236 protein-coding genes, 5 tRNA genes, 1 pseudogene, 4 riboswitches and 4 other annotated features (2 of these 250 only partly in view) are annotated in these 230,686 nt (G+C 38.6%); of the genes and pseudogenes, 85 read left to right on the top strand and 157 right to left on the bottom strand.

The annotated features are described in order from the left end of the window. The 7 genes in view from HZL42_RS08150 to HZL42_RS08120 are tightly spaced (at most 14 nt apart) and all read right to left on the bottom strand, a layout consistent with a single transcriptional unit that may run on beyond the window. Positions 1–51 carry the start of a shikimate kinase gene (locus HZL42_RS08150; protein WP_219283166.1) on the bottom strand. The gene continues 480 nt to the left of window position 1, outside the view, so 51 of the gene's 531 nt are visible here — the first part of the coding sequence; the start codon lies at positions 49–51; the stop codon falls past the left edge of the window. Further along, positions 48–905 carry a prephenate dehydrogenase/arogenate dehydrogenase family protein gene (locus HZL42_RS08145; protein WP_219283165.1) on the bottom strand — a complete coding sequence of 286 codons (858 nt, stop codon included), beginning with the start codon at positions 903–905 and terminating at the stop codon, positions 48–50. The genes HZL42_RS08150 and HZL42_RS08145 overlap by 4 nt, the downstream gene beginning before the upstream one ends. Before the next feature lie 5 nt (positions 906–910). Next, complete coding sequence (aroA, locus tag HZL42_RS08140; RefSeq protein WP_219283164.1) at positions 911–2,182, bottom strand: 3-phosphoshikimate 1-carboxyvinyltransferase; 1,272 nt, start codon at positions 2,180–2,182, stop codon at positions 911–913. A gap of 13 nt (positions 2,183–2,195) precedes the next feature. After that, a complete protein-coding gene (gene aroC, locus HZL42_RS08135; RefSeq protein WP_219283163.1) occupies positions 2,196–3,362 on the bottom strand; it encodes a chorismate synthase in 1,167 nt (388 codons plus the stop codon). Between the two features lie 14 nt (positions 3,363–3,376). Next, complete coding sequence (locus tag HZL42_RS08130) at positions 3,377–4,810, bottom strand: MFS transporter (RefSeq protein WP_219283162.1); 1,434 nt, start codon at positions 4,808–4,810, stop codon at positions 3,377–3,379. A 13-nt stretch (positions 4,811–4,823) separates the two neighbouring features. Beyond that, complete coding sequence (aroD, locus tag HZL42_RS08125) at positions 4,824–5,573, bottom strand: type I 3-dehydroquinate dehydratase (protein WP_219283161.1); 750 nt, start codon at positions 5,571–5,573, stop codon at positions 4,824–4,826. Next, complete coding sequence (locus HZL42_RS08120) at positions 5,560–6,453, bottom strand: shikimate dehydrogenase (RefSeq protein WP_219283160.1); 894 nt, start codon at positions 6,451–6,453, stop codon at positions 5,560–5,562. The genes aroD and HZL42_RS08120 overlap by 14 nt, the downstream gene beginning before the upstream one ends. Positions 6,454–7,075: 622 nt before the next feature. Here HZL42_RS08120 and HZL42_RS08115 point away from each other — a divergent pair. From HZL42_RS08115 to trpA, 9 genes are all read left to right on the top strand, one after another. Beyond that, on the top strand, positions 7,076–7,429 hold the full coding sequence (locus tag HZL42_RS08115) for a transporter (protein ID WP_219283159.1): 354 nt from the start codon (positions 7,076–7,078) through the stop codon (positions 7,427–7,429). Continuing rightward, positions 7,419–7,919: an Ltp family lipoprotein gene (locus tag HZL42_RS08110; protein ID WP_219283158.1), complete on the top strand. Its 501-nt coding sequence runs from the start codon at positions 7,419–7,421 to the stop codon at positions 7,917–7,919. The genes HZL42_RS08115 and HZL42_RS08110 overlap by 11 nt, the downstream gene beginning before the upstream one ends. A 554-nt stretch (positions 7,920–8,473) precedes the next feature. Continuing rightward, positions 8,474–9,949 carry an anthranilate synthase component I family protein gene (locus tag HZL42_RS08105; RefSeq protein ID WP_219283157.1) on the top strand — a complete coding sequence of 492 codons (1,476 nt, stop codon included), beginning with the start codon at positions 8,474–8,476 and terminating at the stop codon, positions 9,947–9,949. Beyond that, positions 9,933–10,535, top strand: a complete 603-nt coding sequence (locus tag HZL42_RS08100; protein ID WP_219283156.1) for an aminodeoxychorismate/anthranilate synthase component II — start codon at positions 9,933–9,935, stop codon at positions 10,533–10,535. Before HZL42_RS08105 ends, HZL42_RS08100 begins: the two co-directional genes overlap by 17 nt. Positions 10,536–10,554: 19 nt before the next feature. Continuing rightward, positions 10,555–11,556, top strand: coding sequence for an anthranilate phosphoribosyltransferase (trpD, locus tag HZL42_RS08095; RefSeq protein WP_219283155.1), 1,002 nt, complete (start codon positions 10,555–10,557; stop codon positions 11,554–11,556). 12 nt (positions 11,557–11,568) lie between these two features. Next, positions 11,569–12,360, top strand: coding sequence for an indole-3-glycerol phosphate synthase TrpC (gene trpC / locus HZL42_RS08090; protein WP_219283154.1), 792 nt, complete (start codon positions 11,569–11,571; stop codon positions 12,358–12,360). Beyond that, positions 12,353–12,937: a phosphoribosylanthranilate isomerase gene (locus HZL42_RS08085; protein WP_219283153.1), complete on the top strand. Its 585-nt coding sequence runs from the start codon at positions 12,353–12,355 to the stop codon at positions 12,935–12,937. The genes trpC and HZL42_RS08085 overlap by 8 nt, the downstream gene beginning before the upstream one ends. 13 nt (positions 12,938–12,950) lie before the next feature. Beyond that, a complete protein-coding gene (trpB, locus tag HZL42_RS08080) occupies positions 12,951–14,141 on the top strand; it encodes a tryptophan synthase subunit beta (protein WP_219283152.1) in 1,191 nt (396 codons plus the stop codon). Continuing rightward, a complete protein-coding gene (gene trpA, locus HZL42_RS08075; protein ID WP_219283151.1) occupies positions 14,134–14,913 on the top strand; it encodes a tryptophan synthase subunit alpha in 780 nt (259 codons plus the stop codon). The genes trpB and trpA overlap by 8 nt, the downstream gene beginning before the upstream one ends. Positions 14,914–14,963: 50 nt before the next feature. Here the strand turns inward: trpA and HZL42_RS08070 are convergent, their stop codons facing one another. Then, positions 14,964–16,109: a family 20 glycosylhydrolase gene (locus tag HZL42_RS08070; RefSeq protein WP_219283150.1), complete on the bottom strand. Its 1,146-nt coding sequence runs from the start codon at positions 16,107–16,109 to the stop codon at positions 14,964–14,966. 327 nt (positions 16,110–16,436) lie between these two features. Here HZL42_RS08070 and HZL42_RS08065 point away from each other — a divergent pair, with 327 nt between their 5' ends. The 5 genes from HZL42_RS08065 to HZL42_RS08045 all read left to right on the top strand — a co-directional run bounded on the left by HZL42_RS08065 (position 16,437) and on the right by HZL42_RS08045 (position 22,151). After that, on the top strand, positions 16,437–17,852 hold the full coding sequence (locus HZL42_RS08065) for an amino acid permease (protein WP_219283149.1): 1,416 nt from the start codon (positions 16,437–16,439) through the stop codon (positions 17,850–17,852). 514 nt (positions 17,853–18,366) lie between these two features. Next, complete coding sequence (locus HZL42_RS08060; RefSeq protein ID WP_219283148.1) at positions 18,367–19,200, top strand: 2-keto-4-pentenoate hydratase; 834 nt, start codon at positions 18,367–18,369, stop codon at positions 19,198–19,200. A 116-nt stretch (positions 19,201–19,316) separates the two neighbouring features. After that, complete coding sequence (locus HZL42_RS08055; RefSeq protein WP_219283146.1) at positions 19,317–19,550, top strand: hypothetical protein; 234 nt, start codon at positions 19,317–19,319, stop codon at positions 19,548–19,550. A gap of 156 nt (positions 19,551–19,706) precedes the next feature. Next, positions 19,707–19,953, top strand: a binding site (T-box leader). Positions 19,954–20,009: 56 nt separating this feature from the next. Further along, positions 20,010–21,176 (top strand): aminotransferase class I/II-fold pyridoxal phosphate-dependent enzyme, encoded by a 1,167-nt coding sequence (locus HZL42_RS08050; protein ID WP_219283144.1) that lies wholly within the window; start codon positions 20,010–20,012, stop codon positions 21,174–21,176. Positions 21,177–21,194: 18 nt separating this feature from the next. Further along, the gene (locus HZL42_RS08045; protein ID WP_219283143.1) at positions 21,195–22,151 is read left to right on the top strand and encodes a ketopantoate reductase family protein; all 957 of its coding nucleotides are present in this window, start codon (positions 21,195–21,197) and stop codon (positions 22,149–22,151) included. 40 nt (positions 22,152–22,191) lie between these two features. Here the strand turns inward: HZL42_RS08045 and thiD (HZL42_RS08040) are convergent, their stop codons facing one another. Continuing rightward, positions 22,192–23,007, bottom strand: coding sequence for a bifunctional hydroxymethylpyrimidine kinase/phosphomethylpyrimidine kinase (thiD, locus tag HZL42_RS08040; protein WP_219283141.1), 816 nt, complete (start codon positions 23,005–23,007; stop codon positions 22,192–22,194). Positions 23,008–23,156: 149 nt separating this feature from the next. Here thiD (HZL42_RS08040) and HZL42_RS08035 point away from each other — a divergent pair, with 149 nt between their 5' ends. Continuing rightward, entirely contained in the window at positions 23,157–24,242 is a 1,086-nt protein-coding gene (locus HZL42_RS08035; RefSeq protein WP_219283140.1) for an Ldh family oxidoreductase, read from the top strand. A 44-nt stretch (positions 24,243–24,286) separates the two neighbouring features. On the opposite strand, the gene HZL42_RS08030 is transcribed toward HZL42_RS08035, so the two are convergent. Next, positions 24,287–25,378: a PTS transporter subunit IIC gene (locus HZL42_RS08030; RefSeq protein ID WP_370629308.1), complete on the bottom strand. Its 1,092-nt coding sequence runs from the start codon at positions 25,376–25,378 to the stop codon at positions 24,287–24,289. 219 nt (positions 25,379–25,597) lie between these two features. Between HZL42_RS08030 and HZL42_RS08025 the strand changes: the two genes are divergently transcribed. Both HZL42_RS08025 and HZL42_RS08020 read left to right on the top strand, forming a co-directional pair. Beyond that, entirely contained in the window at positions 25,598–26,554 is a 957-nt protein-coding gene (locus HZL42_RS08025; RefSeq protein ID WP_219283139.1) for an NAD(P)-dependent oxidoreductase, read from the top strand. 84 nt (positions 26,555–26,638) lie between these two features. Next, positions 26,639–27,403 (top strand): sulfite exporter TauE/SafE family protein, encoded by a 765-nt coding sequence (locus tag HZL42_RS08020; protein WP_219283138.1) that lies wholly within the window; start codon positions 26,639–26,641, stop codon positions 27,401–27,403. Positions 27,404–27,467: 64 nt separating this feature from the next. Here the strand turns inward: HZL42_RS08020 and thiM are convergent, their stop codons facing one another. The 4 genes from thiM to tenA (HZL42_RS08000) are packed head-to-tail and all read right to left on the bottom strand — an operon-like array spanning position 27,468 to position 30,397. Beyond that, entirely contained in the window at positions 27,468–28,250 is a 783-nt protein-coding gene (thiM, locus tag HZL42_RS08015) for a hydroxyethylthiazole kinase (RefSeq protein WP_219283136.1), read from the bottom strand. Then, on the bottom strand, positions 28,250–28,894 hold the full coding sequence (gene thiE, locus HZL42_RS08010) for a thiamine phosphate synthase (RefSeq protein WP_255552615.1): 645 nt from the start codon (positions 28,892–28,894) through the stop codon (positions 28,250–28,252). Before thiE ends, thiM begins: the two co-directional genes overlap by 1 nt. Further along, positions 28,881–29,693: a bifunctional hydroxymethylpyrimidine kinase/phosphomethylpyrimidine kinase gene (gene thiD / locus HZL42_RS08005; protein ID WP_219283135.1), complete on the bottom strand. Its 813-nt coding sequence runs from the start codon at positions 29,691–29,693 to the stop codon at positions 28,881–28,883. Before thiD (HZL42_RS08005) ends, thiE begins: the two co-directional genes overlap by 14 nt. After that, on the bottom strand, positions 29,693–30,397 hold the full coding sequence (tenA, locus tag HZL42_RS08000) for a thiaminase II (RefSeq protein ID WP_219283134.1): 705 nt from the start codon (positions 30,395–30,397) through the stop codon (positions 29,693–29,695). The genes thiD (HZL42_RS08005) and tenA (HZL42_RS08000) overlap by 1 nt, the downstream gene beginning before the upstream one ends. Before the next feature lie 88 nt (positions 30,398–30,485). Continuing rightward, positions 30,486–30,577: riboswitch (TPP riboswitch) on the bottom strand. A 147-nt stretch (positions 30,578–30,724) separates the two neighbouring features. On the opposite strand from tenA (HZL42_RS08000), the gene HZL42_RS07995 reads away from it, so the two are divergent. After that, a complete protein-coding gene (locus HZL42_RS07995; RefSeq protein WP_219283133.1) occupies positions 30,725–31,534 on the top strand; it encodes a carbon-nitrogen hydrolase family protein in 810 nt (269 codons plus the stop codon). Positions 31,535–31,625: 91 nt separating this feature from the next. Here HZL42_RS07995 and HZL42_RS07990 read toward each other — a convergent pair whose 3' ends face one another. The 5 genes from HZL42_RS07990 to HZL42_RS07970 form a co-directional block, all read right to left on the bottom strand. After that, a complete protein-coding gene (locus tag HZL42_RS07990; protein WP_219283131.1) occupies positions 31,626–31,811 on the bottom strand; it encodes a hypothetical protein in 186 nt (61 codons plus the stop codon). A gap of 529 nt (positions 31,812–32,340) precedes the next feature. Beyond that, positions 32,341–33,216, bottom strand: a complete 876-nt coding sequence (locus tag HZL42_RS07985) for an ROK family protein (RefSeq protein ID WP_219283130.1) — start codon at positions 33,214–33,216, stop codon at positions 32,341–32,343. A gap of 4 nt (positions 33,217–33,220) precedes the next feature. Next, positions 33,221–34,282 carry a 3-dehydroquinate synthase gene (gene aroB / locus HZL42_RS07980; RefSeq protein ID WP_219283128.1) on the bottom strand — a complete coding sequence of 354 codons (1,062 nt, stop codon included), beginning with the start codon at positions 34,280–34,282 and terminating at the stop codon, positions 33,221–33,223. 2 nt (positions 34,283–34,284) lie between these two features. Further along, positions 34,285–35,271 (bottom strand): 3-deoxy-7-phosphoheptulonate synthase, encoded by a 987-nt coding sequence (aroF, locus tag HZL42_RS07975; protein WP_219283127.1) that lies wholly within the window; start codon positions 35,269–35,271, stop codon positions 34,285–34,287. Positions 35,272–35,633: 362 nt separating this feature from the next. Beyond that, entirely contained in the window at positions 35,634–35,897 is a 264-nt protein-coding gene (locus HZL42_RS07970) for a hypothetical protein (protein WP_219283125.1), read from the bottom strand. 165 nt (positions 35,898–36,062) lie between these two features. Between HZL42_RS07970 and HZL42_RS07965 the strand changes: the two genes are divergently transcribed. From HZL42_RS07965 to HZL42_RS07955, 3 genes are all read left to right on the top strand, one after another. Next, on the top strand, positions 36,063–37,103 hold the full coding sequence (locus tag HZL42_RS07965) for a PTS transporter subunit IIC (RefSeq protein ID WP_219283124.1): 1,041 nt from the start codon (positions 36,063–36,065) through the stop codon (positions 37,101–37,103). A gap of 249 nt (positions 37,104–37,352) precedes the next feature. After that, complete coding sequence (locus HZL42_RS07960; RefSeq protein WP_219283123.1) at positions 37,353–37,979, top strand: DapH/DapD/GlmU-related protein; 627 nt, start codon at positions 37,353–37,355, stop codon at positions 37,977–37,979. Between the two features lie 116 nt (positions 37,980–38,095). Further along, positions 38,096–39,607 carry an MFS transporter gene (locus HZL42_RS07955; RefSeq protein WP_219283122.1) on the top strand — a complete coding sequence of 504 codons (1,512 nt, stop codon included), beginning with the start codon at positions 38,096–38,098 and terminating at the stop codon, positions 39,605–39,607. Positions 39,608–39,803: 196 nt separating this feature from the next. Here the strand turns inward: HZL42_RS07955 and HZL42_RS07950 are convergent, their stop codons facing one another. The 4 genes from HZL42_RS07950 to HZL42_RS07935 all read right to left on the bottom strand — a co-directional run bounded on the left by HZL42_RS07950 (position 39,804) and on the right by HZL42_RS07935 (position 42,317). Further along, a complete protein-coding gene (locus HZL42_RS07950; protein WP_219283120.1) occupies positions 39,804–40,325 on the bottom strand; it encodes a GNAT family N-acetyltransferase in 522 nt (173 codons plus the stop codon). A gap of 69 nt (positions 40,326–40,394) precedes the next feature. Then, on the bottom strand, positions 40,395–41,387 hold the full coding sequence (locus HZL42_RS07945; protein WP_219283119.1) for a DUF4097 family beta strand repeat-containing protein: 993 nt from the start codon (positions 41,385–41,387) through the stop codon (positions 40,395–40,397). A 2-nt stretch (positions 41,388–41,389) separates the two neighbouring features. Next, a complete protein-coding gene (locus HZL42_RS07940) occupies positions 41,390–42,007 on the bottom strand; it encodes a DUF1700 domain-containing protein (protein WP_219283118.1) in 618 nt (205 codons plus the stop codon). Continuing rightward, positions 42,000–42,317 (bottom strand): PadR family transcriptional regulator, encoded by a 318-nt coding sequence (locus tag HZL42_RS07935; RefSeq protein WP_219283117.1) that lies wholly within the window; start codon positions 42,315–42,317, stop codon positions 42,000–42,002. The genes HZL42_RS07940 and HZL42_RS07935 overlap by 8 nt, the downstream gene beginning before the upstream one ends. A 166-nt stretch (positions 42,318–42,483) precedes the next feature. Here HZL42_RS07935 and HZL42_RS07930 point away from each other — a divergent pair, with 166 nt between their 5' ends. Both HZL42_RS07930 and HZL42_RS07925 read left to right on the top strand, forming a co-directional pair. Next, on the top strand, positions 42,484–43,845 hold the full coding sequence (locus HZL42_RS07930; protein WP_219283116.1) for a glutamate--cysteine ligase: 1,362 nt from the start codon (positions 42,484–42,486) through the stop codon (positions 43,843–43,845). A 99-nt stretch (positions 43,846–43,944) separates the two neighbouring features. After that, entirely contained in the window at positions 43,945–44,514 is a 570-nt protein-coding gene (locus HZL42_RS07925; RefSeq protein ID WP_219283115.1) for a hypothetical protein, read from the top strand. A 40-nt stretch (positions 44,515–44,554) separates the two neighbouring features. Here the strand turns inward: HZL42_RS07925 and HZL42_RS07920 are convergent, their stop codons facing one another. The 8 genes from HZL42_RS07920 to HZL42_RS07885 all read right to left on the bottom strand — a co-directional run bounded on the left by HZL42_RS07920 (position 44,555) and on the right by HZL42_RS07885 (position 48,102). Next, positions 44,555–44,710, bottom strand: a complete 156-nt coding sequence (locus HZL42_RS07920) for a hypothetical protein (RefSeq protein ID WP_219283113.1) — start codon at positions 44,708–44,710, stop codon at positions 44,555–44,557. Between the two features lie 217 nt (positions 44,711–44,927). After that, entirely contained in the window at positions 44,928–45,668 is a 741-nt protein-coding gene (locus HZL42_RS07915; RefSeq protein ID WP_219283112.1) for a hypothetical protein, read from the bottom strand. An 89-nt stretch (positions 45,669–45,757) separates the two neighbouring features. Further along, positions 45,758–45,829: transfer RNA gene (locus HZL42_RS07910), tRNA-Gln, on the bottom strand. A gap of 6 nt (positions 45,830–45,835) precedes the next feature. Continuing rightward, positions 45,836–45,907, bottom strand: a tRNA-Lys gene (locus HZL42_RS07905). Between the two features lie 3 nt (positions 45,908–45,910). Next, positions 45,911–45,983: transfer RNA gene (locus HZL42_RS07900), tRNA-His, on the bottom strand. Positions 45,984–46,001: 18 nt separating this feature from the next. Beyond that, positions 46,002–46,072: transfer RNA gene (locus HZL42_RS07895), tRNA-Trp, on the bottom strand. Between the two features lie 7 nt (positions 46,073–46,079). Then, positions 46,080–46,162: transfer RNA gene (locus tag HZL42_RS07890), tRNA-Tyr, on the bottom strand. A 155-nt stretch (positions 46,163–46,317) separates the two neighbouring features. Continuing rightward, on the bottom strand, positions 46,318–48,102 hold the full coding sequence (locus HZL42_RS07885) for a pectate lyase-like adhesive domain-containing protein (RefSeq protein ID WP_219283110.1): 1,785 nt from the start codon (positions 48,100–48,102) through the stop codon (positions 46,318–46,320). Positions 48,103–48,269: 167 nt separating this feature from the next. On the opposite strand from HZL42_RS07885, the gene HZL42_RS07880 reads away from it, so the two are divergent. Then, positions 48,270–48,782 carry a hypothetical protein gene (locus HZL42_RS07880; RefSeq protein WP_219283109.1) on the top strand — a complete coding sequence of 171 codons (513 nt, stop codon included), beginning with the start codon at positions 48,270–48,272 and terminating at the stop codon, positions 48,780–48,782. Between the two features lie 64 nt (positions 48,783–48,846). On the opposite strand, the gene HZL42_RS07875 is transcribed toward HZL42_RS07880, so the two are convergent. The 7 genes from HZL42_RS07875 to HZL42_RS07845 form a co-directional block, all read right to left on the bottom strand. Beyond that, the gene (locus HZL42_RS07875; protein ID WP_219283108.1) at positions 48,847–49,710 is read right to left on the bottom strand and encodes a transporter substrate-binding domain-containing protein; all 864 of its coding nucleotides are present in this window, start codon (positions 49,708–49,710) and stop codon (positions 48,847–48,849) included. A 29-nt stretch (positions 49,711–49,739) separates the two neighbouring features. After that, entirely contained in the window at positions 49,740–50,429 is a 690-nt protein-coding gene (locus HZL42_RS07870) for an amino acid ABC transporter permease (RefSeq protein ID WP_219283107.1), read from the bottom strand. A gap of 18 nt (positions 50,430–50,447) precedes the next feature. Continuing rightward, positions 50,448–51,113 (bottom strand): amino acid ABC transporter permease, encoded by a 666-nt coding sequence (locus HZL42_RS07865; RefSeq protein WP_219283106.1) that lies wholly within the window; start codon positions 51,111–51,113, stop codon positions 50,448–50,450. An 11-nt stretch (positions 51,114–51,124) separates the two neighbouring features. Further along, positions 51,125–51,871 (bottom strand): amino acid ABC transporter ATP-binding protein, encoded by a 747-nt coding sequence (locus tag HZL42_RS07860; RefSeq protein ID WP_219283105.1) that lies wholly within the window; start codon positions 51,869–51,871, stop codon positions 51,125–51,127. Beyond that, entirely contained in the window at positions 51,871–52,932 is a 1,062-nt protein-coding gene (locus tag HZL42_RS07855) for a uroporphyrinogen decarboxylase family protein (protein WP_219283104.1), read from the bottom strand. Before HZL42_RS07855 ends, HZL42_RS07860 begins: the two co-directional genes overlap by 1 nt. Continuing rightward, a complete protein-coding gene (locus HZL42_RS07850; protein ID WP_219283103.1) occupies positions 52,933–53,967 on the bottom strand; it encodes a uroporphyrinogen decarboxylase family protein in 1,035 nt (344 codons plus the stop codon). It lies immediately after the preceding gene. Positions 53,968–54,329: 362 nt separating this feature from the next. After that, on the bottom strand, positions 54,330–55,001 hold the full coding sequence (locus HZL42_RS07845) for a hypothetical protein (protein ID WP_219283102.1): 672 nt from the start codon (positions 54,999–55,001) through the stop codon (positions 54,330–54,332). Between the two features lie 161 nt (positions 55,002–55,162). On the opposite strand from HZL42_RS07845, the gene HZL42_RS07840 reads away from it, so the two are divergent. Continuing rightward, complete coding sequence (locus HZL42_RS07840; RefSeq protein ID WP_219283101.1) at positions 55,163–55,726, top strand: hypothetical protein; 564 nt, start codon at positions 55,163–55,165, stop codon at positions 55,724–55,726. A gap of 50 nt (positions 55,727–55,776) precedes the next feature. On the opposite strand, the gene tenA (HZL42_RS07835) is transcribed toward HZL42_RS07840, so the two are convergent. From tenA (HZL42_RS07835) to HZL42_RS07820, 4 genes are all read right to left on the bottom strand, one after another. Continuing rightward, positions 55,777–56,448, bottom strand: a complete 672-nt coding sequence (gene tenA, locus HZL42_RS07835; protein ID WP_219283100.1) for a thiaminase II — start codon at positions 56,446–56,448, stop codon at positions 55,777–55,779. Further along, a complete protein-coding gene (locus tag HZL42_RS07830) occupies positions 56,438–57,730 on the bottom strand; it encodes an acetylornithine deacetylase (RefSeq protein ID WP_219283099.1) in 1,293 nt (430 codons plus the stop codon). Before HZL42_RS07830 ends, tenA (HZL42_RS07835) begins: the two co-directional genes overlap by 11 nt. 82 nt (positions 57,731–57,812) lie before the next feature. Beyond that, positions 57,813–57,909: riboswitch (TPP riboswitch) on the bottom strand. A 78-nt stretch (positions 57,910–57,987) separates the two neighbouring features. Beyond that, a complete protein-coding gene (locus tag HZL42_RS09090) occupies positions 57,988–58,923 on the bottom strand; it encodes a lysylphosphatidylglycerol synthase domain-containing protein (RefSeq protein ID WP_219283098.1) in 936 nt (311 codons plus the stop codon). Between the two features lie 3 nt (positions 58,924–58,926). After that, the gene (locus HZL42_RS07820; protein ID WP_219283097.1) at positions 58,927–59,340 is read right to left on the bottom strand and encodes a thioesterase family protein; all 414 of its coding nucleotides are present in this window, start codon (positions 59,338–59,340) and stop codon (positions 58,927–58,929) included. A gap of 101 nt (positions 59,341–59,441) precedes the next feature. On the opposite strand from HZL42_RS07820, the gene HZL42_RS07815 reads away from it, so the two are divergent. Then, entirely contained in the window at positions 59,442–59,906 is a 465-nt protein-coding gene (locus tag HZL42_RS07815; protein ID WP_219283096.1) for a hypothetical protein, read from the top strand. 146 nt (positions 59,907–60,052) lie between these two features. Here the strand turns inward: HZL42_RS07815 and HZL42_RS07810 are convergent, their stop codons facing one another. Then, the gene (locus tag HZL42_RS07810; protein WP_219283095.1) at positions 60,053–60,694 is read right to left on the bottom strand and encodes an HAD family hydrolase; all 642 of its coding nucleotides are present in this window, start codon (positions 60,692–60,694) and stop codon (positions 60,053–60,055) included. Between the two features lie 167 nt (positions 60,695–60,861). Here HZL42_RS07810 and spxB point away from each other — a divergent pair, with 167 nt between their 5' ends. Then, positions 60,862–62,682 (top strand): pyruvate oxidase, encoded by a 1,821-nt coding sequence (gene spxB / locus HZL42_RS07805; protein WP_219283094.1) that lies wholly within the window; start codon positions 60,862–60,864, stop codon positions 62,680–62,682. 56 nt (positions 62,683–62,738) lie between these two features. Here the strand turns inward: spxB and HZL42_RS07800 are convergent, their stop codons facing one another. After that, positions 62,739–63,680, bottom strand: a complete 942-nt coding sequence (locus tag HZL42_RS07800) for a phosphoglycerate dehydrogenase (RefSeq protein ID WP_219283093.1) — start codon at positions 63,678–63,680, stop codon at positions 62,739–62,741. A gap of 205 nt (positions 63,681–63,885) precedes the next feature. Between HZL42_RS07800 and HZL42_RS07795 the strand changes: the two genes are divergently transcribed. Together HZL42_RS07795 and HZL42_RS09025 are read left to right on the top strand one after the other, a co-directional pair. Further along, positions 63,886–64,296: a hypothetical protein gene (locus HZL42_RS07795; protein ID WP_219283092.1), complete on the top strand. Its 411-nt coding sequence runs from the start codon at positions 63,886–63,888 to the stop codon at positions 64,294–64,296. A gap of 58 nt (positions 64,297–64,354) precedes the next feature. Further along, positions 64,355–64,449, top strand: a riboswitch (TPP riboswitch). A gap of 160 nt (positions 64,450–64,609) precedes the next feature. Then, on the top strand, positions 64,610–64,741 hold the full coding sequence (locus HZL42_RS09025; protein WP_255552614.1) for a hypothetical protein: 132 nt from the start codon (positions 64,610–64,612) through the stop codon (positions 64,739–64,741). Between the two features lie 57 nt (positions 64,742–64,798). Here the strand turns inward: HZL42_RS09025 and HZL42_RS07790 are convergent, their stop codons facing one another. From HZL42_RS07790 to HZL42_RS07780, 3 genes are all read right to left on the bottom strand, one after another. Then, positions 64,799–65,311: a type 1 glutamine amidotransferase domain-containing protein gene (locus HZL42_RS07790; protein WP_219283091.1), complete on the bottom strand. Its 513-nt coding sequence runs from the start codon at positions 65,309–65,311 to the stop codon at positions 64,799–64,801. 19 nt (positions 65,312–65,330) lie between these two features. Further along, positions 65,331–65,993 (bottom strand): nitroreductase, encoded by a 663-nt coding sequence (locus HZL42_RS07785; RefSeq protein WP_219283090.1) that lies wholly within the window; start codon positions 65,991–65,993, stop codon positions 65,331–65,333. Positions 65,994–66,107: 114 nt separating this feature from the next. Beyond that, positions 66,108–66,485, bottom strand: a complete 378-nt coding sequence (locus HZL42_RS07780; protein WP_219283089.1) for a hypothetical protein — start codon at positions 66,483–66,485, stop codon at positions 66,108–66,110. A 129-nt stretch (positions 66,486–66,614) separates the two neighbouring features. Here HZL42_RS07780 and HZL42_RS07775 point away from each other — a divergent pair, with 129 nt between their 5' ends. Beyond that, entirely contained in the window at positions 66,615–68,015 is a 1,401-nt protein-coding gene (locus HZL42_RS07775) for an MFS transporter (RefSeq protein ID WP_219283088.1), read from the top strand. A 32-nt stretch (positions 68,016–68,047) separates the two neighbouring features. Here the strand turns inward: HZL42_RS07775 and HZL42_RS07770 are convergent, their stop codons facing one another. Together HZL42_RS07770 and brnQ are read right to left on the bottom strand one after the other, a co-directional pair. Then, entirely contained in the window at positions 68,048–68,530 is a 483-nt protein-coding gene (locus HZL42_RS07770) for a thioredoxin domain-containing protein (protein WP_219283087.1), read from the bottom strand. 43 nt (positions 68,531–68,573) lie between these two features. Beyond that, the gene (brnQ, locus tag HZL42_RS07765) at positions 68,574–69,938 is read right to left on the bottom strand and encodes a branched-chain amino acid transport system II carrier protein (protein ID WP_219283086.1); all 1,365 of its coding nucleotides are present in this window, start codon (positions 69,936–69,938) and stop codon (positions 68,574–68,576) included. Positions 69,939–70,412: 474 nt separating this feature from the next. On the opposite strand from brnQ, the gene HZL42_RS07760 reads away from it, so the two are divergent. Beyond that, positions 70,413–71,186, top strand: coding sequence for a DUF1003 domain-containing protein (locus HZL42_RS07760; RefSeq protein ID WP_255552613.1), 774 nt, complete (start codon positions 70,413–70,415; stop codon positions 71,184–71,186). Between the two features lie 26 nt (positions 71,187–71,212). On the opposite strand, the gene HZL42_RS07755 is transcribed toward HZL42_RS07760, so the two are convergent. From HZL42_RS07755 to HZL42_RS07735, 5 genes are all read right to left on the bottom strand, one after another. Then, positions 71,213–71,857: a class I SAM-dependent methyltransferase gene (locus tag HZL42_RS07755; RefSeq protein ID WP_219283084.1), complete on the bottom strand. Its 645-nt coding sequence runs from the start codon at positions 71,855–71,857 to the stop codon at positions 71,213–71,215. Between the two features lie 10 nt (positions 71,858–71,867). Continuing rightward, entirely contained in the window at positions 71,868–72,299 is a 432-nt protein-coding gene (locus HZL42_RS07750; protein WP_219283083.1) for a hypothetical protein, read from the bottom strand. 324 nt (positions 72,300–72,623) lie between these two features. Further along, positions 72,624–72,917 (bottom strand): helix-turn-helix transcriptional regulator, encoded by a 294-nt coding sequence (locus HZL42_RS07745; protein WP_219283082.1) that lies wholly within the window; start codon positions 72,915–72,917, stop codon positions 72,624–72,626. A gap of 87 nt (positions 72,918–73,004) precedes the next feature. Beyond that, complete coding sequence (locus HZL42_RS07740) at positions 73,005–74,429, bottom strand: APC family permease (RefSeq protein ID WP_219283081.1); 1,425 nt, start codon at positions 74,427–74,429, stop codon at positions 73,005–73,007. A gap of 62 nt (positions 74,430–74,491) precedes the next feature. Continuing rightward, positions 74,492–74,721: a binding site (T-box leader), on the bottom strand. A 73-nt stretch (positions 74,722–74,794) separates the two neighbouring features. Then, positions 74,795–75,850, bottom strand: coding sequence for a C39 family peptidase (locus tag HZL42_RS07735; RefSeq protein WP_219283080.1), 1,056 nt, complete (start codon positions 75,848–75,850; stop codon positions 74,795–74,797). A 324-nt stretch (positions 75,851–76,174) separates the two neighbouring features. Here HZL42_RS07735 and HZL42_RS07730 point away from each other — a divergent pair, with 324 nt between their 5' ends. Continuing rightward, positions 76,175–76,609: a hypothetical protein gene (locus HZL42_RS07730; RefSeq protein ID WP_219283079.1), complete on the top strand. Its 435-nt coding sequence runs from the start codon at positions 76,175–76,177 to the stop codon at positions 76,607–76,609. An 83-nt stretch (positions 76,610–76,692) separates the two neighbouring features. Here HZL42_RS07730 and thiD (HZL42_RS07725) read toward each other — a convergent pair whose 3' ends face one another. From thiD (HZL42_RS07725) to HZL42_RS07685, 9 genes are all read right to left on the bottom strand, one after another. Continuing rightward, entirely contained in the window at positions 76,693–77,505 is an 813-nt protein-coding gene (thiD, locus tag HZL42_RS07725; protein WP_219283310.1) for a bifunctional hydroxymethylpyrimidine kinase/phosphomethylpyrimidine kinase, read from the bottom strand. A gap of 95 nt (positions 77,506–77,600) precedes the next feature. Then, the gene (locus tag HZL42_RS07720; protein ID WP_219283078.1) at positions 77,601–79,262 is read right to left on the bottom strand and encodes an alpha-glucosidase; all 1,662 of its coding nucleotides are present in this window, start codon (positions 79,260–79,262) and stop codon (positions 77,601–77,603) included. 105 nt (positions 79,263–79,367) lie between these two features. Then, complete coding sequence (locus HZL42_RS07715) at positions 79,368–79,865, bottom strand: hypothetical protein (RefSeq protein WP_219283077.1); 498 nt, start codon at positions 79,863–79,865, stop codon at positions 79,368–79,370. A 194-nt stretch (positions 79,866–80,059) separates the two neighbouring features. After that, positions 80,060–80,743, bottom strand: a complete 684-nt coding sequence (locus HZL42_RS07710; protein WP_219283076.1) for a C39 family peptidase — start codon at positions 80,741–80,743, stop codon at positions 80,060–80,062. 139 nt (positions 80,744–80,882) lie between these two features. Continuing rightward, entirely contained in the window at positions 80,883–81,581 is a 699-nt protein-coding gene (locus HZL42_RS07705; RefSeq protein ID WP_219283075.1) for a glycerophosphodiester phosphodiesterase family protein, read from the bottom strand. A 16-nt stretch (positions 81,582–81,597) separates the two neighbouring features. After that, complete coding sequence (locus HZL42_RS07700) at positions 81,598–82,962, bottom strand: ABC transporter substrate-binding protein (RefSeq protein ID WP_219283074.1); 1,365 nt, start codon at positions 82,960–82,962, stop codon at positions 81,598–81,600. Positions 82,963–82,973: 11 nt separating this feature from the next. Beyond that, positions 82,974–83,822 carry a carbohydrate ABC transporter permease gene (locus HZL42_RS07695; RefSeq protein ID WP_219283073.1) on the bottom strand — a complete coding sequence of 283 codons (849 nt, stop codon included), beginning with the start codon at positions 83,820–83,822 and terminating at the stop codon, positions 82,974–82,976. Next, a complete protein-coding gene (locus tag HZL42_RS07690; protein WP_370629307.1) occupies positions 83,822–84,748 on the bottom strand; it encodes a carbohydrate ABC transporter permease in 927 nt (308 codons plus the stop codon). Before HZL42_RS07690 ends, HZL42_RS07695 begins: the two co-directional genes overlap by 1 nt. Before the next feature lie 19 nt (positions 84,749–84,767). Then, the gene (locus HZL42_RS07685; protein ID WP_219283071.1) at positions 84,768–85,853 is read right to left on the bottom strand and encodes an ABC transporter ATP-binding protein; all 1,086 of its coding nucleotides are present in this window, start codon (positions 85,851–85,853) and stop codon (positions 84,768–84,770) included. A gap of 426 nt (positions 85,854–86,279) precedes the next feature. Between HZL42_RS07685 and HZL42_RS09050 the strand changes: the two genes are divergently transcribed. Continuing rightward, positions 86,280–87,863, top strand: coding sequence for a NosD domain-containing protein (locus HZL42_RS09050; RefSeq protein WP_305067557.1), 1,584 nt, complete (start codon positions 86,280–86,282; stop codon positions 87,861–87,863). A 59-nt stretch (positions 87,864–87,922) separates the two neighbouring features. On the opposite strand, the gene thiW is transcribed toward HZL42_RS09050, so the two are convergent. From thiW to HZL42_RS07645, 7 genes are all read right to left on the bottom strand, one after another. Next, positions 87,923–88,435 carry an energy coupling factor transporter S component ThiW gene (gene thiW / locus HZL42_RS07675; protein ID WP_219283069.1) on the bottom strand — a complete coding sequence of 171 codons (513 nt, stop codon included), beginning with the start codon at positions 88,433–88,435 and terminating at the stop codon, positions 87,923–87,925. A gap of 80 nt (positions 88,436–88,515) precedes the next feature. After that, positions 88,516–88,606, bottom strand: a riboswitch (TPP riboswitch). A 61-nt stretch (positions 88,607–88,667) separates the two neighbouring features. Next, positions 88,668–89,297 carry a deoxynucleoside kinase gene (locus HZL42_RS07670; RefSeq protein WP_219283068.1) on the bottom strand — a complete coding sequence of 210 codons (630 nt, stop codon included), beginning with the start codon at positions 89,295–89,297 and terminating at the stop codon, positions 88,668–88,670. A 59-nt stretch (positions 89,298–89,356) separates the two neighbouring features. Further along, entirely contained in the window at positions 89,357–89,671 is a 315-nt protein-coding gene (locus HZL42_RS07665) for an acetyl-CoA carboxylase (RefSeq protein WP_219283067.1), read from the bottom strand. Between the two features lie 8 nt (positions 89,672–89,679). Next, positions 89,680–90,924: a M20/M25/M40 family metallo-hydrolase gene (locus HZL42_RS07660; RefSeq protein ID WP_219283066.1), complete on the bottom strand. Its 1,245-nt coding sequence runs from the start codon at positions 90,922–90,924 to the stop codon at positions 89,680–89,682. Positions 90,925–91,135: 211 nt separating this feature from the next. Beyond that, positions 91,136–92,341 (bottom strand): MFS transporter, encoded by a 1,206-nt coding sequence (locus tag HZL42_RS07655; protein ID WP_219283065.1) that lies wholly within the window; start codon positions 92,339–92,341, stop codon positions 91,136–91,138. 112 nt (positions 92,342–92,453) lie between these two features. Beyond that, positions 92,454–92,747 carry a hypothetical protein gene (locus tag HZL42_RS07650; RefSeq protein ID WP_219283064.1) on the bottom strand — a complete coding sequence of 98 codons (294 nt, stop codon included), beginning with the start codon at positions 92,745–92,747 and terminating at the stop codon, positions 92,454–92,456. A gap of 97 nt (positions 92,748–92,844) precedes the next feature. After that, a complete protein-coding gene (locus HZL42_RS07645; protein ID WP_219283063.1) occupies positions 92,845–94,551 on the bottom strand; it encodes a hypothetical protein in 1,707 nt (568 codons plus the stop codon). A 238-nt stretch (positions 94,552–94,789) separates the two neighbouring features. Between HZL42_RS07645 and HZL42_RS07640 the strand changes: the two genes are divergently transcribed. Then, positions 94,790–95,110 carry a hypothetical protein gene (locus HZL42_RS07640; RefSeq protein ID WP_219283062.1) on the top strand — a complete coding sequence of 107 codons (321 nt, stop codon included), beginning with the start codon at positions 94,790–94,792 and terminating at the stop codon, positions 95,108–95,110. Positions 95,111–95,185: 75 nt separating this feature from the next. On the opposite strand, the gene HZL42_RS07635 is transcribed toward HZL42_RS07640, so the two are convergent. The 5 genes and pseudogenes from HZL42_RS07635 to HZL42_RS07615 all read right to left on the bottom strand — a co-directional run bounded on the left by HZL42_RS07635 (position 95,186) and on the right by HZL42_RS07615 (position 100,902). Then, a complete protein-coding gene (locus HZL42_RS07635; protein ID WP_219283061.1) occupies positions 95,186–95,719 on the bottom strand; it encodes a hypothetical protein in 534 nt (177 codons plus the stop codon). Between the two features lie 75 nt (positions 95,720–95,794). After that, complete coding sequence (locus HZL42_RS07630) at positions 95,795–95,938, bottom strand: hypothetical protein (protein ID WP_219283060.1); 144 nt, start codon at positions 95,936–95,938, stop codon at positions 95,795–95,797. 9 nt (positions 95,939–95,947) lie between these two features. Beyond that, a complete protein-coding gene (locus HZL42_RS07625; protein ID WP_219283059.1) occupies positions 95,948–99,085 on the bottom strand; it encodes an AAA family ATPase in 3,138 nt (1,045 codons plus the stop codon). Positions 99,086–99,087: 2 nt separating this feature from the next. Continuing rightward, a pseudogene (locus HZL42_RS07620) lies at positions 99,088–100,223 on the bottom strand (exonuclease SbcCD subunit D). 37 nt (positions 100,224–100,260) lie between these two features. Beyond that, a complete protein-coding gene (locus HZL42_RS07615) occupies positions 100,261–100,902 on the bottom strand; it encodes a DNA-3-methyladenine glycosylase (RefSeq protein WP_219283058.1) in 642 nt (213 codons plus the stop codon). A gap of 117 nt (positions 100,903–101,019) precedes the next feature. Here HZL42_RS07615 and HZL42_RS07610 point away from each other — a divergent pair, with 117 nt between their 5' ends. Both HZL42_RS07610 and HZL42_RS07605 read left to right on the top strand, forming a co-directional pair. Continuing rightward, positions 101,020–102,000: a ketopantoate reductase family protein gene (locus HZL42_RS07610; RefSeq protein ID WP_219283057.1), complete on the top strand. Its 981-nt coding sequence runs from the start codon at positions 101,020–101,022 to the stop codon at positions 101,998–102,000. Between the two features lie 46 nt (positions 102,001–102,046). Further along, positions 102,047–102,970 carry an AEC family transporter gene (locus HZL42_RS07605; RefSeq protein WP_219283056.1) on the top strand — a complete coding sequence of 308 codons (924 nt, stop codon included), beginning with the start codon at positions 102,047–102,049 and terminating at the stop codon, positions 102,968–102,970. Positions 102,971–103,018: 48 nt separating this feature from the next. Here the strand turns inward: HZL42_RS07605 and HZL42_RS07600 are convergent, their stop codons facing one another. Then, complete coding sequence (locus HZL42_RS07600) at positions 103,019–104,380, bottom strand: glutamate--cysteine ligase (protein ID WP_219283055.1); 1,362 nt, start codon at positions 104,378–104,380, stop codon at positions 103,019–103,021. 158 nt (positions 104,381–104,538) lie between these two features. Here HZL42_RS07600 and HZL42_RS07595 point away from each other — a divergent pair, with 158 nt between their 5' ends. Next, entirely contained in the window at positions 104,539–105,939 is a 1,401-nt protein-coding gene (locus tag HZL42_RS07595; RefSeq protein ID WP_219283054.1) for an FAD-binding oxidoreductase, read from the top strand. Positions 105,940–105,971: 32 nt separating this feature from the next. Here the strand turns inward: HZL42_RS07595 and HZL42_RS07590 are convergent, their stop codons facing one another. Continuing rightward, positions 105,972–106,568, bottom strand: coding sequence for a zinc ribbon domain-containing protein (locus HZL42_RS07590; protein WP_219283053.1), 597 nt, complete (start codon positions 106,566–106,568; stop codon positions 105,972–105,974). A 182-nt stretch (positions 106,569–106,750) separates the two neighbouring features. On the opposite strand from HZL42_RS07590, the gene HZL42_RS07585 reads away from it, so the two are divergent. Beyond that, a complete protein-coding gene (locus tag HZL42_RS07585) occupies positions 106,751–107,206 on the top strand; it encodes a hypothetical protein (protein WP_219283052.1) in 456 nt (151 codons plus the stop codon). On the opposite strand, the gene HZL42_RS07580 is transcribed toward HZL42_RS07585, so the two are convergent. The 10 genes from HZL42_RS07580 to HZL42_RS07535 form a co-directional block, all read right to left on the bottom strand. Next, positions 107,203–108,252 (bottom strand): hypothetical protein, encoded by a 1,050-nt coding sequence (locus tag HZL42_RS07580; protein WP_219283051.1) that lies wholly within the window; start codon positions 108,250–108,252, stop codon positions 107,203–107,205. The genes HZL42_RS07585 and HZL42_RS07580 overlap by 4 nt on opposite strands. A gap of 115 nt (positions 108,253–108,367) precedes the next feature. Beyond that, complete coding sequence (locus tag HZL42_RS07575) at positions 108,368–108,883, bottom strand: hypothetical protein (protein WP_219283050.1); 516 nt, start codon at positions 108,881–108,883, stop codon at positions 108,368–108,370. Positions 108,884–108,959: 76 nt separating this feature from the next. Beyond that, positions 108,960–109,502, bottom strand: coding sequence for a hypothetical protein (locus tag HZL42_RS07570; protein ID WP_219283049.1), 543 nt, complete (start codon positions 109,500–109,502; stop codon positions 108,960–108,962). Positions 109,503–109,602: 100 nt separating this feature from the next. Beyond that, the gene (locus HZL42_RS07565; protein WP_219283048.1) at positions 109,603–111,735 is read right to left on the bottom strand and encodes an AAA family ATPase; all 2,133 of its coding nucleotides are present in this window, start codon (positions 111,733–111,735) and stop codon (positions 109,603–109,605) included. A 66-nt stretch (positions 111,736–111,801) separates the two neighbouring features. Next, the gene (locus HZL42_RS07560; RefSeq protein ID WP_219283047.1) at positions 111,802–112,026 is read right to left on the bottom strand and encodes a transcriptional regulator; all 225 of its coding nucleotides are present in this window, start codon (positions 112,024–112,026) and stop codon (positions 111,802–111,804) included. Positions 112,027–112,266: 240 nt separating this feature from the next. Next, complete coding sequence (locus tag HZL42_RS07555; protein WP_219283046.1) at positions 112,267–112,524, bottom strand: hypothetical protein; 258 nt, start codon at positions 112,522–112,524, stop codon at positions 112,267–112,269. Between the two features lie 61 nt (positions 112,525–112,585). Continuing rightward, positions 112,586–112,963, bottom strand: a complete 378-nt coding sequence (locus HZL42_RS07550) for a hypothetical protein (RefSeq protein ID WP_219283045.1) — start codon at positions 112,961–112,963, stop codon at positions 112,586–112,588. A gap of 12 nt (positions 112,964–112,975) precedes the next feature. Next, complete coding sequence (locus HZL42_RS07545; protein WP_219283044.1) at positions 112,976–114,274, bottom strand: Y-family DNA polymerase; 1,299 nt, start codon at positions 114,272–114,274, stop codon at positions 112,976–112,978. A gap of 106 nt (positions 114,275–114,380) precedes the next feature. Beyond that, positions 114,381–114,668, bottom strand: a complete 288-nt coding sequence (locus HZL42_RS07540) for a putative quinol monooxygenase (RefSeq protein ID WP_219283043.1) — start codon at positions 114,666–114,668, stop codon at positions 114,381–114,383. Positions 114,669–114,716: 48 nt separating this feature from the next. After that, complete coding sequence (locus HZL42_RS07535; protein ID WP_219283042.1) at positions 114,717–115,589, bottom strand: LysR family transcriptional regulator; 873 nt, start codon at positions 115,587–115,589, stop codon at positions 114,717–114,719. 120 nt (positions 115,590–115,709) lie between these two features. Between HZL42_RS07535 and HZL42_RS07530 the strand changes: the two genes are divergently transcribed. Both HZL42_RS07530 and HZL42_RS07525 read left to right on the top strand, forming a co-directional pair. Continuing rightward, the gene (locus HZL42_RS07530; protein WP_219283041.1) at positions 115,710–117,377 is read left to right on the top strand and encodes an alpha-keto acid decarboxylase family protein; all 1,668 of its coding nucleotides are present in this window, start codon (positions 115,710–115,712) and stop codon (positions 117,375–117,377) included. 162 nt (positions 117,378–117,539) lie between these two features. Continuing rightward, on the top strand, positions 117,540–117,938 hold the full coding sequence (locus tag HZL42_RS07525; RefSeq protein WP_219283040.1) for a MerR family transcriptional regulator: 399 nt from the start codon (positions 117,540–117,542) through the stop codon (positions 117,936–117,938). Between the two features lie 92 nt (positions 117,939–118,030). Here the strand turns inward: HZL42_RS07525 and HZL42_RS07520 are convergent, their stop codons facing one another. The 3 genes from HZL42_RS07520 to HZL42_RS07510 all read right to left on the bottom strand — a co-directional run bounded on the left by HZL42_RS07520 (position 118,031) and on the right by HZL42_RS07510 (position 121,546). After that, the gene (locus HZL42_RS07520; protein WP_255552609.1) at positions 118,031–119,449 is read right to left on the bottom strand and encodes a polysaccharide lyase family 1 protein; all 1,419 of its coding nucleotides are present in this window, start codon (positions 119,447–119,449) and stop codon (positions 118,031–118,033) included. A 114-nt stretch (positions 119,450–119,563) separates the two neighbouring features. Next, the gene (locus HZL42_RS07515) at positions 119,564–120,163 is read right to left on the bottom strand and encodes an NAD(P)H-binding protein (protein ID WP_219283039.1); all 600 of its coding nucleotides are present in this window, start codon (positions 120,161–120,163) and stop codon (positions 119,564–119,566) included. A gap of 48 nt (positions 120,164–120,211) precedes the next feature. Next, a complete protein-coding gene (locus HZL42_RS07510) occupies positions 120,212–121,546 on the bottom strand; it encodes an MFS transporter (protein WP_219283038.1) in 1,335 nt (444 codons plus the stop codon). Between the two features lie 144 nt (positions 121,547–121,690). Between HZL42_RS07510 and HZL42_RS07505 the strand changes: the two genes are divergently transcribed. The 3 genes from HZL42_RS07505 (at position 121,691) to HZL42_RS07495 (ending at position 123,443) form a co-directional block, all read left to right on the top strand. After that, positions 121,691–122,089 carry a MerR family transcriptional regulator gene (locus HZL42_RS07505; protein ID WP_219283037.1) on the top strand — a complete coding sequence of 133 codons (399 nt, stop codon included), beginning with the start codon at positions 121,691–121,693 and terminating at the stop codon, positions 122,087–122,089. A 69-nt stretch (positions 122,090–122,158) separates the two neighbouring features. Further along, entirely contained in the window at positions 122,159–122,578 is a 420-nt protein-coding gene (locus HZL42_RS07500) for a flavodoxin family protein (protein ID WP_219283036.1), read from the top strand. Positions 122,579–122,591: 13 nt separating this feature from the next. Further along, the gene (locus tag HZL42_RS07495; RefSeq protein WP_219283035.1) at positions 122,592–123,443 is read left to right on the top strand and encodes an aldo/keto reductase; all 852 of its coding nucleotides are present in this window, start codon (positions 122,592–122,594) and stop codon (positions 123,441–123,443) included. Positions 123,444–123,486: 43 nt separating this feature from the next. Here HZL42_RS07495 and HZL42_RS07490 read toward each other — a convergent pair whose 3' ends face one another. The 5 genes from HZL42_RS07490 to HZL42_RS09085 form a co-directional block, all read right to left on the bottom strand. Next, positions 123,487–124,107 carry a hypothetical protein gene (locus tag HZL42_RS07490; protein WP_219283034.1) on the bottom strand — a complete coding sequence of 207 codons (621 nt, stop codon included), beginning with the start codon at positions 124,105–124,107 and terminating at the stop codon, positions 123,487–123,489. A gap of 239 nt (positions 124,108–124,346) precedes the next feature. Then, positions 124,347–125,075, bottom strand: a complete 729-nt coding sequence (locus HZL42_RS07485; protein WP_219283033.1) for an amino acid ABC transporter ATP-binding protein — start codon at positions 125,073–125,075, stop codon at positions 124,347–124,349. After that, entirely contained in the window at positions 125,072–126,511 is a 1,440-nt protein-coding gene (locus tag HZL42_RS07480) for an amino acid ABC transporter substrate-binding protein/permease (RefSeq protein ID WP_219283032.1), read from the bottom strand. Before HZL42_RS07480 ends, HZL42_RS07485 begins: the two co-directional genes overlap by 4 nt. Before the next feature lie 241 nt (positions 126,512–126,752). After that, positions 126,753–127,922: an aminotransferase class I/II-fold pyridoxal phosphate-dependent enzyme gene (locus HZL42_RS07475; protein ID WP_219283031.1), complete on the bottom strand. Its 1,170-nt coding sequence runs from the start codon at positions 127,920–127,922 to the stop codon at positions 126,753–126,755. An 86-nt stretch (positions 127,923–128,008) separates the two neighbouring features. Further along, positions 128,009–128,527: a TetR family transcriptional regulator gene (locus HZL42_RS09085; protein WP_219283030.1), complete on the bottom strand. Its 519-nt coding sequence runs from the start codon at positions 128,525–128,527 to the stop codon at positions 128,009–128,011. Positions 128,528–128,723: 196 nt separating this feature from the next. Between HZL42_RS09085 and HZL42_RS07465 the strand changes: the two genes are divergently transcribed. The 4 genes from HZL42_RS07465 to lepA all read left to right on the top strand — a co-directional run bounded on the left by HZL42_RS07465 (position 128,724) and on the right by lepA (position 135,444). After that, positions 128,724–130,982, top strand: coding sequence for an MMPL family transporter (locus HZL42_RS07465; protein WP_370629304.1), 2,259 nt, complete (start codon positions 128,724–128,726; stop codon positions 130,980–130,982). Positions 130,983–131,101: 119 nt separating this feature from the next. Then, positions 131,102–131,755, top strand: a complete 654-nt coding sequence (locus HZL42_RS07460; RefSeq protein WP_219283028.1) for a YoaK family protein — start codon at positions 131,102–131,104, stop codon at positions 131,753–131,755. Between the two features lie 369 nt (positions 131,756–132,124). Beyond that, a complete protein-coding gene (gene glyA / locus HZL42_RS07455) occupies positions 132,125–133,357 on the top strand; it encodes a serine hydroxymethyltransferase (RefSeq protein WP_219283027.1) in 1,233 nt (410 codons plus the stop codon). A gap of 293 nt (positions 133,358–133,650) precedes the next feature. Then, positions 133,651–135,444, top strand: a complete 1,794-nt coding sequence (lepA, locus tag HZL42_RS07450) for a translation elongation factor 4 (protein ID WP_219283026.1) — start codon at positions 133,651–133,653, stop codon at positions 135,442–135,444. 51 nt (positions 135,445–135,495) lie between these two features. On the opposite strand, the gene HZL42_RS07445 is transcribed toward lepA, so the two are convergent. The 3 genes from HZL42_RS07445 to HZL42_RS07435 all read right to left on the bottom strand — a co-directional run bounded on the left by HZL42_RS07445 (position 135,496) and on the right by HZL42_RS07435 (position 137,395). Continuing rightward, positions 135,496–136,533 carry a zinc-binding dehydrogenase gene (locus HZL42_RS07445; RefSeq protein ID WP_219283025.1) on the bottom strand — a complete coding sequence of 346 codons (1,038 nt, stop codon included), beginning with the start codon at positions 136,531–136,533 and terminating at the stop codon, positions 135,496–135,498. 97 nt (positions 136,534–136,630) lie between these two features. Beyond that, on the bottom strand, positions 136,631–136,897 hold the full coding sequence (locus HZL42_RS07440; RefSeq protein ID WP_219283024.1) for a hypothetical protein: 267 nt from the start codon (positions 136,895–136,897) through the stop codon (positions 136,631–136,633). Positions 136,898–136,918: 21 nt separating this feature from the next. After that, positions 136,919–137,395 (bottom strand): hypothetical protein, encoded by a 477-nt coding sequence (locus HZL42_RS07435; protein WP_219283023.1) that lies wholly within the window; start codon positions 137,393–137,395, stop codon positions 136,919–136,921. Between the two features lie 154 nt (positions 137,396–137,549). On the opposite strand from HZL42_RS07435, the gene HZL42_RS07430 reads away from it, so the two are divergent. Next, entirely contained in the window at positions 137,550–138,083 is a 534-nt protein-coding gene (locus HZL42_RS07430; RefSeq protein ID WP_219283022.1) for an NAD(P)H-dependent oxidoreductase, read from the top strand. 52 nt (positions 138,084–138,135) lie between these two features. Here HZL42_RS07430 and HZL42_RS07425 read toward each other — a convergent pair whose 3' ends face one another. The 4 genes from HZL42_RS07425 to HZL42_RS07410 all read right to left on the bottom strand — a co-directional run bounded on the left by HZL42_RS07425 (position 138,136) and on the right by HZL42_RS07410 (position 140,991). Beyond that, positions 138,136–139,407 carry an FAD-binding oxidoreductase gene (locus HZL42_RS07425; protein WP_219283021.1) on the bottom strand — a complete coding sequence of 424 codons (1,272 nt, stop codon included), beginning with the start codon at positions 139,405–139,407 and terminating at the stop codon, positions 138,136–138,138. Then, complete coding sequence (locus HZL42_RS07420) at positions 139,397–140,170, bottom strand: FAD:protein FMN transferase (RefSeq protein WP_219283020.1); 774 nt, start codon at positions 140,168–140,170, stop codon at positions 139,397–139,399. The genes HZL42_RS07425 and HZL42_RS07420 overlap by 11 nt, the downstream gene beginning before the upstream one ends. 3 nt (positions 140,171–140,173) lie before the next feature. Then, complete coding sequence (locus HZL42_RS07415; protein ID WP_219283019.1) at positions 140,174–140,659, bottom strand: FMN-binding protein; 486 nt, start codon at positions 140,657–140,659, stop codon at positions 140,174–140,176. 176 nt (positions 140,660–140,835) lie between these two features. Next, complete coding sequence (locus HZL42_RS07410) at positions 140,836–140,991, bottom strand: hypothetical protein (RefSeq protein WP_219283018.1); 156 nt, start codon at positions 140,989–140,991, stop codon at positions 140,836–140,838. 357 nt (positions 140,992–141,348) lie between these two features. Between HZL42_RS07410 and HZL42_RS07405 the strand changes: the two genes are divergently transcribed. Continuing rightward, entirely contained in the window at positions 141,349–142,518 is a 1,170-nt protein-coding gene (locus HZL42_RS07405) for an aminotransferase class I/II-fold pyridoxal phosphate-dependent enzyme (RefSeq protein ID WP_219283017.1), read from the top strand. A gap of 61 nt (positions 142,519–142,579) precedes the next feature. On the opposite strand, the gene HZL42_RS07400 is transcribed toward HZL42_RS07405, so the two are convergent. Genes HZL42_RS07400 through HZL42_RS07340 form a run of 13 tightly spaced genes read right to left on the bottom strand, consistent with a single transcriptional unit; the run spans position 142,580 to position 155,322 of the window. After that, a complete protein-coding gene (locus tag HZL42_RS07400; RefSeq protein ID WP_219283016.1) occupies positions 142,580–143,569 on the bottom strand; it encodes a nitronate monooxygenase in 990 nt (329 codons plus the stop codon). A 38-nt stretch (positions 143,570–143,607) separates the two neighbouring features. After that, positions 143,608–144,282: a hypothetical protein gene (locus tag HZL42_RS07395; protein WP_219283015.1), complete on the bottom strand. Its 675-nt coding sequence runs from the start codon at positions 144,280–144,282 to the stop codon at positions 143,608–143,610. A 30-nt stretch (positions 144,283–144,312) separates the two neighbouring features. Beyond that, positions 144,313–145,602, bottom strand: a complete 1,290-nt coding sequence (locus HZL42_RS07390) for an NRAMP family divalent metal transporter (RefSeq protein ID WP_370629306.1) — start codon at positions 145,600–145,602, stop codon at positions 144,313–144,315. Positions 145,603–145,645: 43 nt separating this feature from the next. Further along, positions 145,646–145,951: a metal-sulfur cluster assembly factor gene (locus HZL42_RS07385; protein ID WP_219283014.1), complete on the bottom strand. Its 306-nt coding sequence runs from the start codon at positions 145,949–145,951 to the stop codon at positions 145,646–145,648. A gap of 14 nt (positions 145,952–145,965) precedes the next feature. Beyond that, positions 145,966–147,369: a Fe-S cluster assembly protein SufB gene (gene sufB, locus HZL42_RS07380; protein WP_219283013.1), complete on the bottom strand. Its 1,404-nt coding sequence runs from the start codon at positions 147,367–147,369 to the stop codon at positions 145,966–145,968. Beyond that, positions 147,362–147,820, bottom strand: coding sequence for a Fe-S cluster assembly sulfur transfer protein SufU (gene sufU, locus HZL42_RS07375; RefSeq protein WP_219283012.1), 459 nt, complete (start codon positions 147,818–147,820; stop codon positions 147,362–147,364). The genes sufB and sufU overlap by 8 nt, the downstream gene beginning before the upstream one ends. Then, positions 147,789–149,039, bottom strand: a complete 1,251-nt coding sequence (locus tag HZL42_RS07370) for an aminotransferase class V-fold PLP-dependent enzyme (protein ID WP_219283011.1) — start codon at positions 149,037–149,039, stop codon at positions 147,789–147,791. Before HZL42_RS07370 ends, sufU begins: the two co-directional genes overlap by 32 nt. After that, positions 149,032–150,315 (bottom strand): Fe-S cluster assembly protein SufD, encoded by a 1,284-nt coding sequence (sufD, locus tag HZL42_RS07365; RefSeq protein WP_219283010.1) that lies wholly within the window; start codon positions 150,313–150,315, stop codon positions 149,032–149,034. The genes HZL42_RS07370 and sufD overlap by 8 nt, the downstream gene beginning before the upstream one ends. A 12-nt stretch (positions 150,316–150,327) precedes the next feature. Beyond that, the gene (gene sufC / locus HZL42_RS07360; protein ID WP_219283009.1) at positions 150,328–151,125 is read right to left on the bottom strand and encodes a Fe-S cluster assembly ATPase SufC; all 798 of its coding nucleotides are present in this window, start codon (positions 151,123–151,125) and stop codon (positions 150,328–150,330) included. An 18-nt stretch (positions 151,126–151,143) separates the two neighbouring features. Further along, entirely contained in the window at positions 151,144–151,728 is a 585-nt protein-coding gene (gene leuD, locus HZL42_RS07355) for a 3-isopropylmalate dehydratase small subunit (RefSeq protein ID WP_219283008.1), read from the bottom strand. Then, positions 151,729–153,102 (bottom strand): 3-isopropylmalate dehydratase large subunit, encoded by a 1,374-nt coding sequence (gene leuC, locus HZL42_RS07350; RefSeq protein WP_219283007.1) that lies wholly within the window; start codon positions 153,100–153,102, stop codon positions 151,729–151,731. Further along, positions 153,087–154,151 carry a 3-isopropylmalate dehydrogenase gene (leuB, locus tag HZL42_RS07345; RefSeq protein WP_219283006.1) on the bottom strand — a complete coding sequence of 355 codons (1,065 nt, stop codon included), beginning with the start codon at positions 154,149–154,151 and terminating at the stop codon, positions 153,087–153,089. The genes leuC and leuB overlap by 16 nt, the downstream gene beginning before the upstream one ends. Then, positions 154,141–155,322, bottom strand: a complete 1,182-nt coding sequence (locus HZL42_RS07340) for a 2-isopropylmalate synthase (RefSeq protein WP_219283005.1) — start codon at positions 155,320–155,322, stop codon at positions 154,141–154,143. Before HZL42_RS07340 ends, leuB begins: the two co-directional genes overlap by 11 nt. A 1,207-nt stretch (positions 155,323–156,529) precedes the next feature. On the opposite strand from HZL42_RS07340, the gene HZL42_RS07335 reads away from it, so the two are divergent. After that, entirely contained in the window at positions 156,530–156,673 is a 144-nt protein-coding gene (locus tag HZL42_RS07335) for a hypothetical protein (RefSeq protein WP_219283004.1), read from the top strand. A gap of 211 nt (positions 156,674–156,884) precedes the next feature. Here the strand turns inward: HZL42_RS07335 and HZL42_RS07330 are convergent, their stop codons facing one another. The 3 genes from HZL42_RS07330 to HZL42_RS07320 form a co-directional block, all read right to left on the bottom strand. Next, on the bottom strand, positions 156,885–157,823 hold the full coding sequence (locus HZL42_RS07330) for a hypothetical protein (RefSeq protein ID WP_219283003.1): 939 nt from the start codon (positions 157,821–157,823) through the stop codon (positions 156,885–156,887). A gap of 95 nt (positions 157,824–157,918) precedes the next feature. Beyond that, positions 157,919–158,209: a DUF5776 domain-containing protein gene (locus HZL42_RS07325; RefSeq protein WP_255552606.1), complete on the bottom strand. Its 291-nt coding sequence runs from the start codon at positions 158,207–158,209 to the stop codon at positions 157,919–157,921. A gap of 10 nt (positions 158,210–158,219) precedes the next feature. Next, entirely contained in the window at positions 158,220–158,507 is a 288-nt protein-coding gene (locus tag HZL42_RS07320; protein ID WP_219283001.1) for a hypothetical protein, read from the bottom strand. Between the two features lie 220 nt (positions 158,508–158,727). Here HZL42_RS07320 and HZL42_RS07315 point away from each other — a divergent pair, with 220 nt between their 5' ends. Next, complete coding sequence (locus HZL42_RS07315; RefSeq protein WP_219283000.1) at positions 158,728–160,329, top strand: polysaccharide biosynthesis protein; 1,602 nt, start codon at positions 158,728–158,730, stop codon at positions 160,327–160,329. Between the two features lie 37 nt (positions 160,330–160,366). Here the strand turns inward: HZL42_RS07315 and HZL42_RS07310 are convergent, their stop codons facing one another. The 4 genes from HZL42_RS07310 to HZL42_RS07295 form a co-directional block, all read right to left on the bottom strand. Next, positions 160,367–160,867: a methylated-DNA--[protein]-cysteine S-methyltransferase gene (locus tag HZL42_RS07310; RefSeq protein ID WP_219282999.1), complete on the bottom strand. Its 501-nt coding sequence runs from the start codon at positions 160,865–160,867 to the stop codon at positions 160,367–160,369. A gap of 21 nt (positions 160,868–160,888) precedes the next feature. Continuing rightward, positions 160,889–161,251: a hypothetical protein gene (locus HZL42_RS07305; protein WP_219282998.1), complete on the bottom strand. Its 363-nt coding sequence runs from the start codon at positions 161,249–161,251 to the stop codon at positions 160,889–160,891. A gap of 122 nt (positions 161,252–161,373) precedes the next feature. Next, positions 161,374–162,009, bottom strand: a complete 636-nt coding sequence (locus HZL42_RS07300; RefSeq protein ID WP_219282997.1) for a pyroglutamyl-peptidase I — start codon at positions 162,007–162,009, stop codon at positions 161,374–161,376. A 19-nt stretch (positions 162,010–162,028) separates the two neighbouring features. Next, positions 162,029–163,360, bottom strand: a complete 1,332-nt coding sequence (locus tag HZL42_RS07295; protein WP_219282996.1) for a M20/M25/M40 family metallo-hydrolase — start codon at positions 163,358–163,360, stop codon at positions 162,029–162,031. Between the two features lie 233 nt (positions 163,361–163,593). After that, positions 163,594–163,830 (top strand) — a binding site (T-box leader). A 77-nt stretch (positions 163,831–163,907) separates the two neighbouring features. Between HZL42_RS07295 and HZL42_RS07290 the strand changes: the two genes are divergently transcribed. Continuing rightward, positions 163,908–165,053 (top strand): amidohydrolase family protein, encoded by a 1,146-nt coding sequence (locus tag HZL42_RS07290; protein WP_219282995.1) that lies wholly within the window; start codon positions 163,908–163,910, stop codon positions 165,051–165,053. Positions 165,054–165,107: 54 nt separating this feature from the next. Then, positions 165,108–166,748: a peptide ABC transporter substrate-binding protein gene (locus tag HZL42_RS07285; RefSeq protein WP_219282994.1), complete on the top strand. Its 1,641-nt coding sequence runs from the start codon at positions 165,108–165,110 to the stop codon at positions 166,746–166,748. Between the two features lie 37 nt (positions 166,749–166,785). Here HZL42_RS07285 and HZL42_RS07280 read toward each other — a convergent pair whose 3' ends face one another. The 5 genes from HZL42_RS07280 to HZL42_RS07260 form a co-directional block, all read right to left on the bottom strand. Next, positions 166,786–167,220 (bottom strand): nuclear transport factor 2 family protein, encoded by a 435-nt coding sequence (locus tag HZL42_RS07280; protein ID WP_219282993.1) that lies wholly within the window; start codon positions 167,218–167,220, stop codon positions 166,786–166,788. 12 nt (positions 167,221–167,232) lie between these two features. Further along, positions 167,233–168,702: an MFS transporter gene (locus HZL42_RS07275; protein ID WP_219282992.1), complete on the bottom strand. Its 1,470-nt coding sequence runs from the start codon at positions 168,700–168,702 to the stop codon at positions 167,233–167,235. 165 nt (positions 168,703–168,867) lie between these two features. After that, on the bottom strand, positions 168,868–170,505 hold the full coding sequence (locus HZL42_RS07270) for a peptide ABC transporter substrate-binding protein (RefSeq protein WP_219282991.1): 1,638 nt from the start codon (positions 170,503–170,505) through the stop codon (positions 168,868–168,870). Between the two features lie 556 nt (positions 170,506–171,061). After that, complete coding sequence (locus HZL42_RS07265) at positions 171,062–171,523, bottom strand: threonine/serine exporter family protein (protein WP_219282990.1); 462 nt, start codon at positions 171,521–171,523, stop codon at positions 171,062–171,064. A 2-nt stretch (positions 171,524–171,525) separates the two neighbouring features. Then, the gene (locus tag HZL42_RS07260) at positions 171,526–172,296 is read right to left on the bottom strand and encodes a threonine/serine exporter ThrE family protein (protein ID WP_219282989.1); all 771 of its coding nucleotides are present in this window, start codon (positions 172,294–172,296) and stop codon (positions 171,526–171,528) included. A gap of 151 nt (positions 172,297–172,447) precedes the next feature. Between HZL42_RS07260 and HZL42_RS07255 the strand changes: the two genes are divergently transcribed. Continuing rightward, positions 172,448–173,635 (top strand): MFS transporter, encoded by a 1,188-nt coding sequence (locus tag HZL42_RS07255; RefSeq protein WP_219282988.1) that lies wholly within the window; start codon positions 172,448–172,450, stop codon positions 173,633–173,635. A 52-nt stretch (positions 173,636–173,687) separates the two neighbouring features. Here the strand turns inward: HZL42_RS07255 and HZL42_RS07250 are convergent, their stop codons facing one another. Beyond that, positions 173,688–174,278, bottom strand: a complete 591-nt coding sequence (locus HZL42_RS07250) for a hypothetical protein (RefSeq protein WP_219282987.1) — start codon at positions 174,276–174,278, stop codon at positions 173,688–173,690. A 174-nt stretch (positions 174,279–174,452) separates the two neighbouring features. Between HZL42_RS07250 and HZL42_RS07245 the strand changes: the two genes are divergently transcribed. Continuing rightward, complete coding sequence (locus HZL42_RS07245; protein ID WP_219282986.1) at positions 174,453–174,686, top strand: hypothetical protein; 234 nt, start codon at positions 174,453–174,455, stop codon at positions 174,684–174,686. Positions 174,687–174,754: 68 nt separating this feature from the next. On the opposite strand, the gene HZL42_RS07240 is transcribed toward HZL42_RS07245, so the two are convergent. Together HZL42_RS07240 and HZL42_RS07235 are read right to left on the bottom strand one after the other, a co-directional pair. Further along, positions 174,755–176,542, bottom strand: coding sequence for a phosphatase PAP2 family protein (locus HZL42_RS07240; RefSeq protein WP_219282985.1), 1,788 nt, complete (start codon positions 176,540–176,542; stop codon positions 174,755–174,757). A 110-nt stretch (positions 176,543–176,652) separates the two neighbouring features. Beyond that, a complete protein-coding gene (locus tag HZL42_RS07235) occupies positions 176,653–177,900 on the bottom strand; it encodes a CAP domain-containing protein (protein ID WP_219282984.1) in 1,248 nt (415 codons plus the stop codon). Positions 177,901–177,998: 98 nt separating this feature from the next. Here HZL42_RS07235 and HZL42_RS07230 point away from each other — a divergent pair, with 98 nt between their 5' ends. Beyond that, positions 177,999–178,235, top strand: coding sequence for a hypothetical protein (locus HZL42_RS07230; protein WP_219282983.1), 237 nt, complete (start codon positions 177,999–178,001; stop codon positions 178,233–178,235). Positions 178,236–178,322: 87 nt separating this feature from the next. On the opposite strand, the gene HZL42_RS07225 is transcribed toward HZL42_RS07230, so the two are convergent. The 5 genes from HZL42_RS07225 to HZL42_RS07205 all read right to left on the bottom strand — a co-directional run bounded on the left by HZL42_RS07225 (position 178,323) and on the right by HZL42_RS07205 (position 181,992). Further along, on the bottom strand, positions 178,323–178,952 hold the full coding sequence (locus tag HZL42_RS07225) for a hypothetical protein (protein WP_219282982.1): 630 nt from the start codon (positions 178,950–178,952) through the stop codon (positions 178,323–178,325). A 98-nt stretch (positions 178,953–179,050) separates the two neighbouring features. Further along, the gene (locus HZL42_RS07220) at positions 179,051–179,383 is read right to left on the bottom strand and encodes a hypothetical protein (protein WP_219282981.1); all 333 of its coding nucleotides are present in this window, start codon (positions 179,381–179,383) and stop codon (positions 179,051–179,053) included. Positions 179,384–179,541: 158 nt separating this feature from the next. Further along, positions 179,542–180,681 carry a family 20 glycosylhydrolase gene (locus HZL42_RS07215; RefSeq protein ID WP_219282980.1) on the bottom strand — a complete coding sequence of 380 codons (1,140 nt, stop codon included), beginning with the start codon at positions 180,679–180,681 and terminating at the stop codon, positions 179,542–179,544. Positions 180,682–180,842: 161 nt separating this feature from the next. After that, positions 180,843–181,121: a hypothetical protein gene (locus HZL42_RS07210; protein WP_219282979.1), complete on the bottom strand. Its 279-nt coding sequence runs from the start codon at positions 181,119–181,121 to the stop codon at positions 180,843–180,845. Positions 181,122–181,170: 49 nt separating this feature from the next. Further along, the gene (locus HZL42_RS07205; RefSeq protein WP_219282978.1) at positions 181,171–181,992 is read right to left on the bottom strand and encodes a ParA family protein; all 822 of its coding nucleotides are present in this window, start codon (positions 181,990–181,992) and stop codon (positions 181,171–181,173) included. 715 nt (positions 181,993–182,707) lie between these two features. On the opposite strand from HZL42_RS07205, the gene HZL42_RS07200 reads away from it, so the two are divergent. Then, positions 182,708–183,646, top strand: a complete 939-nt coding sequence (locus HZL42_RS07200; protein ID WP_219282977.1) for a hypothetical protein — start codon at positions 182,708–182,710, stop codon at positions 183,644–183,646. 234 nt (positions 183,647–183,880) lie between these two features. On the opposite strand, the gene proC is transcribed toward HZL42_RS07200, so the two are convergent. Next, the gene (proC, locus tag HZL42_RS07195; protein WP_219282976.1) at positions 183,881–184,657 is read right to left on the bottom strand and encodes a pyrroline-5-carboxylate reductase; all 777 of its coding nucleotides are present in this window, start codon (positions 184,655–184,657) and stop codon (positions 183,881–183,883) included. Positions 184,658–184,769: 112 nt separating this feature from the next. Continuing rightward, positions 184,770–185,651 carry a GRP family sugar transporter gene (locus tag HZL42_RS07190; RefSeq protein ID WP_219282975.1) on the bottom strand — a complete coding sequence of 294 codons (882 nt, stop codon included), beginning with the start codon at positions 185,649–185,651 and terminating at the stop codon, positions 184,770–184,772. A gap of 261 nt (positions 185,652–185,912) precedes the next feature. Here HZL42_RS07190 and HZL42_RS07185 point away from each other — a divergent pair, with 261 nt between their 5' ends. The 7 genes from HZL42_RS07185 to HZL42_RS07155 all read left to right on the top strand — a co-directional run bounded on the left by HZL42_RS07185 (position 185,913) and on the right by HZL42_RS07155 (position 193,117). Continuing rightward, a complete protein-coding gene (locus tag HZL42_RS07185; RefSeq protein WP_255552605.1) occupies positions 185,913–186,884 on the top strand; it encodes a YitT family protein in 972 nt (323 codons plus the stop codon). A 316-nt stretch (positions 186,885–187,200) separates the two neighbouring features. Then, positions 187,201–189,399, top strand: coding sequence for an anaerobic ribonucleoside-triphosphate reductase (gene nrdD / locus HZL42_RS07180; RefSeq protein WP_370629305.1), 2,199 nt, complete (start codon positions 187,201–187,203; stop codon positions 189,397–189,399). Beyond that, entirely contained in the window at positions 189,344–189,925 is a 582-nt protein-coding gene (nrdG, locus tag HZL42_RS07175; RefSeq protein ID WP_219282973.1) for an anaerobic ribonucleoside-triphosphate reductase activating protein, read from the top strand. The genes nrdD and nrdG overlap by 56 nt, the downstream gene beginning before the upstream one ends. Before the next feature lie 156 nt (positions 189,926–190,081). Beyond that, complete coding sequence (locus HZL42_RS07170) at positions 190,082–190,867, top strand: ParA family protein (RefSeq protein ID WP_255552604.1); 786 nt, start codon at positions 190,082–190,084, stop codon at positions 190,865–190,867. Then, positions 190,860–191,102: a hypothetical protein gene (locus tag HZL42_RS07165; protein WP_219282972.1), complete on the top strand. Its 243-nt coding sequence runs from the start codon at positions 190,860–190,862 to the stop codon at positions 191,100–191,102. Before HZL42_RS07170 ends, HZL42_RS07165 begins: the two co-directional genes overlap by 8 nt. Positions 191,103–191,333: 231 nt before the next feature. Continuing rightward, positions 191,334–192,710 (top strand): aldehyde dehydrogenase family protein, encoded by a 1,377-nt coding sequence (locus HZL42_RS07160; protein ID WP_219282971.1) that lies wholly within the window; start codon positions 191,334–191,336, stop codon positions 192,708–192,710. An 89-nt stretch (positions 192,711–192,799) separates the two neighbouring features. Continuing rightward, on the top strand, positions 192,800–193,117 hold the full coding sequence (locus HZL42_RS07155) for a MazG nucleotide pyrophosphohydrolase domain-containing protein (protein WP_219282970.1): 318 nt from the start codon (positions 192,800–192,802) through the stop codon (positions 193,115–193,117). Between the two features lie 84 nt (positions 193,118–193,201). On the opposite strand, the gene HZL42_RS07150 is transcribed toward HZL42_RS07155, so the two are convergent. Then, a complete protein-coding gene (locus HZL42_RS07150; RefSeq protein WP_219282969.1) occupies positions 193,202–193,948 on the bottom strand; it encodes an SGNH/GDSL hydrolase family protein in 747 nt (248 codons plus the stop codon). A 183-nt stretch (positions 193,949–194,131) separates the two neighbouring features. On the opposite strand from HZL42_RS07150, the gene HZL42_RS07145 reads away from it, so the two are divergent. Beyond that, positions 194,132–195,325, top strand: a complete 1,194-nt coding sequence (locus tag HZL42_RS07145) for a PLP-dependent aminotransferase family protein (protein ID WP_219282968.1) — start codon at positions 194,132–194,134, stop codon at positions 195,323–195,325. 43 nt (positions 195,326–195,368) lie between these two features. On the opposite strand, the gene HZL42_RS07140 is transcribed toward HZL42_RS07145, so the two are convergent. Both HZL42_RS07140 and HZL42_RS07135 read right to left on the bottom strand, forming a co-directional pair. Next, on the bottom strand, positions 195,369–195,689 hold the full coding sequence (locus HZL42_RS07140; RefSeq protein WP_219282967.1) for a hypothetical protein: 321 nt from the start codon (positions 195,687–195,689) through the stop codon (positions 195,369–195,371). Between the two features lie 95 nt (positions 195,690–195,784). Then, positions 195,785–196,549: a sulfite exporter TauE/SafE family protein gene (locus tag HZL42_RS07135; RefSeq protein WP_370629303.1), complete on the bottom strand. Its 765-nt coding sequence runs from the start codon at positions 196,547–196,549 to the stop codon at positions 195,785–195,787. A gap of 135 nt (positions 196,550–196,684) precedes the next feature. Here HZL42_RS07135 and HZL42_RS07130 point away from each other — a divergent pair, with 135 nt between their 5' ends. After that, complete coding sequence (locus HZL42_RS07130) at positions 196,685–197,374, top strand: hypothetical protein (protein WP_219282966.1); 690 nt, start codon at positions 196,685–196,687, stop codon at positions 197,372–197,374. Between the two features lie 46 nt (positions 197,375–197,420). Here the strand turns inward: HZL42_RS07130 and alsS are convergent, their stop codons facing one another. Beyond that, a complete protein-coding gene (alsS, locus tag HZL42_RS07125; protein WP_219282965.1) occupies positions 197,421–199,094 on the bottom strand; it encodes an acetolactate synthase AlsS in 1,674 nt (557 codons plus the stop codon). 161 nt (positions 199,095–199,255) lie between these two features. Between alsS and HZL42_RS07120 the strand changes: the two genes are divergently transcribed. Next, a complete protein-coding gene (locus HZL42_RS07120; protein WP_219282964.1) occupies positions 199,256–199,684 on the top strand; it encodes a MarR family winged helix-turn-helix transcriptional regulator in 429 nt (142 codons plus the stop codon). 27 nt (positions 199,685–199,711) lie between these two features. On the opposite strand, the gene HZL42_RS07115 is transcribed toward HZL42_RS07120, so the two are convergent. After that, positions 199,712–199,933: a hypothetical protein gene (locus HZL42_RS07115; protein ID WP_219282963.1), complete on the bottom strand. Its 222-nt coding sequence runs from the start codon at positions 199,931–199,933 to the stop codon at positions 199,712–199,714. A 124-nt stretch (positions 199,934–200,057) separates the two neighbouring features. Here HZL42_RS07115 and HZL42_RS07110 point away from each other — a divergent pair, with 124 nt between their 5' ends. Further along, positions 200,058–200,363: a hypothetical protein gene (locus HZL42_RS07110; protein WP_219282962.1), complete on the top strand. Its 306-nt coding sequence runs from the start codon at positions 200,058–200,060 to the stop codon at positions 200,361–200,363. A 117-nt stretch (positions 200,364–200,480) separates the two neighbouring features. Here the strand turns inward: HZL42_RS07110 and HZL42_RS07105 are convergent, their stop codons facing one another. Further along, positions 200,481–202,115, bottom strand: a complete 1,635-nt coding sequence (locus HZL42_RS07105; protein ID WP_219282961.1) for a peptide ABC transporter substrate-binding protein — start codon at positions 202,113–202,115, stop codon at positions 200,481–200,483. 507 nt (positions 202,116–202,622) lie between these two features. On the opposite strand from HZL42_RS07105, the gene HZL42_RS07100 reads away from it, so the two are divergent. After that, positions 202,623–203,534, top strand: coding sequence for a proline iminopeptidase-family hydrolase (locus tag HZL42_RS07100; protein ID WP_219282960.1), 912 nt, complete (start codon positions 202,623–202,625; stop codon positions 203,532–203,534). A gap of 46 nt (positions 203,535–203,580) precedes the next feature. On the opposite strand, the gene HZL42_RS07095 is transcribed toward HZL42_RS07100, so the two are convergent. Then, entirely contained in the window at positions 203,581–204,003 is a 423-nt protein-coding gene (locus HZL42_RS07095) for a hypothetical protein (protein WP_219282959.1), read from the bottom strand. A 361-nt stretch (positions 204,004–204,364) separates the two neighbouring features. Between HZL42_RS07095 and HZL42_RS07090 the strand changes: the two genes are divergently transcribed. Continuing rightward, positions 204,365–204,667, top strand: coding sequence for a hypothetical protein (locus tag HZL42_RS07090; protein ID WP_219282958.1), 303 nt, complete (start codon positions 204,365–204,367; stop codon positions 204,665–204,667). A 76-nt stretch (positions 204,668–204,743) separates the two neighbouring features. On the opposite strand, the gene HZL42_RS07085 is transcribed toward HZL42_RS07090, so the two are convergent. After that, the gene (locus tag HZL42_RS07085; protein WP_219282957.1) at positions 204,744–205,499 is read right to left on the bottom strand and encodes a hypothetical protein; all 756 of its coding nucleotides are present in this window, start codon (positions 205,497–205,499) and stop codon (positions 204,744–204,746) included. A 68-nt stretch (positions 205,500–205,567) separates the two neighbouring features. On the opposite strand from HZL42_RS07085, the gene HZL42_RS09000 reads away from it, so the two are divergent. From HZL42_RS09000 to solA, 3 genes are all read left to right on the top strand, one after another. Then, entirely contained in the window at positions 205,568–205,693 is a 126-nt protein-coding gene (locus HZL42_RS09000; protein ID WP_255552603.1) for a hypothetical protein, read from the top strand. 4 nt (positions 205,694–205,697) lie between these two features. Further along, positions 205,698–206,690, top strand: a complete 993-nt coding sequence (locus HZL42_RS07080) for an Abi family protein (RefSeq protein ID WP_219282956.1) — start codon at positions 205,698–205,700, stop codon at positions 206,688–206,690. 158 nt (positions 206,691–206,848) lie between these two features. Beyond that, positions 206,849–207,093: a binding site (T-box leader), on the top strand. Positions 207,094–207,139: 46 nt separating this feature from the next. Then, on the top strand, positions 207,140–208,264 hold the full coding sequence (gene solA, locus HZL42_RS07075) for an N-methyl-L-tryptophan oxidase (protein ID WP_219282955.1): 1,125 nt from the start codon (positions 207,140–207,142) through the stop codon (positions 208,262–208,264). A gap of 119 nt (positions 208,265–208,383) precedes the next feature. Here the strand turns inward: solA and HZL42_RS07070 are convergent, their stop codons facing one another. Then, a complete protein-coding gene (locus HZL42_RS07070; RefSeq protein ID WP_219282954.1) occupies positions 208,384–209,157 on the bottom strand; it encodes a hypothetical protein in 774 nt (257 codons plus the stop codon). Between the two features lie 723 nt (positions 209,158–209,880). On the opposite strand from HZL42_RS07070, the gene HZL42_RS07065 reads away from it, so the two are divergent. The 4 genes from HZL42_RS07065 to HZL42_RS07050 all read left to right on the top strand — a co-directional run bounded on the left by HZL42_RS07065 (position 209,881) and on the right by HZL42_RS07050 (position 213,278). Continuing rightward, complete coding sequence (locus HZL42_RS07065) at positions 209,881–210,768, top strand: CAP domain-containing protein (protein WP_219282953.1); 888 nt, start codon at positions 209,881–209,883, stop codon at positions 210,766–210,768. Between the two features lie 20 nt (positions 210,769–210,788). Beyond that, positions 210,789–211,655: a CAP domain-containing protein gene (locus tag HZL42_RS07060; protein ID WP_219282952.1), complete on the top strand. Its 867-nt coding sequence runs from the start codon at positions 210,789–210,791 to the stop codon at positions 211,653–211,655. Positions 211,656–211,670: 15 nt separating this feature from the next. Further along, the gene (locus HZL42_RS07055) at positions 211,671–212,591 is read left to right on the top strand and encodes a CAP domain-containing protein (RefSeq protein ID WP_219282951.1); all 921 of its coding nucleotides are present in this window, start codon (positions 211,671–211,673) and stop codon (positions 212,589–212,591) included. A gap of 159 nt (positions 212,592–212,750) precedes the next feature. Next, positions 212,751–213,278, top strand: a complete 528-nt coding sequence (locus tag HZL42_RS07050; protein WP_219282950.1) for a hypothetical protein — start codon at positions 212,751–212,753, stop codon at positions 213,276–213,278. Between the two features lie 715 nt (positions 213,279–213,993). Here the strand turns inward: HZL42_RS07050 and HZL42_RS07045 are convergent. Continuing rightward, entirely contained in the window at positions 213,994–214,815 is an 822-nt protein-coding gene (locus HZL42_RS07045) for a hypothetical protein (protein ID WP_219282949.1), read from the bottom strand. Positions 214,816–214,862: 47 nt separating this feature from the next. Further along, the gene (locus HZL42_RS07040) at positions 214,863–215,465 is read right to left on the bottom strand and encodes a tyrosine-type recombinase/integrase (protein ID WP_219282948.1); all 603 of its coding nucleotides are present in this window, start codon (positions 215,463–215,465) and stop codon (positions 214,863–214,865) included. Between the two features lie 83 nt (positions 215,466–215,548). Here HZL42_RS07040 and HZL42_RS07035 point away from each other — a divergent pair, with 83 nt between their 5' ends. The 3 genes from HZL42_RS07035 to HZL42_RS07025 all read left to right on the top strand — a co-directional run bounded on the left by HZL42_RS07035 (position 215,549) and on the right by HZL42_RS07025 (position 217,365). Further along, positions 215,549–215,692: a hypothetical protein gene (locus HZL42_RS07035; protein WP_219282947.1), complete on the top strand. Its 144-nt coding sequence runs from the start codon at positions 215,549–215,551 to the stop codon at positions 215,690–215,692. Between the two features lie 263 nt (positions 215,693–215,955). Next, a complete protein-coding gene (locus HZL42_RS07030; RefSeq protein WP_219282946.1) occupies positions 215,956–216,459 on the top strand; it encodes a hypothetical protein in 504 nt (167 codons plus the stop codon). 618 nt (positions 216,460–217,077) lie between these two features. Further along, positions 217,078–217,365 (top strand): hypothetical protein, encoded by a 288-nt coding sequence (locus HZL42_RS07025; RefSeq protein WP_219282945.1) that lies wholly within the window; start codon positions 217,078–217,080, stop codon positions 217,363–217,365. A gap of 1,057 nt (positions 217,366–218,422) precedes the next feature. On the opposite strand, the gene HZL42_RS07020 is transcribed toward HZL42_RS07025, so the two are convergent. Both HZL42_RS07020 and HZL42_RS07015 read right to left on the bottom strand, forming a co-directional pair. Next, complete coding sequence (locus HZL42_RS07020) at positions 218,423–219,202, bottom strand: alpha/beta fold hydrolase (RefSeq protein WP_219282944.1); 780 nt, start codon at positions 219,200–219,202, stop codon at positions 218,423–218,425. A gap of 178 nt (positions 219,203–219,380) precedes the next feature. Further along, positions 219,381–219,896 (bottom strand): hypothetical protein, encoded by a 516-nt coding sequence (locus HZL42_RS07015; RefSeq protein ID WP_219282943.1) that lies wholly within the window; start codon positions 219,894–219,896, stop codon positions 219,381–219,383. A gap of 473 nt (positions 219,897–220,369) precedes the next feature. Between HZL42_RS07015 and HZL42_RS07010 the strand changes: the two genes are divergently transcribed. After that, the gene (locus tag HZL42_RS07010; protein ID WP_219282942.1) at positions 220,370–221,311 is read left to right on the top strand and encodes a phosphoglycerate dehydrogenase; all 942 of its coding nucleotides are present in this window, start codon (positions 220,370–220,372) and stop codon (positions 221,309–221,311) included. Positions 221,312–221,465: 154 nt separating this feature from the next. On the opposite strand, the gene HZL42_RS07005 is transcribed toward HZL42_RS07010, so the two are convergent. Next, a complete protein-coding gene (locus HZL42_RS07005) occupies positions 221,466–222,359 on the bottom strand; it encodes a CAP domain-containing protein (protein WP_219282941.1) in 894 nt (297 codons plus the stop codon). A gap of 369 nt (positions 222,360–222,728) precedes the next feature. Here HZL42_RS07005 and HZL42_RS07000 point away from each other — a divergent pair, with 369 nt between their 5' ends. Beyond that, a complete protein-coding gene (locus tag HZL42_RS07000; RefSeq protein WP_219282940.1) occupies positions 222,729–223,607 on the top strand; it encodes a CAP domain-containing protein in 879 nt (292 codons plus the stop codon). A 309-nt stretch (positions 223,608–223,916) separates the two neighbouring features. Here HZL42_RS07000 and HZL42_RS06995 read toward each other — a convergent pair whose 3' ends face one another. Then, positions 223,917–224,495: a hypothetical protein gene (locus tag HZL42_RS06995; protein ID WP_219282939.1), complete on the bottom strand. Its 579-nt coding sequence runs from the start codon at positions 224,493–224,495 to the stop codon at positions 223,917–223,919. A 64-nt stretch (positions 224,496–224,559) separates the two neighbouring features. Then, positions 224,560–225,465 (bottom strand): CAP domain-containing protein, encoded by a 906-nt coding sequence (locus HZL42_RS06990; protein ID WP_219282938.1) that lies wholly within the window; start codon positions 225,463–225,465, stop codon positions 224,560–224,562. Positions 225,466–225,649: 184 nt separating this feature from the next. Here HZL42_RS06990 and HZL42_RS06985 point away from each other — a divergent pair, with 184 nt between their 5' ends. Continuing rightward, positions 225,650–226,093, top strand: a complete 444-nt coding sequence (locus tag HZL42_RS06985; protein ID WP_219282937.1) for a hypothetical protein — start codon at positions 225,650–225,652, stop codon at positions 226,091–226,093. Between the two features lie 233 nt (positions 226,094–226,326). Next, positions 226,327–226,737, top strand: coding sequence for a hypothetical protein (locus HZL42_RS06980; RefSeq protein ID WP_219282936.1), 411 nt, complete (start codon positions 226,327–226,329; stop codon positions 226,735–226,737). Positions 226,738–226,805: 68 nt separating this feature from the next. Here HZL42_RS06980 and HZL42_RS06975 read toward each other — a convergent pair whose 3' ends face one another. The 3 genes from HZL42_RS06975 to HZL42_RS06965 all read right to left on the bottom strand — a co-directional run bounded on the left by HZL42_RS06975 (position 226,806) and on the right by HZL42_RS06965 (position 228,835). After that, positions 226,806–227,303: a hypothetical protein gene (locus HZL42_RS06975; RefSeq protein WP_219282935.1), complete on the bottom strand. Its 498-nt coding sequence runs from the start codon at positions 227,301–227,303 to the stop codon at positions 226,806–226,808. Between the two features lie 201 nt (positions 227,304–227,504). Then, positions 227,505–228,080: a hypothetical protein gene (locus HZL42_RS06970; protein ID WP_219282934.1), complete on the bottom strand. Its 576-nt coding sequence runs from the start codon at positions 228,078–228,080 to the stop codon at positions 227,505–227,507. Between the two features lie 320 nt (positions 228,081–228,400). Next, the gene (locus HZL42_RS06965; RefSeq protein ID WP_219282933.1) at positions 228,401–228,835 is read right to left on the bottom strand and encodes a hypothetical protein; all 435 of its coding nucleotides are present in this window, start codon (positions 228,833–228,835) and stop codon (positions 228,401–228,403) included. Between the two features lie 451 nt (positions 228,836–229,286). Between HZL42_RS06965 and HZL42_RS06960 the strand changes: the two genes are divergently transcribed. Then, positions 229,287–229,445, top strand: coding sequence for a hypothetical protein (locus tag HZL42_RS06960; protein WP_219282932.1), 159 nt, complete (start codon positions 229,287–229,289; stop codon positions 229,443–229,445). A gap of 195 nt (positions 229,446–229,640) precedes the next feature. Here HZL42_RS06960 and HZL42_RS06955 read toward each other — a convergent pair whose 3' ends face one another. Then, a protein-coding gene (locus tag HZL42_RS06955; RefSeq protein WP_219282931.1) for a hypothetical protein crosses the window boundary here: on the bottom strand, positions 229,641–230,686 show its 3' portion. The gene runs 181 nt beyond the window's last position; only the last 1,046 of its 1,227 coding nucleotides appear in the window; the start codon falls outside the window, past its right edge; it ends in the stop codon at positions 229,641–229,643.

The following is a 230,686-nucleotide window of genomic DNA, read 5'->3' as shown; positions in this document are numbered from 1 at the left end:
CGCAATCGTACTTTTGCCACTGCCCATGAACCCAATTAAAATGACTTTCATTTTGCATCCTCCATTTCCTGCCGATCATGCTTGGCAGATTCAATTTGCAGTTTTACCGTTTGTTTATCGTTATTAAGAATTGCTGCCTTCATTTGTTGAAGTTGAACCTCAAATTGTTCGATTTGCTCTACCACATCTTCACTACTGCTGCTTAGAATCGAAGTCCATACGTTGGGATCACTCATTGCAACCCGGGTCGTATCCAGTAGTCCACCGGCGGGCACACTGGGGTCCACCCCCAGTTCAGTTAGCTCCGGTCCCACGGTGTTAATCAAACTAAACGCCACCACGTGGGGCAGGTAACTGATTGCGCTCACAATTCGGTCGTGTTGCTCCGAACTAACCGCCTGAAAGTTGAAATTCCCAGCTGATAGTAGCTCCTTAAGCAACTTAACTTGGTCATCACTAGCGTTTAAATTCGCTAGAAAGTAAGTGTGGTTAGCAAGCAGTTTATCACTCCCGTTTTCACTGCCAGTTAGGTGTGAACCAGCCATTGGATGGCCACCAATGAAATGCCCACCATCCTTTACGAATTGGTTAGCTGCTGAGAGAATCTTCTGCTTACTACTTCCCACGTCAGTTACAAATGTGTTCGGTTTTAAATCTAAACTGCCAAGCTGCTTTAAGCTTTCGACAATGATATTGACTGGGGTCGCAAGGATGATTACATCTGCTTGTTTACTAGCCTGATTAAAGGGGACTTGGCGATCAATAATTTGATGTTCTAATAGGTATTCAGCATTCTTTGGATTAGCATCGTTGCCAATGATGGTTACATCAGGGTGGCCTACTTTGATTAACCGGGCGATGGAGCTGCCGATTAATCCTAACCCGTTAATAAACACAGACGGCATTCTTATCAGCTCCTTAGTTTAGCTAAGTCATCATTAAAGGTCGGGTAGGAAATCTTGATTGAATCAAAATCCTTAATCGTAACTGGTTGGTCAACCAATAATGAAGCAATTTTAAGGGTCATTGCAATTCGATGGTCCTTATGGCTATTTAGCTTAGCATCATTTAGATGCCAAGGCTTACTCCCATCAATTATAAATCCATCGGGAAGTTCTTCAATTGCAATTCCCAACTTCTTAAATTCAGTTACGATTACGCTAATTCGGTCGGATTCCTTAAAGCGGAGTTCTTCTGCTCCGGTAATCTTGCTAACGCCGTTGGCTCGCGCTGCCAGAAGGGCTAAAAGGGGCACTTCGTCAACCAATCCGGGAATTTCATGTCCAGTTACCGTAAATGGTTTTAGTTCGGTAGCCTTAACCGCTAAATCGGCACTGGCTTCCACCCCCGTTGTCCGGTTCGTCTCCGTAATTGACGCTCCAGCACGCTTGAGCACGTTCAGGATTCCCGTTCTGGTGGGGTTAATTCCAACGTTTTGAATTGTTACTTCTGAACCGGGGACAATTGCAGCCGCAACCAAGAAAAAGGCGGCTGATGAAATATCGCCAGGCACGTGCACTGCCTGTCCAGCTAATTCGTGGTGGGGGTGAATGACGATTTGGTGGTCATGCTTTTCAATACTATCGGGACTAAACCGCTCCAGCATATTTTCCGTATGATCACGTGATTTCACCGGTTCAATGATGGTTGTATCACCGTCTGCTTGTAAGGCCGCCAAGATAATGGCGCTTTTTACCTGCGCACTAGCAACCGGCATCTCATATTGAATCCCGTGCAACTGAGTACCATGAATTGTCATTGGAAGGTGGTTTTCAACCGCATCAATTTCACTGCCCATTTCAGAAAGGGGGGTGATGATTCGCTTCATTGGGCGCTTCGAAAGGGACGCATCCCCCATAACCCGACTCACAAACGGTTGTCCAGCTAAAACCCCGCTGATCAATCTGGTCGATGTTCCAGAGTTTCCCATATCCAAATCAACCTTAGGGGCTTGAAGGCCCTTAATTCCAACCCCATGCACCGTAATTTCGGCTGGCGTATCATCAATTTGAACCCCCAGATTCCGAAAAACCCCCATTGTTGAAATACAGTCAGCAGAACGCAAGAAGTTAGTAATCTTAGTGGTCCCGTTACTAAGGGCACCTAAAATAATACTACGGTGGGAAATACTTTTGTCGCCAGGAACGCTAATTGTTCCTGATAAACGGCTGTTTGTTTGCATTGTGGGAACCTCCTTAGAAGTTTTTAATTTCGGCACGGTAGTCGGCAAGTTGTTTCTTCAAGCGGGCCATGTTACTACCATCAAACGTATCCGTAACTGCTTTGGCTAGTTCAATGGAAACCACGCTTTCAATTACGATCGAAGCGGGCACGATTGCCGTAGTGTCAGAACGTTCTACGTTCGCCTTTTTAACTTCCTTACTGTTAATGTCGGCACTTTGCAGTGGTCTGTAAAGGGTTGGAATTGGCTTCATCGCAGCCTTAACGATTACAGGCATTCCGTTAGTCATTCCACCTTCAAACCCACCAAGATGATCTGAATTTCTAGAAAATCCATGGTCCGCATCCCAGTCGATTTCGTCCATTACTTGGCTTCCATGATGTTCGGCATCCTTAAAGCCATCACCAATTTCGACTCCCTTCATGGCGTTAACACCCATAACGGCAGCAGCTAATTTAGCGTCTAACTTAGTATCCCAACTAATGTAACTACCCAATCCAGCTGGAACGTTTTGGGCAACCACTCTAATCACGCCCCCAAGGGTATCCCCGTTCCGCTTCGTTTCGTCAATCAATTCATGGATGGGTTGCACTGCACTTTCATCCATTACCCGTAAATCATTGCTGGTGATTGCTTTTTTAATGGTAGCAACATCAGTTGGTTGCTCCTTATCAGCATTGATTCCACCAATGGCTTCAACGTAGCCAATGATTTGAATGCCGAGTTGATTCAACAATTGCTTACAAACGCTCCCAATCGCAACCCGCATTGCAGTTTCCCGAGCGGATGAGCGTTCAAGGACGTTTCTTAAGTCCCGGTGGTTATACTTCATCCCCCCGACTAAATCAGCATGGCCAGGGCGAGGGCGAGTGACTTGACGCAACGTGTTTTGGGGCGTTTCTTCCGACGTTGGGTTCATAATTTCAGACCAGTGGGCATGGTCACGGTTCTTAACGGTCAAGGCAATGGGGGAGCCTAAGGTAATTCCGTGCCGAACCCCACCAGTGATAATTACTTGGTCATGTTCAATCTTTTGACGATTGCCCCGGCCATAGCCACCTTGCCGAGCGGCTAGGTCAGCGTTGATCTGATCAACATCTAATTTTAAGCCGGCTGGAATTCCTTCAATAATGCCGCTTAATTCTGGTCCGTGCGATTCTCCTGCTGTTAAGTAGTACATAGTTTAATCATCCTTTACGATTTATTTTGATTGAGTTTAGTTTGGTATTGTTTTGAATTATTCATGATGTTTTGAATAATGTTTTGGTTGTAGTGCACTAAATCCTTGTTTCGGGTTAGTTGCTTAATCTTTTCCAACACGGCTGACTCCCGATCAGCATCTTCAGTTGGTAGTTGGTGTTCTTCCTTGAACGCTTGAACTTCCTTAACCGCTGAGAAACGTTGTTCTAAGAGTGCTACTAATTGAGCATCAATGGCGTTGATTTCAGAACGAGCGGCCTCTAGTTGATTCTCCTTTGATGGCTTCACCAAGAACGTGATGATTGCTGCTAATAAACCAATGAACGCAATTACGATGTCACCCATTAGGATGTTTTGTTCGCCGAAACGAATCAAGAATCCGGTGATAATCGGAATTGAGAACGAGGCAATACTTCCGAACATAAAGAAGATTCCAGTGTAGATTCCCTTATGCTTAGGGAAGATGCTAAGTAGTTGACTTAACGCTAATTGCATTAGTCCTCCAGCAGCACTAAGGCCAAACGTAAAGGAAGCAACTGCTGAAAGTAATGGCGTTTGACTGAAGCTAACCACTGCGATTGAAACTAATGAAACCAAGTTCAAAATCAAGAAAAGGGGTCTTTGAACATTGAACCGTTTTAAAATCACGAAGGAAGTTAATACTCCGGTAATGGAACCAATACTGTACAGTGATAATAAGAGGTGGGCGGTAACGTCGTTGAACCCAATTTTGTTGGCAAAAATGGTAATCCATTGGGTGAACCAAATCATAACTGCCATGGAAGTAAAGCCGTAGATGAAAAGGGCGAAGGTAAGTAATCCCTTGCCGACCTTAGAAATCCGCATGGCTCGATCAACCACTTGATCAACAGCCTGACTTCGCTTGGGGAGTTTACAACTTGCAACATTAGCTACGTTTAATAGTAACACAACTGCTGGGATCCAGAAGGAAATTCCGAACCAAAGGTCGCGCCCCTTTAAGAAGAGAACGATGATTGGCAGAATAAATTCACCGACTGAGATGAACGCCTTCAATAGGATACTGTTGGAACTGCTGTTCCCTTCCAATTCGGAAAAGAGGGGGTAAGTTGCGGAATCCAAAGCTGAATTAGCAATTCCGGCAATGATTGACATTAAGTATGCAATCGCTAATGAATGGTTTAAGGGGGAAACTACAAAGAAGATTAGGTACGTGGTCATTCCAATCATTAGGGTGGTCTTCCGACCGAAGCGATCGGAGACGAACCCCATGATTAAGTATGCAATCAAACGGCCGATTCCAATTCCGGAAAGGGCGAATGATGCAACTGCTAAGCTGCTCCCCCAATTATGAGCGAGGGGCAATAGGTTTTGGGTTAGGATGATCAATGCAAACCCGTGCACTAAGTAGTTTAGGAATAACCCCGTTTTTAGTCGAATTCGATTCATTTTGCGTTCCTCCTTATTGTGGTGCAACGATGTTGATAATCGCTGCTAGTTGCGGACTTGTAATTTGGCCCGGTGCTGATTGAGCTTCATTAGTAATGCTGCCAAAGGTAATTACTGAACCGGTCAGCGGACCGCTAATGCGAGTGACAATGCCAAGTTTCCCCATTGCCATGCTGATGATTGGAACTTTAAGGGTTTGGTTAGCCTGATTGGAAACTTGCATAAACCTCAATACGTCGTCGTTAATATTTGGCATTACCGCCATTTTTGCAACGTCACAACCGAGCGTTTCCATCTTTTGCCATGTTGCTAGCAGGGTTTGATCAGCTGGCGTCTGGGTGAAGTTATGAAAACTACCAATTACTAATTGGTGGTGTTGGTGTGCAATGGTAATGACGTCAGCGACCCCGGGGCGACTAATTTCAACGTCTAAGAGTGAAAAGCCAACGTTGATAACCTGCTTCAAAGCGGCTAGGTAGTCGTCATGGTGGTCGTCAAACTTACCGCCCTCAGATTGTGTTCGAATCGTAGCAATTATTGGAACGGCTGGAAAGCGAGCTTGAATTTGTTGCTTTCCGTTTTGCAGGGCAGCTGCGGTAAAGTCGGTTAAATAGTCAATCCGAAACTCAATCAAATCAACGCTTTCAGCCTTGATCAACTGCAGCTGCTGACTAATCTCAGCCTCATCCGTTCCGGTGATTGGAACCGCAACGCTAGGGTGCTGATCGCTCAGGGTGGTTGAACCTACGTTAATCTTTTTCATTCGCATGCCCATCCTTTTTAGCAATTGCTTCTTCAACAACGTCAATTGGCATGTCTTCACCAGTCCAGAGCTTAAATGCGGCTGCTCCCTGTTCGATCATCATCCCTAGCCCGTTGTAAACGTGCTTAAGGCCTGCTGACTTAGCAATCTTCATTAACTTTGTTTCGCGAGGGGAGTAAACAGTGTCGAATACGACGAGGTCCTTGTGGAACCAATTCGGGTCGTTCACTAAGCTCACATCTTCCAGGGGCTTCATCCCCACTCCAGTTGCATCACAGTAGATATCTGCTTCGGCAATTGCGGATTTGAATGCAGCTTGGTTTTCGAGTGCTTCAACACTAGCTTTACAGTCGGTCCGTTCGTTGATGATCTTAGCTACCCGTTTCGCATTATCGAGGTTCGTGTCAGCTCGATTAAAAATCTTTACTTCACTTAAACCCTCCATTGCTGATTGGATCGCAATTGGGGTTCCGGCACCACCGGCACCTGCTAAGACCATTTTCTTACCGGCAACGGGATGGCCCTTCTTCTTAAGATCAGTTGTGAAGCCAACGCCGTCAGTGGTGTAGCCAGTCAAGACGCCGTTATCGTTCACGACCGTGTTAACGGCTTGGTTCATTTCTGCTGAAACGTCTAATTTGTCTAGGTACTTGATAATTCGTTGTTTGTTAGGCATTGAAACGTTCGTGCCCCGCATGTCCAGCGTCCGGAGTGCGTTGACCCCAGCTTCCAAGCGGTCAGAATCAATATCGAACGCCAGGTAGGCGTAGTTTAAATTCAACTTTTCAAAAGCAGCGTTGTGCATAGTAGGGGACATAGAGTGGCGAATTGGGTATGCCATTAAACCAATTAAAATTGTGTGACCATCAATATTACTCATAATTAATAACTTCCTTTCAAAATAAAAAGCCAGCTGGATGAATTAATTCACCTAGCTGGCTTAATACCTACTTTGACTTCGTCTAAAGCAATCGTATTATTATGAACCACTAGCTAGATGAACTCTCACATCTAACTAGCTAAAATCAAAATCAATGACTTTACTACTTAGATGCGAACGCATGTGTACGTCCGCATCATATGTACGAACGCACTACTTAAAGTAATAGAAGCCATAATAATAACTATTATTATTAATCATTTGATTCTTCATAAATAACAATTCCCTTCTCGTTTGAATGTCTTAATTAAACCATAATCTAAATTAAAAATCAATGGTGTTTTTAATCTTTTTTTAATTTAAGTCTTAATTTCAAATTTAACATTCAATCTATTTAATAGAAAAGCACTATTTCACTAATGGTATACAACATATAAAAATAAAAAATTAAATTAAAAGCAAGCAAATCAAGTTAAATATAGATTTAAACATCTTACACGACTAAAAATAATTATATTAAATCAGTCTAATATAATACTTATAATATAAAAATAAGTTCCAATTATATTAAACTTATAGTAAAATTAATAATGCTTTATAAATAATTTAGGAGGTTATCTTTTTGAAATTAAAGATAAATGTTTGGACAGGGATATTTGATATTATCGATGCAGTTCTATTACTTACTTCTTGGTTCGTCATTTTTGCTGCTGCTTTTAGCAGTAGTAATGGTGCAGATGCAAGTGGGGCTTTCTTCTATATTGTTCAATGGATCGGTGTTATCATACACGTAATTGCGCTGTATAAGAGTCGTCAAAATGGTATTTCAATTGTGGGGCCGGTACTTGGATTAATCGGTTGTGCATTATCAGGATTTACACTATCGCTTGCGTTTCCAAGTATAGTATTACTGATAGTTGCAACTGTATTTTTATTCTTACAAAAACCAGCAAACGGTAGTAGCAATGGAAAATAAAAAGAATCAAAAACCTTGGTATAAGGTTTGGTGGATTTGGTTAATTATTGTAATTGCAGTTTTCTTTATTTTTGGATTTTTAAGTGGAACTGGTAGTGATAATAAAAATTCATCTAGCTCATCCAATACAAGTTCAAAAAATAATAATTCAAGCGGTACAAACAACAACGCAACTAATAATCAGAGAAACGCTTTAGAAAGTGCTAAAGAATACGTAGATATTCAGAATATGTCTGAAAAGGGAGTATATGATCAATTAACTTCTAGTTACGGAGATAAATTTAGCAAAGAAGATGCTGATTATGCAATTAAACATCTTAATAGCGATTATCATATTAACTGGAATGAAGTTGCTTTGAAAAGTGCCAAAAGTTACCAAAGAGATCAACATATGTCAACAGCCGCTATTATGGACCAATTAACTTCAAGTTCTGGAGAACAATTTACACAAGAACAAGCGAAATATGCTGTTAACCATTTACCAAAATAAAGAACATAAAATAAATAAACGGAGGGCAAATCACTGATTTGCCCTCCGTTTATTTATTTTAGCATCTGTAATATAAGACCATTTTTAATTTTATTTTTTTGGATATTTTGAACAAATTAGAAATAAAATTAATTTTATCATTGACTTTTAAGATAATTGAGAATAGTATAATAACCAATTAAATAATTCGTCTATTACAAAAACCAACGATGTGGAGATCAAGATTGTTGTGCACGTAAAGAGAGTCGCCGATGATGGGAATGCGACCGAACGCAGGCAGTTAAATGGACCACGGAGGGTTCTTCCGAAAAACGCAAGTTGAGTACGGAGAAACGTCAGGCATACGTCAGTTGCCGGGGATATGAACACGTATCTCGCTAAGGAGGGATTGATTTAATTATTATTTAGGACCATTATTTGGTGTCCTAGGTAATAATTAGACCAGTCTAATTAAGGTGGCACCGCGGATAAAAAGAATCCGTCCTTAACAAAGCATTAGTTGCGTTGTTATGGGCGGATTTTTTTAATGCAATTTTTTAACGAGGTGAACCAATTTGAATATTAAATCTGAATTAAAGCAATTGAGCCATGATTACAACTACCTTCCCGTTAGTGCCTCAGTTCAACTAAATCAATTTGATCCATTCCAAATCATCAATCACGATGAACCAGATGCTAACCACAGTATGATGTTTGAATATCAAGATTCTCGCTATACAGCAGTAGTGATCAAGCCCCTTCAAGTTATCACCGCTCGTAACGGAAACGTTCAAACCACCGACCAAAGTGGTCAAACAACTGAACAAACCACTTCCCCAATCACGTTTTTAAATCAACTAATTCATAAGTATCAAGTTCCTAAATTATCATTACCTCCGTTCAGTACCGGATTAATCGGCTACTTCGGTTATGACTTTGCTAAATACGATCAGAACAATCGGCTAACAGACACTCCAGATGACTTAGATTTAGCCGACTTGGAACTGATGATCCCAGACATTACGTTGACATACGATCGGCAGAACCATCAATTAACCGCAAGCCAGTTGATTGCCAGTGAGCATCTAAATACCGAATATGAGGCTACTATCCAACGATTAGAAGATAGACTTAACGAGGTTATCACCATCCTCAGTCAGCAGAAGCCAAAACTTCCTGGATTGAAAATTAACGGTAAATTCAAAAATCAATTCAACCTAGCCCAATTTGATGAACGGGTTGCCCAAACTAAACACCACATTGAATTAGGTGACATTTTTCAATTAATCCTTTCGAACCCATATCAAGCAAGCGCACAGGGTTCATTAATCAACGTTGGTAAAACGTTGTTCGAAGATGTTAAATCACCATATCATTTCTACTTCGCTAATAACGATTTCCAATCCGTCGGGGCATCCCCCGAAACCCTAATCAGTAAAAGCAATGCGCATTTATTCAGTTACCCACTAGCTGGAACCAGACGCCGGGGGCATGATCAAGTTGAAGATGAAAAATTCGCAGCAGAGTTAACCCACAGTCCCAAGGAACTAGCGGAACACAACATGCTAGTTGACCTCGGCAGAAACGACTTAGGGCGGGTCAGTGAATTCGGTAGCGTTCACGTTACCAAGCTTCGTGAACTCCTTCGTTTTAGCAACGTAATGCATCTCGGATCCAAAATCAAAAGTGTTGCCAACAAAGAATTCACACCCGTTGACATCGTTAGCGCAGTTCTGCCAGCGGGTACCCTCTCAGGAGCACCCAAGGAATCAGCAATGAAAATCATTGCTAAACTAGAACAACGCAAGCGCGGCATCTACGGCGGCGGAATCGGCTACATTGATTTCAACGGTGATCTAGATCTTTGCATCGGAATTCGACTGGGGTATAAGAAGGGCGACCACCTAGTGATCCACTCAGGAGCCGGAATCGTTGCAGATAGTGATGCTAACCAAGAATTTCATGAATTCGGCAATAAAAGCCGCTTAATGTTAGATGCAATCAAAGCAGAACAAGCACAGGAGGAAAACCAATATGATCTTACTAATTGATAACTACGACAGCTTTACCTATAACCTATTCCAAGAAATCGGCAACTTGACCGACCAAAAAATCAAAGTCGTGAAAAATGATCAGGTCAGTGAATCAGATCTGGATCAACCAGGATTAACCGGAATCGTGCTTTCCCCCGGACCAGGGCGGCCCGAAGATGCTGGGAATATGAACCAAGTATTAAAGGCTGCCATTGGTCGCTTCCCAGTCTTAGGGGTGTGCTTAGGGCACCAAGCCATTGGTGAAGTGTACGGCGCCCACGTTGTTAAGGCTCCGCACATAATGCATGGGAAGACCGATACCATGTTAAAGACTAACGATAGCGAACTATTTAATAACTGCCCAGCGCAATTTACGATTGGTCGTTACCACTCATTAGTAATTAATCCCAACACCGTTCCAGATAATTTAAAGGTTACCGGAATGGCTGACGATGGCACCGTTCAAGCGGTGGCCGACGATGTAAACCATGTTTACGGAGTTGAATACCATCCCGAATCCATCATGACGGATCAAACGGTCGCCCACCAAATTTTCAATAACTTCCTTGCAATGACAAACGCAAACAGCAAACAACTAATTTAACCAAAACGGAGTGATAAAAATGATCGATGCTGCAATTGAAAAAGTTACCAATAACGAAGATTTAACTTATGATGAAATGGTTCAAGTAATGGACGAAATTATGGATGGTGAAGCTAGTTCGATTAAGATTGCTTCCTTATTAACTGGATTATCAGTTAAAAAAGAAACGGTTGAAGAAATTGCCGGGGCTGCGCATTCAATGAGAGCCCATGCCGCTGAATTTGAAGAGGAACACGATGCAATCGACATCGTAGGAACTGGTGGTGACCATTCCAATTCATTTAACATTTCGACGACCACTAGTATCGTGTTAGCTAGCCTAGGAATTCCAGTGGTTAAACATGGTAACCGGGCCGCTTCATCCAAGAGTGGGGCTGCCGACATGCTCCAAGCAATTGGTTTCAACATCAATTTAGATGCTGACACTAGTCAAAAGATGCTTGCAGATGATAACTTTACCTTCCTATTTGCCCAAAAATACCATCAGGCAATGAAGTACGTTGCCCCAGTTAGAAAGGAATTAGGGATTCGGACCCTCTTTAATATTTTAGGGCCATTAGCAAACCCCGCCCATGCCCAATCACAACTCTTAGGGGTATATGATGAATCATTACTCCTTCCATTAGCCCACGTGTTGCAAAAACTTGGGGTGGTTAAGGCAAAGGTAATCTATGGAACCGATGGTTTAGATGAAGCTTCAATCTCAGCACCTACTAAGGTAGTCAGCTTACAAGCTGGGAAACTGAGTGACGTTGAAACCATTACCCCGGAACAATTCGGGTTAAAACGCGCCAGCAAATCAGAAATCGTCGGTGGCACTCCAGAAGAAAACGCTGCAATTACTAACCGCATTTTAGACGGCGAAAAGGGCGCCAGACGAGACATCGTTCTTTTGAACTCCGGTTTAGCAATCAACACCATCCGGCCAAACGTTTCAATCGCAGAAGGAATTAAACTAGCCGCTGATGCAATTGACAGCGGAAAGGCTTTACTACTATTAGGGAAGCTCTTGGCATACTAGGAGGCAATTAAAATGATTTTAGATGACTTAGTAAGTGCAACTCAAAAACGAATTAACAAGGAAATGGCAGCAACCCCACTAGCAGCGGTTAAAGCAGCAGCTGCCGATCAACCAAAGACAAACGCACAGGACATTTACGACCGGTTCTTAAACGATGGGGTTCACGTAATTGGTGAAGTTAAGAAGGCTTCGCCATCCAAGGGCATCATTGTTGAAGATTTTCCATACCTTTCAATTGCTGAACAGTATTCAGCAGCTGGGGTTACCGCCATTTCAGTGCTGACGGAACCGGATTATTTCAAGGGGAGTATCAAGTATCTAGATACAATTACCGACCACGTTGACACACCCGTATTAAGAAAAGATTTCACGATTAATCCATACATGATTTACCAAGCTAAGGCTGCCGGGGCCCGCATCATTTTATTGATCGTCGCCATTTTAACCCCAGCCCAACTAAAGGAATACTTAGCCCTAGCCCATCAATTAGGCTTAGCGGCAATCGTTGAAGCCCATGACGAAAAGGAAATTCAAATCGCATTGGATGCGGGCGCTAAGATGGTTGGGGTCAACAACCGGAATTTGAAAAACTTTACCGTTTCATTTGAAAACAGCATCAAGCTCCGTCCCCTAGTGCCAAAGTCAGTGGCATTCATCGCTGAAAGTGGGGTTAAGACCATTGATGACGTGAAACAGCTAGCTGAGATCGGGGTTAACGGGGTCTTGATTGGCGAAACGTTAATGAAGTCCGATCACAAAGCAGCATTTATTGAGGAAGCTCAGGGAGTTGAAGTTCGTGACTAAGATTAAAATCTGTGGGGTGACTCAGTTATCAGAAGTTGAGATGATGAACCAGTTGCAACCAGATTTAGTTGGTTTCGTATTTGCTAAGGGCCGCCACCAAGTGGATGCCCAAAAGGCAAAAGAGCTCAGAAACCAATTAGATCCTAACATCAAGGCGGTCGGGGTCTTCGTTGACACCCCCATTCAAACGATTAAACAGCTTTACCAAGCTCAAATAATTCAAGTAGCCCAACTTCACGGCGGACAGTCAGAATCAGCCGTAACGGAATTAATGGATTCTGGCATTCCAGTGATCAAGGTTTTCAAACCAGCGAAGCAACCGGTTACCGCAACCGCTGCTGACTACGTAATGGTTGATAGCGGCAATGGTTCTGGAAAGCCACTGGATTGGCAAAGCCTCCAATTCAATTTCAAACAACCATTAATGGTAGCTGGCGGGTTAACCCCCACCAACGCAATTGAAGCAATTAATAACTTACATCCCGACTACCTAGACGTTAGTAGCGGGGTCGAAACAAACGGAACCAAAGATGCACAGTTGGTTGAATCCATTATCACCACCGCGCATAAAAATTAAGGAGTGAACATAAATGTCAAAATCAAACGGTCGATTTGCTGAATACGGGGGCCAATACGTCCCAGAAACACTAATGAACGAATTAAATCGAATGGCTAAGGTCTACGAAGAAGCTAAGAACGATCCTGAATTCCAAGAGGAATTGCACTCATTATTAAATAAATACGCTAACCGGCCATCATTGCTCTACCATGCTCAGCGGATGTCCGATGACTTAGGGGGAGCCCAAATCTACTTTAAGCGTGAAGATTTGAACCATACCGGAGCTCACAAGATCAATAACGTTATCGGCCAAGCCCTATTAGCCAAGCGGATGGGTAAGAAACGGTTGATTGCGGAAACCGGAGCTGGTCAACATGGGGTGGCCACCGCTACCATCGCAGCATTATTCGGGATGGAATGTGAAATTTACATGGGGAAAGAAGATACCGATCGGCAAAAGCTAAACGTTTATCGGATGGAATTACTAGGTGCCAAGGTACACCCCGTTACCTCTGGATCAATGGTTTTAAAGGACGCCATTAACGCAGCGCTTCAAGAATTTGCTAAGCGCAGTGATGATACTTTCTACGTTATGGGTTCTGCAACTGGTCCCCATCCATACCCAACCATCGTTAGAGACTTCCAAAGCGTTATTAGTAAAGAATCCCGCGAACAAATCCTAGAAGATACGGGGAAGCTTCCTGATGCTGTAATCGCCTGTGTCGGTGGTGGGAGCAACGCCATCGGTAGTTTTGCCAACTACATTAACGATAAGGACGTTAAATTAATTGGGGTGGAAGCAGCTGGAAAGGGTGTTGATACCGACTTAACGGCTGCCACCATTGAAAAGGGGCGCTTAGGGGTCTTTCATGGGATGAAGTCATTATTTCTCCAAAACGACACCGGTCAAATTAAGCCCGTCTACTCGATTTCAGCCGGTCTCGATTATCCTGGGGTTGGGCCAGAACATGCTGAATTAGCAGCTAAGCACCGGGCTAGCTACGTTGGGATTACCGATGATGAAGCTGTCGATGCATTCGAATACATCGCAAAAGAAGAGGGCATTATTGCCGCCATCGAAAGTTGTCATGCGGTTGCCTACGTGCAAAAACTGGCTCCTAAGATGGCCAAAGATCAAATTATTGTATGTACCCTATCAGGACGTGGCGACAAGGACGTTGCCTCAATCGCAAAATACAGAGGAGTGGATTTAAATGAGTAAATTATCAGATGCCTTTACCGGGCGGCATAAACTAGTGGGGTTCGTAACCGCTAATGATCCAGACATGGCAACAACGGTGAATAACGTGGTCGCACTAGCAGAAGGTGGCGCTGATGTCGTTGAAATTGGGGTCCCATTTTCAGATCCAATTGCTGACGGGCCAGTCATTCAACGGGCCGATTTACGGGCTTTACGTGACTTTGACCTTCCAATGAAGGCCATTTTTGACGCCGTAGCGGAAATTAGAACTAAAACGGCCGTTCCATTGGTCTTTTTAACCTATTTAAACATCGTTTTACAGTATGGTTATGATGAATTCTGCCGTGATTGTAAAAAGTATGGAGTAGATGGATTAATCATCCCAGACCTACCCTACGAAGAAAAGGGCGAGTTGACCCCTTATACTACTAAGTATGAAATTGATCTCGTGCCATTGATTACATTAAACTCAGGGGACCGGATTAAACCAATTGCAAAGGACGCCAGCGGGTTCGTCTACCTAGTCTCATCACTGGGGGTAACCGGCGAACGGGATCATTTCTCGGATCAACTTTCTTCCATTGTAAAGCAAATTAAGGCCGATACAACGGTTCCGGTTGCGATTGGGTTTGGGGTCCATGAACCAGAGCAAGCCCGTCAATTGGCTGAATTTGCGGACGGGGTCATCATCGGAAGCGCCTTCGTTAAGATCGTTGAAAAATACAAAACCGATGCACCAAAATACTTAAAGCAGTTTGCAAATGAAGTTAAATCAGCAATGCTAACCGATTAGCAAAAAAGTAGTTAGTTCAAAATTAATGAGCTAACTACTTTTTATTTTGGTTATTTAACTGTTAATTTACCCTTATGAACCCAATCTAAGTAGGAATTAACCCACGGCATTAATTTCTTAACGGTCTCCTTAGGGGTCATTTCAGGCTTATCATCGTACCAAATACTAGAAGCGGATCCAATAATGTTTTTAGATGCCTTTACCTTAGTATAGAATGATTTTTCATTGAAAATATTTTCACCAAAGTACGTATTTAAATCCTTAAGGTAGTATTTATAGTTTTTAGCAGTAACAAAACTCTTTTCTGGAAGTAAGTATAGGAAATACGAATTAATGTTAACGAGCTTGTAGCCGTTACTAAGTAATTCTGAAGCTGATGCATTATTTGCTAAATTATCCTTCGTGTATGACTTAACGTCCTGATCACCAGTTTGACTCCAGTACTCAATTACAATATCCAAATTAAGATCCTTAAACGTTAATTTTTGAGCGCTGTCGTTATACATCCACATTTGATGACCGTCGAGGCTTTCGTCAAGTTCATTATCGAATTTAAGTAATGACTGCTTATGTTTGGCGCTAGCCACCGATAATTCATCCCCACCAGTTCCAATTGGGCTGCCCGCTGGAATTAATGGTAAGTATTCTTGAAAAATTGCCTTTACCAACTTCTTGGTAGCGGATTTCCCGTAGCTAAGCTGTTCGTACGCCGTATCGTATACTTCCTTATCTAACGTCGGATTCGTAACCTTTAAAACGTTATGGAGACCAACGGTATGGGAAGGAACATCAATCTCAGGAATAACCGTGATTTTCTTCTTTAATCCGTATTGAATCAATTCACTTAGTTGAGCTTTACTCATGAACAACTTTTTAGTATCGGAATTATAATACAAGCCATCCTTCATCTTAGGATACTTTTGAACCGTTTGACCAATGGTCTCATTTTCAATCGCAAAATCAGTATCATCAGTTAAATGTAACTTAAGATAGTTTCCCTTATGCTTAGCAACATTATCGATCATAATTTTAATTTGCTTCACATCTGTTGGATTTCTTGCATCATCATAATCGAGGCCGTGCCACGTTCGATTAGCGTAACTAGCCGCATTCGCATTTGTAAAACCAAAGCCTAATAAGCCAATTAACGCTATGGCACCAACCAATATTATGGACTTGAGTCTGCATTTATTCATATTAATCATCTCTCTTTAAACAACATTATATCACTATTTTAGACGTAGCTTATTGTAATATATGTAACATTTGTAATAACTAAAACAACCAATGCCTTAGATTGAATAATTTTAGGTCATAACATGATACATTATATTACAAGAGTTGTAATCAACGCCCATAAAAATGAACTAATCGTGCTAATATATATGCACTCATAACGACAATATGTGATTTTTTATAACATATAACCTTGACATATGAATAAAATGATAATATGATTAGTAAAATTAAAAAAGTTTAATTGTATTTTAATTTGGATGAATATTAATTGGGGTGAATAAGTTATGGATATTTTTAGAAAGAAAGATTTATCTGCTTTAACAGCAAATACTTCCCCGTTAAAGCGTAGTCTTAAAACAATGGACTTAACTTTGCTAGGAATTGGTGAAATTATTGGAACCGGGATTTTTGTCTTAACCGGGAAAGCCTCTCTGACGGCCGGACCGTCAATCATCGTTTCTTTTATCATTGCAGCGATTTGTTGTGGATTTGCCGGACTTTGTTATGGTGAATTTGCTTCATTTGCACCGATCTCTGGGTCAGCATATACCTATTCATACCTTGCTTTTGGTGAAGTCATCGCATTTATCATTGGTTGGGACTTAATTTTGGAATATGCACTAGGGGCTTCAGCGGTTGCAGTTGGTTGGTCTGGATATTTAACCAGCTTACTACATAGTTTTGGAATTAACATTCCACCTTCGTTAGCAAGTGCCGCTGGAACTACTCCGGGAGTAACGTCATATTTTAATTTACCTGCATTCCTGTTAATTATCGTACTAACGTTCATTATCTCCCGTGGAATCAACCAAACTAAACGAATCAATGACATTATGGTTTTCGTAAAAATTGGGGTCATCCTTTTATTCATTGTTTCCACCTTTTGGGCCATCAAGAGTTATAACTGGAAGCCTTTTGCTCCTTATGGTTGGTACTCATTCAACCATGGTGTTGCTTCCGGTATTATTCCAGGGGCATCAATTGTGTTCTTCTCATTTATTGGGTTTGATGCCGTTTCATCAAGTGCTGAGGAAACAGTTAACCCTAGTAAGACCCTTCCAAGAGGGATTATGTTCTCACTAATTATCTCGACCGTTCTTTACATTGTTATGACGTTAATCATGACTGGAGTAGTTAAGTACACGGCTTTTGCTAACTATCTAAATGATCCAGTTATTGCCGTTTTAAGATCAACTGGTCAAACCTGGTTATCCGTAATCGTAAGTGTTGGGGCAATTCTTGGAATGACGACTGTTACCCTCGTCTCACTATATGGGCAAACTAGAATTAGTTACTCAATGGGACGGGATGGACTATTCCCTAAGTTTTTTGGGGACGTGGATAAGAAACGGCAAGTCCCAGTTAAGGGAACTTGGTTCTTTGGAATTGTTACCGCATTGGTCGCTGGCTTAGTTAACTTAAACGTGCTTTCCGAAATGGTTAATATCGGAACCCTGGCCGCATTTATTCTAGTATCTGCTGGAATTATTTGGATGAGAAAGAAGCACCCAGAAATTCATAGAGGATTTAAGGTTCCTGGCGTGCCATACGTGCCACTAATTTCAATCGCATTCTGTATCCTACTAATTTTAGGATTAAACTGGGAAACTTGGGTTCGGTTCGTTGTTTGGTTTGCAATCGGAATGGCTGTTTATGCCGTATATGGCAAGCATCATTCAAATTTGGAAACCCATAATTAAAAATATATTAAAATAAAATGTCAAAAAGTGTTGACTTTATAATTTTAGAGTATATACTTGTAACCAATCAGATAAATAAATAGCGATTATAAGAAAAAACGAATTAATCAATTTTGCAGAGAGCACTGGGGTGGTGAGACAGTGTATTGAGATTATGAGTAGTTATCATTCTTTAGTTAGTAGACTGAATCTTAAGTAAGTCCTACCGGAAGCATCCGTTATCATGCCAGCGTATCGTTGATTCATTTGACCGTACGTCGAGGTCAGGAGAGTTTCATTTCCTGATAAATTAAGGTGGTAACGCGCGTGAGCGCCCTTAGGATCCCAAATTATTGGGAGGCTAGGGGCGCTTTTTGTTTACCTGAAATAATAATTAAGAAAGAAGTGGTTCGTATGAAATCAGACATTAGTAACAACTCAGATGATGGACAGATTCAGATTAACAATTACATTAGGATGATAGTACGAATCATTTCAAATGATTCGTTCTGACAATATAGAGGAGCGATTTATTATGACAAACACTAACACACACACTAACCAAGAAAACTTAACTGTAGTAGAATTAAACGATACTGAAGAAAGATTAGCTCAAGCCCTTTACAACGCATATGCTAACCGTGAAGCGCTTAAAATGGATGACTGGACTAACCTATTAAACGATGAAGATGCATCATATCGAGTTCAACGCCGATTAATGGAGCTTAAGTCACAACCACTTGGTGGATATAAAGTTAGTCTTACCAGTAAGCAGACTCAAGACATGTTTGACTCCACTGAGCCACTGTATGGAGCCCAAGTTCAAGAACACTTTGTTAAATCACCTGCAACCTTATCATTGAGTAGCGACTTAATGGATCCACTTGCTGAAGTGGAATTAGTCTTTAAAGCCAAGGATGACTTATCAGTTAACGATTCCCTTGAAGATTTAGCTCGTAAGACTACCGTTGCTTCAGGTGTTGAAGTACCTGATTCAAGATTTTCCGACTGGTTCCCATCACTATCCAAATACTTAGTTATGGCAGATGCCGCTGTTGGTGGATACGTAGTTTACGGTGAAGAAAGAGACACCAGTGAATTCACGATGAAGGATTTAGAAAACGTTCATACTAAGCTTTACCACAATGGCAAAGAAGAAGTGGATGGGGTCTCCTCTGAAGTATTAGGAAACCCATTAAACTCACTTCAATGGCTCGTAAAGAAATTACATGAACAAGGTCAATCATTTAAGGCTGGCCAACGCGTATCATCAGGAACCTTCTTATTACCACCACGTTTAACTGAAGGTGACTGGACTGCTAAGTTCGATAACGGATTTAGCGACGTTACCGTTAACGTTAAAGAATAATTGATTCAGCCCTCACAGTAATCGACTAATTAAAATAACCCTAATCTAAAAAATGGATTAGGGTTATTTTAGTATGATATAATATGAACTATTAGTCTATTTGGAGGTGACTTAGAGTGAACAAAAGAATCTCAATTATATTTATTTCGATCCAGGGACTCGTCGTGTTGACCCTAATTACACTACTAATGCTAATGCATTTCAGTCGACAGAATCAATTTAATTTAATCCCGTATGATACGATGTGGACAGGGATTAAAATCATCACCTATGGATTCCCATTTATTATTATTGGTTATGCTACTGTGGTTAGTCTCAATAACAAACGATCAGAAAATAAGCAGGATTAGAAACCAGCCACTCTAAAAATTTAGGGTGGCTGGTTTATTGATAGCGCGGCTTTTTAGCCCATCATCCACGTTCAAATTAAAAAAATCTCATAATTATACTTGAAATTAAATCAAAAAGAATTATAATATGATTAGAAAATAATAATAAATGATTACATAAACAATACGAGCAGGAGAGTAACTCAGTTAAGCTACCCAGAAAATCCATGGTTGCTGAGAATGGATTAGCGCAGACTAGGCGAAGATGACCTGTGATTGGTATTATCGATATTTAGATAATAATGGTCCGGCACTTCATTATTAGTGCACACGTTTACAGTTTTATTTGGTAGACGTTAGCGAGATGGATTCGTATTATTATGAATCTAAATTAGAATGGTACCGCGGAGCCTCCGTTTCTATTAAGTTAGAGACGGGGGCTTTTTGTTTAAGTAGTTAAAATAAAGTGAGGCGCTTAACATGAGTTTAGCAGACAAAATTAACAACAACGTTAAAAAAATGAAATCAAATGAAATTGTTGAATTTAACCTAAAAATTGCTGATATTCCGGGATTAATTTCATTAACCTACGGGGAACCGGACTTTGCCACCCCTAGACACATTAAGGATGCGGCAATCAAGGCAATTGAAGACGATGAGAGTCACTATACCGATCCACGGGGAATTAAGCCACTACGGGTAAATGCAGTTAAGTTTTTGAAGGATAAATATGGACTCGACTACGATCCAGACACCCAAATTACCACCACCGTTGGATTAGCGGAGGGAATCCACGATGTTTTTACCACCATTTTAAACCCCGGGGACGAGGTTATCATCCCTACACCAACCTATCCGCTTTACGCAGCCAACGTTAAATTTAACCAGGCCACGCCCGTATTCATTGATACTTCTGATAATAACTTTATTTTGACTCCAGAACGCCTCGAGCAGGCATTCAAAGAACATCCCAATGCCAAGGCCATCATCATTAACTATCCCAACAATCCAGTTGGGAATACTTATACCAAGAAAGAACTGGTTGCGTTGGCCAACGTAATCAGGCAACACGAAATTTTCCTAATCAGTGATGAAATCTACAGTGAACTTACCTATGATGAACCGCACACCTCATTTGGTAAGTTACTACCCGACCAAACGATTGTGATGAACGGAGCTTCCAAAACGTTTGCAATGACCGGGTGGCGAATTGGCATTGTTTGTGGGCCTGCCGACATCATTAGTAAAATTAACGCCGTTCACACTTTGATCAATACTAATGCAACTGATAATGCCCAGTTTGCCGCGAGTGAAGCATTTAAAAACGGTGAGAATGATGGCCTAGAAATGAAAAAGACATATGTAAAGCGGCGCAAGTTATTACGGGATGGATTAGATAAGGCTGGTTTTACGAGCCCCGAACCAAGCGGGGGCTTTTACATCTTTGCTAAGATTCCAGCCCAGTTTGAGCAGGATAGTTACAAGTTTGGTTATCAACTTGCCAAGGAAGCTCTGGTCGGAATCATGCCGGGGGCAATCTTTGGTCCCGGCGGCGATGGCTATGTTCGATTTAGCTACGCCGCTAGCACTGAAGACCTAACAGAAGTGGTTAACCGAATTCAAAAATTTGTTGATGAACATAAATAAAGGGGAGCGTGTATAAATATGAAATATGCAATTTTAGGTGCTGGTGGAATGGGACTTCACTTCGGAATTTTACTTCAAGAAGTAGGTTATGACGTTGATTATATTGATACCTGGCAACCACAGGTGGAAACGATTCGGAAGCAACACGGGGTCTATGTGTCCAGACGGGGTGAAGGCCGCCATCTAGTTAAAATCGACAATATTTACTATCCAGAAGAGTATAATGGCAACCCTGACGTGGTGGTTCCATTTACCAAGCAAATTGGGTTAGCTGAAATGTTGGAACGTTGTCAACACTTCTTCAATGATAAACAGTATGCAGTGACCCTCATGAACGGAATGGGGCACATTGAGAAGATTGATAAGTACTTCCCTGAACAACACGTAATTGGGGGGACTGCATTAATCGGCAGCATCCTAACTAAGCCTGGTGAAGTTGATTTTGTTGCTGCCAAGGGAACTGGTTCATGTAACCTAGCTAACCAAACTGAACACATCGATGCCACGACTAAGGAAATTGCAAAGGAACTCACGGAAGCTGGCTTAAACGCCACTATTCATGAAAACTTCCTAGGTACATTACTGGCTAAGGTGATCTTTAACTCGGTCCTTAATAGCTTAGCCACCAGTTTCCAATGTTCATATGGTGAATTTATTGCCTCCCCATCCGCTAAACCACTGGGGATTGACTTGGTAAACGAAGCCTTTGACGTCTTCGAACGGGCTGGTATTAAGCTCCTCAGCACTAGAGAAGAAGAGTGGCAAACGATTTACCACGTTGCCCACGATGTGAACCCTGAACACTACCCATCCATGTATCAAGATTTGGTTACTGACCGACCAACTGAAGTGGAATACATTAATGGGTACATCTACCGGTTAGGGTTAAAGCATGGTTACATTGCCCATTCGCATAAATTTGCAATTGAACTCGTTCACATTGCTGAAAAATTGCATGAAGTGCGTGGCAAATAATTAGTAAATGAAAAGGATAAACCCACATTATTAATTGGATTTATCCTTTTTCTGAACCAGCCCAATTATTAATTGGGCCGTACTTATGGCCTACAATGATCTCATTTTGAATCGCTTGGTCAACATACTGCTTTGCAGCCCTCACGGATTGTTCGACTGACTGGCCCTTTGCTAATCCAGCGGTAATTGCGGCCGAGAGCGCATCGCCAGTTCCGTTTTTACGCTGGGTTTTGAAATACGGACCGGTCAACCAAAAATAATCGCCTGATGAAAGCATGACTAAGTCGTTAACCTGGGGTTGAGCTTCTCCATCACGGTCATGGCGTCCCTTAATCATCACGTTCGAACAACCCAACTTCATTAAATGCCTTGCTGCCTTAAGCATTCCAGATTGATCAGTGATTGTTATTCCGGTTAACTGCTCTGCTTCATAGTAATTAGGGGTAATAATGGTAGCAATTGGAATTAAGCGTTCCTTGAGGGCCTTGATTGCTGCTGAATCTAACAGAACTTCTCCGGTCTTAGCCAAAATCACTGGATCCACCACTAACGGACCTAAATCATGGTGCTCATAGTTATCAGCAACGAGGTCAATTAACTCCTTACTATCCAATAACCCGGTCTTGCAGGCCTTTATATCATAGTCAGCCGTTAGCGCCTTAAACTCGTTTTCAATAAACCGGTTCGGTAACCGGTGGCTGTCAATAATTCCATATGAATTAGCAGCAACGGTAGTGGTAATTACGGATAATCCGTAAACGTGCATGGCCATCATCGTTTTTAGGTCAATCGGCATCCCGCCACCACCATCACTATCAATGCCAGCAATGGTTAAAGCTTCTGGAAATTGTTGCATTTTAACACTTCCTCACTCGTTAATGAATTAATCAATATTATATCAAAAATGCAGTAGGGCGTTAATTTTATAACCTAAATGATTGGGATATGAATTAAATGAGTTTACAATTATAAAATAAGATTATTCTAATATTAGGAGGAATCAATATGAAAATTAAATCAACAGATGAATTACATTACCTACAGCAAGTGTTTATTAAAAAGGGCTTTTCTGAAGCCGATAGTAACCTACTCGCGGATACATTAGTGGATGCGGACCTTCGGGGGATTTCTTCCCATGGAATACAAAGACTAGCCTGGTACTTAAAAATGGTGGATGACGGAACGATTCAACCTCAAAATCAAGTTAAAATTCTAAAGGAAAGTGCGACTAGTCTATTAGTGGACGCTAACCAGAATATGGGACAGATTGCCTGTAACCTTTCAATGGATAAGTTAATTGAAAAAGCCAAGCAATCCGTAATTTCCATGGCCGTCATCAGAAATTCAAATCACTTTGGAACGGCTGGATACTGGGCACGGAAAGCCGTTACCCCGGGGTTAATTGGAATTGCGTTTACTAACACTAGGCCATTAGTAGTGCCTACCAATGCCCTTGAGGCCTTCTTAGGTTCGAATGCATTTGCATTCACGTTCCCAGCTAAACCCCATCCATTCGTGTTTGATGGGGCTACATCGGTGGTATCTGGTGGCAAAATTCAGGTGCTAGATAAGAAGCAACAGCCACTACCAGGAGAATGGGCGGTCGATAAAGATCGTAACGTCGTTGCAGATGCTAAGGAAGCTGAAGACATCTTAGCAACGGCTGCCTTAACCCCAAATCAAAAGGGGGGTGGGGTGTTAACGTTAGGTGGTTCCGCTGAACATAATTCTAACTACAAGGGCTTTGGTAATTCACTAGTGGTGGAAATTTTAACCGGAATTTTAGCCCAAGGTTCAATTTCAGCTGATACTAACGTTGGTAAGCACGACTTTAGTCAGTGTCTGCTTGCTATTGATCCATCCTTCTTCGGTAATCTTGATGCACTCCGTGATAAGGCAACCGATATGTTCAACCGGATTCGGAATCTTGACCATCTTCCAGAAACGGAAATCAAAATTCCTGGGGACCGTGAATACCGTAATTATGACCACAACCTTAAGCACGGGGTTTCCATCGACGATGTTACCGCATCCCAAATTCAAAAGATTGCTAACGATTTAGCAGTTCCTGCTCCCAGCGAAATTAAATAAGCGCAAAAAAAATTCCCAATTGGGAATTTTTTTTATTTTTAATTTTAAACAAGATCGATAGTCATATCGCCCTTCTTAATCTTCTTAGTAGCTCTCAAGAACTTACCGAATACGTAGGAGATAACTGCCGGAGCAACAACCCCAAGTCCAAGGTAAATTACGAAAGTTCCCATGTTTTGTGAAGCAAGGGTAATTGGGGCAATCAATGAGTTCAGACCTAGTCCAGCTAACTTGAATGAAGTGCTGAAGTGGAATACTAACGTTCCAACTGGAGCAACAACCGCTGCGGATAATAAACCAGGTAATGCAATGTAGAAGTTTTCAGTAATATTACCGAATTGAACCTTAGGAGTAATTACTCCTTGCGCAATATTAGCACCTGGCTTATTTTCACTAAATGACATTACAGTGTAACTAACGAATTGAGCGGTTGTTCCAAGAAGTGCAGCCCCAGATGAAAGGGGATCAAGCATAACCGCAATGGCTAGCGCAGCTGATGAGGCAGGGGTCATAAGGAACATTGCCCAAACAACTGAGATAACTACTGAACCAAGCAGTGGGTTGATGGACATGGTTTTAGCAATTACTCCTGATAGCCAAACCAGGGCCGGAGTAGTAACCGTTGCCATTCCTAATGCACAAACAGTTCCTACCAACGTAGCAGCGAAGGGAACTAAGAACATATCTAATGGCGTCTTACCAGTTAGATATTTCCCAACTAAGGTTGCAACTACCGCACCACCAAGGGCACTAACTGGTTGACCAATCATGAACACTGCTGAACCAGCTGGTTGAGCTAATGCATGACCAGTTGCAGTTAAAGCATTAACCGCCCCACTGGTGAAAAATACGTTGTTAGCACCAACGGTTGCGGCAACCATTGAGCTAAATAGGACCAACGTGTTAGTTTTTAATTGTGATGCTACCGCAGCACCAATTGCTGGAGCCATTAAGTATTGACAAATCAATCCAATTTGAGCAAGCGCTTGCCAATGGACAAAGTTTGCGATTGCACCAAGTAAAAGTCCAACCCCTAATGTAACTAAAATCGAATTAGACACCCCGTTAAATACTAAATAAACACTTTCCTTAAAACTGGACTTGGGCTCAACATCTGCCATGTTGGGCGCGCTCATGTTAGGTGAATTTTTCTCTGTAGAATTCATCATAATTGAATCAACTCCTTTACTAAATAATATATTATGTACCAATTAGAAAATTAAAATATGATTAATTTCTAGCTGATGTTTATAATTAAAGCATAACCTTTTTAATTCGTCAAGCTAAATTTTAGATTTGTTCATAAAAAAAGTGTATAATAATTCAGTTTAGTAATAATAAAAGGAGTGTTAATTTTGAATATTTTAGTTGGAGCACCAAATGAAAATTTTGATTTAGAAAAAATGAAGCAAAAAATGCTAAAACATCCAGGATTAATGAAGGAAAAACTGTTCTTTGCTGACCAAGGGTTAACTAGGGATGAGTTAGATTCAATCGATGTGATTATCGGTTACGATCAAAAGTTAGTGCCACAAATCATTTATAGTCCAACGAGTCGCCTAAAATGGATTCAAGCACTATCAGTAGGGGTAGACTACTTTCCACTTGCTGAAATAAAAAACCGCGGCATTCGATTAGCCACAGTTAAGGGCATTCATTCGGAACCAATTGCCGAAACGGTAATTGGGATGATCTTCGGCCAATACCGAAATTTAAATCGCATTAACACCATTGGCCGGTGGGAAAAACCAGCCCATCCGTTTAAGACCCTTGCTGGAAAGTCAGTAGTAATCTACGGAACCGGAGCAATTGGAATGCGGGTTGCCGAAATTCTTAAAACATTTAACGTTACTACAGTTGGGATTAACCACAGTGGCCACCAAGCCAAATTCTTCGACTCGACTTTTACAATGGATGATTTTAGTCCAGCTGTAACCAACGCAGACATCATTATCAACTCACTACCACTAATGCCAGCTACCGACCATTTTTTTGACCAGAAATACTTTAACCGCCTAACGAACCAGCCACTATTCATTAACGTTGGCCGGGGTGGAAGTGTTGTTACCGATGACTTGATTAATGCGTTAAACGCCAGGACTTTGAGTGCAGCATCATTAGACGTTGCAGATCCAGAACCATTTCCTGATAATAATCCACTTTGGCAGATGGATAATGTTTTCATTTCGCCCCATATTGCAAGTTTGTTTGATCAGTATGGCGAACAATCATTAGAGATTTTCTCTAAAAACCTTCGTGAGTATGAATACGATGGAGCATTATTAGTAAATGAAGTTAATTTAAACAAATAACATAAAAAGCGACCTATTTAACTAGAAAATGGGTCGCTTTTGGGTCTATAATAAAAGAATATTACATAAAAAGGTAGTGAAAAAATGCATTTTAGTATTAGTCAACTCCTACTGCTGTTCCCATTTGGTTTTTTAGCGGGAATTGTTAGTAGCACGGTCGGCATGGCTTCACTAGTGTCTTATCCAGCATTACTGTACGTTGCTGGACTCCCACCAGTTTATGCCAATGTCACCAATAGTTCTTCCGTTATTTTCAACGGAATTGGCTCTGGCTTATCTTCAATTCCAGAACTAAAGGGGCACGTAAAGCAATTAATTACCACTTCAATCTTTATCTTCTTTGGAAGTATCATGGGATCATTATTATTACTTCACTTTTCAAGCGCCTCATTCACCAAGCTAGTTCCATTCTTCATTTTATTTGCGGCCTTTACCATGATTTGGCCAAAGAAGAAGGGGGCTACCACCGAAAAACATCAAGTTGGTAAGTTTGGCCAGGTCCTGTATTCCGTAGCAATCTTCCTGACTGGAGTATATGTTGGTTACTTTGGGGCTGCTTCTGGAATCATTGTAAATGCAATTTTATCCAAAATTACCAATGAAAAATATGCAGTTTATAATGCGATTCGGAACGTTTCATCATTCTTCGGCAATTTTGTTGCCATGATGATCTATGCATTCCAATCCCACGTTTACTGGATTTTAGTATTACCACTAGGTTCCGGATTATTGATTGGTAGTTACATTGGTCCTAAAATTGTTCGAGTTGTTCCGGAAAGGGTTATTAAATGGATTGTTGCCATCCTAGCCTTTGGACTCGCAATTCAGCTATTCATTCAAGCGTACTAATGGTCTAAAAAAGCGTTCTGTCAAATGGCAGGACGCTTTTTGTGTGTCGTGATCCAGAATTTAATTATAATTGATGGATTTTCATTCTGGTATCGATATCATCATCTGTAATTGTGGCAAGTTGATTGAATAGTTCAACAAAGAACGATGCTGGTTGAGTCGGATATTTTTCACCAGCAATTTCACCGGCAATGCTAAACGTTGCGGTCGCTCTAACGAGTGCTTTGAGATCATTTTCAACTGCAATCGCAGTGGCTAAAATTCCATCTAGCATGTCTCCGGAACCAACGTTAGTTTGAAAATAAGGATGGCCATTATCAACGCAATAAGTCGTTTCGCCATCAGTAACGATATCTTGTTCTCCTGATAGAACGACCCAGCAGTCATATTTTTTGGCAACTTTTTGGGCAATCGTTGCAATGTCTGCATCCCCATTTCCAGCATCAATCCCATTCGCAGCCCAGTTAACGTTCGCTAGATAGGCAATTTCACCAGCATTGCCCCGGATGACATTAAAATTAACTTCCTTGGCAGCCCGAGCAAAATTAGCCTGCCGTAATTCAGTTGCACCAATGGCAACTGGATCGATTACAACTGGAATTCCCCGTTTATTCGCAACCTTACCGCTGGCAATCACGTTCCGCAGGGTGTCTTCATTAGTGGACCCCATGTTGAATACGACTCCTGATGAAATGTTAGTTAGGGCGGCAGCTTCTCTTTCATCGGTGAACATGATTGGTGAGCCTCCGTAAAAATTAATGGCGTCCGCAACGTGTTGTGGAGTCACCATGTTGGCAACGTTTAAGATGACCGGATTTGTTTTCCGAATTGAGTTAGTGGTTAGCATTATGCTTCTCCCTTCAAATGTTTAATGGTTAATGGAATATTTTTACTCTGCATGATATCTGAAATTACGGCAACGCCACTAACGGAATGCTTTAAAACAGCGTCAACGTTATCTTCGTGAATCCCGCCAATGGCAACAATTGGCTTGAGCGTTGCTTGGTTCATTTGGAACAGTCCGTCTAAGCCGATGGGGGCTTTCGCATTATCCTTACTACTAGTAGCAAAGATTGGCCCGACCCCCAGGTAGTCCACCCCGGTTAGATCACCACTAGCAATCAATTCTTCCGGATTATGAACAGATAGTCCAACGATCATCCCATCAGCTTCCTTAACAACTTCTTGAATTGGGGTATCGCTTTGTCCTACGTGAATCCCATCGGCATTAATTTGCCGAGCTAGTTCGAAATCGTCATCTACAATTAGTGGAATTGAATATTTACTAGTAATTTCACGAACTTGTTTGCCCAGTGCTAATCGGTCTGCCCCGGTTAGTGCCCCGTGGTCTTTTTCACGGTATTGAAACATGGTAATTCCACTTTGGCAAGCAATCGTTAACTGGTGAAGAAACCGATCTCGATCACCATTAATATTTTGGGTTCCCCCAATAAAGTAAACTTTTAACATTTCTGGATTAAATTTCAACATCTGTACCTTCAGCTCCCCAATGATTTAATGGTCCGTGCCCTTGGCCAACATGAATTTCGTGTTGTAAAATTTCGTTCATGTAGGCCTTCGCCCGTTTAATCGCCTGTTCAACATGGCAGCCCTTAGCTAACTCAGCCACCATAACTGATGAAAGGGTATCACCAGTGCCGTGCTTTCGTTTGGAATCAACGTGCTTCCCAGTCATCCAAAAGTCATTGCCGTCAGCTAGTAACACGTAGTCCTTATTTTCGGGTCCATCACTGTGGCCCCCCTTGATTACGACGTTCTTTGCACCCATTTTTTGAATTTCTTGGGCGGCCTGCATAATGGCATCCTTCCCATCAATTGGGTGCTTAACAATCGTTTCTGCTTCCGGCATGTTTGGGGTAATGATGTCGGCCAATGGAATTAAATCTGAAATAACGGTATCAATCGCATCATCAGTCAGTAGCTTAGCCCCACCTTTGGCAACCATGACTGGATCAACCACCAGGCTCCCCAGTGAATACTTTTTAATGTTCTTCGCAACGTTGGCAACGTGTTCAGCATCAAAGAGGGCGCCAGTTTTAGCGGCCTTGATCACAAAGTCATCGGCAATGGATGCGAACTGAGCATCGACCATTTCCAATGGCATTGGAAAGACCTTTTGAACATCGAGGGTGTTTTGAGCGGTAACGCCGACCACCACGCTGGTACTAAATACGTGGCAGGCTTGCATGGTCTTGATGTCGGCCATCATCCCGGCTCCACCACCAGAATCAGTCCCTGCAATGGTTAACGCTTCGGGAAATTCCTTCATTATTTGTAATCCTCCTTAGCAGCTTCCAAAGTTGATTTAAATTGCCAATCTTGTTGGTAGAAAGCTTGTTCCCAGAATTGCCATTCTAGTTCACAACTCTTCAAGAAGTATTGGCTAGCTTCTTCAAGTTCCTCCTTAGAGGCATTTTCAGCAAATTGATCTACAAATTCAAATACGGTGTCACTCATGGTCTTATCATTTTCCTTACTAGCGTAGAACATAATCCATTCATAGAAGGGGTTATCCTTGGTTGCATAACCGGCTTGGACTAGGTGGTCCGCAATTTCGGAATAGGTCCATGGGCATGGTTGAAAGGCAGCTAGAATGTTCAACAATGATCCGGTTTCACCGGCCCGGTGCATATGGGATTCATAAAGATACGCCTTAGGTGCGGGGGTAGCATGCTGTTGACTTTCATACGAAACACCCGCAATGTTACAGAAAATGTGATGTGGATGAATTTCACTATTCAAAATAAAGCTAATTTGGTCGTTAAAGAAACCCATTAGGTTGCGATCCTTACACTTAGCAATTGCATTTCCATAAATCTTAATGAATTCGCTTAGGTATTGGAAGTCTTGCTGCACATAAAAGGTTAATGCTTCGGCAGGAACATGTCCATTTGCAATTCCCTTAATGAAGGGGTGTTCAAAAATCCCGTTTAAAATGGGTTGAGCTTGTTGCTTTAATTGATCTGAAAACATAAAAAATCCTCCAAATTAATAACCATCCCGGGAAATAAAAAGAAGCGCCTCCTGAGCAGTTCAGAAAGCGCCAATTAATCGGTATTGATTTCGATTTTAAGCCACGTTCCTACGCTAGTATTATCTAGGTTCAGGTTCAATGGGTATTATCTCAGCTTTACAGCACCCCAGTGGACAGTTAGATTATTTAATTTACAAAACTAATATACCATATCTATGATGGGGTGTCTATTTGATAGTTGCATCTTTACCACCGTTTAATAACGTTGACATTCATTTTTGGTTAGATTAGAATTCAGTTAAAACATTATTAGGCGGGTGATTGATTTGACGTATAAAATTGCATTAGCACAGGTATATTCCGATCTTGATCAAGGAGTGAACCAGGTTAAATTAACCAAAGTAGTGAAGCAAGCAGCAACAAACAGGGCTCAACTGGTGATCTTTCCAGAAATGTTCATGAGTACCGTTTCTGCTGAGGCGGGGTTAGAAGAAATCAACCAGCATGCTGAAACTTTAGACGGACCCTTCGTTGCCAACGCTAAGCGGGCGGCCATCGATAATCACGTCTGGGTTATTTTTGGGATGCGCGAAACTAATGATGATCCAAATGATAAACGGGTCTATAATACCATCGTAGTAATTAATGATGGCGGGGAAGTGGTCAGCACCTACCACAAAACCCATCTCTACGATGCATTTGGAACGAAGGAATCTGACCAGATCAAACCGGGTGATAAATTATTTGAGCCCATCGAAACCCCATTTGGAAAGATCGGGTTGTTCGTCTGCTACGAATTACGTTTCCCAGAAGTCGCACGGTACGAAGCAGTCCATGGTGCTGATGTAATCATCATCCCAACGTCTTGGTTCAGCGGGCCCTTAAAAGAATATCACTGGAGTTCCTTACTGAAAGCCAGGGCGATTGAAAACACCACCTTTATCGTTGGTTGTGATAAGCCGGCTAGTAACACCCGGGTCGGATTAAGCCAGGTCGTCAATCCAATTGGAATCGTAGCGGCGCAAGCTGGGACCGATGAAGAAATCCTGTATGCTGATATTGATCTGGATCAAATCAAGCACGTTCGGGAAAAGTTGCCATCAGCGGCGCAAAGAATGCCTGAGTTATATGATTAAAATCTCACTAATTTAAGGGAGATTGAATTTTTAAAGGACCAGGACCAACACAAATTAAAATCGTAGTTCCACACCAAGTGGACTGCGATTTTTATTGTTGATTATTATTAGCAAAAGCACCAATGACTCCTAATACCACCAGGATGATTGCGCCCCAAAAGAAGACCTTAATCATCCAGATAATGGCGGCAAATAATAAAATCCACCATAGCCAACTACTAAAGAATTTCCAGACTAGCCATAGCAAAAAGATGATAATTAATAGTTCGATAATCATTTCATCACCATTCTTTTAAATTAATCAACTAATTGTAGCACAAATTCCCAGCAAATCAATAATAAGGCGCTAGTTGATCTGAATATTGTGATTTAATTCACTAATTGTTGTAGAAAACCAGTTCGACTGTTTTAATTACGTTTCTATATCATTATTAGTTAATAACAGTGATATAGATGCCAAATTGTCATTAATTACCACTTCGGCTGAGAGGCGCTCAGACGTCAAGTTCATCATCTTATCTGATTGATTACCCGAAGTCGATTAATTTAAGCAATTGACTATCATCCTTAAATAAAGTAATATAACAGCATAAATGAAGGGAAAGATGCCATTATTAAACCACATCGAAAACGGCGCCGTTTTATCCCCGGGCTGCGCAAATTGACCACCCCCAAAATAAAAGATCTTTTAGTGGGAATCGTCTGCTGGTCAGTTGTCATTCTTTTAATCGTAATCGTAAAGCGCATTAATAGATAAAAAATAAGCACTCTTCAACTTAATGAAGGGTGCTTATTTTTTAATAATTCTAAACCCTAACTAATTTACGCGCTAGGGCAAAATTGCCAATCGTAGCGGAACCATTATTGGGAACGCAGGAGCGGATTAGAAAATCATCTAAATGATCAGTTGCTACGTAGCCATTCATTAATTGGACGTAGTCTTTTTTAATTTTGGATAATAATTGGGGATTGACCACGCTACCACCAAATACGATTCTAGCGGGATGGATAATTAAGTTAAGTGATCCCACTGCTTGCGCAAGGTAGTATGCTAATCGATCCCAAATTGGATCATCCAATGCGAGGCATTCTCCTGGGATGTTAGTGCGTGCTTTTAATGAAGGCCCAGCAGCCATTCCCTCAAGACAGCCATCATGAAATGGGCAGGTCCCGTGGAAGTCTGCATCGTCGGGATGCTTAATTACCCGAATGTGGCCAACCTCTGGATGGCCATTTGATCCTAAGATTTGATCATTAACGATGATGCCTGCTCCAATTCCAGTTCCGACTGTTAAGTAGACGAGTGAGTGGAGGTTAATCCCAGCTTGTTTAAGAAATAAGTTTTCTCCAACGGCAGAACCATTAACATCGGTTGTAATAAACACTGGAACGTTCAGTGCATCACGGATGATCGTCATGATGTTAACGTTCTTCCAAAGTAACTTGGGCGTATTCAAAATGGAACCGAAAGCAGGGCTTGCGGAATCTAAGTTGAGTGGTCCAAAACTAGCAATGCTAAGTGAGTCTAAATCCGCGAACTGACTAAAATATTCAATCACCTTCCCCAGGGTAATTTCAGGAGTAGTGGTTTCAATTCGAACTTGATCTAGAACCGTTAAATTTTCATCACCGACTGAACAAATGAACTTGGTTCCGCCAGCTTCAATGCTTCCTAATAACATCCAATCATCTCTCTTCGTTTAATAAATGATCTAACTCATCAATCGATACTTTCTTAATAACCGGTTTGCCAATTTCGGAAAGATAAATAATATTTAAGTATCCGTTATGATTCTTTTTATCATTTTTAATTTTTTCGATTAAATCAGGAGAAGTTAGAAAGTCAGAGGTAATCGGTAGGCCAACCTTACTTAAGCGGTCGGTAATTTTATCAGTTACCTTACTTTCTGGACTCGAAAATAACTGACTGATTTTCACTAACCCGATTGCTACGGCTTCTCCATGCATAATGTCGCCTTCACCGAGTCCTTCAACTCCGTGACCAATCGTATGCCCTAGGTTCAACAATTGACGAACACCAGATTCTTTTTCATCCTGCATCACAATGTTAGCCTTAAAGTGAATTGAATAGTGAATTAGCCGATCAGCATTTTCAATAATGTCGCCATAGGAATCAATTTTACTAACTAATTCCCAAAATTCACCACCAGCTAGGGCGGCACACTTAACCGTTTCAGCGTATCCCTCTACTAAGTTTCTAATCGTAAGCGTGTTAAGCGTATCCGGATCGATAATTACCATTTCTGGTTGATGAAAACTGCCCACAATATTCTTAATGTGATTTAAGTCCACGGCAGTTTTACCACCAACCGAACTATCCACCTGTGCCAAAAAGGAAGTTGGAATTTGGATTAGTGCAATTCCTCGCATGTAGGTTGCGGATACGAACCCAGCAAGGTCCCCAACAACCCCGCCACCAAGGGCGACGACTCCATCACTACGGTTGAAATGTTCATTTGCCATTTCCGTAATAATTCGTTCTAAATTAGATAGTGATTTGGACTTCTCACCATGTTTAATCGTGGTGGTAAATACCTTAAACCCGTTAGCAGATAGCTCTTTTTTAATTTGATCCAGGTATATCGGACCAACATTATCATCGGTAACGATCTTCACCTTGCGGGGTTGCCAAATCTGACCAACTAATTTGCCAACTTGGTCTAAGTTTCCCCGTTCAATCATTACTGGATACGTTTCACCCGCTGTTTTAACTTCAATTGGTTTCATTCCTATCCCTCCACAATTTTATTAATTGCGCGTGCTTGATCACAAGTTGCTACTAGTTGTTCTGGAGATAACGCCTGAGCACCGTCAGATAATGCATGGCTTGGATCATCATGAATTTCGATTATTAAGCCGTCCGCACCAGCTGCGGTTCCGGCAAGCGCTTCTGGAATTACTAAGTCAGTATGCCCAGCTGCATGGCTTGGATCAACTATTACAGGGTAGGGGGTAAGGGAGTGTAGAACTGGCACTGCTCCCACATCAAGGGTGTTCCGAGTGTACTTGTTATCGAACGTCCGAATTCCACGCTCTGCCAAAATAATTTGGTGATTACCCTCAGAAGCAATGTATTCCGCTGCATTCAATAGGTCATCGATCGTAGCTGACAACCCCCGCTTAAGCATTACCGGCTTATTAGTTTTCCCAACGGCCTTCAATAGTGAGAAGTTCTGCATGTTGCGAGCCCCAATTGGGAAAATATCAGTGTATTTTTCAACCAGAGCAACATGGGTCTCATCCATCACTTCGGTAATCACATCCATTTCGAATGCATCAGCAGCGCGTTTTAAGAACCGTAGTCCATCTTCACCTAACCCTTGGAATGAGTAGGGTGATGTCCGGGGCTTAAATGCACCACCACGGAGAACCGTTGCTCCCGCAGCCTTAGCAGCTTCAGCCATTTTCATAACATGGGCTTCGGATTCAACTGAACAGGGGCCAGCCATAATTGTGAAGTTATCGTTACTAATCACGCTATGCTTCGTTTTAATCGTTAGGGGTTCTGGATGAAAGATGCGACTGCTTTGAATCGCTTGGGGATGGTCTTCAATAATCTCAACCGCTGCAGCTTGTTCTTCATCCGTTAAGTCTGATAATGAAATCCCATTGATTGCTAATCGTTCTGCATTTTGAAATACATCTGTTTGGTCTTGGAAGCGTTCAGTAAGTTGCGCAATCATTGGTTCGTCTTTTGAGTTAAATAAAATAATCATAGTAAAAATCTCCAATCTGTAATCAATCATCAATAAACAAATAAAAACCCCTGTAATGGCAATACCATTACAGGGGTTTTCGATTCATAAATGATCGATCCGCAATGGTATAGCCATGTGCGTGACCGAAGTGACATGTTAACAGCTCTTGGCCACACGAAATGGAGTGGTACTCCATCTCGTGCAATTCAAGATAGAGTATCATTTACCAAAAGCTATAGTAAAGAACCGTCATTCTATTTTTTAACATGTCAATTACCTCCGTAAAATTAATTTATGGTTAGAATACTACACTATTTTTTAATAAAGTCAACTAAAATCATGAAAAAACTTTTAATGGGTTTTGATAACCCATGATAAAATCATGATTCTGAGTGGCTTTGGTAACGTTTTAAAATTTCAATTACATCGGCCCGATTCACTAGTCGATGGAATCGATAATTATAAAACATCGGCTGGAATTCATTAATTAAGTCAATGTCATTTTGATTATCAGTAGCTTGGGCAATGTCACAAGCATCGGCAATTGCATCGATTGAGGGATACTCCAACTCATCCATAATGATTCCCAAAACTGTATCTGGTGTTTCATGTTTTAAGGCTTCAGTGTACTTTTCAACATCCAAATTGATCACCTGCTTTCATGGTTACTTAATTCCATTATAATCAATTTAATCGTTATTATTAAAATAATTACTAAGATGCATTAATTAAACTAATATTAAATTATAATTAGACAATAAGTATGGTATGATATAAAAATAATTAATAATATATGAGGGGTTTAACGTATGAACAAAAACGCGAACGCAATTAAAACCGGGATTTTAAACATCCTGAATGGAGTTAGCATTGGAGTGATTGTGACTTTAATGCCAGCCGCATTACTAAATGAAGTTCTTAATTACGGACAACGATTTTTCCCGGGACTAGCAGTTATTAACTCATTAGTATCATTTGCAATGGTCCTCCTTCCAGTTGTTTCAGGGCTATGTGTGGCGATGTACTTCAAAATGAAACCCTTGGAGAGCTCAGCATTAGCACTAGTTGCCGCCATGGGATCTGGTAACTGGCTAGTGAACCCAGAAGGGGGGTTTATGGTAAAGGGGACTGGGGATGTTATTAATATCATGGTCACAATTGCCATTGGGGTCCTGGTAATTAAAGTATTATCACCTCGGCTAGGAAATTACAATGTTTTACTACTACCAACTTTAGCAATTATTATCGCAGGGGGGATTGGCTTACTTACCTTACCACCAGTTAGAATGATTTCTAAACTAATCGGTGATGTAGCAATTTCAGCAACCGAGTTACAACCAATCCTAATGGGAATTGCATTGGGAATTATCTTCGCCCTCTTAATTTTAAGTCCAATCTCTTCGGTAGGGGTGGCAACTGCAATTTCATTAAACGGAATTGCATCTGGATCTGCTAACCTTGGGATTACAGCGGCAGCATTTGCATTAGCAATCTACGGGAGTCAAGTTAACTCAATTGGTACTAGTGTAGCTCACTTTATTGGAACCCCTAAAATACAAATGGCGAATGTGCTCAAAAAGCCAAAGGTATTGATTCCACTAGCTATCAACGCCGGAATTACTGGTGGAATTGGAGCATTTTTTCAAATTAAGGGAACGCCCCTAAGTGCTGGGTTCGGATCTGCTGGCCTGGTCGGCCCAATTAACGCCTTAAAGGGTGGCGCTGACGTTATTATTCTAGTAATCACCTTCTTGATTATTCCAGTCGCCCTTGGATACATTAGCAAATACTTCTTCATGAACAAATCTTCATACATGCAAGCCCAAGATTTCTACTTGAATTATGATTAACCTGACAAAACCAACTAAATTAAATTTAGTTGGTTTTGTTGTGTTATTAGGATAGAGGGTGAAATTTAGTTATTACTTTACATAATATATATTATCCGAAGAATATCGATTAGGGGACATGGCAACCCTAAATGCAACAACGTTCACGAATTATTTTCAACAGCCAATATTTTATTTTCAAAATTTTGAAACAAATGTTATTATTCCTAGTATAATGATTTTATAAATAACTAAAGAAGGTGTCATGATATGCATATTGATTTCCCAAAACTATCAGCGGATACACCAACCATCGGTCAAGGTAGTAAAATTAAAGATACTAAGTTTGGCAAATGGATTGAAATCGGTGAAAATAATTTACTTGATAATTGTACATTTGGTGATTATGACTATACCGGACAATATTGCTTTATGCAAAATACTGACTTAAAGAAGTTTAATAGCATTGCTGCAATGGTTCGAATTGGCCCTACTAACCATCCGTATGATCGCGCAGCCCAACACATTTTTTCCTATAATGGCGGTGCCTATGGATTTGGTCCTAAGGATTCTGAGTACTTAACAAAACGGAAGGCAATTCGGACAACCATTGGTAACGATGTTTGGATCGGCCACGGAGTTTTAATTCAAAGCGGATTAACAGTTGGTGATGGTGCCGTTATCGGCGCTGGCGCAGTGGTTACTCACGACGTTGAACCATATACAATTATTGGTGGCGTTCCTGGTAAAAAAATTAAGGATCGCTTCCCAGATGAAATTAAAACGGATATGGAAAAAATCGCCTGGTGGGACTGGTCGCGCGAAAAACTAGAACAGTACTATGCAGATTTTAGACTTCCCATTGACGAATTTGTCAAAAAGCACATTAACGACTAAATGATTATGAATTAGGGCCCCTTATTTTTCCTCGGCGGGTAAAAACCAATTTGATTGGCAGGCGGGTTCGTGTTAGATAGGCACGAAGGAAATATTTTAATTAAGGGGTCTTTATTATGCCAAACCACAAAAAGTGGTACGCATTAATAGCTGTCTGTTTAGGCTTTTTTATGGGTTTATTGGATGTAACGGTGGTAAACGTTGCCCTACCAACGATCCAGTCTAGTTTTAATAGTACCTTCAGCCAATTGCAGTGGATCATTAATGCATATACATTAATTTTTGCTGCGATTTTATTCTTAATTTCAAAGCTAGGTGACTTAGTTGGTCGTAAGAACATTTTCATCGCTTCACTTACCATTTTTTCAATTTTCTCATTAGCATGTAGTTTAGCTCCTAATATTTGGACGCTAATTATCTTTAGGGGCTGCCAAGGAATTGGCGGAGCCGGAATGCTAAGTCTTTCCATGAGTATCATTGCAGATACATTCGAGGGTAAATCACGGGGACTAGCCATCGGAATTTGGGGCAGTGTTGCCGGATTATCAACTGCCTTAGGGCCCCTCATTGGTGGGATTTTACTTAGCTTCTTTAGTTGGGAGTCAATCTTTTTGGTCAACCTTCCAATCGGTGTGGTTGCATTAGTCATGAGCGCCCTCTTCATTCCAAAGTCAAAGACTTTTAACAATGGCAAGGTTGATATTATTGGAATGTTGCTTTCATTTGCCTTTATGTTTTGTTTAATCCTGGGACTAATTCAAAAGGAAACCCACTATAACTATTCATGGTTTAACTGGCATGTTTCCGTCCTTCTTACTGCTGGAATTATTCTAATTGTCATTTTCGTTCTTTTGGAACGAAAGTTAGCTGCTCCGATGTTGAACCTAGCCCTATTTAAAAATAAATTGGTCCTGGGGAGTGCCATTTCTAATTTAACCTTGGGGATGGCAATCTTTGCCCTCTTCAGTTACATCATTGTGTTATCTCAGGATTACATGGGATATTCAGCACTGCAAAGTGGTTCACAATTAATGATTATCAGTGCTTTTTCGTTAGTACTGGGTCCCGTGTCTGGTAAAATTGCTAGCCGAATTAACCCAGGATACATTATTACTGCAGTATTATTCATTGCTGGATTTGGGATGCTTATTCTACCAACATTCTTGGGAAATAGTAACCAGTGGTTCGTTTTAATTCCCACTTTCATTACTTTGGGACTAGCGAACGCATTGGTAAATCCCCTATCGTCAAACATTGCCGTTAGTGCAGTTAAACCTCAAGAAATTGGAATGACTTCTGGATTGCTAAACGTTGGTAAGCAGTTTGGAACCAGCCTTGGCCTCGTGGTGCTAGGGTTAGCAATGACAAGTAGCTACGATCAACACCTAGCTAGTTCTAACTTACCAAGCAAATTAGTTCAGGCTCTTCAAACTGCGGGACCATTTTCCGGAAGCGCCCTTGCTAAACAGATTCATCAATTTAATATCGAATCGATCGCACATGCTGCATTTTTCCGTGGAATGGATAGCGTTGCCTTTACTTCTGGTACTATCTTTATTGTGGCCGGAGTTCTTTGTTACCTATTCTTGTGTCACGGAAATGAATTGATTCAAAAATCACAGTACTAAAAAAGAGAACCCACTGGGTTCTCTTTTTTACTATATTAATATTATGATGCCAAAAACAGAAACGGTTACCGTCATTGCGGTGGCCATCAATACATTATCTCTTTTATCACCATCGTTAGTTTTTAACAAAACAAAAATCCACACTAAAACGTTAATTGCTAACAGTATTATAAACGCCTGGGTCTGACTATCCATATTATTCAGCAATCCGTTTCCCTAAGATGTTTAAGCTCCGTTGTTTTCCATCCATAAGGGCAACATCAGGCATATGTCCCCAATCTTCATACCCATTTTTATGAAACAGGTGTAAACTCGGTTCATTATGAGCAAAAATGAAGGCAACAATGGTTTTAACTCCTAATCTTGCTGCCACTTTTTCAGCATGTTTAACAGCAGCATTCCCAATTCCCTTATGTTGAAAATTATTATCAATATAGATACTAATTTCAACCGTTTCATTATATGCCGGACGACCATAAAAGCTACTTAAGCTTAGCCACCCTGCTCGATCATCATCGTAATTAATCATTAATAACGGTCGATGCTCGGGGGTGTGCTGCTTAAACCAATCGATTCGATCCCCTACGGACACCGGTTCTAAGTCAGCAGTTGCCATTCGACCAGGAATTGATTCGTTGTAAACATCCACGATGTAAGGTAAGTCTGATCTTGTTGCAGGATTAAATTCAATATCAATATTATGCGCATCTAAGTCCATGTTAGAAAACCTCCTATGGGATTAATAATTTAATTATAATCAAAACGGATGCAAAATGCATTTTTTTAATTATCCATTGGCAATGGAAATATCACCATTATCATTTTTAAAACTGTAAATTTTATTTCCATTAAATGATTGAATATCTTGATCAATAGTAACTTTACCATTACTAGTTTTTCCAACAATTCTAGCATTATCAGATTTGCTTGCTTTACCAATAATATTCCCGTTTTCACTTTCAGCAGTAAAACCCCTATTAATTAATTGATGGGTAAATAAAATGTCACCATTATCATTTTTAACCTTTAAGGTATTCCAAGTGTTACTACCTAAATTAATTTGACCATTTTCGTTGGTAATTTCACCAGTACTATAATCAATAATATTATTATTTAGGGTAATATTTCCATTTTCATTATTAACGCCTAGTGAGGAAAAGTGATTATTTTCAATCATAATCCTACCATCGGAAGTATCTAATTCACTAGGGTGCACTTTAAATGAACTGTGCTTTACTTTAATGTCACCATAATCAGAATCAACATGCAAACTACCAGCATTAACGTTGGTTAAGTTCACTGATCCATTTCCAGATAACCTCAAAGCATTATTAACTTTAATTCCATTCATTATTAGTGACGTAGAATCTTGATAATAATTAGTTAATGATACGCCCTTTGGAATTGTAATTGTAATCTTTGTAGTATACATTGCAGTTCCCAGTCCAATTAAATTAAATGAGTTTCTAGCATGATGCTTACTCGAAACAATTAGTTCGCCATTTTTTACATAATAATTATTTTGGCTTCCCTTTGAATTTTTTGCAGTTACTTTATACTCATCACCATATTTAACCACAACAGCCGCATTGGATTTAATTTTAATTCTATCAAATGATGATAACTTTTTTGAGTATGAAGGACCGTATTCATCACTTTGAATCTTTCTAAATTCAAGTAACATTTTATTTGGATTGAATCCTACCATCGAAAAAGAAATCGTCGCAATAATGACCCCAATGATTAGTGAACTTAACCCAAGAATTGTAACTTTCTTCAATATTATCCCCTCCTCTTTTCTGCATTATTCCTTCTAACTGTTTTTTTATATAGAGAAATACTAACTGATTTAATCAATTTCATTAGTAATCTCGCTATACCAACGGTAAATGGAATTAATAGTATGGATATTCCAAGTGAAGCTAGGCTTAATCCAAATAATAAAAGACTAACTATTAGATGATTCATTAGATTTGTTATTGACCAGAAAACTACAATAAAAAAGGATCCAATCCCAGAAACGATAATTGCACCCAACGTTAATAAAATAGCAATTGCTATAATTAACATTGCGATAATTAATATAATGACGGCCCCAGTAATCGGGATCCATACTGGTGAACCTAAGATAGCTATAATAATTAGCCAAATAGTCATTGTAGAATTAGTATTATCATGTTCATTATATTTAGTTGAATCACTATGTTCTGTGTTAATTGATTCATCAGCTAGAATTTTATTAGCAAGTGCCCTTGGGGTTCCTAGTTCACTCACACATGCATCATAGTTATTAAAGTTACCATCAATCAGGTACTCACGATAGTATTCAATAGTATCTGCTAAATCTGATTTATTTAGTCTTGTTAGATATCCAGCTAGCTCATCGATATATTTATTCAATTTCTTCACTTCCCATTAAGTTATTTATCCCCGTTTTAAATTCATTCCAGTCAGAACGGATTTGTTTTAAATGTTCAATTCCTGAATCAGTAATTTTGTAGTAACGTCGGTTGCGACCCTTATAAGGTTGATCATAAGTTGTTACTAAACCATCTTTTTTTAATCGTCTCATCACTGGATACATTGTAGAATTAGAGACTGAAATTGATTTTTGAACTCGTTTAGTGATTTCATATCCGTAATAATCCTCATTATCAAGTAATCCTAAAACACAACCATCTAGAAGGTCAGAGCTAATTTTAATCGCCATTTTACCACCCCATATTATATAACATATATAGTATATGATATATAATATAATAAATCAAATTGTAGAATAAAAACGTGTCTTTTGGGGCTTATTCGTGGTATGGTATTTACAATTTAGTAATTACATATAGTTAGTGATTATTAAAGTACGTAAGGAAGTGATTAACTTGTTAAGTAAAATTGGGAATAAAATCATTGATCATCACTTAGTTAATTCCCTCTTAAATGTTTCCATGGGAATTGAAATTGAACGGATGCGCTCAGACCAAAGTGGAAATATGAAATTAACTCCCCATCCTGATGGCGCAGGCAGTCCATTCACTAATCCATGGATTACTAAGGATTACTTAGAATCAATGACTGAAATTGTTACCCCAGCATTAAATGATTTGGATTCCCTCCATTTTGACTATGCTTTAACTAGGGTCCTAAGAAGGGTTCTTCCAGACGGCGAGCTATTATGGCCGCTTTCCATGCCAGCGATCCTGCCTAAAAAGAAGGATAAATCACTTCTGGCAATTGAACCACCCGAAAAGCAGGCGTACTTTGAAAGTATCTGCGAAAGATACGGGATTACTAGGGGTGCCCCATGTGGAGTTCACATTAACTTCAGTATTGAAGACGCTGTCCTAGAATGTTTAGTTAATAATTCAGATGCTGAATTAGCTGATATCGTAACGGTTAGAAATAATATTTATCCCAATATCGCCCAAGGATTCATCAAATACCGCTGGTTACTAACATATCTTTTTGGTGCAAGCCCCGTTGCTCAGCAAAATTACTTTGATAAAGTGGCTGGCCCCGAGAAACCAATTAGAAGTATTCGCCAAAGTCACTTTGGGTTTATTGATTCCTTTGATGTTGATTACTCAAGTGTTGATAAGTACGTTGATAAGATTCTGACTGCCTTTGAAAATGGCGAAATTGCGGGAGTTGCAGAATTTCACGGTTCCGTTCGGTTTAGAGGTGGTAAAGAATTAGATGCTTTAAAAACAGATGGGGTAAAGTACCTAGAACTACGGATGTTTGATTTAGATCCAACCGAAGATGTTTCAATCAAGACAACCACCCTTCGATTTGTTCGATTGTTGATTGCCTATTTCATGATGACCGATGGTGACAAATTAAGTGGCGACATCATTAAACAACTAGATGAAGCCGATCAGAAAAACGATCGCGTTGCACTTGAATCACCAGATGAACATTGTGAATACGAAAATGAAGCAAAAGCCTTGATCAATAACCTCCGTTCATTCACTAACCAGCTGGAATTGGGTCCTGAATACCTTGAAGTCATTGATATGGTAACGGATTGGATTGACCACCCTACTCATACCATCAGCGGTCAATTACTCCCCCAAATTAAGGATAATTCACTATTGGAATATGGGCTAAAGCAAGCTAATCGATTCCAATCAGATGCCCTAGCCGGAAAATATGTATTTAATGGTTTTAAAACTGGTGACGGGAAGTTATCAGTATCAGAACTCAAACAGGATTTATTTAACGGTATATGGGATGCTAAGTAATAATTACTTTTAAGGATTAGTTGAGAATTTTTAAAGACCATTAAAATTGTCTTACTATTGTGATATTATATAGAAAAATTTAGCAATAGGAGTACTGACATGAACCAAAATAATGGATTTGAAACTCGAGAAGAACTACATCGAAGTCGGCGCCGCTCGATGGAATCCGGTGACCAAAATCAATCTTATGAAAACAATCCCAATGGTGCCCAAAACAACCCAGTTCCTAAAAGCAAAAAACATCATTATGGTAGATGGATTGCTGGAATTATTGCGGTATTATTAGTAATTGGAATCTTTAGTGTTAGCCATCAGATTAACGAATTGAGCAATACCCAAAGAAAAACCGATACTACATTAGATAAAGTAATTAAAAATCAAGGGGAACAACTTGCTAAGAGTAAAATTCCAACTGAAGTTCGCCCACAGGTAATTAAAATTATTCAAAGCACCCCACTAAGTGAACTACAAAGGGCTGCAAACGATCAAGCACTATTTAATCAAATTGCAACTCAAAATCAAATTCCACAAAGTTATATTCAAGAGGCTCAAAACGAGTGGTTTAAAGCCGATAACCAGGAATTAAGAAATGCAATTGCGACTGGTAATTTATTACAGGCGTATAATGATTTTAAAAATAGTAGTAGTAGCACTTCCAGTAGTAACTAAAAAATTCTCAGTCATGAACATGATGGCTGAGAATTTTTTGTTATTTACGACTTTTTAGGTCGTTCACTTCTTGTTCTAATTTAGTAATCCGTTGGTTTAAATCATCATTACTAGAATTACCTGTATTACGGTGCTTATCAACTGCAATTAAGGTTCCACAAATGATTGCAATAATGGCAATTATTGATCCCCACATACTTCTAACCCCCTAATTTATTTAATAACTAAATTTTAGTATAATTTGAAGCCGATGTGAAAAATTTTGTTGTGAATTAGTCCTATATATCTATTTATCTATAGCTATATTTATCTATAGCTATATTTATCTATATATCTATAATTCTATAGTTCTATAAATCTATAGTTCTATAAATCTATAGTTCTATTTTAGTCTTTTTATTTAAAGGAACACACTACTTTGAAATGATTGAATCATGATTACTTCTTAAAATGTTCTGAATCGATTGATCAAGCTGATTTAGCAACTTTTTTGTTTCTCTTAACGCAAGAATTTCAGCATTTAAATTGGTACTAAATTTGGTATTGAAATCATCAATAAGCGTTTTTTTATCTTTTCCGTTACTGAATAATTTATTAATTTCACGATAGGCTACTACTAGCTTACGATTGCTATCAAATAAGTTATTAATAACCTGGTCAACTTGATCAATTTCCTTTTCGTTGATATCTAATGACATTAACCGATTCCTGGAAAAACTATAGAAACTTGCAAATTGATTTGCATCAAAGCTATCAATAAAATTTTGCGTATAATCTTTAATCCCCGTAAATTGATGGTTTTGATCAAAGTAACGGTTGATAACCTTTACCCTTCTTCCATAGTCCAGCGAAACATTTTTAATGTGGTATAAATCGTTTAGCAATGAATTGAGCATTTGATAGTGTTCAATAAACAAGGAGTTATTTAAACTATCCAACCGCTCTGTTTTAATTTGCATTCTCGTAATAATTACTGTTCCAATAACAGCAACAATCGATCCTAAATAACTACCAATAAACGTAAGCCAAATATCTGGTGAAGTTTCTCTAGGAAAAATAAAGTGTAAAACAATCAAGGGACCCAATATGAATCCGCCAATTATAAGAATGTAAATAATGGTGTTCAATAAAAATTTTTTAATTTTTTGTTTCAATTATTATCACTCCTGGTTTTTTTAATTCCAAATAAACAAAAAAACGACTAACAAATAATGTTAGTCGTATCTATCTTTAGCCATATTGATTGGGCTAGCTGGGTTCGAACCAGCGCATCACGGGATCAAAACCCGTTGCCTTACCACTTGGCTATAGCCCATTAATATGAGTTGTGATGGATATGAACCACCATCTCCTGAATAAAGAGTCCAGGGCTTTACAATTAAGCTAACAACTCGAGGGCGGTATGTGGGAATCGAACCCACGCGTGTCGGATCCACAAACCGATGTGTTAACCACTTCACCAATACCGCCAAGACTTCATATCATTACAGGGATAGTAGGAATTGAACCCACATCAACGGTTTTGGAGACCGGTATTCTACCTTTGAACTATATCCCTATAACTATGGAGGGGAGTGGATTCGAACCACCGAACCCGAAGGAGCGGATTTACAGTCCGCCGCGTTTAGCCAGACTTCGCTACCCCTCCGAAATCTGTTTGATATATATATCAAAACAACAATATATATGATATCTAATTCTTATAAATTAGTCAACCCTTTTTTGTTTTATTTTGGTTAAAGTAACTTAAAACTGATAACTAAGAAGATATGTATCCAGATAACGTAATTATCTGGAACCCTTTTATCTAATGATTAGGAGGTTTTTAGCACGACTTACCAAGTATCCTGATGAAATCTGATAAACCGCCTTTCCATTTTGGTTCTTTAGTTGCTTTAATACGCGGTATTTTTGATTTAATTTTAACTTTGCCTTTGGGTTTAAAGTCGCTTTGTTAAGGCTTGCTTTACGGTATAACTTAACATTTTTTAATTTCTTGATCTTAATGTATTTAGTTCGCTTTGTTTGTTGCTGACTTTCACTAGTACCTGGAGCTTTCTTTTTGATGGACCCTTTGCTAGAATCAGTAGCTTTTGAACCACTCTTCTTAAGATCATTGTTAGATTTGCGATTCAATGGGTTTGAACTACTACTGAAAACCGATTGTGAACCAGCTTCACTAGTTGCTGACTGGGATTGACTAATCGTAGTCGTATCAGAACCAACAACGCTAACTGCAGGATTTATACTTTGACTTGAAACTGCAGTTGAAGTTTTACCTTCGATTTCTGGATATCGTTGTCTAATTGATGGATAGTAGGTAGCAGCCAACGATGGGGCTCCGAAAATATTTGGTGTTGGTGCTAAAATATTTGCATTAGAACTAGTGGTTGCAGTTTGGTTGTGAATTGAATTAGAAACGGCGCTACCGTTACTGGTTGTAGAAGTGGATTCACTACTTACAGAAGCTGATCCTGAACTGTTACTCAACGAAGTGGTTGTTGATTCCGCGCTATTCGCTGGAGTGCCACTTGAACTTACCGCTGATGACGCTTCAGCACTACTAGGAGCTGTTGAACTAGCGGAAGCGGCATTGTTTTCAGGACTGGATTCTTCACTGCTTACTGATGATGCTTCAGCACTACTAAGAGCTGTTGAACTAGCGGAAGCGGTATTACTTTCAGAACTGGATTCTTCACTGCTTACTGATGATGACGCTTCAGCACTACTAGGAGCTGTTGAACTAGCGGAAGCGGCATTGTTTTCAGGACTGGATCCTTCACTGCTTACCACTGTTGATGCTTCGGCACTACTAGGAGCTGTTGAACTAGCGGAAGCGGCATTACTTTCAGGACTGGATCCTTCACTGCTTACTGATGATGACGCTTCAGCAATGTTGCTTGCGGCAGAGCTAGTTGGTAGCACTTCGCTACTAGGGGTACTAATTTCAACATTTGCTGATGATTCCGAAACGTTATTGGCAGTTGAATTACTTCCACTATCGGTTTGAGCGACCGTTTTAAATTCAACCGTTGTAGTTGGGTTATATTCTTGATTAATAACCTCACTGCCACTAAATTCAGTATTTAATAGTTTGATGGTCAAAGACGATTCTTTAACCTGTTCTAGATTAAATACCCCGTTGATACTGGTTCCAGATAGTTGGCCGTTATTAAAGACTAAATTCATAGGAAGTAATGACGAGATACTTATCTGAATGCTACCAAAGTTTAATTGGTTCCCGTTCAAATGAATGTTTAAGTCTCTTCCCGGAATTAAAATTCGATTCGAACGAGTAGAAATGCTACTAGCATCTAAAACTAGTTGATTAATATTAACCCCGGTTAAATCAACACTGCGGTTTAAGTTAACCACTTTAATTGCAGGGTTCATAAGTGCCTTTATCAGCTCTTGATATGAGCTCACACTAGTATTTTCATAACTAGCATAAACTGCTGCATTCACAACGGACGGGGTCGTTAATTGATACCCTAGTGCAGTTGCAAACACAACCGCAGTTGAAAATACTACCCAACTCTTCTTTACCTTTCGTAACTTTTTCTTTTCATTATCTTTTTGATTAAACATATTGTTTAACACCTCCGTTAATATATATATTCGCTAATCAACGGGTTTATTTTTTTATTTTTAGAATAAGTTGAAATTTTTAGTCCTTTTAAGAAAATATGATAATATAAAATTAGTAGCATTTAGTGTTAATTCAAATTATTTCATTAATAGAGAGGGTTTTTAACTTGAATCAAAATCAAACCGCCTTAACCGAAATCAAAGCATTGCGCGATCAAGCACAAGCCAACAGCGAAACCAAAAATTACTACTATGAAGATGTTTCACTATTAATTCAATTCCTAGAGCTATGGGCAAATCCTGATGAAGAAAAGCAATTTGATCAACCTGACCAAAAGCTAATTGATGAATACCTAACAGCATTAATTCAAAAATTCATCCCCGAATACAAAGCCGTCCTTGCAAACTTTGATTCTGACCAAAACCTCCAAAGTGCTGATTTACTCCACTTAACCCCCAAGGATAATATGGCCAATTTAAACGACTACGTTCAAATCGAACAGTACGTTAATAACCAATTAACCCCTAACGCAATTATCGATGATATTCAAAACGTTGATCAACCAGTTGCTGATTTAATCCATCATGAAGAGTTACCAGCCTATGCTGAAAAGTTAAACTGGCTGGAACTATTCCTTTTAATCAACGCAATTGCTTACCACCACTGGTTTAATAAGTAAATCAAACTAAAAAGAACTTGATTTCGAATTATTTATCGAAACTAAGTTCTTTTTTAATTAATAATTATCCCTTTGGATTAGCAAAGTTCTTTTCAGCTCCTGGCAACTTGAACGTATCTTCACCTAACCACTTTTTAGCCAGTTTGTTTAGATATCCGCTCGCTTTTAACTTCTTAAGTTCCTTATTGATGGCTTGGACTAATTGCTTATTCTTATCGCTCTTATTAGCAATGAAGTAATCATTCTTAACCCCAACTGACTTAGAGACCGTTAATCCCTTAGCACCACCGGCATTTTTAACCCCAATGAATGCTTGGTATGGGTAAAAGACGGCATCAAATTCCTTTTGTTGCAACTGCTTTAGGGCATCCCCAGATGTAACATCCCCGATTGCTTGCAAGTTCACCTTTTCCTTAGGGTGTTCCTTGTTATACTGTTCAACAAAGTTGTATCTAGCATCATCACTAGAGATTGGTGCTAACTTAAGGTTCCTCTTAGCAATGTCACTGAATCCGGTAATTTGCTTTTCGTCGGAACGGTAAACCAATCTCAGATCAGCAACCCCGGTTGGGTTAGAGAAGAGGTACTTTTGGGCCCGTTGTTTTGAATACCAGAATCCAGATGATGCAATGTCGTACTTACCGGATTCTAGACCAACGAAGACTGAGTTTTGCGAAGTGGTGGAGTACTTAAATTTGTATTGTGGGAGGGCTTGATCAATTTTTCTAAAAAGTTCGCCATCGTAACCACCAATTTTATTCCCGTCGGAATAGGTATAGGGACGATCGTCAGCCACTCCCGCAACGTTGATCACTTGAACGTGATTCTTAGATGCAGACTGTGACTTCTGACTAAATACGTGGGCGGCACCAATTACTACGACCACCGCTGCAATAATTCCAGTGTAGATATAAGCTTTTTTTGACATATGAATCGCTCCAAACTAAATTATAATTTTTATGCAAATACACGTTGCTTGATTTTAGCCTCTAAAATCAGAAGCAATTTAGCAAATATGAAACAAACCACTAGGTAGATGACTAATGCATCTAAATATGCTTCTAAGTAATTAAAACCAAATGACGCTAAAATATTGGCTTTCCCCATCACTTCAATGATTCCAATGTTATACACCAACGCCGTATCCTTAATTAAATCTAAAAATATATTCGAAAAATTCGGAATAAAATTAGGAACCAATTGGGGGAAAACGATTCGCTTAACTGCTTCATAGGGGGTTAATCCGACCGCAATTGCAGCATCGTATTGCGATCGATCGACCGAATGGTAAGCCGATCGAATCGACTCTGATAGGTTCGCAGCTGCGTTTAGTGCAAACGCAACCACCCCAATCAACATGCTGGGGAGGACCAAACCGCTCCCCTTACCGTGTTGAACAAAGTAGTACAAGAGCCTAGGCAGGCCATAGTAAACAATGTAGATTTGAACGATGATCGGAATGCCACGGAATAACGAAACCAATAGGCTCAAAATGGGGGAAAGAACCGGGATCCGTTTCTCACGACCGATGGCAACGCCCACCGCTAACACTAATCCCAGGAGTGCCCCTAGGATTGAAATGAATAGCGTAATTGGCAGCACCGATAATAACTTAGGAAACGAATTAATCATAAAGTTAAAGTCCATCTTAAAGTTCCCTCCCTTCTAGATATAGGTATTTTTCTTAATGTACAGTTTAAATAGGTATTCGAAGAAAATCGTAATTAGCCAGTAAATTAGGCCTAGCACAATGAAGATCTGTAACTGAAACACCCCTTGATGCACATTGGCCAGGTTAGTGGCATTGCGATACATATCTGAAATTCCAATTACATACACCAATGAGGAAGCCTTTAAGAAATCAAGGAACATATTTTGAATGTTCGGCAGGGCAATTTGAAATACCTGTGGTAAGATGATTTCCTTTAACACGTCCTTACGTTGCATCCCCACAGCATAAGCGGCTTCAAATTGACTCTGGTCCACGGATTCAAAGGCGGCGCGGAATACTTCACCCATGTAGCCACCGAAGCCTACCGCTAAGCCGAAAATTGCAAAGAGGTTCTTGCTCCAATCTTGAGCGTTAATCCCGACAAATTGTAATAGTTTCGGGAGTTCATAGTAGGATAACAATAACATCAGCAGTGGTGGCGTTCCCCGCGATAACCCAGTGTACAGCCTAGCCACCCCTCTTGAAACACGGTCATCTTGAAGTGATATCCACATCACGAGGAGTCCAATGATACTGGATAACAGAAAAGAAATCACTAGAATCAAAACGGTGTTGGGGAGGCCAGCTAGCAAACTCTTAATAATTACAAATAAATTCATCCCTAACCTCCTTAATGATCCTTAGATATCGCAGATAAGAACTGTTTGATTCGTTCGTTCTTGGGGTGGTCTAAAATATCTTCAGGGGATCCAAATGCTAAAACATTTCCGTCTTCAAAGAAAATCACCTTATTCGCAACCCGCCTAGCGAACGAAATTAAGTGGGTGACCACAATCATCGTTTGACCATTTCGAGCTAACTTATCAATATCATCAACTACGGTTCCCACTAATTCGGGATCTAGTGCCGAGGTGGGTTCATCGAATAAAATGATTTCAGGATCCAAAGCCGTTGCCCGGGCAATCCCAATTCTTTGTTGTTGTCCCCCGGATAACTGAGCGGGATAAAAATCCTGCTTATCCAATAACCCTACGGCAGCCAACTCCTTATTAGCCCGCTGGGTCGCTTGGTCCTTGCTAACGTTTCGCCCATAAATTAAACCTTCGGTAATGTTTTCCAATGCGGTCTTATTTTTAAACAGGGCGTAGTTTTGAAACACCATTGCAATTTTCCGTCTAATTTTTAACTTTTCAGCGGGGGTAACCTTACTAAAGTCGAGCTGGTCATCATTTAGTTTGAGGGTGCCGCTATCAGGCTGTTCTAATAGATTAATACTTTTCAAAAAAGTAGTTTTCCCAGAACCACTGGGGCCGATGATTGCAACCACGTCCCCCTTATCGATTTGTAGGTTAACCCCCTTTAAAACGGTCTTGTTATTGAATGATTTTTTCAAATTATCAACTTGTAAAAGCGCCATTACTTAACCCCCTGTCTCTTTAAGTATGAATGAGCAGCTTCGCTAGCCCATCGAATATGGTCTTCCGGAGTGTCGGCAGGAAGGGTACAATCAGCTCCGATAATTACGCCAGTTGTCCCCGCATCAGCAATTAGTTGGTCTACCTTAGCTTGAATTTGTTCCTGGCTACCACTGTAAAGGACGTCCTTAGCAGTGCTGCCCAATCCCCCTAGTACCACCTTATTATGAAATAGTTCCTTCCCAGCTGAGAGCGAGTACCCATCAATATCGGTCGCCCAGTTAACAACTGGGAGGTCATAATCAGTAAACCAGGGGAGGTGGTTTTCAGCCCCGTTGTGCCCACAGACGTGTAAGATGCCAAACTCAAAGTTAGCATTGATCACGTCAATTAGTTCTAGGTCCAGTTGCTTTTGAACGTCATTAAAGAACTGTTGATCAATTCGATCGTCTTGAATTTCCTGGGTGCTAAAGAATACGCCGTCAACTCCCGCTTGCTTACCAACCTTAATTTGTTTAATAATGTCTTGGTTAATGACCTTAAGGGCGTTGGTAACTACCTCGGGATGCTTAGTATACAAATCAGCAAAGACCTGGTTGGCAACGCTCGTGTCCTTTCCGGGACGGGTCAACGCTAATTCCCACTTCAGAACGGTTACGGCTGAAAATACGTTTGTAAACACTAGTCGGTCACTGTCAATTCCAGCAATTTGGTCGGTCACTAGTTGATATTGCTCCTGTAACCATTCGTTGTCAGAACTAATTGGTTCAATCTTGGAAAGTGATTCAGGATCATTAGGATCACTGACCCCCTGTAAATCGTAAGTAAAGTAACCATCGTCCATTAATTTTACAAAGTCAGAGTCGACTGCCTTTACGTATGCATGCTCTTTTTCGACATCATTTTTAAAAATGGTCGGGTCTAGCTTAGCGACCGTATGCGCATTGGGGTTAAAGTGATGCCAAACTGAAAATGGGACCTGTTCTTCTGATTCATCATTAAACGCTGCTAACACTGCTTTTCTAGTTAATGCCATTGAAATCACCTCATCTAATTTTGCCAATCAATCGTTTTGCTTGCGATCTTGATAAGTATGGGCCGCTTCTGCAGCCCACCTGATATTTTCAACTGGGGTTTTGCGGGGCACCGTACAATCAGAGCCAATAATTACGCCGGTAGTCCCCGATTCATCTAGAACTCGATCAACTGCAGATTGAATTTCTGCTTGGGTCCCGCTAAATAATACATCGTTAGTTGTATTTCCCAATCCGCCAAAAACGACCTTGTCCTTGAACAGTTGTTTGCCTTCCCCTAACGTGTACCCATCCACCTTTGTTGCCCAATTTACTACTGGTAAACTGTAGTCTACGAACCAGGGAAGGTGATTAGTGGCGCCATCGAATCCACAAATATGTAACACCCCAATGTCAAAATCCTGATTGATGGTTTCGATTAGCTCTGCATCAAGTGGTTTTTGCACCTTTTCAAAAAAATGTTCATCGATTCGATCATCTTGAATTTCTTGAGTGCTAAAGAACACCCCGTTGACTCCTGCTTGATGGCCAACTTCAATTTGCTTTTTGATATCTTGGTTGATTACCCGTAACGCATGAATCACTGTATCAGGATCCTTGGTATATAAATCAGCGAATCGTTTATCTCCTAATGCTAGTTCGGTACTTGGTAATCCGCGGACTAGTGACCACTTGAATAGTGAGACCGCTGAAAAGACGTTGCTGAGAATCACCTTATTTTGATTTAGACTGCTCAGTTGGTCTTCAAATAACTGCTTTTGATCAACCAACCAGGGATGGTCTGTACTAATCTCAGTTATTTTTTTCAAGGATGCTAAATCATTCGGATCCGATACGTTTTGAAACTGATAGGTAAAATAACCGTCGTCCATTAACTTAATGAAGTCCGGATCCACCGCATCCACAAACTGCGGTTCCTTTGCAACATCATTTTTAAAAATGGTGGGATCCTCACGGGCTTCAACATGTTCATCCGGATTAAAGTGATGCCAAACCGAAAATGGAACTGCAGATTCGTAATCATTCCCAAACGCCTTTAAAACTTCTTCGTTACTTAAACTCATGTAATCAACACCCTTCTAAATTTAACAACAAAAAAAGAGCCGCCAGCCCTTTAACACCGGGCGACGACTCTTTTCTAGCACAATTGAATTAAGATGATTGAAAAAATATAATTCAAATTTTATGTGCACCAAAAGGAGCTACCACACAGTGATAACTTACAGCTGCACATGCACATGTTTGAATTATATAAGTTCATAGTGGTAACTCCCCTTTCCTGTTTGTTATTGGGATTAATATTAGCACTCAAATTATAAAAGTCAACCCAAAAATTAATTTAAAATTAATTTAGATATAACCGAAAACTAATACAGGCCTTCAAAGTTAATCCTTTAACCCATCTAAAAAATAATTATTTTTTTAATTAGACCTGATCATTTTTACTAAAATTATGCTTTAAGTTCGGCAATATAATCCGATCCGCAACTTGAATCACCGGTCCCAATAAGAAAAATCCAACCACCGTGATGATTCCAATTGCATCTACCCGTCGTAAAATAATCGAGCAAATCGCAATTATAATTGCAATAATTCCCATATCTGCAAACTGCGCCTTAATGGCACTGCCTTTGAAGTACTTAAAGCGTAAAATATTGGTGGTATCATCATTCGGGTGCATTAAAATATTGGCCCGTTGGTAAACTGAAATTGCAATTCCAATCAATATAATTCCCAAAACCGATATTAATAAACTGAGCCATTCATTCACCCTAGTGATTCCTAATGCTAGGTTCAGCCGATTAAACATATCGATAAAATAACTAAAAAATAACATGTAAATGACCCCACTAACGATTCGCCACCAATCAAAGTGGCCAACCAAAAACTGGTTCAAAATGATGTTGGCAATTCCAAACATAAATAAAGTGACTGGAATTGTGATGTTAAACAACTGGTTAAATTCAACCGCAACCGCTGTCCAAATTCCGTTCCCATTGTTGGTCATAATTGTTAAACTGTTTCCATATGCATCAATAAAGAGTCCTGCAAAAAGTGCAAAGAGCCTCAGTCGCATTGAATTGTGACTCTGGTTCAAGTTAACCACCCCATTTAATTACTAACCCTTATTATATCAGAAACGTCAATTATAAATAACTAATTATAAATTATAAGTAATTTAATTAGCCGAAGTGCATAATGCGACTATTTGTGCTATTCTTATTAAAAATAATTAATTTCTGAAGGGAATCTTATACTATGAAAGATAAGAAACGGTTTATTCCACGTGGAAAGGCAGAATTGATTACGGTTATTTGCTTACTAATCGAAATTGTGGTTATCATGCCAATGGTAATTAGTAAGATTACTGAATTAGTTAATAATAATTCTACTCGCCTTCCAGGGCTCTGGGTCATTATTGATCTGGCGATCATTAACGTTATCTGGGTGGTTACCTGGTTGCTTGCGTATCGGTTTGCTAACCGCTACATCACTAAGGTGTTATCAACTAGAAACGTTGAAATGGGCTTGCTCGTGGTGGGGACCATTTACACATTAGAAACGGTGGTTCACAACAACTACGCACTAGTTGCCGTATTTTCAATTATTGCATATCTTAGCCTCTGGGCATGGTTCAACTATGTCTTTGCGCACCCAAATGAAAGCAACGAATTAATCAATAAGACTAATAACTTCATTCAAGAGCATAAACACCTGAACCGCAGTGAAGTGCAGGACCTAATCCACAAGAATAACCACGAGGTTATCGACTGGTTAGAAACCCACCTTCCTGAAAAAAAGGATTCTAAAGATCAAAAATAAGGCATCGCTAAAAGGGCGCCCGCACATTGAAAAGTGTAGGCGCCCTTTCTTTATTCAACTATTGGCCAATCGCGATGGTAGTACGCCATATCCCAGAATAAGTATTCATAGCGGGTTGTGTTCAAAAAGATTTTAGTTAATTCAGCTAGTTGGCCCTTTGATTGCCCTTCCGTAACTTGATCCAATAGGCCGATCGTCCAGTTGGTTAGCTCCGTATAGTTATCGTCTGCATACATCGCAACCCACTTTGAATATAGCGGATGGGTGGCAGCGGGTGTATCCACTAGTTGCTTGCCAATTTGGTTGTAGCTCCACATACATGGCAACAGTGCTACTAGGACCTTATCTAGTCCCCCGCTCTGGCCGACCGATAACATGTAATTAGTGTAACTAAGCGTTGTGGGGGTCGGATTAGCGGTTGCTAGTTCCTGCGGACGAATGCCGAATTCCTTAGCATAACTGCGGTGCAGCCCCATTTCAGTATTGAGGGTCTCACTTAACAGCTCCGCAAATTTACCCTCCACCGTTAGGTCATTGGCCTTCAATGCCCCCAGGGCAAACAACTTAGCATAGTCAATTAAATAAACATAGTCTTGGACCATGTAAAATTTAAATTTATTGGTCGCTAACTTACCAGCCGCTAACTCCTTAACAAAGGGATGGTTATGATTGGCCTCCCAAACTGGCTTTAATTCCGTTACTAATTGCTCACTAAATTTCATCGTCAACCTCCTTTTTGGTGTTCAACCACTCGTACATAAATTGAATTAAAACCTTAGTGTATTTAACAAGTTCGTCCACTTGAATCGCCTCATCGACCGAGTGGGCCTCGTCAATCGTTCCAGGGCCATAAATGGCAGCTGGAATCTTAGCATGCCCAAACCATCCCCCATCCGTAACGCTAGGTGAAACATCAACTATTGCTTGATCAGCAGTTACTTGGTAGTGAGCAGCCTTTAATAGTGCAACTGGTTTAGAATCAGCGGCTAAGTCCAGCGCTGGGAAGATTTCACCACGGTCTTCCACCATTGACTTGCCGCCCCACTTATAGATTGGCATGTGATCCTTCAACCATAAATCAGCCTTAGCGACCCGGTTAATATGGTTTTCAACCTCCTTAATTACTTCTTGGTAGTCTTCATTAGGATAGAAATGGACCGTTACCCAGAGTCGACATTCGTCAGCAATAAAAGCTGCATTCCGGCCCCCTTCGATTACCGCTGGATTAATGGTATCTGAACCCGGTGCCACTCCTGGATAACTCTTATTGATTGCCCAGTCACGTTCCAATTCGTTTAACCCGGCAATGACCTTCATCATCTTTTCGATTGCACTAGCACCGCGGAGGTGGCCGCCAGCGTTCATCATCTGCCTTCTAGTTGCGTCATGGAATGTCTGGTCACTCTTAATCGTAATCCAACCAGTAATGACGCCCCCTTGTCCTTGAATGTGAAAATCACTGATGTCCCCAACAATCGCAAAGTCGGCTTTATGGCCCCGTTTGATGGCATCCCAAGTCCCGGCTTCACCACTTTCTTCTCCGATCACAGATTCTAGTTTTAGCATTCCTGGTAGTGCTACTTGGGCTTCGTTCAGTAATTGAATCGCCATTAACATTGCTGCTAATGCCCCCTTCATATCGGCAACGCCCCGTCCAATTGCTAGTCCATCCCGAAGCACCAATTCAAACGGGTTGGAGTGCCACTTTTCATCCGTTTGGATGGCTGCAACGTCCATGTGGCCGTTCAAAATGAGGCTTTGATACTTGCTACTAGCTGCGGATTGCTTGGTCCCAACAACAATTGAGTCGTGAGGATACAAATCCCACTGGTCCACTGTAAAGCCATTTTGGTTTAAAAACTGGCTAACAAATGCTTGCGCTGCATCCGAATTCCGGCCGGGTGGGGCGGGGGTTGGAAACGCCACTAACTTACTAAGGAGCTCTAATAACCGTTCCTTATTATCATCAACACTGTTCACTACTGCTAGAATTTCTGCTTGCATTATCAATGCTCCTTAAGTATCACCATTTAAAAAGGGAACCCTTCCTAATAGAAAGATTCCCTTAATTAGCCTATTTTAGCACCGATTTTAAAGTCAACTTCCTTTCGCTGGTCCTAACCAGATATCAAGTTCAAAGGGTCAAATTAATTCTCAGCCAAATGGCTCCCCTAGTGACAAATTATTATTTAATTAACGTTTTTATTATAGATTAACCTAATTTTGAAAGCAAACTAAAAGAAAGTGGTAACCACCACTTTCTAATTAGCAACCTTAGCATTTTTTCTGGCTAGATACTTAAAAATTAACATTACCATTCCAATTATAAACGGAATGAAGTAGTAACAGATCCGGTAAATCAATGCCCAGATGACAATGATGTCGGTTGAAATGCCGGCTCGTTCCAACCCAAAAGTCAATGCAACTTCAAACGACCCAATTCCACCTGGAATTAATGACATTGCACCAACGATTCCGGCAAACACCAATCCTAAGTAAGCTGCTCGAACATCGAAGTTGATATGCATAAAAAACCCGATGCTAATGAAAAACGCCAGACAACAAACCCATTCTAGTGTCGATCCCACCAAAAGATGGAAGAGATCCCGACGGTTCAACGTATCGTTCTTCGCAATGAACGGAACTAATAAGTAAAGTGGGAACAATAAGCAGACCGTCTTGATCCAAATTGGTTCTGAACCGAACCGTTCTAGGTTTAACAAGATTGCTGCAATGTCATTAACCACCAATCCGGTCATGGTGAACAGAGCGATTTGAGTGACAATTTTAGCAGTCTCTTTATTGTTTTCTTGGACGTTCCCAAATAGGAAAATCCTCAAACTAGCACCCACTAATCCTCCGGAACCACCAATGTTAGTAAACGTATTGATAACGTAACTACTGGTAATTAATTCCGGCATGGAAATCCCCATTTTAACCTTCCGGGTGTAGGTAAAGTCATAGATCATCATTGGGATGATAGAAAGCGCCCCTAAGATTACGAGCGTAACCAAACTACCGGGTGATAGTAAGTGACTGGCTCGCACTAATTTATGCCAAGAAATCTGTTCAAAAATGGAATGAACAGAATAAACAACGAATGCTAATATTAGCACTACGTAAATCCGTTTAATAATGCTTGAATACTTAGAAAACGAATCCGCAATTTTATCAATTATTTTAATTCGGATCACCACTTTCTATTTATCAGCAACTAGTTCCAACAACCGTTCGTAAAAGGCGGGAACTTGTTTTTGAAGATTAATAATTTGACCATCCGCATTTAAAAAGCAATGTTCACTGCTGGCCTTGCAAACAACTTGATCATCAACGGTCATTAAGTATCTTAAAGTCAACCGATGCTTGCTAATTTTTTCAACGTTGGTCTCAATTTTAATCACGTCGGGAAAGGTTGTGGTCCGTTTGTACTCAGCCGTTACCTTCGAAACCGGCGAAATAATCTGATTTTTTTCGAATTGATCATACGCCCAACCAATCTGCTCCAAAAAATCACTCCGTGCCTCTTCCATGAATCGAATATAATTGGTATGGCTAGTAATTTTCATCTTATCAGTTTCATAGTATTGAACCTTATGAAAATATGGATTTACCATTTTAAAAATCCCCTTATCTAAATTATTCCATAGTAATTTTATCATAATCCACCAATTCACTGATATAATAAAAATAAATTATTGGAAAGGAGTCCTTATCCATGAGCAATCAAAAATCAAAATTCAAGGTGGATGCTAACTTTGACGCTATGGATTCAATATCAGCCTCTGAATATATTACTAAAGCACTGGCGCTTATTAACCAGCTGGAGTGGGCCTCTAATCAGGTCGATCAAAACGCATATGACGACTTGAACAACCGTTATAGCGATGGGCCTACCTGCAGCGAACGCTTAAAATTAATTGCTAATCAATTTGATACTGATGACTTTTTATTAAGCATTATTGATCAGCTACGTGACAAGATTAATGATGGCTACAATCGGCAACAATTATACTCAATTACCCTTGGTGATAATGATCAACCACTAAATGATGATCAAATTCAAGACCTAGTGCCCAACCACGAAATTACCCTCCGGAAAGTATCTGGAAAAGATGCTTTGTCAGTCGCAACTAAGGTAAAATCAATGCTAGAGCAATATCATAAATACGAAAAAAGCTGAGACGCGTACGTCTCAGCTTTTATTATGAGTCGGGCCAGGATTGAACTAACATCTTCTCGGAAAAGGACCGAGTGCTCTGCTTGAGCTACCGACTCAAAATATTACTTTTATAATAATATCAAAAGTACCCATCGAATGCAACCAGTTTAGGATAAATAATTTAAAATTGATTCTGGATTTTTAAAATCATACTTTGCATAACCATTCTTTAATTTAGGAGTAATCGTTCCCCAACCCGCAAGCCCAAAGTCAACCTTAGCATTGTGTGCACAACCCTCATCGGTGAAAGCATCCCCTACGTATATGGTTCGGCTGCGATCCACCCCCATTTGATCAATCGCATACAGTAATGGTTCCGGTGCTGGCTTATGGTATGGTAGCAGATCAGAAGTAACAGTGACCCACATTTGTTGCATAAAATCAAAGTGGTCCCTCAAATCCTGAACGTCAGCGTTGCTACCAGAGGTAACAATGCCCAGTGCAACATCTGGGTAATTACTCTTCAAACGTTCAAAAAGGCTTTGGACTCCGGGATATAAAACCGGCCCCTGATCTAATTGCGCTGCGGCAATTGTGTAATCAATTGCCATTTGGTTATTAAAATGCGTAGGAATGTTTAAATAGTCAATTGTCTGACTAGCAGTCAACGGAAAGGTTTCCATTAACTGTTTATCCGTGATATTTGAAATCCCATATTTAGGTGTAATCGTCCTCATAATTGAAACATAGCGCGGAAAACTATCAATTAGCGTCCCGTCAACATCAAAAACAACTGCATCGTAATTCATTATTTTCCCACCCCAGTCAGTATATAATAATATTATTTATTATATCAATATAAGCACGTCCACTACAAATTAATTATAAAAGTGCTTATTACATAATGGATAAATCAAAATGTGGTAAAATTAACGTATATCAAATTTATGTAACATAATTACAGGAGGTTTGCTCAATGGAAAATCAAAAAACGATCAAGGCAAGTGTAGCCCTCTTGAAAGTCCTCGAATCATGGGGAGTTAAAGACGTCTATGGTTACCCTGGTGGCTCAATTAACTCACTTTTAGATGGGTTACAAATTGAACAAAAAAATATTAACTTCATTCAAGTTCGACATGAACAAGTTGCGGCACTAACTGCAGCTGCTCATGCTAAATTAACTGGTAAAATTGGCGTTGCTTTTGGTTCAGCTGGTCCTGGGGCCGTTAACCTGCTTAATGGTCTTTACGATGCCAAGGCAGACCATGCCCCTGTATTAGCATTAGTTGGTCAAGTTCCAAGCACTAACATGAACTACGACTACTTCCAAGAAATGCCAGAAACCCCTATTTTTAGAGATGTGGCTTGTTATGATCGAATCGTAATGACCCCTGAAAGTTTGCCACACGTTGTTGACGAAGCAATTAAGGCTGCTTATAAGAACAAGGGGGTTGCCGTAGTAGTAATTCCAAATAACTTCGGATACGAACAAATCCCAGAAAAGAAGTACACCACAGCAGCTCTCACTGATGTTAAGCAAACTCCTCAACCAGAAGCAACTGATTCAGAAGTTGATAAGTTCTTGACCCTAGTTAAATCTGCCAAACGACCAGTATTCCACGTTGGTCGGGGAATCAAAGATGGTGGTGAAAAGTTAGTTGAATTATCAAAGAAGCTTCAAATTCCAATCATCATTGATGGACTAGCTAGTGGCCTTGTTCCTACTGAATACGAAGGGTTCCTAGGAACTGCTAACCGGGCAGCTTCAAAAGCCGCTGACGAAATCATGTCGGTAGCTGACTTAGTGATTGCAATTGGTGGGGACTTCCCATTTGCCAACACCTACTACGCTAGTCACCCATTCACCTACGTTCAAGTAGATAACGATAAAAGCATGCTCGGTCGCCACCACACCCTCGACTTAGGGATTTGGTCTGATGCTACTCAATTTGTTGAAAAAGCAGTTGAACGCAGTACTAAGGTTTCCGAAACTAACTACTTTAAGGCTGCCGTTGCTGACATGCAAAACTGGAAGGAATACCTCGAATTAATGAAAAATTCGGAAGCAACCCCATTGTTGCCTGGTCAAATGTACAAGGCCATTAATGAAGTTGCTGAAGATAACGCCTCATTCTCAATTGATGTTGGTGATAACATCATTAATTCATTTAGATACCTTGACCTTTCAAAGCAAAATAAGTGGGTCATTTCAGCTCTCTTTGCAACCATGGGAAGCGGCTTACCAGGTGCTATGGCAGCTAAGCGTGAATTTAAAGATCGGCAAACTTGGAACATCACTGGTGACGGTGCCCAGGCAATGGTACTACAAGATCTTGCTACAATTGTTAAGTATAAAATTCCGGTTATTAATGTGGTTACATCTAATAATGACCTCAGCTTTATTGAAGGAGAACAAGAAGATGCGCCAATGCAAATCTTTGGTTTAGACTTACAACCAATTGATTTCGCTAAGGTTGCGGAAGGATTTGGAATTGATTCAATTACCGTATCTAAGGTAGCTGAATTAAAGCCTGCCTTTGAAAAGGCGAATGCTGCTGTTAAGGCCGGCAAACCATTCCTAGTGGATGTTAAAATTGGTAACCAACGGGGGCTTCCGGTTGAAGATCTTCAACTAAGCATCGTCAATGGTAAATTAGATGAATCAGTGAGTCCTAACTACCTTAACGATAAGCGTGAAAACGTTCACTATACACCAAAGGAACTATTTAAGCGTTATAATGGCGAAAACCTAAAAACGCTTCCTGAATTCTTTGAAGAAAATAATGTTGAACTTTAATTAAAACCAATGCTAAAAGAGTAGTTCTGAAAATATTCAGAACTACTCTTTTTAGTTTATTTAACTTCATTTACTGGTGTGTTTGGTTTCTTGCCATCAAATACATTTAAAATGTTATTTAATGCCGCATGTGCCATCTCATTCCAAGCTTCAACTGAATTACCACTACAATGAGGGGTAATAAAGACGTTGTCTAACTTGCGAATGGGACTATCCATTGGTAATGGTTCTTTATCAAACACATCCAATGCAGCCCCTGCAATGTGGTGGTTCTTAAGTGCATCCACCATATCAGCTTCATTAGTTAATGGTCCCCGGCCTAAGTTAACTAAGTATGCGGAATCCTTCATCATATCGAATTCTCTTTTAGCAACGCTGCCAATCGTTCCTTTAACTGCAGGAAGGTGAAGGGAAACAAAATCAGATTCTTTAAAGAGTTCGTCCCAAGAAACCATCTTACCGTATTTCGTTTCCCGAGGAGTTCGATTATAAATCAAAACATTCATCCCAAAGCCAGCTGCCATCTTCGCAACCTGTTGACCGATGTGCCCATAACCAACGATTCCAAGCGTTTTTCCGCTGATTTGAGTAGCCATCTGCTTTTCACCATAAGTACTATCACCTTCACGCATTTTGGTAGAGATCGTAAATAAATGCTTGGATAGAATTAACATGTAAGCAATTGCATTTTCAGCCACTTCAACTGCATTTCCACCGGGCGTATTGGAAACCCATACTCCGTTTTCAGCAGCCACATTAGCATCAACATTATCATAACCAACCCCTTGACGTGCTAGAACTTTCAGATTGGGCATCTGAGCAAACATTGAATCTGGGAATGGTTCAGCCATTAAGATAATCCCGTCAACGTCACTAGCGTGGTTTAAAATCAACTGGGCATCTTGATTATCCAGTACAACTGGTTCAATTCCATGATCTTTGATTTCTTGACCCACAAACCGTTCAATTGCGGGGGTAATTAAAATTTTCTTAGTCATTAATATCATCCTTTCATATATTTAAAGTATAATCAGCAATTAAATAAAAGTACAGTAATAATGTTAATCAATAATCAACCACATTTTGAATTAGACCGGACCAATTTTGAATATAAACCGTTTTAATGTTTGAAATTTAAATTTGAATGCGCTATACTGGATGAATAATTTAATCGTACATAGAAATTTAAAGGAGGAAAATATTATGAGTAAGTACACAGAATTAAAAACAAATGCATTTAACCAGACTCGCCCAAGCCAATATATTAATGAAGCATTAGCCTTCGTCAACTACTTCCAAGAAGATCATAATGGTGTATTAAGTAACGACTACGCGGCTGATATTAATAACCACTACCCTACTGCCAAACGCCTAGTGACATTGTTTAACCAAATTAACGTTTCCCTTAAGTTTAAGGAAACTGATTCCAATGCGCTTTATAAGGTCGTGCTAGATGGTAGCATTGATCCAGTTGGGATTGATTCAATTACTAAGGACGATCTTCAAAACATCCATATCGTACCAGTTAGCAAGCATGATAAGGAAATCATCTTCTCTATCATTGATACGATGGTTGAAGAATACCTAGATGAAACTGATTCGGTTCATCTATAAAATTAAAAAGTATCTTGATATTTGTATCATTTAATAATAGTATTAGACCGTAAATTAAATACGTGGTCTGGGGCGCTGATTAAATTCGGCTGAGAAGCACTCATGAAACCTGATGCAGTTAGTACTGCCGAAGGGAGACCGAGTAGTCATTTTCTACACTATTAATTGTGTTGGATATTATTTTGATTGTTAATAAAAGACTAAGGACCGCAAACTATTAAGGGATAGGAGCGGTCCTTTTTAGTTGAATAAAATAATATTTCTAATCTTTTCGTTGGCTAAACACAATTAATTATGTAGGGAGTTTGATAAAATGTCATTTTCACAAACGTTAATCAAGGCTGCACAACCATTTCTAGAATCAATTAAGAAGTGTGACTTCATTCAGGGAGTATTAAATAATGATCTCGATTCAAAAGCACTAGTCTTCTATGTCTCTCAATAACTAAAAAATGACTGCCCAGAATAAAATCTGGTCAGTCATTTTAATTGTTTTAAAGAATTACTTCAAAGCGTCAACGATTGCCTTGTTAAAGTAATCCAAGTCGTCTGGTGTCCGACTAGTAATTAAGTTGTGTTTTTCATCAACTACCACTGGTTCATCCTTAACGTTACCACCAGCATAGTATAAGTCAGGCATAACAGTTAGGTATGCAGTAAGGGTTAGTTCGCTTACTAATCCTGTTTGGATAAATAATTGAGGACCGTGGCAAATTGCAAATACAGGCTTACCACTTAGTAAGAATTCCTTAGCGAACTTAACGTAACGGTCATCTGCACGAAGTTGGTCAGGTGAAAAACCACCAGGAACTAATAATGCATCGTAATCTTCAAGCTTAGCATCGTCAATTGACTTATTAACAGTTTGCTTATCGCCATGTTTACCTTCGATGGTTCCATTAGCTTCATTTTCAATGATATCAACTTGGTTACCAGCATCTTCTAAGGCTTTCTTAGGTGATGTTAACTCAACATCTTCATACATACTTGTAACAATTGCAGCAACTTTACTCATAATTAAATCCTCCTAAATATTATTTAATAATTTTTAGTACCTGATCTAAATCCATTCGTGGAGCGTTAATTCGGTTAATCGGTGCATCTTCATCAGCGTGGCCTAAGCCAATCCCAATAATGAATTCACGATCCGCACTAACGTTTAACGTCTCCCTAAGCCGATCTGGATATTTGATAAATTCAAAGGCTGGAATGGAATCAACTCCGATGGACTGAGCAGCCACCATAATGGCCTCACCAAACGCGCCCAGGTCGTATAGCGACCAAGGAGTGTAATCCTTAGGCAACGTTAAATATGCAACTGCGGGAGCGTTAAATAATCTTGCAGACTGGCTTCCCTTCATCTGAGTCCATTGTTCAGCACCAAAGATTTGGGGACCAGTAGCACCACGGGTAGTCATATTGAACTGGGATTCGGAATCCCATTCTGATATTGGAACGAACGGAACATCAGAATTAGTGTGGATACCAGGATCCGCATTAAGCTGCTGATGAACAGCACGCATCCGATTCAGTTTGTCGCCAGTAGCAATCACAACTCGCCCAGGTTGAGAATCAATCCAAGAAGGTGCTTTTTGAGCCATTTTAATAATGGACCGGAACTCCTCATCACTCACCGGAGTGTCTTTAAACGCTCTAATTGCACGGCGGTTTAAAATTGCATGTTTTGCATTAACCATTTCCATCCTCCCTTCTGAATTATCAACTTAAAAGTAACACAATCTTCATACAGATTCAAAGTATTTGCTTACTTTCATAAAGATTCTACTACATCGATTCAATTTGAGTTATTCCTATTGATAATAACGTAACGTTAACGAACCATCATTTTCCTTAAATCCAATCTGATCGTAAACACCCAGCATGGTTTCATCAAAAGGAATTCCAATTCGCGCAATTTCACAATTAAAGAAGCGGCTCCCGGCCTCTAAGACTCGGTAAACTAGCTGTTCTAGCTTTACCGGAGCACTGAATCGTACCCGGTCAAACGTTAAATCACCGTCTAATTCATAAATGCGAACGTATGCAATCATCTTATCATCTTTGAGCGCCCATCCATGGTATGCTTTTCGATCAGCTGGATTATTCCCATTCACGGAAATAAATTGTTGGATGGCGTGGTTTTCGGATAAAGTCAATTCACTAAATGGTTTTAAATCCCATTGAATCAAAAGCAATCACTCCTGTCATTTAACTATATAATATAATATTTTAGCTAAAAATAAAAATTAGTTTTAATTTCAATGCTTTTTTAGATATGATAGTAGTTGGTTTGATTTACATACGGAAAGGATTTTTACATGAACCATAAAACACTTTTTACAATTTTAGCAGTTGCCATCGTTTCATTCCTGGGAACTGTTGATATGAGCATCGTTAATACTGCCCTCCCCCAAATTTCAAAGGACCTAGCCATCCCAATGAATCAGGCGGAGTGGATCTCATCGGCATACTTAATCTTAATCTGTATGTCATTGATCCTATTTGGTAAACTCGCCGATCAAACAAGCAAGGTCGCTATCTTCCAAGCCGGGACGTTCATCTTCACAGTTAGCTCCCTGCTTTGCGGAATTAGCACTAGTCTCCCGATTCTTCTCGTTTCCCGGGGATTACAAGGGATTGGCGCCTCAATGACGATGGCCACTAACCTTGGTATTATTACTGAATCCGTTGCGTTCTCATTACGTGGCCGTGCATTAGGAATTAACACCACCATTGGACAACTTGGTTACATCGCGGGTCCCGCGGTAGCCGGGTTCATCTTGTCAGTCACTAATTGGAACTGGATCTTCCTATTTAACGTTCCAATTGGAATTGCCGCATTCCTATTTGGGCACTTTGTTTACCCCAAAAAGAAGTGGCAAAAGCAGAAAATTAAAATTGATTGGTGGGGCTTTGTAACCCTTGCCGCCGCAATCTTGGGCTTCTTCTTAAGTATTTTCATTGGCCAAGAGGTGGGATTCCAAAATCCATTCATCATCGGTGGGTTTTTCGTTACCCTAATCTTAGTGATTGCTTTCATTATGATTGAAAATCGGGTTACAGAACCCATCTTAGACCTAAAGCTATTTAAGAATACCGGTTTTACCATTAGCATTATTTCGTTAATGTTTATGTACATCATCATCTATTTCAATAACGTCTTATTACCGTTCTACATTCAAAATACCCTTAAGTTCTCACCTTCCCAAATGGGACTAATCATGAGCGTTTTACCAGTTACCAATGTCTTTACGGCCTACCTTGGGGGCGTTTTATGTGATAAATATGGTGCCGTCCATATGTCGTACCGAGCTTCCATTATTTTTGTGGTTGCCGAAGTTATTTTTGCAATTATTCAACCCAGCTGGTCAATTGCCATCCTATTCGTTGGATTCGTGGTGTTCGCAACTGCTAACGGCCTGTTTCAAAACAACCCAATGGTAATGGGCCACGCCAGTAAGGAGCAACAAGGAGTCGCTGGCTCTATCTTGGCCCTTAGCAGAAACATCGGATTTGCCGTAGGATTATCGTTAGCAACATCCGTACTCTACACCGGGATGAGTATCAAGGCCAATCGGACAATTACGACCTATCCGTTTGGGCACGACGACTGGTTTGTATTTGGAATGCACTTTACCTATTGGATTGCCGCACTAATCATGGCAAGCGTTACCGCAATGCTATGGTGGCTGCTTCGTAATAACCCAAATGAAAAGTAAAAAGCTGTGGATAAAAATCCACAGCTTTTTTATTAATCTGGAAGTGTAAAGTTACTATCAGCATGGCCTTCGCCATCATATATAATAGTAGGAACACTTGGCACTTCGATTGATTCGATATTCGATTTAACAGCTGCCAAGAACTCTGTGTCGTTAACTTTTTGAATGTCAAAGTGACTGGTCAAAAATGCTTCCGCTTCGTCCTTTGGCAACCGATGCCATTCTGGTTGAATGTCAAATGCCTTCTTCACAAAGTCAATTGCCTGTTCTGGATTCGAATAATCAATGTATTCATGAGCTAAATTCCCATCTTGTAAATCTAACTTATCCTTATCTAGAAACTTAAAGTGGGCAAGCAACTTGCCGGACTTAACTTCCGATTGTAATTGATCAAAGTTATTTTCATACCATTTTCTACAGAATGGACACGCCATATTAGTAATTACAGTAACTTCGTGGGGGGCGTTTACATCCCCGAATGTTAAAGTATTTTTATCTGATAGATCTAAACTCATATTTTCAACTCCAATTCATAAGTTTGTCTCTATCCTAACATAATTAAGACTTTTCTGGCGCTTTAACGCCTGATAATTGTACGTAGAGGATACTTAAAATTAAACCAGTTGCAAGGAATGGAATGAAATCTAATCCTTCATTATAGAGTGGAATCGTATTCAATGCCCAAGAGTTAATTGATTGCATCATTGAGAACTTAGCGAAGAATGGTGGTAGATTATGAATGAAGTCTAAAACTGCTGGAATCATGGTGAAAGCAATTGTAATTCTGTAAATAATTTTGTTCTTGTTGATCCACTTATTCAGTAACCCTAAAAGAATAATTGCAATTGCAATGGGGTAGATAAAGTTTAGTAGTGGGGATGAGTAAAGAATAATCTGTTCCAAACCAAAGTTAGCAATGATAAATGATCCGATTGTAGCAATGGTTAAGAAGAACCGGTAGCCAAGCTTAGGAAAGCGATCTCCCCAATCTTGAGCGAGGGAAGTAATCAAACCAATTTCAGTTGTAATACATGCTAGGAAAGTAAGTGCGGATAAGATTCCGGCCCCTGCTAGTCCAGTATAGTGCGTCATGATTTGGGTAAATGCAGTTCCACCATCTGCTGATGGTTTTAAGTATGACAAACTAGTTGCCCCTAATGCAATTAAAAAGATGTAAATGAGTCCTTCAAAGCCCATTGTTAAGGCTCCCACCTTAGCAACTGCTCTGGAGCGTTGTAACTTATCCTTTAGCCCAAATTGTTTAAGGGCTGCGATAATGGTAACCCCAAATCCAAGTCCAGCAACGGCATCCATTGTGTTATATCCCTGTAGGAATCCATTAATCATACTTGATGATGCGTCATTCTTAGTTGGTAACAAGTTAATGTGGCTTAAGTCACCCTTGATGAAAAACGCTAGGATAAAGATGAAAATCAAAATAATAACAAAAATGGGGTTTAAAATTTTTCCAACGTATTCAGTAATTTTAGTTTGGTTATAAGCTAAAATGTAGGCTAATCCAAAGAAGAAGATTGAAAAGATGAATAGCGCAATGTGCGAATCAGCCTTTGGCATAAATGGTTGAACCCCCATTGAGAAGGTAACCGTTGCCGTTCTAGGAGATGCAATTAAAACCCCTAATGATAAATGAACGATTGCCAAGAATATTAACGCAAAATAGTGACCAACCGGTTTTCCTAAATCATACAAACTGTTACTTTCTGTGTAACTAATTGCCAAGATTGATAGTAGTGGTAAAACAATTGCTGAAATTAAAAAGCCAGCTGCAGCTGGGAGCCAACTGCTACTACTCACCTGGCCTAGGTGAATCGGGAATATTAGATTTCCGGCCCCGAAAAACAATCCAAAAAGTAGTGATGCTAAAATGAGATATTGCTTTGAGCTTAACTTACCTGTACTCATAATGAATTTCCTCCTTGTAGTTAACAAATCAAATTACCAACAAAAAAACGCCCTTAGTAAGTATTTACTAAGGACGTCGAGACGTGGTACCACCTATATTCCCCACTACTTCACAGTAGTAGGCTCCAAAAGTACTGCCCTCCTATAAAAGAATGGCAAGACTTCATTGCTGTAATGGGCGCACTCCCAATAACCACTAACTGAATTCATGGTTATGACTTGTGGATTACTTTCACGATTTTCATAAATCCCCTCTCGCACTAAACAGGGTTCACTTAATTTTATCCAATCGATACTCTTCCACGCACTGTCTTTTAATCGGTTTTTAATTTATAAACTAATTATATTTAAATTAAACAAAAAGTCAACTCTAAATTTTAAATCAATCCTAAATATTTGTTATAAAAAGTAATTTGATATGTGTTACAATGGTGTTAATTTAATAAAATTAGGTGAATGAAAATGGAAAATAATATGCGAAATTGCTTAGTTGACCATAAGGAATACTTAAAAACGGAGGGTCGACTACTAAAGGATTTAGATACGACCATTTTTGGTCATATTAAGCACGATTATGCTAAAGCAGGTGAGAATGATTTTATTTGTAATCAACACCTATTAAAGTACCAAGTCGAAATGGTTGATCAATTAATTCGTGATGATGAACACCGGAATCAAAAGATTGATCGGAAATTAACCAAGACCATTCGTGATAATGACTACCAAATTAAAGATATTAATGACGCATTAAATTCATCAGAAACATTCGGTCAAAGAATTGCTGACCAAGTAGCGAGATTTGGAGGAAGTTGGGGCTTTATCCTTGCTTTCATCGTCTTCTTACTTTCGTGGATGACCATTAATGTTCTCCACTTGTTCGGTGCTCATTTTGATCCATATCCATTTATTCTGCTGAACCTTGCGTTAAGTTGTATTTCTGCGGTTCAGGCACCCATTATTATGATGAGTCAAAATCGTTCTAGCCATCGCGATCGGTTGGGTGCTGATAATGATTACCACGTTAATATTAAATCTGAAAATGAACTTAGAATCATGCATGCTAAACTAGATCAGCTTAACCAAAACCAAATTCCCCATAGTTTTGAAATTGAAAAACTACAATTAGAAATTCTGGGTGAAATCAGAAACGAGCTGGACATTATTCATAATGAACGGGTTCAGATTCTAAACGAAGAAAAGCAACAAAATGATCTTTTAAGAAAAAGTACCAGCGAATCCAAAAAATAAAAGGGCCCATGGGCCCTTTTATTTTTTTACCACTTTTGGCCCAGAATCGTATAAGTTGGGCACCATGGCCCTGACCACCAACCTCTGGATCCATTATTTTCAATCTGAATATCTGTAAATCCAGCTCGCTTTAAAAACGAACGAAACTGACCACCATCTAACCCCCGTTCAAACAGGAGAATATGGCCCTTTTGATTAACCACCCTGGCAGCTTCTTGAAGCGCCTTTACCTTTTTAATCCGGGGCCGAATATCATGAAGGGTATTAATGACAATCACGTAATCAAAAGCATTATTTTCATACGGAAGTACGTCAAAACTATTCGCAACAACTTTAACTGAATTAGCTTGCTTTAAGTTATCAATTATTTTAGTGGAGATTGAATTAGAATGGGCATTAATAATCAAGATTGCACCGTTAGCTGGAAGCTTTAATGAATTAATTCCCTTTGTCACAATTTCCTTAAAGCCCAACCAAAAAGTGTTTAAATAAAAAAGGGCGCTAACTAAAAACCCTAGGCTTAATAAGAGGATTAATAAGCTATCATTTGCAATGTAAAAGCCAACTAGTGCAAATACAAACAGCACTAAAGGTGGGGTCGGCAATTGGAAATTTAATGATATCGAAAAACGGTGCTTTTGCCGTCTTTGTTTTCGGCTATTAGTAGTCATTCTAAAACTCCTATAAAAGCTTATCGTTCGCCATTACATAGTGATGGATCCAGTCTAATCCATCAACCATTTGCAGAATTCCTTTAACAATTCCCTCTTCACTAAACTGGTTTACGTACTTCGTAGCATCATTTAACTCCCCAACTTCAATTCCAAACTCACTGCTAAGGGTATCTTTAGCAAAGGTCATTTTTGCAACATCATTTGCTAGTTTTTGAAAATTAATGGAATTTAAATATGTAACTTCCTTGAACGTAAATACGCTTTCGTCTTCCTCATCGCTACCAATATAAATTGTACAACCAGCCACTTCGGCTTTAAAGTGAGGCATATTAAGGTCGAACGTATCCATTGATCCGTCTGTAATTCTAACCAACCCATTAATTTCGTTACTATCATTAAGCATCGCTTTAATTCGGTTCAGGTCAAAGTCAATCTTCATTTATAAATTCCCCCTATTTGATACCACTATAATATCATGCTTTTAATATAAAATCAGAAAAAAAAGACCACTTAAAAGCGGTCTTTTTACTAAAATTTTAAATTGTGGTATAATGATACCTGCTTGGTTTGTCGTAAATAACTAATCATTTTGTAGAAAACTGAAAAATATTTAATTATTGCCCCCAAAAGCATTTAAATTGATTTCGAACGGCAAGATTAAGCAACCTCTAACTAATTACCATTGCCCTGGTAATTAGTTTTTTTAGCTATTAAATCATCATAGTTATATATAACCATACTTTGATATATTTTTCAAGCAAAATCAATTAATTTGTTCTTCAATATGATTATGAAGGACCTGTAGTAACTCTTTAACGTGAGAATCGGTTAACTGATAAACCTTTTCCTTTCCATTTTGCTGACTGGTAATTAGCTGAGCATCAAATAGAATGCGTAGATGCCTTGAAACTGCAGGCTGGGAAATGTTCACTTGATTAACTAGGTTAGTAACGTTACTCTTGCCCTTTTCAGATAGATAATACAAAATCTGAATTCTTACAGGATGGTTTAAAGCCCGAATAATCCGATATAACTTCTGATTATAGTCGTTATCCATCTTAGAACCTTCTTTCAATATTTATTAATACTATCTATTTTATCATACAAATCAAAAAGGGACTGAAAATCAGCCCCTTTAATCATTTTATTTTTGATTCATTTTAGAATTTTTATATCCATAACCAAGATAGATCACAATTCCAATTACGAACCAGCCTAACATAAGTAATTTAGCATCAATGCTTAAGTTCATGAAGATGAACCCGGCAAATCCAGCTGAAACAATTGGTAAGACTGGATATAATGGCATTTTAAACTTAGGAAGTGGTAAGTCCTTGCCTTCCCGTGGCCGTAACGCATAGATTGATAGTGAAACCATGATGAATGCAATCAACGTCCCGGCTGATACTAGGTTAGAAAGGAAGGTAAATGGAAAGACCGAAGCAACCACCACGGCAGCAACTGTAACCACCATTAATGCATTATTAGGTAAGTGATGTTTGTTAACTTTTCCTAAGAATGAAGGGAGTAATCCATCCCGACCAAAAGAGTAAATTAACCGTGAACTTGCTAAATGAATTCCAATTAGAGCTGCAAACATTCCAACAATCGCAACGATTGAAAGTAAGTTCGCAGTTAAGTAATGACCAGTCTTTCTTAATGCCCATGCTGCTGGCTCGGCGTTATTTGCATAGACGTTATATTTGAACATCCCAACCAAGACTAGTGAAACTAACACGAAGAAGGTGGTCCCGATTACTAGCGTCCCAATAATTCCAATTGGCATATTCTTACCAGGATTCTTAGTTTCAGCAGTATTAGCGGCAATTGCATCAAACCCAACATACGCTAGGAAGATTTGTGCAGCTCCTGCCATCACCCCTTGGAAGCCACCAAATGAAGTCCCTGGTTGATGGGCAGGAATAAATGGCACGTAATTCGAAGGATGGATTGCTGTAAAACCAACAATCAAGAATAATACAATTACTAATACCTTAATTACAACAATAGCATTTTCAATTTGACTAACCTTATCAACCCCCCGGGATAGCAATAATCCAATCAGGATAACTGCAAATGCGGCAAATACATCAACCACACCACCGGTTTTCGGGTTAAATCCACTAGCAATCGCATTTGGAACCTTAATCCCCAAACTGCTAATGAACCCTTGAACGTAAGCAGACCATCCAGATGCAACGAAAGCAACCGAAATGAAATACTCTGCTAGTAACGCCCAACCAGTTAGCCAACCAAAGAATTCACCAAATAAAACGTTAATCCAAGAAAATGCAGATCCAGCAAACGGAAGCACTGAAGAAGCTTCAGCGTAAGCAAACGCGGATAGTCCAGCTCCAATTGCACCCACAATAAATGATAGTGCAACTGCTGGCCCAGAATGATCAGCCGCCACAATTCCCGGCAACGTGAAAATGGCAGCTCCAACAACCATTCCAACCCCTAATCCCAATAAATCCTTTGCACCTAATGATGGTTCTAGCTTAGAATCATGTTCTTCGTAAAAAGTAGGATCCTGCTTCTTCATTAAGCGTTTTAAAAATGACTTCATACTATCTATTCCTCCTTCATAATTATGAATTCCAATAAAAAAAGCACCCTTATCCAAAATTGAATAAGGGTGCTTTTAGCACGGTACCACCTTAATTGTTAGCCAAAAACACTAACCGCTTCACGTACAAATAATACGCTAACACTGTAATGGGTGTACCCAACGCACGTTACTAGCTTTCGGTGCGTAGCTCCAAAGAGATATTTCAAATTAATCTAAAATGCTTCCTTTCACCAACCAAAGCTCGCTTTAAAACTAGATTAATCCTACTGGCCTTTGTCATTGCTTTTATCAGAACCATATTAAAATCTAACTAAAGCTTAATTTATTATTAAGAAAAAGTCAAGGGATTTTAGATAGATAGTTTAGATAACGGTCATTGCACGACTACCACGTTTGCTATCGTGCCAAATCTTTAAGAAATCACTAGTTGAAGTCCAGAATACCTTGTTAGGAGAGTTCTTTCTCATGTAAGGGTCAGCAATCAAAAATTGGCCAGGTTTGTAACCTAAAATAACCAACACGTGGTCAGATTTTGAGTTAACAACCATTCTCCAAGAACCTTCAAAGACAACTGGATTCCCCCGTTTGATGTTATAAATAATGTTACTCAAACTAGTGTTGGTAATGTCCTTTGAACCACTTGCATAATTTCTAGCAAACTTAGCTAGTGCATTCGGGTAGATTGTTGCCCCGGCACCCTTAGTAAATGGATCATTCTTGTATCCTTTATTAGGGTCAGAACTTCTAGGAATTAGATTAATAAATTTATCTAACGGAATGTTTAATGCTTTACCCTTAGTACTTAATGCCATCTTTAGGGATGCAGCTTCACAGGCACTGGGGGCATAAATTGGGTAAAGTTGACTAGTGTAAACGTATGGCATTTCGTAGTCATCAGTGTAGCTAATGTAACTTTTGTAAATCCAACCAAGGTCTTTTCCTTGGTAGGTGATGTGGTAGTATAGACTACCGTCAGAACCACTAGCAGTTTGGATAATCTTAATTAGCTTGCCATTTAAGTTAGTAGTGGTGTTCTTAACCTTGCTAGATGAAGTATATGGAGTATTCCAAATCTTAGCGGTGCTAGTGTTAATTACTCGCATAACGTAGTTATTAGCATTCTTAATGGTGTATTTAACTGGTGTTTGAGAACTACTACTGGAAGCCGTAGAACTGCTTGAAGAGCTCGAACTGCTGCTAGCACTACTTGAGGTAGAACTAGTAGCTGAAGTAGATGAGCTGTTCGTTGAAGTAGCACTACTTGAAATACTGCTAGTACTGCTGATAACGCTGCTAGTTGCTGCGCTACCAGAAGTGGTATTATCAGCATTGGTTCTTAGGGGTGCAGCAAGCGTGGTCAACCCGAGCATTCCCGATAAAATCAATGCACTAACCATTTTCTTATTTAATTTTTTCATAGTGTTAAATCCTTTCTGCGTTTCATTCAATAAACTCATTATACTAATAACTAGTAAGTAAGTCCTGTAATTAACGATTTCTTAACTGAAATGATACAAACCCTTAACATTTGTAGGTCTGATAGTTGCTTCTAAAAAGTAACCTTAATTCAATTGTACACTAATCAATTGTACAATCAAGCTTTTTAAATTAAGCTTTTCGTTTAAAATAACGCTAAATTCAGAGTATAATGTGGAATTGAAATTAATGATACTGGGAAGGGTTTTAAAATGGAAAATTTTAATTGGAAATCAATATTTAATTTAAAAATACTAATTAAGATAGTGCTAGTAGTAATTATATTATTCGCGACCAGGACTGGTTATGACGCTGTTTCTCAAGCGCTCGAACAAAACTACCAGGATAATAACACCACCGTTAATAAGAAACTACCACCACTTTTAAGTAAACAAAAGCGGTTAGCCAGCGAATTAACGACTGCTAAGCATGATCGAATCATTACTAATTACCACTATAAACAGGTATTTTCAAAAGTAGATTCTAAAGATAAGACCCTCCGAAAATGGATTAATAAAAAACAAACGGTCGAAGATCGAATTAGTACTTTAAAGAGCGATATTAGTGCTAATGATAAGCAGGTTAACCACTACCAGAATGCTTATATTTCGAGAGCCAACGTTAAAAATGCTACCTTTAATTTAAAGTCAATTGCAATTGTGCTTGCTTGTATCCTAATTTTCTTCGCAATTAGTTTTTAATTAGTCAACCTTGGGTAATTCATAATTCAAATAAAAAATTCCTGCTGATTTAAAATCAACCGGAATTTTTTTATTAGTTTTAATTATTTAATTTCTTCACTAGCCCAGTGATTAATTGGTCCATACTTATGGCCAACCAAAATTTCATTCTGGATTGCACGATCAACGTAATCCTTGGCCAGTTTAATTGATTCTTTAATGGAAGTGCCCTTTGCTAATTCTGCAGTAATTCCAGCTGATAGCGTATCACCAGTTCCATTCTTCCGATCAGTCCCAAAGTATTGACCAGTTAACCAAAAATGTTCCCCGTCGGCTAGTAAGACTAGGTCACGAACTTCATCTTGGTCATCACTATCATGGCGACCCTTTACCATTACGTTTTTGGCCCCCATTGCTTTCAGCTTATTAGCTGCAGTTAGCATGTCGTCATCGTTGTTAATTTCCATTTCAGCCAATTTTTGAGTTTCATAGAAATTAGGGGTAATCAATGTCGCTAGTGGAATCAATTTGGCCTTTAACGTATCAAAGGCATCTTGTTCCAACAACATATCACCATGCTTGGTAATAATTACGGGATCAACAACCAGTGGACCAAAGTCATACTTTTGATAATTATCAACCACCGTATTAATTAAATCACTATTCCCTAGCATCCCAGTTTTAGCAGCCCGCACCTGATAATCGTCTGCTAAGTCCTTAAATTCCTGGTTAATAAATGATAATGGCATCGTAACACTATCATGAATGCCGTAAGAATTACCCGCAACACACGCAGTAATTACAGATGTTCCATGGACCTTAAATGCATGAAAAGTAAGTAAATCAGCCTGCATTCCCGCACTACCGTCACTGTCTGATCCGGCAATGGTCAAAGCTTGTGGATATTGATTCATAATTAAAACACCCCTATCGTGAAATTATTAACATTATAGTCTAATTCAACTTTTTAAACAACTTTAAACCGAACAATCTAGTGATTAATTAGCGCGAATTAATTATTAAGTTCGTAAACCTTGCATTCGTATGGCCGGATGCTAACACCCAAATCATCATCATAGTTTCCAATTAAGCGCGTTCCCTGATTCTGACCGTAATCACGTTCAATTTGGTTCTCCGTGAAGTTACTAATTACTAATAGCCGCCTACTTTCTAACTGGCGAACGTATGCGAAACATTCACCGTCATCCGGATCCAACTCTAAATAGTTACCATACTTAACGACCTCGTTAGCGTGCCGAAGCTGAATTAATTGTTGGTAGTAATGAAACACAGAGGTAGGATCAGATAAGCTTTCCGCCACGTTAATCTGATCATAATTTGGATTGAGAGCATACCACGGTTGTGCATCCGTAAAGCCCGCATTCGATTCAGAATTCCATTGCATTGGCGTGCGTGCGTTATCTCTAGACCGAGCTGCAAGGTATTCAAGCATCTGTGGACCACTAACAAGGTGTTTTTCATCAACTAATTCATGGTAAGCATTTAATGAGTCCAGGTCCTCGTACTGCTGTAAGGTCTTCAAATGGGCATTGGTCATCCCAATTTCCTCGCCTTCATATACATATGGGGTCCCCTGAAGCAAATGCAGGGTCGTCCCTAGCATTTTAGCAGCCTTAACGCGCCATTTCGGGTCATCGGTTGCAAACCGTGAGACTGCTCTTGGTTGATCATGATTATTCCAATAAAGGCTATTCCAGCCCTTTCCATCTAATCCGACTTGCCATTTAGATAGCACCCGTTTTAAGTCTTTAACACTGACTGAGTCGCTACTCCATTTACCGATCCGCTTATCCTTATTTGCTGCCAAATCCACATGCTCAAATTCAAATACCATGTTGAGTTCCGACCCGTCCAGGTTAGAAAATTCAGCAGCAGTGGCTGGATCAGCTGTCGACATTTCACCAACCGTTAAAATCCGGTCATAATTAGCCAATACCTGTTGGTTAATTTCTTGAAGGTAGCGGTTTAACCGTTTTAAATCCGGCATAGCATCCCCCACGTTTGTAAAGGTTTGCCCCTCGTTACTCCACTTCGGCTTTGCTGGGAAATCAATGGCATCCATCCGAAAGCCCCGCACCCCACGGTCTAACCAAAACTTCATAATCGAACGTACTTCAGCACGGACCGCTGGGTTCTGCCAATTTAAATCCGGCTGTGCAGACGCAAAGCTATGTAAATAGTATTGATCACGTTCAGGAACGTAGGTCCAAGCCGAGCCTTGAAAAACGCCCAGCCAATCATTTGGTGCGTGCCCATCCACCGGGTCCCGCCAAATATAATAATCAGCATACGGGTTATTGCGATTCTTTTTGCTTGCTAGAAACCACGGGTGCTGCTCGGAAGTATGGTTTACAACTAAATCCATCATAATCCCGATGTTTAATCGATTGGCAGCGGCTAATAACGAGTCAAAATCAGCTAGTGTTCCATACGCGGGTTGAATCGCACAATAATCAGAAATATCATACCCATTATCGGCATTTGGCGATTTATAAATCGGGTTTAACCAGATAAAGTTAGCCCCTAATTGATCAACGTAATCTAATCGTTGCTTAATTCCGTTTAAATCCCCGATTCCATCATGATTACTATCCTGAAAACTCATTGGGTAAATTTGGTAGACAACAGCGTCAGCGAACCACGGCTTTTTCATTTAATCACCCTCCCATATTATTTTAATAATATCATAATTAACCTAAAATAGGGCTGCAGCTGATTATCCAATCAGTTGTAGCCCTATTTTAGTCAACAATTAAGGTCAATTTAAAATTAACTCACCATCAATGTCCTGACAACTAGTATCGTTGTGAAAAATGGAGTTGTTAATTGCTGTTTCAATATCTTGATCTGATTTAATGGGGTCCGTTATGAAATATCCATTAACATAGTTTCTATACTTAGCTGGTTTAAACCGGCCACCTAAGTTTTCAACATAGTATTGGTCAACCATTTTAAAAAATGGTGCATTCAAATCAAAATCAATGATTCGCCGATTTAACAAGTAGCTATCAAACAGTGATAATAACCCTTTTTTAATCCCTGCAACATCGTTAATATCGCCATGGGCATATCGTGTAGCCACCCCCTCTAAAAAGTACTGGGTACTAATTACCCCAAAGGTGTCATCATTTTCATTAATTAACGTCATGAACAACCCCAGGTACTTAGAAGCATACACATTGCGCGCCAAATCTAAACGGACATCCGCACTAACGTCGACACACTGATCAAAAGCATCAATCACTGACTTTGTCATAAGAACCATCCTCTCTATCTCCAGCCATTGGTAATGGCTATCTAAACAATCCGCAAACTATCGATAGGACCAATTGGTACCGTTAATAATATAACATAAACTGGCCCTTAATATAAGGGCATTAATAATATTTATTTAGGTTAACCTAAATAAAATGCAAAATAAAAAGCCGCATTGCGACTTTTCTCACACCATTACTGAACTGCAACGGCGTATTTCTTATAGTTGTAGGCCGCCTCAAACCGACTTCCCTTAACCCAATATTTTCCCCGGTTTGGATCAGAAACGTGGTAATAACCGCGTTCATAACCATCAAGTAGCACAACATGACTATTGGTGATTCCAGTCCCCCAGAAATATTTTTGGTAACTGGGCTTTTCATAGTAGCTAATGATATAGGTAATCACTGGGTTTCCTGCCTTAACCTGCTTTTTTAATTCGTTAGTTGAAGAACCACTAATATCCGTTACCTTATGGTACTTACTTCCCCACTTAGCAAGGGGCTTAGGGAAGATTGTTTGAAAGACGCCCGATTGATTTTTAATGTATGGCGAACCAGCATACCCGTTATAGGGGTTATTATCCTTACTAATCGGCATTTGGGCTAAAAATGACCGTAAGTTAGTCTTTAATAAAACGCCTTTTAAATGAAATGCCTGCAAGAGGCTGGCCGCTTCACAACCGTTCCAGGCTTTAATTTCCTTTTGACTAATGAATGGTGCATTCAGCTCCACTAACCCAGCATTTTTAACAATTGGGCGTTCAGAATATGTCCCCGGAATTTTTTTAGCACCGCTGCCAATTAGGGTTGTTGACGCAGCTAAAATCACAAATAAGATTGATCCAACTATAATTAGTTTCTTTTTAATATTCGACATGATAAACTCACACCCATTTGATTAATGTACGATATATTCTTCATGATACGCTAATCATTTGTAAGAAACCATTTATTTGCCTGGTATTTAAAAAATAATAACCACCCGCATTAACGAGTGGTTATTATTTATGAACTAATTATTCAGTTGATTTTGATAGGATTTGATTTTTTAAATCCTCTGCACTAACGAAATCATTTGTAAAAATTCCAGCTACCCCAGCTTTAAATAGCTTCTCTTGTTCTTTTGGATCATCAATCGTCCAAATTCGTTCATGGGATTCTAATCCGGGAATGTAATATCCAGGATGTAATCCATTAAGACCTTCAGCCTTCATTACCTTTGCTGGATCATTTAATTTCTTTTCAAATAGAAAGTTATAGTCTTGATTTTCGTCCAGGATTTTAGCAACCCGCAAACTATCAATATTAAATGATGAATAAATAACGTGATGCTTAAGTGCAGCTGCATTCATCTTTTGAAGGACGATTTTTTCAATCCCAGGGTAGTGAATCTTATTGGTCTTAAATTCCAGGTTTAACCAGATGTCTTGATTTTCAACCAGGGCGATTAGCTCATCTAGCTTTGGAATTCGTTCTCCATTCGCTAGTTTGAACTGGCATAACTCTTCGTAAGTGTACGAATTAATTAACCCACTCCCGTCGGTCGTCCGATCAATTTTTTCATCATGCATAACTACCGGAACGTTGTCCTTAGTTAAGTGAATATCAAACTCTAAACCAGCAGCACCATGTTCTAAGCAATATTTAAATCCACTTAATGAATTTTCAGGTTCCCTGGTTGGAATTCCCCGGTGAGCAAATACCATTGTGTTCATTATATATCCCTCTTTACTATTTATTTGAATATCCATTTGCCTTATTGTGTTGGGCTAAATAACTATTAAATTGGTTTTCAGCATCCTTAAGTGCGTCATTAACATTTCTACCAGCGTAGATTTGTTGCATTGCATTTTGGGTGATTGTCCGCATTTGAACTAGCCCTTCCATTAGGATACCAGAATTAGTTGCATTTGGCTTGGTTCGTGCAAGCTGATTACTTGGAACCTGAGCTTCTGGATGTTGTTTGTAGAGTTCCTTCAACACTGGTTCGGTTTGTGAATCCTTGTTTAAAGCGATGTAGCCAGTTGCTTTTTGCCATTGGGCTTGGTTTTCAGGTTGCATTAAGTATTTAATAAATTCCCATGCACCCCTTTGAGTAGCGCTATCCTTATCGTTTGAAATCCAAAGTGAAGCGCCTCCAATGGCCACTCCATTAGACTTCTGACCGTTAGGTCTTGGATAGTAAGTCACTCCTAAGTCCCCTGGTTTTGCAGCAGCTTCCAATTGGCCCATTGAAGCTGATGATTGAAGCATGATTCCAAGTTTTCCTGATAGGAAGGATGCAATTTCGTTTGATGCAGAGGTGCTTCCAGAACCAAAGCTAATAAATGAACCATTCTTATTCATTTCTTGTAGCCAGTTCATGGCATTTACGGTTGCTTGGTTCGTAAAGTCGACCTTAGTTGGGAAACCATCGTGCCCGTCATCCATGTTAGCAAGTGTTTGGCCACTATTTGCCATGAATTCTTCAAAGTACCAACCGTAGGCATCCACCGTTACCCCTTTAACAGCTCCCTTGGACTTATCAGTAATTTCCTTGGCTGCGTTTTTAATATCGTCATATGAAGGGTCAGTTGGTAGATCCTTCACACCGTACTTCTTGAAAACAGCTTTATTGTAAAACAACGTTGGTTGAGAAGTATTAAATGGCATTGATAATTGTTGACCATCCTTACTATAAAAAGCACGGGCGGCGGGCATTATCTTATCCATATCATATTTATCTTCATCAATGAACTTTTGCACTGGCGTAGTGATGTTAGCATTTCGCATCTGACCAGTAGAAACATCCATTGATTGGAATAGTGCTGGCGAAGCATTGGTACCATGGGTCTGCAGTACCTTTTGAATCGCTTGGTTGTAGCTTCCTTCATATTCTGGAACTACTTCATACTTAGTTTGTTTCTTATTAAAGTTATCAGCAAATTGTTGAATTTGATCAGCTCCAGGACCAGTCATTTCATGCCAAAAAATAATTTTAATTCTTTGGTTAGATTGAGCTGATTGATCAGCATTAGAGTGAGCGCTAAAGAACACTCCAAAAACCGCTAATACGATAACCCCAATAATGCTAGTAATCCATAACCGCTTGTTCATGTTAATCCTCCTTATTTAACTGATCCGTCATTTAAACCTGACTTAAAGAAATGCTGACCTACGAACAGGATAATTAGGGTTGGAATTACCACGATTACAGCACTAGCCATAATCATCCCCCAGTTATTGAACGTTTCGGTTGATTGCATTTGTCTTAGTCCAGCTTGAACGGTTCTGTATTGGTCACTAAAGGTGGTTAACATTGGCCAGAGGTATTCATTCCAACTTGATAGAAAACTATATGCAGCAAGCGTTAATAGTGTAATTTTGGAATATGGTAGTACAACATGCCAGTAGAATTGGAAATGGGATAGTCCCTCTACATCTGATTCCTCCTTCAAATCAGTTGGAATCTGGAGAAATGATTGTCTAAGCATGAAGGTCCCAAATGCAGATGTTAGAAAGGGAATAATCATTACTGAATATGTATTCAGCAAGTTCATTGACTTAACCGTCATAAAATTAGGAATCACTTCGGCTTCAAATGGAAGCATCATGGTTGCCAGAAAAAGGTAAAAGATGAAGTTTCGGCCCTTAAATTTGAGAAAAACAAATGCGTAGGCTGCCATTGAACAAAGGAGGACTTCCCCTACGGTTCTAATTATTGAAACGATAAAACTATTTAATAGGTATCTCAAGACCGGGGTGGTTTGAACCGCAGTAACGTAATTATCAAACGTCAAGGAACCAGCTAGCGAACCCTTGGTAATGCTACTGGTTGGTAAAAAGCTAGTCCACAACCCTAGTAAGAAGGGCCCAATTACGATTAACGCTAAAATAATTAAAAGAAGGTATTGCAAAAAGTTACTAATTTTAAATTTATGTTTACCGATTCTTTGGCTACTATTTGCGATATCCATTAGTAGTTCACCCGCTTTTCTAAGACTTTAAATTGAATGATGGTCATCACTGCAATGATGATGGTTAAAACAATTGATTCAGTACTTGCCTGACTATAGTTTCCGTTCAAAAAGGCATCCTGGTAGATTCTATAAACTAGCAAATTGGTAGCGTTATTTGGCCCTCCGGCAGTCATTAAATCAATTAGTCCAAAGCTCTTAAATGCTCCGATTAAGGTAACGATTCCAACAAAGAATAATGATGGTGAAATCATTGGAATCGTAATCTTAAATAGCTGGTAGGACTTAGATGCTCCTTCAATATCCGCTGCGTCGTAAAGTGACCGGGGAACTGCCTGAAGAGCTCCAAAAAGAACTAGGAAAGTAAATCCAAGGTTCATCCAAACAGTTGAAACAATCACCGTAATCATCGCTAAGTTAGGATCGGTCATCCAATTTAACTGTGGAAGGTGAAGTAACCCTGCCATTTGATTTAATAACCCTGTAGTTGGGTTAAATACAAATAGGAAGAAAATTGCCGCTACGGAAACTGAAACCCCCATCGTGGAAGAAAAGATGGTTCTAAAGAATTGAATTCCCTTTAACTTTTGGTTTGCAAACACCGCTAATGCTAACCCCAAAACAATGGTTAAAACCATCACGCCAATCACATAGATAAAGGTCGATGAAAGGCTAGCAAGAAACGATGCTGATGTAAGGAGTGATGTATAGTTTTTTAGTCCAACGAAAATGGTGGTTTGACCAAAGTTATTGGTTAAAAATAAACTCATGTACAAAGTCTTAATCATTGGGTAGAAAACAAATACCCCTAATAAGAGTAGTGAAGGACCTAAAAATAGGACAGCGTATCCAAAGTCACTCCGTTTTTTTAACCCCTTTTTAGCGCGTTCGTTTTCAGAAGCATTTGAATCATTCAATTCTTCCAGTGCCTTATTATCAAACGACTTAAGCATTCGTTAGCGCCCCCTTCTTAACACTCACTAGGCTGCGGTCATCCGCATCAAAAATAAAGTATCCGTTTGCCCCTTCAATTTGAATGAATTGTTGTGGACGAATATCAACTTGGCCGTCAAGCACAATTCTCACTTCTTGTTCATTCTTTAGCCGGGCTTCAACCATTGTCCGATCACCCAATTGGGAGACGTTTACCACCTGAGCGTTACCGTTGTTAACATCGCTATTGATTTGCAATTGGTTAGGTCTAATTCCAACTTTGTATTGATGACCCTCAATTAAAGCATCATCGGTATCCATAATAAAGTCTTCATCCATTTTTAACGAGCCATTTTGATATTGCGCATTGATTAGGTTAATTTGTGGGGTTCCAAAGAAGGATGCCACAAACTCATTGCTTGGGTGTTGATAAACCCCCAGTGGCGTATCAATTTGTTGAACGTGATGGTGATTTAACACCATTACGTGGTCTGCCATTGTCATTGCTTCTACTTGATCATGGGTAACGTAAATCACCGTTAACCCTAATTTTTGTTGTAATTCTTTTAATTCAATCCGCATCTTAGCCCTTAATTGAGCATCTAAGTTAGATAGTGGTTCATCCATCAAACAAATCTTGGATTCATTGGCAATTGCTCTTGCTAGTGCCACCCGTTGTCTTTGGCCTCCGGATAAATCCTTTGGTTTCCGGTCCCTATGATCAGTAAGGTTAACTAATGCTAGCGCTTTATCAACCCGTTGTTTAATTAAATCTTTTGGTTGTTTACGCGCCTTTAATCCGAACGCAATGTTATCAAATACGGATAAGAATGGATATAACGCATAACTTTGAAATACCATCGATAACTTCCGATCCTTGGGTGCTAAGTCGTTAGCCACTTCACCATTTAAGTACAAGCTGCCAGAACTAATTGGAATGATTCCCGCAATCATTCTAAGAAGCGTACTCTTTCCACAACCTGATGGTCCCACAATTGCAAAAAATTCATTATCCTCAATATGAGCAGAAACGTTTTCTAATACTGGTGTATCTGAACCTTCATATTTCTTAGTAAGATGCTTTAATTGAATTGACAATATTCTTCACCTATCCTTATGGAATTGTTAATTTCATTAACTTTTCTTAACGATTTAAAGAATAACATTCTATTTTGTATAAGCTGTAAAGCAGATGTATTTTTTATGTAAAAATATGTCACTAAAAACGCCAATTTATGGCAAATATGTAAATTTATTGTAAAATGAGATTTGGTGATTATTAATATAGTAATGGTTCATTAGTGCTTATCATTTTAATTCAAAGTAATTTCATTTATTCAATTTTTAATGGTTATGCTACTGATTTAATAGGGACACATTCCAAAAAGTGTTATTTTATAAAGCACACAAATTAATATAGATTAATTTTTTATGTAGTATTTAAGATTTAATAATAGTATAATGACATTATCAAAGAACTAATTGTATAATTTAGTTTAGTGGAGGAGATTTATATTGAATAAAATGGTTAAAAAAGCAATTGCACTATTAGCAACATCAATTGCTTTCGTTGGTTTCGGGACTACCGTTAGTAGCCTGAATGAAACAGCAAGTGCAGCCACCCAGAAAAAGGCTAAGGCTAAAAAGGCCAAAAAGAAGGTTGTCAAAAAACAAACTAAGAAAACAACCGCTAAGAAAAAAAGTCACATCACCTATCTAAAGGGCGATAAAGGTGATAAGGGTGATACTGGAGCCACTGGTGCTCAAGGTCCTAAGGGTGATACTGGGGCCACCGGTGCTCAAGGTCCTAAGGGTAACACCGGTGCGACTGGAGCACAGGGCGCTAAAGGTGATACTGGGGCCACCGGTGCTAACGGAACCAATGGAACTGCCGGTACCCAAGGAGGTAAAGGTGACACTGGGGCCACTGGCGCTAAGGGTGATACCGGTGCAACTGGTCAAAACGGTAAGGATGGAAAAGATGGGAAGGATGCTTTATCAGACGTCTACTATAACATCACTGATTATGGTGTTAAAAGTGGCGATTCTTCCGTTGATACTGGGGCAGTAATTAACAAAATTATTGCTCAGTTACCATCATCTGGTGGAACTATTTTAGTTCCTAATGGTGATTTCTACCTTAAAACACCGGTTGTTATTAATCGCAACCACGTTCGAATCAAGGGAATTAACGCTGGTTTACGTTCCAACGTTGATCCTGACTCCGGCACTGCAATGCCAGGTGGTGGAAGTAGATTAATCATGGATGCTAATAACACCACCGGAATTCAAATTGGAGTTGCTGGTAAAACTCCTCGGATTAGTGGGGTTGAAATCGACCACCTTAACATGTTAGGTAGTAACGACATGGGTGGCAAGACTGAGCAAAAGCTAATTAGTGGCCCACAGGATTCAGATGGTCTTAAAATTCACGATATTGCAATGAAAAATGCAACCTATGGAATCGTATTAAGCGGTGCTGATACTCCAGATATCCGTGATAATTGGATTTCTGAACTAACTAATGGGGTTCACTTAATTGGTGCCTCCCAACAAGCTAAGATTGTAAACAACTTCATTGGGGCTCAACCTGGTGGAATCTCAGTTAAATTAGATAATCCATACGCTGCCTCAATTACTAGTAACAATATCTATCCTGATGGTTTCACTAACCTTGAAATCAATAATGGGGATCACGTTATGATTTCAAATAACAACATCCAATCTTACTACAGCCGTGCGGTTTACCTTACTGGTAAATACAACACGATGTCCAATAACTCGATTTACGTTCGGGGAAATAAGGATAATCCTAAGGGATTTGATAAGAAGATTGGTGACGTTTACGTATCAGGTGATAATAACGTTCTCCAAGGAAACCATTTAACTTCTGAACAAGAATCAGAAGCAACCCGTGAATTAATCATGGGTGGTAACAACAACACCGTTAAGCTAGATACCATTGATGGTGCTGCTTCTAATTCAAAGGTTGTTATTAACGGAAGTGCTAATAACAACAAGGTTATCTACTCCATTAACAATGATGAATTCCAAAATGGAAATAATCCAACGAATACCAACCTACCAGTTGGTGGTTCTGACAACTAAACCCAATTTAAAATGCGTCGCTAGGAAAATTTCCTAACGACGCATTTTTTACATATCTGTTAGTTATTAAAAAAGAAACTCTGAATCCGCTTAAATTGATTTGTTTTAACTAACCGTAACAGGATTAGGTAAGCAATAATTGATCCTGAAATTGCTCCACCGAAAAACCGTGGCGTAAATACAAACCAGAATAGTTGGCTGTGGGTTCCGGTGTACCAAACCATTACCGGATAAGAAGCTAGCGAACCAATTAACCCGGTCCCAATTACTTCCCCTATGATGGCCATCCAAACATTTCGTTTGTAGAGGTATAAAAGCCCAGCCAATAAAGCTCCAAAAACCGCCCCAGTAAATGCTAATGGCGGAATACCTAAGAATAACATTCTCATTAGCGCACATACAACTGCCATCGCCGTCGCGTACCAAGGCCCCATCATAACTGCAGCAGTCACATTTAAAACACTCGACATGGGTGCCATCCCTTCAATTCGGAAAATTGGTGATAACACAAAGTCTAAAGCAATCATGATTGCCAAAATCGTTACCTTTTGAATCCGTTTCTGTTGCCCCATCTAAAAATCCTCCAAGTAAAAATATTAATGGTGGGTCCAAATAAAAAATCTCCGTCTAAAAAGACAGAGATCAATTGTAGTTTCAAATTATGATTAATCCCTATCGCCAGCATTACCTGGATCAGGTTCGTGGGTATCATCTCAGCCAATTGGGCACCCCATTAATATTTATTATTTAAATTTTGTTAACATTTATAATATTACTATACCTTTATCACATAGTCAAAACAACCTATTTAACAACGTGATACTCAATTTGGCGGAGAACCTCGGTTAAATCATCTTCATTATCCACGTAATCATAGCGATTACCATTAATTTTCATCTTCGGACTTTCTCGATAGTCATTATACCAACGCTGATAATATAATTGAAGCTGTTTATAATAATCCAATAACTGCTGATTTTGGTCAACCTGCTCAAAGTTACGACCGCGCTGACGAATATGCTTTAATTGATGGTCAATATCAATATCGATGAATACCAACAAATTTGGCTTTTTCTTGAGATTAGAATTAGGTAGTTCCTGAGTCATATTAGTTAAAAGGCTGTCGTAAACTGCCTTTTCAGTTCGATTAATATTCCTAAGTTTATAATTAACATCCGCAAGTACAGAACCTTCATAAATCGATTGATCTAAGACATTATTAGGATTTGCCTGTGCATTCTTAATCATTTCTAATTGCTTATTCAAGAAATAAATTTGCAATAAAAAACCGTATTTTTTAGGATTTTGATAAAACTTTGGTAGAATTGGATTACTATCAACTGGTTCTAAAAAGGCACTCGTTCCTAAGTGTTTCGCCAGGGCAACTGCTAAGGTCGTTTTCCCAGCCCCCACTGTGCCAGCTATTGTAATCATTCGTATCCCCCCCAATTAATCCGTTACCCTTAATTATACCAAACTAAATTATTATAACGCTAGCGAAAGCAACTACTTAATCGTTTGCGATTCGCATCTGTAAAGTTACGAAATTTAATTGGTAAGTGACAATCACGATTTAGCGCTTTCAAAATTAACGCCAACGAATCTAAATCGTAGTCGCTAATTTCATGTAGTGGGACCAATCGTGTTAACGTATTTTTACGACTAATTTCAATGTAGAAGTTATAGCAGCTATCATAAATATCATTCACCACAATTAACCGATACATAGTGTTTGGTAACCGCTTAAACCATGGTGTTAATCGGCGGAAAATAATTGCTGCATGGTGACGAGCTTCATCTTCGTTCATTAGTATGATCACTTTAAGTAGTTGCTGGCAATATCATAATACAACTTAATAAAGCGGTAGTACGAATCTAAGTCAACCCACTCATTAGCCCGATGAGCAGTATTGTTGCCCGGTCCTAAAACAATTAGATCCAAATTTGGATTCCGCTTTTTATATTGAGAACCATCCGTTCCCATTGAAATTTGCATTAATGGCAGTGGCAGCGGTTCATCTAAATCCACTTGGGCCTGTTGTTGAGCGACCTTAATTATTGTCGATTCAGGATCACTTTTCACCGGATAACCACTAAATTCAACCGTTAACTTCAAATTAAATCCATCCAGTTGGTTAAACTTATCAATTAATGCATTCAAATGCTCAATTAACTTGTCGTTGGATAGTTGGGGAATCGTTCTGACCATCACCTCTTGATAGGCATAGTCAGGAATACTATTAACCTGCTTACCACCAATGAATATATCAGGAGTATAAATCGTTCCACCCAGTTCGGCGTCCGTTTCAGTAAAGCTATCAAATAACTCATGTTCAGCCACCCGGTATTCAAATAGTTTGTCAATCGCACTAATCCCTAAATGAGGAGTAGAACTATGGGCGGCCTTCCCAAAACTTTCTACCTTATAAATTAAAGCTCCCTTATGGGCATTGACAATAAAATGTTGGTTGGTAAGTTGCGTCTTAACAAGGGTATCAATCGTCGTGGAATCGGTATCGTTACCCCCACTGTGAAAGTAACTTTCAACATCAGCAACGGGAACCCCTGTTGGTTCTCCAATCACAACTGAGTCTAAGTCATCAACGTAGCCCTTTTCACTTAGTAAATGGGCTCCCCCCTGGGTCAATTCTTCAGAAATAGTGGCCATAAAACGGAGGGTTCCGTTAATTTTAGCTCCCGATTCTACTAACTCAATTAATGCGATTGCCTGAGCAGCTAACCCACTCTTCATGTCGGTAACGCCCCGGCCATAGATTCGGTCGCTAACGATTGAAGCTTCAAATGGAGGAGTATTCCAGTCGTCATCATTTCCTTGATGAACGGTATCTTCATGCCCTGCAAATGCTAATTTGGGACCATTTCCATTGCCAATTTCAGCCACTAAGTTCGCTCGGCCAGGAAATTGGTCGACAATCGTACTCTTAATCCCGTGCTTTTTAAATAGGTCAGCAAGGTATTTAGCGACTGCTAGTTCGTTATCAGCAACCGTATTAATTCCGACCAACGTTTCTAAAATCGATCGTTGTTCTGCTTGTTTCATTATTTAACCCCACAATCTAAAGGGCAATTGTCATTGCCCTAAAATTTATATTAATTAGCTAATATTCTAAGCTAGATAATTTAAATGTCAATTAAGGGCAACTAAAAAGGGAACTGACGTAATCATCAGTTCCCGGGGGATTAAATTAAACCAACTATCATTTTACTAAATGATTGTAAAATAATAGTAAATTAATTGTAAAAAATAATTATTAATTTTGGTGAGCTGGTAAATCGTTAGTTGCTCTTCTAACGATTAACAGGTTAATTACCGCAATTACGGCAGTAGCTAAAAAGACTCCTCGATACCCACCAAATAAAACTACGGTGGAACCAACTAGTGGCCCTGATACGTTTCCGGCAGCTTGAAAGCTTTGATTCCAGCTAAAGACCTTACTAATGCGGTCTTTAGGGCTGCCTTTCGCTAATAACGCTTGAACCATTGGTAATAATGCTGCATCGGAAATCCCCACTAATAATCTACAAACAGCTAATTCCCATATATTTTGGGTAAAAGCGGTTGCTATGAAGACCATAGTTGCAAATACTAAACCAAAAAACAACACCTTCGTTGCCCCAATCCGGTCACCTAGTCGGCCAAATAATGGTGCAACCATAATCATTGAAACCCCATTCACAGACTGGATAATTCCGGCAATTAGTGCAACTGAACCAGTCGCCGGTAACAGTTGCTTAACGTATAAACTCAAAATTGGCGAAATCGAGTTATTAGTTGCTTGAACACAGAGGGTAGTTAAAAACATCGCAATGATGAGCTTGGCCATTGGAATTCCCTGTAAAAAGTGCGGTTGTTTAACTCCCTTTTGTCTCGGTACCGGTTTAAAATGCTCATGCACCAAAAATAAGCTTAGTAAAAACGCAGCTAACAATGCCAAACCGGTAATTAAAAACGTAAAGCGGTATCCAAATGAAGTCGCAATTATTCCACCAACTAAGGGCCCTACTAACGTTCCGGAAACATTTCCAGTCGAAATTTTTCCGGATGCCTGTCCGATATGTTCAGAGGGCGTTTCGGCTGCCACCAGGGCAATTGCGTTCCCAATAAATCCAGCAAAGACTCCCTGGAGCAGTCGGAGGCAAATCAACTCATATGCATTCGTAACTAGACTCATTGACCCAATTACAACCGCCATCCCTAGGGATGCCCGTAATAGCATTGGTTTGCGACCATAACGATCAGCTAAAATCCCCCAAAGTGGTGAAATAATCATCTTAATGATGAATGGAGCCGCAAACGCCATCCCGCTCAATACTGAGACCTGTTCATTGCTATAATGGCCCAATTGAGCAATGAATAAAGCAATAAATGGGCTAATGGAGCTAAATCCAACCCCCGCAATAAAATTACCAAACCAGAGTACGTTTAAGTTTCTGCGCCAATATTCGCCCTTTTCCATTAATAAATCCAGCTTTCTAAAAGTAGAATAGAAAACATTATATCACAATTAAACCAAAGTAAAAGGACTCAGCCAAATGGGCCGAATCCTTTTAAATTTAAGTACCGTTAATCTAATTAACGAGTTTCATATTATGCGAAATGTCCTCACGATCCACTGGATCGGTATTAGCAAACATCACGACTAACTGAACAATCGCCATGTATTCGCTAATGTCGTTGCTTAGCTTTTCAATAATTGTAAATTTATTTTTCTTATTCATGTTAATTGTTAAAAGGGTGTGTGATTTCTTATTAATAACTCCTGAATTAGTGGAAATAATCAAGAAATTATTCTTGGTTCGTTTAAAATTAATCGGGGTTTCAATCATATTAATGATATGCGATTTAAAATCCTTTAATCTCATAATTAATACCAACCTTTCTATGTTAGTAACATTTTGCATAAATATGGCTCACTTATTTCATATACTTATACTACAAAATTTTTTAATCATAATCAATTTAAATTTTAATTATTTTTGATTTTTTTAAATAAATCAACGCTTTTTTTACAATCGGGTTAATTAACAAGGCCAAAGCCGTAATTAACGTAGCCAATACGGATAAGTAGTACCACCAGGTTGATTGATAGAAGATTAAAGCATGGTTAATTCCAGGCTTTGAGTCAATAAACATCTTTCCGATTGAAGAGGTGTCAACTGGGACCCGCTTCCCATCAATTAATACGACGGTGTTAGCGTACTTAATAACGGGAATCGATATCCACCACTTATGATCCAGCGGATTGGTCCAAGTTATTTCCAAGCCCTTATCTGTAACCACTTTTTTAACAGGCGGCGTATCTGATTGTTTATCCTTATCACTATTATTGGGCTTTAAATTAGTTAAAATTTGTGACTTATACAGGTGATATGGATGATAGACCCAGTATTGATCAGGATGAATTTTTACAAAAAACGGAAGGTAATCTGGCGTTGGTTTATTAAAAGCATTAATCGCTAATTCTAAATTATCGGTATTAAACATTGCCCGTAACTTGGCCGGTTTGAGTGGGCTAATCGTTAAGTTTCGATCTGGTAATACTACCTGATCAGACTGATAAGCCGCAATTCCATTCTGCAACTCCTGATAAGAAGTTGCCTGTACCGCCAGTAAAACGTAGACGGTAAATCCAATTTTAATGATGGGACTAATCATTAGGCCATCAGAGTTGGATAGGCACATTCCAAACGCTAATAACATTAAAACGATTGCCACCACTAAGAAGCGGGATGGAAATTGAATGTAGTCCACAGATGGTAGGAGATGGGCTAGGTAGTGCCATGGAAAATAATCGGAAGCAATGTAAAGAAACCCGACTCCGGTGGCTGTTATCAAATAGGTCAACTTGGGCATTCTTTTGTAATTGAAAACCAGATATCCCAGAATCGCCAGTAAAATCAATAGGAATGGGACGCTCACGCCTAGGGTATTTAAACCGGACCCCACCCCAGCACTAGCGGTGCTACTAGCCAAGACCCCAGAGGATTGTCCAGCCACCCGTGGTGCAGTTACACTAACGTCAATTCCCGGCGCAACTGGCAATAAGTTGTTCGATAATGATAGTTCTAGCATTCCACCCCAAACGTTGGCAGTGAGCAGTACCGTTAACCCGATTGCCAGGAATAATTGTTGAAAGAGCTTTAACCGCTGATTTGAAAGGTATAGCGCAACTAAAAAGAACGGGACCAGTGATAGTGCTGCCATCAGGGAAGTCATGAAGTGAACCTGCAGTAGTAATGCCATGGCAAGTGAAAGCTTAATAATTGAGATGCGTTTGTTGCGAACCATTTCAGTCCCCATTAATAAAGCTAGCGGTAAAAAGGCGGCTCCCCAACCGGTAAATTGTTGGCCGACAACCCAGGCCATTACTGGATCCGACATCATATAAAGCATCGCAATGATGATTCCAATGTACCCCTTAACATGGTTCTTAACCGCTAATCGATACATTAAACTCCCGCTGATGAATAAAACTAGGAAGGAACTGGCAATTTGATAACGATACCAGGTCTTAGTAATCAGTAGTAAAGCACCGTTTAAATATGCAAATAGTGGCCCATATAACGCATTCACTGAACGTCCTGACTGCTGAAAGCCAAAGAACGATTGAAAATAATTATAATGACCAGTCTGAATTTGCATTGCTGCATCGTAAAATCGATTCATGTGAAATGCTGAATCTACGCCATATATAAAGGCATGCGAACGAACCTGTGGAATTAAAATTATTAACGCAATGAAAAGTATTATTATGTATGGATAGCCCTTTTTTAGTCGCAAATCAACGGTTCCTTTCAATGTAAAATATTAAGAATTAGTCCCTAATTATTTAATTATACATTTTTTAATTTTATAATTAAATCAAGAAATTGTAAAAAAACTGCAAATTTTAGGGGGGCTGATTATGAGAATGTTTATCATTAACCTGTGTGTGGTGACTGCAGCTATCTGGCTAACTGCTGGATTCGCCCATTTCATTATTGCTTGGTATCATTTTGATCAAATTCAGAAAACAGACAAATTATTTTGGAAGGCACATCTATTTGGCACGATCATCCTAATCATTGCATTTACGGCTCTTTGGAGTGTTCATTTAAGATTCTTTACTAATCGTCCAATGGTCCTTGAAGGGCTTTTCATTAGCTTAATTACGATTGGATTGCCGATTATTAGATATCCAATTCACAAGCTATACCTTGCACTTAAAATATACGAAGAAAATTAAAAAATCGTGGAATTGTACTTTGCCAACGATGTTATTAATAATAACGAATGCTTGGTAATTACAATTCCACGATTTTTATTTTGCATCAATTTGAGCGGCATTGAATAGCAACGTTTCATCAGCTGATAGCTTTTGTGAAATGCCGAAATCACTGGCGTTTCCACTCATAATGGAAAGACCGCTCCCGTAAATTTTGACGCTTTGGTTCGCTTTAACGTTTTTGATTATCTCAGGTCTAGCATAAACAATGTAGTTTTGCCCGTTTGAACTGACCAAAATTGACCTCTGATTGGACTTCACCTTCCCAATTTGTTTTATCTTCCCATCAATAATAAACTTCTTGTTTGCAATTTGCGCCTTTGCAACTGCAATTTGTTTTTTATCAAGTGCCCTTTCAATAAATGACTTATCAATTGATTGATAATCACTAGTCTGAATTGAACTGGAATTACTCTCGGATTGTTTTTTAGCAGCTTCTTTAGAACGGTTAACAGCAGTCGTGATACTCTTTGAACGCCCTGAAAATTGACCATCATTACTGTTGTTATTCCCACAACCTGCTAGTAGTAACGGCACCCATAACAGTGTTAATGCTAATTTTGTTTTCATTAAGATAATCACCCCATCATTAACCTTAATTTTATTATTTAATTCCGCATATTTCAATACCATTAAAAATGGTTGCTACTTCCGGTTAAATTTAATAATTAATAGAACTACAACCACTGAAATAATGACAATCGTTCCAGTTATCAAGATTAAAGTTCGATTGTCCAATGTATACCCAATTAGTCGTTGCCTAAACAGGAATAAAAATTGATTCTTCATGAATTCCTCCTAATTGTTAATTACCCTAGTGGTACTACGGCCCTGCTCAACTTGATGAATTTTTAGCTGAACCGGAATTTGTTCCTGGAGTGTTGCAACATGACTAATGATCCCAATCGTTCGATTATCAGATTCAATGTTTTCTAAGGCCGCCATCGCCGTTTGCAGTGAGTCACGATCCAAAGATCCAAACCCTTCATCAATGAATAGGGTATCGATGCTAATCCCACCTGCTTCATTTTGAATGACTTCACCAAGGGCTAGAGCCAAGCTTAGGGCAGCAATAAAGCTCTCCCCACCGGATAGGGTATGAACGCTACGAGCCTGGCCAACGTTATCATCATAAACATCAATTTCTAGTCCCGTGTCCTTTTGATTCGACCCAATTCCATCATGCAGAATTAATTGATACCGATTCGAACTTAAGTCGGCAAGGTATTCGTTCGCTACTCCTAAAATTTCCACTAACTGTGCACGTAGGACATAGCGTTCTAGACTCAGTTTAGCATCCCCTTTCCCGTTTATCGTTTCGGAAAGTAGGGTCAGCTCATTTAATCTTTGCGCATGCTCACCAATCTGCTGGTAATTTTTTTGAACCTGCTTTAGAGTTTCAGCATTCAGTGTGAACACATCCCGTTGAGTCTGGAATTCATCCTTAACTAGGGTACGTTTTTTTGCTAATCCTTCCACCTGTGCATTCGCATCCACTAGGTCAACCAACTGATGGTCGCCAACTAGCTTTTGGTAGGTTGCAATGTTATTTTGAACTGCTTTCAGATGGTCGTTGTAATCAGTTAGTTGAGCTTGGTAATCAGCCAAATTCTTCAACTGTTCCAACTGGTTTTTGAACGCTTGCCACCCGTCAGTCGCTGAAAAGTGATGCTGAATTTCGCCATCCAACTGGGTATATTTTTGTTGATATGTCGATTGGGCTTCATCAATGTCTTCTTGAATTGCCACCAGCTGCGCACTTAGCGAGGAACGTTGTTCGCGATTATCAGCTATTTGCTTTTGGCTTGCGGTAACCGCTGCTTGGTACTTATTTATTTCTGAGTCCAACTGCGCAATTTTAGAATCTAGCGTCTTAAGGTCAGTTACCCCGTCTGGCAGCCCCGCTTGAACGTCTTTTAACTCAGTTGTAATTTTTTGTTGGTCGATGGCTCCTTGATTCTTATCATTTTCTAACTTAGTAATTTGGTTTTCACATTTTAATAAATCCGCCTGTATCTGGCGATCAGATTCAATGATTTTTTCAATCCGTTTAATTTCTTGTTCGTTTTGATTAGCAGCTGCCTGCTTTTGGACGGTCAGTTGCTTAAGTAAATCAGCTAATGATTGAATAGTAATTGTAGAATCAACATCCGTAACTTCTTTTAATTCACTAATTAATTCACACCGCTCGGTTTCGACTGCCTTAATTTGCTTTTGCATTTGCGATTCGCGTTCAGCAGTTTTGGATTTCAACTCCGCTAGCGCTTGGGATTTAGATTGGTACTCACTATTTGCCTGTTTCACAGCCGCCTCAGAAACCTGCTGCTCACTATCCAATCGTGCTGGATCAGGATGCTCTAGACTCCCACAAACTGGGCAAGGTGTTCCCGATTTTAATTGGGCAGCCAAAGCCAGAATTTGATTTTGAATGAACTGATTGTTCAAATTCTCATAATTACTCTTCAAGTCAGCCACCACTGAACTAAATTGTTTAATTTCGGCATTCGAATGCTTTAACTGCTCTTTTAAATCTGTCAATTCAAATTGGCTTGCCAAAAGGCGCTGCGTCCGCTTTCCAATGGTAAGTAATTGATCAATTTGATGCTGGGTGCTAGTGCGTAACTGTTTTAAGGCCGGCAATTGCTGAGCTTTTTGGTCATTTGCTTGGTGGGTTGCAACCAACTTAGCATGGATTTTATTTACTCGTTCAATTTCCTCAATTACCGCTTGATTTTTTTTAGCTTCTCGTTCTAGTTGAGATTGCTTTTCCTGATAGTCACTTAGTGCTGGCCGCTGGTTAATATAAATTGATTTCGTTGCAATTCTTTGATCCTGTTGACCAGCAACATTGGTTAAGAGATCAGCGGCCGTCTTCAACTTCCTAGCAAGGACTTGATTATGATCAATTTGGGTAGTGGTATCTTTTTGCTTTTCTTCATACCTGGTAATTTGCGCTTTTAGCTCTACTAACTGTTGATTGGTAGCTTGATGATCACGAACCCAATTCAAGTCGTTAATCGTATTCGCTAATTGATCCATCTCAGGTTGTTGAGCGGAAAGCGTTGCTAACTGAACCTTAAAATCATTGTACGTCTTAATTTGATTGTTCATTTTTTGCGCTGCAGCTAATTTTTGCTGAGCCTGTTCATATTCTAGTTGCGATTGATCCACCGTTTTCTCAGCAGCTGTTAGTTCGGCCTTGGCAGTCTTTTGTTGTTGAACTAGTAACTCTAGTTTTGCTTCATTGGTCAAATCCTTTTCCTGATCAGCATTTACAGCACTCCACTTTACCTTTGCAAGTTCTTGTTCAATGGCTAATTGCCACTGGTTACTCTTTTTAGTCGTTGCTCGTAATTGATCATGAAGCAACTCCCCCCACTTTTGGTAGCGAGTGGTTTTAAAAATGTGGCGTAAGACCCCTTCCTTATCGGCACTAGAGGCCACCAGAAACTTTCTAAAATCACCCTGTGGGAGCATTACAATCTGGGTAAATTGCTGGCGATTAATTTGTAGCACGTCGGTTAAGATGAGGTTAATCTTTTGCAACTTGGTAACTTCGTCTTTTTCCACTCCATCAACAAAAATCCTCAAACGTCCCACGGCAGGGTACTCCTTTTGACCAGTGCCCCGTTTTTTATTCCGCGTTTGTTTCGGTTCTCTGTGCACCAAATAAACGCTCCCTTGATGTTCAAACTTAAAGTCAATACTGGTTTCAGCATCCGGGTTGGCAAAATCAGAGCGTAGTTCATCAACCGGCCGTTCATCGCTAGCTCCGAGGCCATAGAGTGCGAACGTAATTGCATCGAAGATGGTGGTTTTCCCGCTTCCAGTTGGACCCGAAATTAAAAAAAGCGATGACGCATATAGACCATTAAAATCAATGGTTTCGTTTTCATAGGGTCCGAAATTTTTTAAGGTTAGTGCTAATGGTCGCATTGTTATTTACCCCCGTTATTAATGGACTTTAAAGCATCTTGAGCCCACTTTAGCTGATTCTTAGTTAATTTTTGTTTGGTAATTTTTTCATAAAACCGATCTAATAGGTCCATCGGATCAGTTTGCCGAATTTGATTTGCATTGATACCGTGGGACTTAAACACCGCTGCCGAGCCATTAGCCCGCTTTAACTCGATGATATTTGGATAAATTTTTCTAAGCCGAGCCATTAAGTTAGGGATTTGATTTTGGTTGGTAAGGTTAATGCCAATATAGTCATCCCGGTTCACCGCTTCGTAATATCCAGGATCAGTTAGCTTTTCGAACGAATCAGTTAACTGCTTAACATCGCGCAGTGGTGATAATTCAAAAAAATTGGCGCTGTTCGATCCGATTGGTATCCACAACGAAAACCCCTTTTTTTCTGATTAGCCTCAGACAACGAAAACTTGACTGGAGAGCCGCTGTATTGAATATTCGGTGCCTTAATCGCATCCTTTCCATGCAGATGTCCAAGTGCAACATAATCAAAGTCCGCTAGTAATTGTTCAGGAACCGCTGATAGTCCCCCGACAGTCAACTTTGTTTCGGATTCCGTGGTTGCACTGCCCGCCACAAAGAAGTGGGAGATCAGGATGTGCTTCTTATCGGAAACGAATTGCTTCTTAATTTGTTCAACGATTGCAGCAAACGCCTCGTCAACGTGTTGAATTGATTCATCATTAAAATACTGCCGGACCTCAAATGGCTCAAAAAACGGCAGTAAGAATAGCTGTGCGTCTGCAAGTTCAACTGGTTGGAAGCACTGACTAACCTGGGTATGAATATAAAGATTAGTATCCTTAAACCAGTCGCTGCCAATCGATAAACGGGTTGCGCTATCATGGTTTCCAGCAATTGCATAAATTGGGAAGTGGTCTGCTAAATTTAATTTTTTGAGCATCCGGTTAAATAGGCCCACTGATTGTTCAGAGGGAAGGCTTCGATCGTATAAATCACCAGCGATGATAATTCCATCAACCTGTTCATCAATCGCAATTCGTTCAATTTGCTTAAACGCATTCAGTTGTTCTTCAGCCAAGTTAAAACCGTGTAATCGCCGACCGATGTGCCAATCAGCTGTGTGTAATAGTCGCATGTTAATCCCCCACTTTTTATCTGAAGTCCATCAATTATTATTTTTGCCAACCGTTATTTGCCAACGTATTCCGCTTTAACATTCCAGAAACATACGGATTACCAGCCACGTAGAAACGCAGCGGTAGTTGGGCAGAAGGTCCACTTTGATTCACCCCAATTCTAGCACCAGTAGCAACTTGACTTGGAATTAAACGATGGTCTAAATCCATTCGAATTGGGCAAGCATTAACAAATAACTGGTTCATTTTCATATCGTGAATTCCAAATGCCTCCATCAACTTTCCGGGTCCGTTAGTTAAATTAACCCCGTGCTTACTGCGGTTTTGCTCCATAATCTCAATTCCAGCACATGGTTCTCCCGCCCGAATTAAAATTCCTTGGGGAACATCTTTTCTTTGCGTTACCACATCAAAAAGATAACGGCCATGAATTGAATAAATGTAAACCGTCCCCGGTTGGCCGTAAAGGGGCTCAACCGAAGATGTTCGCCGTCCTTGATAAGCATGGGCTGTTGAGTCTTGTTCGCCTAGGTAGGCTTCTGCTTCAACAATGTATGCTGCAACGGTCCCCTTGGGACCATCGTAAATGAGCTTGCGCCCTAAACAGTCCGCAGCAATCACTTCTGTTGGCCGGTCATCAAAAAATGCTTTTACCGCTTTAATTGAATTATCTGTCATGTTAATAAATCCTCCATCAATAAATAGTATACAATTAGTCTGATTTTAATAAAAAGGTTGCATTTTAATTTGAAAGTGCTAGAATTATTAAAAATTAATTAGATTGGAGTGACAAGTATGAAATACACAGTTTTAGGCGCTGGTGCCATGGGATTAAGATTAGGGGTATTACTTCAGGAGGCTGGATTCGAAGTCGATTTTGTTGATACCTGGGAACCAGAAGTAAATACGATTAAGGAACAAGGTGGTGTGTTTGTATCAAGAGACGGTCAAGGTCGTCACTTAGTTCCAGTTAATATCTATTTCCCTGAAGAATATAAAGGCAATCCGGATGCGTACATAGTATTCACTAAGCAAATGGGCTTGTCAGAAATGTTAGAACGTTGTGCCCATTTCTTTACTGATAAGCAATATGTGGTTAGTGGAATGAATGGAATGGGGCATATTGAAAAATTTGATAAATACTTTGCTGAAGATAAGGTAATTGGAGGGACTGCTTTAATTGGAACCGTCCTTAATAAGCCTGGTGATGTTGACTTTATTGGAAAGCCCGGTGCTGGTTCAATGCACTTCGCTAACCAAACTGAAAAGCCTGATGACACCACCCATCAGATTATGGATGATTTTAAAAAAGCAAACTTAAATCCAACGTTAACGACTAACTTCATGGGAACCTTGTTATCTAAAATTATCTTTAACTCTGTGGTTAACACTCTTTGTACCATGATGAAGATTCCAATGGGTGAATTTATCCAATCCCCTACTGCTGAAAAGCTATCTCGTCAATTAATTAACGAAGCATATGACGTTTGTGAACGGGCTAATATTAAATTATTAGGGACCCGTGAAGATGAATGGGAAACCGTTAAATACGTTAGTGAAGTGGGCAATCCCCTTCACTACCCATCAATGTACCAAGACTTTTCAAAAGGCCGTCCAACTGAAGTTGATTACATCAACGGCTATATTTATGATTTAGGAGTTAAATATCATTATGAAGCTGCTACCCATGATTTCTTACGGAATTTAGTTCACCTTGCAGAATTTGCTGGTAACTTTGATCTCGCATCCTATGTCGAACAGGTCCAGAATAGCTAATTATTGATTCTGAAAAATCTAATGTTCGACACGGGAGGAAATTATTATGTTCATAAAAGTAGTTGGTGCACTATGCCCCATTATTGTCACGTTACTAGTTGGTTATTATTCTTCGTATCGGAAACGCTTTGATTTAAACGATGCATCCCGATTTAATGCATTTGTGTTAAATTTTGCATTACCCTTTAGTTTATTCGGAAGTATCATGTCAATCAAGAGCGCTACGATTATTGATAATTTATCAGTCGGATTTTGGGTAATGGTTGCCATGATTGGTGGTTATCTAATTACCTTCTTCATCTCACACTTCATCCTTAGAAGACCAATTAGTATCGCAGGAATTCGAGCACTGGCAATTAATGGACCTTCAATTGTTTACGTGGGTCCAATTATCCTAGGGACAGTTTTTCCAAAGGAAAGTGCCCTCATTATTTCATTTGGGGGCATCATTTTAAACCTTTTCCAAATGCCCCTTACGATCATCTTAATTTCAATGGATCAAAATGGTAACTCTTCATATTTAAAACACTTTGTCGCCGCTTTTAAAAAGCCGGTGGTGTTTGCCCCAATCATTGCTTCCATCCTGGTATTTATGGGCTTCAACCTTGACCTTATTTGGGTTAGAAACTTTACCGTTATTGGTGGAGCAACCAGTGGTTTAGCGTTATTCTCATCTGGAATTATCCTAGAACGGCTCAAGCCAAGTATTTCGTTCAATGTTGGTATTAACGTATTTCTAAAGTTGATTATTGTGCCAGTTATTATGTTCATAATAATGACTTTGACACACACTAGTCAACCAGTAATGACCCAAATCTTAGTTACTACTGGAATTCCTAGTGCCGCAATCATTACCACTTTTGCTAATCAATACCATGTTGCTGAAAAGGAAATGGTTTCAACCCTCTTCTTTTCAACCGTTATTTCAATCTTTACATTAGCAGCAATTATGTTAATTAGAGGAATCTAAAAAAGAATTCCGTTACTTACTTAATTAAGTAAATAATGGAATTCTTTTTTATTTAGGTTGCCAATTTCCATCAAATAATCCCTGTTTTAATTGTTCCGCACTGATATTGCCATCAGTTCCCTTAAAACCATTAAATTGGTACTTAGATTCTAGGCCATCGGATTGATATTGCTTAGCCTTTGCAATCCCAAAGTCTAATAATGAACCATCTTTAATCTGGGATACTAGGTATCCACTAAGCGTTAAATTGGGGTTATTAACCTTATCTTCAACATCATTTAACACCTCAAGGTATTCTGGTCCCAGCTCCAAGTAATTAACAAATTCACGCAATCTGGCTGTAAATTCGCGGGCTTCTGATTCATATTTACACTTGTCAGTTGGATTTTCAACCGCGACCTCTTCGTTCATCTGCTGAGCCGTAGCAAGCTCCGCTGTAACGTCATCAGTGCTAGTGGATCCTACCATGACAAAGTAGAGCATCAATAGTCGCACAAATCTTAAGGTGGTAGTCTTCAACGCAACATCAGCAGTCGGATCCAGATCAAACATTCTGAGTTCAATGTACTTAATTCCCTTTTCTTTAAGTTCGTTTAAATCCTTACTGCCCTTGAACCGTACCGCACCGTAAAATTCAGCAATCGACATGATTTTACCATCTTTAACGGCATTCATAATTTTTTCGGCATACTTTTCCACGCTGGAATAATCCACCGCAAATGAAGTGGGATAGCCGTAGCTACTCTGTCGAATGCTCCGCACCGGATGGGTTGGTCCTTCCCCGGGTTTAAAGTAGTTAGCTTGAGCCACAGGACTAGCCCCGAATAAGTAGGTCAGTAACCAACGGTACTTAATGAAGCCCTGCGCAACAATCGGATAAACGTAATTTTGAACATCCACGCTACGTTTAAATCGGGTCCCAAAGTGCTCCAATAAAAAGGCAATGATTTCATCATCAATGCTAACGTTAATGTGAACCCCACTAGGCGTTTGTCTGGAGACCCCATAACGATGGTAGAGCCCCTCAATATACTTCCGCTTTTTAGGGCTCGCCTTTGCTAATAAGGACTCATCTTTCACCTTCGGCAGTACTGGTGGCATTGATAGCGGCCATAGCATTTCATTTTTAGCCAATGCCTTTCTCAGCGTCAACGTAATTGCATATGAATAGTGCAGCGTATCTAAGTCATTTTTTGCGGGAGGCGTGACCACTTCCGACATTGTCTCCAAAAAGTCATTGGTAATCCAGGGATTAGTGGCCTCATTCCCAATATCGTGTGGATATGGTTGCGTACTAAGGTGTCCTGACTCATCAATTCGGTCCCGTTCAACCTCGATTCCAGTGCCAATTTTAGCAGCCTTGCCGACTAACCGATTTTTAATAATTGCATTCCCAATTTCATTAAACATTCATTTCACCAACCTTTTATGTATAAAACAATTAGCTAAATTTTATAACAGATAGCCAATCCTTACAATTAATAACTTCTCTTCTGAGCATATTGATTGTACAAAATCAAAAAACAGTTAAAATTAAAGTACAATTAGACTTAACCAGGAGGTAAACAATGACTATTTTTAATGCTTTTTCAAACCAAGATGTAATTACCGATTTAAAATCAGGGGCTCCTAACGCCGATATTACAACGGACCAAGCAGCGTTGGCTAAACTGGTTAGTGACTCAGACGGATTGGTCCAAAGTAATGCACAGCTCACTGCATTAGTAAGTGTCACTAATGCAGCGGATGTTAAGGCAGTTTTAGCGGTGGCTAGAAAATACCACCTGCCCGTTATTCCTAAAACGACTGGATCAAGCCTGGTTTCAGGTTCTAACGCCATCGACCGGGGCATCATGATTTCAACTGAAAAAATGAATCAAATCATCAAGGTCGATCCTGACGATCAACTAGCGGTAGTTCAACCGGGGGTCATTAATAATCAATTAAATCAGGCGGCCGATAAGGTTGGCATGCTATACGCCCCCGATCCAGGTTCGAGAACTTTTTCATCCATTGGTGGCAACACCAACACCAATGCTGGCGGTGCGAGCGCCCTGCGCTTTGGTACTACTAAGGATTCTGTCCTTGCTCTTACCGTTATCCTTGCTGACGGCAGGGAGATTCACGTCGGATCTGATACCTATAAAAACTCATTTGGGTATGACTTAACCCATTTGTTCGTCGGTTCAGAAGGAACCCTTGGAATCGTTACTGAAATCACAGTAAAGCTATTCCCAATTCCACTAGGAAAAACAATTGCTGGAGCTGCCGTATTTAAGGATTTAGATACCTTGAACCAAGCCGCAACTAGAATTCGCAATTCCGGAATTTATCCATCCCTAATGCAGGCTTACGATGTTAACATCCTAACTGCAATGGATAACCTTAACCACACTGACTACCATGAAGCTGGCCAGGCAATGCTAATCGTTAAAGTAACTGGGAGTAATGACCAGGCATTTGACGCCATTTCAGACATCTTCAAGCAATTAAACGGGGCCAAAGTTAAACTTAGTTCCGACCCGGACGAAGTAAAAGCGATTGCTGGACTAGCACTTGCAATGTTTCCAGCAATTTACTCCGATAAGCAGAGCCAATTCTTTATGTCTGATTTAACAGTACCGTTGAGCAAATTTACCACCCTCATGCAATTTGCCGACCAACTAAAGCAGCGCCTTTCAGTCGATCTCTTTACGGCAGCATACGCTGGAGATGGAACTGTCCATCCGGTCATTGGTTGGCCAAAGGATGCTAAGGATATTCCAGCTAACGTCATTGAAGCCGTTGAGCAACTTTACCGTAAGACAATTGAACTAAACGGAACTATTACTGGTGAATACTCAGTTGGTTTACTAAAAAATGAATGGTCCAATCGTCAACTTGGCGGTGAAGTTGATTATCTTCAACAACAAATTAAATCATTGCTAGACCCAATGCACATTCTAAATCCTAAACGGAAAATTAACTAAAAATAATAGGGTGCTAACTAATTAGCATCCTATTATTTTTGGTCGATCCAAACATTATATTGATCAGTCAACTCACCAATATTAGTAAGGTTGCGCTTTTGAAATGTATTTTGTTTGATAGTTAGTGGACAGGTCAGCTTAATCAAGCCCCTGGTGGAACGAATCGTGAGGACCCGTTTACCAAATCCATACCGAAAATCAAATTCTTTAATCTCTAGATCAGCAAGGTACGCATTTTTACCAGTTAGTTGGCCAGAAGCACCAATCCCGATAAACAGGATTCCATCCTTCTCGAAGGATAAAATATAAGATTTAGCAACCAGTAAATCCCAAATTAAGGCTAGGGGCTGCTTTTTATTATAGTTTTGTGCAAACACAATGTTATCAGTTCGATCAGAAAAACCCATCGATTTTTTATAGGTGGTAATTTGATTGACTTGAATATCTTCGTTCAAACTACTTGAAATAATTTCTGGTAGCTTGACGTTTAAATTATATCCGTTATTACCAGTTGGAATGCCGCCTGCTCCAATTGCATTTACCGCCCTGAAACTAAAACCACAGTTAGGGCAAACCGTGTCGTTAGCTGTAACTGGCGTTCCACACTCTGGACACTTTTTACTCTTCATTTAGTATCACCCTTCATCCGCAAAATTACTGTAACTAAAAATGAAGGAGGTTTCAATAATTAAGCAGTTTCAATTAATAATCATATGTAATTATCCCCCATTAGCGTTACATTAGTAATTATAATGCTTTAATCAGGATAATATCAATATTATTTAACCTAAACCATCAGGAGGAATTTATAATGAATCAAATCACTGGATATGAAATGGCTAAAACCGTGGAAAGAGAAATGACAACCCGGTTCAGCCTCCTAAAAACCGAATCAATTGAAATTGATCCTAAGTCAGATAACCCTCAAATTAAAATTAACCTGGTTCATAAGTTAGACCGCTTTTCGGTTCAGATGACCTTGATTGCGGAACGGCAGGAAAACAATGTCAATAATATTCACTTCACCCTCTTTAATAACGATCCTTTTTTTACCAACTTATACCATCAACAACGAAGTGAGTACGTAAAACGAAGCCATCAACTAGCTGAAGCAATGGATCCAACCGCATTAATTCCAGAGAATCTGTACCTAGTTCAGTCTGCAGATGGCCTCCCAGGGGTTGATTTTATTAAACTAACTTCATTTGTTGACGCCGTTAATTTAATTTTAACGATTTCAAATCTCTTTAAAAATCAAACTGATTAGAAATTACCTGTTATTCGCATTAACTCAGCAGGGCGCAATACTAACAATAAACCGTGTCCATGCTTATCAAATGTAATTCCTTCAAATTCACGATTAGTCTTGACGTGCACATACTTAATATCACGTCGTTTTAAGGTGTTTACCTTATTCGCAGGGATTGATAAGATACTGCCGTCTGAAACGAAGTAGAGTCGATTGTTTTTAGGGTTGTAGCCCATGCCCTGTGGAATTGGGCCGGCAGCATGTCGAATGGCCCGCCGCGCTAGATTAAAATGAACCCCCTTAGTTGAAATGGATCCATAGTAAATTTTATAGGCTCCCTGTTTAACACTTCCACCACCACTTCTTACGTAGGTGTATGCCCGCCCGTGTTTATCAAATGCCAAAACGTTATCCATCAAGCTACTATTAAATGATAACTTAAAACGAACCTGGTAATTAGGGCGCAATGTTTTTATCGATACCCGCTCCGCCTTGACATGGTAGTAAGATCCACGACCCATATTCAAAAACCAGAGTTGTTTGTTCTTTGGATTATAAGCAAGGGATTGGCCATGCCCACCATTAAAAACCGGACCCACTTTTACACCATCGACCTTCGTGTCCTTATGGTGAAGCGGAATGCCGTAGTTTTTAATTTTATGGGTATCGTAGCGCACGATAAAATCACGGTTATCCTTGAACTTAGCATTATAGTTATACATCACGTAAACGTAGCGGCCCACCCTTGCAGCACTCTGGGGAGCTGCCCAGTTAGCTGACGTGTTATGTGATAAAAAGTACGCCGTCTGAAACTTAACGTGCTTCGCCCCGGATGTAACTCGCATTCGATTAATTCGGCCTGAGCCAGGGTAATTCCCAACGGAATAGTTTTTAGGGTTTTTACGCATAATATTTTTGTTGTAAACCATCTTAACAGCCCCCCACTTCGTAATGGCAGGTTGTTTTTGGTTAACTGTTTTCATTGCATTCACGTGACTTCCGGTGGCCATTATAAATAGTCCCATCAGTGCTAACATGATTGAAAAGCGTCTTATGTAAATCATGATTCCATCTCCAAATAAAAAACATATAAAATCTATTATACATTGGTTAATGGATTTTGTTTTTACAATTGCATTAAAAAATTCTGGTTCAACGTTCGAGCCAGAATTTTTTTGGTTAGTATTTAATTTTAGTCTTGGTCGTGAAGTGAACAAGTTTATCAGACTGCTTGTAATATTCATCCATGTATTGCCACTTAGTAGCCTTCTTTTCAGAGCTAAAGTATAACTTAATTTTATGGTTATTAACTAGCTTAGCTTTATAATGGAAGTAATTTTTACCACCCTTTGAATTTAAGTAGTAAGTATTCCCCTGCTTAGTATAATTCAGCCCGCTGTTAACGCCGCTACCACCCTCAGCGTTAAACATGCTAGCTGGCTTAGTCTTAGTCTTATAAAACAATCCTGATTCATCAGTTGATTTAGACCCAACATACCAAATTGATCTTTGATAAAGTGAATCTTTGACCCGTAACGTCTTCTTTAATTCCTTCATTTTAGTGATCCAAGTTCCCCTAAGGGCCTTTGGGGCTCCCTGATGAACAGTCGTTTTAGCGTTTGCGGATGGCGTAATAACCCCGCCGAGTAAAGTAACCGCTAGCGCTGGTAACAATAATCGTTTTAATTTAATCATCTAATTTAATCTCCTTAATAGTAAATCAATTTATCTATATTTTATTATATAAAAAGTATTAATTCAAAAAAAGGAACTATTTAATCTGGTATAGACACCAAATCATTTGAGGGACAATCAGTTTTAACGTCCGATAGTTATCATTGTCATATGGTTTAAAGTCCGGATAACTGAAAATTGCGTACTGGTAATCAGCCTGCAAAAACGTACTTAGTGCTAACGGCTTACTAGTAACAAAGTTAATCTGATCCTTATTAACACTAGGTAACTCCCGATTCAAGATTCCAATCGTCGATGGATGAATAATTGCCCGCCCGTTATTTACAGATTGGTTTTCAACCAAAGCCATCTGCTTTAAGGGATGGTTAAAACAATTAATAATTGATAGTTGCTGACCGTAAATTAAATTGTAGTCCGTCCAATTCGTTCCATCTGAATTTCGATAGGCAACCGGGACTAAAAATAAATCACCATGATACCGGGCAATTTTGGAATAGATATCCTGAAACGATGGGTGGAGGACAAGTTGATAGTCCTTAATAATTGGAAAATGAATTTTCGCATATTGGTAGGCGCTATAACTATCCGTTGTCTCGGGACCAAGGGTATGAATTTTCAAATTACTAACCTCTTTTATTAAAATGTAGTTATAATTATAATCTTTATGTAATAAAAAAGCACTGGTTATTCAACCAATGCTTAGATAATTATTAAACTAATTATTTTTGATCTGATTCTGATGATTCAGTAGCTTTATCATCGTCAGTCCGTTCAGTAATCACTAACTTACCATCTTTAACGGATGCAAGAAGGTGTTTAACATCAGTGTGGTCAAGGTAGAAATCAGTGATATTATCTCTGATTTGTTGTTCAACCACTCGCCGAAGTGGACGAGCACCCATTGCTTCATCATAACCTTGTTCAATCAATAAATCCTTGGCTTCTTCGGTTACGTGAACGTCCATTCCCTTCTTAGCTAAGGTCTTATTAACGTCTGATAACATTAAGTTAACAATTTGCTTTAAGTCTTCCTTAGTTAAGTGTGAAAATTCAACAATGGCGTTAAATCTATTCAAGAACTCAGGTCTGAAGTATGGAGCTAACTTCTTTAGAATGTCGTCATCAGTCTTCTTGTCACCAGTAAGTTGTTCATTTCCAAACCCAGCATTTGAAGTTGCGATGATAACGGTATTCTTGAAGTTAACGGTGTTTCCTTGAGCATCAGTTAACCGACCATCATCTAGCACTTGAAGTAAAAGGGTTAGCACTTGTGGATTAGCCTTTTCAATTTCATCTAGTAAGACGATTGAGTAAGGATTTCTCCGTACTTTTTCAGTTAAAGTGTTATTAGTGTCATTGTAACCAACGTATCCAGCACTGGCTCCGATTAACTTAGAAACCGCAGTAGCATCAGAATATTCAGACATATCTAGTCTGACAATTGCACTCTTGTTACCGAACATATCGAGGGCTAATTGTTTTGCTAACTCAGTCTTACCAACACCGGTAGGCCCAACGAATAAGAAACTTCCAATTGGCCGATTTCCTTCATCAAATCCAGCCCGGTTCCGACGAATAGCCCGAGCAACGTCTTCAACCGCTTCGTCTTGACCAATTACCTTACCACGAAGTCTAGAATCCATTCCCTTTAGCCGTTCAATATCACTAGAACCCATCTTAGCAACCGGAATTCCAGTTAATCTTTCAACGGATTTAGCAACGTCATCAACAGTTGCAGTAGCCTTCTTTTGATCACTACTGTCGTCTAACTGTGCCTTTAAGGATTCAATCTTGTTTTGGTGCTTTAAAGCTTCTTCGTAGTTTTCTTTATCTGCGGCAGCTTGCTTAGCATCGGTTTCCTTCTTGATGTCTGCTTCGATTTGCTTTTGATCAACAACTGGATGTTGAGCAGCTAAGTGAGCAGCAGTCATATCAATTAAATCGATTGCCTTATCAGGTAAGTGTCTTTGAGGGATGTATTGATCAGAAAAATCAATTGCAGCCTTTAAAACCTTATCTGGTAATTCGACGTTGTGATGCTTTTCATATAATGGACGAATTCCTTCCAAAATTCTGAAAGTAATTTCATCTGAAGGAGCCTTTACCTGTACTTCGTTGAAACGACGAGCCAATGCAGCATCCTTCATAATTGTATTTCTATATTCATCTTGAGTGGTTGCTCCAATAATTGAAATTTCACCACGGGATAATGCAGGCTTGATAATGTCAGCTAACCCCTTAGAGCCACTTTCGTCACCCGTATTACCAGCACCTAGAATTTGATGAATTTCGTCAAAGAATAGGATTACATTACCCTTGGCCTTAACTTCCTTAATCAAATTTTGGATGTTTTGTTCAAAACTACCACGGTATTGAGTTCCAGCTTCAAGTCCAGAAATATCAATACTAATAATTTCCTTGTTCTTAATTGCTGCTGGAACATCACCCTTAACGATTGCCTGGGCTAGTCCTTCAACAACAGCAGTCTTACCAACTCCAGCATCACCAACTAGTACTGGATTATTCTTAATCCGCCGAGAAAGGACTTCAGCAGTTTCTTGAATTTCTTTTTCACGTCCAATAACTGGATCTAATTTCTTGTCACGGGCTTCTTGGGTTAAGTTACGCCCTAACTTTTCAAGAATGCCACCCTTAGCATTCTTTTCACCTTGTTGTGGTTGGCCACTTAACTGGCCATTTTTTTGTAGTTCAGCAAATTGTTCAGGGGTTAGTTCCTGGCCATTCACTGAGTAGCGACGTTGAACGTCACCAGTATTATGATTGTTAAAAAATTGATTGAAAATATCATCGAATCCATCATTACCAAATGGGTCATTAGAAAATCTAGCCATAAAAACATTCCTCATTTCTTATTTATTAAATTAAAATTTTTTATTTACAATGTTTTAAATTACTGGTTACAATCCTAAGTAACTCTCCTCAAGTCTCTTGAGAACTTCCCACATTTTTAAATGTTGAGCAATAGCAATCGCTCGTAAATCACGTAAATTTATTGAAGTCGAACTAGATTGCTGTTTATTAAAAGATTTATGAAGTGTGGTGTATCCAAATCCAGATGCTTTTGCAACTCGATAAATAGATAGGTTATTGTCGTCTAAGTACGCTTTTATATTTATTTTCATAATAATCCGCCTCGGTTCGACTATACAATAACACATTTTGTACATAACACAAGTGTAAACCAGAATTTATTAATTAATATCATATAAATTAAATCAAAATTGTTTATTAATTTTTGTTCATAATTTAATTTACATATATTACTATATCACTTATTTCATATAACACAAATATAAAGCTCACAAAAAATAATGTTTTTGAAACAAATAAGATATTATTAGCAAGAATGCTATCATAGCGGGCTATTCTTTATTATCCAACCGTAAATATTTATAAAGAGATATTAAAAAAATAATTAATAATGCACACCCAAATAATAACGATAACCACATTCTGATTATTTCACCAGAAGGTGTTCCAATAATGTCTGACTTTAAATCACCACGATAAAGGTGACTTAAATAATAATAATTTTTATAACATACCCTAGCATTAAAAAATAAAATAATTGATATGATGGGCGAAAAAACCGCAAGTGCCAATAATCCGTATTTTTTCATAAGCAATTCCTTCTTTTCCAATTAGTTCACAAATTAATTGTAAACCAAAATTCAAAAAGTATCACTGATTTGGAATAAAATGAACATTCCGAATTGAATCAGTAGCAAACGATTCAATCCCATTTGAAGTCCGGATAAATAATTGATTTGATTGCACACCCTTTACCATCCCCTTGACTTCAATGGGCTGATCGTGATCCCAAAAGTTAATTTGAATTGCGGTTGGTAGGTGTTCATCTAAGGATTGCCGAACTAAGTCCCTAATAACATTAATTGACTGTTGAGGACGGGTAACCGTTGCTGCTAGGTGTTTTTCTCGTTCAATGTATGCAGTATGGTCGCTTAGCATAAACCCCTGCCATTTCATCATTCCCCGGTCGTGAAAATCATTATCAATAAACCGCTGTGCAGTTTCGTCGCTAACTGGATGCTTAATCATAATGTGCCCCTCCTATTTAAATGAATTTCCACCATTATGGCCACCCACCAAGTTACTCCGTGTAATTCTGGTAGCTCCCCGTTTAAGATTATATGGATGCATAATTGAATTGGTGCCAAATTTATCACGAATTTGATCAACTATCTTATCCAAGTCATGTCTTTTGACTTGGGATGATAATGAATCAAAGAGGTTAATTTGTTCGCCATGCTCATCAACTAGTCCACCATAGTTCACCGCAATATTACGTACACTTTCCCCATTCCAATACTTATCAAACATTGATAACAGCACTTTAATTAGTTCCGCCGTACTATCAGTGACATCGATTTTTTGGGAATGTGCAAATCCCTTTCCAAGCCCATCCGACTGGGCAGCAAAGCTAAAACCAACCCGTAGATGCACCTTAGTCGCCTGTTTATGCTGATGCCTCAGCCGTGCAGCAACCTGTTCGCCAATCTCTCTAATTACAACCTTAATTTCCTCAGCATGGTGATAATCATGGGATAGCACTTGTGAATTACCGACACTTTTGGACTTGGCCTTAACGGGCTGATCTAGTTGGGCTCTATCAATCCCATTTGCTAAGGCAAATAGTTGCCCGCCTATTACCCCAAATTCTTGCTGTAGGTAGTAGGGATCGGTATTCGCTAAGTCACCCATTGATTCAATTCCAATCTCATTTAAGTGCAGAGCTGTCCGCTTTCCGATACTCCAAATCGAACTTAAATTCGTAATCGGCCAAATTGTTTGAGCAAACGTCTCATAATTTAGTTCACCAATCATGTCGTAATCATGCTTAGCTAAGATATCTAAAGCCAGCTTTGCTTGCATCGGATTTTCACCAATTCCAACGGTCGTATACAAACCTAGTTCCTTTTTTACCGCTAATTGAATGGCGCGGGCTACCGATTTATGGGTATCTCCAAATAATCGCCATGACTTAGTCATGTCAATAATTGATTCATCAATCGAATAGGGATAAACATCGGCCTCAGCGGCAAAGCGTCTAAAAACATTATTAACCGCTAGATTTTTTTCGATGTATAAGTTCATTCTAGGTGGCACAATAATCATCCGGCCGTCATTAGGCAAGTCGCGTTTCCGGTCAACGTTTTTCAAGTGATAAAGCTTTTTAGCTTGCGGAGAAGTCGCCAGAATCAATCCGCCGTTAGTATTATCATTTTCGGATAGGACTACTAAAACCGATTTCATTGGATTTAATCCTAACTTAATGCTTTCGACGCTTGCATAGAATGACTTATTATCAATTACCATAAATACCCCGTGCGGCTCTTTCAGATAGTCCAATATTTATCCCTCCTTCATTTATAGTACTATTATACGAACAAATGTTCTTAAACGCAATTCATCTAAACAAAAAAGCCGCCATTTTAAAAATGACGACTTAATCAGACTATTGCTCAGGATGCATAAATAATAACTCCGGCTTTTCAGTAACGTAATCACCAATGTGATCCTTAAAATTATTCAAATGTGGTGTGGCTAGGTGAGCATCCAAACTAGCTTGGCCATCCCAATGTTCCAATATTAAGTACTGATTTTCGTTGTTGACATCTTGGTAGTGACCGTAAGCTAAGTTGCCCTTATCATGCAATGACTTAGTAACTAAATCATCGATAAAGCTCAGATATTCATCCCGTTTATTAGGATCAATCGTAATTCTAACGTTTACAACAATCATTCTAAATTCCTCCTAAATTGGTATTCACTTAATTGTAGCATAATCAAATCAGCCATTAATCAAAAGCGCTCTCAATACTTGCATTGGCTTAGACAACGGCGTCGTCTTTAAAGTAATTAGGCCCATTCGTAATTTTAATGGGGCATTGTTAATTGGGATTACCGTTACCATTTTAAAATCATTAGTGCTCAAAAAAGAACGGGGAATCACAGTTAGGGCGTTGGTATTAAGCACCATGTTAATACAACTTTGGTAGTTATTAAGTTCGAATTGGTAACTAGGAATAATCAACTCCTCGGCAAAGAAACGGTCTAACATCCTCCGGACATAATAATCATCGGATAAAACCGCTAGCTCCATTTGAGATAACGTAGTTAAATCAATTGAGGTTCGCTGGCTGAGCAACGGATTGTTCTTACTTCCAACGACTAGTAAATCATCGTTTAAAATGAAGCGGTTAGTAAGTTCGTTATCATTAACGGGCAGGTAAGTAACCCCCAGGTCTAGTTCACCAGCCTTAAGTTGTTGGACAATTTTTGCCGACTGCAACTCCTTTAAGTGCACACTTAAGTTGGGAAATGCTACTTTCAAGGCCCTCAAATGTTTATAAACCATTTGATTACCCGAAATCCCAATCCTTAAACTGGCATTATTGGGATTTTGAATTTGTTCCACTGATGCTGATAATTCATCTATTTGACGAAGGACCTTCACAACGTGAATCATAATCTGATGACCATCTTTAGATAGGACAATGTTGCGGCCCTGTTTTTGAAATAGCTTTAGATTTAAATTAGCCTCTAGCTGATGGATTTGCTTACTCAAAGCGGGCTCGCTAATGTATAATTCATCCGCTGCCATGCGGTAGTTTAATTTTTGGGCAAGGGTATAAAAATATCGTAATTGATTTAGCGTAAACATTCTTTAATCGCACTCCAATGATAACCAAAAGTTAATAACATCTTAACACAATGAATATTGTTGGGAAGTTCGTTTTTAAATAAACTAGAATCATTCAAATAATTAAAGGAGCGGATTAAAATGTATACACTTGCGGATTACTTAGTAGATGTAATTAAATTTATGAATTGTGACGAGGTTTTTGGGGTCCCTGGTGACTACAACCTGGACTTTTTAGATCACATCGTTGAGCGTGATGACATGCACTGGGCTGGGAATGCAAATGAATTAAACGCAGCTTATATGGCAGATGGATACGCTAGAAAACGGGGCTTTGCTGCCCTGGTGACTACTTTTGGAGTTGGGGACTTAAGTTCTGACAATGGACTAGCAGGCAGCCTCGCAGAAAATGTTCCGGTATTATCGATTGTTGGCGCTCCCAAAACCACCAATATGGAAAAGCACCTGTTAGTTCACCATAGCTTTGGGGATGGTGATTTCGATCGATTTACCGAAATGCACCGGGTCTTAGGATTAAACACCCGTGATTTAACGTTTGACCATCCAGTTGACGACATTAATGAACTGGTCCAATCAATGATCAACACTGGCAAACCAGCTTACCTAACGCTTCCAATTGACGTTGCCAAGATGCCAGTTAGCGAAAAGTTACGTGACTTGATTCCTAGTCAATTTAACCTAGGAGCTACCCAGACTCCAGAAACAAATCAACTGGTTGACACGATTATGGAATTTATGAATCAGTCTAAGCATCCGCTAGTATTAGTGGGACACGAACTAAAGCACCTCCATTTGGGAGCTTCAATTGCTAAGTTTATCCAGAACAACCAACTGCCGTTTACCGATTTGGCACTCGGTAAAGCCGCCGTAGACGAAGGATTACCACAGTTCATCGGCACCTATAACGGAGCGTTATCAACCCCTAAGATGAAGTCAATCGTGGATTCAGCTGACCTCGTTTTAAGCATTGGCGCCAAGCTAACTGATTTCGTAACCGCAATGTTTACCCAGAGTTTTGATGACCGGAAAATGATTTCGATTAACAATGAGTCCGTTGATATTCTGGGGGTAAGTAACCATTACATGAATAACTATAATTTTAAATCAGTGGTCACTAAGCTTGCCGAACAAAGCCTCTCTAGCCCCCGCGACTTTGAATTCCAAGCTGACCCAGTTGAATCCCTAAAAACAACTGATGCCCCACTTTCTCAAGATTTTTATGACCAAGCTTTGATGGCTGCCACTACCTCTGGCGAAACGTTAGTTGCAGAGTCAGGAACCTCTTTCTCTGGGTTATCACCACTAACCCTCAAGCCCAAGATGGATTTTGTTGCCCAACCACTATGGGCATCAATTGGGTATGCATTTCCCGCAATGATTGGTAGCCAACTAGCTGATCCCAAAAGTCGCCACATCTTGTCAACGGGAGAGGGTTCTCTTCAGTTAACAATTCAAGAGTTAGGAATGCTTATCAAAAATAACTTACACCCAATTATTATCATCATTGATAATCATGGATACACTGTTGAAAGATTGATTCACGGCATGAATGCAGTATATAACGACGTGCCCAGCTTAAACTACACCCTCATGCCCAAGGCGTTTGGCGCTAGTGATGATCAATACTTAGCGTTTGACGTTAATACTGAAAATGAGTTCACAACCGCCCTTCAAGAGGCAAAGAACCATCCTGAAAAACTAATTTTAATCCAAGCCCATATGCAATTTAACGATTCACCAGCATCATTATCAGAAATGGGTGAACTGATTTCCAAACGGAATAACTAATTTAAAGGCTTAGCGAAGATAATCAATCTCCTTCGCTAAGCTTTTTATTTATTAATGCTGCCAAATAGCTTAAAGTTAAAGTTAGAATAACCATTATTATCGATTGACTTAAAGTGAAGTTTAAGGCGTATTGTTTATGTTTAAGAAGGAGGAGCTAAGTTTATGAATATTAAACAAGTTAGTGAAATTACTAATGTGCCTGCATCCACCATTAGGTACTATGAAAAAGAACATATTATTCCATACGTTGAAAGAAGTAATTCTGGAATTCGTGACTTCGATGAACACTTAATTCGGCGGATCAACTTTGCCAAGACCATGCGGGCTGCTGGAATGGAAATTGATGAATTGAAAAAGTATATTTACCTTTTCGATCAGGTCCAAAATAGTGAAAATGAACAACTTGCTCTGTTAAAGCAACAACGCGAAATTATGGAAGAAAAACGGGATGATATTCAAGCTGCAATTGACCATTTGGACTACAAAATCAGTCACTTTGATAATCACATGCTTGCAACTGAAAGGGAATTAAGGGCACTGGAAAAGAAGCATCTCAAATAGATTAATGCATGATAAATAGAATAACAATAAAATCCCTGCTAAGTTCAAATCAACCTAGCGGGGATTTTGGTGTTGCAATTTAATTGAGTTAATTATTTATCATTTCCACTGTTGTTTAAGACGTTTGCCTTAACTTGATCAGCACTAATGGCGGTAACATTATCGTTAACCGCACTATCATTTCCATTCGTTGTGCTGAGCGTAGTGCCATTAAAGACGTTGCCAACGCTAGTGATGTTATTTCCACCATCATTTTCAACGAGGTGGCTATTTGAAACCCCACTTGAATCCACAACGTTATTCCGAGCTAAGATCGTTGATTGGTGTCCGGAACCAATTGCGTAACTAAATTTATAGGCTGTATCGCCGTTGTTTTGGTAGTAATTATTAACCACGTCAACAACTCCGTATCTAACCCGTGGCATTCTTTGGATGTCGTTTAAAAAGTAGTTATCTGCAATTGTTACGTGTAATTTCCCGCTATCACTGGTGTCACTGTCGGAGCTACCAATTAACATCGTCTTATCATGATCAGCAAAGATATTGTAGTTGGCAGTGACATAGTCCGAACCATCGGTAATATCAACTAGTCCATCGTGTTGTTGATATTGACGACCATAGTAAGTTGCTGCATTCGCATCGGAAGTTGTTCCATCTTCAAAGTGGTTGTGATTTAACCAAACGTTTGTTGCACCCTTTAGTGATACCGCATCGTACTGGGAATTCCAATTCCCAGTGCTGCCATCTGTAGGATCCCATTGCGGGAAGTAGTCAACTGGTGCAATCATATGTAGATTTTGCAGGATGACATTATTACTTTCCACCATGAAGTTAACATTTGAAAGGGTTACGCCCTTTGCCCCAATGATTGTTGTATTACTTGGGACATCAACTTTAACATTCTTTCCCTGGTTATCTTCAGCTTTTTGACGGGCTTGTTCTTGGGTTCCGGAAGGCTTGTTTTTACCATAAGTGGATGGATTGTAAGCATTTAAGTATGAATTTAAGTCGTAGCCAGTTTCCCGAGCATAACTAGCTGCTGTATTTCCATTGTTCCCATCAATATTTCCTTCAATGTAAACAATTCTAGGGCCGCTAATCTTAGAACTTAAAGCGCTCCTAAGGTCTTGTAGCGTACTAACGTGGAAAGTATTTGCGGTCGTTGCCCCAGTTCCACCAGTAGCTTTGGAACCATACCCTACCGCACCTGAAGTAGTAACAGTTGGGGTCGTTTGACTGGTTGGCGTTGAATTATTTGAGCTACTGTTTTTGGATTGGTGCGTCTTATTGTTCTTAGTATTCTTGTTGATCTTACTATCCTTGTTATCCATATTGGAGTGAGACTTAGATTGATGACTCTTCTTTTCATGATGACTCTTTTTAGCCTGCTTGCTAACTTTCTCATCGTGATGATGGGATGAACTAGCATTAACTGCTAACGGCTGAATCGCTAACGTCCCTAAAACCATTGCTGAACAGAGGAGCGAAACCCGATTTGTAAATTTTTGCATAAATATAGCCGCCTTTTTTATAATATTTAATAAATATCCGCTCAATAACATAACATCCGTAATTACAAAAAGAAAGTGCTGTAATAAAAATTTAATTTTACTACAGCACTTAAATTATGGTCGGTTAATCCCAATACTGGTCTGATTGTATAGGTCCGGATTATCAATAATTTTGGTCACTAAATCAGCAATTGCTGCTCGTGAAACATCATGACCGCCAAATGGTTCGGTCTTGCTAGTAACTTCATATTCATCGTTTCCGTTGTCAAACCAACCGGGGCGAATAACGGTATAATTAAGGCCACTATCAGCAACAATATCAGCTGCATCCCGATACGGTTGTAAAATCGGATTGTTAGCTAGGTTCCCACCTGCACCGACAGATGCTGGAATTTCATTATAAATTCCCATTGAGCTGATAAAGATTAACCTTTCGCTTGGATAGGCTTGTAAAGCATTTACAATTGAAGTTGCCATTTGGGATAATGGTCCACTTAGCGCTACAAAAACTGCATCTTGATTTTTTAACCCAGATGCTAAATCTTCTTGATTTAAAACATCGCCATCAATTAATTTAACGTTATTCGGATCCCAATTTAAGCTAGTTGCTGAACGAGCAAACAGGGTTAATTCATAGTTATCATTACTAATCAATTGGTTTGTTAAGGTCCGGCCCAATGAACCCGTGGCCCCAATAATTAAAACTTTTTTCATTTTATCACCTCATTGATTTTCATTATAACGATTAAAGCTAACTTTAAGTCAATCTTTATTTGCCGCCCGTTTAATTAATCCAGCTGCAATGATGGTCAAAATCCCCACCACAACTAAAATCATAAATTCATGTTGGTACTGAGCAACTGGCGTGGCAAGAATCGAAGAAAGTGCCACCACCATTGAAAGAATAACTGATGCACCGAGTTGATGGAATACATTCACCGCACTAGAAGCTGCTCCAGCAATTTGATCGTCGGCATGCGCCACCCCAGCTGAGGTTAATGGACCAAATGCTAGTCCCTGGCCAATCCCAAAAATCACCATTGGAATAGCAACCCCAATTAAATATCCGTGTTCTAATCCAATTATGAATTGTAGGATTACACCAATGACAGTAATCGATACTCCAATTAGCAGTAGCGTATTATTTGATACACGATTAGATAGTTTAGACTGGATCAAACCAAAGATAAACTGTGGAATCGTCTCAGGCATAAATGCTAATGCTGACATTAGTGGTGTGTATCCATAAACCTGTTGCAACGTTTGAGGAACCAAGAAGAAGTAAGCAATCGCAATTCCAGCAAATAAAAATCTAGCTACGTACGCCCACCTACGTTCAGGATCAGCAAATAGTTTGAACGGCATCAGTGGATTGGACTTTCGTTTTTCAATTATTACAAATAATGCTAACAATCCGATTGAAATTAAAAATGATGGTAATCGATAACTAGAACCGTTAATACTATAAACTAATAGGAACAATCCCACTACAGACAATAAGGTCCCTACGTAATCTAAGTGGGCATCCCTGGTTCTTCCCTTTTGAATAAAAATCATAGCTAAAATAATTAATCCAATTCCAATTGGAACGTTAATGTAAAATCCCCATCGCCAGGAAACGTAGGTGGTAATTAAGCCCCCTACAATAATTCCAATGCTGGCACCAATTCCTGCGGTCACCCCGTAGTATGAAATCGCTTTTTGCCGGGTTTCACCTTCATAGCTATCCAGTAACAATGCTAGGGTCGTCGGCGCTAAGATCGCGGAGCCAATTCCTTGCAGCGCTCGCATTAAAATAATCATGGTTCCCGAAGTCGAACTCCCGACTAAAAACGATCCTAATGTAAAAATAATAATTCCAATAATCAGGATTACCTTGCGTCCATATAAATCACCTAGCCGTCCACCTAGTAGTAATAAACTCCCAAACATCAATGCATAGATATTAGTGACCCAGCTAACATCTGCCTTAGACATCCCTAAGTCAGCAGCGATTTTCACCGTACTAGTGAATACAACTGAGTTATCTAATAAAATTAAGAAGTAACTAACTAGAATAATTGGCAATACCATGCCGAATCTACTCTTGGTTGTCATTTTATCATTCTCCAATCAATTTCAGAATGGATTTATTGTAGACCTTCAAGTCGACTTGAATGCAAGTATAAATTTTAAATTAAACCACTTGCATTCAAGTTCACTTTAAGGATTAAAATGTAAATATGAATTGAGGTGTTCGAAATGAATATAAATGAAGTTAGTAAAAAATACCATGTTGATAAAGCGACGATTCGCTTTTGGGAAAAAGAAGCGGTAATGCCACCGGTCCCCCGCGATCAAAATGGGTATCGAAACTTTACAAAATTTAATGAAGAGTGGATTCACTTTATTATTGCATTAAGAAAGGCTGGAATTTCAATTCCCTCCCTTAAACAATACACCAGTTTAATTATTGAGGGTGACAGTTCGATTCCAAAACGCAAGGCAATTCTACAAGCCCAAGAGGATAAAATTAATCAAGAAATTAACGACTTAATTCAAACCAGGGACTACTTGCACAATAAAATTAAGCGGTATGGCACCCACCTCCTCCAATATGAAAAGAAGAATTTAAACCATCTGAACCAAAAACAGGGTTAAATCATTTGCATTCAAGTCGGCTTTAAGGTTTAGAATAGCATCATTCTTAAACGAAGGGAGCTTTAACAATTGGAAAATTTATTTATTAACGCCAGTAAGGATCCAAATGGATTAACCGAAGAGTTAGTTAAACAAAGATTAAACATTGATCAATATGAAACCATTAACCTCGTGGAATACATGATTTACCCACTTGGTCAAGAAATGCGGCCTGGCGATCAGTTCAAAACTGTTTGTGATCAAGTTAAACAGGCTCACACCATTATTGTTGGTACCCCGGTGTATTGGTCTTCTATGTCCGCATACATGAAAATTTTAATTGATCGAATGACCCAGGTAATGGGGCCTAATAATCCGTTCGCTGGAAAAGACCTTTACCTAATCATCGATGGTATGGAACCATCAGATACAATTCAACATGTTACCCACGTCTGGGAGCACGTTGCCGGTAGATTCGATATGCAATTAGTTAAAGTGGTTCATAATTAGGGAGGAAAAACAAATGACTGAAAATCAAATTCAAAGTGAAATGCCTAAGTTAGGTTTTGGGGTCTTTCAAGTACCCAATCAAGCAGATGCTAAGCAAGCAGTAATTAACGCCGTAAAGACCGGTTATCGCTTAATTGATACCGCAGCTTCTTACCAAAATGAAATTGGTGTTGGGGAAGGAATCCAATCGGTAATTGATGCCGGATTGGTTACCCGTGATGAATTATTCATTACCACTAAGTTATGGGTTTCAGACGTTACTGCTGATCGTGCAGCTGATGCAATTGATAAATCACTAAGCAAACTTAAATTAGATTACCTAGATTTATTATTAATCCATCAACCATATAACGATATCTTTGCTGCATGGCGGGCAATGGAAGCCGCTCAAAAGGATGGGAAGGTCAAACACATTGGAGTTTCTAACTTTGACAATGCCCAAATCACTAACTTAATGGAATTTAACGAGGTAAAACCAGCCGTAAATCAAATTGAAGTTAATCCATTCTTCCAAAATAATCAACAAGTTGCATTCTTGCAAGCTGAAGGAATTCAAGTTGAAGCCTGGGCCCCATTTGCTGAAGGGCGTAATCATCTCTTTGAAAATCCAGTTTTAAAGGCAATTGGTGATGCCCACAATAAATCAATTGGCCAGGTTGTATTAAGATGGCTCGTGCAAAGAAACATTATTCCACTTGCTAAGTCGGTCCGCCCTAGCAGAATGGCGGAAAATATTGATGTTTTAGACTTTGAATTAAATTCAGATGAAATGAATCAAATTAGCAAATTGGACACCAATGTTAGCCAATTCTTTGACCACGCTAATCCAGAACAAATCCGCAGAATTGCAAGTTTTAAGCGTTAATTAAAAATGAGGATCCTGATCTTAATCAGAACCCTCATTTTTATTATTTAACCTTTGCAATTGCCTTAGCAAGTGCAAAAAACGCATCTTTTTGCGCATTTAATGAATTTTCGAATGGTGTTTTATCCACTCCGTTCGGCTGCGCCTTGGTAGCAGCCTCAGACTTACTTACCACCATTTTATATTCACTAGCACTTAATTGACTTTTGAACATTTTTTTAAAATCATTAAGTAGATTATAGTTAATTTCATCATAAGTAGTAAAAACATTTAAATTATTTTCAGGATCCGCGTCACTAAACTCATCCTTAGTGGTCATAAAGTTAGCAATCGCCAGGACGGATTGTGCGATTCCCTTATATGAATTTGGATAGCTAACTGAACTCCCAGCGCTGGGACCTTTAACATAGAGGCTCTTAGTTGGTTTTGACTTTATCCCTTGAATAGTAACCCGGTCATAGTACAACTTAATCATTTGGTTATAGCTATTAATGTAGCGATTCACCTTACTCATCCCAGATAGTGAGTTATTTTTTTGTGCCTTTGTTTTAGCAGCACTTACTTGAATTGGTTGGACGACATTGACTATGGAGCCAGTTGTAATGCTAACAATTGCTAGTGGTAAGATCATTTGATGGATTAGTGATTGATTTATTTTTTTCATGTCTAACACTCCTAAGTTAGTTGATAATTATAATATATCATAATTATTAACTAACGATTTTTTAAATAGGAATTTAAAGTGCTTAGTTTTATCCAAGTCAAATTACTTTCTTTCCATTAGATTCCTCCATCAGTTTTAGTCCTGCAATCATATAACCCATCAAAATCATTAGAGTGGGGTAAGTAGCAAAAAAGGTGAAAAAATAACCATTCCCCAATTGGGAATGGTTATTTAATATCCTATAAAACTTTTTCTAGGAATGATTGTAGCCGTGGATTCTTTGGATGTTCAAAGATGTCTTCAGGAGTTCCTGATTCCAAAATCTTCCCTTCATCAACGAAGACCACTCGGTCAGCAACTTCACGAGCAAAACCCATTTCGTGAGTTACAACCACCATCGTCATTCCGTCCTTAGCCAAACGCTTCATTACCTGAAGCACATCGCCGACCATTTCTGGATCCAGCGCACTGGTTGGTTCATCAAACAGCATGATGTCAGGATTCATTGCCAATGCGCGCGCAATGGCAATCCGTTGTTTTTGCCCACCGGAAAGCGATTGCACCTTGGCGTCGAATTTTTGGGACAGGTTAACGATCTTCAATAGTTCCTGTGCCTGCTTAACGGCTTCCGCTTTATTTTCCTTCTTTAATTCAACCGGTGCTAACATGATGTTGTCACCAACTGAAAGGTTATTAAAGAGGTTAAAGTGTTGGAACACCATCCCGATGTTTTCACGAACCTTGTTAATATCGGTCTTTGGATCGGCGATATCTTTACCATCAATTACCACTGAACCAGAAGTTGGTTCTTCCAACTTATTCAAGGTTCTTAATAGCGTACTCTTCCCAGATCCTGATGGCCCGATAATTACGACCACTTCATTTTTTTGAACTTGGAAGTCAACGTTCTTTAAAACGTGGTTGCTCCCGTAGTTCTTAACTAGGTTTTTAACGTCTACTTTAATCATAATCTAGTTCTCCTTTCACCCCATTTAGATAACCAGGTCAACAGCGTGATCACGATTAAGTAAATCAAAGCAACAATTGTCCAGACCTTAAATCCTTCAAGGTTTCTTGCGATAATAATTTTCCCAGTTTGGGTTAATTCTAGAATTCCAATGATTGAGAGAATCGAAGTATCCTTCAAAGTAATAATAAATTGGTTAATGAATGATGGAATAATCAACTTAATTCCTTGTGGCAGAATCACCTTAAACATTGACTTGGAGAATGGCAATCCTAAACTCCGGGCAGCTTCCATCTGACCACTGTCAACGGAATTAATCCCCCCACGAACGAAGGCCGCAATATAAGCCCCTTCATTGAACATTAGGGTGACGACCCCGGCGATGAACGCTGGAATCTTAGTTCCGGTTAACGTTGGAATTCCCGTGTAGATGAACAGCGCCAACACTAGCAATGGCAATCCACGGAAGATGTAGATAATGGTACTAGATAATCCTTGGAAAAACTTGTAAGGAAGGACCCCAAGTAATCCAACAATAACCCCGAATAGGGTTGCAAAGAAGATGGAAACGATACTTAACCAAAGGGTTTGAAGGAATCCATTCCATAAGAAGCCCTTGTTTTGCTTTAGAATCCCCCAGAATGTGTGATCGCTAGAACCAGCGTTAGTTCCCTTACTTTCAAGGTAGTGGTCAACAATCTTCTTGTATTCACCATTCTTTTGGAGGTTAGCAAGTCCCTTGTTGAACTTAGCAAGCAATACTTTATTTTTCCCCTTGTCAACGGCAAATCCGTAGGAACCACTATCAGCAGGCTTTGTAACGATTGCAAGCTTGGTTCCCTGCTTGATACTGTACTTCATAACTGGTTCGTCTTCGAAACAGGCAGCGGAGTTCCCAGTTAACACGTCTTGATACATATTGCTGGAGTCATCAAAAGTAACTACTTTGAATCCGTACTTATTCTTGATGCTGTTGGCATACGCCGCACCTGAGGTCCCGGTCTTAACGGCAACTTTCTTGCCCCGCAGTTGGTTGAGGTCCTTAACGCTGCCGCCTTGCTTAACGGCCATTACAACCCCAGATTTATAGTATGGCTTAGAGAAATCAAAGGTTTGAGCCCGTTCGGGAGTAATATTCATCCCGGCAATCACACCATCAATTTGTCCAGACTGAGTTGCTTGAACCGCAGCATTAAATCCAATCGGCTTAATGTTAACCTTAAAGCCCTGATCCTTAGCAATTGCTTTCATCAAATCAATGTCGATTCCGACATATTTATTTTGATTATTCGCAAATTCAAATGGAGGGAAAGTAACATCTGTCCCAATTTGATAGGTCTTTTCAGCATGGGCGGTTTGGGTGGAAAACCCGGCCCCGATTAACAACGCAAACAGCGCTATTACCATTGCATTAAAGAACACCTTTAATTTTTTCATGACGATATCTCCTTCGCGTAACCGAAGCTACACATTTTTAATTTATGACTTATATTTTATCAGCTTTTTTAAGATTTGTATACGTTTGATGTAAGATGACCTCACACTAAAACCCAGAATTAGCGTTTTTTAATCGCTTTCATTCCTTATTTAATAGCATTTTAACAATTAACTAATTTTTTGTAATTAATTTAAAAAAGTAACCATTTTGTATTGTTAACTAAAATGGTTACTCGTGATATCACTCATGATTTTTAACAAATTCTTGAATCCGTTTAACGGCTTCCTTAAGACTCTCTGTACTTGCTGCATAACTAATTCTAAAGCTATTTTCGCCCCCAGGACCAAACCCGACTCCAGGGACTACCCCTACGTGAGCTTCATTAGCTAGGTCAATACAGAACTTCATACTATCGTTTTTGTATGATTCTGGTAGAGAAGCAAAAATGTAAAACGCTCCTTCAGGTTTAGGGCTATCTAAACCAACTGCTTTCAACCCACTTGCAACTAGGTCTCGACGTTCTTCGTATACTTTTTTCATTGGTTGAGCATCATTTCGACCATTATTCAGTGCCTCAACTGCTGCATATTGAGCATTGGTAGTAATAGAAAAGCTAGCAAACATGTGCATTTTAAAGATTTCAGATAAAATTGCGGGTTTAGCAAATACCAATCCCACTCTCCATCCAGTCATGGCATGTGATTTAGATAGACCATTATAAGTAATCGTTTGGTCTGGAAGAAGTCTAGCAAACGAGAAGTGATTATGGTCGTAAGTTAATTCGCTATAAATTTCATCACTAATTACTAATACATCATAGTCTTTGATTACATCAGCTAGCGCCCTTAACTCGGCTTCATTATAGGTAACCCCAGTTGGGTTACTAGGATAGTTTAGCACCAGTGCCTTAACGCTATCGCCATGTTCATCTAAAACTTGCTTTAATTTATTTGGATCTAATTTAAAGCCATTATCTGATGTATCAATAAACACGGGTTTCCCACCTGGAACAGTTACTGACCCCTCATAAACCGGAAAACCAGGAGTAGGGATAATTACCTCATCCCCTGGATCGATAATTGCTAGGAAGGTACAAAGCAATGCTTCACTTACTCCTGCAGTCGCTAGAACCTCAGTTTTAGGGTCATAATCCAACCCGTATTTATCATGAACGTAACTAGTAGCTGCTTCACGTAATTCCGGAATTCCTTGGGGATCAGTATAATGACTTTCATTGCGTCTGATTGCCTGAACCGCGGCTTCTTTAATATGTTCAGGGGTATTAAAATCTGGCTCCCCCAGCGTTAGTGGGATCAAATCCTTAATCCCTGCAACTTGTGAATTAAAACTCGAAATTACATCTGGTTGAATCTTATTAGCATTCTTACTAATCAACTGTTTTAAGTCCATTATGGATAGCCTCTCAATCTAATCAATAAACATTTTCTAATTATTCTAACATTGAGTTTTAATAAAGACAAACAAATCGTCGTACACTAATTATCAATAATTGGAAATTGGTGGGTTTCAAAAATATGATCAAGGAATTCATAATCAGAGAACATGTTGTAGCGGCTCCCATTCAACCGATTCCAAGTCATGATTGCTGAGATTTTACCCATTGCCCAGATATTATCAGCATCGTTGTTTCCTTGAACAAAGATTTCCTCAAAACTGGATGAAAAGATTTGCATGAATTTTTTATCGCCACTTTGTAATTTAAATATTTGTTTATGGGACTCATTGTATCCATATTGTTCATGGAAAATATGAAACGGTTGTTTGCTAAACCTAATCCGATCAACTCCGGTAATTGAATTATTCAGGGTGAACAAAATGAAACGATGCAATAAATCATATTTATCCTCAAAGTGATGATAGAAAGTATTTCTATGGACCAATGCATTCTGAGCAATTTGATTAACCGTAATTTCTGAAAATAAATCTTGCTCTAACATGTTATTAAGGGCCTGAAAAATAATTAAATCGGTCCGTTTTTTTCTAAAATCAGCCATTTTATTTGTACAATTTTTCCCTTCTGTTGATTTTTTGTGCACTATCACTAAATTGTCTATTCACAGCAATTTTAACATAATTTATACTAATTTTAATTAAAAAATAAGGAAGAGGGAAATCATTCAAATGAATAATCCACTTAGAAGGCTAGGCCAATGGTCTTACCGCAATAAATTTAAATCGCTCTTGATATGGGTGTTAATTTTAATTACTTTTATTATCAGCATCAGTCAACTAGGGACTCACTATAACCAAAATTTTACAATTAAGGGGCTCCCGTCAACTGATGTTCAATCCACCCTAAAAAAAGAATTCCATCAGGATTCCGACGCTGGAACAATGAAGGTGGTCATTAAGAACAACCAACAAAACGGGGTTAATCAAAAACAGCTAAAAAGCCAGATCAATGCTGCAATTCAAAAGTTAAGGACTCAATCGGGAATCAAAAGTGTTCAAGATCCGTACAGTAATCAACTGGTAAGCAAGGACCAGTCCACCACTTACGTATCCGTTACGTTCGAAAAAAGCGCAAAACTAGTTAGCCAATCTCAAATTAAGGCCGTGGAAAAAGAATTCAAAGCGGTTCGTGATCACGCCCAAACTAAGGTTGCCTATGATGGAACCGTCCAGATCACCCCCTTTGAAATTGGTGGAACCTCTGAAATCATTGGAATTGTGATTGCATTTATTCTGTTATTAATTCTATTCAGATCGTTCATTACCGCCGGATTACCAATTATTAGCGCTATCGTTGGCCTTCTTTCTGGGGTCCTACTAGTTTCGATTGGAACTTCCTTTTTCACAATTGTTAACGTTGCCCAGACACTAGCCACAATGCTAAGCCTTGCGGTCGGAATCGACTATGCGTTGTTTATTGTGCATCGGTATCGAGATGAATTACAAACTCACTCACCTGAGTCTGCATTAGGCATTGCGCTAGCAACCGCTGGTAGCTCGGTCCTTTTTGCGGGAGTAACCGTAATCATTGCCGTTTCCGGATTAAGTATCATTGGGATGGATTTCCTTACTCAAATGGGGTTGGCAGCCGCAATTGCAGTTGCTTTTGCCATCTTATCCGCGCTAACCTTTCTCCCCGCAGTAATTGCACTACTAAGTAAATTTATTAAACCCGCCCAAAATAATGTGAAAACTACCGTAAATAATCCTGGCGTTTTAATTCAGTCAATCGTTAACCATCCAATAATGGCTTCCTTAATCAGCATTATCGTCCTAGTTGGAATGGCCCTGCCAGTTAAGAACATGCGGTTAGGAATGCCATATAACGGGTCCCTGCCTGCAGACAATACTCAAAGGCAAGCATATGACATCCTTTCTGATCAATTTGGTGAGGGAATTAACGCTCCGCTAATTGGGGTCATTAAATTAAACCAAAATCAATCAAAAACTGAACAACAACGCACCATTAAGCAAATCACTAACCAGGTTAAGCAAATGAACGGGGCCAAAGAAATTGTTCCGGTGATTAATCGAAAGGCAGTTGCTGAGATGAAGCAACCAGGATACCAAGCTAAATTAAAGGCGCAAATTACACAAGAAGTGCAGGCGAAGGTGCAAGCTGCCGCAAAAAAAGACCCTACCATTGCCATCAACCAACAAAAACAGCAATTACTAGCTAAGCAGTACGGTAACGCGCTTAAAAAGCAAGCCCAAGCAAATGCTGCTAAAAAAGCGATTTCATCAATTCCAGCTCAGATTAGCAGTAACCACAAATATGCAATGTTCATTTTGATTCCTAAAAGAGGGGCGGAGGCGGTTCAAACTGAACGGTTAACCCATCGAATCAATAGTTATTCTAAATCGATTCAAAAAACGAAGGGGACTAAAATTATCTTAACCGGTAATAATGCAATTAACATTGATACGACTAACAAGTTGAACGGTGCTACCCCCATATTTGCCGGAATTGTCATCGTGCTTGCGTTTGTGCTACTCATGTTCATGTTTAAGTCATTCCTAATTCCACTCGTGGCAATGCTTGGTTTCGGCCTTTCGCTTCTGGCTTCATTTGGGCTCACCACGTTGACAATTCAAGAAGGAATGTTCAAATCCCTTCTAGGAATTAGTAAGGGGGCGCCAATTCTATCATTTCTGCCAGTGATCTTCATTGGAATCCTATTCGGTTTAGCAATGGATTACGAAGTCTTTATGGTTTCTAGAACCCGCGAGGAATACCTTAAGACTGGTGATAATAACCATGCCATTACGGTCGGCCTCAAGAGTAGTGGACCCGTAATCGTCACCGCAGCATTAATTATGATTGCTGTGTTTGGTAGTTTTGCCCTTTCTGATAACGTAACGATTAAGTCACTCGGTCTATCTTTAGCATTCGGAATCTTTTTTGATGCATTCTTGGTTCGCCTAATTATCGTTCCATCAATGATCAAACTATTTGGTAAAGCCAACTGGATTTTCCCCGGCCAAGGTAAAAAATAATTAATAATGTGAAAAAGATGTTTACAGCTATGTAAACATCTTTTTTGATGAAGTTTAATCAATTTGCAACAATTAATATGATAAAATATTAGTAACAAAACTAAAGAAAGTAGAGTCAAATGAAACTAAAAAATAGCTTTGAAACACCGTTAATTGCCGCCCTATTGGCTGCCATCAGTGGTAGCATTGATGCATACGCCTACATCGAACACGGCGGGGTATTCGCAGGCCTTCAGACTGGTAACCTAATCCTCCTAAGTATTAACCTAAGTGAGTTTAACTTCTTCCCCATTTTACGCTTATGCTTTTCCATCTTCCTATTTGCATTCGGCGTGATTATTGTAAAAATCATCCAACGTCGCTTTCGAGTGGAAGTTGATCGAAAAAAATTAATTATTAAATATGAACTGGCATTGTTAATCATCACTGGCCTCACTGCTTCATGGGTCCCCAACCTAATTACAATTGGCTTTTTAGATATGGCCGCTGCCGCCCATCTTCAGGAGTTTAAATTTCTTCGTGGCAATGCCTTTAACCCACTAATGATGACTGGAAACCTTAGTAAGGCTTCTAATAACCTCTATATGACGCTGCTAGACCATGATCAAAAAGCCAAACGATTGTTTTTAGACACCTGTATGGTAATCTTTAGTTTCGTTTGTGGTGCGATTATAATGGGATTCATTACCCAAATTGTGGATCAATTTGCAATTCTGGTTACGATTTTACCATTAATTTTAATTTTAATTATCGTTAGATTTTACAAGCCGTAAACGCTTTAATTTCGGCAATTAGGCTGATGTTATAAAATATAACGTTCGGATTTTGATGGCTAATAATCACTATTTTTATTAAATTTATGTTTGACATCCGGATTTTTTTAGATTATTCTAAATGCAACTTGAAAGTAGTAATCCAATCCGCTTAGTTCAGCGAACATTCAATCAGGTGAAATGGAATGTCATAGCGATGGGTGAAGGCAGTCAAGTATAAACTTGAATAGTAATCGATATCTTAATGCGCATTAAGACTCAGAGGTATCAAGTGTGAACTTGGTATAAAAATAAGGTGGAACAGTGTTAAAGACGCCCTTGTACAAAAGTACAAGGACGTCTTTTTTGTCTAATTTAGGAGGAATAGTTATGTTTGATTTTTCAGCTCAAGATCCAGAAATTTGGAACGCCATTCAAAAAGAAAATAACCGCCAAGACAATGTGATTGAACTAATCGCTTCAGAAAACATTGCCTCAAAAGCAGTCCGTGCCGCACAAGGTTCGATTTTGACCAATAAGTATGCCGTTGGATACCCAGGTAAGCGGGTCTATACTGGAAACGAAGCCATTGATATTGTTGACAAAGTAGCTAAGCAGCGGGCTCAAAAGCTATTCCATGCGGAATACGCTAACGTCAATCCCCATTCAGGCACCCAGGCTAATCAAGCGGTATATGCTGCCCTTTTAAAACCAGGTGACAAGATCTTAGCAATGAGCGAACATGCTGGTGGTCACTTCACCCATGGACAAAAACATAATTTTTCAGGACAACTATATGAATCACACTTCTACGGTGTTGATCCAAAAACGGAATTACTTAACTACGCTGAAATTGAACGGATTGCTAAGGAAGTCCACCCTAAGTTAATCATTGCTGGAGCATCAGCATACAGTCATATTATCGACTGGCAGCAGTTCAGAAGAATTGCAGATGAAGTTGATGCCTACCTAATGGTTGATATGGCCCACATCGCTGGACTAGTTGCTGCGGGAGTTCATCCCAACCCAGTTGAAGTTGCCGACGTAGTGACATCAACTACCCATAAGACCCTGCGTGGTCCCAGGGGAGGATTGATTCTGGCCAAGGCTAAGTATGCAGACGAACTAGACAACGCCGTTTTTCCTATTTCACAAAGCGGATCACTAGAACACGTAATTGCAGCTAAGGCAATTGCATTTCAAGAAGCCCTTCAACCAGAATTCAGAGAATATGCCAAACAGATTATTAAAAATGCCCAAGCAATGGCAGCCGTCTTTAATGATAGTAAACTAATTCGACTGGTTTCCAATGGGACAGAAAATCACGAAATGACCTTGGATTTAAACGCTAGCCACATGACTGGTGAACAGGCAGCCGATCTACTATACTCGGTCGGCATTGCTACTAATAAGGAATTGCTCCCATTAGAAAATGGTAATACAATGGAAGGAATCAGAATTGGAACCCCTACAATTACTAGTCGGCACTTCAATGAAGCCGAGTCTGCACAGGTTGCTAAAATTATCGTTAGCGTATTAGAAAATCCAAATGACGAACAAACCTTACAACAAGCTAAACAACAAGTTCAAGAATTAGTTCAAAGCCATCCAGTAGACCGGTAAAAAAAGGCATCCATATATATGGATGCCTTTTCATTATATCTATTTTCTTCGCAATTTAAGTTTACCACTAACTTTTAGTAAATAACAGCTTTTTTTAAGCGCATCATTTAAGCTAATTATAGTAGTAAAGCATCCTTCAATATGATAATATTTAATAACAAAAGTTACTATATTAATGAGGTGAAATCATGAACGTAATTATGTTAGTTGGTTTGTCATTCTAATCGAATGGCAAACTAAATCAGCTGCCATTCTAAATCCTGGTTACTAATCGAATAGAATGGAGTTAAACTATGAAACAATCAAACATTAGAAACTTTTCAATCATTGCGCATATCGACCACGGGAAATCGACCCTCGCTGATCGAATCATGGAACTCACTAAAACAGTTGATGCTCGAAATAGCAAGGCCCAGTTACTGGATGATATGCAAGTCGAACAAGCCCACGGCGTAACTGTTAAGTCTAGGACCGTTCGTAATCACTACCGGGCCGATAATGGTCAAGACTATGAATTTAATTTCATTGATACCCCCGGGCACGTTGATTTTAACTATGAGGTGGCAAAAAGCCTTGCTGCTAGTGATGGCGTTATCTTATTAGTAGATGCCACCCAGGGAATTCAAGCTCAAACGGTTGCTAACTATCGCTTAGCAGTGGAAGCAGGGTTAACCATTTTACCCGTTATCAATAAGGTCGACAGTCCAAACGCACAAATTGAGCTTACCACTAACCAATTACTGGATTTAGACGCTAATTTTAATCCTGAAATGATTCTTAAAATATCAGCTAAAACTGGCCAGGGCGTCCATGAAGTCCTAGAAGCCATTGTGAACTTCCTGCCTGCTCCACAGGGTGATGTTAAAAATCCCCTAAAGGCATTAGTGTTCGATTCAGAATACGATAGCTTTAAAGGAGTCATTGCATCCGTTAGAATCGTTGACGGTGTGGTCAATGCGGGCGATAATTTAACCTTAATGGCTGACTCAGCCGCCTTTAATGCCAAGGAAGTCGGGATCTTTACCCCCGCCCAATTATCAACTAAGCAACTGGGGGCTGGCGATGTTGGTTACATCGTAACCGGAATTAAAGATCCGCATTTAGTGCGGATTGGCGATACCATCACCAGCCAAGCAAATCCTACTAAGGAGCCCCTCCCTGGCTATGAACCCGCCAAACCAATGGTGTACGCTGGAATTTATCCACAGGGCGATTACACCGAAATGAAGGATGCTTTAAATAAATTGGCATTAAACGACTCCTCATTACAGTTAGTCCCAGAAGTTTCAGATGCATTGGGACCTGGTTTTAGAGGAGGGTTCCTGGGTATTTTTCACCTACAAATTATTCGCGAACGGCTTCGGGATGAATTTGGGGTTGAGGTGTTAACCACTGCACCCAATGTTACCTATCGTGTTCACCTAAAGGATGTAGAACAACCCATCCTGGTGGATAATCCGATTCAATTTCCAGATTTTGAAGACATCGAAATGGTGGAAGAACCAATGGTCGATGCTCTCATCACTACTAATGAGGGTGAATTGAATGCGGTAATGAAATTAGCCGATCAACACAAGGGCGTTTTTATCGACATGGGAAATCAAGGCTCGCTAGTGGAACTGACCTATCGGATGCCACTATCTGAAATCGCATACGACTTCTTTAATAAACTAAAGTCGGTTTCTCACGGATATGCATCACTAAGCACCACCCTATCTGGATATGAAATTGCGGACGTGGTTCGCGTTGACGTTCAAATTAACTACGCCCGCGTTGACGCCCTTACGTTTCTAACCCACCGGGTCGATGCCCCGGAACAAACTAAGCAATTAGTGCATAAGTTAAAATATACAATTCCACGCCGGCTGTACCCAATGCCCGCCCAAGCGGTGGTCGAGGGCCGTGTAATTGCGCGGGTTGATATCCCGCCACTCCGTAAAAACGCCGCTGTCAATGGTAATAAGTATAGTGTTTCTAAAAAACAAGCTCTATTAAGACGGCAAAGTATTAACAAACGTCAGGCTGCACAGAGTGATATCGAGCTTCCCCAGTCAGTTTTTAATAGCATCTTAGATTTAAATAATTAAACCAAAAAAGCGAATGCCAATGGCATTCGCTTTTAATATTGGAGTTATAAATTAATCGGTAGTAACAACCGACTTAATTGCCTTCCGGTCGGCCATTGCCTTATAAGCAGCATCAACATCATCAATGTTAAAGCTATCGGTAAAGACCTTTCCAGGATTAATTTCACCATCTAAAACCGCCTTTAACAAGATGCCCTTATCGTAGGTAGTAACTGAAGCAATCCCACCTGATAGGGCGATGTTCTTACCAAACGCTAATGGGAATTCAACGTTTCCATGTGGCAAGCCGACCCGTCCAACATGGGCTCCTGGCCGTGCAACCTTTAATGCAGTGTTAGTTGATAGCTCACTTCCCACACATTCGAGAACGGCATCCGCACCAGCGTTATTAGTAAGTTCCATTACCTTAGCCACTGCTTCGTCACCACGTTCAGCAATGACATCGGTAGCACCAAATTCCTTGGCAAGTGCTTGCCGATCCGCATGGCGACTCATCGCAATAATCCGCTTAGCACCGAGTAGTTGAGCGGAGATAACTCCACAGAGGCCAACCGCACCGTCACCAACAACTACGACGGTATCACCCTTTTGAACGTTCGCCGTCTTAGCAGCATGGAAACCAGTTGCCATAACATCAGATAGCGCCAAGAATGAATTAAGCATTCCTTGACTGTAATCTTCTGGCTTACCAGGAACCTTTACAAGAGCCCAGTTAGCGTGTTGGAACCGCACGTATTCAGATTGGTATCCCTTACTAATGTTATCAGAATGGTTTTGACAATTGCCGTCAAAGCCAGCCCGACAGGCAGCACAATGACCACAACCGTGGGTGAATGGCGCAATTACAAAATCACCTGGTTTTACAGTGGTAATGGCCTTCCCTACTGATTCAACCACTCCGATAGCTTCGTGACCACCGTTAATTGAATTGGGTTCCTTATTATCTAGTCCCCGGTATGCCCAGAGATCAGAACCACAAACACACGCTTGCACAACGTGTAAGATGACGTCGTCGTCCTTTTCAATTTCTGGTTTAGCAACGTCCTTAACTTCTACTTTACCAGCCTTTACAAAACGAGTTTGTCTCATAACTTTAGCACATCCTTAATTAGAGTTAGTAAATAATATGCTTACAGAATATAAGTTATTTCGTTAAGTGTCAACCATGTTGAACCATCCAAACAGCTTAACAACGGTCTTTGAAGCGCACTATAAGGTTGTCGATAATCGTTAAATCCGCGGGCGATTGAACCGTTTTGCGATAGTTTTTTAACGCTAGTTTTAGCAATGTAAAATCAGTCCCAAAAGAATTCAGCCGTCCCGTTTGCAACAAGCGCGTACTTAGTTGCTCTAATTCACTCCGTCCCCGTTGATTATCAGTAGCCATGGTTGATTTAAATGCACGGCACGCCGCACTTAAGACGTGCGCCTCTGCAATTGAAAATTCGATCATTATATCTCCCCTAATTTATGACTAAGAAAGTTCGTCAAAAACATGCTTCTTACGTTTATCGCTTACAAAATATTGAATGATTTTAATGCCAATAAACACGATCAACAAGCTGGTAATCAGTAAAATCCACCAGTTATCGCCATAGTTATAAATTTCAAGTAACTCTTCGGTAGCCACAATTCCGTTTAATACCCCCGCTAGTGATACGTACACCCAGGCGGTGGCAACGTTGAGCTTGCGGTAAACTTTATTAAAATCAACGGATTGGTTTAAAGCGTACTTTGAAATCTGCCGAACCCGTCTGCGTTCAATTAACACCTTCAGTGGCGGCAATAACCATAGCAAACTACTAATCATTCGGTTGCGTTTTTTGCCGGAGGAGTGGGCGTTCTTTAACATATCACTTCCTTCAGTGACATCTAATAACCCTTGATAGAGTGGAAATACAAATAATAGCCAGTCACCAAAGAATCCTAACCACGCAATAAAAATCTTCATCTTGACCTTCATCCCTTATCTAGTTAATTAATTACTAGCATAGCAGGATTTATCGCATAATAAAATAATTACAGTGCTTTTGAGTTGCACTCCCCCCAGCTAACCATGTTTTAATAGAGTGGAAGGATTAAATTAAATAAGGAGCTGGATCAAAATGAAAACACTAATTTTACTATTTCACCCGAACATAACAGAATCACGTGTTAACAAACGTTTAATTGATGAACTTAAAAAACAAGACGTCCCCAATGTAACCGTTCGGGATGAATATTCCGTATACCCAGATGGAAAAATTGACGTTGGTTACGAACAAAAGCTAGTTGAAGAAAACGACCGCATTATTTTTCAATTTCCACTTTACTGGTATAGTTCACCAAGCCTACTAAAGAAGTGGGAAGACCGAGTGCTTTTGTACGGTTGGGCGTATGGTACCGACGGAGACGTGCTAGCCAACAAGCAACTATCCCTCGCTATTTCAGCAGGTTCTCCGGATGAAAGCTACCACCCGTATGGGGCCTTTGGTCAAACAATGGATGCAATTATTGCCCCATTCATGGCCACTAGTCGCTTTGTCGGTGCTGAATTCGCCAAACCATTTATTACAACGGGGGTTACGAACGGATTAGACGATACCCAACTAGCCAAACGAGCCGCACAATACGTTCAATACATCAAAGCTGAACAATAATTAATGAAGAGGGACCCGCCGCCGAATTAATCGGCAACATGGTCCTTTTTGACTACCATGAAAACCGTTCATAGTAAATTTGGGAGCGTTTAATTCCCATTTGTTTTAGGTTTTTAATCCACTGGGTTCCCATTTTATCTGGGCCACTAATCAATACAACTGTCTTTTTAGTATCCTTCGGTAAGGATTTTGCAACCTGTTCATTATTAAACCGGCCAACTTGTTGGAACGCATGGAAATTTCTCCGTTGTTGCCATTTTTCAAATTTTTCTGGATATAGTAAGTTATCCTGTTTACTAGCGTTATAAAAAACGGTCGTCTTTAAATTGGGATTCCCATCTACGATCGAAAGGAGTGGAACGATCCCAATCCCACCAGCAATAACGATCAGGTCATCAGGATTATTTTCATTAATCACCGATTGATACATTCCAAAACCACCATTGACCGCTACCTTAGAGTTAACCGGAATTTTAGCTAGGTCCTGCGTAAAATCACCATCACCACGGACTGCAATCACCAATTCTCGCTTATCATCGGGAGCGTTAACGATTGAAAATGGATGCGGTTCCTTCATAAACCGGATTTCTGGGAATGAAACGAATATAAAATCACCTGGATAGATATTAACTGGTTTCTTCATTTTAATCGTTAACTGTCTAACGTTAGGCTTAATTTCTTGGTTATCAATTAAAGAAGCCGATATCCATTTTTTATGGATAAACGTAAATCCATACGCCCCGAAGACGAACATTGATGCCCCAACGAATAGGACTGTAAATGGTAGAATCGAGCGAATGTATGGGATTAACATTACATGGATAAATACCAGTCCCGTTGCCACCACGTTCAAGCGGTGCAATAGAATCGATACCTCATGTTTAAAAACATGTTCTAACGACCTTTTAATCCACAGTAAAACTGGAACGCGGCTAGTTAACCAGCCCGCCATAAATACCATCGAGTAGATTGCTAACCCAATAAAGAGGTAAAGGGCCCAGTCTCCAGTTAGCTTAATCAATCCCCCTGATTGGAGGTTGCTTTTATGCAGGTAGGCTAAAACAATTGCTGCCAGACTAACAATCCCATGAATCATATAGGCGTTTGGCAATCCAATCAGACGATCAATCCACTTTGGACGGGTCGAAATATACATTGCAAGTAACATCCACGAATATGCAATGGTTCCAAATAAAATCATGGTTTTATCTGGATTATACAGGGCTGGTAGCCCAGCGCTTAACGTCTGGACAAACGGAAATGGCACTAAAAAAATTGCCACCAGCCAAGCCAAGCCTAAAAGATACCGATTATTATTCAACATTAGTTATCATTCCCCCACTAAAGTAACTCAACTGATGATTTTGATTCACAAAGCAACCGGTTAACTTATTGGCCTGAATCAAGCGCCGAAATTCAGCTTCACCTGCCGCCAGTCCAGCGGTTGCCCAAATATCTGATTTAGTTAGTGAACTAGAATAGGTAGTGACCTGCAATAAATCAGGCGCGCCGTTAACTCGAATGTGTTCGCCGCGCTTACTGTACCCAGAAGTTGCCATCCCCCCATTTTGAAGTTGGTAACTAGCCACCAGTTGGTTCGTGGCTTTAGGATCTTCAATTCCAATCGTCCACTTGAAGTCGCCAGTACCGGCAAATTGAAGGTCCCCGCCGCCGTTAAAACACACCCCGTCGATTTCAGGATGCTTCATTAACGGTAGTAGCTCGGTTTGGAATAAGCGCTTAATTGCCCATCCCTTCACATACCCTAACGGATCGTAAAGGTCGTTATCATCAAATGGGTCAAAGTACCCGTTTGTAATCGCTTTGGCTTTTAAGCAGGCGTCATAGACCTGTTTAAATTCAGCATCCCGCTTCAATAGGTCATCATCACCATTTCGAAAATCATTCACTAACGAACCTTCTAAATAGGTCGAATACCGTTTATTAACAACTTCCAGTCCCGCTTGCACCGGTTGAATTAATTGTTGAAGCAATTGTTTGACTAACTGATCATCATGACCAGCAATGCTAATCGTAAATGGAATCGTCATCGACTCAATTACAACTGATTTAATATTGGTTTTCATTAATTATTTCTCCGCTTGAGTAATTGCATCCTGTAATGAACCAGTGAAGCCCTTGTAAGTTTCAGTAGCTCCTGAAACCTGATTTATTTTAGCGCTTTGCTTTGCCAATGCTTCCTTCGTGTAAACTGGAAGGGCTTGTTCATTAATGTAGTCTGACTTTCCACCCTCGGGATGCTTTAATACGGTGACCTTACTAATTTTATTATTAGTAACTTCCATCTTAACTTGAACATCCCCATATTCAGTCCCGGTGGCTGCCCCGGTATACGTCCCATTTTTCAATCGGCTAGTGCTATTTGAACTGCTACTGCTGGAGCTACTACTCCCACCATTATTTTTGCCACTGGCACTACTTTGGTTTACCACTTGAGACTGGCCATTGGTAGGCGCCGTTTCATCCTTTTTATCAAAAAACACCGTGTATCCCTCAATCATAATCGCCAATAAAACTGCGATTGATATTAATAAAACGCTTATTTTTTTAATCAATATAGACAACTCCCCATTAATAATTACTTAATATTGGAGATTATAACCAATCTTTTTTAACTATTAATAAAAAAAGGTATAACTTTTACGTAAAAAGCGAACCAATTATTCAAAAAGGTTCGCTTAACTTATCATTAATATTTTCAATTTTGATGTTAATGGGCTGGTTAAGAGATTTAATTTAAATCTAGGGGATAATCATTCCAGTCAGAAAAAGAACCGGTTTTGAATTCCGTCATTTTACCAGTTGCCAGATCTAACAATAACCATAAATCGTCTTCCATTTGATCTTTTTGACTAATAATGTGCCTTATAAATTTAAAAAATTTCATCATTGTAACCCCCTGTTTCCTCGAACTACTTTACAGATTCAATGTGATATTTCATAACACTAACAACGTAGGAATAATTATACACATAAGATTAAGTTCAGTCCACTTTTTATCATTATTTTATAATCAAAAAACACTTAACACACGATTAAATCCTTTCATACAGATAAATATTCTTTGCTTTTTCTAATTAATTTTTAATTTATTTCTATAAAGCTATTGCATAATAATTTTTTAAGTGTAATATGTTGCATATATATTAATTTGCTTTATGGAAAAATTAATTAAATTAGTAAAAAATTCTTTATCATTTGTAATTAAATATAACATGGACATTGAATCAACGAGGTGAATAACATGGATTTATCAAAAATTATCAGCTCCAAAATTATGAATATCGAACCTGAAGGCATTTCCACTTTTAGTAGTGAAATTGCTAACATCCCCGATTTAATTAAACTGACAGTTGGGGAACCAGATTTAAAAACCCCACAACACATTAAAGATGCTGCCATTAATGCCATCAATGGTGACCAGACCCACTACACCGATCCGGTCGGATCAATTGAAGTTCGTAATGCTGCCGCTAACTTTGTTAACAAAAAGTATGGATTGAACTATGACCCCAAAACTGAAGTAGTCAATACGATTGGGGTTAGTGAGGCGATTTTGGACGTCTACTTAGCTTTGCTTAATCCCAGAGATGAAATCCTCATTCCCGCTCCAGCATTCCCGGTTTATGCAGGAGCAGTTCAAGTTGCTGGCGGTAAGGTCGTTTTTATCGATACCTCTAATGATGGGTTTAAACTAACCGCTAATCGCCTAGCCGATACCTTAAAAGAACATCCCCATGCAAAGGGGTTAATTCTAACCTGTCCCAATAATCCGACTGGAACCGTCTACTCCGAATCTGAACTAAAGGCAATTGCGGAGGTGATTAAAAAATACGACACCATCGTAATCAGTGATGAAATTTATAGTGAAATCACGTATGGTGGCCAACACCATTCATTTGCAAACTACCTTCGGAATCAGACCATTGTTTTCAATGGTCTATCTAAGTCCCACGCAATGACAGGCTGGCGTTTCGGGGTTATCTTTGCTCCGGCTCCAATCATGAAGGAACTGAAAAAAGTCCACGTATTCAACACGTACAATGTATCATCATTCATCCAAGCTGCTGCTATCGAGGCATTTACAAACGGAATTAATGATGCCGTCGAAATGCGTGATATTTATCAAAAGCGCCGCGATATTGTAATCAATGGGTTAGCTGAAGCTGGCATTCATGTCGTTAACCCTGGCGGTGCATTCTACATTTTCGCTAAGGTTCCGGAAAACTACCCTGGTAATAGCGTCGACTTCTGTTTGGCACTTGCTAAGCAAGCCCACGTTGGCGTCGTTCCCGGCTCTGCATTTGGCCCCGGTGGCGAAGGCTTCTTTAGAATCAGTTATGCCGCCAGCACTGAAAATCTAAGCGAATCGATGAAACGCATCAAAAGTTTTTTAACGGTTAAGGAACCCTAATAAAACCAGAAAAGGATCACTCCGAATTGAGAGTGATCCTTTTCATTTGCGGTTAGTTAGACTAAGCATTTGCCAACATAACCATATTACAATATTCACCAAACGTTTCGACAACTTCACTAATCGTCATTTCATGGTCAATACTATCGATATGGGTGTTAACCGAAACGATTCCTCCGTCGATATCACCGTCAAGCATCCCGGTCTTCATTCCATTAATCTTCTTAATTTCGGCGTTAACATCAATTGGACTATTAACATCAGCGTAAATCTCATGTAATGCAATTGCCTTTGCAGTATTAATTGACCGAATCTTAGCTGAAACGTTGACCATATCCCCAGCCTTAGAACGAATAATTAGTTGCTTAGCGCTACTAGCTAAAGGAGATTCCTTGGTAACAATGAACATCGTTCCAACAAATAAACCAGCAACATGGTACGATTCCAGCGCCCGAATATCTTCAACGGTGTTAATTCCACCGGCAGCAAATAGTGGGACGTGGACCTGTTCGATTATCTTGGCAACCACATCTGCGGTCGTTAACCGATGTTCAGGAAAAACCCCGCCCGCTTCCGAACCAGTAGCGACTAAAATATCAGCTCCGTTTCGTTCAGCTTCAACCATGTTATCAACCGTAGGGGTTAATGGTCGGTGAATAATGACGCCGCCATGGTCTTTAATCCTTTGGAAAACGTTTTGGTTCGGCGCCCCAACGGTTACGAAATAATGGACCCCTTCATCGAAGGCCACTGATAACATTCGTTCAATGTAATCGCTAATCTCATCCGTGTTATCATGCATCACAATGTTAATGGCGAAAGAATGCTTTGTCATCTGCTTTACTTTCTCTATTTCAATCCGCATTTTATTCGCTGCATCTATCGGATCGCTAGCTTTTTGATTTTGACCGGCGTTGGCCCCTAACACGCCTAAGCCACCAGCGTTGGAAACCCGACTAACAAAATCGGCGTTGGTAATCCAAGACATTGGTCCCTGGATAATTGGATACTTGATGTTCAAAATCTTAGTTGCTTTGCTTTGTCCGTTCATAACAATTCATCTCCCATTCCCATGATTGCTAACGAGGGTTAATCTTGATTGCTCCTAATGGCGTTATAAACGTCGTCGTCATCCTTAAATTGATATGCAAGGGTGGTTAACCGTTCGTTTCCTAAACTACTAGTTGCGTTTTTAATTCTTTGGGTAAACACATTGCGAACCCACTTTTCATCACGCCCGTCCTCAGTTGCTTCATTCATGTACTTGTCTCCCTTTGTGAAGTAAGTCGTGAAATAATCAACTGCTGATCCATCGCCAGTTCCATCTAATAAATCAGTATCAAATTGCTCGGAACTTAACTTAACCCGTGATAAGTAGTACCAGTAATCACCGTTATCAAAGAATCCGTGGACGTGCTTTGCCATGTTAACCGCACTTTCCTGTTCGTTCATCCCAAGATCATGGCCGTACCAATCCCTTAAATAATGGGTTAACGTGGAGTTCCGCTCTACTTCATTTAAAGTCACACTATCATTATCGAAAAAGTGATTCGCAATTTCAGTTTGTTTAGCGGCCTTGTCCTTCGGCGCCATTTCTTCTAATTCTGACGGTGAATAATATTCGCTTAAGTCAACTGCCCGGATGGCAGCTAAATGGGCTACCTGAAATAATCGATTCTTAAAGCCGGCTTGCTTTAATTCACTAATTCCGTAACTTCTAACGTTTTCTAACGGATTAATGAATACATTTTCTGTAATTTTCATATTAAATCTTCCCTTACTTTTAGTTTATTTTTAGAACACCCCAAGTGCGGGACCGATCATGTAGACGCCAAATGCCATTACCACTAGTGAGAAGCTAATTACCGTGTACTTGTAAAGGCCCTTCATCCGAAACTGCTTTGGCAGGGCCTTTGCTTCTAGCAACAATAGGAACCCTAGCACGATTGGAATCATCAATGCGTTTACAACTTCGACGGTAATTGCAATTGAAACAAGGTTTCTGTTAAGCAATACTAGGACGGCACTAAAAATCAATACAATTGCGTACATACTATAAAAACCAACGTTAGAACGGTTAAGCCGTTCGTTCAAACTGTGCTTCCAGTTAAGGACTTCCGTCATTCCCCAAGTTCCAGCTAGCACTACAACAATCGCTGCAACTAGGGCGCCCCCTAGGATACTGGAGCCAAGGATTGCCTTAGCAGCACCTGAGCCAATGTATGCGGAAAGTGAGTTCACTAGGTCCCCAACCGTTTCTTCAGTTGCTTTAGCGTGGTCTCGAAATACAGTGGCAGCAAAAAGGGCCACGAACCCAATCATAATTCCCTGGGTAATGAAGGTGCCCACTAGGGTATCAGTCTGTTCCTTCTTAATCATGCTAGGCTTTAGATCCTTATCAACGACGGCACTTTGTTGGTAGAAAATCATCCATGGCATAATTACTGAACCAACGTTAGCAGCAATTAGATAAACATAAGATGAATCATGAAGTGGTACCGATTGAATTCCTTCAATAATTGAATTCATGTTTGGGTGCACCATAAAGATTCCGATGATGAAGGTGAGTTCGAAAATCCCAAATAAAATTCCAATTTTTTCAACCCGCCGGTAACTTCCCATAAATGCAATCATAATTAGCATAATGGTACTAAATGGGACGGTGAGCCACTTAGAAATTCCAAATAATTCACCAACTCCGGCAATTCCAATGAACTCAGTTATCAAAGCCCCAATTGTCGATATCATCAATGTAATTGAAGATATGTATGCCCATTTTTTACCGAAGTACTCACGGATCAATTCGCCGTGCCCCTTCTTGGTAACAATTCCAAGTCGAACTGTAATTTCTTGAACCATGAATAGAATTGGGATTAGGAGGATTTGCGGTAAAACCATCGAATACCCAAAACTTGCTCCGGATTGGGCCGCTGTAATCAAACAACCCGCATCGGTGTCAGCCAGCATCACAATTAATCCTGGGCCCACCACCATCATCCATTTCTTGGCCTTGGAACCCCAACTCTTAAATTTACTATTCATCACGACTTGATCTTCAATCGCTTCATCTGAAACCATATTCACCTTCATTGCTACCACTTCCTCTCAAATTAAATCATTATTGTTGCTAATGAATTCCTAGTTGCATTCGTGCTTCACGTGACATATTATCGATTGACCATGCCGGATTCCAAATTAAGTTTACCTTTACGTCGTTAATTTCCGGGAAACCAATTAGTTGTTCCTTAATTTGATCAAAAAGATAGTCACTTAATGGACACCCCATAATCGTTAACGTCATCGTAACCGTACAGTGATGTTCTTCATCAACATCGATTCGATAAATCAACCCTAAGTTCACAATATCAATGTATAGTTCTGGGTCAATCACGTTTTCTAGCGCATCAGTATACTTATTCTTTTCAATTTCCATTTTAATTCCCACCTTTATCCAATTGAACCTTCCATTTCAAAGCTAATCAACCGGTTTAATTCAACTGCGTATTCCATTGGAAGCTCCTTAGTAAATGGTTCGATGAAGCTCATAATAATCATCTCAGTTGCTTTTTGTTCCGTGATGCCGCGTGACATCAAGTAGTACAATTGTTCTTCTGAGATCTTTGAAACCTTTGCTTCGTGTTCCATTGAAACGTCACTATTATAAATTTCGTTGTATGGAATCGTGTCACTGGTTGATTGATCATCCATAATGATCGTGTCACATTCAACGTGACAGTGCGAGCCAGGACTGTTCTTTGCAAACCGGACCTTTCCACGGTAATCAACTGAACCACCATCCTTAGCGATGGACTTCGAGATGATTGAAGAGGAAGTATCCGGTGCGTTATGAATCATCTGGGCTCCGGTATCGGACTTAATATTATTTCCGGCAACGGCAATCGATAACATCGTCCCCTTAGCGCCCCGTCCGTTCAAGTAAACTGAAGGGTACTTCATGGTGACCTTGGATCCTAGGTTTCCGTCCACCCATTCCATGACTGCGTCTTCCAGTGCTTGCGCCCGTTTAGTTTCCAGGCTATAAACATTGTTGGACCAGTTTTGAATCGTGGTGTATCGACAGTAGGCATGTGGCAGTACATTGACCTCAACAACTGCAGCGTGTAGGCTATCAGAATTATATGTAGGTGCTGTACAACCTTCTACGTATTCCAAATGGGCATGTTCATCAACAATAATTAGCGTTCTTTCAAATTGTCCGGAATTGGCAGCGTTGATTCTGAAGTAGGTTTGAATTGGTGCGGAAACGACGACCCCCTTCGGAACGTAAATGAAGGTTCCACCGGACCAAACCGCTCCGTTAAGAGCTGCAAACTTATTGTTGGTTGGTTTAATTAACTTCCCGAACCACTTTTTAAATAGTTCTGGGTACTTTTGCAATGCGGTATCAGTATCGGTAAAGATAATTCCCTGCTTATCTAATTCATCTTTCATGTGGTGATAAACAGATTCAGATTCGTATTGGGCGGATGAGCCAGCTAGGTACTTCCGTTCTGCTTCTGGAACCCCAATCCGATCGAACGTTTCCTTAATTTTTTCAGGAACGTCATTCCAATCCCGGTACTTTTTATCGGTTGATTTCTGGTAGTACTTCATGTGGTCTAAATCCATTCCACTTAGGTCAGGCCCGAATGGCGGATCCTCAATCTTAAGGTAGGTATGGTATGAATTTAACCGGTATTCAAGCATCCATTCGGGTTCGTTCTTTTCCTTGGAAATTTGACGAATGATATCTTCGTTTAATCCTTCCCCGGTTGAAAATACTGGTTTAACATCATCATGGAACCCAAATTCGTAATCTTTATCTGGCAATACTTCTGCAATATCAGTCATTAATTTTCACTCCTTCTTGCTCATCAATTAAATCTGCTAGGGCGTGCCAACTAAGTGTGGCGCAACGAATGCGAGTGGGGAACTTAGCAACGTTACTAAGTAATAGTGCATCCCCTAATTGATCCTGCTCATCTTCTTTAATCTCCTTATTCACAATGTTATCCAAGAATAAATTGATTATCCGTCGAGCTGCTGCGAGGGACTTTCCCTTGACCATGGTGGTCATAATACTTGCGGAGGCGTTTGAAATTGTGCATCCGCTGCCCCGAAACTTAATTGCCCTAATCTGGTTAGCCTCAACTTGAATCTGAACGTTAATAATATCCCCACAACTGGGGTTTCTTAAAACTAAGTCTGAAGTGCGAGTTGCTAGTTCCCCAAAGTTTCTGGGGTGATTAGCATGATCCAAGATGACGCTTCTATATAGTTGGTTCAGCTTCATCAAACTCATTGGCAAAAAACTCCTTTACCGTTTCTAATGCTTTAATAAACCGGTCTACATCAGCGTTACTATTATAGAAGTAAAAACTCACCCGGACGGTGGATTCTACCCCGATGTAATTCATTAATGGTTGTGCACAGTGATGTCCAGCGCGAACTTCGATTCCTTCCATATCTAATCCGGTTGCAACGTCGTGGGGATGAATTCCAGCAACGTTGAAGGTTACCACTCCGTTATGGTTAACCGGATCATCATCGCCGTAGATGATGATTCCCGGAATCTGCTTCATTTTATCAATGCAACGCTTGGTTAATTCCTGGTCATGCCGATGAATTTCAGCCATGCCAATTTGGTTTAGGTAGTCAATGGCTGCATGGAGCCCAATTGCGCCAGCAATGTTAGGCGTTCCGGCTTCAAATTTTAATGGTGCTGGTTGAAAGGTCGCCGTTTGCTGGGTCACCATATCAATCATTTCACCACCGAATTGCACCGGTTGCATTTCAGCTAACCGTTCCGCCTTGCCGTATAACACCCCAATCCCAGTCGGTCCTAACATCTTGTGACCTGAAAACGCCAGGAAGTCTGCATCAATGGCTTGGACATCAATTGGAATATGCGGAGCAGATTGGGCTGCGTCTACCACCATGACCGCTCCGTGCTGATGGGCAATTTCACTAATCTGTGTAACTGGATTAATGGCGCCCATTACGTTCGACACCTGGTTGATTGAAACGATTTTGGTGCGATCAGTGATCTTTTGTTTAGCATCCGCCATGTCAATCTGACCATTCGCAGCTAGGGTAACGTACTTTAAAGTTGCATGGTGTCTTTTAGCAACTTGTTGCCATGGAACGATGTTACTGTGGTGTTCAGCAACGGTAATGACAATCTCATCACCGGGTTGAATAACATTATCAGCATACCCAGAAGCAATCCAGTTCAAACTTTCGGTCGTTGACCGGGTAAACACGATGTTGCGGCTACTCGGGGCGTTAATAAAACTGGCGGTAGCACTTCGCGCTGCTTCGTATTCGTCAGTGGCTTGAACTGAAATGGTGCTAACCCCGCGATGCACGTTTGCGTTAGTGCTCACGTAGTAGTCGGTGAGCTTGTCAATTACTGACTGGGGCTTTTGGGATGTCGCTGCGTTATCCAGGTAAACCATTGGTTCACCGTTTACCATCCGTTTTAAAATCGGAAAATCAGTTTTAACTTCGCTTTTAATCATTGGCAAGCTTCCCTTCAATAATGTTAATCATCTGCGCTTTAATTGATTGAGAAGGAATGTGGGAAAGAATAATTCCTAAGAAGCCCCTAATTACCAACTTCTTAGCAATTTCTGGTTTAATTCCCCGACTCATTAGGTAATATAATTGGCGTTCGTCAATTTTTCCGATGCTGGCCTTATGACCGGCAATCACATCATTTTCATCAATTAGGAGGATTGGGTTCGCATCACCACTAGCCTCATCTGATAGCATCAAAACGCTGTTTTCCTGTTGGTTGTTAGCGCCATGGGCACCGTGAGCAACCTTACCAACCCCGTTAAAAACAATTTTAGCGCGGTCTAAGATAGCGCCTCGTTGACTAATTTCACCATCAGAATGCCGACCATAATTGGTAATTCTGGTGTTAATTCCTTGTTGTTGGCTATGATTAGCGATTGATACGATTCTGGTGTTTCCGCTTGAACCCTCGCCAACTAAGTCGGTAGCAATATCAGAAATGGTATTACTATCATTAAACGATCCAATCATCCAATTCATCTTCGCGCGTTTGTCGACCCGGGCATGCCGCATAACGAAGGCAGTGTTTGATGCTCCAATTGAATCTAGTGAGAAAAATTGAACGTTACTATTAGCTTTGGCATGGACTTCAATGTTCACATGGGTTACCTTTTTTTGGTCACCAACGCTACTTAATTTTTGGACAACGTCAAACTTACTCCCCTCATCAGCAACGACAATGACCCGGCTGAACGTTGATGCGGCTTTAAAATTATTTTCAGCCATGAATACCTTGATTGGCATCGTTAACTTCACGTTTTGCGGAACGTAAATAAAAATCCCGTTGTTGGTTAAAGAACTTTCTAAGCAGTTTAACCGATCCTTTTGCATTTGCTCGTTTTGCATTAAATAGGGCTTAATTAATTCGGGGTAGTTTTGAAATGCCGATTGGAAGTCACAACAGATGACGTCGTTATCGACCATTTCATCGTTAGGTTGACTCCGCACGGTGCGACTTCCCACGGTGGCGATTTCGTATTTATCAATCTCAGCTTGAACTGCATCTGTAATTTCGGTTTTTGTTGCGGGATGTTGACTCGGGTGGCTAATAAAGCGCCATGCATGATAGTCCATCTTATCGAACTTTGGTAAATCTAATGAAGCCATTTGTTCAAAAGCATTTACCCGAAATTCAGTCATCCATTCTGGTTCATCTTCAAACACCGCGTCCTTAATCATTGTGGGGGTCATTTGACGCATAAACTTATCCTTGATCATTGCTGGCACCTCCTAGACGTTTTCGTCAGTCAAATCAATATCTAGTCCTAACTCATCACGTAAGGAAGCGTAACCATTATTTTCTAGTTCGGCAGCTAAGCTAGCATCCCCAGTCTTAACGACCCGGCCGCCCATCATTACATGCACAAAGTCTGGTTTAATGTAGTTTAAGATTCGTTGGTAGTGGGTAATCATTAACGTTCCTAACTGACTGCTGTCCATCGAGTTTACCCCCCGTGAAACAACTTGCAGAGCGTCAATATCTAGTCCGGAATCAATTTCATCTAAGATTGAGAACTTAGGTTTGATCATCATCATTTGAAGAATTTCATTCCGCTTTTTTTCACCACCGGAGAACCCTTCGTTTAAATACCGTTCCACCATTGAATCACTCATGTTTAAGATCTTGGCACTCTTATCCAGTCTAGATAAGAATTCGCGAATCGGAACTGGATCATCCTCAGGACGTCTTGCATTTACCGCTGCTTGAATAAATTCAGCATTTGTAATTCCCTTGATTTCCGCTGGATATTGCATTGCTAGAAATAACCCGGCCCGGGCCCGCTCGTCAACCGTCTTATCTAAGATGCTTTGCCCATCAATCATTACGTCGCCACTTGTAACCGTGTAAGCTGGATTCCCCATGATCGTTTCGGATAACGTTGATTTACCAGTCCCGTTCGGCCCCATGATGGCATGGGTTTCACCCGTATTGATGGTCAAGTTAACCCCCTTTAAAATCTCCTTTTCAATTTCTTCTTCTTCATCAATAAAGCTAACGTGAAGGTCTTTTACTTCTAGTTTTGTCATTATTGTTCAACTCCCATATTAGTTAAAGTTTGGCATTTTACTTTCGTAAGCCTTGATTTTATCCATGTAATCCATCGTAATTGCAATGTCGTCCAATCCATTAACCAGCTTATGCTTGATTTTTTCATCAATATCAAAGCTAAACTCTTTCCCATCGGCAATTACCTTTTGATGGATTAAGTCAATCGTCATTTCTTGGTCTGCGGGTAGCTGAGCTAAGAATTCACGTTGTCCCTTGGGCATTCTAATTGCTAATACCCCATTCTTAGTACTATTCATATAGAAGATATCACTGTATCCACCAGCAATAATCACTCTAAAGCCATAGTCCTTTAGTGCCCAAACGGCATGTTCTCTTGAGGATCCGCAGCCAAAGTTATCGCCGGTAACTAAGATTTGTGCGCCTTGCCGTTCTGGTTTATTTAAAATAAAGTCCGGATTGGGAACATTTGGTTTTATGTATCGCCAATCATATAGTAGGTTTTTGCCAAACCCGGTTTTTAAGATGTTTTTTAGAAATTGCTTGGGGATTAATTGATCCGTATCGATGTTATCGTTCATTAGTGGCACTGAAGTTGAGGTGAAAACCGTAATTTTTTCCAATTAAATCGCTTCCTCTCTAATGTCAATGAAGTGGCCATGAATCGCTGCTGCTGCAACCATTGCTGGACTAGCTAAGTGGGTTCTAGAACCAGCTCCTTGCCGCCCTTCAAAATTCCGGTTAGACGTTGATGCACAATGTACTCCTGCCGGAACGTGATCCGGATTCATTCCTAAACAGGCTGAGCATCCTGGTTCGCGCCATTCACAACCCGCGTCCTTAAAGATTTTATCAATGCCCATTTTTTCAGCGGTTTCCTTAATGGTTCTGGATGCTGGTACCACCCAGGCGGTTAAGCCCTTCGCAATGTGGCGCCCCTTTAGAATGCTAGCGGCAATCTTCAAGTCGGATAGCCGACCGTTAGTACATGATCCAAAGAACGCCCATTTAATATCCACATCCTTTAGGGAAGTCCCTGGTTGAAGCCCGACATAGTCGTAAGCCTTTTTGTCATCGCTGTTTTTAATTTCAGGTGTAACATCATCAATTGGAATTGCCATTCCCGGGTTGGTCCCCCATGAAACGAATGGTGCCAACTGAGTTGCGTCTAGATCAATAATCTTATCAAAGGCGCTTTCATCATCGGTCTTAAATTGTTTCCAATACTCAATTGCCTTATCCATATTCTTAGGTGCGTATTTCCGGCCCCGCACGTAATCGAATGTCTTTTGATCGGATTCGACACACCCCATCTTGGCGCCACCTTCGATGGCCATGTTACAAAGCGTCATCCGTTCCTCCATTTCCATATTGCGAATCGTATCTCCGTAGAATTCAACTCCATATCCAGTCCCGAATGAAACTCCTTCGCGGGCGATGATTCCCATGATGACGTCCTTAGCAAACACTCCGTTAGGCATTTTGCCATGAACACGAATCCCCATCTTCTTGGGCTTGGTTTGCCAAATCGTTTGCGTTGCTAGCACGTGTTCTACTTCACTAGTCCCAATCCCGAATGCAATTGAACCAAATGATCCGTGGGTTGCTGTGTGTGAATCACCACATACAATGATCATTCCCGGTTGGGTTAGTCCTAGTTGAGGTCCGATTGCATGGATGATTCCTTGGTCTGCATGCCCCATATCAGCTAGCCGAACGTTAAAGTCTTCGCAGTTTTTAGCGAGCGTTTCAATCTGACGCTTAGAAATCATATCCTTAACGTTGAAGATATCAACGGTTGGTACGTTGTGATCCATCGTAGCGAACGTGCGGTCAGTGCGGCGTACCGGACGGTTGTTTTCACGAAGGCCTTCAAATGCTTGGGGGGAGGTTACTTCATGCAACAAGTGAAGATCAACGTATAATAATTGCGGTTCACCTTCTGTTCCTTCAATTACATGTTGATCCCAAATTTTATCAATCATTGTTTTTGACATGCTACTCCCACCCTTTCTATATTTTGAATTACGGCGTTGGTCACCGCTTGAGTTTGATAATTGCCACCTAAGTCAGGGGTGACAACTTTTGCTGCTACCGCTTGGTTAACGGCATCTTCGATTCTTATTGCCAAGTCTTTTCTACCAAATGAATTTTCAAGCATCATTGCTACGGAATTAATCATTGAAAATGGATTAGCGATTCCCTTTCCAGCAATATCTGGAGCAGAACCATGAATTGGTTCGTATAGGGCAACCTGCCCATCTCCCTTACTCATTGAAGGAATCGTTCCTAATGAACCGGTAATCTGAGCGGCTTCATCACTTAAAATGTCCCCAAATAAATTTTCTGTTAAAATAACATCAAACTGAGCAGGGTTACTAATGATCTTCATAGCTGCTGCATCAACGTAGCAATAATCTACTTCTACATCTGGATATTGCTTGGCCATCTCGCCAACGATTTCTCGCCAGAACTTACTAGTTGCTAACACGTTTGATTTATCAACTAACGTTACCTTATGGTTACGACCCTGAGCCATCTCAAACGCAATCTTAGTGACCCGTTTAATTTCGTTTTTAGTGTAGCGCATGGTATCAAAAGCATCGTCAGCATTCTTTTCACGCGGTTCACCGAAGTAAATTCCACTGGTCAGTTCTCTTACAATTACAAAATCAACTGGTGAGATTTTCTTCAATGGTGAATATTCCATCATTGCTTTAGAAATCTTAGTGGGTCGAATGTTAGCAAATAGGTTTAACGCCTTTCGAATTGCTAACAATCCTTGTTCCGGCCGCTTTGGACATTGATCCCATTTCGGTCCCCCGATTGCGGAAAGTAAAACCGCATCACTGTTCTTACATTCATCAACTGTTGTTTGTGGAAGTGGCTCTCCCACTTCATCAATTGCCTGGCCACCAAAGGGGGCGTGGGTAATTTGATATTCAAAATCCGAATCTTTGGTAACTGCTGCCAGCACTTGTAATCCAGCCTTCATAATTTCTGGACCGATGTAGTCACCATCTAAAACGGTAATTCTATTTGGCATTCGCAACCACCCCTATCTTTTTCATAATTGAAGCCAGGTCGTGATCGTTTACAATGGGTTGTTTATCGGCAACCCTTTTAAATTCTGGGAAAATTGTTGCCATTGCTTCTCGATCAACTTCATATCCCATCTTTTGTAATTCTTGCATTACCGCATGTGAACCAGATAGTTTTCCTAATATGATGTGGGTAGCATCCATTCCAACTGACTCTGGGGTTAAGATTTCATATGTGTTCCGGTTCTTTAGCATTCCATCTTGGTGAATTCCTGATTCATGAGAAAATGCGTTTTGACCGATGATTGCTTTATTATGTGGAATTGGCATCCTGGTAAATTCACTGATCATATCAGCAGTTTCCTTCGTTGCTTTTAAGTTAATATTGGTCTTATATGGGTAGTAATCACTCCGGACCATAAACGCAGCAGCCACTTCTTCAAGGGCGGTGTTACCAGCCCGTTCCCCAATTCCATTCACAGTTCCTTCAATTCTGGATGCGCCATGTTCCACGCCGGCAATTGCATTTGCAACGGACATTCCTAAGTCATCATGGCAATGAACTGAGAAAATCACATCATCAAAGCGTGGAACGTTAGCACGCATGTAATCGAATAACCTTCCGAATTCAATTGGATTGGTATAACCAACGGTGTCAGCAATGTTGATTACCGTTGCCCCAGCATCAATTGCTACGTTAATTGCTTCTACTAAGTATTCTGGTTCAGTTCTGGTTGCATCTTCCGGTGAAAACTGCACCTTATCGAAGAATTGATTAGCGTAACTAACGCACTTCCGAATTACTGCTAAGTTTTCAGCCTTAGTCATATGCAATTTATATTCACGATGGATTGGGCTCGTTCCGATGAACACATGGATTTGTTTGTTCTTAGCATTCTTAGTTGCTTCAACACATGCATCGATGTCTGCCTTTTTGGCTCTGGCTAATCCGGTAACACAAGCATGATCAACATTTTCCGCAACCGCTTTAACGGCTTTAAAGTCGTCAGGAGAAGCAACTGGAAATCCTGCTTCAATGATATCAACGCCCCATTTTTCTAGCTGCTTAGCAATTTGAATCTTTTGCTCGATTGAGAAGTTAACTCCAATGGTTTGTTCACCATCACGAAGGGAAGTATCAAAAATCTGAATCATCTTATCATTACTAGTTGTCATAACCAACACTCCATTTCAATATAAATTTACAAAAAAAACGTCCTTTCCTAAACTAAGTTATTGAATAACTTAGTTTAGGAAAGGACGTTTTAACGCGGTACCACCTTTATTCGCTGACTACTCACGTAATCAACCTCTTTGAGTACGACAACTAAATGCTTATACTCAGACGCAGATAAAGGTCGTCACACCCAAGCTCCTCTAGAAAAGCTCAAACTAATACAGATTTTTCAACCTTTAAGAAAGTACATTGTTTCAACTAATCAATGCTCTCTGAAAAATTCTTAAATTTTACTTTTTCATGTATTTAAAATGATTTTTAATATTAACTTTTGATTTAATGTTTATTAGAATAAACTAATAAAATCAATTCGTCAACCATTTTTATTAATTGATTTTAATCACTTACTAATCAACTAATTAGCTGTTGATGACTTATCGATATCACGAAGTATAGCACTATCAATTTTCAATAAAAGTCGTACAAGATATAATAATTGCCAATATATCGCATTTTACGAAACAATAAATTGCTTTATGTTTCATAATTAGAACGTATACAATTTTATAGATTAGTAAATCTAATCCTTAAAACCTTGTTATAACAATAATCGATTTAAAATCACCAACCCAAAAAATAAAAAATAAAAATTTTTTCAAAAAAATTTGAAAAAACTAAAATTAGGTCGAGAGATCATTAAAAAATGAGATGAATTCATTCTCAAATAAAACGATTCAAATCAGCATGGTAAATTATCAAAAATACATCTTGTAAAACCCAAAAAAATGATAAATTTAACGCTAACTATTGATATTAAGGCTTTTTTAGCCATTAAATGTGGAATTAGGGCTTAAAATATTTTGACAGATTAAAATAATTCATATATTATCCACTCATATTAGATAAAACGATGTATATATTAGTAACCGACCAGTCATTTGATAGCGAGCATTCATGTGGTGAAAGAATGTAATGTCTGATCAGTCAAAAGATTACATTCGGTTGAATTTTTTTCGAGAAATTCAGGTTGATTCCCTTTATAGCAATCTAACACTTATGTGTTTAGCGAGGCTGATAACTATACTGATCAGTAAATAAAGGTGGTACCACGTTGAAAAAACGTCCTTTCATGAATATAGCTATTGGAGCTAGTCAATTCATGGAGGACGTTTTTAATTTTTATAAACCAATTAGGAGTGGATGATTATGACAAATGCAAACGATACTAACATTAAAAAAATTAACGAAACACCAAAAAAGGGCTTTAAACTATTCAATCATATTGAAAAGTGGGGGTTGGAAATAATAAAACGTGATATTGAAGAGGTTTTCTTTTTCCTTTATTTTTAAAACCGGCTTCACTAATAAGCTTGCCATTTAATCAATCTCGGAGGATTTAGATGCGGTTAATTTTTAATCCACTGCTATATCAAGATGATAATAAGTGCTATACACATTTTCTTAAAATAATGACCAAATGACCAAATTAAAAGCCCACTCGGTGTGAAACTACCGAATGGGCTTTATTAATAACTAATATTTAATTTTTAATTATCAATAATTACTTAGTTAACTTTTTGAGTTGTGCTTTAGCTTTCTTTAACGCTTTTTGAGCAGTAGCCTTTGCCTTAGTGGTCTTAGCCTTCTTTACATTGGCCTTGTACTTCTTAACATCACTCTTGGCCTTAGCAACTTTAGCCTTGGTGGTCTTCTTTGAAGTAGTGGCTTTACTACTTAGCTTAGTAGTTAGTGAATTAACCGTATTTTCATAATCATCAGCAAATGATGAAACGGCATCAGCAACACTGCTAGTGTAGTAAGCAGCACTATTAGCAGTGCTTGCTTGACTAGATCCTTGGGCAACTAGTGAATTAGTTACGGATGTTTCATAGCTAGCAGAAATATTACCAGCTGCTGCTTGACTATCAACCTGTGCAAATTGGCTCACTAAGTTTCTAGCATTTACAATCGCATTGTTAAAGTCACTAGTGGCGCTGTTAAATCCACTAAAGGCCTGTTTAGCGTAGTCCCGATAAGATTTAAATGCAGCAGCGCTGTTAGCAAGACTACCATATTTCTTTTGGTTAGCTGCAGTTGCATCAGCGTAGGTGTCACTTAATTGAGCAAAGTCATCACTAATTGAATCATTATTATCTGATAAAGTAGCACTAGCAGCGCTAGCCACTGAACCAGCTACTGAGAAGCTAGCTTGAATGGATGCTAAGGTACTACTGCGGTAACTAGCTAAATTAGCTTGAGCGGCACTTTGACTAGTTGCAACACTGCTAGTGGAACTAGTGGCGCTAGTAGTACTGGCAGCACTAGTGGCGCTTGATGAGCTAGTCGTACTAGTAGCGCTAGCAGCACTAGTAGTATCAGCATGTGCATATACAGGAGCTTTATTTTCAGCATACCCAGTCGTTAAGACACCAAGTGTAACTGCCCCTAAAACAAACAATTTACGATTATTTTTAAAGTTATGTAATTTCATTTTATCCATTCCAATTACCTCCAAAATCCTATTTTCAAAAACAACTTCATTATTACACAATATCAATAAAATGTATATTAAAAACGTCGGTAACAATATATTAATTAATGAATTAATTGAACATATTTTTTATTAGCAGTAATGTAATGACCATTGACTAGCTGAAACCGCGTCATCCCCCCAGCAGTCACAACCCGCTTAACCGGAATTTTCTTGCCAACTGGATAGGTTCCGACCTTAGGCGAGCTTCTAAATTCTTTCCCACGATAAACGTTAATTCGGTGGAGAGTTTTAACGATTTGTCCCTTAGTGGCCTTAGCATGGGTCACTGCCACCGGAAATTGCACCACCATTATAGGAACGATTAGGCCAAATAAAATTATTTTCTTAAACATTGTAAACCCCCTAACCATTATTTCGATTTAAAAACTCATCGTATCCCCGATTATATTCAGCACTCCGCTGATAACGTTTATTACGATAATAATTAAAAATTTTCATCATTAATTTATGCTTTAAGAGGTACTGTTCGGTAATGTCATCATGCCATGCCTGATCGTATCCACGCTGAAATTCATTTGTTGGATGGCCCTGGTAATAATCGTTACCATCGGTTTGACTATCCTTTTCTTCCTCTTTTTTATACTGACCACTTTTCATAAAGTGATACCAGGACTTGAAACATCGATTCAAAATTTCACCCCCAAAATCTTAGTTAATTATACATCAAGTTGAAGCCCAAATGAGTTTTTCAAAAACAAAAAATGCGAATTTGCGTCATTATGATTTTCAATTGAATGAATTTGTTAATCAACTTTACAAAAGTCGGTATGCTATAATAAATTTTGTAAAACTTAACGCTTGATTTAAATTAATTAACAATAAATTAGGATTTAGAATTAGAGGTATTCTTTTGAATCAAAAAATGTTATCAGGATCATTTTGGCTGTCCTTTGGAAGCATTGTATCCAGGATCTTAGGAATTGCTTACCTGGTCCCCTGGTTAATGATGATTGGCAGTTATAATGATCAATTAAATGCACAGGCCGTTTTTAACGCTTCATATACGCCATACGCACTGCTAATTGCAGTTGGTACGGCCGGATTACCATCGGTAATTGCCAGAAAAGTTGCATCATTAGACTCCAGAAATCAATATTTAGATAGTGTCTACGTCACTAAGCTAGCGTTTCTGATTATGACAATCACCGGGATCGCTTGTGGGGCCATTTTATACCTGATTGCACCCATTATTGCTCAAAACAGCCCGGTTCAATCTGTTAGCCAAGCGGTCACTTCGATTCGCATGTTAGTCCCAGCAATCATCTTGTTGCCATCAATGAGCATGATTAGGGGCTGGTTTCAGGGTCATAATGATATGAAGCCGTATGGAATTTCTCAACTCTGGGAACAACTTTCAAGGGTTCTGTTTATCATCATTGCTACATTTATTATTATTAAGGTACTCCATTATAATTATATAATTGCAGTTTACTTTAGCGTTTTCGGTGCGTTCGTTGGATCAATTATCAGCTATGCGTACCTATTCTTTTACGGCAACCTTAAAAGAGGTGAGTATCGTAAACAAATGGTCACTAGTCGCCCTAGGCGATTAACGAACGTTACTTCCACGATTCTGGGCCTTTGGTATGCTTCAATTCCATTTGTAATTGTAGGATCTTGTATTACAATTAGTCAGTTGATTGACCAGGTGTTTTTCAAGCAGGTTTTAGTCAATATCAACCACTTGAACTCAGACTACGTTAATTATCTGTATACCGTTTCATCAGCTAACCCTAGTAAGATTACCACCATTATTATCTCACTAGTTACGTCAGTTTCTGAAACTAGTTTACCGTTATTTTCAGAGCTCCATGCCAAAAAAGAGTGGGGCAAAATTAGGCAGCTACTAATCGAGAACTATCGATTACTTTTATTTTTTCTTCTTCCAATTATAATCGTGGGTGGATTTGCGGCTGGTCCAATTTACACCGTATTATTTACCCATGATACAGTGGGAACCTATTATTTAATCCAAAATATTATTCAAAGTATTTTCTTAGGGCTAGCAATTAACGGCCTAACTCTGATGCAGGCGCTCCACGCCAGTAAAAAAGCGGTCAGCTACATGACAGTGGGGATTATTATTAAACTAATTCTCCAGTTCCCCCTCCTAAAACTATTCGGTGCAAGCGGGGCCCTTCTTGCAACCGACTTTGCATTCCTAATGATCTTACTGTTAGCTTACATCAAGTTAAACCAATTATATGATGTAAGGTTAGGATCACTAGTCCCAATCTTATTCGCTAACTCAATCCTAATTATCATCATGAGCGGATACTACTTTACGGTTCAACAAATTTTCGAACCGTTGACGCGATTAACTAGTTTTATTTACCTGGGGATTTACGGAATCATCATCTTAATCATTTACGTATTAATTGCCAATTGGACTGGTACTGCTCAAATGGTATTCGGAACCAAATTAAGAATTAATAACTATCGTCGCAAATAAAAACGTCTGACTACCAGTTGAGGAAGTCAAACGTTTTTTAATTTGTATTTTCTAATGCTAACAAGAATCGTTTCCGATCAATGCCACCCGCATAGCCTGTAAGCTTACCGTTACTTCCGATAATTCGGTGGCATGGAATAATTAATGCAATTGGATTATGGCCAACGGCACCACCCACTGCTCTTGATAAGTTTCGTTTATTCGCCTGATTCGCTTGAAGTGAATCTGAAATAGATTTGTAAGTTGCAGTTTGGCCATATGGCACCTTAATTAACTCCCGTAAAACCCGATTTCTAAAATCAGTCACCTGGGGACTCAATGGAACCATTGCAACATCAGGATTATCACCATTAAAATAATCAGTTAACCAATTGATGGCCAGTTTAATGGGACCGGATTGATTAATCGGTATTGAACCTAAATCAAACCCCGCCCCCAAATATTTTTGATCTGTAAACCATAATCCAAATAAGTAATGCTCATCGCTGATCATGGTTACTTCTCCCAGCGGCGTTTGGTAATGGTATAATGACTGCATGTAGTTAACCTCACTTTAAAACTAATTTTGTGTATTATTCAAGTTAGCTTTAGTTTGATTGAACTTATGGGTAGCCCTCCTAGTGTTAATTGCTGATTTAGCATGTTTTAATCGTAACTTAGCTCGATCAAACGCTTTTTTAGCGCGTTGGGCTCGAATAAATTTAAAACGGTCAAATTCATTTCCATTATTACCACCATGAAAACCATTGTTTTGTGGTGCACGGTTAATATGGTGTCTAACACCGCTCCGACCACTAACAACACTCGTTTTATTAACGCTGATACCGGTAGCTGCATTAACACTCTGATTAGTGCTAACCACTGCTAAACTAACCGATAATCCTAATAACATTGTAAGTGTTAAGATTTTTTTCTTAATCATTTTATCACCCCTTAAAGCTGCTATCATTAAATTTATTATATCAGCTTTTAGGAGTAGGTAAAATTTAAAGCCCTTTCGCTAAATTAATTTTAACATTTCAGCATGCAGATAATGAGCATTGATCAATATTCATATGGATGCTCAATTGCAATGTCATCACTTAAGTGATAAATGGCCGTCATTAAAGCAATTTCAATTGCATTTACCTCATCATCCAAAGCCATTGTTGGAATCTCATAGTTTTCTGAATAATTAGAGGGTACGTGTATAAATCCAGCCTTCATATCTGGATATTTCTTATGCAATAAGTACTGGACTTCATACATCACATGGTTACAAACATAACTGCCAGCTGAAGTAGAGATTCTACTTTCTACTCCAATATCACGAATGTTTCTCACAATTGCCTTAATCGGCAGGTTGCTAAAGTATTTCTCCTCACCATCAGAACGAATCGGTCGTCTTTCAGGTTGATAACCAGCGTTATCAGGAATTTGTGCATCATCCATATTAAAAGCCGCTAGCTCCGGTGTGATTCCATTTCGACCATTGGCCTGACCCAAGTTCAATACCAAATTAGGCCGCACCCGGTCAATCAAATTAGTAATCAAATTGGTACTCTTTTCAAATTCAGTTGGCAGTGGCTGCTTAATTATTTCAGCACAATCTAAAACGTCAGGTAACGCATGTAAAATATCCAAAGATGGATTATTAAGTTGGTTATTAAACGGAGTAAATCCGGTTATGATTACTTTCAATGCTCATCACCGTCCCCATTTATTTGCCGTAAGTTGCCAATAATTCAATCATAAAAACGGTTCCCTGCTCAAAATCAGCAAGGCGAATGTTTTCATTGGGGGCATGCGCCCCACTGCCTGAATAGTGAACCCCGACCATTAAAATCGGATCATCTAAGATATCGTAGAATGGAAATGCCGGACCACCGCCCGGGGTATTTGGAATCACTGCCACCTTGTCTCCGTAAACCGACTTAGCTGCTGATAGGTTCACCTTTACAAACGGATCATTCAAATCCGTCCGGAATGGCTTTTCGCCGACATTATAGTGGACTTCAACATCTGAAAAGCCGTTCTTAGATAGTTGTTTTTGGACAGCTTCAAAAACTTTTTTCGGATCTTGGTCTGGAACCAAACGACAATCCACCTTAGCACTAGCTTCCTTGGGGATAATTGTTTTAATCCCTTCACCCTCATAACCAGATGAAAAACCATTTACAGTCATTGTTGAGCCGTTGACTAATTCTCCAGTGGGATCATCGGTAATTAACTTGCTTTTTAAGCCTAAGCTGTTAGCAACTTCCTTGGGATTAAATTGCATCTGATCAACAAAGAATTGGGTGGTTTTATCAAGTGGTTTTACATCATCATAAAAACCATCCACCAGGACTTGACCGCTAGGGCTGCGGAGTGAACTAAGCGCTTGGATTAACCGCCAAGCAGCGTTTGGCGTATAAACTGCCAGGGATGAATGGGTATCCTTCGTCGCCGTTGTTACCCGGAGGTCGAAGTCAACGATTCCCTTTAACCCACACGTAATTAAAAAGGTTTCGTTCTCATCCTTTCCGCCGCCTTCCCAAATGCAGGCATCTGATTTTAACTCATCCTGATGGGCAAATACATAATCTTCAATCTGGGGACTCCCGACTTCTTCAGCCCCTTCAACAAAGAATTTAACGTTGACCGGTAGGCCACCATGGTCTTGAAAATACTTAACTGCGACCAGGCGTGACATCAGCTCACCCTTATTGTCGGAAATGCCGCGTGCAAATACCTTGCCATCCTTTACCGTGGGTTCAAACGGATTTGTAACCCATTCGTCCAAAGGTTCAGGGGGTTGAACATCATAATGGTTATAAAACAATAGGGTTTTATCACTAGCTCCTTCAAACGACGCAAAGACAACTGGATTGGCTCCTTGATTATTCCATTCCGTTGCAAACTTAGCCCCTAGCTTTTGAAATTGTTCAACCAGCCAGTCGGCTGTTTTTTGAATGTCCTTATCTTGTGCTGAAATACTTTGAAACCGTATGTAATCAAAAAAATCTGCGGTATGTTTTTGAACGTACTCATAGACTTTTGTTGTGTCCATAAAATCATCTCACTTTTAATCATTTTTTAATCTACTTACCGTTTATTATAAAATAATAATAAAAAGATTGCATTAAATTTAGATTGTTTTTATTTTTCAAATTCAAACGGCTATAAAACGTTGATATGATAGCGTTTATCATTTACAGGTTAAAAATTTCGTAAATGATGTGTTGACATTAATTAAAAAAAGATTAGAATATCAATTATTGAATTTAACAAGACAAATTAAATTAAAAAGCGTTAATTAGAATCAGTAGTATTCAAAAGAGACCGCAGAGAGATTTCGTTTGGTGAAAGGAATCGTTAATTTTGGATATGAAAATCATCTATGAGCTGCCGGGTGAACACAATGTAACCCGCGCTGGGAATTCCCATTACAGAATCTGCAAATCAACGGGTTTGTTAGAGTGGTGTCAATTTATAATTGGCTCAACAGAGGTGGTACCGCGCTTATTAGGCGTCCTTTATTTTTATTACTAAAAATAGGGGACGTCTTTTTTGTTTGTAACAATTCAAAATATTTTTTCAGAAAGGTTTTGTTTAATATGAGTAAAACACTCTTTGTTAACTTTCATTTATTTAACGGTAAGGACAATCGGGTTACAAAAGATTCATGGATGCTTGTTGATAATGCCACTGGTAAACTAGTCGAATTAGGAACTGGTAATGAACATCCACAAGCGGATTCAAAGGTAGATTTAAATCAGAAATACGTGATGCCAGGGATGGTTAACTGCCATACCCACGTAACACTAGATTCCAATGCTTTTGATGGAGCCACTCAGGCTGATCAAACTGAAACTGCGGTGCGGGCCGTTGAGAACCTCCGCGCACTATTAAAGTCAGGCGTTACGTACGTTCGGGAATGTGGAAGCACCTATGGACTTGATACTACCCTAGCTCGAATGCAACGCGAAGGGAAACTAACTAAGGTTCCTGAAGTAATGGCAGCTGGCCGTGCAATGACAATGACCGGTGGACACGGTGATTATCCTGAAGGTGGGAAGACGGTGGATTCACCAGATGAGATGCGAAAAGCGGTTCGGGAAAACTTCAAAAATGGTGCCCAATGTACCAAGGTAATGGCAACTGGTGGGGTCATGTCCCCTGGTGATTATATGGACGAACCGCAACTATCCGTTGCAGAACTAAAGGTTGCCGTTGAAGAAACACACAATAAACACGCCGTAGTTGCGGCTCACGCAGAGGGCAATCCTGGAATTATGAACGCATTGGTTGCCGGGGTTGACTCCGTTGAACATGGATTTTACGTCAATGATGAAGAAATCACAATGATGGTTAAAAATCATACATACTTAACCCCCACGTTGGTATCGGCTTGGTGTATTGCACACTATGGACAAGATACCCTCCCAAAGTGGGAACTAAATAAGCTAACCGATGCCCTAGATGACCTATACGCAAACGTTCACAATGCATATGCAAAGGGCGTTCATGTAACTCTAGGAACGGATGCTGGAACTCCTTATAACGATTTCGGCAAAACCGCTAAAGAATTTGAATTAATGGTGGAAAAAGAGGGCTTCACTAACTTTGACGCGTTATCAACATCCCGTCACTCGGCTGAATTAATGAAGTTAACAGATTACGGCACACTAGCAGCTGGCAAGTACGCAGATTTTCTAGTGCTGGATAAAAATCCATTAGAAGATGTTAAAGCAGTTCAATAAACTAACAAGGGCGTCTATAAACACGGCCATCAGGAATATTAGGAGGAAATGATTATGAAAAAAAGATTACTAGAAGCAGGCGCCGCAACACTATTAGTTGCGTTTGGATTGGCAGGTTGTGGATCATCAGCTAGCCAATCATCAAATTCAGGTAGTACCGCCAAGAGTCAAACCATTAATTGGATGCAAAATGCAAACTTAATCACCCTAGACCCTTCTAAAAGTATCGATGTTAATAGTGCCACTGCACTAGGCAATGTTGATCAAGGGCTACTTAAGAACCCAGATGGTAAGGGCGTTGTGCCTGCAGTTGCCAAGAGCTATCAAGTTTCCAGCGATGGGAAAACATATACATTTAAACTACGGCACTCTAAATGGAGTAACGGTGATCCAGTTACCGCTAAGGACTTCGTCTTTGCATTCCAAAGAACCGTTAATCCCAAGACAGCATCACAAGATGCCTACCTATATGACCACGTTGTAAATTACGCTGCGGTGCAAAGTGGTAAAATGGCTCCATCTAAACTAGGGGTTTCCGCTCCTGATGACTACACCCTAGTTGTTCACCTCTCAAAACCACAAAGCTACTTTAAATACTTAGTTACCGCTTCTGCATTCCTGCCTCAAAATGAAAAGGTCGTTAATAAATACGGTAAGAAGTACGGAACTAATAGTGCCAGCCAAGTTTACAACGGACCATTCAAGGCAACTGGTTGGACCGGAACTAACGATACTTGGAGCCTGGTTAAAAACGACAAGTACTGGGACAGCGCTTCAGTTAAGTTAAAACGGGTAAACATGCACGTTGTTAAGGATAACCAAACTGGATTAAATGAATATCAAACTGGTAAGTTAGATGAATTAAGCCTCAACGGTAAGCAACAAGTTGAACACTTTAAAAAGGATCCTGGCTATCACGAAAATAAGTCAGTTTACTCTAACTTCATTGAATTAAACGAAGCCAAGGTTTCTGCCTTTAAAAACCTTAAGATTAGAAAAGCGCTATCAATGGCTGTTGATAGACAACAATTTGTCAAGGACGTCTTGGGTGATGGGTCCACCCCAACTAAGGGCTTTGTTGCTAACGGGCTCGCATCATACAAGGGAACCGACTTTGCAGACGCCGCCTACGTTAAATCAGCAACTGAATACAACTTAAACGAAGCTAAAAAGCTTTGGCAAGAAGGGTTAAAGGAACTCGGTATGAAGTCATTGAACCTCACGTTGACATATGATGATACTGATAGCGCCAAGGCCACTACTGAATTCCTACAAAGTAATTTCCAAAAATTACCAGGATTAAAGGTTACTAACGTCAACCTACCTCGTCAACAAAGAATTGCCCGGCTCTTCTCCGGTAAGTTCGACATGTGTGTTACTGGTTGGGATCCAAGCTTCCCAGATCCAGTCGCTGCACTAAGCATCAAGAAGTCAACTAGTTCGCTAAACTTTAGTAAATGGAAGAACAGTAAGTTCGATAGCTACCTTGATAAGTCAGAAAATGAAGATGCCAATAACCCAGGCAAACGTTGGAACGACTTAGTACAAGCTGAAAAGGTTTACGCAAACGATCAAGGAAACATCCCATTCTACCAAAACACATCCCCAGTTGTAATGAAGACCAACATCAAGGGACTAGAATACAACCCTTCAGGAAGCACCAGTTGGGACTTCTCTAAGGCATATGTAAAATAGAATTAAAAAAAGACGCTCAGTGAGCGCCTTTTTTTAGTTATTTCCGCCAAATAAAATGTGAATTACGGGTATCAATTAACCACTTATCGGATTCTTTAACGTAGTAATCATCATAACGAACCCCTTCTTGGGTCGTGATTAATTCGTCAGCTTCTTCCTTTGTTAGCACCACGTAATTATATGCAACTCCACGCGCATGGTGGTCATCAATAAATTCAACCGTTTGTTGCCCACTCATATGAAACACACTTTTGAACCCGGCCATTGATTTTGCAAAGGCGTTCAATATTTCGTCACGACCACTTAACTGAAAAGTTACCTTTCCTTCATTATTAATGATATTAACCTTTCCGGCCTCCGTAAAAAGTTGAACCTGTTTTTCATTCTCCTTTGTATCAGCGTAGTTAGATAATTGGTCCACTAACTGCTTTAATTCGATCCGGTCACTAATTTCTTGAATGTTAATTGTCATCATTATTTCCCCCTAATTTTTTAAATCCTTCTTTAATTCATTAGCTGGTAGCCGTCTAAATAGGTTTAAAACCAGTGCAAAAATCGCTAGTCCCAAGCCAACTGACATTACTAAATGTAAGCCACTGAAAAGCATCGTCCTAAGTTGTGGAATCCGGTCAGCTGGTAAATTCTTTGCCGTTACAAAGTTGGTCAACTTAGTAACCATCGTAAGGGTGTGATCCGGACCAGTTTGCTGTACAATTTCCATACTGAACAGGGTCCCAAAAATAGCGGCCATAAAGGTTTCCCCAAGCGTTCGCACTAATAATCCGAAGGTTGTTGACACCCCCATTAGTCGTTTAGGGACTCCATCTTGGACGGAAATTTGCATCGGTGTAAATGACAGGCCCATGCCAAAACCATTGAACGCCCCACTAATTAACAACCAAACATATGGGAGGCCCTGCGTTGCTAGAAACATGGTTAGTGCTGATAAGCAAATACTGAGTGTCCCCAGTCCCACAATTGTGCGATAAGGCAACCGTTTCATTAATCGAGCCGTCAATCTAGTTCCGACCATTAATAGGAGGGAACCCGCAATTTGAGTTAGCCCACCCGCAGTGGCATCGGTCCCCAAGATTCCTTGGGCCCACATTGGGGCATAGACACTAAAGCCGATAAAGTAGCCGTTGATCAAAAACATAATGATATTTTGGGACTGCACGGGCCAATTCTTTAGCAGTTGCACGGGCACCAATGCATCTGAAATCCTTTTTTCCACTTGATAAAAAATAATGCCAAGGATAATTGCAATTCCAACTAGTATGATTGTCAAAGTGGCATCGATAGATAACAAGCTGCTTGCAAATAAAGTTACCACTAGGGTAATGGTTAGCAATCCAGCTCCGCGGTAGTCAAAGCGACTCTGGGGTTTTTCAAAATTATTAATTCGATATTCAAATTGCAATATAACAATTGATAAAAGGCCAATCGGAACGTTAATGAAGAAAATCCAATGCCATGAAAAGTGATCCACAATGAATCCCCCTAAGATGGGGCCTAAAACCGTGGCGAATGCATAAGAAGCGGTAACCAACCCCACTGCTTTCGCCCGTTCCCGTGGCTCTGGGTATATCTGTGCATAAATGATAAACGGAATTGATACCATTCCACCAGTGCCAATTCCCATTAACGCCCGCATAACGATTAGGAAAATCATGTTTGGCGCAACTCCCGCCATGAATGAACTAACAACAAACAATAGTACCGCAATTTGGAACGTCAGTTTATTATTAATGATTTCTCCTAAGCGCCCCCAGAGGACCGTAGTAACAGCAACTCCCAACAAAAACGCAGAACTGATCCACCCAATTAATTGAATTCCATTTAAATCACTAGTAATTGCAGGTAACGTAGTATTAACAATGGTGGCGTCTAATCCGCCCATAAAATTAGCAACCAATAGCGCCCCCGTTGTTAATAACAGCTGTCTTTTATTCATCCTAAACCTCCCATTAAACATTTCTTTTTAGTAATTATAGAAAACCACAATCCAAAATAAAATGGTCGATTGTTTCCTAACCGTGGCATATGCCACGGTATTCATAAAATGGTGGCATAAAAGCATCAAAAAAACGGGCGCCAATAGATTGACACCCGTTTTCTACTATTTAATATAGGTATATTTGTAACTCCACTGTGGTCCAGCAGTATTATGGATAATGTTCTTCACACTAGCTTTTTGAAGGTAGTAGGTTTCATTTTGGAATAGTGGTGAAATTCCCTGATCCCGGTTCAATTCCATACTAGCCCCAATCAAATCTTGCCAACGTTTTTCAGGGTTATTGGCATCTTTATTTTCAGCACGGTCAATTAAATTATCGTACTTAGTGTTGTTGTACTTCCCATAGTTGTATGGCGTATTTGCTTGTGGAATTTGAAGGAACGTAATTGGATCCTTAAAATCACCACCCCAAGCAGCCAGGCTAATGTCAAATTCTCCCTTTTGACTTTGTTGGCTAGCAATTTGGCCAGGCACACTTCTAATGTTCAGCGTAAAGCCTTTCAATACTGATTCTAATTGTCCCTTCAAGTACTGCGTAACCACCCCACTATTAGGATCGTCGTTACTTGCCAAGATTGTTAACGAAACCTTGTTGGTCCCAACTTCCTTTAAGCCCTTAGCCCATAGTTGTTTCGCTAACTTTTGGTTATAGTTTAGGGTGTTATCAACCGATTGTTGATCAGCAAAGTCCTGCCCCGTTTTGGGATCATTCGCTAGGCCATGGGGAACAAATCCAGTCGTCACGGCTGACTTAAAGCCAAGCACCTTCTTAGAAAGTAGCGAACGGTCGATTGAAAGTGAAATTGCCTTTCTGATGTTAATATTATTAATCACCTTTTTGTTTTCAGCGTTCGAATCGGCAAAGTTATATCTAAGATAAGTGGTCATTGAATATGAGTAGTCCTTTAAATCAGGACTCTTTTGGTAGTTCTTAAGTTGTTCAGTCGACAACGAAGTGATGTCTAGCTTCCCCTGATTGTATAAGTTCAAACTAGTGGATGGACTTTGAATCACATTGTAATTAATGCGCTTAAGCTTAACATCCTTGCTATCATAGTAATTGTCATTCTTCACGTAAGCCCAGGTATTCCCCGTTCCGTTCCAATTGATAATTTTAAATGGACCGGAATAAACCATGTATTGAGACTTAGTTCCGTACTTATCGCCATACTTATCAACCACTTTTTTACTCTGCGGTCCGAATAGTGGGTACGCCATTAAAGTTTTGAAGTATGCGACCGGTTTAACCAGTGAAATTTGTACCGTATGTTTGTCCAATGCTTTAATTCCAAGCTTATTTGGTGACAACTTGCCTTCGTTAATCTGCTTCCCATTCACCACGCTATTAAATAAATATGCATACTGGGCCTTAGTTTTAGGATTCACCGTTCTCCGCCATGAGTAAACAAAGTCCGCAGCAGTAATTGGACTTCCATCACTCCACTTAGCATCCCGTAACTTAAACGTCCACGTTTTCCCATCCTTACTACTGGAGCCACTCTTTGCCAGTGCCGGGTCAGTCGCTCCGTTTTTACCAAGCCGATAAAAACTTTCAAATACGTTTCCAGTTGAACCGTATCCCGTTGATTTTGAAATATCAATCGTTGATAATGGTGATGCTGCAGCTAAGTTAAGCGTTTGGCGCTTCTTTGATTCTTGGTTCGTGCTTTGATTACCACAGGCCGCCAGGGTTAATCCAGCTAATATTGATATTGTTGATACAGCGAGTAACTTCTTCATGTTTCCACCTCATAAATTATATTAATCAAATTTAAAATAAAAAAGACCGCTCCCCCAAAGCTAATGTAAAAACATTAGCCCGGGTGAGCGGCCTTTTAATGTCGATCAGTAATTGATACTAGTTATCAAACAGCTACTGACCGAAGCTTAAAAGAGCTACCACATTCGTGCTAACGTTTGTTTGACAACATGTACACATTGATGAGAATAAATTAGTCATGATTGGGTAACTCCTTTCCATTCGATTTGATTGATTAAAGTTATTCTATTTGAAATTAAATTAAAAGTCAATTAATTTTTTAAAATAAATTTAATCTAAAAATAATAACCCCGCTATTCAGAATGAATAGCAGGGTTATTCGAGGAAAATTAATGATGTACCTGTTTAGATTAAATAATTATGTAATAACAATAGAAATTATATTTACTAGTCATTAAAGGAGTTCAATTGTTTAAGTTATTAATTATTTAACCAGTTACTATTATATAATTCTTTTGATTAAAAGTAAATGATAATTTTAATCTAAAACTAATGTAATTTATAATTAATTTTAAATTACTTATTTTTTATTGTAAATAAAATCAACTTTCTAATTCGGGGTTTCAAAAGTTTAAAAATCACCTCTCCAATAATAAAGCCAATTCCTAAAGAGATCGCAATCAAAAGCGTCTTCAAAAGCCCCTGCATCCCAAGGCGGTTTAATCCCAAAGTAATTTGTTCCATACTTTTATAGAATAACGCCCCCGGGACTAATGAAATTACCGCTGGTACAAAAATTAAATTAACCGGCGTTTTTACAATCATTGATTCAACATTAGCAAACAGGCCGACCACAATTCCTGGTAACAGGTTGGAAACGATTACGTTCGCTCCAAAATTAGTTGCTAGAATATACGCAATCCAAGCCATTGCACCAACAATTCCAGATGCAACTAGGGTCCGCTTCGGTACGTTGGTAATTACACCAAACCCCCACGTTGATAAAAATGCAAACAAAAATTCGACGCTAATCACCATTTTTAAAACCCACCAATCATAATTTGAATTAATAGTTTTCCAATAATTACGCCACCACTGATTGAAACTGCAACCATCGTAGCGTCCATCCCCAGAATTAATCCAGATAAGATATTTTTAGCCATAATTTCTCTAAATGAATTGGTAAGGGCAATCCCGGGAACGATCGGCATTAGTGAACTAAAAATAATCATGTCATCATCCGTTCCCTTAACCAACAACTGAATGGTAATTGCCAAAAGGCCGATTACAAATCCACCAACTGCAACGTTTAGGTACGGAGTTCGTAACTTGCCAGTCATAAAGCGAGTTGCTAAGTACCCTAAAATTCCCACAAAAAAGGAAAATGCTAAGTTCAACCAATTCGTATGGAATAATAATAGGGGCGCAACCGATACTAATCCAGCCGCAAAAATTTTCTTACGAAGCGAAAAGTCAATTACCTTATCCCTAATCCGTGAATACTCAGTCTGTAAATATTCATATGTGATTTTGTTATCAACAAACTGCCTGGATAGGTTATTGATTTCATCAACCTTTTGAAAATTAAAATCATGACCCTTGACCTTCATAATCTGATTTTTAATTCCACCCTGGTAGTAAACGAAAATAACCCCTAATTCGGCATAACAACTTAAATCATGCAACCCAGCCTTATGACCAATAAATTCCACCGTTGTTTCGACCCGGTTTATTTCAGCACCACTTTCAATAAGTGTCCGCCCCAGTCGACAACAGAAATTAGCAATCTGATTCTGTTCTGTATCCTGCAAAATTGCACCTCCAACCAACCACTAAATTTAAATTTATTATAGCATGCTGGCAATTCGAAAATGGGATAGATTAAATGAAAGCGTTTTCTTTTGCCAAAAAAGTGCTATAATAAAAAATATAAAATAAGTTTATCTGATTGGAGTGAATAGTATGGCTACCAATAACAATGATTGGAACGCTAAAACATGGTTCCACCGTTTCTCAATTTTAGCGGTTTCACTAGTCATCACCACTGGAACGGCAATTTCGCCCGCCCTTCCAGCAATGCAAAAAACATTTTCTGATTATTCACCAACACTGGTGAACATGGTCGCAACCATTCAGCAAATTCCGGCATTTATCGTTTTACTAATGTCCGCCCCGCTGGCAAAGCGGTTTGGTATCAAACAAATGATTGGTTTAGGAATTCTACTAATGGGAATCTCAGGAGTCGTTCCAGCGTTTGTGCCTAACCTCTGGTTCATCTTAGGCTCTAGAATTATCTTTGGAATCGGGATTGGGTTAATTAATTCGCTAGCCATTACGATTATTAATATCTTTTATGGTGGCGATGATCAGGCCCAAATGCTGGGCAATCGGAATTCATTTGAAACCATCGGGCTATGTATTGTAAACATTTTAGTGGGCCAACTACTCAACATTAGTTGGCAGGTATCATTTTTATCTTACTTCTTTATTCTAGTAATCCTGGTAATTTTTTGGAAGGTCGTTCCAGATATCAAATCCACTGAAACGGTTGATCAAGATGGTAACCAAACTCACGCGCAGGTTAACTTTGCCGTAATCTTGGCCGGGGTCTTCTGTGCCGTGATGACAATGGGACTAGCCACCGTTAGTGTTATGACCCCCACCATCGTGGTCAATGGTAAACTAGGGAGTGCTACTGATGCTAGTTTCGTAATTACCATTTTTACGATTGCAAGTATGTTAATGGGCTTTTTATTCGGTCAGTTCTTCAAAATTTTTCGGCGATTTGTTCTCCCATTGGGACTGTTAGTATTCACAATCGGCCTTTCAATTATGAATTTTGCACCTAACTTAGTTATCCTAACGATTGGAGTTGTCATTATTGGTGGTGCATACCCGCTTGCTGGAACGTACGTTTTTAACCTAATGGATACGGTCGCTCCTAAAAATTCCAACGCCCTTGCCAATTCAATTTTATTAGTTGGCTGTAACGTTGGAACTGCCATTTCACCAATTGTAATGGGCTTTTTAAACCAAATTTCTCCAGTATCTGGAGCACAACCAGGAATTGGGCTATTCAGTATTTTAATTGCCATTCTAATGGTTATCATCTTTAGTTTTCAACTAGTTAAAAAACCCAAAACAAAATAAAAAGTGAGTCCTTCCAGTCAGTGGAGGGGCTCATTTTTTATTATCATCACAATTATTTTAAATTATCATCCGAAAATTGTTTTAGCTTTGCCAATAAATCCGGATCAAGCCCGGAATCATCTTCGTCTTCATCAGAGTAGGAGGTAGCATCACTATAATCATCTGGATGGAGCCATTGATCATAGGCCTGAGTGTATTCTTCATCTACGTTTCGTTGTGCCTTTTCGTAGAAGGCCCGATTGCGTTCCATTACGTAGCCAACAAGGGGCTTATTTTCACTTGGCACCTTTGGACGGGATTGATCATTATTATTCTTGCGAACCACATCTTTAATTTCCACTAGTTCGTAATCAGTTACCTTATTAATGCCGGCCCCTTTCTTATAGGAATGGACCTCAGCATTGAAGCCCACTAAATCACCCTCCTCAAGTTGATTCAACTTAATGAATGGTTCGGTGTAATGAACCCAGACGTGATCAGTAACAAAGTTCCCCTGACCATCATGAACATCTAGAAATAAAATGGTGGGTTGGTAGTAATAACCAGCTTCGTCATTGTACGCTTCGGCATACCCTAGCCTCGTGAACTTTCCAACAAAATCGTACCGCTTGTCAGCAGCTAAATCCTTTAAACCGTTTCTCATGTAATCCCTCCAAATTGGCTTCATCTTATTATTTATATTCTAAGCTAATTCATAATAATAGGCAACGTGAAACAGGGTTACAAGATTGTTTCACGCATTTACTAATTGGAACCAAATAAAGTGGAATTAGCGGTATAATAATTAAGCATGTTTTTAGAGGGGAATTGATTAATTTTGGATAGTAATTTTTTAGAAATCGATTTTAATAACGGGTATCGACAAGCCATCGATGACTCAATTGCCAACTTAAAGGGCAATCAAGTTAGTCTCACTCAAATGTTATTTAAAGCGGGGGTCAAAAATCGGGACCTCGTTAACCGGATTTTTAAGGTCAAACATAGTGAGCCATATTTAAAGGGGTACGAAGAAGGATTAAGAACATTTAACTTCGATCGCATTCCTGGTTAAAATAAAGGGACGTTCAAAATCAATTTGAACGTCCCTTTATTAGTTGATGTCGTTATTATTAATTCTTACTACTTCTTTGCAATACTAATGTCGTGGTTATTGTAAATAATGTGAAGCCCGTGGCTTAATCCAGTTACTTTACTGAACTTACCCTTGTGACTAGTGTAACTCATGATCTTGTCACCGCTCTTAAACTTACCACCATCTAGTTTCAAGGTTCCACCTAAAGTGGCACCCTTCTTAACTACTAAGCGACCGTCCTTAGCAAGTGATGTGGTTCCCTTACTACTTTGCTTGTAGGCGCCCTTCACAGTAACCTTCTTTGCGGAAAGCTTAAGGTTCCCACCATTAACTGCAACGTCACCAGTTCCAAGTGCATCATTGCTTGCGGCCACTAGTGAACCATCCTTAACTGCAACGCCACCCTTGTAGGTGTTCTTTCCAGTTAATTGGAGTGAACCAGTTCCAGTCTTAGTAAGTTTTCCAACCCCGGTAATATCGTTGCTCCAAGTATCAGAGGCATTAAAGCCACCCTTGGATGCATCCATCTTAACAGTGGTGTCAGAAACTAATTGACCATAACCATTTGCAGCGTTGTAAAGGTTTAAACGCCCCCAACCTTCGCCATCATCTAGGATTGGGTAGCCAGTTGGTAATTCAGTAGTTGCAAGAACGGCTCTTCTTTGAGTCGCACTTAGGTATGGTAATCTGGTTTCAAGAAGAACTTCTGCACCCTTAGGTACTACGTAGGTATGCTTAGAATTAGCAATCTTTGAAAATCCATAAGTTAAACGGTAGTTGTATTTGGTGGAATTTTTCTTTGAATTATCCATACCATAACTATTGTCATCCCCCTTAGAATCCTTCAAAACACTTTGTGCTTGCTTGAAAGCGTCTGCCTTTAGCTGGGCATTTGCTGGGTCGTTCAAGATTGCTGCTGCAAGCGCAGTTCCAAGAACCCGCCCACCAATAACATCGAGGGGTGAATGCCGACCAGCAACGATCCGGTTGTTTCCAACTTCAGAGGCTCTGGTTAACAGTGATTGGAATTTTTGTGGATAAGCATATGCAAGTGCGTATGCAGTTAAGTATGAACTGTTAGTGTGACCACTTGGGAACCCGTAGTCATTAACTGGATCAGCCTTAGCTGATAGCTTTAGGGTTGGAATAATCACACCGTTATCTTGCGCGTTAGTAACGGTAGTACCATCCCATCTAAATGGTCGAGGATATTTAAAGTACTTCTTGGATGAACTACTGGAAGAGTAGTTACCGTCTTTCAAAGTATCAGCAAGTTTAACAACGTTGCCTAAGCTAGAGTTAGTGTCACCAGTTACTTCAGCTTTATCCCAGTTGGTATCGTAATCCTTAGTTTCAGCATCAGATGGAACTGATGTGTAACCACCGGTAATGTTTGCTTCTTTTCTGAAGTAATCAGTAAGGTTACCTAGTCCTTCTTGAACTGAGTAATCCATATCATTTTTATCATCTAGCCAAGATTGATCTTCTTCAGCCTTAGTTCTAGTTTTAGCAATCTTATCTGCTAAATCAATGTTTTCATCTAAAATCTTAGTGTTAAGGCGTTTCCCATTGTTCCAGTCAGAACCTGGTTGCCAAAGCTTATTCATTTGTGATAACAAATCAATTGAAGCATTGGTTTCTGGGGTCGTATTTGCACTGGTGTTAGTTTGGTAATCTTGAATGAAGTACCTACCAGCATCTGATTTATGATCAGCATCAATTTCAAGTAATGCTTTATTTTTACTGGTCTTATCAGCTTTTGCATTTACAGCACTGCTAATGCTTAAAAGGGTTAACCCAATTAAGACGCTGGAACGAAGGATTCTTTTTTTCATTTAAATATCCCGCCTCATCATTTTTAATTTTATTTAACAAATTTATAATAACTTAAGATTTTGTTTTTAACGTATCAAAAGTGTAAAAAAAATGTAAAAGATTAAAAATATTAATTCATTCCGGTAAATTCATATGCAGTATAAAATTGATTTGACTTTTGATCGTAAGTTACCCCAATTCCAATGTTAGTGAATTCACCATTTAATACGTTAGCGCGGTGTCCCCAGTTCGATTGACCTGCGTCAGCATAAGTCATTGAATAGTTAGACTGGTACCCAATCATATAGTAGGAAAAGTCGCTTGCGTTTAAATCGGTACTAATGTTTTCACCATAACGGTCGTACTTCTGATTATTCCCCAGTAACCCAAAATTAGTTAGATCCTGCTCAATAATGGAATTATTATTGGCATCATCATGACTAAAATTGGTGACGATATCATTAGATCTGATCTTAGCAATGGTACTCAATTGGGGATCTTCAACTAGCTTGGGTAACCCCACCTTAGTCCTAGCGGCATTTACAGAATCCAATGCCCCTTGTTTAACATCATTAATTTCTGCATCGCTAACGCCGTTAGCTCCAGCAGTGCGAATTAAAGCGTTCGCATTTGAAGTGGCCGGCTTGAGTTGACTCAAAATTACCCACCCAACCTCAATTTTATTATTAGGATCTGAAACATTGGTAACGTGAGCATATTCAATGCCATTAGCGTTGGTTTGAATTGCGTTAATCAACATTAGCTTAAAGTTAAATTGTTGGGGACTACTAATTTCATCACTTGAATTAGGTGGATCACCAGCTGGAAGGTTCTTATAGATTGCTAAGTTATTATCACTAAATAACCAAGCTCCGTCCCCAACTTCAAGTTGATCTGGATTGCCCGGGGCAAAGTTAGTCTGCGGGGAAACTTCATTCCCACTAACAAAGTTAAATCCATAAGCTAATCGGTCATAGTTAGCAGTAGATTCGGGGGCAGCTGAAGTCGAACTACTGGCAGGAGAGCTACTAGCTGTGGCTGCCGCGCTACTTGCGCTACTGGGGGTGGGCTTAATTATTGTTACACTAGCATCGCTAGTGGGGATAGTCTTTTGTAATGCCTTAGCTTTATTTAACTGCTTTTTTAACCGTTTAATTTGCTGTTTTAACTTTTGCTGCGCTGCCTGATTCTTGGTTTTTGCTAACTCAAGTTGCTTCCTATTAATATTAGCCGTAATCTTTTTAATCTGATTTGAATTAACGGTACTACTTGCAACAACCGGTAACGATTCAACAAGCAACGGAGCTGCAATGGATAGTCCCATTAATGAGATTCCCACAACCGTTAGTTTAATTAATTTTGGATGTTGATTTTGCATTCAATTCACCTCTTGATTTAATGATATAATGTTAATGAATCAGGTTGATAAGTTAGGAAGTGAAGATAACGTTTAATAAAATTAAAACCCCTCTTTACATGGCAGTCGGCGGAATTGACGTTCTAATTATTATTGGAATTATCACTAGCCTGATTGTAACTGATGGAGATTACTTTTGGGGGATTGTTTCCCTAACCGTTACATACGGAATTATGGTTCTAGCTGCTAGTGCTGCTCAGTTTCATAATAAAAATGGTGTTTTTAAGGATTCTAAGGTGGGCTTTGTTAATGGTTTCATTTTCAACCTATTCTTTTTATTAATTAAGCCAATTTAATAATAAGTAATTAAAAATAAATAATTTATAATTTATTGTAAATAAAAAGAACAGCTACGAAAGCTGTTCTTTTTAATTTAGTTTAGATTAGAATGGGAAGATTTCTGGGTTTGTTTGACCTTGGCCATCCTTAACTTCTGGTAAGCTTACAGTAGCACTTGCCATCTTGTTCTTTGCCTTTGCGTAAACAGATAGTGTATAACTGTCAGTACTTGCGTAGTTATAAGTAATAGTTCCACCAGCTGCATCATTAGAAGTATCAAATTCGTAACCATTGAACTTAGTGTAGAATGTAACGTTCTTTTCACCGTTAGAGTAAAGCTTAACAGCAACCTTACCTGGCTTTGAACGATCGATACTGTAGTAAGTAGGAGTGGCAGTTACGTATTGAGCCTTCTTAATGGTGTAAGACTTAGTTAACTTCTTACCAGCCTTGTTAGTTCCGTAAATCGTGAAGTTGTTTTGGCCAGTAAATGCCTTTGAAAGGTTAAACTTCTTGTTCTTTACGTTTCCAGAGGTAAACTTAGTACTCCCCTTCTTAACAACAACTTTCTTAACAGTCTTAGATGCAGAACCCTTAAAACTGATTTTTCCTGAATTATATGAAACGCTTGGCTTCAAAGTTGCTTTGGTACTAGCGCTAGCTACATTCCCAAAAGCAAATAATGGTGATAAAATTCCAGCAACTAATACGGTTGCAAAAACTTGTTTTTTCATTATTAAAAACCCCTTTATTAAGTACTATCGTTATTATATCATTTTAAAAGACTAAAAAACAAATTCACAATTATTTTTATTTGTTTGTAACCGAATCGTTACTTAGCTGTATCTTCCTTAATATACTTTTCAAGATCATCGGTCGTTTGCTTCAATTGTTTTTCTAAATAAGTTGATAGGGTTTCTCCGGTATCTTGAGATAAAGCCTTAAACTCTTTTTTTGAATTCATTTTGGTAACGTTTCCTGTAATTACAACCGGTGATAGAAATTTTTTATCTTGAAGATGGTTCTGCACCATTGCAACACTTCCGATTGACAAAGACGATTTTAGCTTAGCAGGAATAAAAAATTTATAAGCCTTGGGAAATAATGGCTTATTTCTACTAAACTGAATAAAGTGAACAATTGCGGTATTATACCTTAGTGTCATTAGATTATATCCCTCACAATAATATATTTACCCCATTATAACAGACATTTATCAAAAACATGAAATATTCTGGATAATTATAAAAAATAAATAATTTATAATAAAAAATAAATATTTTAAAATAAAAAGCGAGCCAATGTAAAATGGCTCGCTTTTTTCTAATTAAATTCATTTACTCGGTTAAAGTAAGCTACTAACCATGGACGGGTCTTCTTTTCAATTTGTGTTCCAGAGTACCCATTTCCATCATCAGACCAAATGGAAACAAAGCTTCCAATATTATTTCCATTTGGGGCTTGCTGGGTTGAATCTAAATCATCCCACATTCCAGAGTTAAATCCAGATAGTTGTTTCTTGAAATCATTCAAACCATCCTTATCTAAGCTGCCCTTATCTGCAACAATGTAGGTCATCGCTTGGTTATCATTAAATGTCTTTAAACCAGCACGGTTAATTTCAGGAAGGGATGCTTGAATTGCCATCAATGATTTTCTATCTGATGGATCAGTCCGAGCAGCAGATTGACTCCAGTAGTTAACAACGATACTTTTATCATATTTATTAACTTGTGACTTCATAATACTGTCATTCCAAACCATCATCCGTTTACCATGGCTTCTAAGGTAACGATTAATACTATTATCTAGTTGCCGAATTGAAACCTGATCATCATGACCGTCAACAGAAATTTCATCACCACCAGTTCCAAAATAACTATTCTTAGGTAAGATTGGCATATATTCAGCAATTATTTTTTTATATAAGGTTGCAACTCCATCAGCACCAAAATCAAATTCATTACTAAATGATAGCATTGAATTTAAATGTGGATACTTCTTGGCCCTTAGTAAATCAATTAATGCTTTACTATGACCAGGGAATTCAATTTCAGGGTAAACAGACACATGCTTCTTTTTACCATAATCAATTAATTCCTTTAATTGGGCCTTGGATAAAAACGGTCGGTTAGTTTTTTTATTGATGTACTCACCATTAACAACCTTTGCATTTTTAAGAGTCTGTCCTAAAAATTCATTTTCAATTCCAAAATTCTCATCATCAGTTAAATGTAACATTAGATAACGGCCCTTATTCTCACTAACCGTATCAATAAACTTTTTAATGGTTTGTGGATTGTAGTAAGTCCGAGCAGCATCTAAATTCAATCCGGTAATAATTCCGTAGTTCTTGACATGATCGTTTTCTTCACTATTTTGGTCAATGCGCCAAACAATTCCAAAAATCAACAATAGAACTAGAATAACTGGAATGATTGATATTTTAATCCAGCGTTTCATTTTTATGCTCCTTTTTAGTTCATATATATAGTATTGTACCGTATTTTAGACCAAAAAAATATAATTTAATAAATTATGTTAATAATAATAAATTACAAAAAATAAATTTTAAATAATAAATAAGCAGTCTTCCATTTTGGATGACTGCTTATTTATTGAATCTATTTACGTTTTTTATCTAAAATTTTCTTCATTGTCTTATACTCAATCTTTTCTTCATCAGTCAAGTTTTCAACTGCTGATTCCGATAGTTGGCCAAGTAATTCGGTTACACTATCTAACCCCAAAACACTGACTAATGAATTTAACTGATTTGCAGTATCAACAGAAACTCTAATGCTAGTTGATTTTTCACGCTGCTTTCGTGATTTTTCAATTTTTTTAATTTTATTATCAAAATCATTTCCTAATTCATTTCTAGAAAACACATTCTTAGGCATTTTGTTACGACTTTGATTCTCCAAATTCTTTCTTAGTAAATCACTCATTTTATTTCACCCGCTTAATAAACTCATCTGTAATTTGATCATATAAATAGTGAACCTTTTGGTCATGAATATCATGTTTCTGGGAAGGATTATCAGGATCAACAATTCCAATAATATCATATCGTTTTAATCGTTCCATATTTTTAACGATTGTTTCAAAAACATTTTCACTTCCGAATTGTTTTTTAGCTTGATCTAAAATCAATTGATCAACTTGAGACTTTTTCTTCAATAGTACTGGTAAAATTCCAGAAATATCATAGTCAGCTTTATAATTATCAATTAATTCTTGCAGGTATTCAATGTAAGCTTCTGCACCTGTGTACGAACGTTCTTGAGTTTGTAAAACGACAATTACGTATCTAGAAGCCATTAAGGCAGAATCGGTATATAAACTCACAGTTGGTGGCGTATCAATAATAATATAATCGAACTGATCCTCCAATGGTTGTAATAGTTTTGAAAAATGAACTGCCCTTAAGTACTGGTTATCAGCACCTGGATATAGTTTTTCCAAATATAATGGATAGGATGTAAAATCAGCAAAACTAGGGAGTAAATACAAATTGTCCCGAATCTTAGTAACGATGCTTTCTATATTGTTATCACTAATTGCCGTCATTAAAGTCGTATCAAATTTTACAACCTCTTTAGTTTGTGCTTGCTTAGTAGCCAAGTAAAGTGCGGTTGCATTAGCCTGTGGATCTAAATCCACAACTAGGGTTCGATAACCCTTTTTTGATAGGTGATATGCAATCATACAACTGTTTGTTGTCTTCCCCGTGCCACCTTTAAAATTACCAAAAGTAACTGTTTTTGCCATAAAGTCTGCTCCTCAAAAAAAAGTTTTAAAAAATTTTTTAGTGCGTATTATTGTATAAATGTATTTTAATATTATTTACTACAAGTAGTATATACTACTTGTAGTAATGTATGCAATGAAAAAGTTGCTAAATGTGCTTATATCAATGATTTTTCAGCAACCATGTATTCTTGTATACCCGAATATATGTATTAATATATGCAAGCATTCAAATAGTATTGTAGTTATAAATACATGTATGCAAGCATACAGAAAAATAAGCTATTGACTATTCTTATTATTACGGTTATTCTTTTCTTGTAATTAAAAAGCAACCAAATTGTATGGTTACAAAATTACAAATTATAAAAAAACAATGTATATTTAGACCGTTTAGGTTTTAATTATTAAAAAAGAATATAGAAAAAAGAGTGTTTCTAGAGAAACTGTTCGCAGCAGCAACCCTAGTAAATAGATCACAAGTACCCAAATTACTTGTTCTCCCAACACTCTAATTAAAAAAACTATTAAATTAAAAGCAGTCACTAATGTGACTAGCTATAAAAAAACAAAGACTAACTGGTTGGAACAAGTTCCAACGAATGTTTTAATTATAGCGTAATGGCATAATCATTGCAATATTAATAGCTTATTTAGTTAGACCTAAAATACATATTTTAGAAGGAGAACAAGGGTGACAACTTGTTCTCTTTTTTCTATTCCAGGAGGAATAGCCATGCAATTTATAATGCTAGACGTAGATTTAATTCAGAATCATGATCTGACCAATGACGAAATTGTTGCATACGCCCTTTTGTGTGATCGGATGAAGTCTTCAAGGACAAGTCGGCAGTTTTATGACTCAAAATTAAATGACTTTTATGTAATTTACACCCTTGAGCAAATGGCAGATTCACTAAAAGTATCCGTCAGAAAAGTAGGTCAAATTTTCAACAAGCTTGTTAAATTAGGTTTTGTAACTAAGAAAAAGCAGTTTAGTAAAGCTGACAAACTGTTTTTACCAAAGTTTACTGAACCCGACCAGCAGAATCTGCCAGTCGTAGCTGCAAATTCTGCAACCCCACAAACGCAAAAATTGCAAACTAATCAAAGTCACCAGAATCAAAAAAATCAATCAGAGATTGATACAGTTAATACAGTTGACCATCAGCCACAAAGGTATTCATCAATTGAAAAATGGAAAAATTCAGTTTGTGGAAAATTACATGTTGACCAAATGGTGGTTGACCAAATTCTTGATTTTACTAAAAATGATTTAACCCGTGCACATCAAATCATGGGGATTATTCTAAATGCTAAGACAAACGTTGCCAAAATAAACGGACTAATTAAAAGTCCTAAAACACGATTTGAAAACAATACTAACCTTGGGTCCAAATTGGCGGTTAAATTAAAGCATATTTTTAGTTACCTCCCAGCCAAGTTGGAAGAACAGGCTAAGTACTTAATGACCGCTCTAAAAACATTTTTCACGGAGGCGTTTGGGCTTAAAAAAGATGAAAAGATTACGCCAGTTGCAAATAGTGACCTTAAAATAATTGAACAACCGATCCCAGAATGGATGGAGAAGGACTATCAAGATAATTCTGAAGAAATATCTGAAGCCCAACGGTTAGCAACGGAAAAGTTAATTCGCAATTTTCATAAAAGATAATAAGCCAAATTGAACGGTTGTTAACAATCTGGTTCCGATAATTTTGAGTTAATTTAAGGGGGCTTAATTTCACTTTATAATAATAATCGTTAAGTTAATCGTCAGAAGCCCAAAATGGCTTAAAACGCAAAAAAAAGGTCAATTATGGTTTTAACCACCATAACTGACCCCGATTATTATTAAATTCGCCAATAATATAAAATATATTATTTATATTTTATAATTAATTAGAAATTACATGGTTTCATTAGAACTCTTAATTGCCTTCACAACAGCGTTTCTAAAGCCATTTTCATCTAAAGTGGTGACGCCTTTAATTGTGGTTCCACCTGGTGAAGTGACCTGATCTTTTAACTCTGCAGGAGTTTTACCAGTTTGAAAGGCTAATTGACCAGAACCTGACACCATACTGGAAATTACTTGGTAAGCAGTGGCTCTATCCAGTCCTTCCTCAACCGCAGCGTCTGCCATTGCGTCCATAAATATGTCTACAAATGCAGGTCCACAACCCCCAACAGTTCCCATAATGCCTAAGTTGGCTTCTTTAGTGACAATTACATCCCCTAATAGTTCTAATACCTTTAAGGCAGATTGTTTACTTGATTCACTAATGTCTTTTTCAAATGAAGTTGCGATTGTTCCGTGATTAATTGAAACGGGAGTATTTGGAATAATTGCAACAATTGGGTTGTTGGGCAATGCTTCTTTTACTTGACTAATTTTAATTCCGCCAGCTGCTGAAATAATTACGGTATTATTGTTAATTCCGTTTAGACTTTTTAATAGCTTAACGTTAATTTGAGCTGGAACGGTTGAAATAACGACGTCTAATTCTTGTTTTTTTAATTCAGTGGGATCACTAAATAAATTGAAACCAAGTTCATTTTTTAGTGCATCTACCCGTGGATTAACTGGATTCAGCGCATAGATTGAGCTAGCTGCCACTTTGTTTACTAATCCACTTAGGATTGCACCACCCATGTTACCAACACCTAAAATACCAATTTTCATTTTAAATTCCTCCAATTCTCTATTGCTACTTAATGATACTACAACATTTTGATTCTTAAGAGTAAAAAAAAAGAACTACTGAAATTAATTCAATAGTTCTAGTTTTAAATATTTACTTACCAAGGGATCCAGTGATAACACCACCGATTACGACGATTACTAATCCAATGGTTACGTAGGTAAGCCCCTTTTTGCTCTTCTTTTCACCAAGAAGCAAAATCCCACTTAATGTTGAAACAATTACACTCATTTGAGAAAGGGTGAATCCAGTAGCAATTCCGTTCACCTTAGTTGAGTACATGTAAACCGCAGTAGCAATTCCAAAGTCAATCCCAACTGCAATATTTGCAAATGATCGTTTGTCAACTAATGGATGTGGTTCATTTTTATCACGATAGAAGATTGAGATAATTGCTGATGCCAATACCATTCCGATTGCTTGAGGGAAAAATGCGCTCCATCCGTCAACAACTGGAATTTGAGGCAGAGCTGAGAAACCAACGTATCCAATTGTTCCGAGTAAAAGAACGGTGGTTCCCCTTCTAAGGACTGCGGGATCAAGACCTTGACTAGCGTCAATTTTATCGGTTTTAGTAGTAAATAAAATTCCTACAATGATTAGAATCAAAGCGGCAAATCCGAATAATTTATCAAATCCGGTTGCCCATTCACCAAAGAATAATACCCCAACAACTGAGGTTCCAACTAATTGAGCCCCAGTCGAGATGGGCATTGCTCTGGAAACCCCAATTTCTGGAAATGACCAGTATTGAGATAGTTGGCCACATGCCCAACAAGCTCCAGAAAGTAAACACCAGATAAACGCGCTAGACGATAGTTGGGGATGTCTAAACAATGCGATGATAACCGCAACGATTAACGCACCGTAAGTATTACCAACCAATTGGTTGATTGGTTTCCCACCGGTTTTCCCAGCGATTAGTGGCATTAGCCCCCAGAGAGCCGCCGGCACTAAACCAATTAAAATATTCATTTTTAAAACTCCTTTTAGATAAACCGTTCCAAATTTAATTTTATGAGTATTATTGTATACCTTTTTGGGAGTTAGGTAAATATATCTTTCGCTAAAAATAGCTATAATTGCCTATGAAATAGTAATGAAAACGCATTCATGTAAGCGTTTTAACAGCTTTTTAAAAAATTAAAAAAATTATTTGTAAGCGCTTTTTTTATAAAAAAAGTGAAAATGGTATATAATAATAGTTGAACATATAATTTAAAGGAGCTGATTCTTTTGGCAGATGTCGATACTGCCAGCACACATTCAGGAGACGACTTTAACAACATTCCTCATCGAAACCATAAAATTATCAATATCATACTTAAATCATTAATGTCATTTGTTGGAATTGCGATTTTATCGATGGGAGCCGCTTTTTTGAAGCAGGCGAATGTCGGGATGGATCCATTTACCGCAATGAACATTGGTTTTTCTAACTCATTACACATGGACTTAGGTTCCTTTCAGTTGATGGTTAATTGCTTCTTGTTCTTATTAGTATTAATTTTTGATCGAAAGCAAATCGGAATTGGTACGGTTTTGAACATGGTGCTAGTTGGATATGAAATTCAATGGTTTTCATCCCTGTATGGACTTGTTTTTCCAAACGGGAGTGGGATTTATGTTGTTATCGTTGACGTTGTCGCTGGATTAATTCTATTTACTCTAGGAACATCGATCTATATGTCCCCGGAATTAGGTGCTGCACCATATGATGCAATTGCACCAATCTTTTCTAATCGACTGCACATTAAATACCAGTTAGTTAGAAATATTCAGGATATTTCATTTATGGTAATTGCGTTTTTTGCTCACGGAGCAGTTGGAATTTTAACCCTAGTGGTTGCCTTTTTCGCAGGACCACTAATTAATTATTGGAACCAACACTTCAGTCAACAAATTGTGTACCATATTGATCATTTTAGTACCGAACCAACAATTAAGAATGCAAGTTCTGGAATTGCTGGGGTTGGTAAAATGGGTTACAGCATGGTGTTACATGCTTATCAACAAACATCTTTTGTTGAACAACACTTAGCTGGTTATTCAAATGAAGAATTAATTGAATTAACCCATAAAACCCAAGTATCAATTGAAAAATCAGTTAAATTACAGCGGAACTTACAATCACGCCTAAACGCATTAAAGCAAGAAGCTCACAAGCGCCACATTAAAGTTCCTAAGTTAGATGAATATGAAAAATAAATTATTTTAATTAACCAGACGAATCCTAAATTAGGGTTCGTCTTTTTTAGTCTTAAAATGAGACAAAATCGCAATGATTGTGAAATAAAATTCAATGTTAGGAGATTATTTAATGTACTAAGTTTAAACGTTGTTTACGACTTAAAAATTTAATTTAAAAATTTGATTTAATCAAGAAGATAGAATTATCAACGGTTAATATGATTACATTGTAAACTATGTTTTATTTTTAAATTAAATCACCCTTGTCAACACAATATATATGTTTTATCGTTATAAACGTACTATATATAGAGCTTATTTATAAATGAAGGGCATGGTAAAAATGCAATTTACAAGGTTAGAATCAGTTGTCATTATTAAGAAAAGTGGTCAAAAAACGGCCTTTTTTCAATACAAATTGGATTACTTATTTGAGCAATTATCAATCAATGAAGTGGTTCAAAAACAACTTTATGATGCACTATTAAGGGTTGCTTATCCACAAAAGACGCTTACAACTACCAGGATTCGTGAAACATTTAACAATATTTTGTCTTTTAATCAACTTACAAATGCCAAAAGTCAGTATCAAGAATATTATCAACGAGACTTGCAAGGATGGCTTAATGCTACTGATATAGATAAAAACATTAAACAACTATTTAATAAGGACGCTAGGGTGGTCCACGAAAATGCTAACAAGGATAGTAAGGTTTTTAATACCCAGCGGGACTTACAAGCTGGTCGTTCCAGCAAGGCGATTGGGCTAAAGATGTTACCACCGTTAGTTGCGAGGGCTCATTTAAGGGGAGACATTCATTGGCATGATTTAGATTATTCTCCGGCAACTCCAGAAACTAATTGCTGTCTAGTTGATTTTGCAAACATGTTAAAGAATGGATTTAAGATTGGCAACGCAAAGGTAGCTTCTCCAAAGTCGATTCAAACTGCGACTGCTCAGGTAGCTCAGATCATTGCAAATGTAGCATCACTTCAGTATGGTGGAATTTCATTTGATCGGGCTGATGAAGTGTTGGCTCCTTTTGCTAAGCTAAACTATCAAAAGCATTTGGATGAAGCTAAAAGATGGGTGAAAGTTGATCAGCAAGCCGATTATGCTAAGGAACGCACGCGAAAGGATATCTACGATGCAATGCAGGCCTTGGAATATGAAATTAACACGCTCTATTCATCCCAAGGCCAAACGCCATTTACAACGGTTAGCTTTGGACTCGGGACCAATTGGTTTGAAAGGGAAATTCAAAAGGATATTTTTAAAATTAGAATTAAAGGGCTTGGGGTTGAGGAGCGCACTGCCATTTTTCCTAAGCTTACCTTTACCATAAAACGGGGATTGAATTTAAACCCAGGGGATCCTAACTACGATGTTAAAAAATTAGCTGTGGAATGTTCAACTAAGCGGATGTATCCAGACATCTTAAACTATGATTCCTTAGCAGATATTACTGGTAATTTCAAAGCACCAATGGGTTGTCGATCGTTTTTACCTAAGTGGGTGGATCGCGATGGAAATGAAGTTAATGCGGGTCGAATGAATTTAGGGGTTGTTACGGTCAACTTACCCCGGATTGCGTTATATGCTAAGGGTGATCAAGATCGTTTTTGGACGATTTTTAGCGATAAGATGAACATTGTCCATCAAGCACTGGCGTATCGAATTGAACGCTGTAAGGAGGCTCAACCAGCGAATGCGCCATTATTATATAAGTATGGAGCATTTGGCAAACGGTTGACCGATGAAGATAGCGTTGATGAACTATTTAATCATGAACGAGCAACCGTTTCCGTTGGTTACATTGGATTATATGAAGTCGGGGTTAGCTTCTTCGGGCCTAACTGGGAACAAAATCCGGTTGCCCATGAATTTACCGTTGAGATTGTTAAGCGGCTCAACCAGCTCTGCCAAAAGTGGTCTAAACAAAGTGGCTATCATTATAGCTTATATTCCACACCTGCGGAATCGCTAACCGATACGTTTTGTCAGGATGACATAAAAAAGTTTGGCAAAGTGGCTGATATTACAGATAAGGAATATTACACCAATAGTTTTCATTACGATGTTCGCAAAAATCCTAATCCATTTGAAAAATTACGGTTTGAACAAGAATATCCGCACTACGCGTCAGCTGGTTTCATTCATTATTGTGAATATCCTAACCTAAGGCAAAATCCCAAGGCATTGGAAGCAGTTTGGGACTGGGCCTATGATCATGTAGGCTATTTGGGGACTAATACCTCAATTGATAAGTGCTTTAAGTGTGGCTTTCAAGGGGACTTCAATGCAACCGCCCGTGGCTTTGTATGTCCAAAATGTGGCAACCATGATCCCAAGTACTGCGACGTAGTGAAACGAACCTGTGGGTACCTAGGAAATCCACAGGCGCGCCCGATGGTTTATGGAAGGCATCGAGAAATCGCAGCACGGGTTAAAAACATGACTGGAGGAATGATTAAAAATGCAGCAAAACACGAAAGGGCCAAACAATCCGATGCCCAAAGAATGGCTCGCTAATAAACTAAGTTTAAAATACATTGCGGATTATAAACCATTTAACTTTGTTGATGGAGAAGGAGTGCGTTGTAGCTTATACGTTAGTGGTTGTCCGTTTCATTGTCCGGGATGTTATAACGTTGCAGCGCAGAACTTTCATTTTGGACAACCCTATACCCAGGAGTTGGAAGATCAAATTATTGATGATATGCGGCAACCTTATGTTCAGGGACTAACGTTATTGGGTGGAGAACCATTTTTAAATACGCAGGTATGTATTCAACTTTGCAAACGGGTTCGAAAAGAGTTCGGCAATCAAAAGGACATCTGGTCTTGGAGTGGGTACACTTGGGATGAGTTGATGAAGGAATCATACGATAAAATCAAGTTACTTTCGTTAATTGATATCCTAGTTGATGGCCGCTTTTTAGAATCACAAAAGGACTTAACGCTTCAATTTCGGGGGAGTGCCAACCAACGAATAATAAAGGTCCAGGATTCATTAGAACAGAATCGGGTGGTCCTATGGGAGCACTTAATTCATTAGATTAGGAATTACGATAAATAGCAATAACGTCCTAACTGACTGATAAGATTGGTTAGGGCTTTTTTTTTAAGTTTTTTAGTAACTTATTATTAAATACAAAATATTTACAATTTAAAATAAATAATTTATAATTAATTTGAAATTGGAGGGATGATGATGGCAAAGGTATTACTGCATTTTAACTTTAAGGGTGGTGTAGGGAAGACGACAATGACGGTCCTAGATACATACCTTTTAAATCGAATGGGCAAGAAGGTGCTGTTGATAGATATGGACCCACAAGCCAACGCGACTGAAATTATAAACACGACGTTTAAGAATAAGGAACGGCCCAAAACTTCATTTTATGATGGATTGATGAAGTTTGATTTATCAGATAGCATTGTCAATATTACGGACAATCTGGATTTGATTCCGTCTGATTGGGCGTTGAGTTCATGGCCAGGAAAGGTAGAAAAATATAATCGCCATGATCGGGCTTTAATTCTAAAGAATTTAATTGAACCCTTTCGGAGTAAGTATGACTTTATTTTATTTGACGTTCCGCCAACCCTCTCTACGTTTACCAACAATGCAATTTTAGCAAGTGATGACATTACACTAGTGCTGCAAACTCAACGGCAGGCGTATACTTCAATTTTAAAAACTGCTAAGTATATGTACCAACTTCGTGAGGACTATGATGCTAAGTACAATGTTTTAGGGGTGGTTTTATATCTGGTTAAAAACAACGCTAAGACTGATAATGAAATTTCAAACAGTGCGAAGGAATCATTTGGGGACGCAGTTTTTAAAAACTATGTTTATCAACAGGAACGAATTAAGGTTTTCGGAGACGAAGGAATTAGAGATAATGATTACTGGGATAAGCGGGCCCTTAAGATGTACCAAGCAACCCTGGATGAAGAATTAGATAGAATTGGAGCGATTGATAATGAGTAATGATTTTTTGAATAACTTAGCGAATCAAGCAAATTCACAATTAGATGATGATGAACAACACGCAAGTCCATTTGCAAGGCAAAAACAAACTAGTAAGCCAATTCAAGTTCGGGAAAGCTATTACCGTGAAATTAAAAAGATCGCGTTCTTGAACGATAAAAAAATGGTTGATGTAATTGATGATATGTTAAAATATGCAATTGATTCTGGAAAATTTAATGTTGATGAAAAATAAATTATATATTATATATTTTTAATTTTTAATAATTTATAATTGTTGCATTGAATAATTAATCACAAACGATTACCCCTGCCAATAAATGGTTTTACAAAACGTTTTAAAGTGTTGATTTATCAACACTTTAAATTAAAATAATCAGGTTCTAAATTATTGAATCTGGTTATTTTTTATGGTAAATTGTGAAAGTAATAACAATATTGGATAGTAATTAAGGAGTGAAAGCAAATGATTGATTCAGTAGATTTAATGATTAACGAATTGGTTGAAAATGGTCAAACAGCCCTAGATCAAATGAACACTTTTAACCAGTTAAAAGTAAATCAAATTGTTGAAGCAATGGTAGCGGCTGGTATTAAGAACAGCCAAAAACTGGGCATCCAAGCTTTTGAGGAAACCAAACGTGGGGTTGCTAACGATAAGTGGGATAAAAATTTATTTGCAACTGGTCGGATTTGGTCAGAAATTAAGGATCACTCAACAGTAGGTATAATTGATCGGGATGAACAAAAACATACCATCACCGTTGCCGAACCCCTTGGGGTACTAGCTGGAATCACTCCAGTAACCAACCCGACTTTGACTACCATGTTTAAGGCAATCATTGCAATGAAGACTAGAAACCCGATTATCTTTAGTTTTCATCCCCAAGCAATGAAGTCTTCGTCAGAAGCCGCTCGCATTTTACGGGACGCAGCAGTAGCAGCGGGAGCCCCTAAAAATGCGATTCAATGGATTGAAAAACCCAGCATTGCTGCCACTAATAAGCTAATTAACCATCCTGGAATTGCAAGTACGTTAGCTACTGGTGGTCCTGCAATGGTCAAAGCAGCATATTCGACTGGAAAACCGGCACTAGGGGTTGGACCTGGGAATGGACCCCTTTACATTGAAGCCAGTGCTGATCAAGATCAGGCAGTTAAGGACATTGTTTTCTCGAAAACATTTGATAACGGGATGATTTGTGCTACTGAAAACAGTTTAGTAATCGATGATTCCATTTATAATCAGTTTAAAAAGCGGCTAATGAATGCTGGAGTTTACTTTGTAAGTAAGGATGACCAACCAGCACTAGCTTCAACCATGTTTAATCCTGAAACTGGTGGTGTTAATGGTCCGATTCCGGGACAAAGTGCGATTAACATTGCTAACCAGGCTGGGATTAAGGTTCCACAGGATACTAAGGTGTTAGCTGCAGAGTTAGATGGTGTCGGGCGTGAGTACCCACTATCTGGAGAAAAACTATCACCGGTTGTTTCAGTTTACCGGGCCCATAACCATGCGGATGCTTTCAAAATTGCAGATGCAATTTTAAAATACGGTGGAATGGGGCATACGGCTGCAATTAGAACCAATAGTGATGATGTTGCAATCGCGTTTGGCCTTGCAATGAAGGCGTGCCGGATTTTAGTTAATACACCATGTGCAACTGGTGGCATTGGTGGGATTAATAATGGTTTAGCGCCATCCTTAACCCTTGGGACTGGATCATGGGGTGCAAACTCGATTGACCATAATGTTACAGATTATGACTTAATTAATAAAAGACAAATTGCGTTTCCGCTCGATAATCCATCCTGGGACCAATTAATTCAAACTAAATAGCCCATAAGATTTGGAAAAAGGAATTCAGCTTAGTTAGTGAATTCCTTTTTTGTGTTATGATATTTGTAAAATTAATGGGGGTAAATAAAATGGATTTGAATCAACATCAAAAGTGGTTAGTTGAATTCTATAAGAAACGGGGGTGGTACGATCTTTCTCCCGAAGTTAGAATGAATTTTGTAATTGAAGAAACCGGTGAATTATCACGAGCAATTCGCGCAAAGGAAATTGGACGTGAACATCCTGGGGAAGCTCCTCAAACAACGGAACAGAAGGACGACAATCTCCATGAAGAACTAGCAGATGTGCTAGATCAATTGTTAATCATATGCAGTAAGTACAATATTGATCCGAGCAGCTTACTTGATTACAGTGAAGCAAAGTTACATCACCGTTGGAAAGAATAATTTATAATTAGTTTTTTATAATAGATTATTTATAATTAATTTTAAATAATAAAAAACGGGATTCGCAAATAGTAAGAATCCCGTTTAATCAACAATTTGATCTAATTCTCGGACGAAAACAGGGGTCCAACAATAACGATAACCAGCCCTTGTGGGGTGGTTACTATCTGCCATGTACTCAGGATGGGTCTGATTTAAGTTTTGGATGTATTCATTATTCCAAAGATCAATAATTTCAAAGTTCCATTTTCGTTGAAGCTTAAATACCATTTTCCTTAACAATTCATAATCAGTGTCATCGTTTTTTAAGCAAGTAAAAAATACTACCGGACAGTTCCAGTGTTCATTAGCATACGAAATTATGTATTCGAGCGCTCCAATGGTGGTTGATGGGTCGAAGTCATCGATATTAAAGGTATTGCTGATTTCACCAAGGGGTTTATTACGCTGTTGATCATTAGAAATTTGGCAGACTAGCGCATCAATATCCTGATTAGTGACAACGTTATTCTTTAAACGTTCGACGTAAGAACTAGGATCATTACCAGCAATTGTGGACCCACTAAGGGCCTCCTTTTGTGCGTTAACACCATGTTCGGTGGCTAGGTAATCAACAAATGAGTCGCCCTTAGCCGTTAAGCCATATGTAATTGAGGATCCTAAAAAAATAATTCGCTTGTCATTTAAACGACTATTTGGATTATAAAAATTATTAGACGGAGCGTACAAATCGTTATTTCCACGCATTACTTGAATACTTGATTTAGCAACTTTATATGAGATTCCACCCAGAATGGTCGCCATAATCGTTTTAAACAGCTTATTATTCATTGTAATCATCCTTTCTATAAATTTATATTATTGTTATTGCTAACTTAGTTTATATTCTACTCAGGAAAATTAGAATTTGAAAGCAAATTTATCAACAAAATTATTAAAAAAATATGGCAATTTAATTAACAGGTTGTTATAATACACTCATACCCATAAAATTTATTAGAGGAGTTGATTTGTATGACATTTGAATATTCAAAGAGAGTACCACAAACTGATAACGACGTGGTTGGTGAAATTCTAGAAGCCGCTGCTAATCCAGCTGTTATTTCATTTGCCGGTGGACTACCTGCACCTGAGTTATTCCCAGTTTCAGAAATGCAGAAGGCGGCTGACAGCGTCTTCGAAAATGAAGGTCAGACCGCCTTACAATATAGTAACGCAATTGGCGAAACGGTATTAAGAAAACAAATTGTGAAGTTAATGGCTGATCGAGAAGTGTCCACTTCCGTTGAACATGTCGGAGTCACTACTGGTTCCGAACAATCCATTGATTTATTAGCAAAGATGTTTATTAACCCTGGTGATACCGTTATCGTTGAAGAACCTACATACTTATGTACTTTGGATGTGTTCCGAAGCTACGGAGCAAATATCGTCGGGGTTGAAATGGATGAAAATGGAATGAGAATGGATAAGTTTGAAGAAGCCTTAAAAGCTCATCCAGAAGCTAAGTTAGTTTATACCATTCCAACTTTCCAAAATCCTACCGGCCGTACAATGTCATTAGATCGCCGAAAAGAATTCGTTGAACTTGCTAATAAGTATGATTTATTAGTAATGGAAGATGATCCTTATGGAGCAATTAGATATGAAGGAGAAACCTTACCACCATTAAAGAAGTTTGATACTCAAGATCGGGTGGTTTACATGAGTACATTCTCCAAGATTTTAGCTCCTGGAATGCGGTTAGGTTGGATTGTCTGTAACGTAGACGTTTTATCAAACTTTGTGGTTATGAAGCAAAGTGCTGATTTACATTCAGACAACTTAAGTCAACACATTATCGCTAAGTTCCTTGAACAAAATGATATCTATGAACACATCAAGAAAATTAGTGATTTATACCACCATCGGTTCGAATTAATGTTAAAGGCAATCAAGGAAGAATTTCCAGCTGATGCTAAGCATAGTCATCCAGAAGGTGGGATGTTCATTTGGGTGGAATTACCTGGTGATGTTGACACCATGGAATTATTTAAGACCTGTGTTGAACATAACGTTGCCTTTGTGCCAGGGGATTCATTCTACCCTAACACACCAAAGAAGGGGACCTTTAGATTAAACTTCTCAAACGTTGATGATGAAACCATCGAAGTTGGAATGAAACGACTAGGGACCGCCTTAAAAGAAGCTTTAGAAGCAACTGAATAGACAAAATAAAAAGCAATGATTTTAACTAAAAAATCATTGCTTTTTATTTACTAACGTGCTTACTTAACTTGCGCAGATAAAGGTAGTTCCAAATTGTAAATGAGATGGCTGTAATCCATGAAATTACAATAACTGCAATTCCGAGAATAACTGAAAGATTACGATTGCCGAGGAAAAAGTCTTTCAACAAAGCGTTACCAGCAAAGTTTAAACTTTCACATAACGCGATAATTAAAATGAAGTTACTTAATCCATCAGATTGAACTTCTGCATGTTTATTTCTAGCTTGAAATCCGATGTTTATAAATAGGAATATTAGTAGTAAAAATGATTGAATATTAACAAAATCAAAAATAGTTTTCATAAATTGATGATCCAATCGAGTCACTTCCTTCAAATGATTAATAATTACTATTTTACAGCATTTAAAATGAAAGAAAAGTAATTTCAAAAAATTCCTTAGAAGAATGCCTTAACAAATAGGTAGATTGATAGCATAAATGCAAAGATTCCAACTCCGGTTCGCATAATCTTAGTCGGAATGAACCTAACGATTGAAGGACCGATAAATCCACCAATGAACAATCCAATTCCCAATGGAATGATTGCACTCCAGTAAACATGGGCAATGAGAATAAAGATAATCGAAGCAATTAAATTAGCCGCTAGCGTTGCTGCATTTCTGGTGGCGTTATAAACGTGATAGGGACTGTCACTAATTTTAGAAAGGACCGCAATCATAATTACTCCCGCCCCGGCACCGAAGTAGCCAACGTAAATCCCAACCAATCCTAGAATTAAGTATTCCCAAAATAAAACGGTTTTGGAATTAGTCTTTTGGCCGTCCGCCTTAGCCTTTTTTGGAATTAAAATTGAACATGCCGCAAAAAAGATTAGAAATGGCACAATTTTCGAGAAGGCTTCGTTTGAACTGTTTAGGAGTAATAGCGAACCGATTAAACCACCACCTGCGGTTAGCGCAGTGATTGGGATCACCTCTCTTAAATGGCCCTTGAGCTCCTTGAGGGATGCTAAAATCGAGCTAACCCCACTACAGATAAGGGCAACTGTATTAGAGGCATTGGCTAATACGGGTGGAATCCCAACCGATACCAATGCCGGATATGAAATTAGTGATGCCATCCCAATAATACTATTGATGATTCCAGAAATAATTCCAATAAAAATTAAAAACGCAATTGTTCCGAATGTGATACTAACCACCCCTTAGATAAAAACCGATTACCTTAATTATATCATTTTTACATCCTTAATCCTTTACCTTTCGTTTTGCTAACCATTTATATATAATAATAGGTGAATATAATAATTGGCTAAATTAAGAACAGGAGGAATTATTTGGAAGATAAACGACCTAGAAATTCAATGAAGGTTAGAATTACAGCATTGCTACTGGGTTTGATTATTAATGCCTTAGGAAACGGTCTAACAATTGCATCAAATACTGGATCCGCATTATGGACCGCGGCAGCAGTCAATTTGGGGAATGAATTTAAAGTTGAATCAACCATTTTCATCTTTGCATTCGGTGTTTTTAACGCGGTTTTAAATCAATTTTTACTAATGAAGTTAAACATCATTCGATTCTTAGAAGAAATTGCTTACGTTGTTTTTTTCAGCTATGGAATTCAAATTTTTATCAAGATGTTTGATTCGATAGGAGTTGGTAATAACAATTTCTTTGTTCGGTCACTGTTTTCCATTGTGGGAGTGACCATGATTGGAATTTCAGTATCAATGTACCAGCGTGCAAATATTTTTATGCATCCAAATGATGATACTAGTAATATCCTTAGATTCAAATTTTTGAACGGCAGTGCCATTAAAGCTCAATTTTTGGATCTATCATTTCCGCTAATTGTCATTATTATCACTAGCTTACTGACTGGTGAGTTGTATGCAGTTAATTTTGCAACGATTTATTTCTTCTTTACTAATGGAATTGTGGTTAAATATGCTGATAAGTGGGTTTGGCCCCAATTAATTCATAACTTTAACCCAGCTGATAACTTTAAAATAAAGCCATAATAAAAGAACCCTAGTGCACATTTCATCTTCGCACTAGGGTTCTTTTTTAGTTTAATTCATTTGGAATTAACTGGGTCTTGAGTTTGATATTGTCCTTATAATTTACAGGCACTTCAATAATTGATGGACCACTTACTTGCTTAGCCTCATGGAGAGCTGCCTTAAACTCAGTAACCGTTTTGGCTCTGAAACCAGCAGCCCCAAAGCTTTCAGCATACTTAACGTTGTCTACGTACCCAAATTTAACTCCGGCGTCATGACCATACTTAGCCACTTCTTGGAACTTAACCATGTCATAATACCCATCAACCCAAATAATCTGAATGATGGGGAGGTTTAGTCTAACGGCGGTTTCCAATTCCTGTCCAGAGAATAAGAATCCACCATCACCTGAAATGGAAATCACGTGTTGATCAGGACGGGTCAAGGCAGCTGCGATTGCCCATGGCAAAGCTACCCCTAGGGTTTGCATCCCATTACTGAATAATAAGTGACGAGGCTTGTAGGCTCTAAAGAACCGTGCCATCCAGATGTAATGGCTACCGATGTCCACCGTAATTGTAGTATCGTCGTTAACAGAATCCTGAAGGGCATCGATAATTGCTAGTGGGTGTAATCCTTCACCTGCCTCTTGACTAGGGGCTTCGTTAGATTCATCAAAGTGCTTCTTTAGTTGATCTAGCTTAGTTTGAGTTGCTTTTGGAAGGGTTGTATCTTCTGGAATGAAGGCAGCCAATTCGTATAGGGTTTGCGCCACATCAGCATTTACAATTACTTGTGGTTGGTAATCGTTAGTAATTTCTGGAGTAATTGTATCTACGTTAATAATTCTGGTTCCTTCGTTATGCCAGTTCCGGGCTTCGTATTCAATTGGGTCGTATCCAATTGCTAATACGAGGTCACTTTGCTTCAATACCGTATCTCCAATTTGGTTATCAAATAACCCAACCCGGCCAAAGTAGTTGCCTTCCAGATCTCTAGAAATCACACCTGATCCTTGGAACGTTTCCACCACTGGAATTGAAAAGCGATTCAACAGCTTATGAATGGCATCACTAACTTCATCAGTCGATGCCCGCATCCCGGCTAAAATGACCGGATTTTCAGCATTCATTAGCATTTCAGCAATTTGTTTAATTCTGGTCCGATCAGCACTTCCGTTAGTAATTTCTGGAAGCGCCTTAATTACGGGTCGGTCTACGGTTTCCCCTAGAATATCCTGTGGTAGTGATAGGAACGCAGCCCCGTTCTTAGGTGATTTAGAGATCATGTAAGCATTCGCAAATGCTTCCGAAATGTTATTAGGTTCTTCAATTTCTTGACTACTCTTGGTTGCTTGGTTTAGCAATGGAGCGCTGTCAATGCTTTGGTGGGTGGCACGTAATACATCATCTCTTTTAACTTGTCCCCCCAGCGCAATTACTGGATCGCCTTCTGCAGTGGCGGTGATTAAAGCCGTTGCGAGGTTGGAAACCCCAGGCCCCGATGTAACAGCCACAACCCCTGGTTTACCGGTTAATCGACCAATTCCGGCGGCGATAAAAGCAGCATTTTGTTCATGTCTAGTGACAATTAACTGTGGTGCATTTGGATTATCACTGTGTTGTAAGTCTTCAAATAGTTGATCGACCTTAGCACCTGGAATTCCAAATACGTATTTGATTCCTTGATTAATCATGCTTTGAATTAGGGCCTTTGACCCCGTTAGTTCTTTTCCCATATCTAATCCCTCATTCCATTCTTATTTACATATGGTATACTTGTTTTTGAAAGTTAGTGGTGTTGCATTGTCAACACCGCTTAAGTTGACTTAATTATAATCACCGTGGTGTTGCATTGTCAACACAGTTTAAGAATAATTATGGAGGAACCGGCATTCTTATGAAAGATTTAGGATATTTAGCACAGGATATTTCAATTTTACATCGTCAATACTACAAGGATACCGGCAGTCAGTTTGAAAAATTAGACTTGAATCCGACAGCTGCTTGTATTTTATTAACAATTAATGACCACCAGAATATTAATCAGAGCCAAATTGCTAGGGAGCTAGTATTGGATAAGGGAATGGTGGCCAGACAAATTAAAAAATTAGTTGATAATGGTTGGGTAACGAAGCAACCACGTCCTGGAAAATCACTGGAAGTTAGCCTTACTGATACTGGTGAACAGGTTTTGAACCAAGCCCAGTTAATTAGACGGAAGTGGTGGGAGGATCGATTTGCGCAGACTGGAATTAAGGCTGATTCCCCAATTATTCCTTCAATTGAAAAGGTCGTTCAAACAATTATTGGAGACACAAAAAGCTAGTGAACTTAATCACTAGCTTTTTTAATATTAGATTCGTTTCTCTAATGTATATTTTTTACCCTTATCAGGGTCACTTTCCTGGTCACCAATTTCAAATAGTAAATGCTTACCATTTTCATCTTTAACCATCATTACCTTTTCATTAGTAGTGCGCTTATCTGATGTGAGTTGTGCTGTCCGCATCAATTCACTAGGATCGAAATCTGATGCAATTGCATTACCAGGATTAAATAGTACGTCTTCAGCCATAAGCATGCCTCCAATCAAATATGTAGTATAATTATTTATAGTATGAATATAAACCTAAGTTGTAATAAAATCAATTATAATATTAATTAAATTTAACTGATTTATAAAAATGGGGGAATTTAAAATGAAACATCAATTTTATAGTAATCCAGAATATATTGATGGTCTAATTGGTAAAATGTTTGCTGACCATTCGTTACGTGATAATTCAGATAAAAATTTGCGGTCATTTGATATTGAAGGCAACCATAAGGTAATTGAGGTTATGATCATGGATCGGGTTTTCTTTGTTTCTTTATTTTCAAAAAACAATCCGAATGATCCTAAAGAACTAACCCCAGAACTTGCGTACCATGGGAACGATTTAGCAACCGGTTTAGCGAGAGCGAAACGGACCTGCTTGAGTGATAAGGTAATGGGTGATGATTAACCAAATTAGAAGCTAGCAATTTAGAATTTTATGATGCTAATTTGGTTGCTGATTATAAAGTAAAAAGAGGCTCCGTAAAATTAATTTACGGAGCCCCTTTTAACTATGGTTATATGATTACTTTAAACTAGTGTATCTAAAGTTAAATCCTTGTCCGGTTGGGGAGTAAACTAACCCCTTTACTTTATCCTTGCGAACTTGTGGAAGAACTTGTTGGTATAGCGGAATTACCCCGACGTTGTTGGTAAGGGTCTTTTCAGCATTAACTAAATCATTCCACCGTTTATTAGCATCATTAGCGTCTTTTCCTTCTGCTGCATCTACGTATTGGTTATATTGTTTATTGTCCCAGTGCCCGTAGTTGTATGAATTATTGGACTCTAATAGTTGTAAGAAAGTAATTGGATCAGGATAATCGGCAATCCACAAGCTAAGGGTCAAGTCGAACTTACCACTTTGTCCATAGCTAGATGCGGATTTAGCTGGTAGATTTTCATTGTTTACCTTCAATCCAGGCAGTTTGCTTAGATTGCTTTGAAGGGCTTCGGTTGTCTTAGTGTCTTTTGAAACGTCGTCAGCCACTAGGGTTAACGTTACCTTCTTTTTGCCCAGTTGTTTTAGACCCTTTGCCCAATATTTTTTAGCCGCACTTAAATTATACGTAACGGCATTAAATTTATTGTTTTCAGCAGCTTGATCGGAGAATTCCTTGCCGTTATGTTTAACAAAGTCAGTAGGTACGAATCCATTGGCCGTGAATGATCCATCACCTAGAACGTCGTTCGTAAGGCCCTTTCGATCTAATGCTAGCGAAAGGGCTTTTCTAACGTTTAAGTTTCTGAGGACTGGATTCTTTTGATTTAGTTGAAGATATACGTTAGATGATTCTGGAAGGCTATTTAGTTCTGGAGATTTCTTGAAATTATTTACCTGTTGTTTACCAGAAAGGGTCGCAACATCAAATTTACCACTCTGATATTCATTGAGTGTCGTTTGCGGATCCTTGGAAACACTAAATGTAATTTGATCTAACTTGGTCTGTTTATTATTGAAGTAGTCCTTATTTCGAACTAACTTCCAGGTATCATTACTACCGTTCCATCCGGTAACTTTATATGGTCCGTTATATACTTGATCTGAACTCTTAGTCCCAAATGATGATCCATACTTTTGGACAGCTTTTTCTGATTGTGGGAACAGCGGTGGCATTGAAACTATGTACTTAAAGTAACTTTGTGGCTTTGATAGGGTTACGACTAACTTGTAGTCCCCATCTGCTTTTACGCCTAATGATGAAACTGGCATGGTTTTCTTAGTTACGGCTGCGTAGTTTTGGACATGGTCTAGTAAGTATGAATACTGTGAAGCTGTTTTAGGATTAACGGTTCTTTGCATACCATACACAAAGTCCTTTGCGGTTACTTTCGATCCGTCACTCCATTTGGATTTACGAAGATTAAATGTGTAGGTTTTACCATCTTTAGAAACCTTATAACTAGTTGCAACCCCAGGCTTTAAAGTATTTCCATTTGCTAATGTTAATAGTCCCTCATTAGCATTTTCTTGAGCCCTTTCACTTACAACGTCAGTTACTTTAGAAACGTCTAACGTTTGTAACTCAGTTTGCTCCTGCCAATTTAAATTTTTGGTGCTGGATGATTCTGTGGAACTTTTGCTGGAACTACAGGCTGCTAAGCCTAGTGTAGCAACAAAGGCAACTCCACCAACCTTTAATAACTGATTTAACTTCATAAAAACCATTCCTTTCAAATCGTTAGAATTATTGAACGCCTCCAATATTAGTTTAATCATTCATTAAATGTCAACCCCTATTTTATAATCACTTTATAATCATTCAACTTTGGTTTACTATATTATTTCCAAATAAAATGCTCCCTTTGAAATTTTTAAAATTAAAAAATAATTGTAAATTAGTTATAAAAGTTGTATTATCTAATCATAAATTAATAAAAGGGGATTTCAGCTATGCAGTTATCGAATAGTAAAACTCAAAATTATTATTCAGCACTAGTAGCAGTCATTATCGAAATTTTGGTTATTATTATTAGTATTCAAAATTTCGATCTGGGTGTTAACTAGGGTAATTTTTATCTGCAGTTGAACTAATAACGCACGGATCACTAGTTGGGCCGTGCTACATAGTAACTATTTTTCGTAGCAAACGCACGGCCTGGTTTCAGGTTCGTGCGTTTTTTGTTTATTTAATTGAATGATTTTTATAAAGGGGAGAAATTTATGATGGAAGCACAAAATAGATTTTTACAGTTAGATAATGGCTATCACTTATGGACGCGACAGGTAGGTTCTGGAAACGTTAAAATTTTAGCGCTGCATGGTGGTCCTGGTAGTAATCATGAGGTGTGGGAGGATGCTCACGAACAGCTGAAGAAATACGGTTTAGAAGCTCAGGTGGTAATGTATGATCAACTGGGTTCATGGTATTCAGAAACGCCGGACTTTAAAGCCCCGACGGTTGCAAGTCGGTTTTTGAACTATGATTATTTTTTAAACGAGGTTGAAGAAGTTAGGCAAAAGCTAGGATGGGATGATTTTTATTTAATGGGTCACTCCTGGGGTGGACTTTTAACTCAACTGTATGCGGCTAAGTTTGGTGAACATTTAAAAGGGGTTGTAATTGCCTCGATGGTTGATGACATTGATGACTATACTGATAATTTAGATCGCATTTTGAAACAAGAGCTGTCGGATGACGACTACCAGTTTATGAAAGCCTGTGAACAGCAAAATGATTTTCATAACCAACGCTACCAGGACTTCGTTGAAAAATTAAATCAAGGGTATGTAATGAGGACCCAACCAGCTAAAATTGCCCATTTGGTTGATACCACTAATAAAGACGTCTATAACGCTTTTCAAGGGGATAATGAATTTGTAATTACTGGCATTTTAAAGGATTGGCACTTTGGTAGTCATTTGAGTGAAATTAAACGCCCCACTTTAATCACCTTTGGCGAACATGAAACAATGCCAGTTGCGGTTGGGAAACGAATGGCGCAGCGTATGCCAAATGCTAAGTTTGTGTCTTCACCTAATGCTGGTCATTGCCACATGGTAGATAACGCACCAGCTTACTATCAACACTTAGTAGAATTTATTAACGAAGTTGAGAGTGGCCAATTCAACCATTAAAAAACCATCACCGTTATGTAACTTTAACGATGATGGCAAAATGGAATTATGACTTAGTTAGGTTTGTAGCGTTTACCCAACCGACCTTCTTAACGTGAAGGAACGTTGTCTGTTTAGCTAATTTGTACTTCTGCTTATTCTTTAAAGGGGTGTTAACAGATGCAGAACTGATTTTAACAACTATTTTTTGATCAACCGTTACCTTACGGCTGGCTAGTTTAACGCTTTTGGCCTTGCCAAGTGATACGACCGGCTCGTCAGCCATAAAAGCGGCCTGATAACTAGTTAAGTGGCTGGACTTAGCGGTGAATGGCTTATTTTGCTTATAGAATTTAGTGTTAACAACAACGTAGTCTTTAAACGTTGTCTTAGTGGTTGCAGCATTTGCGTTAGCTGTACTACTTAGAAATGGCGTAACCATTAGCGGGATTGCAATTAGCATTGGCATTAGTCTTTTGGTTAATTTCATTATAAATTTCCCCTAGGTGTTATTTGGAGTTGAGAACAAAAAAGAGTATCCCAATTAGGATCTCTCTTTGGCATATGTATTCTCTCTTTCGCATGCCTAACCTTATTATATCTAATAAAGATTGATAATGCACGATTAAAATAGCAAAGTTTATTTTAAGAAGTGTAAATGGAATTAACTAATTAATATTGTGTTAGCTACTTAGGTTTATTTTAAACTATTTTTTGACATTGATACTATTACACCCTTAAAATTTATGGTGTGAGTGATTGGACGATTAATAAAATAACATCCAATGTGTTCGACTAATTTAAAATATGAATAAGACGATTAGTTTAAGAACTTAGTTTCTGATGGTGGGATGTACTATGACATTGCTAATAACAAAAATTGCAGTAACCAAGTACAAGGATTTAGCGTTCTAACTGGAAATGGTGATCCAACTTCTTATATTTACTATAAGAGAGACGGGGATAACGTTACCTATAAAGAGTGGGTTCCGGGTCCACAGGGGGTTGCCGATGGTCACTTCTCAACTAAGACTGATACGGTTAGTCGATTAATAAATGATTACTACGTTAACCAGGGACAAAAAGATGAAGTTAACGGCTATGTAGCTAAGATTAAACCGGAAAAGGAATGGCTTTATCAACACAATAACTAGGGCTTTAATGGTTACATAAATAGATCCAAAGAAAAAAGTTAATCGTTAGATTAGCTTTTTTTGATTCGGTTTAATTTTAACTTACGTTCGCATTGACATGCTTATGGAATTTGCGGATATTAACGATTCCATATGCGATGGCGGCAGAAATCAATCCCATTATGATTAAACGACCGTCGTAACCAATAATATTAGCCTTGTTAATTCCTGAAAAAATGCTCATATAAGATTGATATGTGAATGGAATTGGTAGAATCGAAGCGAAAATGTGGTATGGTATTGGCAGCAGCTCTGCTGGCACCATCGCTCCAGAAGCCAGCGTCTGAACCAGTGCCATTGGGAGGTTAAATAACAGCCCGATTCGGCCTAGCCAAATGGTAAAGATGCTTACGTACTGGGCTGAAACAAACGTTAGAATAAAACTTTGTAGGTACATCTGCAGGGCAACGCTAACGGAAATTCCAGTGATGAGTTTAAAGGAGATTGTACTAAGGATGGGCCCTAACACAGCCATAGTAAGGAATGTTAATTCATACATCCCAAATGCTTGTAAACGGCTGCTGCCAGCATTGAGAGCTTCTTCGAACTGGGAGAAGACCATCATCGACGCTGACATAACTCCAATGAAACAACCAAGTGCCATTAACATTCCGCCAATTACAATTGATAGATCAGCGGTGCCATTCCCAATTCCAGTTGTTTTTTCAGTGATAATGTTGGTAGGCACTAATCGGGTGGCCTTAGCTGCCATTTCTTTATCATTATTGACCGGTCCCAAACGGACTAGTCCAGAATTAAAACGGGTTATGAATAGCGTTGTACTTGTTAACACGATATAATTAATTTGTAAGCTAGCTCCGGCTGACTTTAATCTTCAAATTAGTTCCAAATTATTTTAATATGTTAAGATTCTTATTTGATGCAGCTGAATATGACGTAATTGACGTTGACGACAATACCTCGGTTCCCAGTTATTGGGCAGATGCATCTGCATTTGATACTGAGGTTTTTTATTTAGGAGGATGATCTTGTGGCGACCCCTCATAACCTGACTTACAAACAACAGATGAAACAATTGGAAGAATTGGGCATGATTATTAACTCGAAGGAGCTTAAGAAGCCCACCAAACTTGAAATAATTGGTTACTATAAGATTAAGGAGTTTTCACTGCCGTTTTTACATAAGGGCAGGTATAACGGGGTTCGCTTAAAAAGCATTGCGAATCGCTTTTACCTAGATAAGAATTTACGAATGCATTTTTTACAAGCAATCGAAAAAATCGAACTATCTTTAAAGATAAAGTTGTCATATTTGTTTACCAACGAGTATAAGGATTTTGGCTACTTAGATTTTGCAAACTGGTTTAGCAAAGCCAGTGGGAAGGATTTTATAAAGAAGCAGGAACTCCTGTTTAAAAAGAAAATCCGGCATTCAATGAAGAAATCTAGCAATCCGGAATATAAAAATAAAGTCAATCTCAATAAAGAGGGGCTCCCTTCTGCATGGTTTGGGATTAGCTTGTTAATGTTTGGTGATATTGAATTCATTATCAAGAATTTATCTCGGAAAAACGCCATTAAGTTGGCGAAGGAATACCACTTGGACTACAAGACGTTACTATCGGTAGTGGGGTTAGTCCATTTAGCACGTAATATTTGTTGTCATAATCAAAACTTGGTTGACGTTAAAATTAAAACTCAACCAAACGTCAGAAAGTTATTCCGAAATGCAAATGAAATTATGTATGAATATAGTGGAAACCAAAAAGCTAGTAAGCAGTGCAAAATGGTTAGCAACGGATTAGCGATGGTGACACTGTGTGTGAAGTACATGGTTGATGAGATTGATTCTGACTATGACTGGGATGATATTATTTCTGACATTGTTGAGCTTGCCCATCCCGTTAGTAAAAATGGTGGGGAGCTATACCATCATATGGGATTTAAAAGTGCGCGCTCACTTAGGTATCTTTTTCCGAAGAATAAGCGTGATCTCAAAAGGGCGCAGCGAAGGGCTAGTTAGTAGCATCTTGTGAGTGTTTTGAAGTGTTTGAAAGATTTTGATTTTGAAAATTAATAATTAATTATCTTTTATAAATTATTAATTATAAATAATTTATTGGAAGATTGACAGTTTAAATTCGTTAATGTATATTTATCTCAAAATAATTTAATCAATAAAATAAGACTGAAGAGCAGAGTAGAAAGCTAACTCGTCACAGAGAGTTCCGGGATGGTGTAAAGGAATGACGCAGTTGATTTTGAAGATGGGCTTGGAGTTATTAGTGGCGATATTTAGCTGCTAACGGTTTTGCATCCGATATTGATGCAAGGGGAACCATCATTAGGTGGGCACCCAATTTTGAGGTAGTTAATTAGATTTAACTGCGAACAAAGGTGGTATCACGAAAGCATTCGTCCTTTATTGGGCGGATGCTTTTTTTACTTATTATTGATAAAGGGGCGGTTAAAATGGGAAAAGTTTACGATTTAGCAATTATTGGAACTGGTTCAGTAGGATCGGCGGCTGGCTATTACGCCAGTCAAGACGGATTAAAAGTTTTGGAGCTAGACTTGGCACGGCCACCGCATGATCAAGGATCACATCATGGTCAAACTAGAATTATTCGGCATGCTTATGGCGAGGGAGCTAAGTACCTGCCACTAGTTTTAAGGGCACAACAACTTTGGGAATCATTGCAGTCGCAAAGTAGGGGAGACATTTTTCATCAAGTTGGAGTTTTAAACGTGGGTCCTCAAAATACTGAATTCATTACTAACGTTGCTAAAACGGCTGCTGAATATCAACTCCCCGTTGATCACTTGACAGCAAGTGAAATTAATGCCCGTTGGCCAGATTGGCATTTTGACGATGACTATCGGGGGATTTTTGAAAGGGATAGTGGGTACTTACTTTCTGAAAATGCAATTCGGGCCTACATAGCTGGAGCGGAGCAAAATGGGGTTACACAGGACTTTACTGCGAAGGTTCAATCGGTTAAACAGGTGGAAACTAACCTCGTAGAAATAAAGACAACCAACAATACCTATTTCGCCCACCAAGTTGCGGTGACTGCTGGGACCTGGGTGAAGGAGTTACTACCTGACTTACCCATTCAACCATTACGAAAGGTTTTTGGTTGGTTTAAGGTTAAGGATGCCAATCTAAACGAGTCTGCAGGATTTAGTTGCTTTTCAGTTGAAGATAAAACCGGCGAAATTTATTACGGCTTTCCTGGAAAGGATGGTTTGATAAAAATTGGCCACCATAACGGTGGACAACCAATTAACCAACGGGAAGGGCGCTTACCATATGGAGAATATGATAGTGACGAGCATGATGTCGACTTATTATTCAGTGAGCATTTAAGTGGAACTGCCGGGTTATACCATGGAGCAGCATGTACCTATGATTTATCGCCAGATGAAGATTTCATAATTGACCGGGTGCCGGGACAACCCAACATTCAGGTGATTACTGGGTTGAGTGGTCATGGGTTTAAGTTTGCGAGTGTGTTGGGGGAAATTGTTGTGAAGCGAGCACAAAATAGGGATGTAGAATTTGATTTAACGCCGTTTAGGATTGATAGGTTTTAGTTATTGGAACATTAAGCTAGCTCTGAATGACTTATGGTTTACGCATGAGTCCTTATTATGATTATAGAAAAAAGCCTAGTACACTATGCACTAGGCTTTTTCTATAAAAGATATTTAACTTATTTTAAACCAAATTTTTTGAGTTCAAAATCATTGAGCAAGTAGTAATGCTTAAGTGAATCGATTTTATCACTTTCAACGTCGTTGATTTGAATCTTAAATGAACGGTCTAATGTAGTTGTAACAAGTGTAATCAAAGCACTAGTTTTATGTTCAACTGTTCGGGTTTGACCATTAAAGGTTCCTCGGTTGTAAGAGTTACCAAATGTGTTAAATGAAGTGCTGTTACCGGTGTTATTTAAACCATTGTTTAAGCCGCTGTTATAGTTTTGACCAAAATTGGTTGTACTTCCACTAATTACGGTTTGAATATCAGGTGTAAAATCAATTTCAGTTAAATAGTACTTAACGTTGTTACCGCTAGTTGATTCGGGGAAAGTAACTGCGCGGTCGCGATCGATGAACATGTATTTAACGGTGCGGTCGCCCTGGCCCAAATAGTCAACTACGTCTTGTTTTTCAATATCAAGGGTAGTGTATGACACCGTATTGGCAGGCTTTATACTATCAATGTATGCTTTTTCGGCTGCCTGCTGTCTGAGGAATTCCTCATGATCTTGTTGTGCAGCTACCCTTTGGGCTCCCCAGATTTTAATTGCAGCCCAAAAGCTTAAGATTATAAGTACAATTTCACCACCGATGTTAAAAGTAACTACATTCCCACTGTTAACGTTAATGTAAATCAATGCGATTAGGGCTAACCCGATTATTATCAGGAGGGCTGAAAACCATCGACCGTGGCGGGCTAATTTATGTAGCGTGCTATCAGACATTATATCAACTCCTATTATTGTGATAAAAACAGTTTATCATAGTTTTATTGCATAATAAAAATTAATTAGTTGATTTGACTACTATCTTGGCTTCTAAATTTATGATAATTTAACTCTCTATTGTCATGGGAATGCGATAATCCCTCTTTAAAGCTGGCTGATTAGCACTTTTTCAGATGGGGTTATCTATGAATATTTTATCATCCTTAGCGCTATTTGGCATGGTTTTATGGCGGTGCGGCAAAAGAAAACTATTTTATGTCAGTTAAGTTGCACTTAATTGTTACAGTTTTAGGTTAATTAAATTTTGAAGCTTTAACTGGAGGATAGGGTACACTCTAGCGGACATGTTATAAATATGGGTTATATTATTATCATAGGAGCACTTTGATAATAATCATTAAAGGTATATTTAGAAATACTTAATGCTAACCAACGATTTAATGAATAAGATTTCAGCCCTGCTTCTTATAAAATAATAAAAAATAGTAATCGTTAATACAACCTTAATCATCGACGTCGACTTTGATTCCGGTTTTTTCTTTGCCATCTTCTTTCCTGACACTCACGTGTGATGTTTGATTTCAATTGATTCATCACAATTTAATAATAAAACCCGTAACGATGTTTAATACGGATCTAGTTGTCTACGATGTATTCCAGTGATATGATTACGATATTAACATTTATACATATGAAAGTCATATCGAAGGAGTTATCAAGATGAAAAAATCATTTATTTGTGCCGTCACTTTGGCCACCTTACTGGGCTTAGCAGTTGAAACGAATGGCGGTGTGCAAGCCAGCAGCAAAGCGGTGACCGTATATCAATTCAAAAAGGCGGGCCATCACGTTACCTTATCTGGTCAGACCACCACGACGGTAACGCACCGGCTGACGAAGGGCAAAGACGTTACATATAAAGGCATCAAATATTATTACAGTAGTCAACTTAATGGTTATGCCAAAGCTAGTGCATTTAAACTCTTTAAAACTAAGCACCTGTCAAAAGCCGAAAAATCACATATTAAAGCCTTACATGACTTTATGAAAGATGATACCCCTAAACAAACCAAGCCCGCAAAGCAAACTTCAACACCGGATCAAATTGTCGATGGCTTTGATGTTAACAAGAAAACCATTGTTGATGCTAATGCATATAGTAAAGCCTTCGGTCAATATTATCTTGCCGAAGTCAATGCCTATCGTACTAGTCATGGTGCTAACGCACTAATTTGGAATACGGCTCTAGAACCAATTGCCAACGAACGTGGAAATCAATTACTAACTAATTTCACCCATTATGATTCCAATGGAAACATTATTGCATCTGAATTAGAATCTCAAGCGGGTATTAATCCAACATTTATGGCCGAAAATTGTGCTGGGAACCCAATTGGTTCGGATGGACTTGAAGCGCCCAAAGAAGCCGCCCACGATTTATTATATCTAATGTGGGTTGGTGAAGTGAATGATAAAGGTGGTATCGGTGGACATTACCAAAACATGATGGATACAGCCTATACAACCCTTTGTGTTGGCGTCGGTGTCGAAAAATTAAATGACCCCAATAGCAGAATTGCTATCGCCGAAGAATACACCAGCAATTAGAAATAAGGAGCTAATCAATTATGAAAAAATCAATTTTAACTTTCGCAACTGCTGTTGCTCTCTTCGGGACCAGCGTTGCTACTACTCAAACGGCTGCTCATGCTAGCACCCAAACAATCGCAGTTTACCAATTTAAGAAAACGGGTAATCATTATAAATACATTAGTGCAAAATTGGTAAAAGTATCCAAAAAATTAAAGAAAGGACACAGTTTTAAATACAAAAACTTTAGAGTATACTACAGCTCAACGGTTAAAGGATACGTACCCGACTCAGTTTTTGAAAAAGCACCTAAAGCTTATGTCAACAAACACTACAAGCCCGTTCAACATCATTTTAGTAAAGTCACTAACAAACCAGACGTGTCCGTGGACGGCTACAATGCTAAAAAAGAAACCATTACGGATGCCAATGCCTATGCCAAAGCTTTCATTACTGAATTCACAAACGATGTCAATGCATATCGTACCAGTCATGGACTAAATGCATTAAATGAAAATCCAGCCATGCAGCCAGTAGCGAACGAACGTGCTAAACAAGAATTAAAGTATTGGAATCAATCTTGGTATAATGGTCATTACGACCAAAATGGAAAAACATATTCTGACATTCTTGCAGCGCAATATAACGTATACCCTTCATACGAAGAAGCTTCATATCATATTGCTGAAAATACTGGAACAAATCCTGCAAATTCAAGTGAACTAGAAACACCTCAACAAGCTGCAAAAGACCTCTTGGAAGAAACAATTGAAGAAGGCCCTACTGGAGGACACTATCAAAATATGATGAGTCCAAATACCAAATATTTGACAGTTGGCTTAACAGTTGAAAAATTAAATGACCCATCAAGTAATCTAGGAATTGCACAAGAATTCAATAACTAAAACTAAGGAGCTATTATGAAGAAATCAATTTTAACTTTCGCAACTACCGTGGCCGTATTCGGTGTCGGCGTTGCAACCACTCAAACCGCAGCCCACGCAAGTAGCAAAACCATATCGGTTTATCAATTCAAGAAAACTGGTAAACATGTCAAACTAACTAGTGCTACTAATAAATCAACGTCGAAGCATTTAACCAAAGGTAACGCCATTACGTATAACGGAACTAAATATTACTACAGCACACAAGTTAAAGGCTATGTAACCGCATCCGCTTTCAAATATGCTAAAGGTTCAACCAGTCAAGACGCCATGCTCAAAAAGCAATCTCAAAAACTCAAAGCACAAATTGCTAAAGCTAACCAAGATTCCAAAAACTCACACGATTCAGGAGTCGCCCCTATTAATTGGCAACATGATGATATTCGCAATGGATTTGACTACACAGTCGGACAAATGACAGATTGGAATCAGTGGCTCCCAGTTTTCAAAGCCCGTGAACTCGAATTAGTTAACCAAGCCCGTAGTGAAGTTGGTGTAGCACCCGTTACCGAAGACGATAAGCTAACCCAAGTGGCTCAAGACACCGCTAAAGATGATACGTATTACTTTGATAATTATTGGAACACTTTTGACGGTCATCATAATTTCAATGGACAACAATTAAGTGGCTTAAACGCCGTCAAGGATGGACTATTCCAAAGTTACGCCGAATTAAATGAAAATGCCGCATGCCACTATGGGGGATTATCAATGAGCCCTACGGATGCGGCCGAAATAGAATATAATGGATATTACGCCGAAAAATCAAGTCATGGTGGACATTATCAAAATATGGTAGACCCAAGTGTTACTAAAATTGGTATTGGAGCCTCATTAGGAGATAAAACCTACGATGATGGTGATAAAAATATGGCATTCGTTCAAGACTTCATGTAAATAATTAAGTGTTGCCCTACATCTGGTCAGCACTTTTTTAGTCTAAATTAGCAAAATCAATCCAACTATAACTAGGCTTTAAACCTAACTTTTTAATATTTGCATTTAAGATAATTTGATATTATATTTAAATTAATTCGCATATAGGAGATGTTTTCATTGAACATTAAACACGTATTAGTCGCATCAGCATTAACGCTATCGTTATCAGCATCTGTTTTGGCGGTAAACGATACGCAATCAGCAAGTGCTTCCAGTTGGCATACCGGTTTACCAAGTTTTGTTAAGAAATCTGAAGCTTGGATGAGCACTAAAAAATTTCCTAATGGGTCTGTTAAGGGTTGGTATAAACATTATATACTTTACACTAGCACTAAAATTAAAGACCAAAATGTTGCACTCGCTTACTTTGGCTTCCAAAAATCCGGTAAAGCTACAGAAATGGGAACTGTCGAAGCTGTTTTATTAAAATTAGTTTATAAACAAATTGGTAAAAATACATACCAAATGAAAGATGGTAAATATTCTAAAGATAGCCTACATTGGAACTATATCGTAAAGAAATCCGGTAAAGGCTTTACGATGAAGATGAAGGGTGATTTCACCGGTTATAAGCACTGGAAGAGCTTTGGAAAGTTCGTCAAAGTTCCCAATAGGAATGATTATCCAACCGACCCTTTAAGATAATTTAAAACAAAAGCCGTTAACGACGACGTTGTAATTTTGGAAGTAGCCATCGTTAGCGACTTTTTTAGTAATGATTGGTCAAATATTGATGCTAATTATAATTCATTAATTTTACTAAATTTATAAAGTCTTAACCTAGATATTAAAACAGTGTTTTATCTATCTCACTCTTACTGATTAACAGTTATACAAAATAAAGATCCACTATCTGAAAAATATGATAGTGGATCTTTATTTAATGAAACTCAATCTTATCCAATGCACTCTCCATTGAGGCCTCTTCTAGACCTAGATAATGAAGTGTCATTGCAGCACTATAGTGATTCAGGCTCTTCATTACCAACACTAGATTATAATTTTACTACTTATATACCTTTTGCGCATCGTATGGGTTCCTAGGTAATTGATTCCTAATAGATCACCGACTTTCATCATGACCTTGTAGTACTGCATTGTTGCAATCGGTTTATTAGCATCCCTACTATTCGGAAATAACCATCTCGACTGCACATCATACTTCTTGAGCCACCGTTGATATAAGTCTTCAGCAACGGGGTTCAGGTATATACGGTGTGTTTTTTCGTTTTCTTGTTCTTGATGTACGCTGATTGCTTAACTTCATCGCCCTCATCAAAAGGGCAACATAATCATACTTGAGATTAAGAAAGTCTCTGACCCGTAATAATGTGACTTTCCCAATTAGTTATTATTAAAATTATTTAGGAATAACTAATTTAACTCTTTCCAAAAAAGAGTCAATACTATCAAAAGTTACAGTTATATCGCTAATGTTGCCAACATAAATTTTGATATCTTCGTAATTTTGATTAGTAGATACATCGACCATATTATCATCAACGACATTAAAGATAACTTTATTTTTAACATTTTTTCTGAATATAGCAAATCTGGTTTCTCTTTGATTACTAAAGTATAAATCCTTAGAAAATACAACCTCTTTATTAAACTTAGAAAGTAATTTATTATCAGCAAAGCTCTTAATCAGTTTTGGTCTTAAATAATTTTGTAAGTCTTTTTTATAAGTAACGTCATTATAGTCCAAATCTCCTTTTTCATAAGCTGATTTTTCAATGCGTCTTAGTAATTCATTCTTATCAGTTATTAATACAACCTTTTTCCTATAATTATCATCAAATAGATTAGATTGATTAATATCAGATTTAAATTTCTTTTTTTCTAATAAATCGCTTAATAGAATTTTAATTGAACAAAAGATGCTAGCGTTTGGAGTATAGCCCAAGCTTTCGCCATCTAACTCAGCTATATCATCATTAAGAAGAGTAATGTCTTTATCTCCGTATTTAACAGCTAAACTAATATTAATGTCTAATAAGTCTTGTTTAGAAAATGAAACATGGGAATCATTTTTATCTCCAATACCCTTATTAAGCTCCTCTCTTTCTATATCTTGATAACGTTTAACATCTCCAAAAAAAATTTCACCTTTTTCAATAAAATCATTATAGTGTTTCTCATCAACTAATTTTAATAGCCAATTTGATTTATTGCTTACCATTAAATCACTCACCCTTTGTATTACGTAAATCTGTTTTTACGCTTATATTAATGGAACTCAATCTTATCCAGCGCACTCTCCATCGAAGCCTCTTCCAGCCCTAAATAATGTAGCGTCATTGCTGCACTAGAATGGTTCAATAGCTTCATAACTAGCGCTAGGTTATAGTTAGACTGTTTATAAACCATATAAGCACCAGTTTTACGCATGGTGTGGGTGCCGAGATAACCAATGCCTAGTAAGTCTCCGACCTTCAGCATAACCTGATAGTACTGGGTAGTGGCCAATGGCTTATTAGAGTCCCGACTATTGGGGAATAACCATCTAGATTGCACATCGTGTTTCTTTAACCAGCGTTGATACTTGTAAAGATCATCAACGACGGGGTTAAGGTAGATGCGGTGTGATTTTTTGGTCTTCTTGTCCTTGATATAGGCTGAACGCTTCACTTCATCGCCTTCATCGAAGACGTCATCGTACTTAAGGTTGAGGACGTCGTTGGCTCGTAGTAAGGTAGCTTTCCCTACTTGGAAGATGGTCAGGTTACGGACGCCATACTTGAAGTTGTTTAAAAGCGTATCTTCGACTTGTTCGAGGGCATCTAAATCCTTAATTGGTCGTACGTCTTGATCTTGGTGGTCTAGGTTCATGGAGTTTCATCCTTTCTGGTTGCTAATAAGCGTATTCGTTGTATAATAACGGCAATTAAAGTTATTTAGGGGAGAGATTTAACATGCTAAGTATTATTGTGTTTGTAACGCTGCTAGTGTTGACCGTCGTAATGGTCAATTACTACAAAATGAAGGGCGCACATTGGAAGAATCGGTGCCAATTATATGTGGCCACAATGCTCGCTACTTTAATCGATATGTTCTAAGGTTGTCATTAGCGTCTTAAATCCCTATCGGAATCCCTGCGATGCCTATTCTTCTTGTCTTGTGAAATGAAATGCTTTTAATCATATAACTAAAAAAGTTTGTATTAAGATTGTACCATGAAATGGACAGCCTATTCCAACGCAAATAAAAAGATATGCTTTGCTACAAAGCATACATTTTGCGCTTTATTTAATTAGTGTTATAATTTGGCTGTATTTAGTTGCATAAGGCTATATTTACATAGATATGGAGATTGATCATAATGAAAAAAACAGTCCTCTTTTTAGCGGGATTATCATCGCTGTTCCTTTTTAGTACCATTAATGTTAACGCATCTTCGAAAAAAATGACGCCCAGTGTTTTGAAGGGCACCTGGGTGACAAAGCATTTTAAACAACCACTCAGTACAGAGTATCAAAGAAATATTTTGTACTTTAATAAACTAAAAACTAAACAAGATGCTGTATTTTACAATAAAAGTAACAACGTTGATATTAAAATGAGTAAGGTAGGTAGCGATAGTTCAAATAATCTATCTTATACTGGTAAGTATCCAAATTATAAGTTGACAACTAAATCAGTTCATAAAGATGACTCATCTAACATTTATTATAAGATTAAGTTTTTAAACAATAAGACTATTAATGTTTATTGGGATTATACCGTTGGTGGTGATCATAATAGTGATCGTGTAGGCTGGTCACACTTAGGGAAGTATTATAAGGAATCAAATAGCATCGTTAAAAATACTCAAATTAAATACTAGTCATCTATTGATGATAAAAACCCCACTAAAAATTGGTGGGGTTTATTTACTTAATGAAGTGCTTTTTAAAGTAAATGCTCCTCATTAACTAATATATTGCTCCTATGTCAATAACTTGGATTGATTTTATGTAGTTTTAACCAAGCTGATTCTCTCATTGTTGTACCATCTTACGTACCAATCAATACTATAGGAGCAATCTTTGGTCTATTTCACAGAGCAGTTTAACAATTATATAAATTAAAGATCCACTATCATATCTTCAGATAGTGGATCTTATTTAGTGAAAGCCGATATTATCCAATGCACTCTATGTCGAGGCCTCTTCCATTCCTAAATAATGCATAAGTAGTTTATTCCTAGCAAATTGCCTACCTCTATCATGACCTTATAGTATTTTATCGTTATAATTGGTTAATCGGCATTACTACCATTCGGAAATAGCAATCTAGATTTTACATAATTTTTCTTGAGCTACTGCTGATACTTTTACAGGTCTTCAGCAACGGGGTTCAGGTAGATTCGTTGTGTTTTTTTCGTTTTCTTGTCTCTGATTTAGGATGAGGAGTAAACTTATGATGATAACAACAATTTTAACTTAGAAAGGATTTTTAAAATATGAACGACAATGTCCGCTTAACTTTTAACATTAGTGATGAACCAATCTTAGCTTTAGAAATTAATTTAAAAACTAAAGCTTCTAAAGTATTAGAACACGTTGATAACCCGGTAATGTTTCATGCGATTTTACAACCAAAAGAGTGGACCTATGATGGCATTCAAAGTCGACTCCAATTTTGGTTCAACACTCAAGAAACCTTACCGGAAATCTTAGATGATATCTATCCAGATGGCTTCTATTGGAATGGTCAACCAAACTTAGACTTAATAATTGAAAAATTATAATCTACAATGAGTTAAAAAAATCTCATATATAATATGAAATTATAACAATTAGGGCTCAGCCTATTCAAACATCCAACGAACTGGTCTTTTAGCCTTATGTCTTTGTAGTTTGCTCATTTGATAATTTTTTACTTGTTCATCGTGATGTCTACAAAAGAGCGTTTTAGCTTCAAGAGTTTCATGGTTACAAATCAGAAACTTAATGACTCTAAAGTCTGCTTTTTTCACGCTAATTAACTTTAGTGCAACATCATTTTAATCATTATTAAGCAGGTATTGAGAAAAATGCGATGATCGAATAAGTCATGAACAAAAGTGAAAGAATATAAACTGTTATAAAAAAGGACTGCTCCTATTTCAATAAATTGGACTAAATTTGTGTAATTTTTAATTAATACTATTTATCTATCTTAGTATAGGATTAACGGTGATTTAATATGATTAGAATAATTACATCTAAAAGGGACAAAATATAAAAATGCTTCTATCTTATTATCATAGGAGCAGTCTTATAATACATACTATTTTTTTAATGTATAATTATATGCTGCTTTAAAAACAATTACACCATTAATTATCAGTAATATAGCTGATATAACTTTTAATATAATTCCATTTGATATGATTTGTGTAGAATTGATGTATACAAATATTATTGCTAATGTTAAAAATAAAGCGACTTTCATTAGTTTGCTTTTCAAGGTTATTTCTCCTATTTCTTAGTAATTTTTAAAATAAGGTTAGTTAAATATAACTATTTAATAATTATATGTCAATAGACTGGATTAATTTATATAGTCTTATCATATTTCATTATTATGGGGGAAAGATAATTTGGTCTGATTGATTACACCCTACCGGATATGTTCTAAATATGGGCTATATTATTATCATAGAAGCACATTTAATGAAGATTATTATAGTAATCGTAATCAACGGATTAAAAAAATGGGTCGTAAGATTTCCGGGATTGAACCAGAGACTTTACACCCATTAAATGTAATATATTAAATTACAGTCTTTAGAGTACTCATTTTTATCATAAATGACCTACTTTTTATGCTTTAAATTTGGCAACCAATTCGTTTAATACTTTACTGACCTTGATTGGTTCTTCAATTTGAATGTAGTGATTAGAACCTAGCGCAACAAAAGTGTATTTACTAGTGTGGTATTCAGAATCAGCATATTCGTTTTTTCTGAATTCTTCAGCAATTACTACTGATTCAACCTTCTTAGGCAGTACTGGTAACTTTTGCCAATCAATATTTTCAAATGACTTTTGAATTCTTCCCATATCCTGATCAGTAGTTTCTTCATCCTTATCAGTTGCTGTTTTCATTACCTTAGCAGCTAGGTCTGCTGGATAGTTCTTATTTAGTTGATTTTTAATGAATTTTTCCATATCTTTGGGTGAATGCTTAAAGTACTCTTTTTGTAGTTCTGGATCAGAAATTACCTGTAAAGTCGTTGGCTCAATTCCAACAAAGCCAACCACATTATCCATTTGATTAGCTAATAAAATACTTCTAATCCCACCTGCACTATGTGCAACAAAGATTACTTTCTCTGGATTCATGTTATTAATCATTTTATTGATTGAATTAACCTCATCGACTGCAGAATAATCGTGTTGGGGGTTATCACTATGTCCAGCACCAATTTTATCAATTGCAAGGAATCCCACTGACGAATCTAACACATCAATAATGGGTTTAAACACATCGTATGTACTAAAAGAATCTTCACCATTCAAAAATACAACCAACAAATTACCTGGACGTTTCACTAAATAGTAACGACCTAAATCAGTATCAAAATAATCTTCATTGTTCATTTTAATAACTCCAATCATACTTAGTTTATGCTAATCATTTTTTATTTTCAATTGAAATGGATTTTATGTAAAAGGGCAAATTAACAGTGATACAAAATAAAGACCCACTATACTTGTTTTTTCAGATAGTGAATCTTTTAATTGGTATTAATTTATACAAAATGCTTTCCTAACCGCATTAATCCATTGGGATTTCACTGTGTTTAACTTTGTTAAGCGAAACGCTTTGTCCCTGATACTCAGTTTTCATGGATTTGCTACTGTATAGTAGTTTTCCTGAAACGGTGAAGTGATGTTTGCCATGCATTACTACTGTGTATTTTTGCAATGGTGATGTACGTTTATCCTTACCAGATGTAATGTAATATGTGTTTTTATTTAACTTCTGATACTTTTGATCAGAATAATCACTGAAATCAGCTTCTTTATTTTTCTCAACTTCTTTTTTATCTTTGTTATACATGGTTTGGAAAGGGATGAAAGTATTATCTTGCTTACTAGTTACGACGGATACACGAATGTACTTTGATCCAGTACCCTTAGCCATTTTAAAATCACTAATCCAATTTCCGTAAAGGACCCTTGGTAATCCTTTATGCCAAGTCGCAGCGTTAGCACTATTATGTAGACTTGGTGTTAATGTGAATAAAGAGATACTAGCCATTGTTGCAATTGCAATGTTTCTTAATTTCATTCTTAATCAGCTCCTATTTTAATCTAATATCAATAACTTGAATCTTTATTTATTTTACCACTTTGATTAATTTTTTATAGCAATATTGTGTATATTATATTTATTACTAATATATTAATAACCTTCAGGGTTCGATAATTTGTATCTCCTAACTTATTGGAGAAATCAATTTCAATCCCTACATTCCATATAATCAAAATTCATATCTACTGATATTTCTCAAGTCAAGTCTAATGGTTGCTTTACCTTGTTGTTAAGTTACAATTGTTTTATATAATGAGTAGTGACTATATCATTCTTACTTTTTTCATAAATAAAGGGTGCTAATTAATAGATTCCTTATTTAATTATAGAATTAGATGCCTCTGGAATTGAAATTGCAATGTTCTTCTTCTAATCGTTTTATTAGACATGGTTTAGTTTTTAGAACTAATATATTAGATATAGTTAACTAAAATTAGGGGGTAATTATTTTGAATAAAAAACTTTTATTAACACCAGTGATTGATAATCTTATTCATCAACGGATTATTGATAATGGGTTAGATCCAGTTATCTTGAAATCAGAAGATGAAAAATCAATTTTAGATAAAGCAAGTGATGTTGATGCAGCAATCTTAATGGAATTACCATTTCCCAATTCCATGTTTGATCAAATGCCTAATTTAAAAATCATTGCTCGCCAAGGGGTTGGTTACGACAATGTTGATACCCAAGTTGCTGCCAAACACAATGTATGGGTAACTAATACTCCTGGTGGAAATGCGGTTTCAGTTGCTGAAAACGTAATTACTGATATGTTGCTTTTATCTAAGCATTCTTATACCATCTCTAATAAGATGCGTGAAGGAGATAGTGATTATGGGCAAACTATCATGAGTACTCAAATCACTGATAAAACTTTGGGGATAGTTGGCTTTGGGCACATTGGACAGGAAGTCGCCAAACGTGCTCAAGCTTTAGGAATGAATGTTTTAATTTACAATCGAACTCCTAAAGATACTAATTACGGTAAATTTGTTTCGAAAGAAGAGCTATTTAAGAACAGTGATTACGTTACCTTACATTTACCTGCGGTAAGTGGGACAATTAACACGGTCTCAACGGATGAATTCAAAATGATGAAAAAATCAGCTTATCTGTTGAACTTAGGTCGGGGACCATTAGTTGATCAGGATGCCTTCGTTGATGCAATTAAGAATAAAGAAATTGCTGGAGCAGCTTTAGATGTTTATGACAAGGAACCATTACCAATGGATAGTCCTATTCGTAAGTTAGATAATGTTTTCCTGACTCCTCACTGTGCAGGCCATTCAATTGAAGGTTGGACTAAGATGGCTAATCAAGCCTTAGACAATGTTTTAGCTGTATTAAATGGTGATAAACCTGCAGATGCCGTAAATGAGGTAAAATAATCTTATATTCCCACCCGTAGTAATCCTATCTACATTATTATTTGTAACGATTATTGGATTTAAAACGAATCGGGATAGCGACCAGATAGAATAGAAAAGATTTAAAAAGCTCTCAACTTCAATATAAGTTGGGGGCTTTTTAGCATTATTTTAATCATTCAAATAGCATCGTATTGTAGTAATTCCCACCAAGATAAACGGTTGCAGTGGCCATTTGGGTAACGTTTGGATCCAAAATATTTTTCCGATGTCCCCAATTTTCACCCACGGAATCGTTATCCATGTATTCATTAATTATGTTGATGGATGACGTCATTGGGGTATCCGTTGAAGCTAAATTTGAAATGTTTTCACTAATAATATTGTCATCCCAACCCTTTTGTTGCCGCAGTGTATCAACTTGTAAGCTACCATCGGGGTTAAAGTGGGTCATTGAACCAGTCTTATTGACTTCATTGTAAATTTCAATATTACGTTCCATTGCTAACGTGTATAGATGGGCGTTCCAAGTTAGCGGATTTAAGCCGTTTCGATAACGAAGGTAATTAATATAGCTGAAATCGTAATTTTTATCCACTGCACTGGTCATGTTACGATTTTTGGCATTCCGATTTTTGGTTAATAACAAGTCAGCAGCCATGACCCAGTAGGGTTGCTTGCTACCCTTAAACTTAACCTGATAGTAAACAGCGTCCCAATCACTTACCCTTCTATCCACAATTTTACCCATTGCACCGGTATGAAACTTTTGCACCCCGGATGTAGTATCAGTCGCACTCTGGGGAAATTGGGCAAATTGGAGCGAAGAGCTGGCAAATTGATAAATTACCTTGGTCCCAATGTGATAATCAGCATTACTAAGAAATTGATTGGGATCGTAATACTTATAACGGTCAGGAACGTTGGCGTTAAAGTTATATAGCACCTTCTTAATGGTGCTAGGGGCCTGGTAAGCTAGCGGACTATCGGCATGGACGGTGGTTGCGCCAATGGTAAATGCGACAGCAACTGCTGTTATAGATGTAAGTAGATTTATTTTAAGTTTCATGATAACTACTCCTTAAGATTTTGAATACTGCTAATTCATCGTTAATGATTAAAGATAGCACTAATATGTACACGATAAATTTTTGAGTGAAACGAAAGTGTTCATGATTAATTATAACTAAATTTGAACTTTTCTTAAATTGAGTTCGGAATTCAATTTATCAAATAGTTGAATTTTATCAACAGAATAATTTGACAGGTCCTTTAATTCAAGCTTAATATTAATTTAATAATTGAACAAGAAGATGTTTAAAAGTGGCTTCTTGTTATTTTTGGAGTGTAGTTACATAGTGTATTGATATTTAGGGTTATTTTTAGTCTTTGGATATTATCAAAGAAATAAATATGGTAAGGAATGGAGATTATGTTTATGATGCTAAAAAAATGGCTTATCACAGCCATTACGGTGATTATTACCGGATTAACATTCAGCACCACCATTGTATATGCTGCTAGTCCCCTAGCCGGGCAGTCATCTTCAACGATTAGCACGGTCCTAAACGATTTTAATACCAACGTTACTGATCGATATAAATATTACGATCCGAATCTATACCTTAGTAACTCGAATTATGCTGAAGGGACCAAGGTAAAATACGTGGCCTCGAATACCAGTTTGCAATACACCAAGTTCCCAACCGGTGAAACATCATCTCGTTATGGGAAACAAACGATTAAACTTGGTTCCAAGGGGACTGTGATTTATCGAAAAGCTAGTGACTGGGATGTTGTTTATTACCTGGTTAAATTTAATAACTATAAGAGGCTATATTGGATTATTAGTAGCTCCCTTTACTTACAAAAAAACCCGAATAAAAATAATACTAATGTATCCGATACGATTAACGAAAACTCTGATTTTAACTACGTAAACTATTTGCGTTATCGCAATGGGATTGCGCCGCTAACCTGGAATAACGACTTATATCAACTATCCCAGGCGCGGAACCAGCAAAATATTCAGTTAGGAGTTGATCATTATAATAGTGATGGTAGTTGGCGGGTCGATGGCTTAGCAAAGGAATTTGGCTTTAGTGACTATGTTTTGCGTGAAAATATTCAGTCCCGAATATCAACTGACACCCCTGTGACAACAACGATTAATATGATTAACGAATATATGTATGATGATGCTGTTGGGGAGAATTGGGGGCATCGGGCTAATATCTTAGGAACTAATATTAGTCAAATGGCCACAGCAACAACTTACTATCAGGGGATGTATTATAATACGATGCTTTTTGAATAGTTGATAATATTCTTGATGGGGGGAATTAATGATGAACCGAAAAATGATTATTAGTGGAACGATGATTAACTTGTTATGAGATCCGGATGCACTTAAAGGTGGCGTTCAGTCAGGTGTGTTGCTACTATGGGGTCGTTATTGAGAATGATAACCACGGTAACTTTATTGGGTATAGTTTCATAACGTCATTATGGTAATAAAAGCTTAGTGATGATGGAATTTATTTCTGGTGAAGATAAAAGCGACTCTCGAACGGTAATTTTAGGATTACCGTTCGAGAGTCGCTTTTAGTTTGTATGTTAATGAATTCTATTTGCTAAGCGAGTTAACTTGTTTTTGCAAAGTTCGCACTTTGGTTTTAGCTATTTGAACTTCATTTTTAGTCTTAGCATTCTTAAGTATCTTTTTAGCATTTTTAAGCTCTTTTTGGACCTTGGTTAGCTTAGCACTTTTATTTAAATTTGTATTGGTTTTGGAATTTACTTTAGTGGTGTTTGAACTAGCATCGTCATTAGGGTTATGACTGGCTAATCCTTCAAGAGTGTGCTGAACATCACCTGGAACCACTTCCAAGGGATAATTTGAATACCAGACCTTACCATCAGAATCAATGTTAAAACCGTTATTTTGACTTGGATTAGCTGAATTACGTTGCTTAGCAGCTGCTAAATCAGCTAATGCTTTCCTTGGCGTCCCAATATCGGTTCCCTTACCGTCGTCACTTACAATTGCATATACGTCTTTATAGTTGTCTTCTTCGCTTAGGTAGGCAACTAGTCCGTCTGCATGGGCAACGAATTGGTTGGGAGAGAAGCTTTGAGATACAATTCCGGTTCCGCTAATACCTAGAGTGGCCATAATGGCCATTTTTAAAATAGATTTTTTCATGTCGATAATCTCCATGGATCGTGTAATTTAAAAATGATATTTTATTTGATATTAATGATTTCCATTAGTCATCAGAACCATCATCATCAACAAACTTAATATTTGGATTAGATGCAAATTGACTAAGGTCCATTCCACCAAAGTTTACACATAGAAAACCGTTACCAGTTTTAGGATCATAACTAAACCCGATTCCAACATCAGTGTAGAAGGGGGCCATATCATTTACGTAGTGTCCATGTTCTTTACCATCATTCTTGTATGGACCTTCAGACTGGAACAACCTAATTCCTTCCTCACCAATACTTTGGACCGATCCGCTATTCGCAGAAAATTCAGCAATGTTTTCGCCAGACACGCCAAATAAATTGTTGTATCCAAGGCTATTTGCAACTTCTTCAGCGGCATCTTTGCCATTATTATCTTGGTGAGAGAAATTAGTGATTAATTGTTCTGATCTTTTTTGAGCAATTTGTTGTAACTTATCATTCATTTTCAGCCCGCTGATCCCAGCTTGAGTTCTACATTGGTTCAAGTAATTAAACGTAGCTTGGACAGCATTATTAACGTTATTAGAGTCTTCCCAATTAATGGAACTAGTGGCTTGCTTATTAGAATTTGCTTGTTTTTTAGGGGTGGTGGTACTGTTTTTAATTGATGATTTCTTTGGCTTGTACTTAGTTAATGAACTAAGGCGAACCCAATTATCACCTATTTTTGCATATTTTACATTTTTATATTTTTGAATTTTAGTTACAAAGACGTAATCACCTTTTTGATTTTTGGCTTTAAATGAATGGACATTCTTAAACGTTTGCGACCCCTTAGGTAAATTATTGTAAAAGGTGCTGTAACCACCTTTAAATTGATATGTAACTCGTTTGGCATCCGCACTTTGACTGTAGATGCTAACCATCGCTGCGGCAGCTAAACCAGCTAATAGGTATTTTTGAACTTTAATAGTAATCATCTCTTTCTAACTATGATTTAATTTTTATATACTAATTATAATTGATGTATTAAAAAATCACAAAGGTTAAATGAAATGATTGAATTATCGGGATTAAATAAAATTAATAGGATTGCAACTAATAAATTGGTATAATTAATTTAGAATAATGATTTAATACTATTTGTACATAGGAGTGATTTTGATGAATTTAAGAAAACTGTTACTGGTATCCTTAGTTTTCGTGGCTTTTGGATGCATAACTTCAGCTACTGTTAGTGCTGATGAATGGAAGGATGGAATCCCAGATGGGTTTTCTGGAAATTGGATCTCAGTTAAACATAATCGTGCTGATAAAAATAATGTCAAATATGGTAAGTACTATCGTACCGGATTTACCCTTAATAAAGATGCGGTAAATTTTAACGAATTTTACTATGGATCAAATAAAAAATATAAAAGTTTTCGACCGATGCTAGGTTCTAATCCACAGTATAAAGAAACTAATGGTACTTACTACATTAAATCAAATTTTTTTGCTCAGGCGGCAATATTTATTTTTAAGAAGAATGGTAAAATGCTTAACGTAAAGGGACTTGGTAACTTTTATCTTTTTCAAATGGTTCCGAAAACTTTGAATGCAAAGTAGCATTTTTAGATTATAATTTAATATTATTAACACAAGAATAGTCTTCGATAATTACTAATTATTTTATCGAAGACTATTTTTGGTTTTTAATCGTTTTTGAATATTAGTATTTTATAGTACAGGCACTAGTATTACCTAATTGCTATTATGAATATTAATTTATGGATTAGCGATGTTTTTATTTAACATAGATATTTTCATCATTATTCAAGCATAATATTAAAGAATGTTTCATGCATAATATTGGTAATAAATCTGCTAGTGATCTAAATGGAATAGATGAAGAAACCCTTAAAAAATGGCAGAGCAAAGAATGCTTAGTTTACTGTAATGCTGTTGAGCACTTTATATTACATGCTTTAATCCTATCCAATCACTATTATGAATATTCATTTACTAATAATCCAAGTGGTAAGAATCGGTTTCAGATTGCCATTCTAGATGATAATGGTGAAGAAAACAAAAGTACTGGAATTAACGCATTACAAGGAATAATTATAAAGTGGTATATTAATGAAAAAGGGGAAATCTCTAAAAGTGGTCGTGAATACAAAAATGAATGTGGTTTAAGTTATGAGGATGTTGAAATTATAATTAAGAAAGTTAAACGGCTGCTAATTCAAAACCAGAATAAAAAGGACTAGATTAGTAAAAAAATTAATTACTAATCTAGTCCTTTTTAATTTTTTAGACAATGGGCACACTTAATTTACTAACGACCAATGTAGTATTGGTAATTATCTGCTTTCTTTCCCTTTAGTGTGTATGAATAATCATGTTTAACTGGTTTTTTAGTAAATACCTGAAAGAAAAGCATTCTTTGGTAGGTTACCAGAACGGTTTGGTATTTGCCGTTAATTTTCATTTTCTTGGTCCATGCTGCAAGCCCATCACTAAAGCCAGTTTTTACTGGATTCTTAGAGTCGAATAAATAATACAGTTTTTTTCTGGTACCGGCAGAATTATCAAAATGGTGGCCATTCCAAGTGAATGACTTACTATTGATTGTAAGTTTAGCGAATTTCTTACCTAGGCCACCGTTGTTAGTGGAATTATTGTATTTATTGTAGTTGTACCAAGTCCCGCGAATGGATTTTTGAGTGGCTGGCACTGATTTAGCTTGGACGTTTTGGTCTGAAAAGCTAATTAACCCGAATCCAGTGGTTGCTAATAATGAATATGTAATGGCTTTTTTTAAAATATTGTTCATTTTAAAATCCTCCTAATATTTAAATGTGGCATCATTTTACTATAAGAATAATCTAAACGTCAAAACTAATATTTTTGTGTAAATGTGTAAATGTGTAACCTTACACATTTACACACTTTCAAATTCTGGATTTAACAAAAAAGATTGCCAATTTGGCAATCTTTTTCGCTTTATATAAAGAATGTAACACTACAAATTAAATTAACTGAAGGATTTGTTTAACCGTTTAATTAGTTCTTGATAGGTTAATGGGTCTGGTTTGTTATCGAAGTCCAAATTGACGATTTGTTGCTTATCGTAAAGGATGTTAGAATTTTGGCCATATAATATCGCTTTGATCGCATTCAGCGCATTGTCTAACTTCTTAATCTCTGGATTAGTATCGTACCGTTCATAATCATCAATTCGTTGATCATAACCGTAAGCTGGGCATTCTGCCATCGCATTCAGAGTCCGATTGAATTCTTTATACGTACTAATCCTTTGACGGTATATAAAGACCGAAGTCGCCGCAACTGAAATATCCCTATTAGTTCTGAATCCTGGCATAACATTGATCTGATCCAAAATGCGGTTCCAGATTTTGTTACTATCCAAATGATTATTAGTTACCTCATAGTCATCAGAAATGTCAGAATACAAAACCATTGCGTTGGGGGTTTCCTCAGCATTCTTAGAGATTAAAGTAAGGGCCCTTAGTAAACTTAACTTATCATCAAAACTACCATCCATCGTAAAGATGTTTCTTTGCAACTGAGCTGCGTATAATTTTTCCATCCCTTTACTTCCCTTCAATTATTAATTTGTGGTGCAAGGGCCAATAAGCGAATCGAACGCTCACGAGTTCACCAGAATTAGCTAACGGGATACAAAAAACCAGATAGTCGATTGAATACCTGGTTATTGGGTGGGTTAACAACATTGCTTTAATAGCTTGGCTAATTTATTATGAACTATTTAATGGAATGAATAGATTGCCTCTTAATAGACAAGACTAAAATTCTACCCCTAATTAAAAAGGTTGTCAACTTAATTACTTTATAAAATAAAAGAGGACTGAATTCTACTATAAATCGAAGCCAGTCCTCTTAATTCATTTATTTAACGCGTTTCATTGTGGTAGTCCAAGGACTAGGGTAACCTGAACCGGACTTGAAACTTACTTTCACTTTATCTTTACTTAGGAACTTAAAGTGGAAAGTATCCTTCTTGCCAGATTTCATCCCACCCTGACCAACGATTAGTCCAACGACCTTATACTTATTTTTACCTAATGATTGGTACTTAAGATTGGCAACCTGACCGGGAGAAGATTCTCCTGGAAAATCGTATCGAATCTCACTTGGCGAGTTAAAACTAATCTTATATCTTTCATTTATCCTAGGTCCACTGGAATATGCCTTTGTTGAAATCCAGGAACTATGGATTTTTTTAGGAACTCCGTTATGTAGCTTTGCGGCACTTGCACTGGTACCAATAACTGATACAAAAAGACCAGCAGTTAATATCGTGGAAAGTGTTTTGGTTTTCATAATTATACGCTCCTCAAATATACTTTATTATTAGTTCAGTGTTTATCTTAAAATTTATTTAAATTAGCATTGAACTGAAATAACAATGTAATTATAGTATAAAAATATTTATAATTACAAGTAATTTATACGACTTAATTTCAACTATGAAATCGGATGATTTATACTTGAAATTAAATTTTAAAGGCAATATCCATCTAACTGTCTCTTAAATAATGGATTAAAAACTAACTTAATTATTACGAAAATCAATGGATAAAATAATAATTTTTCATCGAATATAAATGAAATGAATAAAACTAAACTATAAATTTACCACTGGTTAAATCCCGACTTAATAATATTTATAGAACCATCAAAATTTACATATTTTTTACATGCCATATCTAACACTTCATTATAGCTTTATGATAAAATGAACTTGATTAAAAAATAATAGGGATGTGTCATAATGAATGATAACAATATGTCTCATAAAAGCCAAAGTGTAAATGCTATTAGTAACGATCAAGAAGAGGTAAACTTTGATGGTCTTAAAAAAATTATCAAAGCTACTCAAATTGAATTATATTTAGACTCAATTAAGCTTCAAGAAGGTATTGGTTTATAATCGTCAGAAAATAAAAATTTAACATTTGAAATAATTTATAGTAACTGAGTTCGATGTTTAGTCGAAGTCAGTTTTTTTATTGTTAATGTAGTTGTAGTAGGGTGGGTAAATATTTAAATATCCAGACAAAGAAAAGGACTGCCCCCGATTGAATATCGGAGCCAGTCCTTCTAAATAAGTGCGTTTTAATAGCGATTATAGTGTGCTAAAAGCATTTGATAATTCAGCAAAGAATGCCTTGATATTATTCCATTGACTAGGAATCTTTGACACATCTGAATTATCATTGATTTTATTATTATTAACATTATTATAAAGGGTCTTTAAGCGATTGTTCTCAGTGCTAGAAAATCTAGTTCCAAAGTATTGGTAGCAATCATTTACGGTCTCTTGCAGACGAATAATTCCAAATACTTGGTCAATATTACCAACTCTTCCATAATCGTGATTTACAAAGTTTCTATCTGCATCTGTTATTTGGTCAACAGGTTCATCTGGATCATCTGATGGAGTTAACTGTGAATAGGTATATTTGATGCCTTCCTTATCATAGTTATCAACATTAGTGTTCATATCACTAACGATGGTGTTAAATGAATTAGCGAAGTCATTATACGTTTGGGTTGTGTAGAAGTCACCCATGTCATATCTCTGCCTAAACCAACTATTGTTGGTAACATAATTAATATTACTATTAAACTCAGTGAAAATTGATAGTTCAGAATGAACTGCATTTGTGTAATTAAGATAATCATCGTCTGTTATCTTACTGCTATTGCTATTTTTGAATACAATAACAGGATCTGTAAACTTACCATTGACGATGTTTGGCTCAAAATCACTGCTATTTGTTGAACTAGATTGATTGCTATTTGCGCTTGGTTGGTTATTATTAGCGCTAGAAACACTACTTGATTGAGATGCACTTGAACTAGTACTATTACTTGATGATGCTGAACTAATATTTGATTGAGATGTACTTGAGCTACTAGTATTAGTGATTGCCGTTGAATTATTACTTGATTGAGATGCATTTGAACTAGCGCTGCTAGTATTTGATGTAGTGTTACTGCTTGAAGATGTAGCACTGATACTTGAAGATGTGGCGCTATTAGTTACAATTTGGCTAATATTAGATGCAGCATTACTACTACTTGATGAACTGCTATTATTTTTCTTGTTAGTGGTTTTTTTGTTAACCTTCTTCTTAGCCAGATGCTTCTTTACTTTTTTAACTTTCT

It is taken from the genome of Lactobacillus sp. Sy-1 (assembly GCF_019303535.1).
GTDB lineage: Bacteria > Bacillota > Bacilli > Lactobacillales > Lactobacillaceae > Nicoliella.
Note: the sequence above shows the minus strand (reverse complement) of the source record. Positions and strands in the feature narration are given on the sequence as shown.

Coding starts and splice junctions, on each gene's coding strand:
- HZL42_RS08145 (WP_219283165.1), bottom strand. CDS start 905: ATGCCGTCTGTGTTTATTAACGGGTTAGGATTAATCGGCAGCTCCATC.
- aroA (WP_219283164.1), bottom strand. CDS start 2,182: ATGCAAACAAACAGCCGTTTATCAGGAACAATTAGCGTTCCTGGCGAC.
- aroC (WP_219283163.1), bottom strand. CDS start 3,362: ATGTACTACTTAACAGCAGGAGAATCGCACGGACCAGAATTAAGCGGC.
- HZL42_RS08130 (WP_219283162.1), bottom strand. CDS start 4,810: ATGAATCGAATTCGACTAAAAACGGGGTTATTCCTAAACTACTTAGTG.
- aroD (WP_219283161.1), bottom strand. CDS start 5,573: ATGAAAAAGATTAACGTAGGTTCAACCACCCTGAGCGATCAGCACCCT.
- HZL42_RS08120 (WP_219283160.1), bottom strand. CDS start 6,453: ATGAGTAATATTGATGGTCACACAATTTTAATTGGTTTAATGGCATAC.
- HZL42_RS08110 (WP_219283158.1), top strand. CDS start 7,419: ATGGAAAATAAAAAGAATCAAAAACCTTGGTATAAGGTTTGGTGGATT.
- HZL42_RS08100 (WP_219283156.1), top strand. CDS start 9,933: ATGATCTTACTAATTGATAACTACGACAGCTTTACCTATAACCTATTC.
- trpD (WP_219283155.1), top strand. CDS start 10,555: ATGATCGATGCTGCAATTGAAAAAGTTACCAATAACGAAGATTTAACT.
- trpC (WP_219283154.1), top strand. CDS start 11,569: ATGATTTTAGATGACTTAGTAAGTGCAACTCAAAAACGAATTAACAAG.
- trpB (WP_219283152.1), top strand. CDS start 12,951: ATGTCAAAATCAAACGGTCGATTTGCTGAATACGGGGGCCAATACGTC.
- trpA (WP_219283151.1), top strand. CDS start 14,134: ATGAGTAAATTATCAGATGCCTTTACCGGGCGGCATAAACTAGTGGGG.
- HZL42_RS08070 (WP_219283150.1), bottom strand. CDS start 16,109: ATGAATAAATGCAGACTCAAGTCCATAATATTGGTTGGTGCCATAGCG.
- HZL42_RS08065 (WP_219283149.1), top strand. CDS start 16,437: ATGGATATTTTTAGAAAGAAAGATTTATCTGCTTTAACAGCAAATACT.
- HZL42_RS08060 (WP_219283148.1), top strand. CDS start 18,367: ATGACAAACACTAACACACACACTAACCAAGAAAACTTAACTGTAGTA.
- HZL42_RS08050 (WP_219283144.1), top strand. CDS start 20,010: ATGAGTTTAGCAGACAAAATTAACAACAACGTTAAAAAAATGAAATCA.
- HZL42_RS08045 (WP_219283143.1), top strand. CDS start 21,195: ATGAAATATGCAATTTTAGGTGCTGGTGGAATGGGACTTCACTTCGGA.
- thiD (WP_219283141.1), bottom strand. CDS start 23,007: ATGCAACAATTTCCAGAAGCTTTAACCATTGCTGGCATTGATAGTGAT.
- HZL42_RS08035 (WP_219283140.1), top strand. CDS start 23,157: ATGAAAATTAAATCAACAGATGAATTACATTACCTACAGCAAGTGTTT.
- HZL42_RS08030 (WP_370629308.1), bottom strand. CDS start 25,378: ATGAGCGCGCCCAACATGGCAGATGTTGAGCCCAAGTCCAGTTTTAAG.
- HZL42_RS08020 (WP_219283138.1), top strand. CDS start 26,639: ATGCATTTTAGTATTAGTCAACTCCTACTGCTGTTCCCATTTGGTTTT.
- thiM (WP_219283136.1), bottom strand. CDS start 28,250: ATGCTAACCACTAACTCAATTCGGAAAACAAATCCGGTCATCTTAAAC.
- thiE (WP_255552615.1), bottom strand. CDS start 28,894: ATGTTGAAATTTAATCCAGAAATGTTAAAAGTTTACTTTATTGGGGGA.
- thiD (WP_219283135.1), bottom strand. CDS start 29,693: ATGAAGGAATTTCCCGAAGCGTTAACCATTGCAGGGACTGATTCTGGT.
- tenA (WP_219283134.1), bottom strand. CDS start 30,397: ATGTTTTCAGATCAATTAAAGCAACAAGCTCAACCCATTTTAAACGGG.
- HZL42_RS07990 (WP_219283131.1), bottom strand. CDS start 31,811: ATGATTATCGAACTATTAATTATCATCTTTTTGCTATGGCTAGTCTGG.
- HZL42_RS07985 (WP_219283130.1), bottom strand. CDS start 33,216: ATGTTATTAGGAAGCATTGAAGCTGGCGGAACCAAGTTCATTTGTTCA.
- aroB (WP_219283128.1), bottom strand. CDS start 34,282: ATGAAACCAATTGAAGTTAAAACAGCGGGTGAAACGTATCCAGTAATG.
- aroF (WP_219283127.1), bottom strand. CDS start 35,271: ATGATTATTTTATTTAACTCAAAAGACGAACCAATGATTGCGCAACTT.
- HZL42_RS07965 (WP_219283124.1), top strand. CDS start 36,063: ATGAACAAAAACGCGAACGCAATTAAAACCGGGATTTTAAACATCCTG.
- HZL42_RS07960 (WP_219283123.1), top strand. CDS start 37,353: ATGCATATTGATTTCCCAAAACTATCAGCGGATACACCAACCATCGGT.
- HZL42_RS07955 (WP_219283122.1), top strand. CDS start 38,096: ATGCCAAACCACAAAAAGTGGTACGCATTAATAGCTGTCTGTTTAGGC.
- HZL42_RS07950 (WP_219283120.1), bottom strand. CDS start 40,325: ATGGACTTAGATGCGCATAATATTGATATTGAATTTAATCCTGCAACA.
- HZL42_RS07935 (WP_219283117.1), bottom strand. CDS start 42,317: ATGGCGATTAAAATTAGCTCTGACCTTCTAGATGGTTGTGTTTTAGGA.
- HZL42_RS07925 (WP_219283115.1), top strand. CDS start 43,945: ATGAACCAAAATAATGGATTTGAAACTCGAGAAGAACTACATCGAAGT.
- HZL42_RS07920 (WP_219283113.1), bottom strand. CDS start 44,710: ATGTGGGGATCAATAATTGCCATTATTGCAATCATTTGTGGAACCTTA.
- HZL42_RS07885 (WP_219283110.1), bottom strand. CDS start 48,102: ATGTTTAATCAAAAAGATAATGAAAAGAAAAAGTTACGAAAGGTAAAG.
- HZL42_RS07875 (WP_219283108.1), bottom strand. CDS start 49,710: ATGTCAAAAAAAGCTTATATCTACACTGGAATTATTGCAGCGGTGGTC.
- HZL42_RS07870 (WP_219283107.1), bottom strand. CDS start 50,429: ATGGACTTTAACTTTATGATTAATTCGTTTCCTAAGTTATTATCGGTG.
- HZL42_RS07865 (WP_219283106.1), bottom strand. CDS start 51,113: ATGAATTTATTTGTAATTATTAAGAGTTTGCTAGCTGGCCTCCCCAAC.
- HZL42_RS07860 (WP_219283105.1), bottom strand. CDS start 51,871: ATGGCGCTTTTACAAGTTGATAATTTGAAAAAATCATTCAATAACAAG.
- HZL42_RS07850 (WP_219283103.1), bottom strand. CDS start 53,967: ATGAGTTTAAGTAACGAAGAAGTTTTAAAGGCGTTTGGGAATGATTAC.
- HZL42_RS07840 (WP_219283101.1), top strand. CDS start 55,163: ATGAAAGATAAGAAACGGTTTATTCCACGTGGAAAGGCAGAATTGATT.
- tenA (WP_219283100.1), bottom strand. CDS start 56,448: ATGAAATTTAGTGAGCAATTAGTAACGGAATTAAAGCCAGTTTGGGAG.
- HZL42_RS07830 (WP_219283099.1), bottom strand. CDS start 57,730: ATGCAAGCAGAAATTCTAGCAGTAGTGAACAGTGTTGATGATAATAAG.
- HZL42_RS07820 (WP_219283097.1), bottom strand. CDS start 59,340: ATGGTAAATCCATATTTTCATAAGGTTCAATACTATGAAACTGATAAG.
- HZL42_RS07815 (WP_219283096.1), top strand. CDS start 59,442: ATGAGCAATCAAAAATCAAAATTCAAGGTGGATGCTAACTTTGACGCT.
- HZL42_RS07810 (WP_219283095.1), bottom strand. CDS start 60,694: ATGAATTACGATGCAGTTGTTTTTGATGTTGACGGGACGCTAATTGAT.
- spxB (WP_219283094.1), top strand. CDS start 60,862: ATGGAAAATCAAAAAACGATCAAGGCAAGTGTAGCCCTCTTGAAAGTC.
- HZL42_RS07800 (WP_219283093.1), bottom strand. CDS start 63,680: ATGACTAAGAAAATTTTAATTACCCCCGCAATTGAACGGTTTGTGGGT.
- HZL42_RS07795 (WP_219283092.1), top strand. CDS start 63,886: ATGAGTAAGTACACAGAATTAAAAACAAATGCATTTAACCAGACTCGC.
- HZL42_RS09025 (WP_255552614.1), top strand. CDS start 64,610: ATGTCATTTTCACAAACGTTAATCAAGGCTGCACAACCATTTCTAGAA.
- HZL42_RS07790 (WP_219283091.1), bottom strand. CDS start 65,311: ATGAGTAAAGTTGCTGCAATTGTTACAAGTATGTATGAAGATGTTGAG.
- HZL42_RS07785 (WP_219283090.1), bottom strand. CDS start 65,993: ATGGTTAATGCAAAACATGCAATTTTAAACCGCCGTGCAATTAGAGCG.
- HZL42_RS07775 (WP_219283088.1), top strand. CDS start 66,615: ATGAACCATAAAACACTTTTTACAATTTTAGCAGTTGCCATCGTTTCA.
- HZL42_RS07770 (WP_219283087.1), bottom strand. CDS start 68,530: ATGAGTTTAGATCTATCAGATAAAAATACTTTAACATTCGGGGATGTA.
- brnQ (WP_219283086.1), bottom strand. CDS start 69,938: ATGAGTACAGGTAAGTTAAGCTCAAAGCAATATCTCATTTTAGCATCA.
- HZL42_RS07760 (WP_255552613.1), top strand. CDS start 70,413: ATGCGAAATTGCTTAGTTGACCATAAGGAATACTTAAAAACGGAGGGT.
- HZL42_RS07755 (WP_219283084.1), bottom strand. CDS start 71,857: ATGACTACTAATAGCCGAAAACAAAGACGGCAAAAGCACCGTTTTTCG.
- HZL42_RS07750 (WP_219283083.1), bottom strand. CDS start 72,299: ATGAAGATTGACTTTGACCTGAACCGAATTAAAGCGATGCTTAATGAT.
- HZL42_RS07745 (WP_219283082.1), bottom strand. CDS start 72,917: ATGGATAACGACTATAATCAGAAGTTATATCGGATTATTCGGGCTTTA.
- HZL42_RS07740 (WP_219283081.1), bottom strand. CDS start 74,429: ATGAAGTCATTTTTAAAACGCTTAATGAAGAAGCAGGATCCTACTTTT.
- HZL42_RS07735 (WP_219283080.1), bottom strand. CDS start 75,850: ATGAAAAAATTAAATAAGAAAATGGTTAGTGCATTGATTTTATCGGGA.
- HZL42_RS07720 (WP_219283078.1), bottom strand. CDS start 79,262: ATGAAAAAGCCGTGGTTCGCTGACGCTGTTGTCTACCAAATTTACCCA.
- HZL42_RS07715 (WP_219283077.1), bottom strand. CDS start 79,865: ATGACAAAGTCAGTGATTGATGCTTTTGATCAGTGTGTCGACGTTAGT.
- HZL42_RS07710 (WP_219283076.1), bottom strand. CDS start 80,743: ATGTCGAATATTAAAAAGAAACTAATTATAGTTGGATCAATCTTATTT.
- HZL42_RS07705 (WP_219283075.1), bottom strand. CDS start 81,581: ATGAACACAATGGTATTTGCTCACCGGGGAATTCCAACCAGGGAACCT.
- HZL42_RS07700 (WP_219283074.1), bottom strand. CDS start 82,962: ATGAACAAGCGGTTATGGATTACTAGCATTATTGGGGTTATCGTATTA.
- HZL42_RS07695 (WP_219283073.1), bottom strand. CDS start 83,822: ATGGATATCGCAAATAGTAGCCAAAGAATCGGTAAACATAAATTTAAA.
- HZL42_RS09050 (WP_305067557.1), top strand. CDS start 86,280: ATGGTTAAAAAAGCAATTGCACTATTAGCAACATCAATTGCTTTCGTT.
- thiW (WP_219283069.1), bottom strand. CDS start 88,435: ATGGGGCAACAGAAACGGATTCAAAAGGTAACGATTTTGGCAATCATG.
- HZL42_RS07670 (WP_219283068.1), bottom strand. CDS start 89,297: ATGATTACAATAGCTGGCACAGTGGGGGCTGGGAAAACGACCTTAGCA.
- HZL42_RS07665 (WP_219283067.1), bottom strand. CDS start 89,671: ATGAACGAAGATGAAGCTCGTCACCATGCAGCAATTATTTTCCGCCGA.
- HZL42_RS07660 (WP_219283066.1), bottom strand. CDS start 90,924: ATGAAACAAGCAGAACAACGATCGATTTTAGAAACGTTGGTCGGAATT.
- HZL42_RS07655 (WP_219283065.1), bottom strand. CDS start 92,341: ATGGAAAAGGGCGAATATTGGCGCAGAAACTTAAACGTACTCTGGTTT.
- HZL42_RS07650 (WP_219283064.1), bottom strand. CDS start 92,747: ATGAGATTAAAGGATTTTAAATCGCATATCATTAATATGATTGAAACC.
- HZL42_RS07645 (WP_219283063.1), bottom strand. CDS start 94,551: ATGAATCGATTTTACGATGCAGCAATGCAAATTCAGACTGGTCATTAT.
- HZL42_RS07640 (WP_219283062.1), top strand. CDS start 94,790: ATGAGAATGTTTATCATTAACCTGTGTGTGGTGACTGCAGCTATCTGG.
- HZL42_RS07635 (WP_219283061.1), bottom strand. CDS start 95,719: ATGAAAACAAAATTAGCATTAACACTGTTATGGGTGCCGTTACTACTA.
- HZL42_RS07630 (WP_219283060.1), bottom strand. CDS start 95,938: ATGAAGAATCAATTTTTATTCCTGTTTAGGCAACGACTAATTGGGTAT.
- HZL42_RS07625 (WP_219283059.1), bottom strand. CDS start 99,085: ATGCGACCATTAGCACTAACCTTAAAAAATTTCGGACCCTATGAAAAC.
- HZL42_RS07615 (WP_219283058.1), bottom strand. CDS start 100,902: ATGACAGATAATTCAATTAAAGCGGTAAAAGCATTTTTTGATGACCGG.
- HZL42_RS07610 (WP_219283057.1), top strand. CDS start 101,020: ATGAAATACACAGTTTTAGGCGCTGGTGCCATGGGATTAAGATTAGGG.
- HZL42_RS07605 (WP_219283056.1), top strand. CDS start 102,047: ATGTTCATAAAAGTAGTTGGTGCACTATGCCCCATTATTGTCACGTTA.
- HZL42_RS07600 (WP_219283055.1), bottom strand. CDS start 104,380: ATGTTTAATGAAATTGGGAATGCAATTATTAAAAATCGGTTAGTCGGC.
- HZL42_RS07595 (WP_219283054.1), top strand. CDS start 104,539: ATGACTATTTTTAATGCTTTTTCAAACCAAGATGTAATTACCGATTTA.
- HZL42_RS07590 (WP_219283053.1), bottom strand. CDS start 106,568: ATGAAGAGTAAAAAGTGTCCAGAGTGTGGAACGCCAGTTACAGCTAAC.
- HZL42_RS07585 (WP_219283052.1), top strand. CDS start 106,751: ATGAATCAAATCACTGGATATGAAATGGCTAAAACCGTGGAAAGAGAA.
- HZL42_RS07580 (WP_219283051.1), bottom strand. CDS start 108,252: ATGATTTACATAAGACGCTTTTCAATCATGTTAGCACTGATGGGACTA.
- HZL42_RS07575 (WP_219283050.1), bottom strand. CDS start 108,883: ATGATTAAATTAAAACGATTATTGTTACCAGCGCTAGCGGTTACTTTA.
- HZL42_RS07565 (WP_219283048.1), bottom strand. CDS start 111,735: ATGGCTAGATTTTCTAATGACCCATTTGGTAATGATGGATTCGATGAT.
- HZL42_RS07560 (WP_219283047.1), bottom strand. CDS start 112,026: ATGAAAATAAATATAAAAGCGTACTTAGACGACAATAACCTATCTATT.
- HZL42_RS07555 (WP_219283046.1), bottom strand. CDS start 112,524: ATGAAAAAATACGGATTATTGGCACTTGCGGTTTTTTCGCCCATCATA.
- HZL42_RS07550 (WP_219283045.1), bottom strand. CDS start 112,963: ATGATTAAGCATCCAGTTAGCGACGAAACTGCACAGCGGTTTATTGAT.
- HZL42_RS07540 (WP_219283043.1), bottom strand. CDS start 114,668: ATGATTGTTGTAAACGTTAGAATTACGATTGATCCTAATAAACGGGAT.
- HZL42_RS07535 (WP_219283042.1), bottom strand. CDS start 115,589: ATGTTTACGCTAAATCAATTACGATATTTTTATACCCTTGCCCAAAAA.
- HZL42_RS07530 (WP_219283041.1), top strand. CDS start 115,710: ATGTATACACTTGCGGATTACTTAGTAGATGTAATTAAATTTATGAAT.
- HZL42_RS07525 (WP_219283040.1), top strand. CDS start 117,540: ATGAATATTAAACAAGTTAGTGAAATTACTAATGTGCCTGCATCCACC.
- HZL42_RS07520 (WP_255552609.1), bottom strand. CDS start 119,449: ATGCAAAAATTTACAAATCGGGTTTCGCTCCTCTGTTCAGCAATGGTT.
- HZL42_RS07515 (WP_219283039.1), bottom strand. CDS start 120,163: ATGAAAAAAGTTTTAATTATTGGGGCCACGGGTTCATTGGGCCGGACC.
- HZL42_RS07510 (WP_219283038.1), bottom strand. CDS start 121,546: ATGACAACCAAGAGTAGATTCGGCATGGTATTGCCAATTATTCTAGTT.
- HZL42_RS07505 (WP_219283037.1), top strand. CDS start 121,691: ATGAATATAAATGAAGTTAGTAAAAAATACCATGTTGATAAAGCGACG.
- HZL42_RS07495 (WP_219283035.1), top strand. CDS start 122,592: ATGACTGAAAATCAAATTCAAAGTGAAATGCCTAAGTTAGGTTTTGGG.
- HZL42_RS07490 (WP_219283034.1), bottom strand. CDS start 124,107: ATGAAAAAAATAAATCAATCACTAATCCATCAAATGATCTTACCACTA.
- HZL42_RS07485 (WP_219283033.1), bottom strand. CDS start 125,075: ATGATTAAAGTAGACGTTAAAAACCTAGTTAAGAACTACGGGAGCAAC.
- HZL42_RS07480 (WP_219283032.1), bottom strand. CDS start 126,511: ATGAAAAAATTAAAGGTGTTCTTTAATGCAATGGTAATAGCGCTGTTT.
- HZL42_RS07475 (WP_219283031.1), bottom strand. CDS start 127,922: ATGGACTTAAAACAGTTGATTAGTAAGAATGCTAATAAGATTCAACCA.
- HZL42_RS09085 (WP_219283030.1), bottom strand. CDS start 128,527: ATGGCTGATTTTAGAAAAAAACGGACCGATTTAATTATTTTTCAGGCC.
- HZL42_RS07460 (WP_219283028.1), top strand. CDS start 131,102: ATGAAACTAAAAAATAGCTTTGAAACACCGTTAATTGCCGCCCTATTG.
- glyA (WP_219283027.1), top strand. CDS start 132,125: ATGTTTGATTTTTCAGCTCAAGATCCAGAAATTTGGAACGCCATTCAA.
- lepA (WP_219283026.1), top strand. CDS start 133,651: ATGAAACAATCAAACATTAGAAACTTTTCAATCATTGCGCATATCGAC.
- HZL42_RS07445 (WP_219283025.1), bottom strand. CDS start 136,533: ATGAGACAAACTCGTTTTGTAAAGGCTGGTAAAGTAGAAGTTAAGGAC.
- HZL42_RS07440 (WP_219283024.1), bottom strand. CDS start 136,897: ATGATCGAATTTTCAATTGCAGAGGCGCACGTCTTAAGTGCGGCGTGC.
- HZL42_RS07435 (WP_219283023.1), bottom strand. CDS start 137,395: ATGAAGATTTTTATTGCGTGGTTAGGATTCTTTGGTGACTGGCTATTA.
- HZL42_RS07430 (WP_219283022.1), top strand. CDS start 137,550: ATGAAAACACTAATTTTACTATTTCACCCGAACATAACAGAATCACGT.
- HZL42_RS07425 (WP_219283021.1), bottom strand. CDS start 139,407: ATGTTGAATAATAATCGGTATCTTTTAGGCTTGGCTTGGCTGGTGGCA.
- HZL42_RS07420 (WP_219283020.1), bottom strand. CDS start 140,170: ATGAAAACCAATATTAAATCAGTTGTAATTGAGTCGATGACGATTCCA.
- HZL42_RS07410 (WP_219283018.1), bottom strand. CDS start 140,991: ATGAAATTTTTTAAATTTATAAGGCACATTATTAGTCAAAAAGATCAA.
- HZL42_RS07405 (WP_219283017.1), top strand. CDS start 141,349: ATGGATTTATCAAAAATTATCAGCTCCAAAATTATGAATATCGAACCT.
- HZL42_RS07400 (WP_219283016.1), bottom strand. CDS start 143,569: ATGAACGGACAAAGCAAAGCAACTAAGATTTTGAACATCAAGTATCCA.
- HZL42_RS07395 (WP_219283015.1), bottom strand. CDS start 144,282: ATGAAAATTACAGAAAATGTATTCATTAATCCGTTAGAAAACGTTAGA.
- HZL42_RS07385 (WP_219283014.1), bottom strand. CDS start 145,951: ATGGAAATTGAAAAGAATAAGTATACTGATGCGCTAGAAAACGTGATT.
- sufB (WP_219283013.1), bottom strand. CDS start 147,369: ATGACTGATATTGCAGAAGTATTGCCAGATAAAGATTACGAATTTGGG.
- sufU (WP_219283012.1), bottom strand. CDS start 147,820: ATGAGTTTGATGAAGCTGAACCAACTATATAGAAGCGTCATCTTGGAT.
- HZL42_RS07370 (WP_219283011.1), bottom strand. CDS start 149,039: ATGATTAAAAGCGAAGTTAAAACTGATTTTCCGATTTTAAAACGGATG.
- sufD (WP_219283010.1), bottom strand. CDS start 150,315: ATGATCAAGGATAAGTTTATGCGTCAAATGACCCCCACAATGATTAAG.
- sufC (WP_219283009.1), bottom strand. CDS start 151,125: ATGACAAAACTAGAAGTAAAAGACCTTCACGTTAGCTTTATTGATGAA.
- leuC (WP_219283007.1), bottom strand. CDS start 153,102: ATGTCAAAAACAATGATTGATAAAATTTGGGATCAACATGTAATTGAA.
- leuB (WP_219283006.1), bottom strand. CDS start 154,151: ATGCCAAATAGAATTACCGTTTTAGATGGTGACTACATCGGTCCAGAA.
- HZL42_RS07340 (WP_219283005.1), bottom strand. CDS start 155,322: ATGACAACTAGTAATGATAAGATGATTCAGATTTTTGATACTTCCCTT.
- HZL42_RS07335 (WP_219283004.1), top strand. CDS start 156,530: ATGACAAATGCAAACGATACTAACATTAAAAAAATTAACGAAACACCA.
- HZL42_RS07330 (WP_219283003.1), bottom strand. CDS start 157,823: ATGGATAAAATGAAATTACATAACTTTAAAAATAATCGTAAATTGTTT.
- HZL42_RS07325 (WP_255552606.1), bottom strand. CDS start 158,209: ATGTTTAAGAAAATAATTTTATTTGGCCTAATCGTTCCTATAATGGTG.
- HZL42_RS07310 (WP_219282999.1), bottom strand. CDS start 160,867: ATGCAGTCATTATACCATTACCAAACGCCGCTGGGAGAAGTAACCATG.
- HZL42_RS07305 (WP_219282998.1), bottom strand. CDS start 161,251: ATGATTAAGAAAAAAATCTTAACACTTACAATGTTATTAGGATTATCG.
- HZL42_RS07295 (WP_219282996.1), bottom strand. CDS start 163,360: ATGGACACAACAAAAGTCTATGAGTACGTTCAAAAACATACCGCAGAT.
- HZL42_RS07290 (WP_219282995.1), top strand. CDS start 163,908: ATGAGTAAAACACTCTTTGTTAACTTTCATTTATTTAACGGTAAGGAC.
- HZL42_RS07285 (WP_219282994.1), top strand. CDS start 165,108: ATGAAAAAAAGATTACTAGAAGCAGGCGCCGCAACACTATTAGTTGCG.
- HZL42_RS07280 (WP_219282993.1), bottom strand. CDS start 167,220: ATGACAATTAACATTCAAGAAATTAGTGACCGGATCGAATTAAAGCAG.
- HZL42_RS07275 (WP_219282992.1), bottom strand. CDS start 168,702: ATGAATAAAAGACAGCTGTTATTAACAACGGGGGCGCTATTGGTTGCT.
- HZL42_RS07270 (WP_219282991.1), bottom strand. CDS start 170,505: ATGAAGAAGTTACTCGCTGTATCAACAATATCAATATTAGCTGGATTA.
- HZL42_RS07265 (WP_219282990.1), bottom strand. CDS start 171,523: ATGGTGATTAGCGTCGAATTTTTGTTTGCATTTTTATCAACGTGGGGG.
- HZL42_RS07255 (WP_219282988.1), top strand. CDS start 172,448: ATGGCTACCAATAACAATGATTGGAACGCTAAAACATGGTTCCACCGT.
- HZL42_RS07250 (WP_219282987.1), bottom strand. CDS start 174,278: ATGAGAAACGGTTTAAAGGATTTAGCTGCTGACAAGCGGTACGATTTT.
- HZL42_RS07240 (WP_219282985.1), bottom strand. CDS start 176,542: ATGAAAAAAAGAATCCTTCGTTCCAGCGTCTTAATTGGGTTAACCCTT.
- HZL42_RS07235 (WP_219282984.1), bottom strand. CDS start 177,900: ATGCAAAATCAACATCCAAAATTAATTAAACTAACGGTTGTGGGAATC.
- HZL42_RS07230 (WP_219282983.1), top strand. CDS start 177,999: ATGGCAGTCGGCGGAATTGACGTTCTAATTATTATTGGAATTATCACT.
- HZL42_RS07225 (WP_219282982.1), bottom strand. CDS start 178,952: ATGAAAAAACAAGTTTTTGCAACCGTATTAGTTGCTGGAATTTTATCA.
- HZL42_RS07220 (WP_219282981.1), bottom strand. CDS start 179,383: ATGACACTAAGGTATAATACCGCAATTGTTCACTTTATTCAGTTTAGT.
- HZL42_RS07215 (WP_219282980.1), bottom strand. CDS start 180,681: ATGAAACGCTGGATTAAAATATCAATCATTCCAGTTATTCTAGTTCTA.
- HZL42_RS07210 (WP_219282979.1), bottom strand. CDS start 181,121: ATGCCTAAGAATGTGTTTTCTAGAAATGAATTAGGAAATGATTTTGAT.
- HZL42_RS07205 (WP_219282978.1), bottom strand. CDS start 181,992: ATGGCAAAAACAGTTACTTTTGGTAATTTTAAAGGTGGCACGGGGAAG.
- HZL42_RS07200 (WP_219282977.1), top strand. CDS start 182,708: ATGCAATTTATAATGCTAGACGTAGATTTAATTCAGAATCATGATCTG.
- proC (WP_219282976.1), bottom strand. CDS start 184,657: ATGAAAATTGGTATTTTAGGTGTTGGTAACATGGGTGGTGCAATCCTA.
- HZL42_RS07190 (WP_219282975.1), bottom strand. CDS start 185,651: ATGAATATTTTAATTGGTTTAGTGCCGGCGGCTCTCTGGGGGCTAATG.
- nrdD (WP_370629305.1), top strand. CDS start 187,201: ATGGTAAAAATGCAATTTACAAGGTTAGAATCAGTTGTCATTATTAAG.
- nrdG (WP_219282973.1), top strand. CDS start 189,344: ATGCAGCAAAACACGAAAGGGCCAAACAATCCGATGCCCAAAGAATGG.
- HZL42_RS07170 (WP_255552604.1), top strand. CDS start 190,082: ATGGCAAAGGTATTACTGCATTTTAACTTTAAGGGTGGTGTAGGGAAG.
- HZL42_RS07165 (WP_219282972.1), top strand. CDS start 190,860: ATGAGTAATGATTTTTTGAATAACTTAGCGAATCAAGCAAATTCACAA.
- HZL42_RS07160 (WP_219282971.1), top strand. CDS start 191,334: ATGATTGATTCAGTAGATTTAATGATTAACGAATTGGTTGAAAATGGT.
- HZL42_RS07155 (WP_219282970.1), top strand. CDS start 192,800: ATGGATTTGAATCAACATCAAAAGTGGTTAGTTGAATTCTATAAGAAA.
- HZL42_RS07150 (WP_219282969.1), bottom strand. CDS start 193,948: ATGAATAATAAGCTGTTTAAAACGATTATGGCGACCATTCTGGGTGGA.
- HZL42_RS07145 (WP_219282968.1), top strand. CDS start 194,132: ATGACATTTGAATATTCAAAGAGAGTACCACAAACTGATAACGACGTG.
- HZL42_RS07140 (WP_219282967.1), bottom strand. CDS start 195,689: ATGAAAACTATTTTTGATTTTGTTAATATTCAATCATTTTTACTACTA.
- alsS (WP_219282965.1), bottom strand. CDS start 199,094: ATGGGAAAAGAACTAACGGGGTCAAAGGCCCTAATTCAAAGCATGATT.
- HZL42_RS07120 (WP_219282964.1), top strand. CDS start 199,256: ATGAAAGATTTAGGATATTTAGCACAGGATATTTCAATTTTACATCGT.
- HZL42_RS07115 (WP_219282963.1), bottom strand. CDS start 199,933: ATGGCTGAAGACGTACTATTTAATCCTGGTAATGCAATTGCATCAGAT.
- HZL42_RS07110 (WP_219282962.1), top strand. CDS start 200,058: ATGAAACATCAATTTTATAGTAATCCAGAATATATTGATGGTCTAATT.
- HZL42_RS07105 (WP_219282961.1), bottom strand. CDS start 202,115: ATGAAGTTAAATCAGTTATTAAAGGTTGGTGGAGTTGCCTTTGTTGCT.
- HZL42_RS07100 (WP_219282960.1), top strand. CDS start 202,623: ATGGAAGCACAAAATAGATTTTTACAGTTAGATAATGGCTATCACTTA.
- HZL42_RS07095 (WP_219282959.1), bottom strand. CDS start 204,003: ATGAAATTAACCAAAAGACTAATGCCAATGCTAATTGCAATCCCGCTA.
- HZL42_RS07090 (WP_219282958.1), top strand. CDS start 204,365: ATGTACTATGACATTGCTAATAACAAAAATTGCAGTAACCAAGTACAA.
- HZL42_RS09000 (WP_255552603.1), top strand. CDS start 205,568: ATGTTAAGATTCTTATTTGATGCAGCTGAATATGACGTAATTGACGTT.
- solA (WP_219282955.1), top strand. CDS start 207,140: ATGGGAAAAGTTTACGATTTAGCAATTATTGGAACTGGTTCAGTAGGA.
- HZL42_RS07070 (WP_219282954.1), bottom strand. CDS start 209,157: ATGTCTGATAGCACGCTACATAAATTAGCCCGCCACGGTCGATGGTTT.
- HZL42_RS07065 (WP_219282953.1), top strand. CDS start 209,881: ATGAAAAAATCATTTATTTGTGCCGTCACTTTGGCCACCTTACTGGGC.
- HZL42_RS07060 (WP_219282952.1), top strand. CDS start 210,789: ATGAAAAAATCAATTTTAACTTTCGCAACTGCTGTTGCTCTCTTCGGG.
- HZL42_RS07055 (WP_219282951.1), top strand. CDS start 211,671: ATGAAGAAATCAATTTTAACTTTCGCAACTACCGTGGCCGTATTCGGT.
- HZL42_RS07045 (WP_219282949.1), bottom strand. CDS start 214,815: ATGGTAAGCAATAAATCAAATTGGCTATTAAAATTAGTTGATGAGAAA.
- HZL42_RS07040 (WP_219282948.1), bottom strand. CDS start 215,465: ATGAACCTAGACCACCAAGATCAAGACGTACGACCAATTAAGGATTTA.
- HZL42_RS07035 (WP_219282947.1), top strand. CDS start 215,549: ATGCTAAGTATTATTGTGTTTGTAACGCTGCTAGTGTTGACCGTCGTA.
- HZL42_RS07030 (WP_219282946.1), top strand. CDS start 215,956: ATGAAAAAAACAGTCCTCTTTTTAGCGGGATTATCATCGCTGTTCCTT.
- HZL42_RS07025 (WP_219282945.1), top strand. CDS start 217,078: ATGAACGACAATGTCCGCTTAACTTTTAACATTAGTGATGAACCAATC.
- HZL42_RS07020 (WP_219282944.1), bottom strand. CDS start 219,202: ATGAACAATGAAGATTATTTTGATACTGATTTAGGTCGTTACTATTTA.
- HZL42_RS07015 (WP_219282943.1), bottom strand. CDS start 219,896: ATGAAATTAAGAAACATTGCAATTGCAACAATGGCTAGTATCTCTTTA.
- HZL42_RS07005 (WP_219282941.1), bottom strand. CDS start 222,359: ATGAAACTTAAAATAAATCTACTTACATCTATAACAGCAGTTGCTGTC.
- HZL42_RS07000 (WP_219282940.1), top strand. CDS start 222,729: ATGATGCTAAAAAAATGGCTTATCACAGCCATTACGGTGATTATTACC.
- HZL42_RS06995 (WP_219282939.1), bottom strand. CDS start 224,495: ATGAAAAAATCTATTTTAAAAATGGCCATTATGGCCACTCTAGGTATT.
- HZL42_RS06990 (WP_219282938.1), bottom strand. CDS start 225,465: ATGATTACTATTAAAGTTCAAAAATACCTATTAGCTGGTTTAGCTGCC.
- HZL42_RS06985 (WP_219282937.1), top strand. CDS start 225,650: ATGAATTTAAGAAAACTGTTACTGGTATCCTTAGTTTTCGTGGCTTTT.
- HZL42_RS06980 (WP_219282936.1), top strand. CDS start 226,327: ATGCATAATATTGGTAATAAATCTGCTAGTGATCTAAATGGAATAGAT.
- HZL42_RS06975 (WP_219282935.1), bottom strand. CDS start 227,303: ATGAACAATATTTTAAAAAAAGCCATTACATATTCATTATTAGCAACC.
- HZL42_RS06970 (WP_219282934.1), bottom strand. CDS start 228,080: ATGGAAAAATTATACGCAGCTCAGTTGCAAAGAAACATCTTTACGATG.
- HZL42_RS06965 (WP_219282933.1), bottom strand. CDS start 228,835: ATGAAAACCAAAACACTTTCCACGATATTAACTGCTGGTCTTTTTGTA.
- HZL42_RS06960 (WP_219282932.1), top strand. CDS start 229,287: ATGAATGATAACAATATGTCTCATAAAAGCCAAAGTGTAAATGCTATT.